General features: G+C 62.7%; 215 protein-coding genes, 4 pseudogenes and 3 riboswitches (1 of these 222 running past the window's edge). Of the genes and pseudogenes, 120 read left to right on the forward strand and 99 right to left on the reverse strand.

Features of this window, described 5'->3' with window-relative positions; translation table 11 throughout:
* From clpB to pyrE, 5 genes are all read left to right on the forward strand, one after another.
* A protein-coding gene (gene clpB / locus G8767_RS15025) for an ATP-dependent chaperone ClpB (protein ID WP_095972451.1) crosses the window boundary here: on the forward strand, positions 1-2,136 show its 3' portion. The gene continues 417 nt to the left of window position 1, outside the view; only the last 2,136 of its 2,553 coding nucleotides appear in the window; the start codon falls outside the window, past its left edge; its stop codon occupies positions 2,134-2,136.
* A 158-nt stretch (positions 2,137-2,294) separates the two neighbouring features.
* On the forward strand, positions 2,295-3,266 hold the full coding sequence (locus G8767_RS15030; protein ID WP_166810595.1) for a hypothetical protein: 972 nt from the start codon (positions 2,295-2,297) through the stop codon (positions 3,264-3,266).
* An 86-nt stretch (positions 3,267-3,352) separates the two neighbouring features.
* Entirely contained in the window at positions 3,353-4,240 is an 888-nt protein-coding gene (locus tag G8767_RS15035; protein ID WP_166810676.1) for a hypothetical protein, read from the forward strand.
* A 45-nt stretch (positions 4,241-4,285) separates the two neighbouring features.
* Positions 4,286-5,086: an SDR family oxidoreductase gene (locus G8767_RS15040; protein ID WP_095972449.1), complete on the forward strand. Its 801-nt coding sequence runs from the start codon at positions 4,286-4,288 to the stop codon at positions 5,084-5,086.
* A 50-nt stretch (positions 5,087-5,136) separates the two neighbouring features.
* Positions 5,137-5,670, forward strand: coding sequence for an orotate phosphoribosyltransferase (gene pyrE / locus G8767_RS15045; protein WP_003944385.1), 534 nt, complete (start codon positions 5,137-5,139; stop codon positions 5,668-5,670).
* Between the two features lie 51 nt (positions 5,671-5,721).
* Here the strand turns inward: pyrE and G8767_RS15050 are convergent, their stop codons facing one another.
* Genes G8767_RS15050 through G8767_RS15060 form a run of 3 tightly spaced genes read right to left on the reverse strand, consistent with a single transcriptional unit; the run spans position 5,722 to position 8,042 of the window.
* The gene (locus G8767_RS15050) at positions 5,722-6,978 is read right to left on the reverse strand and encodes an MFS transporter (protein WP_003944384.1); all 1,257 of its coding nucleotides are present in this window, start codon (positions 6,976-6,978) and stop codon (positions 5,722-5,724) included.
* A gap of 23 nt (positions 6,979-7,001) precedes the next feature.
* The gene (locus tag G8767_RS15055; protein WP_095972448.1) at positions 7,002-7,445 is read right to left on the reverse strand and encodes a MarR family transcriptional regulator; all 444 of its coding nucleotides are present in this window, start codon (positions 7,443-7,445) and stop codon (positions 7,002-7,004) included.
* 33 nt (positions 7,446-7,478) lie between these two features.
* On the reverse strand, positions 7,479-8,042 hold the full coding sequence (locus tag G8767_RS15060) for a TetR/AcrR family transcriptional regulator (RefSeq protein ID WP_166810596.1): 564 nt from the start codon (positions 8,040-8,042) through the stop codon (positions 7,479-7,481).
* 63 nt (positions 8,043-8,105) lie between these two features.
* On the opposite strand from G8767_RS15060, the gene G8767_RS15065 reads away from it, so the two are divergent.
* Positions 8,106-8,786 carry a lysophospholipid acyltransferase family protein gene (locus tag G8767_RS15065; RefSeq protein ID WP_095972446.1) on the forward strand — a complete coding sequence of 227 codons (681 nt, stop codon included), beginning with the start codon at positions 8,106-8,108 and terminating at the stop codon, positions 8,784-8,786.
* A gap of 49 nt (positions 8,787-8,835) precedes the next feature.
* On the forward strand, positions 8,836-9,549 hold the full coding sequence (locus tag G8767_RS15070; protein WP_166810597.1) for a lysoplasmalogenase: 714 nt from the start codon (positions 8,836-8,838) through the stop codon (positions 9,547-9,549).
* Positions 9,550-9,553: 4 nt separating this feature from the next.
* Here G8767_RS15070 and G8767_RS15075 read toward each other — a convergent pair whose 3' ends face one another.
* On the reverse strand, positions 9,554-9,997 hold the full coding sequence (locus G8767_RS15075; RefSeq protein WP_050656270.1) for a hypothetical protein: 444 nt from the start codon (positions 9,995-9,997) through the stop codon (positions 9,554-9,556).
* A 34-nt stretch (positions 9,998-10,031) separates the two neighbouring features.
* Here G8767_RS15075 and G8767_RS15080 point away from each other — a divergent pair, with 34 nt between their 5' ends.
* The 5 genes from G8767_RS15080 to G8767_RS15100 all read left to right on the forward strand — a co-directional run bounded on the left by G8767_RS15080 (position 10,032) and on the right by G8767_RS15100 (position 14,071).
* Positions 10,032-10,814: an SDR family oxidoreductase gene (locus G8767_RS15080; RefSeq protein ID WP_166810598.1), complete on the forward strand. Its 783-nt coding sequence runs from the start codon at positions 10,032-10,034 to the stop codon at positions 10,812-10,814.
* Positions 10,815-10,881: 67 nt separating this feature from the next.
* Complete coding sequence (locus G8767_RS15085; RefSeq protein WP_166810599.1) at positions 10,882-11,481, forward strand: DUF6636 domain-containing protein; 600 nt, start codon at positions 10,882-10,884, stop codon at positions 11,479-11,481.
* Positions 11,481-12,173 carry an RNA methyltransferase gene (locus G8767_RS15090; protein WP_166810600.1) on the forward strand — a complete coding sequence of 231 codons (693 nt, stop codon included), beginning with the start codon at positions 11,481-11,483 and terminating at the stop codon, positions 12,171-12,173. Before G8767_RS15085 ends, G8767_RS15090 begins: the two co-directional genes overlap by 1 nt.
* A 57-nt stretch (positions 12,174-12,230) precedes the next feature.
* Complete coding sequence (locus G8767_RS15095) at positions 12,231-13,352, forward strand: glycoside hydrolase family 76 protein (RefSeq protein WP_003944321.1); 1,122 nt, start codon at positions 12,231-12,233, stop codon at positions 13,350-13,352.
* Positions 13,353-13,363: 11 nt separating this feature from the next.
* Positions 13,364-14,071 (forward strand): alpha/beta hydrolase, encoded by a 708-nt coding sequence (locus tag G8767_RS15100; protein WP_166810601.1) that lies wholly within the window; start codon positions 13,364-13,366, stop codon positions 14,069-14,071.
* Here G8767_RS15100 and G8767_RS15105 read toward each other — a convergent pair.
* On the reverse strand, positions 14,034-15,029 hold the full coding sequence (locus G8767_RS15105; RefSeq protein ID WP_346842995.1) for a GNAT family N-acetyltransferase: 996 nt from the start codon (positions 15,027-15,029) through the stop codon (positions 14,034-14,036). The two genes, G8767_RS15100 and G8767_RS15105, sit on opposite strands and share 38 nt — an antisense overlap.
* A gap of 91 nt (positions 15,030-15,120) precedes the next feature.
* On the opposite strand from G8767_RS15105, the gene G8767_RS15110 reads away from it, so the two are divergent.
* Both G8767_RS15110 and G8767_RS15115 read left to right on the forward strand, forming a co-directional pair.
* Positions 15,121-16,473, forward strand: coding sequence for an LLM class flavin-dependent oxidoreductase (locus G8767_RS15110; protein ID WP_166810603.1), 1,353 nt, complete (start codon positions 15,121-15,123; stop codon positions 16,471-16,473).
* A gap of 44 nt (positions 16,474-16,517) precedes the next feature.
* A complete protein-coding gene (locus G8767_RS15115; protein ID WP_166810604.1) occupies positions 16,518-17,645 on the forward strand; it encodes a GTP-binding protein in 1,128 nt (375 codons plus the stop codon).
* Between the two features lie 11 nt (positions 17,646-17,656).
* On the opposite strand, the gene G8767_RS15120 is transcribed toward G8767_RS15115, so the two are convergent.
* Positions 17,657-18,319, reverse strand: a complete 663-nt coding sequence (locus tag G8767_RS15120) for a DedA family protein (protein ID WP_003944306.1) — start codon at positions 18,317-18,319, stop codon at positions 17,657-17,659.
* A 29-nt stretch (positions 18,320-18,348) separates the two neighbouring features.
* Positions 18,349-19,086: a VTT domain-containing protein gene (locus G8767_RS15125; RefSeq protein ID WP_003944390.1), complete on the reverse strand. Its 738-nt coding sequence runs from the start codon at positions 19,084-19,086 to the stop codon at positions 18,349-18,351.
* Positions 19,087-19,289: 203 nt separating this feature from the next.
* On the opposite strand from G8767_RS15125, the gene fbaA reads away from it, so the two are divergent.
* On the forward strand, positions 19,290-20,327 hold the full coding sequence (gene fbaA, locus G8767_RS15130; protein ID WP_095972438.1) for a class II fructose-bisphosphate aldolase: 1,038 nt from the start codon (positions 19,290-19,292) through the stop codon (positions 20,325-20,327).
* 98 nt (positions 20,328-20,425) lie between these two features.
* On the opposite strand, the gene G8767_RS36555 is transcribed toward fbaA, so the two are convergent.
* On the reverse strand, positions 20,426-21,316 hold the full coding sequence (locus G8767_RS36555) for a nuclear transport factor 2 family protein (protein ID WP_166810605.1): 891 nt from the start codon (positions 21,314-21,316) through the stop codon (positions 20,426-20,428).
* A gap of 125 nt (positions 21,317-21,441) precedes the next feature.
* On the opposite strand from G8767_RS36555, the gene G8767_RS15140 reads away from it, so the two are divergent.
* From G8767_RS15140 to G8767_RS15150, 3 genes are all read left to right on the forward strand, one after another.
* A complete protein-coding gene (locus tag G8767_RS15140; RefSeq protein ID WP_003944361.1) occupies positions 21,442-21,858 on the forward strand; it encodes a DUF3151 domain-containing protein in 417 nt (138 codons plus the stop codon).
* The gene (locus G8767_RS15145) at positions 21,845-22,990 is read left to right on the forward strand and encodes an FUSC family protein (protein ID WP_124567310.1); all 1,146 of its coding nucleotides are present in this window, start codon (positions 21,845-21,847) and stop codon (positions 22,988-22,990) included. Before G8767_RS15140 ends, G8767_RS15145 begins: the two co-directional genes overlap by 14 nt.
* Positions 22,991-23,081: 91 nt before the next feature.
* The gene (locus tag G8767_RS15150) at positions 23,082-24,011 is read left to right on the forward strand and encodes a cation diffusion facilitator family transporter (RefSeq protein ID WP_166810606.1); all 930 of its coding nucleotides are present in this window, start codon (positions 23,082-23,084) and stop codon (positions 24,009-24,011) included.
* Here G8767_RS15150 and G8767_RS15155 read toward each other — a convergent pair.
* Positions 24,001-24,465 (reverse strand): pyridoxamine 5'-phosphate oxidase family protein, encoded by a 465-nt coding sequence (locus tag G8767_RS15155; RefSeq protein WP_172436671.1) that lies wholly within the window; start codon positions 24,463-24,465, stop codon positions 24,001-24,003. The two genes, G8767_RS15150 and G8767_RS15155, sit on opposite strands and share 11 nt — an antisense overlap.
* 64 nt (positions 24,466-24,529) lie before the next feature.
* On the opposite strand from G8767_RS15155, the gene G8767_RS15160 reads away from it, so the two are divergent.
* The gene (locus G8767_RS15160; protein ID WP_166810607.1) at positions 24,530-25,474 is read left to right on the forward strand and encodes a WYL domain-containing protein; all 945 of its coding nucleotides are present in this window, start codon (positions 24,530-24,532) and stop codon (positions 25,472-25,474) included.
* Positions 25,475-25,478: 4 nt separating this feature from the next.
* Here the strand turns inward: G8767_RS15160 and G8767_RS15165 are convergent, their stop codons facing one another.
* Positions 25,479-26,420, reverse strand: a complete 942-nt coding sequence (locus G8767_RS15165; protein WP_124567307.1) for a DUF808 domain-containing protein — start codon at positions 26,418-26,420, stop codon at positions 25,479-25,481.
* A 240-nt stretch (positions 26,421-26,660) separates the two neighbouring features.
* Between G8767_RS15165 and G8767_RS15170 the strand changes: the two genes are divergently transcribed.
* Positions 26,661-27,317 (forward strand): methyltransferase domain-containing protein, encoded by a 657-nt coding sequence (locus G8767_RS15170; RefSeq protein ID WP_124567306.1) that lies wholly within the window; start codon positions 26,661-26,663, stop codon positions 27,315-27,317.
* 30 nt (positions 27,318-27,347) lie between these two features.
* Here G8767_RS15170 and G8767_RS15175 read toward each other — a convergent pair whose 3' ends face one another.
* Complete coding sequence (locus tag G8767_RS15175) at positions 27,348-28,517, reverse strand: thiolase family protein (RefSeq protein ID WP_166810608.1); 1,170 nt, start codon at positions 28,515-28,517, stop codon at positions 27,348-27,350.
* The gene (locus G8767_RS15180) at positions 28,514-29,929 is read right to left on the reverse strand and encodes an MFS transporter (protein ID WP_166810609.1); all 1,416 of its coding nucleotides are present in this window, start codon (positions 29,927-29,929) and stop codon (positions 28,514-28,516) included. The genes G8767_RS15175 and G8767_RS15180 overlap by 4 nt, the downstream gene beginning before the upstream one ends.
* 58 nt (positions 29,930-29,987) lie before the next feature.
* Here G8767_RS15180 and G8767_RS15185 point away from each other — a divergent pair, with 58 nt between their 5' ends.
* Both G8767_RS15185 and G8767_RS15190 read left to right on the forward strand, forming a co-directional pair.
* Positions 29,988-30,485 (forward strand): helix-turn-helix domain-containing protein, encoded by a 498-nt coding sequence (locus G8767_RS15185; RefSeq protein WP_166810610.1) that lies wholly within the window; start codon positions 29,988-29,990, stop codon positions 30,483-30,485.
* Between the two features lie 93 nt (positions 30,486-30,578).
* Positions 30,579-31,818: pseudogene (locus G8767_RS15190) on the forward strand (DUF222 domain-containing protein).
* A gap of 96 nt (positions 31,819-31,914) precedes the next feature.
* On the opposite strand, the gene G8767_RS15195 reads toward G8767_RS15190, so the two are convergent.
* The 3 genes from G8767_RS15195 to G8767_RS15205 form a co-directional block, all read right to left on the reverse strand.
* Positions 31,915-32,403 (reverse strand): GNAT family N-acetyltransferase, encoded by a 489-nt coding sequence (locus tag G8767_RS15195; protein WP_007726792.1) that lies wholly within the window; start codon positions 32,401-32,403, stop codon positions 31,915-31,917.
* 70 nt (positions 32,404-32,473) lie between these two features.
* On the reverse strand, positions 32,474-33,244 hold the full coding sequence (locus tag G8767_RS15200) for a site-2 protease family protein (RefSeq protein ID WP_095972426.1): 771 nt from the start codon (positions 33,242-33,244) through the stop codon (positions 32,474-32,476).
* Complete coding sequence (locus G8767_RS15205; RefSeq protein ID WP_095972425.1) at positions 33,241-33,915, reverse strand: hypothetical protein; 675 nt, start codon at positions 33,913-33,915, stop codon at positions 33,241-33,243. Before G8767_RS15205 ends, G8767_RS15200 begins: the two co-directional genes overlap by 4 nt.
* Before the next feature lie 284 nt (positions 33,916-34,199).
* Between G8767_RS15205 and G8767_RS15210 the strand changes: the two genes are divergently transcribed.
* Positions 34,200-35,489 carry an adenylosuccinate synthase gene (locus G8767_RS15210; RefSeq protein WP_095972424.1) on the forward strand — a complete coding sequence of 430 codons (1,290 nt, stop codon included), beginning with the start codon at positions 34,200-34,202 and terminating at the stop codon, positions 35,487-35,489.
* Between the two features lie 51 nt (positions 35,490-35,540).
* Here G8767_RS15210 and G8767_RS15215 read toward each other — a convergent pair whose 3' ends face one another.
* The gene (locus G8767_RS15215) at positions 35,541-36,011 is read right to left on the reverse strand and encodes a hypothetical protein (RefSeq protein ID WP_095972423.1); all 471 of its coding nucleotides are present in this window, start codon (positions 36,009-36,011) and stop codon (positions 35,541-35,543) included.
* 44 nt (positions 36,012-36,055) lie between these two features.
* Entirely contained in the window at positions 36,056-36,286 is a 231-nt protein-coding gene (locus tag G8767_RS15220) for a hypothetical protein (RefSeq protein WP_095972496.1), read from the reverse strand.
* Positions 36,287-36,347: 61 nt separating this feature from the next.
* Between G8767_RS15220 and G8767_RS15225 the strand changes: the two genes are divergently transcribed.
* Both G8767_RS15225 and G8767_RS15230 read left to right on the forward strand, forming a co-directional pair.
* Positions 36,348-37,823, forward strand: coding sequence for a PLP-dependent aminotransferase family protein (locus G8767_RS15225; protein WP_050655050.1), 1,476 nt, complete (start codon positions 36,348-36,350; stop codon positions 37,821-37,823).
* A gap of 46 nt (positions 37,824-37,869) precedes the next feature.
* A complete protein-coding gene (locus G8767_RS15230) occupies positions 37,870-38,973 on the forward strand; it encodes a class I SAM-dependent methyltransferase (protein ID WP_166810611.1) in 1,104 nt (367 codons plus the stop codon).
* Between the two features lie 59 nt (positions 38,974-39,032).
* On the opposite strand, the gene G8767_RS15235 is transcribed toward G8767_RS15230, so the two are convergent.
* The 3 genes from G8767_RS15235 to G8767_RS15245 form a co-directional block, all read right to left on the reverse strand.
* Entirely contained in the window at positions 39,033-40,133 is a 1,101-nt protein-coding gene (locus tag G8767_RS15235) for a CaiB/BaiF CoA-transferase family protein (RefSeq protein ID WP_095972495.1), read from the reverse strand.
* A gap of 107 nt (positions 40,134-40,240) precedes the next feature.
* Positions 40,241-42,307 carry an ABC transporter ATP-binding protein gene (locus tag G8767_RS15240; protein WP_166810612.1) on the reverse strand — a complete coding sequence of 689 codons (2,067 nt, stop codon included), beginning with the start codon at positions 42,305-42,307 and terminating at the stop codon, positions 40,241-40,243.
* A complete protein-coding gene (locus G8767_RS15245; protein ID WP_124567843.1) occupies positions 42,304-44,037 on the reverse strand; it encodes an ABC transporter ATP-binding protein in 1,734 nt (577 codons plus the stop codon). The genes G8767_RS15240 and G8767_RS15245 overlap by 4 nt, the downstream gene beginning before the upstream one ends.
* 320 nt (positions 44,038-44,357) lie before the next feature.
* Between G8767_RS15245 and G8767_RS36335 the strand changes: the two genes are divergently transcribed.
* The 6 genes from G8767_RS36335 to G8767_RS15265 all read left to right on the forward strand — a co-directional run bounded on the left by G8767_RS36335 (position 44,358) and on the right by G8767_RS15265 (position 48,822).
* Positions 44,358-44,480 (forward strand): hypothetical protein, encoded by a 123-nt coding sequence (locus G8767_RS36335; RefSeq protein ID WP_260395586.1) that lies wholly within the window; start codon positions 44,358-44,360, stop codon positions 44,478-44,480.
* Between the two features lie 210 nt (positions 44,481-44,690).
* Positions 44,691-44,813 carry a hypothetical protein gene (locus G8767_RS36340; RefSeq protein ID WP_019749478.1) on the forward strand — a complete coding sequence of 41 codons (123 nt, stop codon included), beginning with the start codon at positions 44,691-44,693 and terminating at the stop codon, positions 44,811-44,813.
* A 361-nt stretch (positions 44,814-45,174) separates the two neighbouring features.
* The gene (locus tag G8767_RS15250) at positions 45,175-45,321 is read left to right on the forward strand and encodes a hypothetical protein (RefSeq protein WP_003944356.1); all 147 of its coding nucleotides are present in this window, start codon (positions 45,175-45,177) and stop codon (positions 45,319-45,321) included.
* Positions 45,322-45,561: 240 nt separating this feature from the next.
* Positions 45,562-47,067: a GGDEF domain-containing protein gene (locus G8767_RS15255; protein ID WP_206029395.1), complete on the forward strand. Its 1,506-nt coding sequence runs from the start codon at positions 45,562-45,564 to the stop codon at positions 47,065-47,067.
* A gap of 40 nt (positions 47,068-47,107) precedes the next feature.
* Positions 47,108-48,343: a formate-dependent phosphoribosylglycinamide formyltransferase gene (purT, locus tag G8767_RS15260; protein ID WP_095972417.1), complete on the forward strand. Its 1,236-nt coding sequence runs from the start codon at positions 47,108-47,110 to the stop codon at positions 48,341-48,343.
* Positions 48,340-48,822 (forward strand): DUF456 domain-containing protein, encoded by a 483-nt coding sequence (locus G8767_RS15265; protein WP_050655057.1) that lies wholly within the window; start codon positions 48,340-48,342, stop codon positions 48,820-48,822. Before purT ends, G8767_RS15265 begins: the two co-directional genes overlap by 4 nt.
* Here G8767_RS15265 and G8767_RS15270 read toward each other — a convergent pair.
* Together G8767_RS15270 and G8767_RS15275 are read right to left on the reverse strand one after the other, a co-directional pair.
* Positions 48,726-49,565: an amidohydrolase family protein gene (locus G8767_RS15270; protein WP_234036705.1), complete on the reverse strand. Its 840-nt coding sequence runs from the start codon at positions 49,563-49,565 to the stop codon at positions 48,726-48,728. The two genes, G8767_RS15265 and G8767_RS15270, sit on opposite strands and share 97 nt — an antisense overlap.
* A 109-nt stretch (positions 49,566-49,674) precedes the next feature.
* Positions 49,675-51,072 carry an FAD-dependent oxidoreductase gene (locus G8767_RS15275; RefSeq protein WP_003944405.1) on the reverse strand — a complete coding sequence of 466 codons (1,398 nt, stop codon included), beginning with the start codon at positions 51,070-51,072 and terminating at the stop codon, positions 49,675-49,677.
* Positions 51,073-51,302: 230 nt separating this feature from the next.
* On the opposite strand from G8767_RS15275, the gene G8767_RS15280 reads away from it, so the two are divergent.
* Genes G8767_RS15280 through G8767_RS15290 form a run of 3 tightly spaced genes read left to right on the forward strand, consistent with a single transcriptional unit; the run spans position 51,303 to position 53,423 of the window.
* Complete coding sequence (locus G8767_RS15280) at positions 51,303-51,728, forward strand: hypothetical protein (RefSeq protein WP_095972415.1); 426 nt, start codon at positions 51,303-51,305, stop codon at positions 51,726-51,728.
* Positions 51,729-51,774: 46 nt separating this feature from the next.
* The gene (locus tag G8767_RS15285; RefSeq protein ID WP_007726822.1) at positions 51,775-52,203 is read left to right on the forward strand and encodes a rhodanese-like domain-containing protein; all 429 of its coding nucleotides are present in this window, start codon (positions 51,775-51,777) and stop codon (positions 52,201-52,203) included.
* Positions 52,200-53,423, forward strand: coding sequence for an O-succinylhomoserine sulfhydrylase (locus G8767_RS15290; RefSeq protein WP_172436668.1), 1,224 nt, complete (start codon positions 52,200-52,202; stop codon positions 53,421-53,423). Before G8767_RS15285 ends, G8767_RS15290 begins: the two co-directional genes overlap by 4 nt.
* A gap of 43 nt (positions 53,424-53,466) precedes the next feature.
* Here G8767_RS15290 and G8767_RS15295 read toward each other — a convergent pair whose 3' ends face one another.
* From G8767_RS15295 to G8767_RS15330, 8 genes are all read right to left on the reverse strand, one after another.
* Positions 53,467-54,063: an alternate-type signal peptide domain-containing protein gene (locus tag G8767_RS15295; protein WP_166810614.1), complete on the reverse strand. Its 597-nt coding sequence runs from the start codon at positions 54,061-54,063 to the stop codon at positions 53,467-53,469.
* Complete coding sequence (locus G8767_RS35540) at positions 54,063-55,652, reverse strand: signal peptidase I (RefSeq protein WP_206029397.1); 1,590 nt, start codon at positions 55,650-55,652, stop codon at positions 54,063-54,065. The genes G8767_RS15295 and G8767_RS35540 overlap by 1 nt, the downstream gene beginning before the upstream one ends.
* A gap of 5 nt (positions 55,653-55,657) precedes the next feature.
* Positions 55,658-56,260, reverse strand: coding sequence for a SipW-dependent-type signal peptide-containing protein (locus G8767_RS15305; protein ID WP_166810615.1), 603 nt, complete (start codon positions 56,258-56,260; stop codon positions 55,658-55,660).
* Positions 56,244-56,888, reverse strand: a complete 645-nt coding sequence (locus G8767_RS15310; protein ID WP_166810616.1) for a signal peptidase I — start codon at positions 56,886-56,888, stop codon at positions 56,244-56,246. Before G8767_RS15310 ends, G8767_RS15305 begins: the two co-directional genes overlap by 17 nt.
* On the reverse strand, positions 56,885-57,451 hold the full coding sequence (locus G8767_RS15315; protein ID WP_166810617.1) for a hypothetical protein: 567 nt from the start codon (positions 57,449-57,451) through the stop codon (positions 56,885-56,887). The genes G8767_RS15310 and G8767_RS15315 overlap by 4 nt, the downstream gene beginning before the upstream one ends.
* 4 nt (positions 57,452-57,455) lie before the next feature.
* Positions 57,456-58,013, reverse strand: coding sequence for an alternate-type signal peptide domain-containing protein (locus G8767_RS15320; protein ID WP_166810618.1), 558 nt, complete (start codon positions 58,011-58,013; stop codon positions 57,456-57,458).
* 287 nt (positions 58,014-58,300) lie between these two features.
* Positions 58,301-59,116 carry an HAD-IIA family hydrolase gene (locus tag G8767_RS15325; protein WP_029254768.1) on the reverse strand — a complete coding sequence of 272 codons (816 nt, stop codon included), beginning with the start codon at positions 59,114-59,116 and terminating at the stop codon, positions 58,301-58,303.
* 37 nt (positions 59,117-59,153) lie between these two features.
* Positions 59,154-59,921, reverse strand: coding sequence for a sulfite exporter TauE/SafE family protein (locus tag G8767_RS15330; RefSeq protein WP_166810619.1), 768 nt, complete (start codon positions 59,919-59,921; stop codon positions 59,154-59,156).
* Between the two features lie 199 nt (positions 59,922-60,120).
* Positions 60,121-60,215: riboswitch (SAM riboswitch) on the forward strand.
* Positions 60,216-60,499: 284 nt separating this feature from the next.
* On the opposite strand from G8767_RS15330, the gene G8767_RS15335 reads away from it, so the two are divergent.
* From G8767_RS15335 to G8767_RS15400, 15 genes are all read left to right on the forward strand, one after another.
* Positions 60,500-61,381 carry an amino acid ABC transporter permease gene (locus G8767_RS15335; RefSeq protein ID WP_206029418.1) on the forward strand — a complete coding sequence of 294 codons (882 nt, stop codon included), beginning with the start codon at positions 60,500-60,502 and terminating at the stop codon, positions 61,379-61,381.
* A 23-nt stretch (positions 61,382-61,404) separates the two neighbouring features.
* Positions 61,405-62,163, forward strand: coding sequence for an amino acid ABC transporter ATP-binding protein (locus tag G8767_RS15340; RefSeq protein WP_269465955.1), 759 nt, complete (start codon positions 61,405-61,407; stop codon positions 62,161-62,163).
* A gap of 34 nt (positions 62,164-62,197) precedes the next feature.
* Positions 62,198-63,169: an ABC transporter substrate-binding protein gene (locus G8767_RS15345; protein WP_166810620.1), complete on the forward strand. Its 972-nt coding sequence runs from the start codon at positions 62,198-62,200 to the stop codon at positions 63,167-63,169.
* 10 nt (positions 63,170-63,179) lie between these two features.
* Positions 63,180-64,289 carry an FAD-dependent oxidoreductase gene (locus G8767_RS15350; protein ID WP_095972403.1) on the forward strand — a complete coding sequence of 370 codons (1,110 nt, stop codon included), beginning with the start codon at positions 63,180-63,182 and terminating at the stop codon, positions 64,287-64,289.
* A gap of 8 nt (positions 64,290-64,297) precedes the next feature.
* A complete protein-coding gene (locus tag G8767_RS15355; RefSeq protein WP_166810677.1) occupies positions 64,298-64,888 on the forward strand; it encodes a GNAT family N-acetyltransferase in 591 nt (196 codons plus the stop codon).
* Between the two features lie 17 nt (positions 64,889-64,905).
* A riboswitch (SAM riboswitch) is annotated at positions 64,906-65,000 on the forward strand.
* 8 nt (positions 65,001-65,008) lie between these two features.
* Positions 65,009-65,098, forward strand: coding sequence for a putative leader peptide (locus G8767_RS36560; protein WP_310504006.1), 90 nt, complete (start codon positions 65,009-65,011; stop codon positions 65,096-65,098).
* A 137-nt stretch (positions 65,099-65,235) separates the two neighbouring features.
* The gene (locus G8767_RS15360; protein ID WP_166810621.1) at positions 65,236-66,876 is read left to right on the forward strand and encodes an ABC transporter substrate-binding protein; all 1,641 of its coding nucleotides are present in this window, start codon (positions 65,236-65,238) and stop codon (positions 66,874-66,876) included.
* 2 nt (positions 66,877-66,878) lie between these two features.
* The gene (locus G8767_RS15365) at positions 66,879-67,877 is read left to right on the forward strand and encodes an ABC transporter permease (RefSeq protein ID WP_095972401.1); all 999 of its coding nucleotides are present in this window, start codon (positions 66,879-66,881) and stop codon (positions 67,875-67,877) included.
* Complete coding sequence (locus G8767_RS15370) at positions 67,870-68,760, forward strand: ABC transporter permease (protein WP_166810622.1); 891 nt, start codon at positions 67,870-67,872, stop codon at positions 68,758-68,760. Before G8767_RS15365 ends, G8767_RS15370 begins: the two co-directional genes overlap by 8 nt.
* Positions 68,757-70,379, forward strand: a complete 1,623-nt coding sequence (locus G8767_RS15375) for an ABC transporter ATP-binding protein (RefSeq protein ID WP_124567852.1) — start codon at positions 68,757-68,759, stop codon at positions 70,377-70,379. The genes G8767_RS15370 and G8767_RS15375 overlap by 4 nt, the downstream gene beginning before the upstream one ends.
* Positions 70,366-71,484, forward strand: coding sequence for an LLM class flavin-dependent oxidoreductase (locus G8767_RS15380; RefSeq protein ID WP_166810623.1), 1,119 nt, complete (start codon positions 70,366-70,368; stop codon positions 71,482-71,484). Before G8767_RS15375 ends, G8767_RS15380 begins: the two co-directional genes overlap by 14 nt.
* A gap of 24 nt (positions 71,485-71,508) precedes the next feature.
* Positions 71,509-72,879 (forward strand): NtaA/DmoA family FMN-dependent monooxygenase, encoded by a 1,371-nt coding sequence (locus tag G8767_RS15385; RefSeq protein ID WP_166810624.1) that lies wholly within the window; start codon positions 71,509-71,511, stop codon positions 72,877-72,879.
* On the forward strand, positions 72,876-73,700 hold the full coding sequence (locus G8767_RS15390) for a DUF1684 domain-containing protein (protein ID WP_166810625.1): 825 nt from the start codon (positions 72,876-72,878) through the stop codon (positions 73,698-73,700). Before G8767_RS15385 ends, G8767_RS15390 begins: the two co-directional genes overlap by 4 nt.
* The gene (locus G8767_RS15395; protein ID WP_095972395.1) at positions 73,697-74,839 is read left to right on the forward strand and encodes an LLM class flavin-dependent oxidoreductase; all 1,143 of its coding nucleotides are present in this window, start codon (positions 73,697-73,699) and stop codon (positions 74,837-74,839) included. Before G8767_RS15390 ends, G8767_RS15395 begins: the two co-directional genes overlap by 4 nt.
* Positions 74,840-74,866: 27 nt before the next feature.
* The gene (locus G8767_RS15400; protein WP_240952328.1) at positions 74,867-75,232 is read left to right on the forward strand and encodes a nucleoside deaminase; all 366 of its coding nucleotides are present in this window, start codon (positions 74,867-74,869) and stop codon (positions 75,230-75,232) included.
* A gap of 30 nt (positions 75,233-75,262) precedes the next feature.
* On the opposite strand, the gene G8767_RS15405 is transcribed toward G8767_RS15400, so the two are convergent.
* A complete protein-coding gene (locus tag G8767_RS15405) occupies positions 75,263-76,204 on the reverse strand; it encodes an alpha/beta hydrolase family protein (RefSeq protein WP_003944347.1) in 942 nt (313 codons plus the stop codon).
* A gap of 115 nt (positions 76,205-76,319) precedes the next feature.
* Between G8767_RS15405 and G8767_RS15410 the strand changes: the two genes are divergently transcribed.
* The 6 genes from G8767_RS15410 to G8767_RS15435 all read left to right on the forward strand — a co-directional run bounded on the left by G8767_RS15410 (position 76,320) and on the right by G8767_RS15435 (position 82,392).
* Positions 76,320-77,039, forward strand: a complete 720-nt coding sequence (locus G8767_RS15410; protein WP_166810627.1) for a hypothetical protein — start codon at positions 76,320-76,322, stop codon at positions 77,037-77,039.
* Positions 77,039-77,512 carry an RDD family protein gene (locus G8767_RS15415; RefSeq protein ID WP_003944375.1) on the forward strand — a complete coding sequence of 158 codons (474 nt, stop codon included), beginning with the start codon at positions 77,039-77,041 and terminating at the stop codon, positions 77,510-77,512. Before G8767_RS15410 ends, G8767_RS15415 begins: the two co-directional genes overlap by 1 nt.
* Positions 77,509-77,856: a DUF202 domain-containing protein gene (locus tag G8767_RS15420; RefSeq protein ID WP_003944317.1), complete on the forward strand. Its 348-nt coding sequence runs from the start codon at positions 77,509-77,511 to the stop codon at positions 77,854-77,856. Before G8767_RS15415 ends, G8767_RS15420 begins: the two co-directional genes overlap by 4 nt.
* 95 nt (positions 77,857-77,951) lie before the next feature.
* The gene (gene fgd, locus G8767_RS15425; RefSeq protein ID WP_003944371.1) at positions 77,952-78,965 is read left to right on the forward strand and encodes a glucose-6-phosphate dehydrogenase (coenzyme-F420); all 1,014 of its coding nucleotides are present in this window, start codon (positions 77,952-77,954) and stop codon (positions 78,963-78,965) included.
* Positions 78,966-79,111: 146 nt separating this feature from the next.
* The gene (gene pta / locus G8767_RS15430) at positions 79,112-81,196 is read left to right on the forward strand and encodes a phosphate acetyltransferase (protein ID WP_042452123.1); all 2,085 of its coding nucleotides are present in this window, start codon (positions 79,112-79,114) and stop codon (positions 81,194-81,196) included.
* Positions 81,193-82,392: an acetate kinase gene (locus G8767_RS15435; protein WP_166810628.1), complete on the forward strand. Its 1,200-nt coding sequence runs from the start codon at positions 81,193-81,195 to the stop codon at positions 82,390-82,392. The genes pta and G8767_RS15435 overlap by 4 nt, the downstream gene beginning before the upstream one ends.
* Before the next feature lie 15 nt (positions 82,393-82,407).
* On the opposite strand, the gene G8767_RS15440 is transcribed toward G8767_RS15435, so the two are convergent.
* From G8767_RS15440 to G8767_RS15450, 3 genes are read right to left on the reverse strand one after another with little or no spacing between them, the layout of a single operon-like run.
* Positions 82,408-84,825, reverse strand: coding sequence for a serine/threonine-protein kinase (locus tag G8767_RS15440; RefSeq protein ID WP_166810629.1), 2,418 nt, complete (start codon positions 84,823-84,825; stop codon positions 82,408-82,410).
* 7 nt (positions 84,826-84,832) lie between these two features.
* Positions 84,833-85,819, reverse strand: coding sequence for a glutamate ABC transporter substrate-binding protein (locus G8767_RS15445; protein ID WP_166810630.1), 987 nt, complete (start codon positions 85,817-85,819; stop codon positions 84,833-84,835).
* 14 nt (positions 85,820-85,833) lie between these two features.
* Complete coding sequence (locus G8767_RS15450) at positions 85,834-87,195, reverse strand: hypothetical protein (RefSeq protein WP_095973706.1); 1,362 nt, start codon at positions 87,193-87,195, stop codon at positions 85,834-85,836.
* A 161-nt stretch (positions 87,196-87,356) separates the two neighbouring features.
* Here G8767_RS15450 and G8767_RS15455 point away from each other — a divergent pair.
* Positions 87,357-87,809 (forward strand): annotated as a pseudogene (locus tag G8767_RS15455) (NUDIX hydrolase); the annotation flags it as partial.
* A 227-nt stretch (positions 87,810-88,036) separates the two neighbouring features.
* Here the strand turns inward: G8767_RS15455 and G8767_RS36345 are convergent.
* Together G8767_RS36345 and thiE are read right to left on the reverse strand one after the other, a co-directional pair.
* Positions 88,037-88,168 (reverse strand): hypothetical protein, encoded by a 132-nt coding sequence (locus G8767_RS36345; RefSeq protein ID WP_003944354.1) that lies wholly within the window; start codon positions 88,166-88,168, stop codon positions 88,037-88,039.
* Between the two features lie 247 nt (positions 88,169-88,415).
* Entirely contained in the window at positions 88,416-89,111 is a 696-nt protein-coding gene (gene thiE, locus G8767_RS15460) for a thiamine phosphate synthase (RefSeq protein WP_166810631.1), read from the reverse strand.
* Between the two features lie 26 nt (positions 89,112-89,137).
* Positions 89,138-89,285, forward strand: a riboswitch (TPP riboswitch).
* On the opposite strand from thiE, the gene thiO reads away from it, so the two are divergent.
* The 7 genes from thiO to G8767_RS15495 all read left to right on the forward strand — a co-directional run bounded on the left by thiO (position 89,285) and on the right by G8767_RS15495 (position 95,727).
* Positions 89,285-90,364, forward strand: a complete 1,080-nt coding sequence (gene thiO, locus G8767_RS15465) for a glycine oxidase ThiO (RefSeq protein WP_095973703.1) — start codon at positions 89,285-89,287, stop codon at positions 90,362-90,364. It overlaps the preceding riboswitch by 1 nt.
* On the forward strand, positions 90,361-90,576 hold the full coding sequence (thiS, locus tag G8767_RS15470) for a sulfur carrier protein ThiS (protein ID WP_003944402.1): 216 nt from the start codon (positions 90,361-90,363) through the stop codon (positions 90,574-90,576). Before thiO ends, thiS begins: the two co-directional genes overlap by 4 nt.
* Entirely contained in the window at positions 90,569-91,321 is a 753-nt protein-coding gene (locus G8767_RS15475; RefSeq protein WP_166810632.1) for a thiazole synthase, read from the forward strand. Before thiS ends, G8767_RS15475 begins: the two co-directional genes overlap by 8 nt.
* A 129-nt stretch (positions 91,322-91,450) precedes the next feature.
* Complete coding sequence (locus tag G8767_RS15480) at positions 91,451-92,425, forward strand: ATP-binding cassette domain-containing protein (protein ID WP_166810633.1); 975 nt, start codon at positions 91,451-91,453, stop codon at positions 92,423-92,425.
* Positions 92,425-93,195: an ABC transporter permease gene (locus G8767_RS15485; protein ID WP_124567863.1), complete on the forward strand. Its 771-nt coding sequence runs from the start codon at positions 92,425-92,427 to the stop codon at positions 93,193-93,195. The genes G8767_RS15480 and G8767_RS15485 overlap by 1 nt, the downstream gene beginning before the upstream one ends.
* A gap of 132 nt (positions 93,196-93,327) precedes the next feature.
* Entirely contained in the window at positions 93,328-94,779 is a 1,452-nt protein-coding gene (locus G8767_RS15490; RefSeq protein WP_206029399.1) for a M20/M25/M40 family metallo-hydrolase, read from the forward strand.
* Positions 94,780-94,875: 96 nt separating this feature from the next.
* Positions 94,876-95,727 (forward strand): adenylate/guanylate cyclase domain-containing protein, encoded by an 852-nt coding sequence (locus G8767_RS15495; RefSeq protein WP_124567864.1) that lies wholly within the window; start codon positions 94,876-94,878, stop codon positions 95,725-95,727.
* 4 nt (positions 95,728-95,731) lie between these two features.
* Here G8767_RS15495 and thiD read toward each other — a convergent pair whose 3' ends face one another.
* Positions 95,732-96,574: a bifunctional hydroxymethylpyrimidine kinase/phosphomethylpyrimidine kinase gene (gene thiD / locus G8767_RS15500; protein ID WP_003945044.1), complete on the reverse strand. Its 843-nt coding sequence runs from the start codon at positions 96,572-96,574 to the stop codon at positions 95,732-95,734.
* A 156-nt stretch (positions 96,575-96,730) separates the two neighbouring features.
* On the opposite strand from thiD, the gene G8767_RS15505 reads away from it, so the two are divergent.
* Entirely contained in the window at positions 96,731-97,162 is a 432-nt protein-coding gene (locus tag G8767_RS15505; protein ID WP_234036814.1) for a GNAT family N-acetyltransferase, read from the forward strand.
* A 24-nt stretch (positions 97,163-97,186) separates the two neighbouring features.
* Here the strand turns inward: G8767_RS15505 and G8767_RS15510 are convergent, their stop codons facing one another.
* Genes G8767_RS15510 through G8767_RS15520 form a run of 3 tightly spaced genes read right to left on the reverse strand, consistent with a single transcriptional unit; the run spans position 97,187 to position 99,558 of the window.
* Positions 97,187-97,990 carry an exodeoxyribonuclease III gene (locus tag G8767_RS15510; protein WP_095970462.1) on the reverse strand — a complete coding sequence of 268 codons (804 nt, stop codon included), beginning with the start codon at positions 97,988-97,990 and terminating at the stop codon, positions 97,187-97,189.
* 16 nt (positions 97,991-98,006) lie between these two features.
* Positions 98,007-98,918: a GNAT family N-acetyltransferase gene (locus G8767_RS15515; RefSeq protein ID WP_166810634.1), complete on the reverse strand. Its 912-nt coding sequence runs from the start codon at positions 98,916-98,918 to the stop codon at positions 98,007-98,009.
* 40 nt (positions 98,919-98,958) lie between these two features.
* Entirely contained in the window at positions 98,959-99,558 is a 600-nt protein-coding gene (locus G8767_RS15520) for a peptide deformylase (protein WP_050655096.1), read from the reverse strand.
* Between the two features lie 245 nt (positions 99,559-99,803).
* On the opposite strand from G8767_RS15520, the gene G8767_RS15525 reads away from it, so the two are divergent.
* From G8767_RS15525 to G8767_RS15545, 5 genes are all read left to right on the forward strand, one after another.
* Positions 99,804-100,154, forward strand: a complete 351-nt coding sequence (locus G8767_RS15525; protein ID WP_007730120.1) for a DUF3263 domain-containing protein — start codon at positions 99,804-99,806, stop codon at positions 100,152-100,154.
* A gap of 53 nt (positions 100,155-100,207) precedes the next feature.
* Positions 100,208-100,807, forward strand: coding sequence for a LytR C-terminal domain-containing protein (locus tag G8767_RS15530; protein WP_095970460.1), 600 nt, complete (start codon positions 100,208-100,210; stop codon positions 100,805-100,807).
* 95 nt (positions 100,808-100,902) lie between these two features.
* Positions 100,903-101,604, forward strand: coding sequence for a superoxide dismutase family protein (locus G8767_RS15535; protein WP_007730117.1), 702 nt, complete (start codon positions 100,903-100,905; stop codon positions 101,602-101,604).
* A 90-nt stretch (positions 101,605-101,694) separates the two neighbouring features.
* Positions 101,695-102,819, forward strand: a complete 1,125-nt coding sequence (locus G8767_RS15540) for a glutamate--cysteine ligase (protein ID WP_003945034.1) — start codon at positions 101,695-101,697, stop codon at positions 102,817-102,819.
* A gap of 107 nt (positions 102,820-102,926) precedes the next feature.
* Complete coding sequence (locus G8767_RS15545) at positions 102,927-104,294, forward strand: phosphatase PAP2 family protein (RefSeq protein ID WP_166810635.1); 1,368 nt, start codon at positions 102,927-102,929, stop codon at positions 104,292-104,294.
* Here the strand turns inward: G8767_RS15545 and mnhG are convergent.
* From mnhG to G8767_RS15575, 6 genes are read right to left on the reverse strand one after another with little or no spacing between them, the layout of a single operon-like run.
* Positions 104,260-104,601 carry a monovalent cation/H(+) antiporter subunit G gene (mnhG, locus tag G8767_RS15550; protein WP_095970495.1) on the reverse strand — a complete coding sequence of 114 codons (342 nt, stop codon included), beginning with the start codon at positions 104,599-104,601 and terminating at the stop codon, positions 104,260-104,262. The two genes, G8767_RS15545 and mnhG, sit on opposite strands and share 35 nt — an antisense overlap.
* The gene (locus G8767_RS15555) at positions 104,601-104,870 is read right to left on the reverse strand and encodes a monovalent cation/H+ antiporter complex subunit F (RefSeq protein ID WP_003945061.1); all 270 of its coding nucleotides are present in this window, start codon (positions 104,868-104,870) and stop codon (positions 104,601-104,603) included. Before G8767_RS15555 ends, mnhG begins: the two co-directional genes overlap by 1 nt.
* Positions 104,867-105,439: a Na+/H+ antiporter subunit E gene (locus G8767_RS15560; RefSeq protein ID WP_095970457.1), complete on the reverse strand. Its 573-nt coding sequence runs from the start codon at positions 105,437-105,439 to the stop codon at positions 104,867-104,869. The genes G8767_RS15555 and G8767_RS15560 overlap by 4 nt, the downstream gene beginning before the upstream one ends.
* Positions 105,436-107,136 (reverse strand): Na+/H+ antiporter subunit D, encoded by a 1,701-nt coding sequence (locus tag G8767_RS15565; protein WP_166810636.1) that lies wholly within the window; start codon positions 107,134-107,136, stop codon positions 105,436-105,438. Before G8767_RS15565 ends, G8767_RS15560 begins: the two co-directional genes overlap by 4 nt.
* Positions 107,133-107,765 carry a Na(+)/H(+) antiporter subunit C gene (locus tag G8767_RS15570; RefSeq protein ID WP_095970455.1) on the reverse strand — a complete coding sequence of 211 codons (633 nt, stop codon included), beginning with the start codon at positions 107,763-107,765 and terminating at the stop codon, positions 107,133-107,135. The genes G8767_RS15565 and G8767_RS15570 overlap by 4 nt, the downstream gene beginning before the upstream one ends.
* Positions 107,762-110,599 carry a Na+/H+ antiporter subunit A gene (locus G8767_RS15575; protein ID WP_166810637.1) on the reverse strand — a complete coding sequence of 946 codons (2,838 nt, stop codon included), beginning with the start codon at positions 110,597-110,599 and terminating at the stop codon, positions 107,762-107,764. The genes G8767_RS15570 and G8767_RS15575 overlap by 4 nt, the downstream gene beginning before the upstream one ends.
* A 190-nt stretch (positions 110,600-110,789) precedes the next feature.
* Between G8767_RS15575 and G8767_RS15580 the strand changes: the two genes are divergently transcribed.
* Positions 110,790-111,215, forward strand: coding sequence for an NUDIX domain-containing protein (locus tag G8767_RS15580; protein WP_095970494.1), 426 nt, complete (start codon positions 110,790-110,792; stop codon positions 111,213-111,215).
* Here the strand turns inward: G8767_RS15580 and G8767_RS15585 are convergent.
* From G8767_RS15585 to G8767_RS15600, 3 genes are all read right to left on the reverse strand, one after another.
* A complete protein-coding gene (locus G8767_RS15585) occupies positions 111,172-112,551 on the reverse strand; it encodes a hypothetical protein (RefSeq protein ID WP_346842996.1) in 1,380 nt (459 codons plus the stop codon). The two genes, G8767_RS15580 and G8767_RS15585, sit on opposite strands and share 44 nt — an antisense overlap.
* A 67-nt stretch (positions 112,552-112,618) precedes the next feature.
* Complete coding sequence (locus tag G8767_RS15595) at positions 112,619-114,046, reverse strand: hypothetical protein (RefSeq protein WP_166810639.1); 1,428 nt, start codon at positions 114,044-114,046, stop codon at positions 112,619-112,621.
* A gap of 9 nt (positions 114,047-114,055) precedes the next feature.
* Positions 114,056-114,691 (reverse strand): TetR/AcrR family transcriptional regulator, encoded by a 636-nt coding sequence (locus tag G8767_RS15600; protein ID WP_003945046.1) that lies wholly within the window; start codon positions 114,689-114,691, stop codon positions 114,056-114,058.
* Positions 114,692-114,819: 128 nt separating this feature from the next.
* Here G8767_RS15600 and G8767_RS15605 point away from each other — a divergent pair, with 128 nt between their 5' ends.
* The 3 genes from G8767_RS15605 to G8767_RS15615 are packed head-to-tail and all read left to right on the forward strand — an operon-like array spanning position 114,820 to position 117,909.
* On the forward strand, positions 114,820-116,088 hold the full coding sequence (locus G8767_RS15605; RefSeq protein WP_095970450.1) for a cytochrome P450: 1,269 nt from the start codon (positions 114,820-114,822) through the stop codon (positions 116,086-116,088).
* A gap of 46 nt (positions 116,089-116,134) precedes the next feature.
* Complete coding sequence (locus G8767_RS15610; RefSeq protein ID WP_095970449.1) at positions 116,135-116,887, forward strand: isocitrate lyase/phosphoenolpyruvate mutase family protein; 753 nt, start codon at positions 116,135-116,137, stop codon at positions 116,885-116,887.
* Between the two features lie 2 nt (positions 116,888-116,889).
* Positions 116,890-117,909: a DUF2804 domain-containing protein gene (locus G8767_RS15615; protein ID WP_166810640.1), complete on the forward strand. Its 1,020-nt coding sequence runs from the start codon at positions 116,890-116,892 to the stop codon at positions 117,907-117,909.
* Between the two features lie 88 nt (positions 117,910-117,997).
* On the opposite strand, the gene G8767_RS15620 is transcribed toward G8767_RS15615, so the two are convergent.
* From G8767_RS15620 to G8767_RS15655, 8 genes are all read right to left on the reverse strand, one after another.
* The gene (locus G8767_RS15620; protein WP_166810641.1) at positions 117,998-119,236 is read right to left on the reverse strand and encodes an HNH endonuclease signature motif containing protein; all 1,239 of its coding nucleotides are present in this window, start codon (positions 119,234-119,236) and stop codon (positions 117,998-118,000) included.
* A 65-nt stretch (positions 119,237-119,301) separates the two neighbouring features.
* The gene (locus G8767_RS15625) at positions 119,302-120,924 is read right to left on the reverse strand and encodes an amidohydrolase (RefSeq protein ID WP_166810642.1); all 1,623 of its coding nucleotides are present in this window, start codon (positions 120,922-120,924) and stop codon (positions 119,302-119,304) included.
* A gap of 9 nt (positions 120,925-120,933) precedes the next feature.
* Positions 120,934-123,111, reverse strand: a complete 2,178-nt coding sequence (locus G8767_RS15630) for an AAA family ATPase (RefSeq protein WP_003941536.1) — start codon at positions 123,109-123,111, stop codon at positions 120,934-120,936.
* A gap of 21 nt (positions 123,112-123,132) precedes the next feature.
* Positions 123,133-123,963, reverse strand: coding sequence for a phosphatidylcholine/phosphatidylserine synthase (locus tag G8767_RS15635; protein ID WP_029254795.1), 831 nt, complete (start codon positions 123,961-123,963; stop codon positions 123,133-123,135).
* Between the two features lie 59 nt (positions 123,964-124,022).
* Positions 124,023-124,736, reverse strand: coding sequence for a phosphatidylserine decarboxylase (locus G8767_RS15640; RefSeq protein WP_003941540.1), 714 nt, complete (start codon positions 124,734-124,736; stop codon positions 124,023-124,025).
* Between the two features lie 156 nt (positions 124,737-124,892).
* Positions 124,893-125,897 (reverse strand): MerR family transcriptional regulator, encoded by a 1,005-nt coding sequence (locus G8767_RS15645; RefSeq protein ID WP_166810643.1) that lies wholly within the window; start codon positions 125,895-125,897, stop codon positions 124,893-124,895.
* Positions 125,887-126,339 (reverse strand): hypothetical protein, encoded by a 453-nt coding sequence (locus tag G8767_RS15650; protein WP_166810644.1) that lies wholly within the window; start codon positions 126,337-126,339, stop codon positions 125,887-125,889. Before G8767_RS15650 ends, G8767_RS15645 begins: the two co-directional genes overlap by 11 nt.
* Positions 126,340-126,373: 34 nt before the next feature.
* Positions 126,374-126,844 (reverse strand): SRPBCC family protein, encoded by a 471-nt coding sequence (locus G8767_RS15655; protein WP_003941500.1) that lies wholly within the window; start codon positions 126,842-126,844, stop codon positions 126,374-126,376.
* A 189-nt stretch (positions 126,845-127,033) separates the two neighbouring features.
* Between G8767_RS15655 and G8767_RS15660 the strand changes: the two genes are divergently transcribed.
* Positions 127,034-128,425, forward strand: a complete 1,392-nt coding sequence (locus G8767_RS15660; protein WP_116057054.1) for an amino acid permease — start codon at positions 127,034-127,036, stop codon at positions 128,423-128,425.
* Here the strand turns inward: G8767_RS15660 and G8767_RS15665 are convergent.
* Both G8767_RS15665 and G8767_RS15670 read right to left on the reverse strand, forming a co-directional pair.
* A complete protein-coding gene (locus tag G8767_RS15665) occupies positions 128,397-129,650 on the reverse strand; it encodes an FAD-dependent oxidoreductase (RefSeq protein ID WP_007733715.1) in 1,254 nt (417 codons plus the stop codon). The two genes, G8767_RS15660 and G8767_RS15665, sit on opposite strands and share 29 nt — an antisense overlap.
* Before the next feature lie 156 nt (positions 129,651-129,806).
* Positions 129,807-130,952, reverse strand: a complete 1,146-nt coding sequence (locus G8767_RS15670) for a helix-turn-helix domain-containing protein (RefSeq protein WP_166810645.1) — start codon at positions 130,950-130,952, stop codon at positions 129,807-129,809.
* A gap of 82 nt (positions 130,953-131,034) precedes the next feature.
* Here G8767_RS15670 and G8767_RS15675 point away from each other — a divergent pair, with 82 nt between their 5' ends.
* The 3 genes from G8767_RS15675 (at position 131,035) to groL (ending at position 134,358) form a co-directional block, all read left to right on the forward strand.
* A complete protein-coding gene (locus tag G8767_RS15675) occupies positions 131,035-131,820 on the forward strand; it encodes an HAD-IIA family hydrolase (protein WP_003941506.1) in 786 nt (261 codons plus the stop codon).
* A gap of 81 nt (positions 131,821-131,901) precedes the next feature.
* Positions 131,902-132,459, forward strand: a complete 558-nt coding sequence (locus tag G8767_RS15680; protein WP_124567879.1) for a DUF6764 family protein — start codon at positions 131,902-131,904, stop codon at positions 132,457-132,459.
* A 273-nt stretch (positions 132,460-132,732) separates the two neighbouring features.
* Complete coding sequence (gene groL, locus G8767_RS15685; protein WP_003941476.1) at positions 132,733-134,358, forward strand: chaperonin GroEL; 1,626 nt, start codon at positions 132,733-132,735, stop codon at positions 134,356-134,358.
* 154 nt (positions 134,359-134,512) lie between these two features.
* Here groL and G8767_RS15690 read toward each other — a convergent pair whose 3' ends face one another.
* Complete coding sequence (locus G8767_RS15690) at positions 134,513-135,349, reverse strand: DUF559 domain-containing protein (RefSeq protein WP_166810646.1); 837 nt, start codon at positions 135,347-135,349, stop codon at positions 134,513-134,515.
* A gap of 565 nt (positions 135,350-135,914) precedes the next feature.
* Between G8767_RS15690 and G8767_RS15695 the strand changes: the two genes are divergently transcribed.
* The 4 genes from G8767_RS15695 (at position 135,915) to G8767_RS15710 (ending at position 139,990) form a co-directional block, all read left to right on the forward strand.
* Positions 135,915-136,058, forward strand: coding sequence for a hypothetical protein (locus tag G8767_RS15695; protein ID WP_153212751.1), 144 nt, complete (start codon positions 135,915-135,917; stop codon positions 136,056-136,058).
* A 237-nt stretch (positions 136,059-136,295) separates the two neighbouring features.
* A complete protein-coding gene (locus tag G8767_RS15700) occupies positions 136,296-136,490 on the forward strand; it encodes a hypothetical protein (protein ID WP_054825594.1) in 195 nt (64 codons plus the stop codon).
* 457 nt (positions 136,491-136,947) lie between these two features.
* Positions 136,948-138,408: a wax ester/triacylglycerol synthase domain-containing protein gene (locus G8767_RS15705; RefSeq protein WP_124567880.1), complete on the forward strand. Its 1,461-nt coding sequence runs from the start codon at positions 136,948-136,950 to the stop codon at positions 138,406-138,408.
* 136 nt (positions 138,409-138,544) lie between these two features.
* A complete protein-coding gene (locus tag G8767_RS15710; protein WP_124567881.1) occupies positions 138,545-139,990 on the forward strand; it encodes a wax ester/triacylglycerol synthase domain-containing protein in 1,446 nt (481 codons plus the stop codon).
* Positions 139,991-140,226: 236 nt separating this feature from the next.
* On the opposite strand, the gene G8767_RS15715 is transcribed toward G8767_RS15710, so the two are convergent.
* The gene (locus tag G8767_RS15715) at positions 140,227-140,430 is read right to left on the reverse strand and encodes a PspC domain-containing protein (RefSeq protein ID WP_166810647.1); all 204 of its coding nucleotides are present in this window, start codon (positions 140,428-140,430) and stop codon (positions 140,227-140,229) included.
* Between the two features lie 145 nt (positions 140,431-140,575).
* Here G8767_RS15715 and ppk2 point away from each other — a divergent pair, with 145 nt between their 5' ends.
* Together ppk2 and G8767_RS15725 are read left to right on the forward strand one after the other, a co-directional pair.
* A complete protein-coding gene (gene ppk2, locus G8767_RS15720) occupies positions 140,576-141,490 on the forward strand; it encodes a polyphosphate kinase 2 (RefSeq protein ID WP_024487730.1) in 915 nt (304 codons plus the stop codon).
* Between the two features lie 51 nt (positions 141,491-141,541).
* Positions 141,542-142,375: an alpha/beta fold hydrolase gene (locus tag G8767_RS15725; RefSeq protein ID WP_020906717.1), complete on the forward strand. Its 834-nt coding sequence runs from the start codon at positions 141,542-141,544 to the stop codon at positions 142,373-142,375.
* Positions 142,376-142,379: 4 nt separating this feature from the next.
* Here the strand turns inward: G8767_RS15725 and G8767_RS15730 are convergent, their stop codons facing one another.
* From G8767_RS15730 to G8767_RS15740, 3 genes are all read right to left on the reverse strand, one after another.
* Positions 142,380-144,431 carry a prolyl oligopeptidase family serine peptidase gene (locus tag G8767_RS15730; protein WP_166810648.1) on the reverse strand — a complete coding sequence of 684 codons (2,052 nt, stop codon included), beginning with the start codon at positions 144,429-144,431 and terminating at the stop codon, positions 142,380-142,382.
* 84 nt (positions 144,432-144,515) lie between these two features.
* The gene (locus G8767_RS15735; protein ID WP_124567883.1) at positions 144,516-145,532 is read right to left on the reverse strand and encodes an alpha/beta hydrolase family protein; all 1,017 of its coding nucleotides are present in this window, start codon (positions 145,530-145,532) and stop codon (positions 144,516-144,518) included.
* 243 nt (positions 145,533-145,775) lie between these two features.
* Positions 145,776-146,825: an alpha/beta hydrolase family protein gene (locus G8767_RS15740; protein WP_007733735.1), complete on the reverse strand. Its 1,050-nt coding sequence runs from the start codon at positions 146,823-146,825 to the stop codon at positions 145,776-145,778.
* A gap of 233 nt (positions 146,826-147,058) precedes the next feature.
* Here G8767_RS15740 and G8767_RS15745 point away from each other — a divergent pair, with 233 nt between their 5' ends.
* The 3 genes from G8767_RS15745 (at position 147,059) to G8767_RS15755 (ending at position 150,675) form a co-directional block, all read left to right on the forward strand.
* Positions 147,059-148,045 (forward strand): membrane dipeptidase, encoded by a 987-nt coding sequence (locus G8767_RS15745; RefSeq protein ID WP_166810649.1) that lies wholly within the window; start codon positions 147,059-147,061, stop codon positions 148,043-148,045.
* Positions 148,046-148,094: 49 nt separating this feature from the next.
* Entirely contained in the window at positions 148,095-149,498 is a 1,404-nt protein-coding gene (gene lpdA, locus G8767_RS15750) for a dihydrolipoyl dehydrogenase (RefSeq protein WP_003941477.1), read from the forward strand.
* A 184-nt stretch (positions 149,499-149,682) separates the two neighbouring features.
* On the forward strand, positions 149,683-150,675 hold the full coding sequence (locus G8767_RS15755; RefSeq protein WP_095970433.1) for an iron-siderophore ABC transporter substrate-binding protein: 993 nt from the start codon (positions 149,683-149,685) through the stop codon (positions 150,673-150,675).
* On the opposite strand, the gene G8767_RS15760 is transcribed toward G8767_RS15755, so the two are convergent.
* Entirely contained in the window at positions 150,651-151,100 is a 450-nt protein-coding gene (locus tag G8767_RS15760) for a helix-turn-helix domain-containing protein (protein WP_082239249.1), read from the reverse strand. The genes G8767_RS15755 and G8767_RS15760 overlap by 25 nt on opposite strands.
* 118 nt (positions 151,101-151,218) lie before the next feature.
* Between G8767_RS15760 and G8767_RS15765 the strand changes: the two genes are divergently transcribed.
* Entirely contained in the window at positions 151,219-152,070 is an 852-nt protein-coding gene (locus tag G8767_RS15765) for an SDR family oxidoreductase (protein WP_166810650.1), read from the forward strand.
* Positions 152,071-152,121: 51 nt separating this feature from the next.
* Here the strand turns inward: G8767_RS15765 and G8767_RS15770 are convergent, their stop codons facing one another.
* Positions 152,122-153,723, reverse strand: a complete 1,602-nt coding sequence (locus tag G8767_RS15770; RefSeq protein ID WP_003941517.1) for an MFS transporter — start codon at positions 153,721-153,723, stop codon at positions 152,122-152,124.
* A 68-nt stretch (positions 153,724-153,791) separates the two neighbouring features.
* On the opposite strand from G8767_RS15770, the gene G8767_RS15775 reads away from it, so the two are divergent.
* Positions 153,792-154,367 (forward strand): TetR family transcriptional regulator, encoded by a 576-nt coding sequence (locus G8767_RS15775; RefSeq protein WP_116057046.1) that lies wholly within the window; start codon positions 153,792-153,794, stop codon positions 154,365-154,367.
* 3 nt (positions 154,368-154,370) lie between these two features.
* Here G8767_RS15775 and atzF read toward each other — a convergent pair whose 3' ends face one another.
* From atzF to G8767_RS15805, 6 genes are all read right to left on the reverse strand, one after another.
* Positions 154,371-156,080 (reverse strand): allophanate hydrolase, encoded by a 1,710-nt coding sequence (gene atzF / locus G8767_RS15780; protein ID WP_166810651.1) that lies wholly within the window; start codon positions 156,078-156,080, stop codon positions 154,371-154,373.
* A gap of 17 nt (positions 156,081-156,097) precedes the next feature.
* Complete coding sequence (locus G8767_RS15785) at positions 156,098-156,799, reverse strand: GntR family transcriptional regulator (protein WP_166810652.1); 702 nt, start codon at positions 156,797-156,799, stop codon at positions 156,098-156,100.
* Between the two features lie 76 nt (positions 156,800-156,875).
* Positions 156,876-157,409 (reverse strand): carboxymuconolactone decarboxylase family protein, encoded by a 534-nt coding sequence (locus G8767_RS15790; protein WP_166810653.1) that lies wholly within the window; start codon positions 157,407-157,409, stop codon positions 156,876-156,878.
* Positions 157,406-158,212: an SDR family NAD(P)-dependent oxidoreductase gene (locus G8767_RS15795; RefSeq protein ID WP_166810654.1), complete on the reverse strand. Its 807-nt coding sequence runs from the start codon at positions 158,210-158,212 to the stop codon at positions 157,406-157,408. Before G8767_RS15795 ends, G8767_RS15790 begins: the two co-directional genes overlap by 4 nt.
* A gap of 97 nt (positions 158,213-158,309) precedes the next feature.
* Positions 158,310-159,506, reverse strand: a complete 1,197-nt coding sequence (locus tag G8767_RS15800; RefSeq protein WP_166810655.1) for an MFS transporter — start codon at positions 159,504-159,506, stop codon at positions 158,310-158,312.
* A gap of 9 nt (positions 159,507-159,515) precedes the next feature.
* A complete protein-coding gene (locus tag G8767_RS15805) occupies positions 159,516-160,505 on the reverse strand; it encodes an LLM class flavin-dependent oxidoreductase (RefSeq protein ID WP_039973481.1) in 990 nt (329 codons plus the stop codon).
* A 226-nt stretch (positions 160,506-160,731) separates the two neighbouring features.
* On the opposite strand from G8767_RS15805, the gene G8767_RS15810 reads away from it, so the two are divergent.
* From G8767_RS15810 to G8767_RS15820, 3 genes are read left to right on the forward strand one after another with little or no spacing between them, the layout of a single operon-like run.
* Positions 160,732-161,361 carry a SipW-dependent-type signal peptide-containing protein gene (locus tag G8767_RS15810; protein WP_166810656.1) on the forward strand — a complete coding sequence of 210 codons (630 nt, stop codon included), beginning with the start codon at positions 160,732-160,734 and terminating at the stop codon, positions 161,359-161,361.
* 22 nt (positions 161,362-161,383) lie between these two features.
* Positions 161,384-161,986, forward strand: a complete 603-nt coding sequence (locus G8767_RS15815; protein ID WP_166810679.1) for a hypothetical protein — start codon at positions 161,384-161,386, stop codon at positions 161,984-161,986.
* A 10-nt stretch (positions 161,987-161,996) separates the two neighbouring features.
* Complete coding sequence (locus tag G8767_RS15820) at positions 161,997-162,602, forward strand: signal peptidase I (protein WP_166810657.1); 606 nt, start codon at positions 161,997-161,999, stop codon at positions 162,600-162,602.
* Between the two features lie 688 nt (positions 162,603-163,290).
* On the opposite strand, the gene G8767_RS15825 is transcribed toward G8767_RS15820, so the two are convergent.
* The 7 genes from G8767_RS15825 to urtA all read right to left on the reverse strand — a co-directional run bounded on the left by G8767_RS15825 (position 163,291) and on the right by urtA (position 169,533).
* Complete coding sequence (locus tag G8767_RS15825; RefSeq protein ID WP_166810574.1) at positions 163,291-163,824, reverse strand: hypothetical protein; 534 nt, start codon at positions 163,822-163,824, stop codon at positions 163,291-163,293.
* Between the two features lie 190 nt (positions 163,825-164,014).
* On the reverse strand, positions 164,015-164,704 hold the full coding sequence (locus tag G8767_RS15830; RefSeq protein ID WP_166810658.1) for a GntR family transcriptional regulator: 690 nt from the start codon (positions 164,702-164,704) through the stop codon (positions 164,015-164,017).
* A gap of 1 nt (position 164,705) precedes the next feature.
* A complete protein-coding gene (urtE, locus tag G8767_RS15835; RefSeq protein WP_050656708.1) occupies positions 164,706-165,398 on the reverse strand; it encodes an urea ABC transporter ATP-binding subunit UrtE in 693 nt (230 codons plus the stop codon).
* A gap of 3 nt (positions 165,399-165,401) precedes the next feature.
* Positions 165,402-166,238: an urea ABC transporter ATP-binding protein UrtD gene (gene urtD / locus G8767_RS15840; RefSeq protein ID WP_124567892.1), complete on the reverse strand. Its 837-nt coding sequence runs from the start codon at positions 166,236-166,238 to the stop codon at positions 165,402-165,404.
* Positions 166,235-167,341, reverse strand: coding sequence for an urea ABC transporter permease subunit UrtC (urtC, locus tag G8767_RS15845; RefSeq protein WP_124567893.1), 1,107 nt, complete (start codon positions 167,339-167,341; stop codon positions 166,235-166,237). Before urtC ends, urtD begins: the two co-directional genes overlap by 4 nt.
* On the reverse strand, positions 167,338-168,222 hold the full coding sequence (gene urtB / locus G8767_RS15850) for an urea ABC transporter permease subunit UrtB (RefSeq protein WP_095970422.1): 885 nt from the start codon (positions 168,220-168,222) through the stop codon (positions 167,338-167,340). The genes urtC and urtB overlap by 4 nt, the downstream gene beginning before the upstream one ends.
* A 54-nt stretch (positions 168,223-168,276) precedes the next feature.
* Positions 168,277-169,533 (reverse strand): urea ABC transporter substrate-binding protein, encoded by a 1,257-nt coding sequence (gene urtA / locus G8767_RS15855; RefSeq protein ID WP_166810659.1) that lies wholly within the window; start codon positions 169,531-169,533, stop codon positions 168,277-168,279.
* A gap of 267 nt (positions 169,534-169,800) precedes the next feature.
* Here urtA and G8767_RS15860 point away from each other — a divergent pair, with 267 nt between their 5' ends.
* The 9 genes and pseudogenes from G8767_RS15860 to G8767_RS15900 all read left to right on the forward strand — a co-directional run bounded on the left by G8767_RS15860 (position 169,801) and on the right by G8767_RS15900 (position 179,140).
* Positions 169,801-170,541, forward strand: a complete 741-nt coding sequence (locus tag G8767_RS15860) for a TetR/AcrR family transcriptional regulator (RefSeq protein WP_124567895.1) — start codon at positions 169,801-169,803, stop codon at positions 170,539-170,541.
* Between the two features lie 126 nt (positions 170,542-170,667).
* Positions 170,668-171,852 carry an ABC transporter substrate-binding protein gene (locus tag G8767_RS15865; RefSeq protein ID WP_124567896.1) on the forward strand — a complete coding sequence of 395 codons (1,185 nt, stop codon included), beginning with the start codon at positions 170,668-170,670 and terminating at the stop codon, positions 171,850-171,852.
* Positions 171,853-171,867: 15 nt separating this feature from the next.
* Positions 171,868-172,743 carry a branched-chain amino acid ABC transporter permease gene (locus G8767_RS15870; RefSeq protein ID WP_124567897.1) on the forward strand — a complete coding sequence of 292 codons (876 nt, stop codon included), beginning with the start codon at positions 171,868-171,870 and terminating at the stop codon, positions 172,741-172,743.
* Complete coding sequence (locus G8767_RS15875; protein ID WP_166810660.1) at positions 172,743-173,771, forward strand: branched-chain amino acid ABC transporter permease; 1,029 nt, start codon at positions 172,743-172,745, stop codon at positions 173,769-173,771. Before G8767_RS15870 ends, G8767_RS15875 begins: the two co-directional genes overlap by 1 nt.
* Positions 173,768-174,541 (forward strand): ATP-binding cassette domain-containing protein, encoded by a 774-nt coding sequence (locus G8767_RS15880; RefSeq protein WP_029254813.1) that lies wholly within the window; start codon positions 173,768-173,770, stop codon positions 174,539-174,541. The genes G8767_RS15875 and G8767_RS15880 overlap by 4 nt, the downstream gene beginning before the upstream one ends.
* Before the next feature lies 1 nt (position 174,542).
* Positions 174,543-175,247, forward strand: a complete 705-nt coding sequence (locus G8767_RS15885; protein WP_124567899.1) for an ABC transporter ATP-binding protein — start codon at positions 174,543-174,545, stop codon at positions 175,245-175,247.
* 9 nt (positions 175,248-175,256) lie between these two features.
* Positions 175,257-176,897, forward strand: a complete 1,641-nt coding sequence (locus G8767_RS15890; protein WP_166810661.1) for a class I adenylate-forming enzyme family protein — start codon at positions 175,257-175,259, stop codon at positions 176,895-176,897.
* Between the two features lie 69 nt (positions 176,898-176,966).
* Positions 176,967-177,986: pseudogene (locus G8767_RS15895) on the forward strand (alpha/beta hydrolase).
* Positions 177,987-178,117: 131 nt separating this feature from the next.
* Complete coding sequence (locus G8767_RS15900; protein WP_166810662.1) at positions 178,118-179,140, forward strand: alpha/beta hydrolase; 1,023 nt, start codon at positions 178,118-178,120, stop codon at positions 179,138-179,140.
* 5 nt (positions 179,141-179,145) lie between these two features.
* Here the strand turns inward: G8767_RS15900 and ramB are convergent, their stop codons facing one another.
* From ramB to G8767_RS15930, 6 genes are all read right to left on the reverse strand, one after another.
* Positions 179,146-180,558, reverse strand: a complete 1,413-nt coding sequence (gene ramB / locus G8767_RS15905; protein WP_019744436.1) for an acetate metabolism transcriptional regulator RamB — start codon at positions 180,556-180,558, stop codon at positions 179,146-179,148.
* A gap of 124 nt (positions 180,559-180,682) precedes the next feature.
* Positions 180,683-181,942 (reverse strand): formamidase, encoded by a 1,260-nt coding sequence (gene fmdA, locus G8767_RS15910; protein ID WP_070384579.1) that lies wholly within the window; start codon positions 181,940-181,942, stop codon positions 180,683-180,685.
* An 81-nt stretch (positions 181,943-182,023) separates the two neighbouring features.
* A complete protein-coding gene (locus G8767_RS15915) occupies positions 182,024-182,311 on the reverse strand; it encodes an FmdB family zinc ribbon protein (protein ID WP_124567903.1) in 288 nt (95 codons plus the stop codon).
* A 9-nt stretch (positions 182,312-182,320) separates the two neighbouring features.
* Entirely contained in the window at positions 182,321-183,664 is a 1,344-nt protein-coding gene (locus G8767_RS15920; protein ID WP_166810663.1) for a hypothetical protein, read from the reverse strand.
* A complete protein-coding gene (locus G8767_RS15925; RefSeq protein ID WP_166810664.1) occupies positions 183,661-186,174 on the reverse strand; it encodes an AAA family ATPase in 2,514 nt (837 codons plus the stop codon). Before G8767_RS15925 ends, G8767_RS15920 begins: the two co-directional genes overlap by 4 nt.
* A gap of 60 nt (positions 186,175-186,234) precedes the next feature.
* The gene (locus G8767_RS15930; RefSeq protein ID WP_235171624.1) at positions 186,235-186,690 is read right to left on the reverse strand and encodes a hypothetical protein; all 456 of its coding nucleotides are present in this window, start codon (positions 186,688-186,690) and stop codon (positions 186,235-186,237) included.
* 677 nt (positions 186,691-187,367) lie between these two features.
* On the opposite strand from G8767_RS15930, the gene aceA reads away from it, so the two are divergent.
* The 4 genes from aceA (at position 187,368) to G8767_RS15950 (ending at position 193,249) form a co-directional block, all read left to right on the forward strand.
* Entirely contained in the window at positions 187,368-188,657 is a 1,290-nt protein-coding gene (gene aceA / locus G8767_RS15935) for an isocitrate lyase (protein WP_003941533.1), read from the forward strand.
* Positions 188,658-188,840: 183 nt separating this feature from the next.
* The gene (locus G8767_RS15940; RefSeq protein ID WP_003941541.1) at positions 188,841-189,737 is read left to right on the forward strand and encodes a 3-hydroxybutyryl-CoA dehydrogenase; all 897 of its coding nucleotides are present in this window, start codon (positions 188,841-188,843) and stop codon (positions 189,735-189,737) included.
* Between the two features lie 92 nt (positions 189,738-189,829).
* On the forward strand, positions 189,830-192,136 hold the full coding sequence (metE, locus tag G8767_RS15945; RefSeq protein WP_166810665.1) for a 5-methyltetrahydropteroyltriglutamate--homocysteine S-methyltransferase: 2,307 nt from the start codon (positions 189,830-189,832) through the stop codon (positions 192,134-192,136).
* Between the two features lie 72 nt (positions 192,137-192,208).
* Positions 192,209-193,249: an NAD(P)-dependent alcohol dehydrogenase gene (locus G8767_RS15950; protein WP_019744429.1), complete on the forward strand. Its 1,041-nt coding sequence runs from the start codon at positions 192,209-192,211 to the stop codon at positions 193,247-193,249.
* A 37-nt stretch (positions 193,250-193,286) separates the two neighbouring features.
* Here the strand turns inward: G8767_RS15950 and G8767_RS15955 are convergent, their stop codons facing one another.
* A complete protein-coding gene (locus G8767_RS15955; RefSeq protein WP_020906739.1) occupies positions 193,287-194,081 on the reverse strand; it encodes an RNA polymerase sigma factor SigF in 795 nt (264 codons plus the stop codon).
* On the reverse strand, positions 194,078-194,509 hold the full coding sequence (locus G8767_RS15960; protein WP_003941553.1) for an ATP-binding protein: 432 nt from the start codon (positions 194,507-194,509) through the stop codon (positions 194,078-194,080). The genes G8767_RS15955 and G8767_RS15960 overlap by 4 nt, the downstream gene beginning before the upstream one ends.
* 391 nt (positions 194,510-194,900) lie before the next feature.
* Here G8767_RS15960 and G8767_RS36350 point away from each other — a divergent pair, with 391 nt between their 5' ends.
* Complete coding sequence (locus tag G8767_RS36350) at positions 194,901-195,344, forward strand: STAS domain-containing protein (RefSeq protein WP_256278388.1); 444 nt, start codon at positions 194,901-194,903, stop codon at positions 195,342-195,344.
* A gap of 68 nt (positions 195,345-195,412) precedes the next feature.
* Here G8767_RS36350 and G8767_RS15975 read toward each other — a convergent pair whose 3' ends face one another.
* Positions 195,413-196,681 (reverse strand): glycosyltransferase, encoded by a 1,269-nt coding sequence (locus G8767_RS15975; protein WP_095970490.1) that lies wholly within the window; start codon positions 196,679-196,681, stop codon positions 195,413-195,415.
* A 120-nt stretch (positions 196,682-196,801) separates the two neighbouring features.
* Here G8767_RS15975 and G8767_RS15980 point away from each other — a divergent pair, with 120 nt between their 5' ends.
* Positions 196,802-197,215: a DUF6292 family protein gene (locus G8767_RS15980; protein WP_003941464.1), complete on the forward strand. Its 414-nt coding sequence runs from the start codon at positions 196,802-196,804 to the stop codon at positions 197,213-197,215.
* A 22-nt stretch (positions 197,216-197,237) separates the two neighbouring features.
* Here the strand turns inward: G8767_RS15980 and G8767_RS15985 are convergent, their stop codons facing one another.
* Positions 197,238-197,810: a DUF2231 domain-containing protein gene (locus tag G8767_RS15985; protein WP_124567904.1), complete on the reverse strand. Its 573-nt coding sequence runs from the start codon at positions 197,808-197,810 to the stop codon at positions 197,238-197,240.
* Positions 197,811-197,924: 114 nt separating this feature from the next.
* On the opposite strand from G8767_RS15985, the gene G8767_RS15990 reads away from it, so the two are divergent.
* Positions 197,925-198,146 (forward strand): hypothetical protein, encoded by a 222-nt coding sequence (locus tag G8767_RS15990; RefSeq protein ID WP_020968904.1) that lies wholly within the window; start codon positions 197,925-197,927, stop codon positions 198,144-198,146.
* Positions 198,147-198,162: 16 nt separating this feature from the next.
* On the opposite strand, the gene G8767_RS15995 is transcribed toward G8767_RS15990, so the two are convergent.
* Together G8767_RS15995 and G8767_RS16000 are read right to left on the reverse strand one after the other, a co-directional pair.
* On the reverse strand, positions 198,163-199,017 hold the full coding sequence (locus G8767_RS15995) for a polyphosphate kinase 2 family protein (protein ID WP_166810666.1): 855 nt from the start codon (positions 199,015-199,017) through the stop codon (positions 198,163-198,165).
* A 57-nt stretch (positions 199,018-199,074) separates the two neighbouring features.
* Entirely contained in the window at positions 199,075-199,794 is a 720-nt protein-coding gene (locus G8767_RS16000) for a TetR/AcrR family transcriptional regulator (protein ID WP_020906745.1), read from the reverse strand.
* Positions 199,795-199,979: 185 nt separating this feature from the next.
* On the opposite strand from G8767_RS16000, the gene G8767_RS16005 reads away from it, so the two are divergent.
* From G8767_RS16005 to G8767_RS16025, 5 genes are all read left to right on the forward strand, one after another.
* Positions 199,980-201,260 carry a DUF445 domain-containing protein gene (locus tag G8767_RS16005; protein WP_124567914.1) on the forward strand — a complete coding sequence of 427 codons (1,281 nt, stop codon included), beginning with the start codon at positions 199,980-199,982 and terminating at the stop codon, positions 201,258-201,260.
* Between the two features lie 103 nt (positions 201,261-201,363).
* Positions 201,364-201,870, forward strand: a complete 507-nt coding sequence (locus tag G8767_RS16010) for a helix-turn-helix transcriptional regulator (protein WP_003941483.1) — start codon at positions 201,364-201,366, stop codon at positions 201,868-201,870.
* Positions 201,863-202,690, forward strand: coding sequence for a heparin-binding hemagglutinin (locus G8767_RS16015; RefSeq protein ID WP_124567906.1), 828 nt, complete (start codon positions 201,863-201,865; stop codon positions 202,688-202,690). Before G8767_RS16010 ends, G8767_RS16015 begins: the two co-directional genes overlap by 8 nt.
* A gap of 95 nt (positions 202,691-202,785) precedes the next feature.
* Positions 202,786-203,085: a DUF2516 family protein gene (locus tag G8767_RS16020; protein WP_166810667.1), complete on the forward strand. Its 300-nt coding sequence runs from the start codon at positions 202,786-202,788 to the stop codon at positions 203,083-203,085.
* A 166-nt stretch (positions 203,086-203,251) separates the two neighbouring features.
* Positions 203,252-204,283, forward strand: a complete 1,032-nt coding sequence (locus G8767_RS16025) for an alpha/beta hydrolase (protein WP_021333908.1) — start codon at positions 203,252-203,254, stop codon at positions 204,281-204,283.
* Here G8767_RS16025 and G8767_RS16030 read toward each other — a convergent pair.
* From G8767_RS16030 to G8767_RS16040, 3 genes are read right to left on the reverse strand one after another with little or no spacing between them, the layout of a single operon-like run.
* A complete protein-coding gene (locus tag G8767_RS16030; protein WP_046378192.1) occupies positions 204,280-205,077 on the reverse strand; it encodes a carbon-nitrogen hydrolase family protein in 798 nt (265 codons plus the stop codon). The genes G8767_RS16025 and G8767_RS16030 overlap by 4 nt on opposite strands.
* Positions 205,065-206,429, reverse strand: a complete 1,365-nt coding sequence (locus tag G8767_RS16035) for an MFS transporter (RefSeq protein WP_166810668.1) — start codon at positions 206,427-206,429, stop codon at positions 205,065-205,067. Before G8767_RS16035 ends, G8767_RS16030 begins: the two co-directional genes overlap by 13 nt.
* Complete coding sequence (locus tag G8767_RS16040; protein WP_124567908.1) at positions 206,426-207,178, reverse strand: aldolase/citrate lyase family protein; 753 nt, start codon at positions 207,176-207,178, stop codon at positions 206,426-206,428. Before G8767_RS16040 ends, G8767_RS16035 begins: the two co-directional genes overlap by 4 nt.
* A gap of 174 nt (positions 207,179-207,352) precedes the next feature.
* Between G8767_RS16040 and G8767_RS16045 the strand changes: the two genes are divergently transcribed.
* The gene (locus G8767_RS16045) at positions 207,353-208,030 is read left to right on the forward strand and encodes a GntR family transcriptional regulator (RefSeq protein ID WP_240952331.1); all 678 of its coding nucleotides are present in this window, start codon (positions 207,353-207,355) and stop codon (positions 208,028-208,030) included.
* Here G8767_RS16045 and purU read toward each other — a convergent pair.
* Positions 208,027-208,914, reverse strand: a complete 888-nt coding sequence (gene purU / locus G8767_RS16050; protein ID WP_003941509.1) for a formyltetrahydrofolate deformylase — start codon at positions 208,912-208,914, stop codon at positions 208,027-208,029. The two genes, G8767_RS16045 and purU, sit on opposite strands and share 4 nt — an antisense overlap.
* A gap of 64 nt (positions 208,915-208,978) precedes the next feature.
* On the opposite strand from purU, the gene deoC reads away from it, so the two are divergent.
* On the forward strand, positions 208,979-209,644 hold the full coding sequence (deoC, locus tag G8767_RS16055) for a deoxyribose-phosphate aldolase (protein ID WP_166810669.1): 666 nt from the start codon (positions 208,979-208,981) through the stop codon (positions 209,642-209,644).
* Here deoC and G8767_RS16060 read toward each other — a convergent pair.
* The gene (locus G8767_RS16060) at positions 209,641-210,411 is read right to left on the reverse strand and encodes a DUF2993 domain-containing protein (RefSeq protein ID WP_166810670.1); all 771 of its coding nucleotides are present in this window, start codon (positions 210,409-210,411) and stop codon (positions 209,641-209,643) included. The two genes, deoC and G8767_RS16060, sit on opposite strands and share 4 nt — an antisense overlap.
* Before the next feature lie 127 nt (positions 210,412-210,538).
* Between G8767_RS16060 and G8767_RS16065 the strand changes: the two genes are divergently transcribed.
* The 3 genes from G8767_RS16065 to G8767_RS16075 all read left to right on the forward strand — a co-directional run bounded on the left by G8767_RS16065 (position 210,539) and on the right by G8767_RS16075 (position 214,990).
* Positions 210,539-211,117 (forward strand): hypothetical protein, encoded by a 579-nt coding sequence (locus tag G8767_RS16065; RefSeq protein WP_095970405.1) that lies wholly within the window; start codon positions 210,539-210,541, stop codon positions 211,115-211,117.
* 312 nt (positions 211,118-211,429) lie between these two features.
* Positions 211,430-212,866 carry an Ig-like domain-containing protein gene (locus G8767_RS16070; RefSeq protein WP_240952332.1) on the forward strand — a complete coding sequence of 479 codons (1,437 nt, stop codon included), beginning with the start codon at positions 211,430-211,432 and terminating at the stop codon, positions 212,864-212,866.
* Positions 212,867-212,947: 81 nt separating this feature from the next.
* On the forward strand, positions 212,948-214,990 hold the full coding sequence (locus G8767_RS16075; protein ID WP_166810671.1) for an Ig-like domain-containing protein: 2,043 nt from the start codon (positions 212,948-212,950) through the stop codon (positions 214,988-214,990).
* A gap of 70 nt (positions 214,991-215,060) precedes the next feature.
* On the opposite strand, the gene G8767_RS16080 is transcribed toward G8767_RS16075, so the two are convergent.
* From G8767_RS16080 to G8767_RS16090, 3 genes are all read right to left on the reverse strand, one after another.
* Positions 215,061-215,849: an SAM-dependent methyltransferase gene (locus tag G8767_RS16080; protein ID WP_095970402.1), complete on the reverse strand. Its 789-nt coding sequence runs from the start codon at positions 215,847-215,849 to the stop codon at positions 215,061-215,063.
* Between the two features lie 7 nt (positions 215,850-215,856).
* A complete protein-coding gene (locus G8767_RS16085) occupies positions 215,857-216,357 on the reverse strand; it encodes a DUF2505 domain-containing protein (RefSeq protein WP_095970401.1) in 501 nt (166 codons plus the stop codon).
* Positions 216,358-216,434: 77 nt separating this feature from the next.
* On the reverse strand, positions 216,435-216,932 hold the full coding sequence (locus G8767_RS16090) for a DUF2505 domain-containing protein (protein WP_095970400.1): 498 nt from the start codon (positions 216,930-216,932) through the stop codon (positions 216,435-216,437).
* A gap of 74 nt (positions 216,933-217,006) precedes the next feature.
* On the opposite strand from G8767_RS16090, the gene G8767_RS16095 reads away from it, so the two are divergent.
* The 3 genes and pseudogenes from G8767_RS16095 to G8767_RS16105 form a co-directional block, all read left to right on the forward strand.
* Positions 217,007-218,050, forward strand: a complete 1,044-nt coding sequence (locus G8767_RS16095) for a UDP-N-acetylmuramate dehydrogenase (protein WP_095970488.1) — start codon at positions 217,007-217,009, stop codon at positions 218,048-218,050.
* Positions 218,051-218,082: 32 nt separating this feature from the next.
* Positions 218,083-219,279 (forward strand): Ig-like domain-containing protein, encoded by a 1,197-nt coding sequence (locus tag G8767_RS16100; protein WP_166810672.1) that lies wholly within the window; start codon positions 218,083-218,085, stop codon positions 219,277-219,279.
* A 128-nt stretch (positions 219,280-219,407) separates the two neighbouring features.
* Positions 219,408-220,204, forward strand: a pseudogene (locus G8767_RS16105) (hypothetical protein); the annotation flags it as partial.

Raw genomic sequence — 220,204 nt, forward strand, 5'->3', positions numbered from 1 at the left:
TTCACCACCGTCCGCGGCAGCGCTCGCGTCACCAGCCCGGAGCCGGAAGGCACCTACCAAGCGCTGGAGAAGTACTCCACCGACCTCACCGAAGCCGCGCGAAGCGGCAAGCTCGATCCGGTGATCGGTCGCGACACCGAGATTCGTCGTGTCGTGCAGGTGCTCTCGCGTCGTACAAAGAACAACCCGGTCCTCATCGGTGAGCCCGGCGTCGGCAAGACCGCGATCGTGGAGGGCCTGGCCCAACGCATCGTCGCGGGTGACGTCCCGGAATCGCTGCGAGGCAAGACCGTCGTGTCCCTGGACCTCGGGTCCATGGTCGCCGGTGCCAAGTTCCGCGGTGAATTCGAGGAACGTCTCAAGGCAGTTCTGGACGACATCAAGAACAGCGCCGGACAGGTCATCACCTTCATCGACGAGTTGCACACCATCGTCGGCGCCGGAGCCACCGGTGAATCCGCGATGGACGCAGGCAACATGATCAAGCCGATGCTCGCCCGCGGTGAGCTGCGGTTGGTCGGTGCCACCACACTCGAGGAGTACCGCAAGTACATCGAGAAGGACGCAGCACTCGAGCGTCGTTTCCAGCAGGTGCTCGTCGGTGAGCCCTCGGTCGAGGACACCATCGGCATCCTGCGCGGCCTCAAGGAGCGCTACGAAGTGCACCACGGCGTGCGCATCACCGACTCCGCGTTGGTGGCTGCTGCCGCGCTGTCGGACCGCTACATCACGTCGCGGTTCCTGCCGGACAAGGCCATCGACCTCGTGGACGAAGCCGCATCGCGACTGCGTATGGAGATCGACTCGCGGCCCGTCGAGATCGACGAGGTGGAACGCACGGTTCGCCGACTCGAAATCGAAGAAGTGGCACTCGAGAAGGAAACCGACGACGCGTCCAAGGCACGGCTCGAGAAGCTGCGTCAGGAACTCGCCGACGACCGCGAAAAGCTCAATCAGCTCAGCACCCGCTGGCAGAACGAAAAGCAGGCCATCGACTCGGTGCGCGTGCTGAAGGAACAGCTCGAAAACCTGCGAGGAGAGTCCGAACGCGCTGAGCGTGACGGCGATCTGGGCAAGGCAGCCGAGTTGCGCTACGGCCGCATCCCGGCGCTGGAGAAGGAACTGGAAGAGGCAGCAGCCGCTTCCGGAGCCGCCTCCGACGGTGACGTGATGCTCAAGGAAGAGGTCGGGCCAGACGACGTCGCAGACGTGGTCGCAGCCTGGACCGGAATCCCCGCCGGCCGGATGATGGAAGGCGAGACCGAGAAGCTGCTCCGCATGGAGTCCGAACTCGGCAAGCGGGTCGTCGGCCAGACCGACGCCGTCGTCGCCGTCTCGGATGCGGTTCGCCGCGCCCGAGCAGGTGTCGCCGACCCCAATCGGCCCACTGGTTCCTTCCTGTTCCTCGGCCCGACCGGCGTCGGTAAGACGGAGCTCGCCAAAGCCTTGGCGGACTTCCTCTTCGACGACGAGCGCGCGATGATCCGCATCGACATGAGCGAATACGGTGAGAAGCACTCGGTGGCCCGACTCGTCGGCGCCCCTCCGGGATACGTCGGCTACGAAGCCGGCGGCCAGCTCACCGAAGCTGTCCGGCGACGCCCGTACTCGGTGGTCCTCTTCGACGAGGTCGAGAAGGCACACCCCGACGTGTTCGACGTCCTGCTCGCAGTGCTCGACGAAGGCCGACTCACCGACGGTCAAGGCCGCACGGTGGACTTCCGCAACACCATCCTGATCCTGACCTCCAACCTGGGATCCGGTGGAACACGTGAGCAGGTCATGGATGCGGTACGCCACGCGTTCAAGCCGGAGTTCATCAACCGTCTCGACGACGTGGTCATCTTCGACTCGCTCTCCGAAGAGCAGCTGGAGCACATCGTGGACATCCAGCTCGAGCAGTTGCAGAAGCGTCTGGCTGCGCGTCGTCTCACCCTCGAGGTGAACGGTGCGGCTCGGATGTGGCTCGCAGTGCGCGGCTACGACCCGCTGTACGGCGCTCGGCCTCTACGTCGACTCGTTCAGCAGTCGATCGGCGACCAGCTCGCCAAGCTGCTCCTGGCAGGCAAGGTCCAGGACGGCGACACCGTGCACGTCGGTGTCAGCGAGGACGCGGATCAGTTGGTTCTCTCCTGATTCGGTAAGCGGAATGCCCCGTCGATCCACTTGGATCGGCGGGGCATTCGCATTTTGTTCTACCCTGGATGGCTGGATGCTCGAACCGGGGATGAGTGCACCCGCGCCTCTCCGAACGACTTCGACGCTCTTTCGTCCCAACCGAAGGTGAGCCAGGCATGACCGATCAGAACGATCCGCGTAACTCGGGTGGGCCGCGCCGTGAGGATCCCGAGGCCACCGAGGTGTGGGGGCGTACGCCCGACCAGCCGACGGAGCAGTACGGGACGGTGTCCGGCCAGAATCCGAACCAGCCGACGGAGTATTTCGGTCAGCAGCCGGGGGCACAGCAGTATCCCTACGGTGGCCCGGATCAGAACACGGAGTACTTGGGGCAGCAGGGGCAGCAGCCGAATCCCACTCAGGCGTTCCCTGCCTACAACCCGCAGTTCGATCCGCAGGCGCCGCCGCCCGGAGCGACGCAGGCCTATCCGCCGTACACGGCCCAGCAGTACGGGACCACGGATCAGTACGGAAATACGCAGCAGTACGGAAATACGCAGCAGTACGGAAATACACAGCAGTATCCGGTTGCCGGTGGTGGCGGTGGTGTCCCGCCGGAACAGCCGTTCATCGAGGACGGGTCGTCGGGAGGCGGCAAGAAGCGCAAGCTCGCGACATGGGTGGCCGCCGGCGTGGTCGGGATCCTGGTCGCCGTGATCGCGATCGTCGCGTTCTCGGCGTTCGGTTCGAACGACAAGGGCACCCAGACCGCTTTCGTTCCCCCGACCACCACGACGCAGGCGCCGACCACCACACCGCCGAAGGCGAGCACCACGGCACCGACTCCGACGACGGATTCCCCGCTCAGCCAGCTTCCGGGCGGGCTCGGCGAAGTCATCGGTGACGCCGGGGGAGCCGTCGGCACCGTCAAGTCGAATGACGGCGGCACATTGGTCATCGATTCGATCGGCGGCTCGCAGGTGACGATCCTGACCACTGCGGACACCACGCTCATCGCGCTCAACCGCGCCACCATCGCCGATCTGCAACCGGGAGACAACATCGTCGTCGACGGAACGCCGGTGGAGAACGGGACGATGACCGCCAACACGATTCTGAGTACGTCGCTGCCGAAGTTCGGCAACTGAGTCGTTCACGACACATCGGGCGAGTCCACCAGGGTGTCGCGGGAGGTTGAAGCCGCGAGTCGCTACCCTGGAGGGTGATGACTGGAATGTGGTTCGGACTGGCAGCAATTGCACTCGCAGGCGCGGGTGCGCTTCTGTACGTCGACAGGACGAGGCGAGATCAATCAGGGCGAGTGCGTCAGATCTGGGCGAAGGCTCAGGGCTACACGTACACGGCTACCGACGATCAGCTGGCAGGCGAATGGCATCGCGCGGTCATGGCCAAGCAGGACTACCTCACAGCCACCGACGTCGTCCGAGGCCGTCGCCGCGGAGAGCAGTTCGTGCTGTTCGACCTGGAAGAGACCGCGACCATCGTGGCCGTTCGCCGCGAGATCGGGTCCGACGTCGACATCGATCTCCGGTTGAAGTCGACGGCTCCGCCCAAAGACGGTGACCTGAACCTGCTGGGTGCGATCGGTTCCCGGGTGGTTTTCGCAACGGACCTCGAGATCGCTCGTCGTGTCTGTGATCAGCGCATGGTGGCGTTCACCGAATCCGTTCCGCCGTCGATCAGCATGCTGTGGAGCGAAGGGCCGTGGACGCTCGGCTCGCTGCCGGTGACCAGCAACGGCCGGGATTGGGACGCGGCAATCGAGTCGGTTGCGCGGCTGTCCGGCATCTTGCACGTACTGCCCCCCGTCACCGATCCCAACGAACTCGAGGTCGATCACGATCCGAGCCGTCCGCGGCCGGGGGCCGAGAAGTCTCGCCCCGCTCAGGATCCGGTAGAGCAGCCCCGTTCGCGTCAGGAGCAGCCGCCTCGTGAAGCTGCGCCTCGTGAATTTACGCCTCGTGAGTCCGCGCCGCGTGAATCTGGACCGAGTGAATCTGCGCCACGTCAGGACCAATCGCGGCGCAAGCCCGAGGCGGCCGACAAGCTGGCTCAGCGTCCGGCGTCGCAGCGCTCGGGCACAATTCGCCCCGTCGACTGACCTTCAGGTTCCCGTCCCGTCCCGATAACCACTAGCGTGGCCGGTATGTCGACTTCCCACTCGGATCGCCCTGTGCGTCCCGTTGCCCTGGTGACCGGACCTACCTCTGGTCTCGGCGCCGGTTTCGCCAAGAAATACGCCTCCCTCGGATACGACCTGGTTCTCGTCGCGCGTGACGAAGTCAGATTGCATGACCTCGCGTCCGAGCTGAAGACGATGTTCGGCACCGAGTCGGAGATTTTGGTTGCCGATCTCGCATCCGAGGCCGGACGCGACACGGTTGCGCTTCGATTGGAGAAGGGTGTCGAGGTGTTGGTGAACAACGCCGGATTCGGCACTTCCGGCGAGTTCTGGACCGCCGATCCGGCTCTGCTGCAGTCGCAACTCGACGTCAACGTCACCGCCGTGATGCGGCTGACCCGCGCGGCGCTGCCCAGCATGATCGCGTCGGCGCACGGAACGATCGTCAACGTCGCGAGCGTCGCGGGGCTGTTGTCCGGGCGCGGTTCGACGTACTCGGCAAGCAAGGCGTACGTGATCTCGTTCACGGAGGGACTGTCCGGCGGGTTGGCCGGAACGGGAGTGCGCGTGCAGGCGCTGTGCCCGGGCTTCATCCGCACCGAGTTCCACGAGCGTGCGGGTATCGAGATGTCCACGATCCCCAAGCCGATGTGGCTGAGCGTCGACCAGGTGGTTGCGGCGTCGATGAAGGATCTCGGTGACGACAAGGTCATCAGCATTCCGGGAGTCCAGTACAAGGTCCTCACCACGGCTGGGCGTCTGGTTCCCAAGGGTCTGGTTCGTCGGCTGACGAACATCGTCGGCCGAGGCCGCGGGCGAACCTAGCCCAGAGGCAGAAGCCGAACACAAGGCAGTGGTCGGTAGGCTGAGCACTCATGAGCGATCGTGAGGATTTGGCTGCGCTGGTGCGCGAATTGGCTGTTGTACACGGAAAGGTGACGTTGTCCTCGGGCAAGGAAGCCGATTACTACGTCGACCTTCGCCGCGCGACACTTCACCACAAGGCGGCGCCGCTGATCGGCTCGCTGCTGCGTGAACTGGTCGCGGACTGGGATTTCGACGCCGTCGGCGGTCTGACGATGGGAGCCGATCCGGTTGCGATGGCGGTGATGCACGCTCCCGGACGCCCGATCGACGCGTTCGTCGTTCGCAAAGCTGCCAAGGCACACGGGATGCAGCGTCAGATCGAGGGCCCGGACATCGTGGGCAAGCGTGTCCTGGTTGTCGAGGACACGACCACCACGGGCAATTCGCCGCTGACAGCAGTGAAGGCCCTGCGCGAGGCGGGGGCCACCGTGGTCGGAGTCGCGACGGTCGTCGATCGCGCGACGGGTGCGGATGCGGTGATCGGTGCGGAGGGCGTCGAGTACCGCTCGCTGTTGGGCCTGGAAGATCTGAACCTGAGCTGACGCCCCGTGAGTGGTTAAGGGGTCCCTGCACTCCTTAACCACTCACAGGGGTCAGTCGCCGACGGTGACGGCGAGTGCTTCGTCGACGCTGTGCGGCGCGGGATCGTGGTCGTCGACGTGCGCGAGGACCTTGCGTCCGCTCGACAGGACGAACACGGCGGCGAGGGTGAGCACCGCGCCGACCCAGAACGGCATGTGGACGTTGGACTCGCCGAGCTTGCCGGCAACCCACGGGGCTGCGGCGCCGCCGACGAATCGAACGAAGCTGTAAGCAGCCGAGGCGGTCGACCGTTCCACGGGAGCCGAGATCATGACGGTTTCGGTGATGAGTGTGTTGTTCACGCCGAGGAACAAACCGGCGAGGACGACGCCGACGATCAGGACGATCTTGTTCTCGGTGAAGAGCGCCATCATGCCGAGATCGAGTGCGAACAGTGTCAGCGCCAGCATCATCATCGGTAGGGTGCCGAAGCGTCTTTGCAGGCGAGGGGCGAGGAAAACCGACGAGATCGCCAGCATCAGGCCCCAGCCGAAGAAGATGAATCCGATCGGGTACGCCCCCATGTCGAGGGGGAACGGTGTGTACGCGAGCAGCGTGAAGAATCCGTAGTTGTAGAGCAGTGCGGTGATGGCAACGGTGAGTAGCCCGCGGTGCCGCAGCGCCTGGAACGGCGCAGCGATGGATGTGTGGTGTTCGGGCTTGGGCGCGCTCGGAAGCATCACGACGATGAGAATGAAGGCAACCGCCATCAGGGCTGCGACGCCGAAGAACGGTGCGCGCCAGCTGATGTCACCGAGAACGCCGCCGACCAACGGTCCGACCGCGATACCGATGCCCAGTGCAGCCTCGTACAGGATGATCGCGCGTGCGACGCCACCGCTGGCCGCGCCGACGATGGCCGCCAGCGCCGTTGCGATGAAGAGTGCATTGCCGAGTCCCCAGCCCGCACGGAATCCGACGATCTGCCCGATGGTGCTGGAAGCGCCTGCCAGAGAAGCGAACACGATGATGATGGCAAGGCCTGCAAGGAGTGTCTTCTTGGCACCGATGCGGCTGGACACCACACCGGTGATGAGCATGGCCACACCGGTGACGAGCATGTAGCTGGTGAACAGTAGCGAAACCTGCGACGGTGTGGCGTCGAGTTGTTCGCCGATCGGCTTGAGGATCGGATCGACCAAACCGATGCCCATGAAGGCGATGACGCTGGCAAAAGCTACCGCCCACACCGCTTTCGGTTGCTTCAGGAGGCTCGGCGGAGCCTCGTTCTGGTGCGTTGATGTCGCGGTCGTGTTGCTCACGGCCACCTCCTTTTTCAGTGGTGGGTATTTCAGCTGGGGTCGGAAGTCTTGATGATGGAGCGTAATTCGGCCAATCCGTCAGCCAGCTTCTTGATCTGTTCGGGCTCGAGTTCGACGAAGTGAGGTACCAGGGCGTCGGCGATCTCGTTTCGGCCGTCGTTCAATATCTTTCGCCCCTTCTCGGTCATGGCGACGCGCACTGCGCGGGCGTCCTCCGGGTCGGCCCGGCGTTCGACGTAACCGTGTTCGCCGAGTTTGCGTAGCAGCGCGGTGGCGGAGGGCTGCGAGCATCTGTCGAGCCGGGCGAAATCGCTGATGCGCATTTCGCCGTACTCCTCGAGAAGTGAGAGTGCGCGCAGCCAGGCGCGTGGGTACTGCTCGGACGCGAACGAACCTGCCAGCTTCGCGAAGCGGTGTGTATTGCTCACGAGGTCGACGAGTAGTTCGTGCAGTTGCTGCTGGTCATCGGACACGAGAAATATTATTGCATAGGGTAACTATGTAAATCAACGAGTGCGCGGAAGGTGGTTCGTCACAGTCGTGGTGACCAGCGCTGCGATGTCGAGGTCGGGGTAGACGAGCGTGAGGCTTCGGTTTGCCGCCAGCACTGCGATGCCGTGGGTTCCCGTCCAGATGTTCAGTGCAGAAGTGCTGGGATCGGAGGCGTCGGCCTCGTCGGTCAGGGATTGCAGGGCGGCGAAGAGTGGGAGTGAAGACTCCCGGAGGTTGCTGCCTGCGCCCTCGAGGAGGTCGTGGCGGAACATCAACTCGAACATTGCGGGTTGCTCCTGGGCGAATGACACGTATTCGATTGCTGCCGAGATCAATCGGCTACGAGCGGGTTGTTTGCCGGCGAGGAAAGGATCGAGTCTGTCGGTGAGATCGCGCAGGCCGTGTGAGGCGATTGCGGCAAGCAGGCTGTTGTGGGTCGGAAAGTATCTCCGCGGGGCGCCGTGCGACACGCCCGCGCGCCGCGCGATCTCCCGTAGCGTCAGTTCCGTGGCGCCGTCGACATCGAGAATCTCGACGCCGGTGGCGACAAGTGTTTCGCGAAGGCTGCTGACAGTCATGGAAGACAGTGTCTACTATCTTGAACGTAGACACTGTCTACTAGACGGAAAAGGTGATGCCCTGTGCTCTACTGGCTGTTCAAATACGTCCTGATCGGCCCGGTCCTCTGGCTGTTCGGGCGGCCGACGATCGAGGGCCAGCACCACATCCCCAAGAAGGGGCCGGTGATTCTCGCCGGCAACCATCGGGCAGTCGTCGACTCGTTCTTCCTGGTTCTCATGGTGCGCCGACGCATCACCTTCGTCGCGAAGAGTGAATATTTCACCGGGACCGGTGTGAAGGGCGCGATGCAGCGCTGGTTCTTCGGTGGGGCGGGTCAGGTGCCGATCGATCGTAGCGGCGCCGACGCCTCCCGTGCGGCGTTGGACACGGCCATCGGAATTCTCGACAAGGGCGGGGTCTGGGGGATCTATCCCGAGGGAACGCGATCACCCGACGGGTGCCTGTACAAGGGAAAGACCGGAGCGATTCGCGTTGCCCTGGAAACCGGAGCACCGGTCATTCCCGTCGTCGTGCACGGCGGCGACGCCGTCAACCCGCCGGGGACGCGGATGTGGCGCTTCAGCAAGGTCCGGATCACGGTAGGGGAGCCGATCGACTTCTCGCGGTACCGCGAACTTCGGGGCTACCAGGCCGTCGTGCGCGCGGCGACGGACGAATTGATGACGGTGCTCTGTGAGCAATCGGGGCAGGAATACGTCGATGTCTACGGCGCGGACGTCAAATCCGGCGATGCCGCCTGAGTGACCCAGTACGGTCGCTGTTGGACGTGTAACCAACAGGAGGATTGTGATGGCGGGCAAGTGGGGCATCGAGCACGCAGTTTTTGCGGCGGCGACGGCAGCGACCGTGGTCGGGGCAGCAGTCGGTAACGAGCGGGTTCAGCAGATCGCGAAGCCCTTGATTGCACCCGCCCTGGCTGCCCGAGTGCTGCGCAAGCGTTCGGAGACGGAAACTGCCGATACCGCACTGCTTCTGGCCGGCCTCGCCGCTGCAACTGTCGGCGACGTGTTCATGATCGACCCGGACAACGATGCTCGTCTGATCAAGGGCGCGTCCTCGTTCGCGGTGATGCAGGCCAGTTACTCGGCGCTGCTGCTGCGCCGTGGCGCTCGCCCGACCCGCGCTGCCATGCGGCCCCGCATCAGCGGTTGGTCGACGGCGTCCGGTCTGCTCCGTGCCAAGGCGCCGAGCGTGTCGACGCCGCTCACCGGATACGGATTGATGTTGGGAACCACCTCGACGTTGTCGGCGGACCCCGCTCTGGCACCGCAATCGAAGGCCGTGCTCGACGTGGTCGTCCCGAACAAGGATCGACGCTCGTGGCTCGGATTGGGCGGAGTGCTCTTCACCGCGTCCGACGGGCTGATCGTGGTGCGTCGGCTGTTCATCCGCGGCACCGCCGGCCGCGCTGCTGCCGAGGGTGTGATCCTGGCGTCGTACGCGGGAGCGCAACTGATGCTGGTGGAGGGCATGTTGGCGCTGGGACGCAAGAAGAGCGTCTAGTTTTTCACGGGCACAGCATGATTCGGTCCCGGTTCTTCGGGTCCACCATGACCGTGACCGTGGATCCGGGAGTGATCTTGTCTTTGAACTCGGGCCGGATCTCGTACTCGATCCGACCCGAGTACGAATCGGAACCTGGAACCGTGAGGTGGAGTGCGAGCTTGGCCAACTCGCCGTCGACGGTTCGGCGCAGGGGTGTGACCTTGTCGATCCGTGCCCATCCTTCGAGGCCGTGCTTCTCGAGTTTGCGCTCGGCACGGGTCGGGCGGTTGGCCCAGGCCATTCCGAATCCGAGAACCGAGCCGAAAGCGGCGAGCAGCCCGCCGATCTGATAGGGCAGCGTGCCGGGTGGGGTGTGCTCGACCAGCCATCCGAGCCACACCGCGAGCACGATCAGATACCCCACCGCGATGAAACACACGGTGTGTACGACGCGACGGTGATTCATCAGATTTCCTCCACATCCAGGATAGCCTGACCGGATGAGCGAACCGAACGTCTTCATCACCGGTGCTGCGGCTGGAATCGGGCGGGAGACGTCGCTGTTGTTCGCGCGCAACGGATACCGTGTCGGCGCATTCGACATCGACGACGCCGGCCTTGCCTCTGTGAAGGCCGAGATCGACGGCTTCGGCGGCAGCGTCGTGACGGGTGTCCTGGACGTCACCGATCCGGCCGGATGGGCGCGGTGTCTGGCCGATTTTGCCGGGGAGTCAGGGCGTCTGGACATCCTGATCAACAACGCGGGCGTGCTCTCCTCGGGACGGTTCGAGGATATTTCTCTTGCGGCGCATCGCCGAATGGTCGACATCAACATCACCGGCACGCTCAACGGCACGCACACGGCTTTCCCGTACCTCCGTGATACCGCCGGGGCGCAGGTAGTCAATCTGTGCTCCGCGTCGGCGATCTACGGCCAACCCGAACTCGCGACGTACGGCGCAACCAAGTTCGCGATTCGCGGCCTGACCGAGGCGCTCGATTTGGAATGGGCACAGCACGACATCCGCGTACTAGCGCTCTGGCCGTTGTTCGTCCAGACCGCGATGGTCACCGGAATGGACACCGGTGCCACCAGATCTCTGGGTATCAAGCTGACTGCCACCGACGTCGCGCAGGAGCTGTGGACGGCCACACGCGGCGTTGGTCGCGTACACAAGGTTCACTACCCGGTCGGAACTCAGGCGAAGCTCTTCCTCAGTGCGTCGCGGTTCTCGCCCGCGTGGCTCTCACGGCTGATGAACAAGCGCGTCACCAGCACTTAGTCGGCCGCACGATAGAGTGCACTGTCGGCTGTTGCTGGGCCAAGGTGACGTGTGTGGAGGTAGTCGGGTGGTTCGTGTTCGGGTGGGGTTCGTGTTGTTGGGCGTCGGATCGGCGCTCGTGCTCGCAGGGTGCGGCGGGGAGGCGGATTCGGCACCGACCGTAGCGGCGCAGCCCAGTTCGACCACCACGACCGCGACACCGACGACAACAACCACCGTCGCGCCCGTCGTCACCACGACCACCGAACCGCCGACCACGACGCTGCCGCCGACGACGACGCTCACGGACGTGCAGTTCGAGCGCAACGAGTCGTACTACTTCACCAATCCCGACGGTAACTTCCAGTGCGGCATCATCAAGTTGCCCACCAGAATCGAAGCCGGGTGCGAGGGAACGACCACCCCGGTCCCGCCGCGGCCGGAAAGCTGCATGGTCAACTGGGGCAACGGCATTCGCGTCACCGACGAGGGTGAGGGTGCTTTCATGTGTTCGGGCGGTGAGGTGTACACCTCCGGCGGCCCCGACGCCGATCCGGTGTTGGCCGCCGGTCAACCGCTGAGCAAACTGGGTTTCACCTGCACGACCACCGCGACAGACGTCTCGTGTGTCAACGATCAGACCACGCACGGCTTCACCGTGGCTGCAGATTCCAACGAGGTGTTCTGATGACCGAAGTCGCAGCCGACGACGTCTCCGGCGGGGTCGGTGAACCGGGACCCACCGAGTGGGGCGAGAATCCCAACGGTGTCGGACCGTGGGCCGAGGAACACGACACGGAACCGCCGACCGACGAGCGCTACGACCCGGTACTGCTGGCCGAGGGTGATCGTCGAAACGTCTTGGACGAGTACCGGTACTGGACGCGGGAAGCGATAGTCGAGGACATCGACTCGCGCCGTCACACGATGCATGTCGCCATCGAGAACTTCGCGCACGACGCCAACATCGGCACGGTAGTCCGCACGGCCAACGCGTTTGCCGCAGCCGCCGTCCACATCTTGGGGCGTCGGCGCTGGAATCGGCGGGGCGCCATGGTGACCGATCGATACCAGCACATCGTTCACCACGCCGACATCGGCGAACTCGTCGAGTACGCCCGTGAGAATTCACTCACGATCGTGGCCGTCGACAACACTCCGGGGTCGGTGCCGCTGGAAACGGCAAGCCTGCCGCGAGAGTGCATCCTGCTGTTCGGTCAAGAAGGCCCCGGAGTGACCGATCATGCGAAAGAGGTTGCGTCCATGACGGTCTCGATCGCGCAATTCGGGTCGACCCGCAGCATCAACGCTGGAGTCGCGGCCGGTATCGCGATGCACGCGTGGGTTCGTGAGCATGCCGATCTCGCCGATTCCCGCTGATCTCGCTCTCGTATTCCGGCTAGCGCGTAGCGGCTCGACCAGACAGGATAGGTAGTTATGCAGGAAGTGTGGGCAGAGCGGGCCGATGCGGCTGAGGGCGCGATAGTCAGTCGTCACCTTCGGCGCCTGTGGGGGATGCCCCGGACAGCACTCGGCGTGGTTGCCTGGCCTGCAGTTCGGCGCGAGCGGATGTTCAAGCCCTGGCACTACTGGTGGCAGGCGCACCTGCTCGATACTGCAATCGACGCACTCGAACGTGACCCGACGCCCAAGCGTCGTCGCCGGGTGGCGAAGGTTGCCCGCAGTGTGCGGGTCCGCAACGTCTCGGCGTGGACCAACAACTACTACGACGACATGGCGTGGCTGGGCCTCTCGCTCGAACGTGCTCAACGCATGTTCTCGGTCGATCACCGGACCGCGGTCCAGGCGCTCGAATCGCAACTCTTCGATTCGTGGTCCCCGGCCGACGGCGGCGGTATTCCGTGGTGCAAAGGTTCCGACTTCTACAACACCCCGGCAAACGGACCCGCCGGAATCATGCTGGCTCGCACCGGAAAACTCTGGCGTGCGCAAGCAACGGCCGACTGGATCGACGAGACACTGCGGGATCCGGACTCCGGACTGATCTTCGACGGTATCCGCCGCGACGGCACCCTCGAGCGCGCGATCTACTCGTACTGTCAAGGCGTCACGCTGGGGTTGGAAACCGAGTTGTCGACGCGATTGGGCGAGCCGCGTCACCGCGAGCGAGTCCACAAACTCGTCGACGCCGTGTACGACGGCATGACCGAGTACGGAGTCATCACGGGCGGCGGCGGAGGCGACGGCGGATTGTTCAACGCAATCCTGGCCCGCTACCTCGCCTTCGTGGTGGTGAACCTGTCCTGGGAGACGCACGAGGACCTGCGAGCGCGCGAACTCGCAGCGCAGATCGTTCTGTCCTCCGCGGAAGCCGCCTGGAACAACAGACTGCAGATCGAAGGTCTGCCGCTGTTCGGGCACGACTGGACCAAGGATGCTCAGTTGCCGAGTCTGTCCGGCGACATCGCCACCTTTGCCGCCGGAACGGTGCGCTCGTCGAGCGTCCCCGAGCGAGACCTCTCGGTGCAGGTGGGTGGGTGGATGCTCATGGAAGCGGCATTTGTCGTCTCGGCGGCTGGATACCCGCGTAAGCGCTAGGCTTTTCCGTCATGGAATCCCGGCACGTGATCGACACCGACGGCGTTCGTCTTCACATCGACGTCGGTGGGTCGGGGTCGGACGTTCTGGTTCTCTCCGGCGGCCCGGGATGCGTTCACTATCTTGCTCAGGACGAGCTGGTCCCTGAAGGAATGCGCGCGTGGTGCCCTGAGCCGCGCGGAGTCGGCCGGTCCGGTGGCGGCGCTCATTCGATGACGCAGGCGGTTGCGGACCTCGAACTGGTCCGGCGCACCTTCGAGATCGACAGCTGGGTTGTGCTGGGGCACTCGTGGGGATCCGACTTGGCAGTGCGGTACGCACTCGACTGTCCGGAATCGGTGTCCGGCGTCGTCGGAATCGCGGGGCACGGCCTCCACAAGGACCGGACCTGGTCGAAGCAGTACGAAGCGGGGATCGAGCCGGACCCGCAGATACCTTGGGAACCTGTTGTCTGGCAATCGCTTCAAGAATCGTTCGTCGAATGGATTCATGAACCACAGCTGTTTCGGCAGTTGGCCGACTCACCCGTGCCCATGACATTTCTCGCGGCAGCCGACGACATTCGCCCGTCGTGGCCGTTGCAGCAACTGGCCGCGCTGGTGCCGAACGGTAGTTTCGAGGTCGTCGACGGTGCCGCGCACAACTTCTGGCAGTCGCACCCGGGCCTGTGGAGGACGATCGTCACCGAGGCTTGTGCGACGCACTCTCGACTCTCCTGATCTCCACCAGGATCCGCTCCGCAACAGTCTGATATCCCAGGCTCCGATTGACAGTCAGCATCGGGTGATTTTCCGTGTTCACCGTCGTGTAAATCTTTTGCAGCAAAGGAAATTCAGCTGCCAACACAGTCGCTTGTTGCTCCTTGACCCACTGAGCGAGGCCATGCCCGCGATGTTGGGGAAGTACTACGGTGTCGTGCTGCGAAGCGTGGGTGCAGTCGTGCTCGTCCACCGTCACTACTGTCGCTGCGGCCACTTCGCCGACGCCGTCGACCGCGCAGCACACCAGGAGTACCTGAGAGCCACCCGTCATCTTCTGTTCCCAGGATCTGACCTCGTCGGCTCCCCAATTACGTTCGGGCATCTGCAGTTCGGCTCCCGGTGCGTCGAGAAGACGATTCAATGCCTCCGCGAAGGAGTGGACAAGCTCGTCGGGGGTTCGGTTGCGCCAACTGACGATTCGATAGCCGGGGCGATCGCTTTCTGCGGTGGGAGGGCTGAGGTGCTGCACCTGGTTGGCCAGTCGAAGCAGCACACGATGGCCGTCGAACTTGTGCAGGAAGTGTTCGGCCGCACTTCCCACGAGCGCGGTGACCCTGATTCTCCGCACGCCGAACCTGGTGATGTCGACCTCGACGAGTTCGGAAAGCGCTCGTCCTACTCCTCGTCGCTGCGAATGGGGCGTCACGTACATCCGAAACTCTGCGAGATCGGCTTCGGCTGAATTTCGTCGTGCCTGGGCGATACCGAGAACCTCGTCGGTGTCGGCGTCGCGTGCGATCCAACGCCACACATCGATCGAATCGCCTTCGGCCTCGATCATGTCCGCCAAGGCGGCCGCTGTCGGCGCAGTTCCGGAGAGCCGGCGTTGACCTTCGGAGAACACCTCACACCATTGCCGAAGAACAGGTGCCGAGTCCTCGGACGGTACGAACTCGGCTACGACTACACGGCTCACCCTTGTGACGATACCGAGCTGCCCACCCTGAGTTGGAATCACGCGAACCCTAACCCTGTCGGACGGCGGCGGCAGTTGCCAGCATTCAGGCATGTCTGATTCTCCGCGCCAACTGAGCCTCAACGCGTTCATCCACCCCGCCGGCCATCACGAAGCGGCATGGCGTCATCCGTGGACAACCCCGGAACGACTGTTCGACGTCACCTATTTCCAGGAGATCGCGCGCACCGCTGAGGCAGCGAAGTTCGACGGAATCTTCTTCGCCGACGGTCCCGCGTTGCGCAGCGACGTCGAGCACGGTCCAGCGGGGACGTTGGAGCCGATCACCTTGTTGACAGCCATCGCAGTGGCGACCGAGCGGATCGGTTTGATCGCGACGGCGTCGACGACGTACTACGAGCCGTACAACCTGGCTCGGCTGTTCGCCTCGCTCGACCACATCTCCAACGGACGCGCGGGGTGGAACATCGTCACCACCGGCACCGACCTGGCAGCAGCCAACTTCGGACTGGCCAAGCATCCGGACCACGGTGACCGGTACTCGCGTGCACGGGAATTCGTCGACGCGGTGGTGCGCTTGTGGGACAGCTGGGAGGACGACGCGATCAGGCTGGACCGCGAGAACGGAATTTACGCGGACAGAAGCAAGATTCACGAGATCAATTACGTCGGCCGGCATCTGCGGGTGCGGGGACCGTTCAACGCACCGCGAACGCCGCAGGGATACCCGGTGCTGGTGCAGGCCGGTGCGTCCAACGACGGTCGCGCGTTTGCCGGTCAGTACGCGGAGGCGATTTTCACAGCGCACCAGAGACTTTCCGATGCTCAGGCGTTCTACACCGACATCAAGTCGAGGGCCGCTCAGTTCGGACGCAACCCCGATCACGTCAAGATTCTGCCCGGAATCAGCCCGTTCATCGGTGACACCGAAGAGCAAGCCAAGGCACTCGAGCGCGAGTTCAACGAGTTGACTTCGCCGGAGTACGGGCTCGCGCAGCTCGGTGCACTCACCGGAACCGATGTTCGGAATCTGGAACTGGATGCGCCGGTTCCCGTCGAATTGTTCGCGGCGGCAGGTGATGTCACCGACAACAAGCAAAGCAGATTGCAGGTGATTGCCGGCATTGTCGAGCGTGAGCGTCCGACGGTTCGGGGTCTGCTTCATCGTTTGGCGGGTGCGCGCGGACATCGGGTATTTGCCGGAACCGCCGAGCAGGTGGCCGACACTGTCGAGGAGTGGTTCACCAGCGGTGCTGCTGACGGATTCAACGTCATGCCGCCGTACTACCCGGGTGGGCTCGAGATCTTCACCGAGCGTGTGGTTCCGATCCTGCAGGATCGCGGTTTGTTCCGGACCGAATACTCGGGTACGACGCTTCGCGATCATTTCGGTTTGCCGAGGCCCGAGAGCCAGTTCTCCGGGAGTGCGTCCGCAGTGCAGTAGGCCCGCTTCCCGTTGTCGATAATGACAATGGTTATCATTAAGGAATGAAGCAGCTACCGGTAACCGTGCTGTCCGGATTTCTGGGCGCAGGCAAGACCACACTCCTCAACCACATCCTCGCCAATCGCGACGGTCGGCGGGTCGCCGTCATCGTCAACGACATGAGCGAGATCAACATCGACGCGGCCCTGGTCGCAGGCCAGGGCCACCTCGATCGCACCGAGGAGAAGTTGGTCGAGCTGACCAACGGATGCATCTGCTGCACGCTGCGTGAGGATCTGATCGACGCCGTCGGCGCTCTGGCCCGAGAGGGGCGATTCGATCAGTTGGTGATCGAATCCACCGGCATCTCCGAACCGATGCCGGTGGCAGCCACCTTCGACTGGGAATTCGAGGACGGCTTCAGCCTCGGCTCGCTCGCGAAGCTCGACACGATGGTGACCGTGGTGGACGCGTCGACCTTCCTCGGCGAGCTGGCAAAAGGCGAGCGACTGGACGAGCGCAACCTCGAAGCCGGGGAGGGGGACGGACGCAGCATCTCCGATCTCCTGGTCGATCAGGTGGAGTTCGCCGACGTCATCTTGCTGAACAAGACCGACCTGGTGAGCCAGCGGGCGGCGGGAACCGTCGAGGCAACGCTCCGCAGGCTCAACCCCACCGCGCAACTGATCCGCACCGACCACGGCAAAGTCACCCTCGATCGCGTCCTCGAAACCGGCCTCTACAACCCGGAACTCGCTGCGCAAGTACCCGGTTGGGACGAGGAACTGGCCGGTGGGCACACTCCGGAAACCGAGGAATACGGAATACGCAGCGTCACGTATCGCGCCTCGCGCCCCTTTCATCCGTCCAGGCTCGAGGCTGCGCTCGGTCAGTTCGCGGGCCTCTTGCGAAGCAAAGGCTTCTGCTGGATCGCGAGTCGGCCCGAGTTCGCCGCGATCTGGTCGCAGGCAGGCCCCAACCTCGTCATCGAACCGGCTCAACTGTGGGCGTCGGCAGCGGAGGTACCGGGGCAGGAGATCGTGTTCATCGGAGTGAAACTCGACCCGGCAGCGCCGTCACGAATCCTCGATCCAGCCCTGCTGACCGATGACGAACTACGCGAAGGGCCGCGGGCCTGGACGCGCTACGAGGACCCGCTGCCGGCGTGGGACCAGAGCCACGGGCACTGAGCCGTGCGCTTCTAGTCGAGGACTTCTTCGACCTCGACGTCTTCGGCGGGGCGGGCCATCTCCTTGCGGTACTGCCAGATACCCAACGCGGTACCGATGACCAAGCTGACCATCATCACGATCAGCACGGCGGGTAGCAACCACGGAACGCGATCGAGGAACGAGCCGCCGTAGAAACCGAGCAGCAAGAGCACCGGCGCCCAGATGATCGCGCCGATGGTGCTCGCGATGGTGTAGCGCGTGTGGTTCATCTTGGCTGCGCCGGCGACCATCGGGCACAGGGTGCGCACCCACGGAACCCAGCGGGCGATCAGGACCGCCCAGAACCCGTGTTTTTCCAACAAGATGTTGACGCGGTGCAAATTCTTCTCGGTGAAGTACTTGCCGCCCTTGCGGGCTTTGATGTGATTGCCGGTTCGGTGGCCGATGACGTACCCGACTTGGTTACCGGCAATGGCGGCAATCATCGCGCCAACCGACAGTGCCCACACGTGGCCTGCACCGGATTCGTGACCGGCAAGCACGATTCCGGCTGTGATCAGTAGCGAATCACCGGGCAGAAACAATCCGAGGATGATCGCGCACTCGATGAAGACGAACGTGACGACGATGATCCAGACCAACAGAGGCCCGGCAGTCTCGAGCGGGGAGAAACTGCCGGATGCGAGCGTCATCGTCGTCAGTTCTTCGCCTCGTTCTGCAATCAGGGGGTGGGGTCTTCGGGGACTGTCACCGTCGAATTGTCCGTAGTGGAAGTATTCGCCGTTTCACCACGTCTCGACGCCAGAATTCGCTTCCCGATTTCGAAGACGATCGGCAGAACCGACACCAGGACGATCAAGATGAAGATGTAGTCGACATTGTCGCGGATGAATTCGATCTGCCCCAGGAGGTAGCCGAGCAAAGTCACGCCGGCACCCCACAGGATGCCGCCGACGATGTTGTAGGTCAGGAACAGTGAGTACTTCATTTTCGAAGCACCGGCGACCACCGGTGCAAAAGTACGCACGATCGGCACGAACCGAGCCAGGATAATGGTGATCGGGCCGTGCTTTTCGAAGAAGGCGTGCGACTCGTCGATGTACTTCTTCTTGAAGAACCGCGCGTCGTCCGTCTTGAACAGGGCAGTTCCGCCCTTGGCGCCTATGTAGAACCCGACTTGGTCGCCCAGAATCGCGGCGATCGGAATGGTCACCAAGAGCACCCACAGAGGTGCGAACGGTTCGATCTCGGTGGACTTGGAAGCCGCGATCAGCCCCGCGGTGAAGAGGAGCGAATCGCCGGGCAAGAGCGGAAACAGCAGGCCGGATTCGATGAAGACCACCAGAAGCAATCCCACCAGAACCCACGTTCCGAAGGAATTCAAGAGGTTCACGGGATCGAGGAAGCCGGGCAGCAAGGCCAGGTTCGTCACGGATTCAGTTGCTGCCTGCACATTCACGGGGGCCAGAGTACCGGCCGAATCTGAGTGTTTCCCACCACCGCAGGTCATCGCGTCGGCGGCGGTGACTGATACCGGGCTTGTGTGGTGGCCGAGACCGCAAAGAGACGTGACGAGTCGGACTTGCCATACTGCTAGGACCACACGAAGCGCTTTCACATCGCCGAGCGCTCCGAACGACACGTATATGGAGGACTCCCGCCGTGCCTATCGCAACTCCCGAGGTCTATGCCGAGATGCTTGGTCGGGCCAAGGAGCATTCCTTTGCCTTCCCCGCCATCAACTGTGTCGGCTCCGAATCCATCAACGCAGCCATCAAGGGCTTCGCGGACGCCGGCAGTGACGGCATCATCCAGTTCTCGACGGGCGGCGCCGAGTTCGGTTCCGGTTTGGGCGTCAAGGACATGGTCACCGGCGCTGTTGCGCTCGCCGAGTTCGCACACGTGATCGCCGCAAAGTACGACGTCACCATCGCGCTGCACACCGACCACTGCCCGAAGGACAAGCTGGACACCTACGTGCGTCCGCTGCTCGCGATCTCGCAGGAGCGCGTCGACGCCGGTCGTAACCCGCTGTTCCAGTCGCACATGTGGGACGGCTCGGCTATCCCGATCGACGAGAACCTGGCCATCGCCAAGGAACTGCTCGCCCTCTCGAAGGCTGCACGCATCATCCTCGAGGTCGAGATCGGTGTCGTCGGCGGCGAAGAAGACGGCGTCGAGGCCGAGATCAACGACAAGCTCTACACCTCGAGCGAGGACTTCGAGAAGACGGTCGACGCTCTGGGCATCGGTGACCAGGGCAAGTACCTGCTCGCTGCCACCTTCGGCAACGTCCACGGCGTCTACAAGCCGGGCAACGTCAAGCTCAAGCCCGAGGTTCTCGAAGAGGGCCAGAAGGTCGCCGCTGCCAAGCTCGGCCTGGCTTCCGGTTCGCAGCCCTTCGACTTCGTCTTCCACGGTGGATCGGGATCGCTGAAGTCGGAGATCGAGGACTCGCTGAACTTCGGCGTCGTCAAGATGAACGTCGACACCGACACCCAGTACGCGTTCTCCCGTCCGATCGCAGGACACTTCTTCACCAACTACGACGGCGTCCTCAAGGTCGACGGCGAGGTCGGAAACAAGAAGGCATACGACCCGCGCAGCTACCTCAAGAAGGCCGAAGCAGGCATGACGGCTCGCGTCGTCGAGGCGTGCAACGACCTGAAGTCGGCCGGACGCTCGGTCTCGGCAGGCTGATCGGCTTCACAACTGAACTACACAGAACAAAATGCGCGCCGGCGAAATTCTCGCCGGCGCGCATTGTCTGTTCAGGTACCTATTGTCTGTTCAGGTACTTACTTGCTGGGATCGCAGACCTTCCACGTGCCGTCCTGGCGCTCGAGGTCGAATGTGCGCCATGACTGCTCGCCCGTGCTCGGCAAACTTGCCTGGACCTGAGCGATCGCGGTGTCGTCGGTGATGCGAACCGCGTCGACAGCCCCGACCTGCGGGATCGTCTTCTGCGCGACGGCATTGTCGTGGACCTGAGCGAACGCCGTGTCGGGAATGGTGCGGTAGTACTCGCCCAACGCCCCACAGGTCGACGTTCGCAGCGTTGCCAGATCGCCGGTCTGCAGAGCGTCGACGTACGTCGAGATGGCGGTCTGGACCTGGGCTTCGGGTGAGCTTTCACCGCTACCGCTGTTGGACGAGACGAATACGGCGACGCCGATTGCCGCGAGGACGGCCACGCCGGCCGCTGCTGCCGCGATGTACCAGCCCTTGCCGCTGCGCTTGGTCTTCTCCGGCGCGGCGGGCTCGATACGGGTCGGCATCGGCTGGGCCGGAGGTGGGGTTGCTGCGACGCCAACACGTTGAGGCGCGGCGCGCTGCGGCGCCGGTTGTGGTGGGGTCGGAGCTTGCCGGGGCGGTGGTGTCGGCTGCGAGGCTTTCGGAATCGCGACGGTGGCGGGCTCCGGTTTCGGCTGGGGTGTCGGGGCTGCTGTGGGTGCCGGAGTTGCCGTGGGAGCCGGAGTTGCCGTGGGAGCCTGAGTTGCCTTGGGGATCGCGACCGTTGGCGCACTAGCGGCCTTGGCGTCGCCGTCTGCCTTCGAATCCTTGCCGGCCTTCGAGTTCTTGTCTGCCTTCTGGATCGCCACAGTCGCAGGTTCGGTCGGGGCCGACTTCTCGGGCGCACCCTTCGGGGCTGCGCTCTTTGTCGAGTTGTCGTCTTTCGAGTCCGGCACGGGTAACCCTTCGGTCTTATGCAGCAATGACCATGTCAGGGTAACGACCGGTATGTAGCCTGCATAACTCCGACCGTCGGCGAGGCGGTCCTGTGGCAGAAAGGCGTAGCGGGCACAATGAGCGCATGACCCAATTCGGTGACCTGCTCGGACCCAAGCCCACCCTGCTTCCCGGCGACGACGAAGCGGAATCGGCACTGCTCAACCACGCTGACCCGGCCCAGGTCGCGGCCGACCATCCCACTGCCTCCATCGCGTGGGCCTACCTCGCCGAGGCTGCCCTGGACAAGGGCGAAACCATCACGGCCTACGCCTACGCGCGTACCGGCTACCACCGCGGACTCGACCAACTGCGTCGTAACGGTTGGAAGGGTTTCGGTCCTGTGCCCTACAGCCATGAACCGAACCGCGGATTCCTCCGTTGTGTTGCTGTACTGGCCAAGGCCGCGAAGACGATCGGTGAGGCCGACGAGTACGCGCGTTGCCTAGATCTGCTCGAAGACTGCGATCCCAACGCCGCCGAAGCGCTTGGCCTCGGTTAGCAGTTTCCGTCCGAGCCGGGCCGGTATCAAGGACCGGGCTCGCAAATCGGTGCGTCGGCTTCAAACGTCGGCGCTACCGATCATTCAATGTGCCTTGGCGGCCGGATTGGCGTGGTGGGTTGCCACCACGGTGATCGGGCACCATGCGCCGTTCTTCGCGCCGATTGCCGCCGTGGTCTCGCTCGGTCTGTCGTTGGGCGCCCGACTCCGACGCTCGTTCGAGTTGGTTGCGGGAGTCACGGTCGGTATCGGAATCGGTGACCTGATCATCTCCGGCATCGGGAGCGGGCCCTGGCAGATCAGTTTGGTCGTTGTTCTGGCGATGTCCGTGGCGGTGCTTCTGAACAGCGGACCGATTTTCTCCATGCAGGCGGGAAACTCGGCGGTGCTGGTGGCGACGCTGATCCCGCCGGGCGGCAGTGGCGGACCCGATCGCATGATCGATGCCCTGGTCGGTGGCCTGGTGGGCATCGCTGTGGTCGCGATCATCCCCACCCACCCGGTACGACGCGCACGCAAGGATGCTGCATCGATTCTCGGAACCGCTTCCGAGGTACTGCAATTGGTGGCAGACGGGCTTGTTGCGAACGACCCTGACCCGATCGTGAAGGCGCTGCAGAAGGCGCGCGCAACTCAAGGTGCCATCGACGGATTGCGCAGCAACCTTCTCGGCGGGCGCGAGATCAGCCGAATCTCCCCGCTGTACTGGAACAGTCGACCGCGCCTCGAAAGGCTCATGGCGACAGCCGATCCCATCGACAACGCGATGCGCAACATTCGAGTGCTCGCGCGTCGTTCGCTGACGTTGGTCAGGGACGACGAGATCCTCGATCCGCGTCTGGTAGCTCAGGTGGAGCGCTTGTCGAAAGCCGTCGAAGTTCTGAAAGAGATGATCCTGGCGGAGCCGGGGGAGCAGCCTGATCAGGCCGAAGCAGCGCGCGTCCTGCGCTCGGTCGCAAAGGAGCTGAAACCGGCGATAGTCGAGAACGCAGGACTGTCCTCGACCGTGGTGTTCGCCCAGATTCGCTCGCTGGTCGTCGACCTCTTGCAGGTAGCAGGCATGAAGCGCATCTCGTCGATCGCCACCCTGCCGCCCACTGTGCCTCATCCCGCGTACGAGCCGGATCACTGACCTCTGCCGGTTCCCGCTCACTGAGCAACTCATTGTATGTATGCGAATGTATGCATATGCTCTGAGAAGGACTTGGGAGGGAACAGGACAAATGGGAGCAGGGCACGGTCATACACATGGCCACTCGGCAGCAGATTCGGTCGGCGTAGGACCGTCACCGCAACGCATCAGGAAAATGGCGATCGCGCTTGCGATTCTCGTTGCATTCCTCGTGCTCGAAGCCACGGTCGGCATCCTGATCAACTCGTTGGCTCTGCTCGCCGACGCCGGTCACATGCTCACCGACGTGGTGGGTATGGCCATGGGACTGACAGCGTTGTTGCTCGCGAAGAAGGGCAGCACCACCGCTGCCAGGACTTTCGGTTGGCACCGCGCCGAGGTGTTGACCGCCATGGCCAACGCGGTGATGCTGCTGGCCGTTGCGGCCTGGGTCTTCTACGAGGCAATCGGCCGGATCGGAAACGAACCCGAGATTCCCGGCGGCGCCCTGATCATCACTGCTGCCGCCGGTCTGGCCGCGAACATCGTCGTGATGCTGATGCTGCGCGGCGATTCCAAGGACAGCCTCGCGGTGCGTGGCGCGTACCTCGAAGTGCTTGCCGAGGCGGTCGGTAGCGTCGGCGTTCTGATCGCCGGTGGCCTTGTCCTGGTGTTCAACTGGACGTGGGCGGACGTCGTCGTCGGTGTTCTCATCTCGCTGTGGGTGGTGCCGCGTGCGATCAAACTGGCTGCAGCATCGCTTCGCATTCTGACGCAGGCGTCGCCCGCCGACGTCGACGTCGAAGCTGTCGAGGCCGACCTGGCCGCACTGCCGAGCGTGATGGGTGTCCACGACCTGCACGTCTGGACGCTCACTACCGGGATGGATGTCGCGACGGTCCACCTGACCAGTGACGCGAATTCGTCGAACGTTCTGGAATCCGCGCGCACCGTCCTCGAAAGTCACGGTCTTTCCCACGCCACTGTCCAGGTGGAATCGTGTGCCAACGGCGAGCATTGCGAGAAGAACGTCACTTGGTGAAGCGGGTGATCTCCTTGCCCGGCTTCCAGAGGTCGACGTACATGTGTTCCCCGTCGACGGTCGTGTGCACCACCTCGTCGATATCGAGGACAAAGAGGTGCAGGGGTTTCGGAACCTCGTAGGTGTAGCTTTCCAGAACGGCTTCGAACTCGTCGCCGGTCACCTCGCGTGCAATTCCGGCGATCTTCGCATCGCCGCCTTCCATCGTGTGCTCGCCGGGATTGCTGTGGAGGGCGTAGCGCCCGTCACGGACGAGGTCCTTCGCCTTGAGAGCGCCGAACATCGAACCGAGCACCAACCGTCCGTCGAGGATTTCGACTTCGGTGCCGCTGACCCGCGGGGAACCGTCCTTGCGCAGCGTTGCGAGGACGTGATGCTTGTGGGCTGTGAACCGCGCTTGAACCGCGTCGGCAAGGGTGGGAACTTCTTCGGAGAATTGCTTCCAGGTGACCATGACGGTCATTGTGCACCCCTATTCCTGACAACTTCTGTCAGTGATTCTCGGTAATGTTCGCACCATGAGATCCGCGCGGCTGCTCCAACTCATGTTGCGTTTGCAGGGCAGCCCTGGCGTCGTCGCAGATCAATTGGCCGACGAGTTCGGTGTATCGGTGCGGACGATCTACCGCGACGTGGCCTCGTTGTCGGCTGCCGGTGTGCCGATCTGGACCGAGAGCGGTCCTGGCGGCGGCATCCATCTGCTCGACGGTTGGCAGTCCAAGCTGTCCGGCATGACGGACGACGAGACGTCGGCACTCATGCTGTTGGGCGTACCGTCCATCGCTGCGGACCTTGGGCGATCCGACGCCGTCGGTTCGGCAGGGGCCAAACTACTCCGCATCCTGCCCGGTCCGCTGCGCGAGAGTGCGCGCTTGTGGCAGGACCGAATCCTGGTGGACGTCCCGGGCTGGTTCGGCGGCGTCGACGACATCTCTGCGCTTCCGATCGTCACATCCGCTGTGCTCGTCTCGCGTCGACTGCGCTTCGTCTACCGCGATCGCGAGCGGACGGTCGAACCGCTGGGGCTGGTCATCAAAGCCGGCGTTTGGTATCTGGTGGCGGGGATGAACGGTCGAACGCTGTCGTTTCGAGTCGGCCGCATCAAAAATACGGTGGTAGAAGATGATTCGTTCACCCGGCCGGTGGATTTCGATCTGCCGTCGTGGTGGGCTGCGTCGATGGCCGAGTTCGACCGGTCGCTGCTTCGTTTCGACTGCCAGGTGCGGTTGTCGCCAGAGGGCAGGCGCCGGCTCCCCGATGTGGTGGGCGAGCTTGCGGCTGCTGTCGAAGTGGGACCCGAGGACGACGACGGATGGGTGGGCGCCGGGCTGAAACTCGAGAGCGAAGCCGTCGCGCTCTCACAGTTGATCGGGCTGGGAGCCGACGTCGAGGTGCTCGAACCCTCGTCGTTGCGTGAAGGGATGCGAACTGTGGCGGAGCAGATGGTGCTCCGCCACAGGTAGGCGATCAGGCCGTCGCAGAACGCTTTGCGAACAGGCGGGTGATACCCAGTTGAGCTGCGACGATGATGGCGCCAACCACCAGACCCAGCGCTGCCGAGGCAAGGGTGTTGACGATCCACGCCAGTACGCCACCGACTCCGGCGATGTCACTGACTGCTTCTTCCCCGTGATGAACGGCGTCGTACAGCGGGTGGAAGCCCAGTTCGTCGATGCCGACCAACAGGATGTGGCCACCGACCCACAGCATCGCGGCAGTACCCACCACAGAGAGCACCGACATCACGTGAGGCATACCGCGAACCAGTCCACGGCCGACCTTGTGGGTGAAGCCCGACGACGTCTCGGCGATTCTCAAGCCGATGTCGTCCATCTTCACGATCAGTCCGACGACGCCGTAGACGACCACGGTGATGACAACCGCCACGACGGCAAGGATCACCAACCGGCTCCAGAAGCCTTCGCCTGCGATGGTGTTGAGTGCGATCACCATGATCTCGGCGGACAGGATCAGGTCGGTGCGGACGGCACCCGAAACCACGGCCTCTTCGTCGCGAGGGTGCTCGTCGGCCGTTTCGTGGTGATCACCGTGGCCGAATATCGCACCCCAGATCTTGTGCACTGCTTCATAGCTGAGGTAGCAGCCACCGACCATCAACAGCGGCGTCAGGAGCCAGGGAAGGAACTGACTGAGCAGCAGCGCGATCGGGAGGATGATCAGCAGCTTGTTGCGCAGCGATCCGATGGCGATGCGCTTGATGATCGGTAGTTCGCGCTCGGCCGCGAGTCCACGGACGTACTGCGGTGTGACGGCTGCGTCGTCGATCACGACACCTGCAGCTTTGGCCGTCGCCTTACCGGTTGCGGCAGCAACGTCGTCGATCGAGGCCGCGGCCATGCGAGCCAGGGCCGCGACGTCGTCGAGCAGAGCGAACAGTCCGCCGGCCATCACAGACCTCCCGTGGAATCAGTGAGAAAAGGTGGCCGGACCGAACCGGTGACGCAGTTACTTGATCGCACGAGGTCTCTATCCATGATCGTCGTAGGTGAGGTCAGGTCACCTGGAACGATACCGGGGGCATCCGTCACGGACGACCTCGCTCGGCCGGTTGCCCTTCGTCACGAAAGGTCTTCCCGACCCGGTGCTCGCGTGTAAGACTGCACAGAAGATCGATCGAAACGGGGCACTATGCGTGAACCAGACACTGCACAGGTCGCCAAGACTTTCGACGCAATGGCGGCGCACTACGACCGACAGATCGGGCGCTTCGAACGCTTTGTGCTCGGTGACGCCCGGAAATGGGCTGTGGACCAGGCGCATGGCCGCGTGGTCGAGATCGCCGTGGGAACCGGACTGAACCTGCCGCTCTACGGGGACGATGTCGATTACGTCATCGGCGTGGACATCTCGACTGCGATGCTCGATCAGGCCAGGCTCAAGGTCTCCGAGGGAGTGAAGACCGAAGTCGACCTACGACTCGGAGACGTGCAAGCACTCGATGTTCCCGACGAGTGCGTGGACACATTGGTTTCCACCTACGCCTTTTGTACGATCCCCGATCCGGACCGAGTTGCGAGCGAAGCGTTTCGAGTCCTGGTGCCTGGCGGTCGATTCGTTCTCGCCGAGCACGGACCGAGCAAGAACATTGTGGCTCGTACATTGATGAAGGTTGTCGAACCGCTTTTTGTTCGGTTCGGTGCCGATCATCTCACCCGCGAACCGATTGGATACCTCGAAAACGCCGGTTTCCTGATCGACGAGGTGCAGCGCACCGGACGGGGTGGAATCGTGTTCCGGGTCGTTGCGCGCAAGCCGGACCCCGAATGGACGGCACTCGGTCACTGATGTCGGAATGCCGTCCATCGGGGAGAGTGCTCAGCGCAAGCGTTCCAGGATGGTCGCGTTGGCCAACCCACCTGCCTCACACATGGTCTGGAGTCCGTAGCGCGCGCCGCGCTGTTCCATGGCGTTGACCAGGGTGGTCATGATCCGCGTTCCACTGCCGCCTAGTGGGTGGCCGAGCGCGATGGCACCGCCGTGGACGTTCACCTTGGACAGGTCGACGCCGGTGTCTGCTGCCCACGAGAGGACCACTGGGGCAAAGGCTTCGTTGACCTCGAACAGATCGATGTCCGAGACCGTCAAACCCGCACGGGCCAGGACCTTCTGCGTAGCGGGGATGACCGCGGTGAGCATGTACAGCGGATCGTCGCCCGCGACCGCGAAACTGTGCAACCGTGCCTTCGGGGTGAGCCCGAGTTTCGCGGCGATTTCACTGGTCGTGATCATCACCGCCGAACTGCCGTCCGAAAGGGGGCTGCTGTTGCCTGCGGTGATGGACCAGTCGATCTGTGGGAATCGCTCTGCGTAGTAGTCGGATTCGAAGGCGGTCCGTAGGCCGGCAAGGGTCTCGACGGTGGTGCTGGGGCGGATGGCCTCGTCGACCGACAGCTGCGGGAGAGTTGCGAGTTCCTTGGTGAAGTACCCACTTTCGGTTGCCAGCGCGGCTTTCCGATGACTCGACGCCGAGAACTCGTCGAGTTGGGTGCGGCTCAGTCCCCACTTGGCGGCGATCAATTCGGCGCTGATGCCCTGCGGTACCAGACCGTCCGGATAGCGCTCTTCGAAACCCACGCCGAGCGATTCGCGCCCGATGCTGCTCGAACCCATCGGCACTCGGCTCATGGACTCGACTCCGGCCGCGACAACGATGTCGTATGCACCGGCAATAACGCCCTGAGCGGCAAAATGAACTGCTTGTTGGCTACTTCCACACTGGCGGTCGACGGTGGTTCCCGGTACCGACTCGGGGTAGCCGGCGGCGAGAAGGGCAGTGCGAGTGACATTCTGGCTCTGTTCGCCGACTTGGCTCACCGCACCTCCGATGACGTCGTCGATCAGTGCTGCATCGATTCCGGTGCGTTCGACTACCGCTGTGAGGCTGTGGGCGAGGAGGTCGACGGCGTTGATGCCGTGCAGGGCGCCGTTCGCCTTTCCCTTGCCGATCGGAGTGCGAACGGCTTCGACGATAACTGCGTCTCTCATGACAAATTCCTTTCAGGGACGGCGGATTCAGCAGGGACAACTGGGGTGGGTGTGGTCGCAGGTGTCATTCCCAGCGATGCCAGAGCAGACGCGAGCGCGACGGCGAAGATCACCCACCAGGCCTGGCGGAAGGTGTCGTAGTCGACAGCAGAGCCGAGAACCGCGATCAGAACGCTCACGCCGAGAACGGTTCCGATCTGTCGGCTCATGCTGACGATTGCACTACCGGTGGCCGATCGAGCCGGTGCCAGATCCGCCGTGGCCTGCGACAGAATGGTCGGCAGGGCAAGACCGACACCGATCCCGGCGATGATCCAGCCTGGAAGAAGTCCGGTCGCGTAGTTGGGCGTCGTATCGACCGAGACGAGGACCAATACCGTTCCGACGGCCCACAGAAGGCTGCCGAGTGCGGCGACGCGACCGGCCGAGTACTTGCGCGAAAGCGATCCACCGGCGATGGCGAACAGCGGAACCAGAAGCGGACCCGGTGAGACGGCGAAGCCGGTACGCAATGCCGAGTATCCCCAAACTTCTTGCAGCCAGAGGATGTTCGAGAGCAGGCCGGCGGCGAACGCTGCGCTGAACAGAATGGCGGTGACGTTGGACCAGGCAAATGAGCGGATCTTCAGAAGATCCGGAGCAATCAACGGAGTTCGGTGACGAGAGTTGCTCCACCAGAACGAGAGTAGTGTCACGGCGGCCACCGCGAAGGCGATCAGAACGCGACTGTCGGTCCACCCCCAGTCAGGTCCTTGCACGAGTGCCAGTGCAAGGGAGCCGACTCCGACTGTGAGCAGGGCAGCGCCGACGACGTCGATCCCGGCATCTGGGTCCTTGTGGGTCGTGTCCGGTACGAGTCGGACTGCCAAGTAGAGCAACACGATCCCCACCGGAACGTTGATCAGGAAGACCCAGCGCCACGACGCCTCGACGAGAATGCCGCCCACGACGGGACCGAATGCCGCGGCAGCCGCACCGGCCGCCGCCCAGATGCGCACGCCGGATTGACGTTTCGCAGCCGGGAGGGCACTGATCAGGAGGCCGAGGCTGGCCGGGGTGAGCGCCGCGGCGCCGACCGCCTGGACGATGCGGAAAGCCACCAGCGCCCACAATGAGGGGCTGAAAGCGCAGGCGGCGCTGGCGAGGGTGAACAGTGCGAGACCGGCGATGAAGGCGCGTTTGTGTCCGATCCTGTCCGCCCAGCGTCCGAGGGGGATCAACAGCGCGGCGTAGACGATCGCGTAGCTGTTGAGGATCCAACTGAACTCGCCGAGCGAGTGACCCGGGTAGCTCTTGGCGATGTCGCCGAAGGCCACGTTGACCACAAAGAGGTCGAGGCTGGCGACGAACGGCGCCCCCGACAGTATCGCGAGGAGGGGTCCGGTCCGCACCGGCTGGCTATGAAGTTCCATAGTCAGCAATCTAGACTCTGGCTATGGTTATGGCAAGCCAGGGGGTATGGTGAAACTCATGGACGCTGTACGACTGACCGGGGTGCTCGAAGATCGCGACGCCTGGCGGGCCACGCACTGTTCGATCGGGCGGGCCATGGAAGTGGTCGGCACTCGCTCCGCCATGCTGATTTTGCGAGAGGCCTACTACGGCACAACTCGTTTCGACGACTTCGCGTCGCGGGTCGGCATTACCGAGGCGGTGGCGTCGGCGAGGCTGAAGGAGCTCACGGAGGCGGGCCTCTTCGAGCGTGTGCCGTACAAGGAGCCTGGAAAGCGGACGCGGCACGAGTACGTGCTCACCGAGAAGGGTCGTGACTTGCTGCCGGCGGTTCTTGCGCTGATGCAGTGGGGTGACAAGTACCTGCACGGCGGAAAGGGTGGACCGCTGGCGGTGGCGGACGACGCTACCGGTGAGCCCGTTCGCGTCGAGGTCCGCAGTGAGTCGGGGCGTGAAGTGCCGCTCGGCGAGTTGCGAGTCTCTGTCAACGAATCGCGTGGCCGGCATCGCGAATAGCGATGCATTTCAACGGCTCTCGAGCTGTGGGCCTTCTTGAAGTTGTCCGTTATGTCTCTGGTTATCGAAAGTATGTTCGATTAAACTTTGGGTATGGACAGTCGGGATGCGTGGCAGCTGGATGGTGAGGACCTCGAGGGTGAGGTTCTGGATCTGGTGCGTGTCCGGCACGAGTTGCAGTCGCGGATGGTGTTGCTGATCGTGGAGATGTTTTCCCGGGATGTTCTCGGCGGGAAGGGTTTTCGGGCGATCGCGCAGTGGTTGCATGGTTCGACGAATCTGGAGATCGGTGAGTGCAGCCTGCTGGTCGGGTTGGCGCGGTTGTTGATGCTCGAACCCGGTGGTGGCGGATGCTTTTCATCGCGGTGACGGGGATGCGTTGAAGGCCCGTCAGGTGGCGTCGTTTTGTCAGCATCCGCCGAAGAACATGACCCTGGCGGACGTGGACAAGGCCCGCAGGATTCTGCTTGATCTGGCGTCGAAGAACATTGCGGATTGTGATGCGGTGAGGGCGGCGATCCGGCGGATCGAGAAGCAGTACGGAAACCGTGAGGACGGTGTTCCGGTCGGGGAAGACTCTGAGCGCAATGAGTTCTACGCCTCGAAAGGCTTGTACGGGCGGGTGACCGTGAAGGGTGATTTGGATGCGGTGAACGGGGCGCGGTTGATCACCTTGCTGTCTAGCCTGTCGGCTCCGACACCGGAGAAGGACGGCGTCAAGGACACGCGTACTCCGGCTTTACGGCGCGCGGACGGGTTCTGCGAAATGTTGCGCCGGTATGAGCGGGCGGGGTTGGGTCCGATCGAAGGTGGAGTGAAACCACACATCACGGTCACCGCCAGTGCGAAAGACATGACAGACCTCAAAGCATTGAAAGATCTGTTGCCGTCCACCGAGGAACTCGGGTTCGCGTGGACGGATTGGGTGGGCCCGATCAGCATCGACACGGCCCGGATGCTGGCCTGCGACTGCACCGTGACGCGGATCTTGTTGGACGAGAACGGTGTTCCGCTCGAATGCGGCAAGGAAGCGAGAACAGCGACGGTGCCGCAGAGGCGGGCGTTGGCGGTCCGGGATGGTGGGTGCGCGTTTCCGGGATGCGGGACACCGTCGGGGTGGTGCGATGCCCACCATATCGTTCATTGGAACGATGGTGGCCCAACGGATCTCGACAATCTGATCTTGTTGTGCGGTCATCATCATCGGACGCTGCACCACACCGAGTGGAGGGTGGAGATCGGCCCGGATCGGAAGTCGGTGTTCTATCCGCCGATGTCGATCGACCCGTATCAGCAGCCGATCGGCGGGAACAGTCCACCGACAGCAGCCTGAACTGAACCAACTGAAGACGCGAGCGCCGGGGCACAGTCGTGCCCTGGTGCTCGAGCCCGCGTTGGGGGTCTGGGTGGTTGGCTGGGTGGCTGTGTGTCAGCTCAGTGATTTCTTGAACCCGACATGGGACGCGACAAATCCGAGACGCTCGTAGAAGTCGTGAGCTTCCTTGCGAGTTTGATCCGAGGTGAGCTGCGCCAGGAAAGCGCCGCGCCGGGCGCCTTCTTCGCAGGCCCAGCGGATCATCGAACTGCCGATGCCCTTGCTCCGGTAATCCTCGTGGACGCGAACAGCTTCGATCTGCAGTCGTGTCGCCCCCATTCGGCTCATACCCGGAATGAAGGTCAATTGCATGGTGCCGATTACTGCGTCACCGACCAGAACGGTGACGAGGAGTTGCGCCGGATCCTCGTCGATTCGCTTGAACGCGTCCTCGTAGATCGTTCGGGCTTCGGGGTTGGTCGTCTCCCGAGTGCTGCCGATCGGGTCGTCGGCGAGCAAGTCGATCAGTGCTTCCACGTGTCGAATCTCGGCCCGCGTGAGGGTGTACTCCACTCCGCCGGACTGAAATGACGTCGCAATCATCGATGCTCCCCTGAAGAAGAATGAATGTCTGAAATGTCAGACTCTCACGAGTCTCCTCCAGCGCACTCGATCACGTCCAAAAACGCATGAGGGCGTTACCGAGCATGGCGTAGTAGTCGGACACACCGCTCAATTCGAAGATCCAGTAGATCGCGTCGAAGAAGACGACATTGATCTGCGGGACGAACAAGAGTGCAACCAGCAGGAGCAGTCCGTACGGCTTGAACTGGTCGAGTTGGTGCCGTGTGTTGGGTGCGAGATAGGGCTCCAGCGCGTTGTAACCGTCCAGACCGGGGACTGGGAGCAGGTTCAAGACCGTCGCCATGACCTGCAAGAAGGCAAGGAAGCTGAGGCCGGCCCAGAACGTCAGGTGCTCGGCCGCTGAGCCGTACGTACGTATGACGACGAGGAGAATCACCGCGGCGACGGCGTTCGTGAACGGACCGGCAAGCGATATTCGCGCCTGCACCTTGGGCGGAAACATCCCGGTGCGCAGATACACGGCGCCGCCGGGAAGTCCGATGCCGCCCAATGCGATGAACAGCACCGGCAGACCGATCGAGAGCATCGGATGGCTGTACTTGAGCGGGTTGAGCGTCAGATAGCCACGAGCCTCGACATCGGTGTCTCCGTGACGCCACGCCAGATACGCATGGGCGAACTCGTGCAAGCACAGCGTGACCACCCAGCCTGCAACCACGAGAACGAAAACACCCGCGCGGCCCGCGATGGAGCCCCACGTCGAGTTCCAGGCGACCACTCCGGCGATGACAGTGATCGCAACTACGCCGAGGAAGACAGGGCTCGGCCGAACCGCCGACCGTGCTGCTCCGGTTCTCACCTGACCAACAACCAAGTTTTGTCATGCCGGTAGAAGGTCGAACGCTTGAGATCGCGTGGGTTGGCCACCCCGTCGCGAACCAGACGAGCCGCGGGCGAGCCCAGCTGAATGGCTCGGCCTTCCAGCCAGCGTCGCCCGCCCCAGCGACTCTTGCGATCCACAGATGCCTTGATGCCGGGGAGCTTGGGACTCGGCACTATCCGGATGCCGGGGACCGTGCCGGAGAACAGTTTGTTGTCGTCGACGTAGGCCTCGCCGATCAATTCGGCGGCATCGGCCGGACCCGTGACAGTTGCCGCACCTACCAGCGCGATTCCAGCGTCGTCGCGGATGAGCGGCACGGTGTGGACTGTGCCTTTCAACGCCGTGCGCGCAGCTCGCGCACCCGTTGCGAGTTTGTACGCGTCGGTTGCGTCGGACCTGTTCTCGGTGACGTAGGCGAGTTCGACGTTGAGTCGCTCCAGTCGCATCAACCGTGTCAAAGCCGCGGCAAACGCGCCGTCGTTACCGACGACGATCAAGCGCGGTTCGGTGACGACCTGCAGTTGAGACAGGGCCTCGTCGAAGTCCTGCTTCTCCGGAAGTTCAGGGACAGTGAACGACGTGAGTTCACCCAGGGGGAGTGGAACCGGCGAATCGCCACATTTGAGCACCACAGGGGTCAAAGCCACTCCTAGCTCGATCAAGACTTCTTCTCGGGTAGTGGGACCTCGCCACCCTTCCCCGAAATGGCCGTCCGAATCACTGCCGACGATCTTAGTGCGAGTCTCCGTGTCGACTCGCAATCGTGATGGTCACACCGCCAAATTCTGGACCGTCAGGTCTGGTCTGGTGCTCTGGGCTAGACTGCTCCTTCGGTCACTGCAACAGTTCGGCGCTGCATCATGTGCGCGGAAGCCAGGCAGTACCAATGCGGCGGGACAACTGCTGCACGTCGACCGTAGGAGACAACGTCATGCCGGCAATCGTCCTGATCGGCGCCCAGTGGGGCGACGAAGGTAAGGGCAAAGCTACAGATCTACTGGGCGAGCAGCTTCAGTGGGTCGTGCGATACCAGGGCGGTAACAACGCCGGACACACCGTGGTTCTGCCGAACGGTGACAAGTTCGCACTGCACCTCATCCCTTCCGGAATCCTCACCCCCGCCGTCAACAACGTCATCGGTAACGGTGTCGTCGTCGACCCGGGAGTGTTGTTGACCGAATTGGCAGGCTTGGAAGAGCGCGGCGTGGACACGTCCCGCCTGCTGCTTTCTGCTGATGCGCACCTGATCATGCCGTACCACGTGGCCATCGACAAGGTCACCGAACGCTTCCTGGGAGCGAAGAAGATCGGCACGACCGGCCGCGGTATCGGCCCGTGCTACCAGGACAAGATCGCCCGTGTCGGTGTCCGTGCTGCGGACGTCCTGGACGAGAAGATCCTGACCCAGAAGGTCGAAGCAGCACTCGAATTCAAGAACCAGGTGCTGGTCAAGATCTACAACCGCAAGGCACTCGACCCGCAGCAGGTCGTCGACGAGGTCCTCACGCAGGCCGAGGGTTTCAAGCACCGCATCTCGGACACGCGTCTGGAACTCAACCTCGCCCTCGAGCGCGGCGAGACCGTTCTGCTCGAAGGTTCGCAGGGCACTCTGTTGGACGTCGACCACGGTACGTACCCGTACGTGACCTCGTCCAACCCCACCTCGGGTGGTGCGGCGGTCGGTTCGGGAATCGGTCCCACCAAGATCACCACGGTGCTCGGCATCCTGAAGGCGTACACGACGCGTGTCGGTTCCGGTCCGTTCCCGACGGAGCTGTTCGACGATCACGGCGCATACCTGGCGAAGCAGGGCGGCGAGGTCGGTGTCACCACCGGACGCGCTCGTCGTACGGGATGGTTCGACGCTGTCATCGCGCGTTACGCGACGCGCGTCAACGGCATCACCGACTACTTCCTCACCAAGCTGGACGTGCTGAGCAGCCTCGACACGGTACCGATCTGTGTCGCGTACGAGGTGGACGGTGTCCGCCACGACGAAATGCCGATGTCGCAGAGCGACATTCACCACGCCAAGCCCATCTACGAAGAGATGCCCGGCTGGTGGGAAGACATCTCGGAGGCTCGCACCTTCGAGGAACTGCCGCAGAATGCGCAGAACTACGTGCTTCGGCTCGAAGAGCTTTCGGGTGCATTCATCTCCTGCATCGGTGTCGGCCCCGGCCGCGACGAGACGATCGTCCGGCGCGAGATCGTCCGCTGATTCGATTCCTCGAAATCCCCGTTCCTGTCTGCAGGGACGGGGATTTCGTGTTCAAGCCAGCTTCGACAAGTGTGCGGTGACGGTCTTCCAGTCGGGAAACTCGGTGCTGCCGAACTTGATCCAGTCGCCCTCGAATCGATCTGCGCCGTTTGCTCCGCGGTCGTCGACGAGGTAGTCGCCTCGGTTGAGGTGCTTGTGGTGCGAGAGGATCAGACGTTTGTACGCGACGCTGCCTTCCTCCATTCCGAGGTGCTCTTGGACCCACAGCACCTTGTCGTGCCAGGCTGTGGCGTTCTTCCACGGCGCTGTCGAGAGGATGTAGGTGTCGAACTGCTGCGCCAGTTCGTGGTAGGCGTCGATGGCACCGTCGAGTGGGTCCATGCGAGAGAAGATGTGTGGCGCTTCGTCGAGGTCGTTCTTGTACTTCTCCCGGACGCCGTCGGTCAGGCGATCGATGCCCGACTGGAAGTTGACGAGGGTGTTGTCGAGATCGATGTAGAGAATCTTCTTGGAAGCCGGCATGGAAACCTCTCTGGAGACTTTCTGAGTGCGAAAAGAGTCCAGTTTTACGCAACTGGACTGAGATCAGTGAATTCTTCCCCCTGATCACAATCGCATGGAGGTCTGACAGAGTTGTTCTCGCGGTCCGGAGTTGCGTCGTGGAAGATGCCGCCGAGGGGTGCTGCCAGGCGAAACTGCTCCACGCGAATGTAGGTACCTTCACCTTCGGCGGGTGCGAAGAAGTAGACGAGGGCCACGAAGAGTCCGATGCCGATCAGGGTCGCGAAGGTAGTCATGGACATATGATCAACTCGACTGGCATTGAGTTACATAGCCAAGTTGGCGATACTGGACTGCATGATGACTCGAGTTCTCGGTGCCCGTTCGCTCGCGCGCGATCTGGGGTCCTGGCAGGAAGAGTCCGGACGCAGGCCCGCATACCGTGCGCTTGCCGACGGTATCCGCCTGCTCGTGCACGACGGTCGCGTTCCGCTGGGGGTCGCACTGCCGAGTGAGCGTGAACTTGCGACGGTGCTCGAACTCAGTCGAACCACGATCACGTCCTCGTACTCGGTGCTACGAGACGAGGGGTATCTGATCAGCCGGCAGGGTTCACGAAGCACCGTGGCGTTGCCCGCCGGCGCGCGGCCGAACGGGTTGATGTTCCGCTCCCACCAACCGGGGCCGAGTGGACCCGTCGTCGATCTCAGTTACGCAGCGATGGCAGCTCCCGCCGCCCAGGTCGAACTTGCGTATGCGTCTGCGCTGCAGGAACTTCCGAACTTCCTGCCCACGCACGGGATGGAACCGGTCGGGATTGCCGACTTGCGTGACGTGATCGCGCAGCGCTACACGGCGCGGGGCTTGCCCACCACTGCCGAACAGATCATGGTGACCTCGGGTGCGCAGCACGCGCTTCGGTTGTTGCTGTCGGTGCTCACCTCACCAGGCGAGCGGGTGCTCGTCGATCACCCGACGTATCCCAATGCACTGGAAGCGATTCGGCGAAACGGCGCTCGGCCCGTGCCGGTTCCGGTCCGGCCGGAGTTCGCGGCGGCCGGAGCCTGGGATCTGGACGGGATTCGAAGTGCAGCAAGGCAAACCGCTGCGAGAATGGCCTACCTGATCCCCGACTTTCACAACCCGACCGGCCTCTGCATGGACTCTTCCGGTCGCGCAGAGCTTGCGAAGATTGCGCATGAAACGCGAATGACTCTGGTCGTCGACGAGACCATGGTGGACCTGTGGCTCGACGCGCCACCGCCGGCACCGGTCGCGTCACATGGGCGAGGTGCGGCGAAAACCGAAGTGGTGACGCTTGGTTCGACGGCGAAGTCCCTGTGGGGCGGGCTACGTGTCGGTTGGATTCGCGCCGATGCCGCACTCATCACCCAGTTGGTGGGGGCGCGTGCCGCGGTCGACCTCGGTACTCCCGTCATGGATCAATTGGCAGCCGCCTACTTGCTCGCCGACGACCGCTCGTTGCTCGAACAGCGTCGCGAAGTTCTGCGAGAACAGCGTGCGGTGCTTCTCGGTGCAGTGGCAGAGCATCTGCCCGACTGGCGTCCCACCATCGGCTCCGGCGGAATGTCGGTCTGGATGCGAATGTCCGCGCCCGTCTCGACGGCGTTGGCTGCGGTGGCACCCAACTTCGGTGTACTCCTGGCCGCCGGCCCCCGTTTCGGCGTCGAAGGTGCGTTCGAACGATTCATTCGCGTGCCGTACGCACGTTCTCCCGAGGACCTCATTCGCGGCGTTGCGTCCATCGCCGCTGCGTACGACACTCTCGCGACGGATCGCGACACGGCAGACCAACGAATGGTCGTCGTCTGAGAACTGGGTACACACCCTGAAAGCGGTGTGAACCAGGAGGTCGGGCATGACGGCGGTAGACGGTACAGGCGCAGCGGGAACCAGTGCGGCGGAAGCGCTCGCAGAACGATTGTTCGCGGCCACGCTCGGGGCGTCGGAGCTGCAGGCTGTGTATCTGGGCGACCGGTTGGGCTGGTACCGCGCGCTGAGCGATCACGGCCCGCTCACGTCCACGGAACTCGCCGACCGGACGGGGACCGTCGAAAGGTACGCACGGGAGTGGCTCGAGCAGCAGGCCGTGGCTGGTTATGTGGACGTCAATTCGGATGCCGATCGGCGGTACAGCCTGCCGCAGGCCCACGCCGATGTGCTGGTCGACGACGAGAACCTGCTTTTCCTGGCCCCGTTGGCGAGGCTGTTCGTCGCGACGACGTCGTCGATGCCCCGCCTGCTGGACGCCTATCGTCACGGCGGGGGAGTCACGTGGGAATCGATGGGCCCGGACGCTCGCGAGGGCCAGGCGCTGCTGAACCGGCCGATGTATCTCCAGCAGCTCTGTCAGCAGTTTCTGCCGGTAGTCACCGATCTGCACGCCATTCTTCTCGGCGGTGGGCAGGTCGCTGATCTCGGGATGGGGGAGGGCTGGTCGTCGATCGCGCTCGCCCTCGGGTACCCGAATATCGAGGTGCACGGCTTCGACGTCGACGCAGCCTCGGTGAATGCTGCCCGCCGAAACGCCCACGATCGTGAGGTGGACGACCGCGTTCATTTCTCGTTGGTCGACGTGGCCGGCCAAGCCCCGGAGACTGGTCGAGCCGATGCCGGGACCTACGACGCCGTGTTTGCTTTCGAGTGCCTTCACGACGTTCCGGATCCGGTGGGATTTCTGTCCACGGCTCGGGCGATTGCCCAGCCCGGCGCCCCGGTGATCGTGATGGACGAACGAACGGCAGATGCCTTCGATCCCGAGGCGGGTCCGATCGAGCAATTGCTGTACGGATTTTCGCTGACCTGCTGCTTACCGGACAGTCTTTCGCATCCGGGGAGCATTGCCACCGGGACGGTGATGAGGCACTCGACACTCGAAAGTTATGCCAAGGCAGCAGGTTTCGAGAGAGTGGACGTGCTGCCGATCGAGCACGAGATGTTCAGGTTCTACAGGTTGGGCTGACGCCCCGTGCGCGGTTAGAGAGTCCCGAGGCTCCTTGACCACGCACGGGGCCGAAGGCCCTAGGTCCAGACCGTGTCGATATCCGTCGCCTCACGTGCCGGGGCGGCGGGCGTCGCGGTGGGCGTGCGCGAGAAGCGCGGCGCCGGAGCATGCTGGGTGACGCCGTCGAGTTCGATGAGCGAACCGCGGGCCGCGATGTGTTCGTTGGACGGAGCCTCGGCGAACGTGAGGACCGGCGAGACGCAGGCGTCGGTGCCGAGGAAGATCTTGGCCCACTCGTCGCGAGTCTTGGACAGGAACTTTTCGGTGAAGAGCTTCTTCATGTCGTCCCACTTGGACGTGTCCATCTGATGGGGGAGCGTCGCGGGATCGAGTTCGAGGCCCTCGAGCAGCAGTGCGTAGAACTGTGGTTCGATGGATCCGACGGCCATGTACTTGCCGTCGGAGGTCTCGTAGGTGTCGTAGAACGGAGCGCCGGTGTCGAGGAGGTTGACGCCACGCTCGTCGGACCAGACGCCGCGACCGCGGAATGCCCACATCATGTGGGAGAGCGCGAGGGTTCCGTCGACCATCGCCGCGTCGACGACCTGGCCCTTACCGGATGTCGAGCGCTCGACGAGAGCCGACAGAATGCCGAAGATCAGGAACATGGAACCGCCGCCGAAATCGCCGACCATGTTGAGCGGCGGGACGGGACGTTCACCCTTGCGTCCGATGGCGTTGAGGACACCGGTCAGTGAGATGTAGTTGATGTCGTGACCGGCGGCGTTGGCGAGTGGGCCTTCCTGGCCCCAGCCCGTCATGCGGCCGTAGACAAGACGCGGATTGCGCTCCGAGACCACGTCGGGGCCGAGTCCCATTCGCTCCATGACGCCGGGGCGGAAGCCCTCGATGAGGACGTCGGCGCGGCTCAGGAGATCGAGAACCTTGGCGACGTCGGCCGGGTCCTTCAGGTTGGCCTCGATGATGCGGCGGCCGCGCTTGATCTGGTCGGTTGCGTTCGAGTCCTGCGGAATCTGCCCTGCGCGCTGCACGATGACGATGTCGGCGCCCATGTCCGCCAACAGCGTCGCGGCGTGCGGGCCCGGTCCCAATCCAGCGAATTCCACGATCCGAATGCCCGCGAGCGGGCCCTTCTTCTCCACAGCTTCTGCAGACACACGTACTCCCAATTCAGACGGTGACAACACTTCTGACCCGACGGTAACCTGTCGGATCGATCAGGTGTGCTTCGGGGCACTGTGTCCGCCGAGGGAGGCGCCGATCACTAGACGGCGGCACCCTCGAACTGAGCGTTGTAGAGACGGAAGTACGCGCCCGCCGCTGCGATGAGTTCGTCGTGTGTGCCCTGTTCGACGATCTTGCCCGCCTCCATCACGACGATCAGATCGGCGTTACGGATGGTGGAGAGCCGGTGCGCGATGATGAAGCTGGTGCGCCCGACGCGCAACGCGGACATTGCTTGCTGCACAAGCTGTTCCGTACGTGTGTCGACCGAGCTCGTCGCCTCGTCGAGAATCAGCAGCGACGGCTCCGACAGGAATGCGCGGGCAATCGTGATGAGCTGTTTCTCGCCGGAACTGATGTTCGACGCCTCCTCGTCCAGCACGGTGTCGTACCCGTCCGGGAGCGTGTGGATGAAGCGGTCGACGAAGGCAGCGCGTGCGGCTTCGTGGATCTCGTGTTCACTGGCGTCGAGCCGGCCGTACGCGATGTTGTCGCGGATCGTTCCGCCGAAGAGCCAGGTGTCCTGCAGAACCATGCCGACGTGGTTTCGCAGGTCGGAGCGGCGCATCTGCGAAATGTCGACGTCGTCGAGAGTGATTCGGCCCGAGTCGACTTCGTAGAAGCGCATGAGCAGGTTCACCAAGGTGGTCTTGCCGGCACCGGTGGGTCCGACGATGGCGACCATCTGCCCGGGCCGAGCCGTGAGGTACACGTTCTCGATCAACGGCTTGTCCGGCTCGTAGCGGAACGAGACGTTCTCGAACTCGATGTGACCGACGTTGCGATGGCGTCCGGCGGGCTCGGGGAGAAGCGGCACGTCGATGTCGGGCGACTGCTCGGGTTCGTCGAGAAGCTCGAAGACCCGCTCGGCCGACGCGGCCCCGGACTGCAGGCTCGTCGACATGGACGCGATCTGCGTGAGTGGCTGGCTGAACTGGCGCGAATAGACGATGAACGCCTGAACGTCACCGAGAGACATGTTGCCGCTGGCGACCTTGAGTGCGCCGACCACAGCAAGCAGCACGTAGGTGATGTTTCCGACGAAGTTCATGACCGGCATGATCAGACTGGAGAGGAACTGTGCGCCGAAGGACGCGTCGAGGAGTTTCTTGTTCTGCTCGGCGAATTCACGCTCGGCTTCGGCCTGATGCCCGTACACACGAACCAGGTCGCGACCGCTGTAGTTCTCCTCGATCTGTGCGTTGATCTTGCCCGTCTCGGCCCACTGAGCCTTGTACAACACCTGTGCTCGCTTGGCGACCCTGGCAACGAGGAGCACCGATACCGGCACCGCGATCAGTGCGATCAGGGCGAGCATCGGCGAAATGACGAACATCATCGTCAGGACACCGAGGACGGTGAGCACCGACGTCAGGAGCGAGGTCAACGTCGACGACAACGTAGACGAGATGTTGTCGATGTCGTTGGTGACGCGGCTGAGGATCTCGCCGCGCGGCGTCTTGTCGAAGTACGGAAGGGGCAGACGGTGAAGCTTCGCCTCGACCGAGGCACGCAGGTTGTAGATGGTCTTCTGGACGATGATGTTGAGGAGGAATGCTTCCAACCAGGCAAGTAGCGACGAGAGCAAGTACACGCCGATTGCGAGCATGACGACCTTGCCGATCGCGTCGAAGTTCAGACCCACGCCGGGAACGACGTCGGTCGAATTGGACACGAGGTCGGCGAAGGTCGAATTTCCTGATGCCCGGATGGCGTCTGCGGCCTGCTCGCGGGTCAGTCCGGCGGGCAGGCTCTTACCGATGAACCCGGCGAAGATGAGGTCTGTCGCGTGACCGAGGATCTTCGGCACTGCGACGGAGAGTGCGATGCTGGCGATCGTCGCAGCGACGACGCAGACGACCGCAATCTTGTGTGGCTGAAGAAGCGAGAGAAGCCGCTTCATCGTCGCCTTGAAGTGGCGAGGTTTGGTGTCCGTCGCGGTCAGCGCAGGCTTCGGCTCTTTGTCGGGGTTCTCGGGGTTACTCGACTTCGCATCCCCGTCCGCGGATTCGGGTTCGCTCGGGATCTTGGCGAACACCACAGTCGGGGCATCGTCGAAGTACTGGCTGTTGGGGCCGCCCCATGTCGGGTCCTGCGGGCTGGTCATGCGCTCATCTCCGCGGGAATCTGGGAAGCCACGATCTCTTGGTACGTCGGACAGTTGGCCAGAAGGAACTGATGGTCGCCGAGGCCGACCGGCGCACCATCCTCCAGCACCATGATCTGGTCGGCATCGATGATGGACGCGACGCGCTGCGCGACGATGATGACCGTCGAATGAGTCGAGACCGTGCGGAGTTCGCGCCGGACCGCAGCATCGGTGTGCATGTCGAGTGCTGAGAACGAATCGTCGAAGACGAAGATCCGGGGTCTACGAACCACAGCTCTGGCGATGGCGAGACGTTGGCGTTGTCCGCCCGAGAGATTGCCGCCGCCCTGGGCGATCGGAGACTCGAGACCATCGGACAGTTCCCGCACGAAGTCGTCTGCCTGGGCGATGGTGAGGGCTGCCCAGATGTCGTCGTCGGTGGCGGTCGGGTTTCCGTAGCGGATATTGCTCGCGATCGTGCCGGCGAACAGGTAGGCCTTCTGCGGCACGTATCCGAAGTTGGTGAAGAGTTCGTCCTGATCCCAGCCGCGGACGTCCAAGCCGTCGACGAGGACGGCGCCGGCCGTGACGTCGAAGAGTCTGGGGATGAGTGAGACGAGGGTCGATTTGCCACTACCGGTACTTCCCACGATCGCGGTGACCGTACCTGGCATGCATCGCATCGAAACGTTCGACAGGACCGGCGTTTCTGCTCCCGGATACGTGAACCCGGCTCCACCGAACTCGACAACGCCGTAGGGGCTGGTCGGGCGGAGGGGCTGGGCCGGCGCGGGCACGGTCGGCTCGGTGTCGAGTACCTCGGTGATGCGGTCGGCGCACACGGCCGCGCGGGGGATCACCACGGCCAACATGGTCGCCATGACCACCGACATCAGGATCTGCATGACGTAGGCGAGGAAGGCGCTGATCTGTCCGATCTGCATGTCTCCGGTGTCGACCAGATGCGCGCCGAACCACAGCACCGCGACGCTCGACAGGTTGGCGATCAACATCACGGTGGGCAGCAGCACTGCCTGGTACCGACCGATGAGGAGCGAGGTGTCGGTCAGTTCCTTGTTGGCCTTGTCGAAGCGGATCGTCTCGTCAGGCTCGCGAACGAAGGCGCGAATGACACGCATACCGGTGAGCTGTTCGCGCAGTGATCGATTGATGTTGTCGATCCGCGTCTGCATCGTCCGGAAATGCGGGATCAGCTTGGCCACAACGACCGAGACGGTGATGCCGAGTAGTGGCACCGAAATCGTCAGGAGCCAGGACATCTGCAAGTTCTCGCGCAGGGCCATGACGATGCCGCCGATACACATCAGTGGGGCGCTGACGAGCATCGAGGACGTCAACATGACCAGGGCCTGGATCTGCAGGACGTCGTTGGTGTTCCGTGTGATCAGCGTCGGCGCACCGAAACTGTTGAATTCGCGATCCGAGAAGCTGCCGACGGCTTTGTAAAAGGCGCCTCGAACGTCGTGGCCGAAGCCCATCGACGATTTTGCAGCCAGATAGGTCGATGCGACCGACGCGATGATCGATGCAAGCGAGACCAGAAGCATGATCCCGCCGGTGGACATGATGAATCCGGTGTCACCGCGGGCGACACCGTCGTCGATGATCCGAGCGTTGAGCGTGGGGAGGACCAACGACGCGATGGCCCCGAAGAGTTGAAGTGCGAGAACTCCGGCAAGCAACCAGCGGTACGGCGGGAGGTACGCCTTGAGCAGTTTTGCTAACACGACGGTTCCCAGTGAATTGGCCGGGTTGCCGCTCGTTCGCGATTGATCACAAGCACACGGTATGACAGATCGCGGTCGAGGTTGGCACCGACTCTGACGATTGCATCCTTTTGTCCTATTTGATTGTGATGTCTGCCACATTCGAATTCGAGGTTGGATTCAGGTCACAGTGCCTGAACTGCAGGTTTACACATCGATCCAATATGTCACGTTTCTGTTTGAACAAAAACAAACTGGACGTACTTGTTTAGCTTGGCTACAAAGGGGCGGAGCGAACAAAACGTGCGCCGCGTCATAGATATTCATGCAAGGAGTCACACATGGGATCCCTCGGAAACCTTCTCAAGGCCAACGGTATGGGCTGGGGCATTCTCCAGCTTCTTCCCCTGGTCAACATGCTCAAGACCATTCAGGGGCTCGACACCGCGAGCTCGAACTCCTGACGTTCGACCGCTGGAAATCTTCCGAAACAACACAGGAGTAGTCGCATGACCTCAATTCAGAATCTCGACGCCTTCCTCAAGAGCGTTCTCGCATTCGTGACCAAGTTGAACGCGGGGTCGGCAGACGGCTCGGGTTCGGCCGGTTCCACTGCCGAGTAGTTCTCGGTCCCAACTTCTTTTCAACTGCATCCCGACATAAGGAGACCCGACATGGGTTCATTCGAAGACTTCAGCGGCGTCGTCAAGACGTTCATTCCGGTACTCAAGGACCTGTTCACGGCACTCGGTGGTGGCTCGCTCACCCCTGGGACCGGATCGGCGGCTGACAAGTAAGTCCCGTTTGTCCGAAAGTGTGGCTCGCAGTTGTCTGCGAGTCACACTTTCCGCCTTTCTGGTGTGAGCTAAATCACATTTTTGCAAGGATTGAACAGTGGATATGTGCTCTGAACTGCAATTGCGACTGAAGGTGTTACTGGCCGTTCACCTTGGTAGCTATTTGGTAGCTAGACAAGTGTCGGTAGCCGGTCTATAAATGCAGTCAGCGCCACGGTAGTGCGCTACGTCACAGCTCGGGATGTTGTTCGGGGGCGGTTCAGCCATCCGTGCGGCAGAAGTTCCCGAACCATCTCGGCCACCGCCTGCGGCCGGAATGGCGCTGGAACACCACACCACCTCACATACAGGAGAACCTCCTATGTTCGGATCACTCAGCACCCTCGGACCCCTGCTCACCGCGCTCGGAGCTTTCCTCAAGTCCGTTCCCACCGAATCGCTGTCCGGCGAGGGCGAGGGCTCGTCCACCGGTTCACTCTCGGGTCTGTCCAGCGGATCCGCCGAGTAGTCATCCCTTCCGGCAGGGTCGTTCGGCTCTGCCAATCGGATTGCATGCAGGTGCCCTCTGTCCACTGTCGTGGCCGGAGGGCACCCGTGTTTGCGGAGATATTCGTAGTTGCCCTTTTGGCATGTGAACACAGAACTGCGAGTGGCAGCACCTGCGTACGATGGTTCGACGACATCGGCATACGGTCACCGCGACGTCCGGTGCTCCCGAATTCAGAGGTAGCCGACCGCGAGGTGACGCATGGTAGGGACGAGTCGCTTTCTGCGCCTTCTCCTAGTGCTGGCCGTCGTGCTTGCGGCTTCGTTGATCGGCATCCTCACCCGCCCACCAGGTTTGCTCGCGACATTCTGGTGCGCCAACGCCATTTTGCTGGGAATGATGGTCAGATGGCCGGTCCTGATCGAATGGCGAACGTGGATCGCTGCGGCCGTCGGATACGTCTGCGCCGACCTGATCACCGGCAATTCGCTGTCGCTTGCCCTGCAGTTGAACGGGGCGAACCTCGCCGGTGTCACAGTCGGTGTCCTTGTTCTGTACTACTTGAAGCGAACACCGTTCCGATTGGTCGATTCGCAGTCACTGGTGTGGATGGTCTTCGTCTCGTTCGTCGCGGCGACTGGTACCGCGGCAACCGCCGGCGCCTTGGACCGGCTCTTACGCGGTCTGTCCTTCACCGACACGTTTGTCCACTGGGGCGCCACCGAGGTCATGGCGTACCTGCTGGTCCTTCCTCTCATTCTGACTCTCACCATCCCGTCGAGCCTTGCCGAGTTCCGCACCAAACTGACGGCCAGAACTGTCGCCGCTATGAGCGTTCCGCTACTCGCCACTGCAGCCTGCGTGCCGATCGCCCTCAGCATCGAAGGGCCGATCGCGCTGGTCCTGCCGATTCCAGCTCTCCTGTGGTGCGCCACTCGCATCTCGGTTCCGAGCACTGCCTTCGTTTCCGTGGTCTGGTCGGTGTGGTCACTCATGATGGCGGGTAGCGGTCGACTCGATATCGGAGATCAAGCCGCCTCGACTTGGAACGAGGACGTCATCACGTCCATTGCGGTCACGTTGATCGCGTTGGGGCCGATCGCGGTTGCCTGTGCGACCGAGGAACGTCGCGCTGCCGAGCGTGAGCTTTTCCTTGCTGTCGAATTCGACCATCTGACCGGAGTCCTCTCGCGCGGTGCTTTTCTCGGACATGCGGAATCGGAACTTGCCGACGCGGCCCGCGCGCACTCCCCGGTCGGCCTGCTGATGCTCGACCTGGACCACTTCAAGAGCATCAATGACACGCATGGACATATGACCGGTGACAGCGTTCTCGCGAACTTCGCAGAACGAGCCGCTGACCGATTGTCGGACGGCGATCTGATCGGAAGGCTCGGCGGCGAGGAGTTCGCCATTCTGCTTCCGGACTGCAGCTTTGCCCGAGCAGTCGACGTCGCCGAGGCCGTCCGCGGCGCGCAGGTCGAGTACTCGGCCGAATCAGATGTGACGAGCACGGTCAGTGTCGGCGTCGCGTGGGTTGATCACGCGACGCCCGCCTTGGCCACCCTCATGAGCGTCGCGGACGAGGCTCTGTACGACGCCAAGCGTGCCGGACGCAATCTCGTGAAAGTGCGCAACGTCGGCAACGACGCCGTGCCGCAACAGAATTCCGAGCCGACCACGGCCACCCGCACCTATCGCAAACCAGCGGTACCTCGAACGATCAGGCGAGGGTTTGACCGCGAAGGCGTGGTCGACGGCGGATAACTGCGCTGACCTGCATCGGGATTGGCATATAGTCGCACCCATGCAGCTTGATTCGACGCCTTCGCACCTGCCGACCCTCCCACTCCGATTCGGGACCCCACTGACCGAGAACGCCATTCGCGTGATGATGTTGGGATCAGGCGAGTTGGGTAAGGAAGTTGTCATCGCGCTGCAGCGTCTGGGCGTCGAAGTGATTGCGGTGGATCGCTATCCCGACGCCCCAGGGCATCAGGTGGCCCACCGTGCTCACACTGTCGACATGACCGATCCGGAAGCGCTGCTTGCCGTCATCGAGTTGGAAAAGCCTCACTTCGTGGTTCCCGAGATCGAGGCCATCGCGACGGATGCGCTTGCACTCGTCGAAGAACGCGGAGGGGCGGTGGTCATTCCGACCGCCCGCGCCACTCAGCTCACGATGAACCGTGAGGGAATCCGTCGGCTCGCGGCCGAGGAGTTGGGCCTGCCCACTTCGCCGTACGCCTTCGCGGACTCGCTTGCCGAAGTACAGGCAGCGACAGACCGAATCGGTTTCCCGTGCGTCGTCAAGCCAGTCATGTCCTCGTCGGGAAAGGGACAGTCGACGGTTCGATCCGCCGAAGATCTCGACGCCGCATGGGATTACGCGATGGCCGGAGGCCGTGTTAATCACGGCCGGGTGATCGTCGAGGGCTTTGTCGATTTCGATTACGAGATAACGCAATTGACGGTTCGCGCCGTCGGGGAGAGCGGTCAGGTCGAAACGTCGTTCTGCGAGCCGATCGGGCACCTGCAGGAGGCCGGCGACTACATCGAATCGTGGCAGCCGCAGCAGATGTCCGCGGCTGCCCTCGCGTCGGCGCGGGACGTCGCCGAGAAGGTGACCACGGCTCTGGGCGGGCGAGGCATCTTCGGCGTCGAGCTGTTCGTGAAGGGCGACGACGTCTACTTCTCCGAAGTGAGCCCACGGCCGCACGACACCGGATTGGTGACCCTGCGGACGCAGCGACTCTCGGAGTTCGAGCTGCATGCCCGTGCGATCCTGGGCTTGCCGGTCGACACGACTCTCACGGCCCCGGGAGCGTCGGCGGTGATCTACGGCGGCGTGGAGGCAAAGGGAATCGGATTCGACGGTGTCGCCGAGGCACTCGCGGTTCCCGAGACGGACCTGCGGCTATTCGGCAAGCCGGAGAGCTTCACGCGTCGTCGCATGGGTGTTGCCGTGTCGACGGCCGCCGATGTGCCCACTGCACGCGCCCGTGCTCGCGAAGCCGCGTCGAAGGTGCGTCCCGTCGGATGAGTCCTGTGGCCGAGGTCCTCGTCGGGCTGGTCATCCTGGTCGGTCTGATCGGGGTCGTCGTTCCGATTCTCCCCGGGACACTTCTCGTTTTCGCCGCAATTCTGGTGTGGGCGATCATGACCGGTGGCGCGACGGCGTGGACGGTGTTCGCGCTGTCCACGCTGGCGCTGGTGGTCACCGGGATCGTGAAGTACACGTGGCCAGGCAAGCGGATGAAGTCCGGGGGCGTGCCCAACCTGTCGGTGGTGGTCGGCGGCGTCGTCGGCATCATCGGGTTCTTCGTGATCCCGGTCGTGGGGTTGTTCCTCGGTTTCATCGTCGGAACCTACTTCGCGGAACTAGCGCGGCTGCGTCGCTACGACATCGCCTGGTCGTCGACGCTTCACGCGGTGAAGGCAGTCGGATTGTCCATGCTGGTGGAACTGTTCGGAGCGCTGATCGCGGCGGGGCTGTGGCTGGGAGCCGTCGCGTTCACTTGAGCGCAGCGGTACCAGGAGCGTGCGTTGTCGCACATGACCGCGGACAGGTCGTCGCCGACGGCATCGGCGATCACGTCCAGGTCGTGGACCTCGAACGCTCGACGTGCCCGGGTACCGGGTAGGTCGGTGCCGAACATCAGCGCAGCGGGATTGACCGCGTGGATCTGGCGAAGCACATCGCTGACGTCGGAGATGGTGGTGCGGCCGAACCCGGTGGCTTTGACACGTACTCCGCGGTCGACGAGGTTGAGGAGATACGGCAGCCCGCGGGTGGACATTCCCAAGTGGTCGATGCTCACCGCCGGCAATTTGGCGAAGACGGGTTCCAACGACAGCAACAGCGTGGCATCGACGTAGAACTCGGCGTGCCAGCCCACCAGATCGAATGCGCGATTGGCGAGATCGGCGAGCAGACGCAGGTCGGTGGCGCCTCGGCGCAGATTGAACCGGACGGCGCGCACTCCCAGCGCGTCCAGAGCAACGATGTCTTCGTCCGTCGCATCGAGTGGCAAAGCAGTGACGCCCACCCAGCCTTCGCCGAGCTCGGACAATGCGGCTTTCAGGTATTCCTGGTCATTGCCCTGGTACGACGCTGTCACCACCGCGCCGCCGTCCACACTCAGGCCCTTCAGCGAGGCAATCCGGGCCCGGTAATCGGCCACGGTGAAGGGCTCAGGCAGGTACCCGTGATTCTCGACCAGCGGGAAGCGCGGGTCGATGATATGCACATGGGCGTCAAACACGGGGTCTATTTTGCCCTGTTGCCCTGGGTCCCCGCACACACCACCGGCCCGATGTGACCTGGGTCGCGTCGGGCCGGTGGAGGGCTTGTGTTCAGTTACTTCTGCGCACTCAGTTCGCGCGGTCGGGCTCCGACGCCTTCAGCATGTCGTGACGCTCGACGACCTTGATGCGCTCACGGCCTTCGGGCTCGCCCAGGCTGCGCTCGTGCGCGTCGAGGCGGTACCAGCCCTGCCAAGTCGTGTACGGCACCTGCTTGCCTTCGAGGAACTCGATGACGGCGTTCTCGTCGGGGTTCGCGGCGCCGGCGAAGTCGACGGAATCCTCGAGAAGATTCGCGACGGTTTCGTTGGCGTCACCCTTGGTGTGGCCGATGAGGCCGACGGGGCCGCGCTTGATCCAGCCGGTGACGTAGGTGGCCGGCATGAACCGGGCTGCGCCCTCGGCGTTGTCGTCGGCGACGACGCGTCCGGCGTCGTTGGGAACGGTGCCTGCCTGGTCGTCGAACGGCAGCTGCGTGATGTTCTGCGAGAGGTAACCGACGGCGCGGTACACGGCCTGGACATCCCAGTCCTTGTACGTGCCGGTGCCCTTGACGTTGCCGGTTCCGTCGAGCTGGGTGCGCTCGGTGCGCAGGCCGACGACCTTGCCGTCTTCACCGAGGATCTCCGTGGGAGACTCGAAGAAGTGCAGGAACAGCTTGTGGGGACGGGCTCCGACATCGCGAATTGCCCAGTCCTGCAGGGTATTCGCAACCATATCGACCTGCTTGGAGTTGCGGCGAGCCTGCTCGGAACCCTCGTCGTAGTCGATGTCCTCGGGGTCGACGATGACCTCGATGGTCGGCGAGTGGTCGAGTTCGCGCAGTTCGAGAGGCGTGAACTTGGCCTGGGCCGGGCCGCGGCGTCCGAAGACGTGAACCTCGACGGCCTTGTTGTTCTTGAGACCCTCGTAGACGTTCGCGGGGATTTCGGTCGGCAGCAGTTCGTCACCGGTCTTGGCGAGAACGCGGGCGATGTCGAGCGCAACGTTGCCCACGCCGAGGACGGCGACCTTCTCGGCCTCGAGGGGCCACGTACGCGGCACGTCGGGGTGGCCGTCGTACCAGGAGACGAAGTCGGCCGCGCCATAGCTGCCGTCGAGTTCGATACCCGGGATGCCGAGCGCGCGGTCGGCGTTGGCGCCGGTGGAGAAGATGACCGCGTCGTAGAACGACTGCAGGTCGTCGAGGGTGATGTCGGTGCCGTAGTCGATGTTGCCGAGCAGGCGTACCTGAGGCTTGTCGAGCACCTTGTGCAGGGCGGTGATGATGCCCTTGATACGCGGATGATCAGGCGCGACGCCGTAACGAATCAGGCCGAAGGGCGCGGGCATGCGCTCGAAGAGGTCGATGCTGACGCCGCGGCCGGAGACTGCGGTGTCGGATTTCATGAGGGCGTCGGCGGCGTAGATGCCGGCGGGGCCGGCGCCGACGATCGCGACCCGGAGTGGGCGGTTGGAGTCAGTCATCGTGAGGACAGCTACCTTCTTCGAAGTTCGGACAACATATCGACAAGTATCCAATTTAGCCGAACCTAAGCACAGCGCCTCGGTTGCGGCCGAACGGATCCACACTCTCACTCGATCGGTTGTGGGTAAACCTATTCTTTCTTCCCATTCTCCCGTTGTCTCGGGTATTCGGGGTAGGGGCCTGCTCCTTGACGGGCCACAACTTCAAGTTGTGGGGGAGTATTGGCGCTATGAGTGACGAGCTTCGCGAATCCGACAACATCGATGGCAAGAAGGCGTCTGCGGGGCCGTTCCTCTTGGCTGTCGCCATCGTCGCCTTGATCCTGGGTGGAATCTTCGTCGCGTCGTGGATCTCGCCGGCCGAGGAGAACGTCACCGAGTCGGACCGCGTGAGTCGCTCCGTCACCGACTACGTCGATGCCGAGAATCGGAATGACGCGGAGACGATCAAGACCCTGACCTGCGCGAGCTTCAATTCGAGCAACGGTCCGATGGCCGACGTCGACGGAACCGTCGAACTGAAGGGTGTGGACGGGGTCGTGGTCAACGGCGATCGTGCACGGGCCGACGTGACGATCACCGGTGGCGGAGCGGGCGAGCGAGTCTCGACCTGGGCCCTGACCCGTGACGGCAACCGTTGGGTCGTCTGTAACTGACGGCCCGCTCAGGCGCTCGCGGCAGTCTTGTGAAAACATGGACTACGTGAGTTACGCAGGCGATCTGACGCCGGAGCAAGCCTGGGAGCTGCTCCGCGAAAACCCCGACGCCGTGCTGGTCGACGTGCGGACCGATGCGGAGTGGAAGTACGTCGGTGTCCCCGATGTTTCCTCCCTCGGCAAGCAGGCCGCACTGATCGAATGGGTGAGCCACCCGACCGGCGCGCGCAATGACAACTTCGTCGACCAGTTGAAGGAAGCCGGCATCACCGCCGATTCCTCCGGGTCGGAGCGTCCGGTGATCTTCCTGTGTCGATCCGGACAGCGTTCCATCGGTGCGGCGGAAGCTGCGACTGCGGCGGGTATCGGCCCGTCGTACAACGTGCTCGACGGGTTCGAAGGCGCATTGGGCGCCGACGGGCATCGCGGACTTGTAGGTTGGCGGGCCATCGGCTTGCCGTGGAGGCAGCAGTGAGCGGAATTCCCCAGGGCGGCGCATTTCAACGAGCGCTGCCGGACGACGTCGGTCTCGGCACCCTCGGTGTTCGCGGCGGACTGATGCGCACCGGGTTCGAGGAGACTTCCGAAGCTCTGTTCCTCAACTCCGGATTCGTCTACGAGAGTGCAGAAGCCGCCGAACAAGCCTTCACCGGCGAGGTGGATCATTTCGTCTACTCCCGCTACGGCAACCCGACCGTCAAGATGTTCGAAGAGCGTCTGCGTCTCATCGAAGGTGCAGAAGCGTGCTTTGCGACGGCCAGCGGAATGTCGGCAGTCTTCACGGCGTTGGGCGCACTGTTGGCCAACGGCGACCGATTGGTTGCCGCGCGCAGCCTCTTCGGATCCTGCTTCGTGGTGTGCAACGAGATCCTTCCGCGCTGGGGCGTCGAGGTTGTTTTCGTCGACGGTGAGGACAACGCGCAGTGGGAAGAGGCGCTGTCCGTGCCGACCACTGCCGTGTTCTTCGAGACTCCGTCCAACCCGATGCAATCTCTCGTCGACGTTCGACGGGTGTCGGAGCTTGCTCATGCTGCCGGTGCAAAGGTAGTGCTGGACAACGTCTTCGCGACGCCGCTCCTGCAGCGCAGCCTTGATCTGGGAGCCGACGTCGTTGTGTACTCCGGCACCAAGCACATCGACGGTCAGGGCCGCGTGCTCGGCGGCGCGATCCTCGGAACCGAGGAATACATCAGCGGTCCCGTCCGAGAACTGATGCGGCACACCGGTCCTGCGCTCAGCCCGTTCAATGCGTGGACTCTGCTCAAGGGTCTCGAGACCATGCCGGTCCGTATTCGGCATTCCGTGGCTTCGGCACTCGAGATCGCCGAATTCCTCGAAGGACACTCCGGCGTCAAGTGGGTCAAGTATCCGTACCTGACTTCGCACCCGCAGCACGAGCTCGCGAAGTCTCAGATGAGCGGCGGCGGAACTGTAGTCACGTTCGAGCTCAATGCGCCTGACGGCGAGGGCAAGAAGCGGGCGTTCGAGGTTCTCAACGGTCTGCGCGTCATCGACATCTCCAACAACTTGGGAGATTCCAAGTCGTTGATCACTCACCCCGCCACGACAACGCACCGGGCCATGGGTCCGGAAGGCCGTGCAGCGGTGGGTATTACGGACGGCGTTGTGCGGCTGTCCGTCGGGCTCGAGGACACGGCCGATCTGTTGGCTGATCTGAAGCGAGCTCTCGGCTGAACCCGTAGAGCGCCTTGCCTCGAACTTTCGTCGGCAAGGCGTTCTACGGTGCAGGCGTGAGACCCAGTTGTTTGACGTCGATCGTCAACGCCGTCGTATTCATCGTGAGTCCCGAGCTGGTGGTATCGCTCGGGTAAATCGTGAACAGCACCTGCGCCGTCAGATTGGTGTTGTTCAAGGCCGACGTGACCGCTATGAGATTCGGCGTCGGTGCCGTGCTGTCGTACATCAGATTGTTGTTCTGATCCGTCACGTACGTGCGAAGGTCGACATTGGCGGTTGCGAGACCACCGCTGAGCTTGGTCTTGTCGACTGTCACGTTCGCTTTCAGGCGTGGGCCGGTGGCAAGTACCTTCGAATCGCAGAAATACGTGTAGTTGAATCCAGGCTTGAGACGGTAGGTAGCGATGTTCGGGATGGCCACGAGTGGGTTGGGGTTGGTCGGCGCGTTGACGTAGACCTGCGAATACCATCCCCCGCCGTTGGTGGTCACGCACGCACCCAGGTCGAGGGTTCCGGATTGCACAGCGGCGCTCGTCAGGGTCGTACTGTCCGTCCACTTCGCCAATGTGCCCGAACCACCGAGCAATACAGCTCCGGCCGCGGCGACTGCCATTGCAGCCTTCGTCGTCTTCTTCATCACGGCACCAGCGCCTTGATTTCGTCCGGAAGTTCGCTCGGGGCAGGAGATTCGGCCCAGACTCCCGTTGATGTGTCGATGACGGTGACTCCGGACGTGGTGATCACGTACAACTGATCGGTACCGGTGAGCCAATGCAGTACAGCGTCATTGTCCACGGCACCCCGATACACCTCGGTGCCTGATGAATTCGACACGGACACAACGTTTCCACTGGCAGTCGAGAGCTTCTGGGCGCTGAGGCCGGTCGTGGTTGCCGGGGCACCGATGGGAACCTCGCTCGGGGTGGTCGTGATTGGTGGCACCGTTGTCGTTGTCGTTGTCGTTGTCGTTGTAGCGGTCGTCGTCGGGGGCGCCGTAGTTGTAGTCGGTGACGAGGTGGTTGTCGAAGGTGTAGTTGTGCTGGTGGTTGTCGTGGCCTGCGTGGTTGTTGATGCGCTCGGAGTAGTCGTGGGTGAAGGTGTGGTCGAACTGACTGCTGCGGTGGAAGTGGTATTCGGAGCGTCTGGCGCCAGTGCCGGCGCTGCTGATCGGCTGAGAGCAGATGTCCCGCTGATCGGACCGCCGCACGAGTAGAGCAGGCCGACGAGAATGCTGAATTGGTAGCCGGAGTACGACGGCGTGACCGAAGTACCGCTCAGCCCATGGATTTCGATGTTGTAGGTGCCGACGATGAGCGGGAATGCGACCGTTGTACCGCCCGAGCCGTATTTCATGGAGCCAGTGGTCGACGTTGCGGTGTAGTCGTTCGACCCCAAAAGGTTTCCGCTGGCGTCGCGAGCGATGAGGCGGTATGAACTTCCGACAGTCGCTGGCCAAGTGATCGTTACTGCGACCGGCACAACGAGCAGCAAGTTGACGGTGCAACTCGACGTGCTCGGCGCAGTTGGAAATGTTGCGGCAGTACCGAATTGGATGCTTTGCGCCGTTGCTGAATCGGTGTACCCCGCCTTGGTGCCACCGATCTGGGACACACCGACCACCGTGAGACCGACCGTAGCCAAGGCGACGATTGCCTTGAGGGCGTGAGAATCGCCGTGCGCGTCCTGACGATCCAGCCTGGGTTCCCCTTCATCCGGGTTTCTCCGTGGGCGAAATGCGATGTACAGCAGTCCTCCGACGGCAATCGCACCGAGCACAAGCCCACTCGATCCGGACAGCCAGACTGCCACGTAGCCGAGGCGGTTGATGCTGAAGAAGACGCGATCGGCTTCGGTGATGACGTAGGGATCGGGGTCGGCGATCGGATTTGCATCACCACGCAGTTGCGCGACGGCAAGGTTGTTGCCCTGCTGATCTATCGATTCCACGCGATGGGTGATGCGCGTGCCTTGGCTGTCGTAGACGCTGAGGATGTCACCTACCTGAACTTCCGAAGCGGGTACTGTGCGCGCGAATGCGAGAGCGCCGGTATCGATCGTGGGTGACATCGATCCACTCCGAAATATCAGCGGAGTGATGCCGAACACCAGACCGGCGATGAAGATGACGATGGACGCCAAGCCTGCGAGGGCTCCCAGAGTGAGTAGCACTTCCCATATCCGGTTCGGCATCGAGACCTTTGCACGTGCTTTCGTGTGTCGGGACATTGCCATCACACCTTTGCCGTGAAGGTCAGGACGATGTTCGACGTGCTGTTCGTCGGCGGTGTCGGTGTTGTCGGAAGCTGCACCGAGACACATAGATTCTCCGTCGCCCCGACCGGCAGTGGGCGGTCGACGGCACCGATGGCTTGATTCGCGGTGAGTGTCAGCGCGAGCGAGGAGACCACGTTGGTGCCGTCAGTGCACTTGTTGGCAACAGTTCCGTTGGAGGAAACCGTCATACGTAGAGAGGTCGTCAACGCACCACCACTCGTCGACGTGATCGTGTACTTCAGTGGGACAGTCGCCCCCGTGCCCAGATTGTTGACCTTGATCAGAGCGGTATTCGAATCACCGGGAATCATTCCGGACTTGCCAAGCTCGCTGAAATTCAGGGACTTGGTCAAGGTGGGCTGGGCAGTGCTGTTCAACTGCAGGTTGATCGACCCGGTCGTGATGTTTCCCGAAGTCGCAGTCGCGGAAGACGTCCAGGCCGCGAGCGTGGTAACTCCGCCGACACCAAGCACCATCCCCAGCGCGAGCAGCGCGCGAAAGCGCGTGCTGGTCAACAGGTGACGAATCCGGTGAGCCGGACGGTCAGGGCGCGAGGGCATCGTGCTGGCCTTTCTCGATCTGGGCGGAGTCGATGAGGTTGGAAGCTGCAGGGTCAGGAGCCAATCGGGCTCGAGCTCGCTCCTTCCGGCCGTCACGGATGCCGCTGATCATCATGTAGGCCGCGTACAGCAGTAGTGCCGTCACGACTATCACCACGATCACGGTGCGCTGCTCTCCGGTGAGCCAAGTGTTGACGTAGCCGAGATACGGAAGGCTGTACCAGACCTTTCCCCGGATCTGTACTGGCCGTACTTCTTTCTCGTCGCGTTCACCGTTCGCGTCGCCCTGCGTGATGAAAGTTCGTTCACCCTTTTGGTTTTCACTTGTGGCGATGATCCGGTGCGTGACGACGGTCGGCTGACCCGATTCCAGCTGGTACGTAATAGGTGTACCGATCCCCAGTTCGGACGGATCGACAGGTTTGACGACGACCAGTGATCCAGGGTTGTACGTCGGGCGCATCGAACCGGTCAGAATCGTGAAGCGCTGCGCTCCCGCGAAGAAGGGGACGACAATGGTTGCGACGATGACTGCCGAAATTGCCAGTAGCAGTGTCCAACTGACGATAGAGGTGACCCACCAGAGCGGGCCGGTACGTTCGATGCGCTTCGTAGAGTGCTTTGTCATACCGGACCTGCCTGGAACGTGAAGGTGGCGTTGTTCGTCTGACCGGAAACCGCACCAACCTCCACCGTGAGCCGCAGACACAGGACGTAGGTGCCACCGGCTGCGAGCGGAGTCGGCATGTACGCGGGGGAAACCGGGTACTGCAGCGATGCATTCATCGATCCGGACGTCAGTGGGGTCACTGCCGGAGCCGCGGTGTTGACGCCGGCCGGGCAGGCGCCTTCGTTGGCGACTCCGTACGTGGTCAACGTGAATCCCGGAAGTGCGCTCGTCGACTGCATTCGCCACTGCAGAGGATCAGACCCCGAATTCTTGACGGTGAGCGGAGCTTGCACCGTGTTTCCCGGGACCACAGGCGTCGTGGCCGTCGTCAAATTTGCCAGGGTGTACGCCGCACTGGTTCCGGCCGAAGTACCAACGGTGAGGTTGACGCTGGCAGCGGTTGCGGTCCCACCACTCGCGCTCGCCGAATCGGACCACAGCGCGAGCGACTGCTGTGACGATGCGAACACCGCTACAGCAGCCACCGCGACTGCGATCGCTCCCCAGACCTTTTTCCTCATGAAATTACGGAGCCGGTGTCAGTGCTGTCTGAGTGACGACCAGCTTCATCGCTGACAAGTTCAGCGACTGGTTCTGCGCGACCTGGTTGGCCACCTCGGTGAAGTTCAGACGGACTCCGACGTGCACGATCGTGCCGTTCTGTACCTTGGTGATCTGTGAAATCGGGTTGCCACCAGCGTCCTTGATGGTCGTAACCGGCTGTACAGCGGCGGCGAGTTCGGCGCTGTTGGCACCCGGAACGATTCCGGCCGTATCAGCGGTCAGAACCGCAGCGAGACGATCGCCGACCGCGGTCACGGTCACGTCGCAGGTGTATTCGATGCTTTCGGTCGTGACGATGCGGTAGGCCGAAATGTTGGTGATCGCGGTCTTCGTCGGATTGAGGGAGTTCCAACCGCCGCCGACCGGTGCGCAGGCGCTCAGGTCGAGTGCACCGGAAGTGACGGGCCCGCCGCCACTGACGTCGGCCGAGTCGCTCCACACAGCGAGCGAGCCCGCACCGCCGAGGAGGAGGGCGCCGGCCGCCGCAGCAGCGATCGCGCCCTTGGTCTGCTTCTTCATGAAAATCTCATTTCATGTCTGGGACCCGAAATGGGTCGTTCAGACATGAGTATCAGCCACGGCAAACGATTCGTTACTACTTTTTCTCAAATTTCTTTTTGGACTGTGATCCACCTATCGCCGGGGGTGTATTCGCCTCTGACCTGCGAATAACTATCAGTACGCAATCTTCCTATGAAAGAAACCGCTTGTTTGTCCATCTGGACAAAGTGGACGAGTCGGATCCTGGCAAATCTAGTGTTTTTTACCAGTTAATTACCGACTCGCGGTTTTGTTTTGCAATTGAATCAATTGTTTGCGGTGCTACGGAATGGATCGGTTGTCATTCCTACAAGATCGGCGACCGACTCGAGAACGACTGTGGGTCGGTACGGGAAGAGCTCCACCGACGCGCGGGTCGAGATCCCGGTCATCACCAGAATCGTCTGCAGTCCGGCTTCGAGGCCGCAGACGATGTCGGTATCCATGCGGTCACCGATCATCAATGTGTTGGCCGAATGAGCGCCGATGGACCGCAGGGCCGACCGCATCATCAAAGCGTTGGGCTTGCCGACGTAGTAGGGATCGCGCCCGGTTGCCTTGGTGATGAGGGCGGCGACGGAGCCGGTGGCCGGCAGCGAGCCGTCGCGCGACGGTCCGGTCGCGTCGGGGTTGGTGGCGATGAACCGCGAACCACGCTCGACCAGGCGAATCGCGGTGGTGATCGCCTCGAACGAGTACGTGCGCGTCTCACCGAGGACGACGTAGTCGGGGTCACTGTCCGTCAGGACGTAACCGATATCGTGCAGGGCAGTGGTCAGGCCCGATTCGCCGACCACGTAGGCGCTTCCACCCGGCCGTTGGTTCGCCAGGAACGTCGCGGTGGCGAGCGCTGACGTCCAGATCGACTTCTCCGGGATGTCGAGACCCGAATTGAGCAGGCGTGCTCGCAGGTCACGCGGGGTGCGGATGGAGTTGTTGGTGAGCACCATGTACGGGATGTCGTTCGACGCCAGCTCTGCCAGGAACGTGTCCGCTCCGGGTATCAAGTGCTCCTCGTGGACGAGAACCCCGTCCATGTCCATGAGGTAGGTCCAACCGGTCTGATCTTCTGTACTGGTCATGTCTCCAGTATGTGCGGGAGCCGCCCGATGTGGGCGGTCAAGCGAGAAGTCGCCACAGCCCGATCAAACCGACGACGACAATCGTGTAGCGAAGTGCGGTGGGGGACAGGCGCCGTCCGTAGCGGGCACCCAGAACGCCACCCGCGAGTGAGCCGACAGCGATCAAACCGGCTGCTGCCCAATTGATCTGGTCGAAAGCCAGGGTGATGTACATTCCCGCTGCAACGATGTTGACGAGCAGTGAGAGCAGGTTCTTCGCGCCGTTCATGCGCTGGAGGGTTTCCGGGAGGATGGCACCCATCACACCGATGAGGAGGATGCCCTGCGCGGCAGTGAAGTAGCCGCCGTAGATGCCGACTGCAAAGGTTCCGGCGGTCAGGAGCATCAGCCTTGTGGTGGACAGCGTCGTTTCCTCGGTGGAACGCTTCTTCGCCCAAGCCTGGATGCGTGGTTGGAGGAGGACGAGTGCGAGAGCCAGGATCAACAGCACCGGCACGATGGTCTCGAACAGTTTCTCGGGTAGATGCATGAGCAACCACGAGCCGAGTAGTGCCCCGGCGAGCGACGCCGGAATCTGCCAGCGCAGGCGTTCCCACTGCCCGGACAACTCACGCCGATAGCCCCATGTGCCCGACACTCCGCCGGCGACCAGTCCGACCGCGTTGGACATGGTCGCGGTGACCGGTGGCATGCCGAAGGCGACCAGGGTGGGGAACGTGATCAGTGTTCCACTGCCGACGACGGCGTTGATCGCGCCCGCGCCGATGCCGGCCAACAAGATGAAGAAAGCGTCGAGTCCACTCACTCCGCAGACGGTACGGCAGATGCGAAGTCGGTCCGGACGGCGGTCCCGGTCTTCATTCGAACACTCCATTCAACACGGCGGTCAAGGCTTTGGGCACCGTTGAAATCAGTGCGATTTCAACCTGATTGACCTTTCATTTCCCTTGCAGTGCAGGGAAATACAACATTTGACGACTCGGCAATTCGCGTCTAGTCTTTGCTCACCATCCAGAGCGACCGAGAGACCTGGCTCGTCGACGTCGCAGCAACCCCCCGAGTGATCGGGAGCGGGTGCTACCGCCAGGACCGATGGAAGGCATCACATGGGTTCCACTTCGCACGCTCCGCACAGGCGCCGTCACATCGATCTGTGCCGCACGGCTTCGTGTCACTGTCGCTGACCGAACTGTCGTCTTCGTAACTCGAGTGCATCTGCTCGAGCACACAGCTGCGTTCCCATTTCCCGAAAGGTCTATTCGTGATGTCCACTCCGTCAGGTAGTGCGCCGTGAGCGCGCCCACCGATGTCCGCCCCGAAAAGTCGGTGGCCGAGCCGCAGCTTCCCGACTCGGAGCTTGTCGTTGCTCGTACCTGGCACCCGCTGCGCTGGGTGATCAGCGCGGTCGTACTGGTACTGCTTGCCCAATTCATTCACGGACTCGTTGTCAACCCCGGCTGGGACTGGCCGACGTTCGCGCAGTACTTCACCGCGAAATCCGTGCTCGCCGCGTTGTGGGTGACGATCAAACTGACCCTGTGGGGGACGATCCTCGGATTCGGTCTCGGTGTTTTCCTGGCGCTCGGCCGTCTGTCGAAGAACCCGGTCCTGCAGGTGATCGCCTGGACCTACATCTGGGCCTTCCGCTCCATTCCGCTCATCGTGCAGTTGCTCTTCTGGTTCAACATCACGTACCTGTACCAGACGCTTTCTCTCGGAATACCTTTCGGGCCCGAGTTCTTCACCTTCCAGGTCAGTGGTGTGATCGGCGGATTCACCGCAGCGGTCATCGGTTTGGCGCTGCACCAGGCCGCGTACTCGGCCGAGATCATCCGTTCCGGAATCATCTCGGTGGATCACGGTCAGATCGAAGCTGCTCACTCGCTCGGTATTCCGCGCAGTCGCCAGTTCTTCAAGATCGTTCTCCCTCAGGCGATGCGGGCCATCCTGCCCAACGCGGCAAACGAGGTCATCGGACTGTTCAAGGGAACGTCCATCGTCTCCACCATGGCAATCGCCGAACTGTTCTACCAGGTGCAGGTCATCTTCGGACGCAACGGTCGAGTTGTGCCGCTGCTGATGGTCGCCACGATCTGGTACATCATCCTGACGACGTTGCTCTCGATCGGTCAGTACTACGTGGAGCGCCACTACGCCCGCGGATCTGCCCGTGCACTTCCGTTGACGCCGATACAGAAGGCGCGCAAGAAGTTCGAAGAGATTCGTGATGCGCGTCTCGATATTCCGAGAGGTGCGACCCGATGACCGCAGAGTTGGCCGAAGAGACGGTGTACGCCGTCGAAGCGCGCGGCATCCACAAGTCGTTCGGCGCGCTGGAAGTACTTGCCGGTGTCGATCTCCTGGTCCGCAAGGGCGAGGTGACTGTCATTCTCGGTCCGTCGGGTTCCGGCAAGTCCACTTTGCTGCGTACCCTCAATCACCTCGAGAAGGTCGACCGCGGGACCGTACGGATCGACGGAGAACTGATCGGGTACCGGCGCAAGGGAAATCGGCTTCACGAACTGCGTGACCGCGAGATCCTGAAGCAGCGTTCACACATCGGATTCGTGTTCCAGAACTTCAACCTGTTTCCTCACCTGACTGCGCTGGAAAACGTGGTGGAAGCGCCGCTCTCGGCCCAGAAGCGTGATCGTGACGAGGTGTACCGCGAGGCCCGCGCACTGCTCGAGCGAGTGGGGGTGGGGGACAAGGCAGACGAGTATCCCCGTCAACTCTCCGGTGGTCAGCAACAGCGCGTGGCGATTGCGCGAGCTTTGGCACTGAGGCCGGCGGTCATTCTCTTCGACGAGCCGACGTCGGCGCTCGACCCGGAACTGGTGGGCGAGGTTCTCGAAGTCCTGGCTCAGCTGGCTCGTGACGGCGCCACCTTGGTGATCGTCACGCACGAGGTCGGATTTGCTCGGGAAGTGGCGGACACCGCGGTCTTCATGGACGGCGGCGTCATCGTCGAACAGGGCCCACCTTCACAGGTGATCGACAACCCGGTCCACGAACGGACCAAGGCTTTTCTCTCCCGCGTCCTCTGACGCGACCTAGACACATTCCCGAAAGGAAAAATTGATGTTCTCCCCATCCCGTCGCGCGACCTTCCTGATTTCGGCTATCGCCACAGTCGGACTGCTCAGCGCCGCGTGCAGCAGTGCGGACGCCGAGTCGGACGGTGGACAGGTCACTGCCGCTGCGGGTTACAACCTCACAGCCGACCAGAATCGCATCACCACCGACAAAGTGGATTCCATCGCCGCCGAGGTTCCTCAGGCGATCCGCGACCGCGGCACACTGCGAGTCACCGGTAGTGCCGGTTCCGCTCCGCCGCTTCGCTTCTACGCCGACGACGACACCACCCTCATCGGTTCCGAGACCGATTTCGCCTACCTGATCGGTGACGTTCTCGGTTTGAAGGTCGACCTTCAGACCGCAGACTGGGCACAGAACTTCGTCCGCATCGACTCCGGTGAGGCCGACGCCTTCCTCTCCAATGTGACTGTCACAGAGGAGCGTAAGGAGAAGTACGACTTCGCCACCTACCGACTCGACACCCTCGCTTTCGAAGCCAAGAAGGGTGCCGGAATTTCCATCAAGGAACCCAAGGACGTCGCGGGCAAGAAGATCGCCGTCTCCTCGGGCACCAATCAAGAAGCGCTGTTGGTCAAGTGGAGTGAGCAGAACGTCGCGGCCGGCCTGGCGCCCACCGACATCTCCTACTACCAGAACACCACCGACTACTACCTGCCTCTGCAGTCCGGCCGGATCGACGCCTACTTCGGACCGAACCCGTCGTCGCAGTTCCACGCCAAGCAGTCGGGTGAAACCGAAGTTGTCGGTGAGTTCTCCGGTGCAGGCGACACTCTGCAGGGGCAGATTGCCGTGCTGGTGAAGAAGGACAACGGCCTGATCAAGGCAATCAACGACGCGATCAACCACACGATCGAGAACGGCACGTACCAGCAGATCCTCGAGCGCTGGAACATCACCAGCGAAGCCGTCGACACGTCTTTGATCAACCCGCCCGGCCTTCCGAAGACCAAGTGAGCTCTCGTCCATGAGTGAGATTCTCGATGTGATCGTCATCGGCGGAGGACTCGTCGGGTCCTCCGCCGCATGGCGGCTCGCGGCGCGCGGACGTAGCGTCGTTCAGTTGGAACAGTTCGGGCCGGGGCACAAGCACGGTGCGTCGCACGGTACGTCGCGCATCTACCGTCAGGCGTACGACAATCACCTGTACACAGGGTTGGCGGCCGACGCTCTGCCGTTGTGGCGGGAGTTGGAGGCCACGACGGACATCGGGTTCCTGGAACTGACCGGTGCCGTCGATCACGGTCTGCCGCAGGCAGTGCAGTCCAAGGCGCAGATACTTCTCGAGGCGGGTATCAAGGGCGAGATTCTCACTCCTGCCGAGGCGTCCGCCCGCTGGCCGGGGCTGCGATTCGACACCACCGTGCTCCATCACCCCGATGCGGGCCGGTTGCACGCGGACCGAGCTGTGACCGCGCTGAAAGCGGGAGCGGTGTTCGCCGGTGCCGAGGTCCGTCACGACGTTCGGGTGTTGGCGCTTGCACGTGCGTCGTACGGCGTGGACGTGGTGACGGACGGCGGAACACTCGCAGCTCGTCAGGTCGTGATCGCCGCTGGTGCGTGGACTGAGGACCTGATCGCGGACAGCGGTCTCGGTTCCGAGATCGTGCTGCCGACGCTACGCACGACACAGGAACAACCGGCGCACTTCGCACCGCTCGATCCCGGAGTCGAGTGGCCGAGTTTCGTTCACCACACCGGTGCGCAGTTGGAGACTGCGGGGATCTACGGACTCGGTTCCGAGGACGGAATCAAGATCGGTGAACACGCGACCGGGCCGGTGGTGACTCCGCAGACCCGCGACTACACCCCTGACTCGGCCGGAGAGCAACGATTGGTGGAGTACGCCGAGTCGTGGTTGCCCGGCGTCGATTCCACCCGGGTGGAATCGATCACGTGCCTGTACACGAGTACACCTGACAGTAACTTCGTCGTCGACCGAGTCGGTGCCGTCACGGTGGCAGCGGGATTCTCGGGGCATGGATTCAAATTCGGTCCGGCCTTGGGTGAACTCGTATCGGACCTTGTCGACGGAACCACTCTCGCTCCGGAAGTTTTTCGGCTGGGGGAGCGTTGACCAGATTCATGGAGGAAAGTGTTGTGGCACTGGAGCTCGGGACTCGGCAGCTCGCGGGTATCGGCGCGGTAGAGGTCTACTCGGTCTCGCAGGACGACCCCTTGGCAGCTCCACTGATCGCGGAGTTGGCCCTCGAATACAGTTCGCGTTACGGCGGGACTCGCGAAGCGATGCTCGAGGATCTCACGACGTATCCGGCAGAAGAATTTGCGTACCCACAGGGAGCGCTGTTGGTGCTCACCCACGACGGCCGGCCGATCGCCGGCGGTGCGTTTCGTCAATTTGATTCCACCACTGCGGAACTGAAGAGAATCTGGACGTCGGTCGACTATCGGAAGCGTGGCCTCGGCAAGGCCGTTGTTCGTGAGTTGGAACGAGAGATCGAGCTTCGCGGATACAGCCGGGTGTTCCTCACGACGGGTCCTCGGCAACCGGAGGCCGTCGCGCTGTATCTGTCCAGTGGATACACACCGCTTTACGACGCTTCGCTCTCGCCCGAAGAAGTGGGCGTCCACCCGTTCGAGAAGCAGCTTCGGGTGCTCGAAAATGTGACTCGAGCAGCAATTCCTACCGACCGGGTTGACAACACCCGGGTTTGACCTCGTACACTTGCGAACGACCATCCAGAGCGACCGAGAGACCTGGCTCATTGAAGTCGCAGCAACCCCCCGAGTGATCGGGTGCGGGTGCTACCGCCAGGACCGATGGAGGAACACGAAATGAAGGCAGTCGAAGGCGGTTTCGATACCGCCTGGTCGCGTCGTCACGTAGACCTGTGCCGCACCGCGGGATCTTTCTGTACCAACTGACCTCGGTCAGTCATTCACACTCAGGCGAGTCGTCGACAAGTCTGTTTTCTTCTCTCTCACAAGTGATTCGTACTCGATCGCCTTTTTCGTCTCAGGCGGCGGGTGCGCTCTTCGGCATGCCTCTTTAGGAGTTCTTGGTGTCTTCGCCCTCATTCGGTGCCCGTAAACGCGCGACCGTCATCGCCGGTATCGGTGCTGTCACGGTTCTCGGCACCGTCCTCGCCGGTTGCAGCAGCAACGGAAGTGACAGCGCGGCCGACGCGGGTCCCGCGCAGTCCGGCGGAACCCTTCGCTACGGACTGTCACAGGCGCCGACCTGCGCCGATCCGGCTCAGGCCGGCAGTAACCAGACCGTGTATGTCACTCGGACCGTGGTGGATTCGCTGACCGATCAAAATCCCGACACCGGAGAGATCACCCCGTGGCTCGCCAAGAGTTGGGAGATCAGCCCCGACGCCGCGAGCTTCACGTTCGTTCTTCGCGACGACGCCACCTTCAGCGACGGCACCCCGGTGACGGCGGATTCGGTGAAGAAGACCTTCGACTCGGTCAAGAACCTCGGACCGAACGCGGCATTGGCGAAGAGCTATCTCTCCTCGTACACCGGTACCGACGTCGTAGATGCTCACACGGCGAAGATCAATTTCTCCGGACCCAATGTTCAGTTCCTGCAAGCAACTTCGACGCCGCAGCTCGGGATCCTCGCAGATTCCACCACCGCGCTGGCTTCCGAGCAGCGTTGCCCCGGTGCAGCGGTGATCGCGTCCGGCCCGTTCGTCTACACCGACTGGCAGCAGGACAAGAGCGTCAAGATCGCCAAGCGTGCGGGATACAACTGGGCGTCGGACGCGGTCGCGCATCAGGGCGAGGCCTACCTCGACGGCGTCGACTTCACGGTGGTCCCCGAATCCGGTGTGCGGGCAGGCAGCGTGGCCTCCGGCCAGCTCGATGCGGTCAGCGATGCGCTTCCACAGGATGCGCCGCAGATCGAGGGCGCAGGTGGACGAATCCTCACAAGGCCGAACCCGGGTGTGAGCTTCTTCTTCCAGCCCAACGTCAGTCGCGGCGTTCTCGCCGATCAGGCTGTTCGCCAGGCCATCATCCCCGCGATCAACCGCCAAGAACTCGTCGATACCGTTCTGGATCCGTCGTTCTTCCCGGCCACGAGCCCGTTGGCTCACACCACTCCGCTCTACAGCGACGAATCCAGTGTCGTGACGTACGACGCCGACAAGTCGGCGAAGCTCCTCGACGCGGCCGGTTGGAAGACCGGCAGCGACGGTATCCGCGAGAAGGACGGGCAGAAGCTCACTTTCAGCGTCACCTTCAGTCCGGTGTTCTCGGGTAACCAGGCCATCCTCGAGCTCGTACAGCAGCAGCTCAAGAAGGTCGGCGTCGACCTGCAGCTCAACCTGGTCTCGAACGGTGAATGGACCGAGAAGGGGGTGTCGGGTGATTACGATTCGCTGTACTACAACAGCACTCGCGCGGATGCCGACATCCTGCGGGCATCGTTCAGCACCGAGGGTCGCAACCTGAACCGCCGCGGCGCAGATCCGGAGCTCGACAAGGTACTCACAGACCAGCTTGCAGCCACGGACAACGGCCAACGCGGCGAACTGGTATCCACCGCACAGGAATTGATCCTCGACCGTGGACTCTCCATTCCGACCATCGAACTCTCGCAGGCTATCGGCGCCGGATCGAGTGTGCAGGACCTGAACTTCGAAGCCTCCTCACGACTGCAGTTCTACGACGCATGGTTGTCGGGTAAGTAATCATGACTCGATACGTACTCACCCGACTGGGCCAGGCCGCAGTGGTTCTGTGGGCCGCCTTCACCATCTCGTTCGTGATTCTGTTCCTCTTGCCGAGCGATCCGGTCAGCATGGCTGCCGACTCGTCCGGTCAGGGTGTTGCAGTGGATCAGGCTGCCCTCGATCAGCTTCGGGCACGGTACGGCTTGGACCAGTCGGTGTGGGTGCAGTACTGGACATCGCTGACAAACGCTCTTCGCGGTGATTTCGGTACGTCCATCTCCACCGGCCAGTCGGTGACGGACGCCATCTTCTCGGCGCTGCCCAGCACTCTGGTGCTGGCAACCACCGCTTTGGTTCTGGCCGTGTTGTTCGGAGTGGCGATTGCATTCTTCGCTACCTACACCCGCAAGCGGTGGCTCGCGAACCTGTTGTTCTCGCTGCCGCCGCTGGGTGTGGCGGTGCCTACTTTCTGGGTGGGCTTGATTCTCCTGCAGCTCTTCTCGTTCCGTCTGCACATCTTCCCGGCATTCGGCGACAAGGGTTTCGCAACGGTAATTCTTCCGGCGATCACCTTGGCGATCCCGACCGGCGCGGTGATCGCGCAGGTGCTCACGACCAGCCTGCAGTCGACGCTACGTTCGCCGCACGTGGAGACTGCGTACGCCAAGGGCGCTAGCCGGTGGCGTGTGCAGACCCGTCACGCGTTGCGACTGGCGAGTATTCCGGCATTCACCATCGCCGGAGTGCTGGTCGGCACGCTGCTGGCCGGCTCGGTGGTCGTGGAAACGGTGTTCTCCCGCGCGGGCGTCGGGCGTCTGACTCAGACGTCGGTGATGGCGCAGGACATCCCGGTGGTGCAGGGAGTCGTCGTGTTCGCCTCTCTCGTGTTCGTGCTCGTCAACCTCGCGGTCGACCTCTTCTACCCCTTGATAGATCCACGGATCATCCAGACGAAGAAGAGTCACACCGAAAAGTCGAATATCGAAAGCTCGACCGATCTGGAGCCGGCCCATGTCTGACACATTGATCGAACCCCTACTCCTCGATTCGAGCGTCGAGGCGAAGGAGCCAGTGGTTTCACGCCGAAGGTCCACTGCCATCGGTTGGATCCGCAAGCCTGGTCTGGTCATTCCGGTGCTGATCGTGTTGCTTGCCATCGGCTTTGCCGTCGCACCCGGATTCTTCGCCAGTGGCGATCCGCTGTCCGGTGTCCCTGCCGACAAACTGCAGGGCCCCAGCCTGGCTCACTGGTTCGGAACCGACAATCTCGGACGTGACCTCTACACGCGGTTCGTGCACGGTGCCGCGCTGTCCCTGACCGCGACCTTGGTCGCGGTGGGAATCGCATTGGTGGCGGGATCGCTCATCGGTCTGCTTGCGGGTTTTGTCGGTGGTGTCGTCGACGCCGTGCTGATGCGCATCGTCGACGTTCTGCTGTCCATTCCGGCGCTGCTGCTTTCGCTGGCATTGGTGACCGCACTCGGCTTCGGCACCATCAACGTCGCCATCGCGGTCGGCGTCAGCATGGTCGCGAACTTTGCGCGAGTGATGCGTGCCGAAGTGATGCGGGTGCGCGGCGCTCAGTACGTCGAGGCCGCGTTCAGTTCGGGTGTGCAGTGGCTCGGTGTCCTGCGTCGGCATGTGCTGCCCAACTCCTACGCGCCCGTGGTCGCGCTGTCCGCAGTCGAGTTCGGGCAGGCTGTGCTTGCCGTGTCGGCACTGAGCTTCTTGGGATTCGGCGCCGTTCCACCTACCCCCGAATGGGGATCGCTGGTATCCGAGGGACGCAATTTCCTCGCCAATGCGTGGTGGATGACAACACTTCCCGGTCTCGCGATTGTCGCCGTGGTCATCTCGGCACACCGAATCGGCCACGAGATCGAAAGGAACAACCGACGATGAGCACGACCGAGGATCAGTTGCTTTCCGTCACCGACCTACAGATCTCCTACGGCAACGAGCCCGCGGTATCCGGCGTGAGCTTCACCGTCGGCCGTGGTGAAGTAGTTGCGGTGGTCGGGGAATCGGGTTCGGGTAAGTCGACCACGGCCCACGCGATATTGGGTCTGCTCGCCGGCAGCGGTCACGTCACCGGCGGGACCGTCGAGTTCGAAGGTGAACGAATCGACTCGTACTCCGACCGTGCGTGGCAGCGAATCCGCGGCGCGCGTGTCGGTTTGGTGCCGCAGGATCCGACGACTTCGCTCAACCCTGTAACGCGGATCGGCGACCAGGTTGCCGAAGTCCTGCGGATCCACGGCCTCGCCGACCGTCGCAAAGCGCGGTTGGACGCCGTCGAGGTGCTCGAGCGCGCGGGTATCGACCGACCGGAGATCCGAGCACGCCAGTACCCACACGAGCTGTCCGGCGGTATGCGGCAACGAGTTCTGATCGGCATCGCGCTTGTCGCGAACCCGGCCCTCATCATCGCCGACGAGCCGACCAGTGCTCTCGACGTCACGGTTCAACGACGCATTCTCGACCATCTCGACGAGCGGATCGCCGAATCCGGTGCCGCCGTCCTCCTGATCACGCACGACCTGGGCGTGGCCGCAGATCGTGCGGACCGGATCCTGGTCATGCAGGGCGGCAGAATCGTCGAATCCGGCCGTACCGCAGATATTCTGGACAACCCGCGACACGAGTACACGAAGAAACTTCTCAACTCGGCTCCGAGCCTGTCCTCGGGACCGGTCGATCGCCCGGTCCGCCAGGACACGAGCCCGCTGTTGACGTTGACCGGAATCACCAAGCGGTTCAACGTCGGACGCGGGAGTTCGATCACCGCGGTGAACGAAGTGTCGCTGACTGTTCCGCGGGGACAGACCGTGTCGCTGGTGGGGGAGTCGGGCTCCGGCAAGTCGACCACGGCGCGCATCGCCGTGCGATTGGAACAGCCGGATGCCGGCACCATCTCCTTCGACGGCCACGACATCACGAAGGTCAAGGGCAGCGACCTGCGCGAGCTGCGTCGAAAGATCCAGCTCGTGTACCAGAACCCCTATGCATCGCTCGACCCGAAATTGTCCGTCCAGGACATCGTGGCGGAGCCGCTGCGGGCCTTCAAGGTTGGTGGAGGCAGCCAGCAGCAGACTCGTGCAGCAGAGTTGCTCGATCAGGTTGCACTTCCCGAGCAGTTCCTCAGTCGCAAGCCTGCCGAACTCTCGGGCGGTCAGCGTCAACGGGTGGCGATCGCCCGCGCGCTCGCGCTGAAGCCGGACCTGCTCGTTCTCGACGAACCGGTATCCGCTCTCGACGTCTCGGTGCAAGCGCAGATTCTGGCTCTACTCGACGAGTTGCAGCGAGAACTGGGCCTGACCTATCTCTTCATCTCCCACGATCTGGCGGTAGTTCGCCAGATCAGCGACGTCGTCGGCGTCATGCAGGCCGGGAGATTGCTCGAAATCGGCACTACCACCGAGATTTTCGACAATCCCCGAAACGAGTACACCCGCACACTTCTCGACGCGATCCCCGGGCGGGATCATTCGACACGAAAGGCCGAACATGTCCGAGCGTAGTTCCGGAGCATTCCTGGTCGGCCTCGAATTCGAGGGCACCGGCGCTCATCCGTATTCCTGGCGGCGCGAGGACTCACGCGCCGAAGATCTGTTCACGCCGTCGTACTGGGTGGACCTGGTGACCGCCGCGGATCGGGGTGGAGTAGACCTGGCATTCCTCCCGGATTCTTTCGGACTGCAATCCGAGGGCCGGCACGGCGTGCGGGGCAGGTTGGAGGCTGTGGCGACTGCAGCGCGGCTCAGTGCTGTGACCTCGCGTATCGGCCTGATCCCCACGGCGACGGTCACACACACCGAACCGTTCCACATCTCCAAGGCCGTCGCGAGTATCGACTACTCCTCCGCGGGGCGGGCCGGCTGGCAGGTCGCGGTGTCCGACACCGCCGAGCAGGCAGCATTGTTCGGCCGGAAAGCGGTGCAGGCTCCGGAGTCCGCGTGGGAGGAAGCGTCCGAGGCGATCGAGGTGGTCAGCCGGCTGTGGGACAGCTGGGAGGACGACGCCGAGATACGCGACGCGGCGAGCGGACGATTCATCGATCGCGACAAGCTGCACTACATCGATTTCGAGGGAAAGAACTTTTCCGTCAAGGGTCCGTCCATCACACCGCGCTCCCCGCAGGGGCAGCCACTGATCGCCGTCGACGCCAGTCGACCGGAGGCTCGCGACCTCGCTGTTGCGCGCGGAGATCTGATTCGGATCTCGGCAACCGACCTCGGTGAGGCGAAAGCCACGGCCAAGCTGGTCCATTCGAGTGCCGCTGCCCTCGGGCGAAGCGTCAGGGTTCTCCTCGATGTCGACGTTCTTCTCGGCGCCGACCGCGGAGCGGCCGACGACGCCTTGGCCGAACTCGAGGAATGGGCGGGAGCACCGTACACCCCGCACTCGCTGTTCTATCGCGGTGACAGCGCGGGTTTGACTGCGCTGCTGCGTGAGATCGGTGGGCTTGCCGGGATCGACGGAGTAGTTCTGCGCCCGCTGGCACTGGCCGCCGCAGTGGAAAAGATTGCGACGGACGTGGTGCCAACTCTCAATCCGCGACCGAGTATCGCCCCCACGCTGCGCGAGCGGTTGGGCTTCGAGTTGCCCGTCAATCAGTTCGCGTAGCGCGAGAAGAGAACAGGAAGACCGATGACACAGAACAGGATTCGCAAGCAAGTTCATCTGGGCGCTCACTTCCCCGGCGTGAACAACACCACGGTGTGGACCGATCCGGCGTCCAAGAGCCAGATCGAGTTCAGCTCCTTCGAGCATCTCGCACGCAGTGCCGAACGCGGATTGTTCGACTTCTTCTTCCTCGCAGAGGGTTTGCGCCTACGCGAGCATCAGGGCAAGATTCACGACCTCGACGTGGTCGGTCGCCCCGACACTTTCAGTATTCTCAACGCGGTTGCCGGAGTGACAACGCATCTCGGCCTGGCCGGGACGATCAACACCACGTTCAACGAGCCGTACGAGTTGGCCAAGCAGTTCTCGACGCTCGATCATCTCTCCGACGGCCGCGCCGCCTGGAACCTGGTGACCTCCTCGGATGCATTCACCGGCGAGAACTTCCGCCGCGGTGGGTATCTGGAGCATGCCGAGCGGTATGCACGAGCCAACGAGTTGGTCGACGCAGTGCGGACGCTGTGGGACAGTTGGAGCATCGATCGTCCGATCATCGACCGTGAGCGCGGTATTTTTGCCACCGACCAGCAGGTCGGTCAGTTCCAACACTCCGGTAAGCAGTTCGACATCGCCGGACGCTTCGAGGTTCCTCGGAGTCCACAGGGGCACCCAGTTCTGTTGCAGGCAGGAGACTCCGACGAAGGACGCGAGTTCGGCGCGGCCAAGGCGGACGCCATCTTCACCGGACACGGAACGCTCGAAGCAGGCAAGGCCTTCTACGCGGACGTGAAGGGACGCTTGGCCAAGTACGGACGCACGCACGCAGACCTCAAGATTCTCCCCGCTGCCACCTTCGTCCTCGGGGACAACGCCGCGGACGCACAGGAGAAGGCGTATCACATCCGTCGGCAGCAGGTCGGGCCCCAGACTGCCATCGCTTTTCTCGAACAGGTGTGGGGCAGAGACCTTTCGCAGTACGACGCCGACGGTCCCTTGCCGAAGGAAGATCCGTCGGACGACGTCAACATCACCCGCGGCCGCGTCCGGCACGTCAAGGATCCGCGAGCGGTTGCCGATCAGTGGCGTGCGAAGGCGGAGGCCGAAAACCTCAGCATCCGTGAACTCATCATCGAAGTGACTGCCCGCCAACAGTTCGTGGGCAGTCCCGCCGAGGTGGCTGCCGAGATCGACAGCTACGTCCAGGGCGACGCGAGCGACGGATTCATCCTCGTTCCCCACCTCACCCCCGGTGGCCTCGACGAGTTCATCGACACGGTCGTACCGGAACTGCAGGACCGCGGCAGTTTCCGCACCGAATACTCAGGAACCACCTTGCGCAGCCATCTCGGACTGCGCCACCCGCACGAGCAGGCTGAAGGAGTCCGCGCATCATGACCGTTACCGACACGTCCACCAGCACCTTCACCGGCGATTGGAATGTTTGGCATGCCTCGCGCAACGCCACCTTCAGTGAATCACTCGGCTGGCTGAGCTTGACTGCGTTGCACTGGCTGGTGGACACCGATTCCACCTTCGCGGATCTGCCGGGTGCATGGCGCGCCGACGCGAATGCCGTTGTCGTCACCGCGACACCGGCTGACGACCTCTCGATCGACGGTGTCGCAGTGGACGGTTCAGCCACTCTGAATCCGATCGAGGGTGCGCCGGGACTGATCGTCAAGCAGGGTGCACGGCTGGTCGAGGTCATCCGCCGCACCGGTGAGGTGGCACTGCGGATTCATGATTCGTCGGCCCCGGCATTGGCACAGTTCAGTGGCATTCCGACCTTCGAGCCGAATCCGCAGTGGCGCATCGACGGTGTCTTCACTGCTTTCGAGGAGGCTCGCACGGTCACGACGGGCGCGGTCGTCGAGCGCCTCGAGCATCATCACGACGCCAGGGGAACCATCGGCTTCGAACACGAAGATGAAACGCACACGCTGATTGCGTTCGCGGGCAAGGACAACGGCTTTCACATCCTGTTCACCGATGCGACCAGTGGTGTGTCCACCTACCCGGCCGCACGCTCGCTGCACGTGAGCGCACCGGAGCCCGGTGGTGCGGTAGTCCTCGATTTCAATCGGGCGTCGAACCTGCCCTGCGCCTTCACCGATTACGCGACGTGCCCCGTCGCTCCCGCCGAGAATCGTTTGCCGTTCGCGGTGGAAGCCGGCGAGAAGACACCGAATACCCGCGACGGAAGCGCACCGAGGTGAGCGCGCCGCTGTCCGTACTCGACCTCTCGCCGATCAGTGAGGGCGGAACGGCCCGCCAGGCCTTGCGGAACTCGTTGGACCTCGCTCGTTCTGCCGAAGCGTGGGGATACAAGCGGTACTGGGTCGCCGAACACCACTTCGTCGGCGTAGCGAGCTCGTCACCGGCCGTGCTTGTCGGACTGATTGCGGCCGCGACCAACACCATTCGCGTCGGCTCGGCCGCCGTGCTGCTGGGCAACAACACGGCAGCTCAGGTGGTCGAGGCCTTCGGTACCGTCGAAGCGTTGTACCCGGGTCGTATCGATCTCGGTATCGGGCGCAGCGGACAGCGTCGGGTGGAGGCACTTCGCGCCGTCGCTGCCGGAACGCCTGCCCCGGCAGAATCGAAGCGGGAGGCGGTCGTGCGTGAGGGCGTCGTGATCCCGGCGCCCTTCGATCCCACCGGGCTCCTCACGTCACCGCGCTTGCAGGCGTCGTTCGAGGCGCTGGCCTTTCCGGGAGCGCAGGCGCCCGATTTCGAGCAGCAGGTCGACGACATACTTTCACTCCTGAACGGCACTCACCGCACCCGTGACGGCATCGACTTGCACGCCAGTCCCGGCGAGGATGCCGACGTCGAATTGTGGGTGTTCGGAAGCAGTGCAGGCCCCAGCGCCGAGCTGGCCGGACGGCTCGGATTGCCGTTCGGTGCGAATTATCATGTGGCGCCGTCGAGTACGCTCGATGCCGTCGAGGCATACCGCGCAGCATTCCGCCCGTCGGACGTCCTCTCGGAGCCGTACGTGGTCGTGTCCGCTGATGTTGTTGCTGCGGAAGACGATGCGACGGCGAGAGAGTTGGCGTCGACGTTCGGACACTGGACACACAGCATCCGCAGCGGGCACGGAGCAATACCGTATCCCGATCCGGCGACGGCGCTCCCACTTTCCGATGCCGACAAAGCAGTGGTGGAGGATCGGCTGATCACGCAGTTCGTCGGTTCACCCACCACCGTCGCCGACAGGCTCGAGAGTTTGCAGAAGCTCACCGGGGCGGACGAATTGGTGATCACCGGAGTTACCTATCGGCACGAGGATCGCCTGCGCTCGTACGAGCTGCTGGCCAAGGAATGGGGACTACCCGCACTACTCGCAGCATGAGCTCGCCTGGTCCATTAGTGTCGAATGATGTTTTCACCTCGAGATGCGCTTGCGCTTGCGCTTGACGTAGCGAGTGAGGGCATGGAGCTCGGGGAGATGCCGATCGGCGCAGTCGTGTTCGACGACGACCGTGTGCTCGGGCGGGCGTATACGCAAGAACGGGCACTACGCCGACGGGTAGTCCATGCGGACCTTCAAGCGATCTTGCAGGCCGACGAGGCTCTCGGGTTCACTCGAGCGTCAGGAGAATTGACCTTGGCGGTCAATCTCGAACCATGTCTGATGTGCATGGGTGCGGCGATCACGCTCGGTGTGACCCGGGTGTGGTTCGCTGAATACGCCACTGGCACCGGCCCCGCCGGTATGCGGGACTGGGCGCGCAGTCTCACCTGACGCCACGGCCTGCGATGAGGGCGGCGAAGCTCACGCCCCGATAGCGCCGGCGATCATCGGCCACGACGCACGCATGTCGGCTTCGAAGAGCCCCCAGGTGTGGGTGCCCTCGGGTCGGAAGCTGAACGTCGCGGGAATGCCGAGCTGGCCGAATCGACCTTGCAGAGCGGCGGTGCACATGTTGGTGATGCCTTCGAGCACAGCGCCGGGAACGACGCCGGCAGCCATGGCCAGTGAGTTGATTCCGTCCACCGGGCCGGGAAGGCCGTTGCCGGTGGAGATGAACAACGCTGTCCCGCGCAGTTTCTCGGCGTTGATCAGCGGGTCGTGCGCAGCCCACTGCGGGCTACCCCACGGACCCCACATGTTGGCTGCGTTGCCGCCGCCGAGTATCTCGACCATCGAGCGCACCGCTGCCTGACCGAGCGGGTCGCCGGCGCGCGGACAGCCACTGTACGAGCCGACGGCGCGGTAGGTGCCCGGCGACTGGATCGCGAGGTCCAGAACCGGTCCACCCGCCATCGACACACCGCCCAGAGCGTTGACGCCGGTCGTGTTGTACCGAGCGTTGACCGCCGCCGGTAGTTCCTTGGTGAGGTACGTCTGCCATTTGTTGCGGCCGAGCACCGGATCGTCGGCGTTCCAATCGGTGTACATGCTGAACTTGCCGCCGACCGGCATGACCACGTTGACGTGCTTGTCGTCGAAGAAGTCACGAACTCCGGTGTTGTTGAACCACGAGATTCCGTCCTCGCCGCCGCCGACGCCGGTCAACAGATAGAAGGTCGGCGCGGGGCCACCTCCGGCCGGGGAAATCACGTCGTTGGCGATCCAGCGGTCCATCGACGGGGAGTAGACGTCGATGCGACTGACCACGGAATCCGCGCTCGCGGTCGGCGCGCTGAGGCCGAGAAAGCCGGCGGCCATGGCCACCGCCATCGTCAGCCGAACCGTGAATCGACGTGTCTTCATATTTCCCCCCAGGCGCAAGCCGGACAGCGTATTTGTGCCTTTCAACAGTGGCACAATGCGAAGAGGAGTGACGAATGTCCGGGTAACAGTCGTATAAGAAGATGGAGACAATTGCGTGGGATCGCAGTCGCACCACCCCGAATCCGACGTGATTCGGCTGGCTTTCGGGCTGGCTGCGATCACGGCCGGTGCGGCGCGCAGAACCGCTGGTCTCGCCCTTGATTCGGTGCAGCGGATCCCCGTAGTCGGTGGCACCCTCGACGACGCGATCACCCATGTCACCACTCGCGGCACTGACGCGATCCGCTCGACGGCGGAATTTGCCGATTCCACGTTGAGGACGGTGATCAAAGCTGTCGTCGACGCTGCTCTGGCCGAAGTCGACATCACGAAAATCGTCGTCGACCACGTCGACATCGACAAGATCGCCGAGAACATCGACGTGGACAAGATTGCCGAACGAGTCTCGCTCGAACCGATCATCGACCGGGTCGACGTGGACGAGATCGCAAGCCGCCTCGACGTCAAAGCTGTGATCGACCGCCTCGACCTCGACGGCATAGTCGACACGGTCGACCTCGAACGCCAGGTCAACCGCATCGACCTCGTCAAGATCGCCGACCAGGTCATCGAGGGTGTCGACCTCCCCCAGATGATTCGTGAATCGACCGGTTCACTCTCCACCGAGGCCGTGCACGGGGCGCGCGTGCAGGGCATGCAGGCGGACGACGCTGTCGCCGGGTTCGTCGGCCGCCTGTTCGGCCGCGACAACGCACCGTCACCAGAAAAGCCGGCACCAGAGACCGATCCGAAGACGAACGCAGGCGAACGCTAGTGGCCCAGGAGAGTTCCGGCCCGGCCGGCATCGTCACCCGTGGACTCGCCGGACTGATCGACCTGGGCGTCGTCCTGCTCCTGATGGGTTCCGTGTACGTGGGCTTCGCCTTCGTCCGACTGCTCTTCTCGCCGCAGAGTTTCACGTTCTCGGAACCGGGAATCTTCCTGTCCACGACGGCATTTCTCGGTGTCTCGGTGGCGTATCTGACCGCCTGTTGGGCGACCACCGGCCGGACCGTCGGCTCCCTCGTGATGGGGCTTCGGGTGATCACGTCGGGTCACCGGCTGGTCCGTTGGCCGTTGGCCTTCATCCGAGCGGTGCTCTGCGTGCTCTTCGCCTTCGGATTGCTGTGGTCGGCGGTCGATCGACGACGACGATCGTTGCAGGACATCGTTCTGCGCACCGAGGTCGTCTACGACTGGCGTCAGGACCCGGATCTGGTGGCACCCCACGGAGGCGAGCACGCATGAGCGAACCGAACCGCCCGGACGAGCGCTTCACACTCGCCAGTGAGCGCACCTTCCTCGCCTGGATGCGTAGCTCACTCGCCTTGCTGGCGGGCGGCATTGCAGTCGTCCAGTTGGTGCCGGAATGGAGTACCGGGTGGGTTCGTACGACTCTCGGTCTGACGCTGATCGCTCTCGCCGCGGCGGCCGCCCTCGTGGGTATGCGACGCTGGCTACAGGTGAAGAAGGCGCTCGAGGACGGAGCGGCGATGCCGGAACCGCACGCATTGTGGCTGTTTGCACTGGCATTGGCCGGGGTTGCCGTCGCAGCCGGTGTGGCAACGGTGGTTACCAGCCTCGCTCGCTGAGACAGGCAGAGAAGTCCGAGCGGTGTCTGGATAGTCTGCAAAGAACGAGAAGCACGTCAGAGAAGTAAACGAAACAGACGACAAGGGAGTGCACGGTGGCGCAGGAACTCAAGCTCGGATACAAGGCATCGGCTGAGCAATTCGGCCCTCGCGAACTGGTAGAGCTGGCAGTTCTGGCAGAGCAGCACGGCATGGATTCCGTTGCGGTGAGCGATCATTTCCAGCCGTGGCGACACAACGGTGGACACGCGCCCTTCTCACTCGCCTGGATGACGGCCGTCGGTGAGCGCACCGAGCGAGTGCAGATCGGCACGTCCGTGATGACGCCGACGTTCCGCTACAACCCGGCGGTCATCGCTCAGGCGTTCGCGACAATGGGATGTCTCTACCCGGGGCGCATCATGCTCGGCGTCGGCAGCGGTGAGGCTCTCAACGAGATCGCGACCGGCTTCCAGGGCGAATGGCCCGAGTTCAAGGAACGCTTCGCGCGCCTACGTGAGTCCGTGCGGCTGATGCGCGAGCTGTGGCTGGGCGATCGTGTCGACTTCGAAGGCGAGTACTTCACCACTCGTGGCGCCTCGATCTACGACGTTCCCGAGGGTGGGATTCCCGTGTACATCGCGGCCGGTGGACCCGTTGTCGCCCGGTACGCGGGACGCGCCGGCGACGGCTTCATCTGCACCTCGGGCAAGGGCATGGAGCTCTACACCGAGAAACTGCTTCCCGCCGTAGCCGAGGGCGCCGCGAAGGCCGAGCGCGACGTCGCCGACATCGACAAGATGATCGAGATCAAGATCAGCTACGACACCGACCCGGAGGCCGCACTCGAGAACACGCGCTTCTGGGCTCCGCTGTCCCTGACGCCGGAGCAGAAGCACAGCATCGAGGACCCGATCGAAATGGAAGCAGCTGCCGACGCTCTGCCCATCGAGCAGGTGGCCAAGCGCTGGATCGTCGCTTCCGATCCCGACGACGCCGTCGAGCAGGTCAAGGCCTACGTCGACGCCGGTCTCAATCACCTGGTGTTCCACGCACCCGGCCACGATCAGCGCCGGTTCCTCGAACTGTTCGAGCGTGACCTGGCGCCGCGCCTGCGCGCTCTGGGCTGATTCCCGAGATCAACTGAACGGTGTCTGCCACTCGACGTGTGGCAGGCACCGTTCGTCTTTCTCGTAGCGGCCGGTTGTCGGCACGAGCGTGAGCGTGACCACGATCAGTGGCAAGGTGGGCGGCGGCCCACACTAGGCTGTTGGGCATGCCAGAAGCGCCCGCTGCCGTGTCGAGTGTCTACGTCGCCTCTCCTGAAGGTGACACCGGAAAATCCACCATCGCGCTGGGCGTGCTGCAGATGCTGTGCGCGACCGTCGCCCGGGTCGGTGTCTTCCGCCCGATCGCCCGCTCGACCGAGGAAACCGACTACATCCTCGAACTGCTGCTGGAGCACACCACCGCCGATCTCTCCTACGCCGACGCACTCGGCGTCACCTACGAGCAGGTTCACGCCGACCCCGAAGCCGCACTGGCCGACATCGTCGCGAAGTACCACACCGTGGCCGAGCAGTGCGACGCCGTCGTGATCATCGGAAGTGACTACACCGACGTCGCAAGCCCCAGCGAACTGAGCTTCAACGCCCGCATCGCCGTGAACCTCGGAGCGCCGGTCCTGTTGGCGGTTCGAGGCGCTCGGCGCAGCGTCGAGGAGGTCGCTCAGCTCGCGCATCTGTGCGCCGCCGAGTTGGCCGCCAACCACGCCCATCTGCTCGCCGTCGTCGCCAACCGTTGCGATCCCGACAAGCTCGACGAGGTCACCGCAGCCCTGTCCGACATCGGTGTTCCGACGTGGAGCCTGCCGGAGATTCCGTTGCTCGTCTCGCCCACGATGGCGGAGTTGATGGAGGCCACCGGCGGCGAGTTGTATTCGGGTGACCCGGAACTGCTGCACCGCGAGGCACTGAAGGTGATGGTGGGCGGCATGACCGCCGAGCACATCCTCGAGCGTCTGGTCGAAGGCATGGTCGTGATCGCACCGGGCGATCGCTCGGACGTGCTGCTCGCGTTGCTCAATGCGCATGAGGCAGAGGGATTTCCGTCGCTGGCGGGCATCATCATGAACGGCGGGATCACGCCGCACCCGGCCATCGCGGCGTTGATGGCCGGCCTGAAACAGCGTCTACCGATCCTCACGACAACCCTCGGCACTTTCGACACCGCAAGCGCCGCAGCCCAAACCCGCGGACGCGTGGCAGTCGGATCTCAGCGAAAGGTCGACACCGCGCTGAGTTTGATGGAACAGCGCGTCGACGCCGACGTCCTGATGGACCGACTGGCACTGCCGATCCCGTCCGTCGTGACCCCACAGATGTTCGAGTACAAGCTGATCGACCGCGCTCGACGCGATCGCAAGCACATCGTCCTCCCGGAGGGTGACGACGACCGGATCCTGCGCGCGGCCGGCCGACTGCTGCAGCGCCAGGTTGCCGACCTGACGATCCTCGGCGACGAACCCAGTGTGCGTCGACGCGCAGCGGAACTCGGCGTCGACATCAGCGGCGCACAGGTACTCGCACCCGCGCAGTCCGAGTACACCGAGCGCTTCGCGCAGGAATACACCGCGCTGCGAGCTCACAAGGGCATGACCATCGAGCGGGCCCGTGAGGTGATCGCCGACATCTCGTACTTCGGAACGATGATGGTGCACTTGGGTATTGCCGACGGAATGGTCTCCGGTGCCGCCCACACCACCGCTCACACGATCCGGCCCTCGTTCGAGATCATCAAGACAGCCCCCGGCGTCTCGACGGTTTCGAGCATCTTCCTGATGTGCCTGGCCGACCGCGTGCTCTCCTACGGTGACTGCGCCGTGGTCCCGGACCCGACGTCGGAGCAGTTGGCGGACATCGCCATCTCGTCGGCACAGACGGCGTCGCAGTTCGGGATCGATCCGCGCATCGCGATGCTCTCGTACTCCACCGGCGATTCGGGCAGTGGAGCCGACGTCGACAAGGTTCGCACCGCAACCGCTTTGGTGCGCGAGCGCCGACCGGACCTGTTGGTGGAAGGACCCATTCAGTACGACGCCGCCGTCGAGCAGAGTGTCGCCGACAAGAAGATGCCGGATTCTCTGGTGGCGGGCAAGGCCACGGTGTTCGTGTTCCCGGATCTGAACACCGGCAACAACACCTACAAGGCAGTGCAGCGCAGTGCCGGCGCTATCGCCGTCGGCCCGGTTCTGCAGGGACTGAACAAGCCGGTCAACGACCTCTCTCGTGGAGCGTTGGTCCAGGACATCGTCAACACCGTGGCTATCACGGCAATTCAGGCACAGGGAGCGCAAGCGTGAGCGACGGCACCGTACTGGTCATCAATTCCGGCTCGTCATCCATCAAATTTCAACTCGTGCATCCGGATACAGCGGAATCGGTGGCGCACGGCCTCATCGAGCGCATCGGTGAACCAGACGGCCACATCGTCTACAACCACCGCACCGGAGTCGAAGACCGAAGCCTCCCCATCGCCGATCACCGAGCGGGCCTGAAGATGGTGCTCGACATCGTCGCCGAGGTCGGACGGCCGCTGAGCGAGGCAGGAATCATCGCAGTCGGTCACCGAGTCGTGCACGGCGGCGACATCTTCTATTCGCCGACGCTCATCGACGACGGCGTCGTGAAAGCCATCGCGGATCTGTCGAACCTTGCGCCGCTGCACAATCCGGCCAACGTGATCGGTATCGAGGTGGCGCGCGAAGAACTGCCGGACGTTCCGCACGTCGCCGTGTTCGACACGGCGTTCTTCCATACGTTGCCTGCCGCAGCGTCCACGTACGCGATAGATCGGGATGTGGCCAAGGCCAACCAGATTCGCCGGTACGGCTTCCACGGGACCTCACACGAATACGTGTCTGGACGAGTCGCGGACTTCCTCGGCAAGGATCCGGCCGAGCTGAATCAGATAGTCCTGCACCTCGGAAACGGCGCTTCGGCCTCGGCGATCAAGGGCGGCAAGGCCATCGACACCACGATGGGCCTCACCCCGCTCGAGGGCCTTGTCATGGGTACTCGCAGCGGCGACATCGACCCAGGCATCATCTTGCACCTCAACCGCAACTCGGGAATGAAGGTCGACGAGATCGACGACCTCCTCAATCGTCGTTCCGGTTTGAAGGGGCTCTCGGGAGTCAACGATTTTCGTGCTCTGCTCGCACTGATCGAGGGCGGCGACGACGACGCACAACTTGCGTACGACGTTTACGTCCACATGCTGCGTAAGTACATCGGCGCCTTCATCGTTCAACTCGGCGGCGTCGACGTCATCACCTTCACCGGTGGCGTCGGGGAGAACAACATCGACGTACGACGCGACAGTCTGGCCGGCCTCTCCCGTCTGGGCATCGAGGTCGACCCGGCTCTCAACGAGGCGAAGAGCCGCGACGAGCGTCGTATCTCCGCATCCACGTCGGACGTCGAGGTGCTGGTGGTCCCCACCAACGAGGAGTTGGCGATCGCCCGCGCGGCGAAGGCTTTGGTGGCCGCGCTGTAAACCTCGGGGCGTCCGTCAGAAATTGCTGCGCGGACGCACCGCATTCGCCCGGTCCACGAGTGCGTAGCGGTGTGTGCGGGAGGTCGTGGCGCGGGCGAGGGCGCGAAGGCAGGCTTCGGCTCCGGTGCGCAGACCTTGCTCGGTGAAGGGCAGGTCGAGGATGGGTTCGAGTTCGGTGTGCGAGCGGTTGCCGTAGCGAATCCAATCGAGTGCCGTACCCAACACCAGGGTTCGCATCTGCAGACTTCGACTCTCCTCAGCCGGTAGCGCCCGAACGCGACGGGCGGCTTCCCTCAGAGTCGATTCGTCGAGTTCGGCGATCGGAACGCCGGACAGCATCGTCAGAGCGCTCGACATCCGTGCGACGTTGTAGTGCCGGGAAGACGTGGGGACTTCGTCGAGGGCTGCGATGGCTGCCTTCTTGTTGCCGTGATCGGCGAGTTGTCGGGCGAGCCCGAATGCTGCGCTCACGTAGTTCCGTTCGGTCCGCCAGACGGTGCGGTAGTACTTCTCGGAGAAGCGGCACCACTGGTCCGGGTCGTCGCTCTCCCAATGCTGGAGGATCAGTTCTGCTGTTGCCGCCAACGCGAGTTTGGGTGCGGCCTCGCCCGGGAGCGCGTTCAGGACCGATTCGAAATGACTGAAGGCGGGCTCGAATCGGTCCAGTTGCAACGCTGCAAGCCCTCGATACCACTCGATCTTCCAGTGATCTCCGATGGATCGGTGGAGTTCGTCCAGAACAGTCAGCGCGGTCTCCGGATCGCCGAGATCGAGATGCGCCTTGGCCTCGGCCAGTCGAACTTCTCCGGAGATGGCGGCCGCCGGTGTGCCGGACGTTCGGTCGATGCCGTTCTCACGGGCATGCTTGAGCGCATCGAGAGTCTGAGACGGTTCGCTGTGCACCGCAGCCGCAAGCAACGGCGCGCTGGGATCTGTGGGGTCGACCAACGGAATGGGAAGTGCGTGCGCAACTTCGCGAGGATCGAGAGCAGCGTCGTGGCTGACACCGTCGACGTACACATCGGTTTGCCCGACCAATTCATCGGTGCCGAAAGACGTTCGCTGCCTGCTGAACACGAGGGACAGTCCGGGATTCTCCTGCCCGGTCTGCTCCGCGAGAATTTCTCGCAGAACGCCGGTGAGTTGGCCCGCGATCTCCTCGGCAGACTGGAATCGCTTCTTCGGATCCGGGTCGGTGGCGCGCAGCAGCAGGCGATGGAAGAACTCGTGGTCGCGCAGCAGAGGCTCGTCCTCGGGTTCAGGGAGACCGTCGAGGTACCGTCCGTGCTTCGACGGCATGTCGAGGGTGAGAACCGCAAGTGTTCTTCCGACGGTGAAGATGTCGGAGGCGATGGTCGGGCCGGTCTCGATGATCTCCGGTGCTTGATAGCCCGCAGTGCCGTACAGGTATCCGTAGTCTTCGATTCCGGACACGGCGCCGAGGTCGATCAGCTTCAGCTGGTCTTCGGTGACCATCACGTTCTCGGGTTTGAGGTCGTTGTACGCCAGGCCGGTGGAATGCAGATAGCTCAGCGCCGGAAGGATTTCCAGTACGTAGCCGATTGCCTGCTCGATCGGCATGTGCTTGCCGTCCGGGAATTCGGCCAGCACCTCGCGCAATGATCGCCCGCCCACGTACTCCATGACGATGTACCCCATGGGTGTGCCGTCCGGGCGCGGATGCTCGACGAAGTTGAAGATCTTGACGATGCTGGGGTTGGCGACCTCGGCGAGGAACTGACGCTCGGCTACCGCGACGGCTTGGGCTTCGGAATCACCGAAATGCAAGAGCCCCTTGAGAACTACCCATCTGTCGCTGACATTGCGATCGATCGCGAGGTAAATCCATCCCAGGCCGCCGTGCGCGATGGGGCCTTGTACCTCGTACTGACCCGAGACCAATTCCCCCTCTTCGAGGAGCGGGCGGAAGTCGAAAGTCGAACCACACTTGGGGCAGGTTCCGTGCTGAGTTGCCTTGGTACTTGCGCTCTTACGGCCGACCGGTTCGTTGCACTTCCAACAGAATCGTTTGCGCTCGGGGACGGTCGGGTCACTCATCACCGCGGATGCCGGGTCGATCTGCGGGACGGGGGGAACCTCCACCAGGCCGCCGCCGAGGCGCAGCTTTCGTCCCGACCGGCTGCGCCGGGATCGGGTGGAGCGGCCGGTAGGGGAGGAGGACGCGGACGGCGTGGTTCCTCTTATCTGGGCCGAGGTCGGTTCGAGGCGCTCGTAGGTGCCGGTGGCTTCGGATTCGGGGCGTACGGATGCCTGCGTGGAGTCAGGCTCGCGGTGAACTGCCTGCGTGGAGTCAGGCTCGCGGTGAACTGCCTGCGTGGAGTCAGGCTCTAGGTGAACCGCCTGGGTGGCGTCGGGTTCGGGACGCATGGACGCCTGCGTGGCGTCGGGCTCGGGGCCGGTCTCTTCGGTCATGTCTGCCTCAATCCCGGTAGACGGCCGGCGGGGGACCGGGCGACGGACCGAGGACGCTGAGCCAGCGGTCGTAGATACGGTTCCAGGTCCCGTCGGTGCGGATCCGATCCAGTGTTCCGTTGACGAATCGGACCAGGTCGGAGTTGTCCTTGTTCACTCCGATTCCGTACGGTTCGACGCCCAGTGATCCGCCGACCATCATCAGGTACGGATCCTGCGAGGCGAGGCCCGCGAGAATCGTGTCGTCGGTGCTGATCGCGTCCACCTGCCCCTGCTGGAGGACGACGAGGCAGTCGGACCACATCGGGACTGTGACGACGGTGGCTTCGGGTTGGAGCTGCTGAATTCGAGTGGCCGACGTCGTTCCCCGGGCGGCACAGACTCGCTTACCCGCCAGGTCGTCGATGCCGCGCACCGGTGAACCCTGCAAGACCTGAATTCGTTGCTCGGCGGAGAAGTACTGCGTCGAGAAGTCGACCTTCTCGCGCCGCTCACAGGTGATGGTCATGGTTTTGACGACAACGTCGACCATGGACTCCTGGAGCGCCGCGATCCGGTCGTCGGACGTCAGGATCCGGTACTCGATCTTCTCGGGGTCGCCGAGCAGATCGCGGGCGATCTCGCGGGCGATGTCCACGTCGAAACCTTCGAGGCGCCCGGTTGCCGGATCGCGAAAGCTCATGAGGTTGGAACCGGTGTCCAGGCCCACGATCAGGCGCCCGCGGGCGCGGATGGCGTCGAGGCTCGGCGTGGGTGGCTGCGGAGATGCGTCCGCGGGGGTGGGCCGCAGGCTCGCGGTGAGATTGGTGCACGAGGTGGTAGTCGTCGGCGTCGGGCTGGGCGCGATGGTGGCCTCGGCCGGCAGCGGCGGTTCTGTGTACGACGTGGCGGCCGCGTTGTTCAGGTCTTCTACTCGGTCCGCACCGCAACCGGCGAGTGCCAGCATCGCCGCCGCCAGAACCGCGACGCATGCAGCCGGGCTCTTCCTCCGCATTGCCGGTACTCCCGTCACTGGTACTCCCGCAGTCGGGGCCAGAATCCGATGAAGATTCCGGCAACTCCGAGTACTGCCAATACGGTCATGCCCGGTGCAGAGGCTGCCAACACACGTGAGGCGTACGAGACGTCGGAACGCAGATTTGTCCGCGAATCCACGATTCCCTGCCAGAGTTCGTGATCGAGCCTTCCGTACTCCGCGGCCGAATCCTGTTCTCCGGCGCCGATGGTGATGGCCGCGGCGGAATTGAAGTCACCGTTTCCGAGGCGGTCGTACATGCGCGTGTGCGCAGCCACCCACTGCTGGCGCGAGTCGAGGGCGGCGGTCAACACGTCGCTGTTCACTCGCGCGCGATCATCGTTTTGCAGGCGCTCGAGGGTGTCGCGCAGAGCGTCGACCTTGCGCGTGAACGTGACGTTGTCCTCGGCGGTCGAATCCCGTCGCGCCAATGTGAGAGTTTCGACTGTGCGTGCTTGCTGCGCCATGATTCGCGCCTCGGTCAGTTCGTGCAGTGGCTCGGCGCCCGCGTCGAGAGCGCGCCCGGTGGCAAGGGCTGACACCAGTCCGACCGTGAGCAGCCACAGCAGAGCTGCCGCAACGGCAATCGAGGCAAGGATCAACCCGAGGTTGAAGCGTCGGCGACTCTTGCGGGAGAAGTACACCTGGGTAGCCACCAGTGCGCACAGGACGAGGACGAAGGCCACGATCGGCCACCACGGTGGAGTCTCGAAATCGCGCTGTACCTGGGAGACCAAAGTCTCCTGCGAGGCGTGGAGTTGCTGAGCCATCGGCAGCAGCGAGGTTTGCATCAACTGCGAGGCTTCGCTCAAATATGCTGCCCCGACCGGGTTTCCGACGCGATTGTTGGCCCGTGCGGTTTCGACCAGCCCGGTGTAGACGGACAGGTCGGTCGAGATGGTGGTCAACGCGCTGTGGCCGGCAAGATCCGTCGAGTCGAGGCCGGCCGATGCCTGCACGATCTCCGCCGACGCCTCGCCGATCGACTGCGTGTATCGGTCGCGTACGTCGGCGGGTTCGAGGCCACCGGAGATGAAGGCCGTGGCCGCGGCGGCGTCGGCCAATGACAGCGCGCTGTAGAGATTCTGGGCCGAGTTGGCGAGAGGCTCGGTTTCGACGAGGAGGAGGTCGAGATTTGCCTGACGGTTCTCGATCGCTGCAGTGGCGAGAAGTCCGGCGATCAAGGTGATCGCGATCAGGATCAGTCCGACGACGGTCAGCCGGCCAGGTGTGGACGACATGAATGCCTGCAGTTCGCGCCGCAGAAGTGCGCGCTCGTCTTCCGCCGATACCGACGTGGCCTCGGAGGGCGGCAGCGACCGGGGTTCGATGGACGGGACGACACGGTCGACCATCGAGCACCTCACTTCGCTGCTGTACGCGGGCTACCGAGAAATGATGCCGCCGAGAAATGATTCAGGGCATCTTCGCGAGCATATAAGCATCACCTACACCTGGAGCAGATTGAAACGGTTAGTGTGGGACAACGGCGAGAGCAGGCGGAGCGAGGTAGTCGATGCGTGGTGACGGTGACGGTTGGTCCATCGGATCGGACGGTACTCGGCATTGGGGTAAACACGGAGCCGCTGGACTGCTTCTGCGTGCCCCCGATTCGGACGGATCACCCATGGTCTTGCTGCAGCATCGTGCGGCGTGGAGCCATCAGGGTGGAACGTGGGCACTGCCCGGCGGAGCGCGGGACTCACACGAGAGCACGACGCACGCTGCTGTCCGGGAGGCACACGAAGAAGCAGGTATCGCCGAGGACGCCGTCCGCGTTCGCGGGGAAGTAGTGACGATGCGCGCCGAGAGCGGGTGGACTTACACCACCGTCGTGGCTGATGCTGCGCATCCACTGTCGACGGTTGCCAACGGTGAGAGCACCGAGTTGCGGTGGGTGCGTGAAGCCGACGTCGACTCACTGCCGCTGCATCCGGGATTCGGTTCCTCGTGGCCTGAGCTCCGGACCGAGCCGGTTGTGTCGGTGGACGGCGACCCGCACACCGTCGTGCTCGAGGACGGCGGATTCGGATGGTTGTCGGGTAATTCTCCTGAAGGCAGTGATCAGAACCTGTCCGAGGCGAGCAATACCCAGTTGTAGCGACGTAGTCTCAACAGGTCATATACACAGCAGAAGGGCCGGACTCCTGAGGAGTCCGGCCCTTCCGTGCTTCGGTCTCCCGACCGAAACGAGGCTCAGCTGAGCGAGTTCAGCGCCGTGATGAAGCTGACCGCGGTGATACCGAGCTTGAGCAGCTCGCTGATCTTGCCGAGGTTCAGGTCTTCGAGCGATTCGGTGCTGAGCGAGCCGGTGTCGAGGGATCCCATTTAGTGCTCCTAGGTTCAGTTAGTAACTGGAGGTAAACTACAACAAACCGAATGGGATGTGACACGCAATCGGAGCAACTGTGATCAAGATCACGCATTCCGACTTTTCGGACATCAAATCGCACCTAGGAACTGGGGGTTTGTTGTCTGATCGGACAACTTCCGTTCATGTTTCGAGTCAGGCGTGCTGACCCGTAACTGTGCGGAATCGCCCGGCAAACAGTTGACGGTCGCCAGTTACCGGTTTTCAGCGTCCCGCGACGGCTGCGGCGAGGCGTTGCGCGGCCGCCTGGGTATCCGACGCGTGCGTGATTGCACGCACGACGACGATGCGTGTGGCACCGGCGTCGAGCAGCTCTGGCAGGCGCTCCTCGTCGATACCGCCGATCGCGAACCAGGGGCGCGGCGGCGCGGCGTCGGCGGTCGATCGAACCAGTTCCAAACCGGACGCACTTCGATTCGGTTTGGTCGGTGTCGCCCACACCGGTCCGGTGCAGAAGTAGTCGACGCCCTCTTCGATGGCGGCCAGACTGGCCTGCGCGCGACTGCTCGTCGAACGGCCGATGACGACGTCTTCACCGACAACGGTTCGCGCGTAGGGGACCGGAATGTCGTTCTGGCCGAGGTGGAGGATGTCGGCACCGGAAGCCATCGCGAGATCCGCGCGATCGTTGACGGCCAACAATGCGCCGTGGCGTCGCGCTGCTGCCGCGAGAATGCCCAGCGCTACCAGTTCGTCCTTGGCCTCGAGCGGGCCGAACTCGCGCTCACCGGCGGATCCCTTGTCACGCAATTGGATGATGTCGACTCCGCCGGACAAAGCGGCCTCGGCGAACTGCGCGAGGTCGCCTTTCTCGCGGCGCGCGTCGGTGCACAGGTACAGCCGTGCTGCTGCCAGGCGCTCGCGCCGGTCGATGTCGTTACTGGGATGTGTGGGGTGCACGGAGCAAACGGTAGCCTCTAGGGAGCAAGGTTCGACACGGGAGTCCTGAAACGTCGTCGTCACTTTTTTGTCGTGACTGCGAGGTTCGTGGGGCTGAGAGGGGATCGCGACCAGATCCCGACCGTCAGACCTGACCCGGATCATGCCGGCGCAGGAAGTGGAGGTGGAGTTTCGTGAGTACACACGCTCGTACGGTGTCAGTGGTCGGCGGCGGTGTCATCGGTCTCGCCATAGCGTGGCGCGCAGCCCGCGACGGGTGGTCCGTTCGGTTGTACGACCCGTCCATTGGATCAGGTGCTTCGTGGGTGGCGGGCGGAATGCTTGCACCGCTTTCCGAAGGCTGGCCGGGTGAAGAAACAGCGTTGACGGTTGGTGCAGCTTCCCTGGAACGGTGGCCGGCGTTCGGTGAGGAGCTCGGAAAATTCGGGCAATCGGTCTTCACCGCGGACAGCTCGCTGACGGTTGCACTCGATGCTGCCGACGCGCAGGACCTGCAGACCATCGCCGAGTGGGTGAGCTCGCAGGGGCACGAACTCGAAGTTCTCGGTCGGGCGCGCATCCGTGAACTCGAACCGATGCTGGGCCGGGGCATCCGGTCGGGGTTGATGGCCGTCGGTGAATCCGCCGTCGACAACAGACTTCTGCTGGAGGCGCTGCAGAAGGCCTGCGCGGAAACCGGCGTCGAATTGATCGCGCGTGCCGTCAACGACCTCGCCGAACTGGACACCGATCAGGTAGTGCTCACCGCCGGTATCGCGTCACCCAAGCTGTGGCCCGGGCTACCGGTACGCCCGGTCAAAGGCGAGATTCTTCGCCTGCGGAGTAGGCCTGGAGTCACCCCGGCGCCCAGTCGAACGATCCGTGGCAGCGTCCACGGCCGGCCGGCCTACCTCGTCCCGCGAGGCGACGGAATCGTCGTCGGCGCAACACAATACGAGTCCGGTGAGGACACACAGGTCACGATGGCCGGAGTACGGGACTTGATCAACGACGCCGAGGCGCTGATGCCGGCGATCGGCGAATACGAACTGTACGAATGCGCGGCAGGCCTGCGTCCCATGACGCCGGACAACCTGCCGTTGATCGGGCGCGTGTCCGATCGTGTCGTCGTCTCCACCGGGCACGGGCGCAACGGGGTCCTGCTGACGCCCGTCACCGCCGATGCGACGCTCGCGTTGTTGAACGGCACATCTTTGGTCGAGGTAAAAGGAACCGAACCCGAGCGGTTCGCAGTAGCTAAGGAAAATTCATGAGTGAGCAGGTCCCGATCGGGATCACCGTCAACGGCGAAGATCTCGAGTTCGATCGAGCAGTCACGGTGACCGAACTTCTGACGCACCTCGAGTTGCCGAGCAAGGGCATCGCCGTCGCCGTCGACGGTGCGCTCTTTCCTCGCGGGCGCTGGGACGAATCCGTCGGACGTGGTTGGGAAATCGAGATCCTCACGGCGGTGCAGGGTGGCTGAGCAGGACCTTCTCACTATCGCGGGCCGCAGTTTCGGTTCCCGGCTCATCACCGGAACCGGCGGCGCCGCCAACCTCGCGGTGCTCGAGGAAGCGCTTGTCGCCTCCGGCACCGAACTGACCACCGTCGCGATGCGGCGAGTCGACGCGGCCGGCGGCACGGGTGTTCTGGACCTGCTTCGTCGCCTCGGAATCGAACCGCTGCCGAACACCGCCGGGTGTCGGGGCGCCGCCGAAGCAGTGCTGACGGCGCAGTTGGCACGCGAAGCGCTCGAGACGAACTGGGTGAAACTGGAAGTCATCGCCGACGAGCGGACACTGCTGCCCGACGCAATCGAACTCGTTTCCGCCGCAGAACAATTGGTGGACGATGGATTCACCGTTCTGCCGTACACGACGGACGATCCGGTGCTGGCGCTTCGCCTCGAAGAGGTCGGCTGCGCAGCAGTCATGCCGCTCGGTTCGCCTATCGGCACCGGGTTGGGCATCGCGAATCCGCACAACATCGAGATGATCGTCGAGCGCGCCGGCGTGCCCGTCATCCTCGACGCCGGGATCGGAACGGCCAGCGACGCCACCCTTGCCATGGAGTTAGGCTGCGACGCCGTCCTGCTTGCGACAGCGGTGACGCGGGCCAAGAACCCCGCGTTGATGGCGTCGGCGATGCGTCACGCTGTTCTGGCAGGTTTCGAGGCGCGGCACGCCGGCCGGATCCCCAAGCGATTCTGGGCTCAAGCGTCGTCCTGAGGGACGAGATCCGGGTGATTTCTCGGGGTTCTGCCCGAATTGCCCGGACTCATGTCCTACCTGAGTACCACTCGGAACTAGACCTGTGGCCGATGTGCTGGTCAGTGCCGGTAGGGCAGAGTTCTCCTCATGATTGAACTGAGGGGATTGACCAAGGTTTACGGACCGACGAAAGCGGTGGACGATTTGTCGTTCACGGTCAAGCCGGGCATCGTGACGGGCTTTCTGGGCCCCAACGGTGCGGGTAAGTCGACGACGATGCGGATGATTCTGGGTTTGGATCAGCCGACGTCGGGTGCGGCGTTGATCGACGGCAAGCCGTATCGGGAGCTGAAGACACCGCTGCGGACTGTCGGCGCGTTGTTGGATGCGAAGTGGGTGCATCCCAATCGGAGTGCGCGGGCGCATTTGCAGTGGATGGCTGCTTCGAACGGTATTCCGAAGTCTCGGGTTGACGAGGTGCTCGGGTTGGTCGGGTTGTCCGAGGTGGCGGGCAAGAAGGCCGGCGGGTTCTCGTTGGGTATGTCGCAGCGTCTCGGGTTGGCGGGTGCGTTGTTGGGGGATCCGAAGGTGTTGTTGTTCGACGAGCCGGTCAACGGTCTCGATCCGGAGGGCATCGTCTGGATTCGTAAGTTCATGCAGCGGTTGGCGGCCGAGGGTCGCACGGTGTTGGTGTCGAGTCATCTTCTGTCGGAGATGGCGTTGACGGCGGAGCAGTTGGTGGTGATCGGTCGGGGTCGGTTGATTTCGGATTCGACGGTGGCGGAGTTCGTGGATCGTTCGTCGGAGTCGACGGTGCGGGTGCGTAGCCCACAGCTCGATGCGTTGCGCAGTGTGCTGCTCTCGCAGGGGTTGACGGTGCGTGAGGACGGTTCCGGTGTTGCGCCTGCGTTGGTGGTCGTTGATTCGACGACCGATGTGATCGGTGGTCTGGCTGGTTCACAGGGAATCGTGTTGTACGAGTTGGCGTCCCAGCAGGGATCGCTCGAGGATGCGTTCATGAAGTTGACCGGAGACGATGTCCAGTACCACGCGTCCGGTGTCGATCCGGGTGCCGGAGCCCACCACGCAAACACACAGCAGGCTATGGGAGGTGCACTGTAATGGCTGTTCTCAGTGCTGAACGTATCAAGATCACCACGACCAAGTCCCCGCTGTGGTGCACGGTCATCATCATCGTGCTCGCTCTCGGCTTCGCGGCCATCATGGGCGCCGTTGCCAAGTCGGCTCTGACATCCTCGGACGTCCAGGGAGCACCTGACCTCGACACCGCCGTCGCCACGGCCGGGATCTCGGGTTTCGGGATCATGGTTCTCATGATCATGGCGGCCCTCGCGGTCACCAGTGAGTACCGCTTCGGGACAATCCGAACCACATTCCAGGCAGTTCCCAACCGTGCCTCGGTTCTGATCGCCAAAGCCGGCCTCATCGGTGCCTTCGGCGCGGTGCTGACCTTTGCCCTCGCCTTCGGGTCATATGCGGTGGCCAAGGCCATGGCCGGTACCGACGCCAGCACGGGGCTGACCCTGTCGACTGGTGACGACTGGCGTGCGATCTACGGCATCCCGATCTACGCGTTCCTGTGCGTGATCCTCGCTGTCGGCGTGGGATCGATCATCCGCCAGTCGGCCGGCGCTATTGCGTTGCTCCTGCTCTGGCCGCTGCTCATCGAGAGCCTGTTCGGACTGTTCGGCAGTGTTGGTGAAAAGATCACCCCGTTCCTGCCGTTCGCGAATGCAAACCACTTCCTCAGCCCGGGCGGCGGAAGCCTTGATTTCCACTGGGGTCCCTGGGGCAGCCTGATCTACTTCGCGGTCTTCGTTCTGGTGATTTTCGGAGCAAGTATTGTCATCGTGAATCGTCGCGACGCCTGATCTTGTCGCTCCCTCGGTAGGTGTTGTCGGGAGACCTACCGAGAACGAGGAGTGACAGCAGAGTAGGGACCCAGTACGAAAAACCATTCGTACTGGGTCCCTTTCCTGTGCTTCGGCCGATATCCTCCGAAGATGAGACTCTTCGGTGTGGTTGTGGTCGCAATGGCTGGAGCACTCGTGGTGGGTGGGTGCTCGTCGGGAAGTCAAGCAGCCGTCCCGACAGACCCGGTGGCATTCTCCGAGACCGTCACGGTCGACGCCGTGACCGGGCATCTGGAGCAACTCGAGAAGATCGCCGGTAACAACGACGGCAATCGATCGGCCGGAACCCCCGGCTACGACGCCAGTGTCGACTACGTGGCAAACCTGCTCGAAGACAAGGGTTTCGACGTCACTACCCCGAAATTCGACTTCAGCTCCTTCGATCCCGGCACCGAATCCCTGAAAGCTGCTGACGGCTCCGATGTTCCGGTGCGGGCGTTGACGTATTCCACGTCCACGGGACCGACCGGAATCACGGCACGCCTGGTGGCGATTCCCGCTGACGAGACACCAGGGTGCGAGGCCACCGATTACGACGGACGCGACGTGAACGGTGCCATCGTGCTGGTCACCCGCGGAGTGTGCCCGTTCGGCGACAAGCAGAAGATCGCCGCGGACCGCGGCGCGGCAGCGTTGTTGGTTGCCAACAACGAGGACGCAATGCTGGGCGGGGCTACCTTGGGTGAACCCGAAGACGCCCGAATCCCGACCGGCGGCGTGAGCAAGGCGTCGGGCGAGGCTCTTGCCGCAGCGCCCGGAGATCTCACGCTGATTCTCGACACGTCGACGGAAACGACGAAGTCGCGCAACGTGATTGCGCAGACCAAGACCGGCGCGACCGACAACGTGGTTGTCGTGGGCGCCCACCTCGACAGCGTGCCGGAAGGCCCCGGAATCAACGACAACGGAAGCGGCACCGCAGCCGTGCTGGAAACCGCGCTGCAGATGGGAAGCTCACCGAGCATCGAGAATGCCGTGCGCTTCGCGTTCTGGGGAGCGGAAGAAGTGGGGTTGGTCGGCTCCACCCGCTATGTGGAAGGTCTGAGCGATCAGGAACGGGCCGACATCGCCTTGTACCTGAACTTCGACATGCTCGGCTCGCCCAATGCCGGATACCTGGCCTACGACGGCGACAACTCGGATGCCGTAGGGGAGGGGCCGGGTCCCGAGGGTTCGGCGGGCATCGAGCGCACCTTCGTCGACTTTCTCGCCAGTCGGGGGATTGCGGCGGACGGAACGGACTTCGACGGACGCTCCGACTACGGCCCCTTCATCGAGATCGGAATCCCTGCGGGCGGTGTGTTCAGCGGCGCGGACGAGCGCAAGACACCGGCTCAGGCCGAGAAGTGGGGCGGCGAAGCGGAGGAGACCTTCGACCCGAATTACCACAGTGCCCAGGACAACCTCGCGAACATCGATCGCGACGCGCTCGCTGCCAACGCTTCTGCAGTAGCCTTCGGAGTTGCGACGTATGCCCAGGATTTGAGTGGGCCGAACGGGGTTCCCGTCGGCGATGCCCGAACACAGGCGAGAACCGAATGATCGACTGACCGAATGATCGACTGACGGGCGACCAGGAGGCCACTGTGCGAGAACCGCGGCAGCACACTGTCTGTAACTCTGAGTTACGCTTGAGTTATGGCTGATCTGTCCCCGGAGGACACCGACACGGCAGGTGCTTCTTCCTCCTCCGTTCGAGGCGTCGTCGACGTCGTCTTGAACTCTGCGGCAGAACTGAACCGTCGGCAGCAGCTCATCGACGCGCTACGACGGCTGAGGCGGGCACTACCCGGTGATCCGGGATTCGGAGATCCGCTCTCGCTCGCCGGCCCCGGCGGTGCCCGCGCCGTGGCCCGCGTCGCTGACAGGTTGCTCGATCAGAAACCGGCAGCCACTCGCGAAGTGAGTCTCGGAGCACTGCAGGTATGGCAGGCAGCGCTGGAAAAGATGGGCCGCGGCCGCGGTGATCAAGAACTGACCATCGTCTTCACCGATCTGGTGGGCTTCTCCACCTGGTCGCTCGAAGCCGGTGACGGCGCCACGCTGACGCTCCTGCGTGCGGTGGCGCAGGCCGTGGAAACCCCGATCACCGACAACGGCGGACACGTCGTCAAACGGATGGGTGACGGCCTGATGGCCGTGTTCATTCGCCCGGACGCGGCCCTGAAGGCGGTGTTCACCGCGCAGGACGCGCTCGCGGAAGTCGACCTCGACGGATACACCCCACGCATGCGCGTCGGCCTCCACACCGGTACCCCGCGCCAGATCGGCGACGACTGGCTCGGCGTCGACGTGACCATCGCCGCCCGGATGATGGGCCTGGGCGGCGACGGCAACATCATGATGTCGGCGACAACGCTCGAAGAACTCGAGGCCGGCACCCTCGAGGATCTCGATCTCACGATCCGTCCGTGGCGGCGAGGGTTCTTCGCGACCACACCCAACGGGGTCCCCGTCGATCTGGGTATCTGGCGCGTACGCCGGAACTAGCGCACTAAACCTGAAGCCGCCAGAGCGGGGACACCGGACCATGGCCCGCGCCGAGGTCGTACGACGCCTCGAGGCATTTGGTCACCCACTCCTTGCCGAATGCCACCGCGTCCGGAACGGAATAGCCATGTGCGAGAGCGCAAGTGATCGCAGCGGCCAGCGTGTCTCCGCCGCCGTGATCGTTGCCGGTGTCGATCCGGGCACTGCTGAATTCGAGGAAACGGTCGCCGTCGAACAGCAGGTCGGTCGACAGCTCCGAGGTACGAAGGTGACCGCCCTTGACGATGGACCATTGAGCGCCGAGCGCATGCAGCGCTTCTGCTGCTTGGCGGGCGCTCTTGTCGTCGACGACCTCGATGCCGGTGATCAACCGGACCTCGTCGAGGTTCGGAGTGACCACCGTGGCAGCCGGAATCAAGGTGTTGCGGACCGCGTCGAGAGCTTCTTCGTGCAGCAGCGGATCACCGTGCATCGACGCGCATACCGGGTCGACCACGAGCGGGATCGGTCGGTCGCGGCCGATTCCCACCTCGGCGGCGACTGCGGCTACCGCTTCGATGATCGTCGTCGACGCCAGCATTCCTGTCTTCGCCGCACCGACGCCGATGTCCGAGACCACGACGCGTACCTGGTCGGCGACGATCTCCGGGGGAATCTCGTGGAATCCGCTGACTCCCACCGAATTCTGGACCGTCACAGCGGCGACGGCCACGCAGGCGTGCACTCCACACATCGCCATCGTGCGGGAATCGGCTTGAATACCGGCTCCACCGCCGGAATCGGTTCCGGCGATGGTCAATGCCCGAATCGGGGTCTGTCCGGCGGGGGTCAGGGGCAGCAGCTTCACGACGACGAGCCTACCGATCGGACCTGGGGAAACGGCATCTCGGCCCCACCCTTCGCGCAAACGACCTCGCGAACTGTGATTGCGATCCGGTCGCTTCCGGTGCAAAAATTGGTCGAATCCGGGACAGCGTCGTCGGTAGCTGATTCTATGAGTGGCATGGATCACAGTTATGGAGAGCGTGCGAGCGCAGCTGTCGCCGATCGCGCAGGTGCACATCGTGCCGTGGAGGTCGCCGCAATGAACGACACCGAACACTCGAAGGCCGGAACCTCACCGGAAGTCACGCTCGTGGACAACCCGTCGCACGAACGATTCGAACTGCTCTCCGGCGACGAGTTGGTCGGCATCCTCGGATACCGCGACGAGGACGAGATCCTGGGCAGCGGAGCCGAAGCCGGCGACGTGGTCGCCTACATGCACACCGTCGTCAAGGAAGAGTACGGCGGGCAGGGACTGGCAGCCGTACTCGTACAGTTCGCGATGGACTGTGCCCGTGAACGTGAATGGTCGGTACGGCCCGTGTGCACCTACGTTCAGCGGTACCTCGGCGAGCATCCCGAGTACCTGGAATTGCTCGTCGAGGACTAGCCGCCGGCAACTACGAACAGACGATCAGGCTCCGAGATTCACGATCACCGGAGCGTGATCGCTGGCGCCCTTGCCTTTTCGCTCGTTTCGATCGATCTCGGCTGCTTCGACGCGGGCTGCGAATGCCGGTGAGCCGAGGATGAAGTCGATTCGCATGCCCTGCTTTTTCGGGAAGCGAAGCTGCGTGTAGTCCCAGTACGTGTACACGCCAGGGCCGGGGGTGTACGGGCGAACGACGTCCGCGAACCCGGACTCGGTGAACGCCGTGAACGCTGCTCGCTCCGGCTCGGACGTGTGGGTCTTGCCTTCGAAGAACGCGGGATCCCAGACGTCGTCGTCCGTGGGAGCGACGTTCCAGTCGCCGACCAGGGCGATCTGCGCATCGGGATCCTGCTTGAGCCAGCCCTCCGCGTCGTCGCGCAGCTTGGCCAGCCAATCCAACTTGTAAGCGTAATGCGGGTCTTCCAGCTCGCGGCCGTTAGGGACGTACAGGCTCCACACCCGCACACCGCCGCAGGTGGCACCGATCGCACGTGCCTCGCGGACCGGGTCGGCCTCGGGATCCTTGTCGAACCCGGGCTGATCCTCGAAGCCGATCTGCACGTCGTCCAGGCCGACGCGCGAAGCGATGGCGACACCGTTCCACTGGCTCAAACCGACGTGGGCGACCTCGTAGCCGATTTCCTTGAAGCGCTCGTACGGAAACTGCTCGTCCTTGCACTTGGTTTCCTGCATTGCCAGGACGTCGACGTCGGATCGACCGAGCCAGTCGATGATCCGGTCGGTACGGGCACGGACGGAGTTGACGTTCCAAGTAGCGATGCGCACGAGGGCAAGCCTAGCGTCAGCCGCCGACAGGATCGGTGGCGTATCGGTAGCGGTGGTGTTCGACGAATCCGAGCCGCTCGTAGAGCGCGATCGCCGCGGAGTTCTCGACCGAAACCTGGAGGTAGGCGTGCGTCGCACCGTTCCCGCGACCCCAGGAGAGCAGATCTCCGCAGATCAGCGACCCGATTCCGTGGCGTCGGTGTTCGGGGGCGACGTGAATGCCGGTGAGTCCGACCCAGCGCTTGTGGTCGGGCGCCTCGGTGAGTGCAGCGCGCCCGATGGCAAGCGTCGTATCGGTGTTTCCGATCGCGCCGAAAGTTGCACTGCCCACGACAGCAGTCAGGACCGCCTCGACAACCGCCGGGTCGCCGTGGGCGTCGTACGTCGACAGCCAGTTGTGGTCGGGACGGTCGGCGAACGAGGTGACCGGAGGACCGAGCGGCAGGGTGACATTGCCCAGATCGGCGGCCATCACGATGGTTTCCTTCTCACTGGCCCACCCGTCCGGGGAGGTGCCAAGTCGATCGGGGAGGAGCAGCAGGGTCGGCAGGCCGCGGTCACCGAACCACTGGCGTATCCGTTCGACAGTGCTCGCGTCGAAGCCGGCAACCGTCCCCGCACCACCGAGCGGCAAAGCCGAATTGGCGCGGCCGGTGAAACCGTGACCGGCGCGTAGCAACCAACCGTCGATCCACGCCTGTTCGACCCCCGGCCATGCCGCCGCGGCCGCCGTTTCGAGGTTTCGAATCTCACCGATGCGAATCGGGCGGGCCGAGAGAGTCTTGAGTGCGATCACCTGATCGGCGGAGACCTGGACCAGTCGACCGTCGCCGGCGCGGACGGCGATGGGATCGGCACCTTCGAGGATGCCGATGACGTCGGTCATGGGATGCGAATAGCCGGGTGGGAGCTTGTATCGCAAAACCACCCGGCTACCGATCGAAATGTTGCCGTTCAGAGCAGAATTCTCAGTCTTCGTAATCGTCGTCGTCGTGACCGAACGGATCGTCGACGGTGCCCGGCGTCCAGGTCAGACCGGGCTTGCCCCAACCGGAACGCTTGATGATCTTCTTGGCGGCGCGTGCATTACGGCCGATCAGCACGTCCGTGTACAGGAATCCGTCGAGATGGCCCGTCTCGTGCTGGAGCATCCGCGCGAAGAATCCGGTGCCCTCGACCTCGATCGGGTTGCCGTCGGCGTCGGTGCCGGTGACCTTCGCCCAATCGGCGCGGCCCGTCGGGAACTGCTCGCCGGGAACGGAAAGGCAACCCTCGAAGTCTTCGTCCGGGTCAGGCATCGTCTGCGGGATTTCGGAGGTCTCGAGTACCGGGTTCACCACGACGCCGCGTCGACGCTCGCTGGTGCGGTCGTCACCGGGGCAGTCGTAGACGAAGACACGGAGGGGAACACCGACCTGATTTGCCGCCAGACCGACGCCGTTGGCAGCGTCCATCGTCTCGTACATGTCTGCGATCAGTTCGGCGATCTCGGCCGGGGACTGAGTGACCGGCTCTGTCGCCTTGTGCAGTACCGGGTCGCCGACGATTCGGATGGGGAGGATAGCCATGCGGACAAGGATAGTGCGGCGCGCCCGCGTAGTTATCACGGCCCGCACACTCGATCATGGTTCAATGGTTGCTGAAGAACAGCGATGTAATTCGTTGCTCGGTCGGAACGTGGGCCGCGGGGGAAATTGTGAGTTACCTTCGGGGTCAGGGGACCGGGTAGCTCACGGCCGCGAGAATATCGGTCGGAAAAGAACACCGGGCATACGAGTCTCGCTGACGCCGAGCACAGCAGTCGAGGAGTGACATGGACGGCGCAACCGCGCGTAGTCGGAACCAGTCCGAAGGCACTGGCGCCGACGATTCGGTAGTAGATACAGCTGGCATGCACGAGGTCGGCGAAGACGGCCTCACCCGCCGCGAACACGACATCCTCTCCTTCGAGCGCCAGTGGTGGAAGTACGCCGGCGCGAAGGAAGAAGCCATCAAGGAGTTGTTCGACATGTCGGCAACCCGCTACTACCAGGTTCTCAATGCGTTGGTCGATCGCCCCGAATCCTTGGCGGCTGATCCCATGCTGGTCAAGCGCCTGCGTCGTCTGCGTGCCAGCCGTCAGAAGGCCAGGGCCGCCCGTCGCCTCGGCTTCGAGGTCACCTGAATCACGCGTACAGATGAGCGGGCTGTCCACGCACTGGCGATAAGGTCGACATCGTGAGTACCCCGAAAGAGCAGCCGTCCGGACCTCCGCTTCGCGCAATCGCCATGGTGTTGATCGCTCTGGCGATCGTGTTCATCGGTCTCGGAGCAGCCTCTCTGGGTGGATCGAGCGACGGTGGATCGGGCGACGAGAACACCGCAGCAGAGCAGACCGAATCCTCGGCGCCTGCCACGACGAGCGCCCCCGCTCCGGCCCCTGCCACCTCCAAGCCGGCAGCGACGACCCAACCCGCTTCGGGCGAGACCACCACCACGGCGTCACGGCCCTCGGGAGCTGCGACGACCACGAGTTCCAGCTCTGCGAGCGGCACCGACACGTCGAATGTCAGCGTTCGAGTACTCAACAACAGCACCGTCTCCGGGCTGGCAGCAGGCACCGCCGAGGAATTGACGGCAGCAGGTTGGAACGTCGAGGAGACGGGTAACTACAGCGAGGGCACCGTCAGTACGACGACGGTGTACTACGGATCGTCCGCGGCGGAGAAGGCAGCGGCACAGAAGATCGCAGCTGAACTCGGAGTCACCGCAGAGCCACGATTCGCCGGCATTGCGAACGCGTCACCTGGCGTGATCGTGATCGTGACCTCCAACTGACCGCTCGTGAAGGTGGAACTGACCCGTCGGTTCCAGCTACTACACGCGCCGTTATGATCAGAAGCACTTTCTCGCCACCTCAAAGGAGCGGTTCGATGGCCCCCAGCAGCACCCGGCGTATGTCCTGGCGCGTCGTTGCCCCTGTAGTCGCGATTGCCGCTTTCGGCTTGACCGCTTGCAGTAACAGCGAAGAGCCCAGCAGCGTCCCCGGCACGACTCCTCCGGTGTGGACCGGTGCAGCCGATCCCAGCGCGCACGAAAGCGCGGGCGGCCACGGTTCGGAGACGGCTCACGCCGGCGCTTCTGCCGAGACGGTCACCGCGACGCTGAACGGCACCGACGGCGCCAAGGTCGGAACGGTCACGTTCGCTCAGGAAGGCAGCGACGTCAAGGTCACCCTCGACGCCAAGGGCCTGACCCCCGGATTCCATGGATTCCACGTGCACCAGGTCGCCAAGTGCGAGACCAATTCCGTAGCTCCCAGCGGCGGAGAGCCGGGTAACTTCCTCTCGGCAGGCGGACACTTCCAGGCTGAGGGCCACACGGGCCATCCGGCCAGCGGCGACCTCACTTCGGTTCAGGTCCTCGAAGACGGCACCGCCACGCTGGTCACCACGACCGATGCATTCACCGTCGACGAACTGGTCGCCAACGGTGGAACATCCGTCATGATCCATGCCGGTGCAGACAACTTCGGCAACATCCCGACGCGTTACGCGCCGGCACCGGATCAGCAGACCCTCGACACCGGTGACGCCGGCGGACGCGTCGCTTGCGGTGTCATCACCAAGAGCTGACAAACTCACCTGAGTTTTGCATCACTTCCGGCGACTACCACGCAGTAGCCAGCACGGTGTTTTCACCGACACTGTGATTGGATTCTCTGCGTGGTAGTTCCATTTCCAGGTTCGCCGCGCCCGACGCTGGGCGTGGAGTGGGAGATCGCGCTGGTCGATCGCAAGACCAGAGATCTCTCCAACACAGCAGCCGAGGTGTTTTCGGCGGTCGAAGAGCTTGCCGGCTCCGAAACCCCGCACATCACCAAGGAACTACTGCGAAATACCGTCGAACTCGTCACGGGTATTCACTCGACGGTCGGCGAGGCGATGAGTGATCTCGACAGATCACTGGATCTGCTTCGCCGCGCTGCGAATCCGCTCGGCGTCGACCTCATCAGCGCGGGCACGCACCCGTTCGCGCAATGGTCGACGCAGTTGGTGACCCGGACGCCCGACTACGACGAACTCATCGAACGCACGCAGTGGTGGGGTCGGCAGATGCTGATCTGGGGCGTGCACGTTCACGTGGGTGTCTCGTCCGCGGACCGCGTTTTCCCCATCATCAATGCGCTGCTGCAGCGCTATCCGCACCTTCTGGCGCTGTCGGCGTCCTCGCCGATGTGGGCCGGAGTGGACACGGGCTATGCGTCCAATCGCGCGTTGATGTTCCAGCAGTTACCCACCGCAGGTCTTCCGTACCAGTTCGAGAACTGGGCCGAGTACGAATCGTTCATCGACGACCAGATGAAGACCGGTGTGATCACCAAGATCGGTGGCATGCACTGGGACATCCGTCCCGCACCGAAGTGGGGAACCATCGAGGTCCGGGTGTTCGACGGCGTCTCGACGCGCGCAGAACTGGGTGCACTGGTTGCGCTGGTCCACTGCCTCATCGTCGATCTGGATCGCCGATTGAGTGCCGGTGAGACTCTGCCGAACATGCAGCCGTGGCACGTCAAGGAAAACAAGTGGCGCGCAGCAAGATACGGACTGGACGCCGAGATCATTCTCGACTCCGACGCGAACGAGTGCCTCGTCACTGACGATCTGGATCGCCTGCTCGACGATTTGGCACCGATCGCGGTGTCGCTCGGCTGCGCGGACGAGTTGGCATCGGTGGCGGACATTCCCCGTCGTGGTGCGTCCTACCAGCGTCAACGCCGCGTTGCGGAAGCGACCGGTGGCGATCTTGTCGCGGTCGTCGACGCCTTGGTCGCAGAGCTGGGCACCTAGCAGGCTCACCGCGGGAAGGGCAGTTTCGCGGACTGAAAATCCGGGCATACCAACCGTTTGTCCAGTGGGTGTCCATATTCGGTTCACATGCCGTTTACTATTGTCCGGTGTTGATAGACAGTTGGTCCCAACGAGGGGACGCACCCGGACAATCTGATCGTTCGTGGTCGAGTTCTCATCGACTCCTTCTGATCGGCACAGCAGCATTGACCGCCCTGGTTCTGGGCGTGCAGGCGTTCGCGTCGTACAAGGGCTATCTCGGTCCGGTGGAAAGCCTCTTCGGTGACTACTTCCTCGTTCCCCGTTCGGCGACGATGCCGTGGGTCGGCCTCGCTCTCGCGCTGGTCGGGCTGAACAACAAAGAACGCATCTACGCGGTATCCGCGGCCGTCGTCATCGACGTGGTCGTCGGCGCGATCCGCTGGTTCTCGGGTGGACCGCTGACGATGGGCACCGGCGGCACCTGGGTTCTGACAGCCATCGCGGTGTACGCGGTGTGGAAGTTGTCCGGCGAGCGTCGACTCAGCGTTCTGCACGGCGTCGCTCTGGGCGCGTTGCTCATCATCGCGGCCAAGGTTGCCGAAACGTGGCTGGAGATCACCATTCTCGTCGGCACCGATGTCTGGGACGAGTACGTATTCCTCGCCGACCAGGCTCTCGGGAACCCGTCGTGGGTGATGGGTCAGATCGTCGACGCCATGGGCCCCGTCGGTGCCGCAGCGCTCGACTGGATCTACGTCGAACTACCCGTCGCAGTGATCGTGGTTGCTCTCTATCAAGTACGCAATGGATGGCCGTCGCATCACCTGCTGCGAACGTTCCTGCTCATCGGGCTGATCGGCCCGATCTTCTACGTCCTGTTCCCGGTGGTCGGGCCGGTGTTCGCCTTCGGTCCGCGTGGTTTCGGATTCCAGATCGGTGACTACTGGCCGAATATCGTGCCCAACTTCGACTTCGCGTCGCCGTCGTCGCTGCCGTTCGACGACGCCGCACCGCGAAACTGCATGCCGAGCCTGCACACCGCGTGGGCGGTCGCGTTGTTCATCCACTCGCGCAGCGGACCGTGGTGGATTCGCAGCCTGGGATCGTTCTGGCTCGTCGCGACCCTGACGGCGACGCTCGGATTCGGCTTCCACTACGGCGTCGACCTCATTGCCGGTGCGGTCCTGTGCCTGACGCTCGATGCGGCGCTGCGGGATCCGGAGCGAGGTTGGGGTTGGTTCCGAGTGCGCCTGTTGATCGGCGGCTCGGCACTGCTCGCGGGATTGTTGCTTTCGTACCGATTCGCTGCAGTGCAGATGGCCGAGTACCCGGCGATCTTCGGGCCGCTGCTGATGGCTGTCCTGGTTCTCATGTCGGTGGCGTACTTCGCCACCTTCTTCGCCCGCCCCGGCACCGCTCTTGCAGTGTGGGGCGAGCGCGACGGTGAGTGGGATGCCGCTACAGGAGAGAGTCCGGGTCTTCCAGCTCGTTGATCTTCATGAGGTCGTCCTCTTCACGCTGTTCGCGGTAGGCGACGCGTCCGACGCTGTGCGCGATGACGGGCGCGGTCAGCAACGTGAAGATGCCGACCAGTACCAGCATCCAGATGTCGACGCTGCCACGAAGCAGGAACACCGCACCCATCAGAACCAGAACAAGTCCGACCACCTGAGGCTTGGTGGCCGCGTGCATACGACGCAGGGTGTCGGGGAAGCGAACGATTCCCACCGCGGCGGTCAGTGCGAGCAGCGCGCCGAGGAAGATGGAGACGGCCCCGATCGTGTCGAGGATGTTGCCGATCACTGGTCACTCACCCGGAAGCGCGCGACGGACACGGAACCGATGAAGCCGACCAGCGCCAGCGCCACGATGGCGGGAACGATGGTCGTGTCTTTGCTGTACGCAGCCCAGACCGCGAGCCCACACATCGAGACCGCGATGATCGTGTCCAGAGCGACGAGGCGGTCGAGTGAGCTCGGACCGTCGAGCAGTCGGAACGTGGTCAGTACTGCGGCGATCAGGAGAATCACTCCGGAAATGATCAAGATCGTGGTGATGAACCCGTTCATGGTTGGTCCTCCTGCCGGGGTGCATCGAATTCGTAGTCGCGCTGGTGCCAGGGGCTGGGCTGCCAGTCCGAATCACGTTCGAACGACGCGATGAACAACCGCTCGAGATCCTCCACCGAGCGGTAGAACGCACTGACGGCTTTCTGCGATCCGACGTCGAGCACATGGACGTAGACGATGCGTCGGTTCTGGTCGATCTCGAGAACCATGGTGCCCGGGATCAGGTTCAGAACGTCGATGCACAGCGTGAGAACCAGGTCCGACTTGATTCCGAGTTGGTACCGCAGAACTCCGGTGACCGGCGGCGGCGACGGACGGATCGCCAGCCAGGCGACCTGGATACTCGACACGATCGCGTAGTACACGATCATCCACAGCAGACGCAGAATCGACAGCAGATGCACCCGACCCTCGACCGGTACGCGCGGGAGGGGAAGCAGGACCATGATGATCAGGCCGACGGCGAGTCCGCCGAAGATGTTGCCGAAGCTGATGTTGCCCCACAACAGGATCCACACGACCATCAGCCACAGCAGGATCCCGACGCGGAGTACCTGTTCGCGTTTCATCGCGGAGCCTCCTCGGTATTCGGGACATCGGTGTTCGGGACATCGGTGTTCGGGACGGCTGCAGGGTCGTCTGCAGCGACGGGAGCTTCGTCCACCGGCACGGGTCGGTGGTTGCCGAGAACCGCGTCGATGTAGATGGACCGGTCCTGCAGATCCTTCGCCGCTCTGTCGCTGATGTCGATGATCCGGCCCGCGAACACCGTCAGCGCCAGGCCGACGATGACGAGACCGACCGTCGGGATCAGCATGAAGAGCGGAATCTTGCCGACGTCCTCGCGGTCGACGAACGCGATGTCCTCTTCGGATTCGTCGATCAACGCTGACGGGCTGACGTCGGCGAGGTCACCTTCGGGTGCGTCGGCGCGGGCTCGCCAGAATGCCTTGGTCCACACGCGGGCGACGGCGTAGAGCGTCAGCAAGCTGGTGATCGTGCCGCCGGCGACGAGGATCCAGGCCAACGCGCTGGCGTCGGACGCACCGGCTTGCAGGAGTGCGACCTTGCCGATGAAGCCCGAGAACGGCGGAATACCACCGAGGTTCAGGGCCGGGATCAGGAAGACGATCGCCAGGATCGGGCTGGCCGCCGCCAGACCGCCGAGACGGCGCAGCGACGACGACCCGGCTTGTCGTTCGATCAGACCCACGACGAGGAAGAGCGTCGTCTGCACGATGATGTGGTGGGCGACGTAGTAGATCGCGCCGGAGAGCCCGGACGTCGTGGACAGCGCGATACCGAAGATCATGTAACCGATATGGCTGACCAGTGTGAACGAGAGCAGGCGTTTGATGTCGCTCTGCGCGATGGCACCCATGATGCCGACCACCATCGTGAGCAGGCCGCACACCATCAGTACGTTGTCGAGTTCTCCCTGCGGGAACAGCAACGAGTGCGCGCGGATGATCGCGTACACACCGACCTTGGTGAGCAACCCGGCGAAGACGGCGGTGATCGGTGCGGGCGCGGTCGGATACGAGTCGGGTAGCCACGCCGAGAGCGGGAAGACCGCGGCCTTGATTCCGAACGCCACGAGCAGGACACCGAAGATGGCCGTTCGTGTGCCCGGCGGAATGTTGTCGAAGCGCAGGGCCATGTCGGCCATGTTGAGGGTGCCGGTCGCCGCATAGGCGAAGGCGATGCCCGCCAGGAAGATCAGTGAAGACACCATCGAGACCATCACGTACGAGATACCGGCCCGGACGCGGTCGGCGCTGGCACCGAGCGTCAGGAGCACGAAACTCGCGGCAAGCAGAACCTCGAACCCGACGTACAGGTTGAAGAGGTCACCGGCGAGGAACGCGTTGGAGATACCGGCAGTCAACGCCAGATAGGTCGGCAGGAAGATCGAGACCGGCTGGGCCTCGCTGCCGTCGCGAATACCCTGACCGATCGCGTAGATCATGACGGCGAGCAGCACCACCGACGAGACCACCAGCATCATCGCCGATAGACGGTCGACGACGAGTGTGATGCCGATGGGCGAATCCCAGCCACCGACCTGAACAGCGGTCGTCCCGTCGCGGTCGGCGAGGTAGAGCAGCAGGCCGGACACAGCAACGACGCCGACCAGCGCGATCAGGGTGATCACACGCTGGAAGCGAGGCCGCCGACCGACGACCAGCGTCGCGGCTGCGGCCAGCATCGGGATCAGGACGGGTAGGGGCGCAAGGGCTCCCATCAGGTTGTCCGAGATGGTCATGCGCCTCCACCTCCCTCGATCTCGGTCTGGCGAGCGTCTTTACGCCGCTTCTCGGTTTCCTTCTTACGAGCGAGGTCGGTGGCCCAGTCGGGTACCGGTTCGTCCTCGAAGTCGCCGTCGTGGAGGTCGTCGTAGCATTCGATGTCCTCGAGGTTGACCAGTTGTTCGAGGGGAATAGGGTTTCCGTCCTTGTCGAATGCGTCGCCGCCGATGCTCGGGGCACCGGTGACCGGGTCGTCGGAGCGGTCGTGGTCGGGAGCGTCGGCCGGCAGGCGACGCTTGAGAACCTTGGTGTCCTCGGGATCGTCCTCGACGGCGTCGGCGGTGTTGATCTTGTAAGACCGGTACGCCAGTGCCAGAACGAAGCCGGCGATTCCCATCGTGATCACGATCGCCGTCAGGATCATGCCCTGGGCGAGCGGATCCGCTATCTCCTCGTGGACCGAATCTCGGCCGACGATGGGCGGATTCCCGTCCGATCCACCGACGGTCAGGATCAAGAGGTTGATGGCGTTGCCGAACAGGAGCAGACCCAGGAGCATCCGGGTGATGCTTCGTTCGATCAGCAGGTAGACACCGGCCGACGTGAGGACGCCGATCAGGATCAGCATTCCGATGTTTGCGCTCATGGTGCTTTCACCTCGATTTCTGCGTCGAGGCGGGCGCCGAGACTTCGGAGTACGTCCAGGACCAGGCCGACCACGATGAGGTAGACGCCCAGGTCGAAGAACAGTGCGGTGACCAGTTTGACGTGGCCGATCAGTGGGAGCGTGAACTCGAAGACGGCCGACGAGAGTGCCGGAGCTCCGAAGAACAGCGACACCAGGGCGGTACCTGCGGAGAGCGCCAGGCCGAGGCCGAGGATCTTGCCCGCGTCGATGGGCACTGCTTCACCGAGTTCGTAGCGGCCACCGGCGAGGTAACGCAGCACGAGGGCGAGGCCCGCCGTCAGGCCTCCGGCGAAACCTCCGCCGGGAGCGTTGTGACCGGAGAAGAAGAAGTAGATCGACAACACCATGATGGCCGGGAAGATCAACCTCGTGGTGACCTCGAGAACCAGTGAACGGTGCCGCGGATCGATCAGGTCTCCGCCGCGCAGCCACGTCGTATCGGAGTTGGCGGCAGCTTTGTCCACGATGACGGAGGGAGCGTCGGCGACGCGCGGCGCGATACCGAAGCGGCGGTTGCGGAACACGAGGCTGGCGACGCCGGTCGCTGCGACCAGCAGCACGGAGATCTCACCGAGCGTGTCCCATGCGCGGATGTCGACGAGTAGGACGTTGACGACGTTCTTGCCGTTGCCCAGGTCGTAGGCCGCGTCGGGAAGCAGTTCGTAGATCGGACGAGTGTTCCGGGCGTTGGTGGCGAATGCCGCGATGGTGGTGACGGTGATTCCGACGGCGACGGCGAGTGCGGCACGCGGCCACTTGAAGCCGATCGCCTTGCTTTCGTCGACTTCGGCGGGGAACTTCCGAAGTACGAGCACGAAGATCACCAGCGTCAGTGTTTCGACGAGGAACTGGGTCAGAGCCAGGTCGGGAGCACCGTGCAGCGCGAACAACACACCGCAGCCGTAGCCGGTGAGTCCGACGAGGATGACGCTCGCGAGTCGGTTGCGCATCAGCGTTGCAGCGATGGCGGCCGAGATCATCATCAGCGCGATCGTGAACTGGATCGGCGAATCCCACATCCGTAGGTCGACGCCGGCGTCCTTGGTGTCGATGATCAGCAGGAACAGCGGCACGACGACCAGCGTCGCGAGAATCGTCGACTGCGTGCGGGGGAGCGAACCACGCTGAGTGGCGCCGGTCAGGCGCATCGAGATGGTGTCCATGCCACGCAGGGTCGCGTCGTAGATACGGTCGGCGTTGCCCAGCGGCGGGTGCTCGAAGTGCAGTCGGCTGATCTGACGCTGTGCGATGTAGAGCGCGACACCGCCGGCGATGACGATGCACGTGAGCAGCAGCGGAGTGTTGAATCCGTGCCACAGTGCGAGGTGGTAATCGGCGTGCGGGCCAGGGGCCAGCGTGGTGGAGTACGGCGTCAGCAGCTTCTCGAGTTGCGGCGAGAGAATGCCGGCGGCCAGACCGAGAACGGCGAGCAAGCCGGGCGCGAACAAGAACAGCCAGCCCGGCTTGTGCATCTTGCTGACGGCCGGGCTGGGCTTGCTCAGGGTCTTGCGTCCGAAGGCGCCCCAGATGAACCGGACGCTGTAGCCGACGGTCAGGATCGAGCCCAACACGATCACCGTGACGACGGCAATAGACGACCAGTGGCCGAGCGCGTTCGTTTCGAGAACCGATTCGAGTGCGGCTTCCTTGCCGACGAATCCGAGTAGCGGTGGCAGACCGGCCATGCTGGCGGCAGCGAGGCTCGCGATGATCGCCAGAGCGGGTGCCGCCTTACCCAGGTGAGCAAGTTTGCGCAGGTCACGGGTGCCGGTGGTGTGATCGATGATGCCCACCACCATGAAGAGTGCGGCCTTGAACATCGCGTGCGCCACGACCATCGTCATACCGGCCAGGGCGGCGTCACGCGTACCGATGCCGACCAGGACCATCATGAAGCCGAGTTGGCTGACGGTTCCGAAGGCGAGGACGAGTTTGAGGTCGTATGCGCGCATGGCTCGCCAACCGGCGAGGATCATCGACAGCAGACCCAAACTGATGATGGTGATGCGCCACGGCGTCGAATCGGCGTACCCGGGAGCCAGGCGCGCGACGAGGTAGATACCGGCCTTGACCATCGCGGCAGCGTGTAGATAGCCGCTGACGGGGGTAGGCGCGGCCATCGCACCGGGCAGCCAGAAGTGCAGGGGCACGATCGCCGATTTGGAGAGCGCGCCGATCAGGATCAAGACGATCGCGACGGACGGGAGCCACCCCGTCGGCGGGTTCGCGACCAGTTCGGAGAGGTTGTAGCTACCGCCGACCTGGCCGAGGATGATCATGCCGACCAACATCGCGAGACCACCGGCGGTGGTCACGAGCAGTGCCTGGGTCGCGGCGCGGCGACTGGTGGCGCGTTCGGCGTAGTGACCGACCAGCAGGAACGACAGGACCGTCGTCAGTTCCCAGAACACGTAGAGAAGCAGCATGTTGTCGCTGGTCACGAGCCCGAACATGGCGCCGGCAAAGGCGACCATCTCGGCGGCGAAGATTCCGAGTCGAGGTTCGTCGTCGTTGAAGTAGCGGGCGCAGTAGATCAGGATCAGCGTGCCGACACCCAGGACGAGCACGGCCATGATGGCCGAGAGCGCGTCGAATCTGAAGTCGATGTCCATCGACAGGCCGGGAACCCAGGTGATGTGCAGCGACTCGACGGTGCCCCATTTGTCGATGACCCAGCCGAGGCCGGCGAGGGGGACTATCGCGAGGGGGAAGAAGCCGTTTCGCCCTAACCTGCGCACCACAAGCGGAGCCAAGAGGGCGGCAACGGCATGGGCAAGCAAGATAGCGAGCAAAAGGCACTCCGTCGTGTTGTCAGCGGGCGGCGGGGTGTCCGAACAAAATCGAACCTATCGGAATAACGAGACAATTCACCTAGTCGGAGAGGTTGTCTTTGCGTACATATTACCGGGCGTGGCAGTTTCGATGTGCAGCGAGTCGATTCGGACATCATCGGCGCTCGCTGATACACGTAGGTTGGACGACGTGAATTCGTCTACTCCCACCACGATCATCCGTACCGCTGCCCTTGCGCACATTCGCGATCGCAAGCTGATCCAGACCCGCTCCGTGGGCAAGACCGCGTTCTACATGGCCGGCGGGAAGATCGACCCGGGCGAGACGCCCGAGCAGGCGCTGCACCGAGAAATCAGGGAGGAACTCGACGTCGATCTGGTCGACGGAACGGTCACGTTCCTCGACGTTTTCGAGGCTCACGCTTTCGGTCATTCCGCGGACACCGGCCTGCACATGAGCTGCTATCTGGCGGAGATGGCCGGAGATCCGCACCCGACAAGTGAGATCGCCGAGTTCCGCTACTTCACGCTCTCCGAATACGCGGCGATGGACGAGGTGGCGCCGGGATCGCTCAAAGTGTTCCATCGTCTGGCGTCGATGGATCTGATCGACTGATCGGCGGAGGAACGGACCGACTGATCCGGCCCAATCGCAGACTCGTGTAGGCGCAGACGGCCACGATGATCAGCGCCACGGCGTCGAGTATCAGGATGTCGGTCGAGATTTCGAACGGACCGACCGTCGTGATGCCGTTGAAAGGCTTGTTCTCGTCCAGCGGGGTGTACGCGGTCCATCCGTAGTCGAACTGCGGGTAGACGAGCAGTGCCAGCGCCGTCGGGCCGAAGATGACACCCAGTCCGACAAGGGCTCGCGACGCTCCGGTCCGCGGTGGCTCTCGGTACATCGCGCTGGCGATCGCATACGTGACTACCGCTGCAGTGAAGGCGACAAGAAGATCGCTGATCGTGAGAACGTCACCGATCTTCGGCGACGGCGACGTGGCGTAGCTGACGATCCCGGCGACCGTCACCGTCAGGAGCAATCCGTAGCCGACGACCCGCGAGGGAGCGATCGCGCCGATTGCTGCCGCTGCGACGATGACGACTCCGATCACGACGGCGGTGGAGGCGGGGGTCTTCGACCACTCCATCGCCTCGGTTGCGGGACGGTTCGCCGACACCGCCGCCAGAGTTGCGACGGCTGCGGTACACATCAGCAGGATTCGACTGCCGCCGCCCAACACCCGCGCGCAGATCACCGTGATCACCAGCGCGACGAGCAGGAGGGGTACCGCTGCTGAGACTGTGGTGATCTCGAACCACCAATTCGCCGCGACGCCGAAGAGCGTGAGCACCGCCGCGATCGTCACGGGCCGAACGGCCATCCGTTCCTTGGGGTGGTCCTTGTCGAAGTCGTGGAACCAGAACGCGGCGACGCAGGCGGCTGCCAATGCAAGCGCGAGCAGTGTCGCTCCCACTACGGGTGGTTGAAACTGGTTTGTGTTGTCGGCGATGTAGTCCGCGTATCGCCGAGGAATTGCGTCCTCGTCGAGCAAGGAATCCGAGACATGCACGGCGACAATCGTTCCCGCGACCGAAGCGGCTCGGACCCGCGGAGCGGCGGCAACCGTGACCGCGCCGACGGCGACTCCCGCACCGACGGGCGAGAGTGCCTCGAAGTTGTGATCGTAGAGCCCGGGCAGTTCCAGGAGGAGTCCACCGACGACCGTCATGGCCGCGGTCCGCAACCGGCAGCGGGCCATCATCGCGGCTGTCCCGACCGCGACCACAGCCAGAACGCCGGCGCCGATGGTCGAGATCGACCAGAAGCGATCGCCCGTCGAAATCGACGTCGACTGGCTGTTCACGAACGGTGCCAAAGCGACGACGGTGACGACGAATGCCGTCACACCACTCAGAGCGACGAGCAGCGTCCTGCGGGCGATGGGCACTGCTCCAAAATAGTCAATCCGGTACCAGTTGCACCGCAATAGCAGGTCTCAGTCCGGTGACGGTGTGTCAGTCGACTGGCTCCGGTTCGATCCGAGATTCCACAGTGTCGACGGGAGGGTGGGATCGTCGAAGGATCGCCGCGCCGCAGAAGCCGATGATCAGGGTGAACAGAACCGCCGCGCCAACGGTCTGAGCGGTGACGTAGTCGACGGTGATGCCGACGCCGCGTCCGAATAATCCTCCGTCAGCGCTGACGTGTGCGGGGATGGGAAATTCCATGAATCGCTGAATCTCTGCCGCTGAAAATTCTGGAGGTGCGGTGAGTTGATCGGTGAGGATGGCGATCGACGAGAACGTCATCGCGGCAAAGGGAATCGCGAGTCCGAGCGTGGCGTCGACCAGGCTGCCGGGAGCCAGGGAACCGAACAGCAATCCGGCAGCGAGGCCCAGTGCGGCGATCTTCAGTGCGATTGACCATGTTCCGTGCGCGGAATCGAAGGGCAGTAGTTCCGACAGCGGAACCGCAACCAGGACGACGATGGCCACGAGCCGAGGAACTCGCTTGTGCAGTCGCAATCCGACGGCGACCGGCAGGGCCGCGAAAAGCACCATCACCCAGGGGGACTTCAGCTGACCCCAGTGACCGGATCCCTTCGCGATGTCGACGAACAACGGAGCGGACGCAGCGGCCAGTGCGGTTGCCGCCCAGAGGAACTTGCCACCAGCACCGGAGGTGTCGCCGAGACGGTACGCAGCGATCCACGTCAACGCGAGCGCAACGCCTGCCGCCAAAACCATGACGAACCAGGCGGTTGCCTCGGATGCGTACTGCTGGCGGTCGACCACGGCGCCGATCACGCGATGCCCGATTGCCAGCGCTGTGATCACCACCAATGCGATGCGAATTTCGCCCGTGTCGGGTTTCCGGATCCGGAAGCCGGCCTGTGCGGTGACTGCGCAGGCGACCGCTGCTGCGGCTGCGGCACCGATCAGCCACCACGACGGCTCACCCACCGAAGACGTACTCATCCGGCCTGTTCCACCGGCGAAGGTGCGAACCGCCAGGAAGGTGGCAAGCACACCGAGGAGTACGGCGTTCTTCGTGGCAGTGCGATCCCAACTGACGGCAACTGCGCAACCCAGAATCGCGCCGGCTGCAACACTTTTGACGATGATCAAGGCAATCAGCAGGTCCAGCGACGCGACCTCGGGTACGACTGCCCGAACGATCGCGATGACGGCGACGCCGACGGCGATCGCGATCCAGGCTGCCCGACGGGAACCGCGACGCTGAGAGAGGGCGCACGCGAGCACGGCAACCACGGCGCCGAGTCCGACGGCAGTCGGTCCACTGCTGATCCAACGATCCACTTCCGACGGGGAGGCCACGATGGCCCAGTCGCGAAGAACGGGATTGGTCAGGGCCAGCGCCGCGAGTATCCCGGACAGGAGTGCGGCGACGGTGGTGAGGATCGCTCGAAGGTCGAGTGGCATCGGGCCAACCTATCGCGGCGCCGCAACATCGGTTGTGGGTGGCGTGAGTGCCGGAAACCAGATGTCGGTGAGAACGTCTGCTGCGACGTCCGCACCCGCGGTGATCGCGCCCTGCTCGGCCCAGCGAATGAAGAAGCGCTCGACCTGTGTCAGCAGGAGCTCTACCCGGAGTTTCGCCTCGTCGTGTCGATTCTGCGGCCACCGGGCGAGGTACGACGGCATCGCGTTGGGCAGCGCGGAGATGCCTTCACGTGCCAGTGTCCGGAATTCGGGTTCGAGGACCATGGCCTCGTCCCACGCCCGCATCATGTGGTGGTGATCGCGGCACCAGTCGAGAGCGCGGTTGATCCAGCCGGCGAATTCTTCGCGCGAACCGGAATCGAGTACGTGGTCGAGATCCTGGAATATCGCGAGCGTGCTGGATACGACCGTGTTCGAGCCGAGGGCCTTGAGTATGTCGATCTTGCCGGGGAAGTGCAGGTAGAAGGTGGCGCGGCTGCAACCGACCCGGCCGGCGATGTCCTCGACGGTGACAGCCGCGTATCCGCGTTCGGTGAAGAGCGCGCCGGCGGCATCCACGAGGTCTGCGCGGGTTCGCTGCTTCTGCTTCTCTCGCAGCGTCAGTCTGCCGGAGGTATCTGTCATTACCGGGATCCTAGTGCCGCGGGGGCTCTTGCGGGACGGTTGCACGAGACTGGCCGTCTTTCACTTGACAGGCCGTTAGTGAAAGCTACTCTGTGGTGTAGCGCACAATCGACCGATCAGAGGACGCCATGACCATTTCGGACACAACACGCACACCTGACCTGCCGGCCGGATTCGACGTCACCGATCCTGCTGTCCTCGGGGAGCGGATCCCTTTCGAGGAGTTCGCCGAACTGCGTCGCAACGCACCCGTGTGGTGGTGTGAGCAGCCGCCGACGGTCGGCGGATTCCAGGACGAGGGCTACTGGGTGGTCTCGCGTCACGCTGACGTCAAAGAGGTCAGCCAGCGCAGTGATGTGTTCTCGAGCTGGGAGAACACCGCGATCGCGCGTTTCGCCGACGACATGCCTCGCGAGGCCGTCGAGATGCTCCGCCATCTTCTGCTCAACAAGGATGCGCCGGAGCACACCAAGCTCCGCAAGCTGATTTCGAAGCTGTTCACGCCGCGCGCGATCAACGGCATGCGCGACGAATTGGATCGTCGTGCGCGCAGCATCGTCGACACCGCTGTGAGCGAAGGCCCGGGCGACTTCGTGAAGCAGGTTGCCAGCGAGCTGCCGCTCCAGGCGATCGCGGATCTGATCGGTGTACCGCAGGACGATCGGGACAAGCTGTTCAAGTGGTCCAACGAGATGATGGGCTACGACGACCCGGAATACCAAGGTGATCCGGCAGTCGCGTCCACCGAGGTCCTCGGATACGCGTACCAAATGGCAGACGCGCGTCGTACCTGCCCGGCAGATGACATCGTCACGACTCTGGTCCAGGCCGACATCGACGGCGACGCTTTGAGCCCGGAAGAGTTCGGGTTCTTCGTGCTGATTCTGGCGGTGGCGGGGAACGAGACCACCCGCAACGCCATCACACACGGCATGATCGCGTTCCTGGACAACCCTGAGCAGTGGGAGCTGTACAAGAAGGAGCGTCCCAAGACGACAGCCGACGAGATCGTCCGTTGGGCGACACCCGTCACCGCATTCCAGCGCACCGCGCTCGAGGACACGGAATTGGCAGGAGTGTCGATCAAGAAGGGTCAGCGCGTGGTGATGCTGTACAGCTCCGCGAACTTCGACGAGGACGTGTTCGAGAACCCGATGACGTTCGACATCACTCGTAACCCCAATCCGCACTTGGGCTTCGGCGGAACGGGCGCGCACTTCTGCATCGGTGCCAACCTCGCTCGCATGGAGATCGACTTGATGTTCAACGCGATTGCCGACAATGTCCCGGACATCACCAAGATCGGTGATCCACGCCGTCTGCGCTCGGGTTGGATCAACGGCATCAAGGAGTTCCAGGTCGATTACAAGAGCACAGGCTGCCCGGTCGCTCACTAGAGTCGGTAGGTGAGAGGTACACCCCACGATCTCGAGGAGCCACCGCATGACTTCGATCAACGACAAGGCAACTGCTCTACTGGCGTTGCACCAGCCAGGCAACCCGGTCATTCTCCCGACTGTGTGGGACGCATGGTCGGCGAATCTTGCGGTGGCTGCCGGTTTTGCAGCCCTGACGGTGGGCAGCCACCCGGTTTCCGATTCCATCGGCAAGCCCGACAACGAGGGCATTACCTTCGACGAACTTCTACACCGGATCAAGCAGATCACCGGTGCGGTCGACGCCCCGATCTCGGTGGACATCGAGGGTGGTTACGGGCTCGAGCCGGCAGTTCTCATCGACGGGTTGATCGATGCCGGCGCTGTCGGACTCAACATCGAGGACACCGTCCACAGTGAAGGCGGACGCTTGCGTGAGGCGCAGGAGCACGCCGACTTCGTGGGTGGGCTTCGCCAGGCCGCCGACGCCGCCGGAGTTCACGTCGTCGTCAACGCACGCACCGACCTGTTCGTGAAGCAGGTCGGAGACGAGTCCGATCGCGTCGATCGCGCCATCGCACGCCTGAAGTTGGCAGCCGACGCCGGTGCCGACGTTCTTTACCCCGTCGGGCGGCATGACGACGCGACCCAGCGCCGCCTGACGTCCGAACTTCCACTTCCGATCAATGCGATCGGAATTCCGGACCAGGATGACCCGGCAAGTTTCGGGCCGCTCGGAGTGGCGCGTGTGAGCTTCGGTCCGTTCTTCCAGATGGCCTTGGCCAACCGTGCGAGCGAGATCTTGGGACGCTGGAAGTAAGAATGCAGACACTGATGTCGCCCGGCCCGCTTCTCGACGATCGCGGACATTTGGTCGAGACGGGTTGGGCCCCATCGGAAATTCGCAAGTATCGACGCTCTGCGATCACCGCTCCCAAGTTCCGGATCAAGGAGTGGGACTACTACTGCGTTCTCACTGCGGATTACGGCATCGCGTTGACCGTCGCCGACAACGGGTACATGGGCTTGCTCGGAGTCTCCTGGCTCGATTTCCGAACACCACACGAGATCACCGAAAACGTGATGCTGCCGTTCCCGATGGGAAGGCTCGGTCTGCCCGAAAGCGCGGACGACGGTGATGTGGTGGTGTCGAAAGGTAAAGCTCGCTTCGAGTTTCGCCATGTGGACGGTGGGCGCCACTTGATTGTCGACTACCCGGCTTTCGACGGTGGGCGAGGTCTTCGTGCCGATTTGTTCCTGGCGAGTCCTGCCGATGACCGGATGGTGATCGCCACACCCTTTCCGAAGGCGTCCCGATCGTTTTACTACAACCAGAAGATCAACTGCCTGCCCGCTGCCGGGACCGTGCGAATTGGGATCGACGACTTCACATTTCGCTCGGAAGACTCATTCGGCGTTCTCGATTGGGGCAGGGGAGTCTGGACTTACGACAACACCTGGTACTGGGGTTCTGCATCCGGACTGGTGAACGGCGAGCGGTTCGGATTCAACATCGGGTACGGCTTCGGGGATACCGGGGCAGCCAGCGAGAACATCGTGTTTGTCGGAGGACGGGCGCACAAACTGGACAGGATCGACTTCGATATCCCGCAGGGAACGTACGACGGCGCTCCGTGGAACTTCTCGAGCAACGATGGTCGCTTCGAGTTGACTTTCGAGCCGATCATCGATCGTGCCGCGACTTTCGACGTCGGGGTGCTGCGTTCGATTCAGCATCAGGTGTTCGGAAAGTTCTCCGGCACAGTGATCCTCGACGACGGTACCTCCGTGGTGGTTCGAGATCTCCTCGGATTTGCCGAGGAGGTTCGGAACCGCTGGTAAGGCTTACGTCTCCGCGAAGGCGCCAGAACACAGCACGAGCACCGAGGCATGGAGGTGCCTCGGTGCTCACGTCTTCAGTTGTCGCGGTTCACGCCGCGGTCGGTGGACTGTTCCCGCCGATCGGCTGCTGATACGGGTCGATCGACATCGGCGGATAAAACACCGACTTCCGATCGGGGCCGATTTCCACCCTCCACTCGGTGTGGTGCAGCGTCCGATGATGATGACCGCACAACAAGATCAGATTGTCGAGATCCGTTGGGCCACCATCGTTCCAGTGAACGATATGGTGGGCATCGCACCACCCCGACGGAGTCCCGCATCCCGGAAACGCGCACCCACCATCCCGGACGGCCAATGCTCGCCTTTGCGGCACCGTCGCAGTTCTCGCTTCCTTACCGCAGTCGAGCGGAACACCATTCTCGTCCAACAAAATCCGCGTGACCGTGCAGTCGCACGCCAGCATCCGGGCGGTGTCGATACTGATCGGGCCCACCCAATCCGTCCACGCGAACCCCAGTTCCTGAGTCGACGGCAGGAGGTCTTTCAAAGCTTGCAGATCTGTCATGTCTTTCGCACTGGCCGTTACCGTGATGTGCGGTTTCACCCCACCTTCGATCGGACCCAAGCCCGCCCGCTCGTACCGGCGCAGTAGTTCACAAAACCCGTCCGCGCGCCGTAATGCCGGCGTGCGGGTGTCTTTGACGCCGTCCTTTTCCGGCGTCGGCGCCGACAGGCTCGACAGCAACGTGATCAACCGCGCCCCGTTGATCGCATCCAAATCACCTTTTACCGTGACCCGCCCGTACAGGCCTTTCGAGGCGTAGAACTCGTTACGTTCGGAATCCTCGCCGACCGGAACTCCGTCCTCGCGATTGCCGTACTGCTTCTCGATCCGCCGGATCGCAGCCCGCACCGCATCACAATCGGCAATGTTCTTCGACGCCAGATCAAGCAGAATCCTGCGGGCCTTGTCCACATCGGCCGGGGTCATGTTCTTGGGCGGATGCTGACAAAACGACGCCACCTGACGGGCTTTCAACGCATCCACGTCACCGCGATGGAACGCATCGCCCACCACGGGTTCGAGCATCAGCAACCGCGCCAACCCGACCAGCAGACTGCACTCACCGATCTCCAGATTCGTCGACCCGTGCAACCACTGCGCGATCGCCCGAAAACCCTTTCCGCCGAGAACCTCCCGGGAAAACATCTCCACGATCAACAGCACCATCCGCGACTGCAACTCGTGTCGGACACGCACCAGATCCAGAACCTCACTCTTGAGGCCCTCGCCATCCAGCTGCCATGCTTCCCGACTGTTCATACCGAAAGTTTAATCGAACATACTTTCGAGAGCCAGGGACAAAACGGACTACTTTGAGTTCGAGATCAGCCGATCGCGCTCAGATCCCCGTACACCGTCCGGCCCTCCAGGACGGTGGCGAGCACCGTGATCTCGGCCAGCTCGGTCGGCTCGACTTCGAGGGGATTCGCCGACAGCACAACAAGATCCGCGTATGCGCCGGGAAAGATGGACCCGATGTGATCTTCGCTGAACAGCTGCCACGCGGCGTTGACCGTGTGGGCGCGCACGGCGGCGTCCACGGGGATCCGCTCCTGAGGCGCGACTACGCGGCCGCTGGGCGAAAGTCTGGTGACGGCGTCGTGCATGTTCCGTAGCGGATTGGCGGGGGTGACGGGTCCGTCGTTGTGGAAGGTGAACCGCTGTCCGGCAGCGAGTGCAGATCCTGCTGCGGCCCAAACGGATCCGTATTCGGGGCCGAACAGGTCATCCACCAGAACGTCGCCCCAGTAGTGCAGGTGGTCGATGAAGATGCTGACCGTGACCCCCAGTTCCGCTGCGCGGACGAACTGATCCGGACGCATTGCGCCGACGTGTTCGAGACGCAACCGGTGATCGGGCCGGGGGTGCTCCTTCAGAAGTTGCTCCCACGCGTCGAGAACCATGGTGATCGCGTCGTCGCCGTGGGCGTGGCATGCCATCTGCCACCCGTTGGCGAAGTAGGCGGAACTGATGTCGTGGATCTGTTCGCCGGTGTAGTTGGCGTGCCCGTGCGTGCAGGCGATCCCGAGCGCGCGGGTGGCTTCGGTATCGAGATACGGGAAACTGGTGGCGATGTTGCCGACCCACGGCGAACCGTCGGACCAGACCTTGATGCCGATCTGGCGCACCAGGTCGTTTCCGTCGCCCGGCGACGCCTCGGTAGTGCGTGCGTCGTTGGACATTTCGTAGAGCCGCAGGCGGGTGGTGAGCAGTCCGGCGTCGGCTATCGCTGCCAGGGCGGGCCGCATCTTGGGGTCGAACGACAATTCGGCGATGGTGGTGATTCCGGCGGCGTTCAGTCGGGCGCATTCGGCCGCCACCAGTGCGGGGAAGTCGTCACCGATGGTGACTGCGTGGCCCGCGACTGCGAACACCGCAGGCATTTCGTACGCGGATCCGTCGAGTGCTCCCGTCGCGTCGTGGCCGTACGATCCGCCGATCGGATCGGGGGTATCGCGGGTGATCCCGGCCTGCACTGCTGCCGCCGTGTTGAAATACGCGACGTGACCCGAGTTGTGCATGATCACGAGGGGGTGCTCCGGCGCGACGGAGTCCAGCCAGTCGATGGTCGGGTCGGGTAGGCCCTTCTGCAGCAACGGGTCCCAACCGTTCAGAGAAGCACCGGCAGCGCCTCGCGAACGAACAGTGTCGACGACGGCAGCAACTACGGCATCCGCCTCGGCGATCGTCACAGGCCGGATGTCGACGACGTCAGGCCCGAGCACGATCGCTTCTTCGAGGGGGTGACCGTGAGGCTCGATGAACCCCGGCAGAACAGTGGCACCTCCGACGTCGACGACGCGGGTATCCGGCCCCACCAGTTCCTCGACGTCCGTGCGCGCGCCGACGGCCGTGATCCGGCCGCCCGTCACGGCGAGCGCCTGGGCGCGTGGTGAGTCCTCGTGCATGGTCACGATGTCGCCGTACAGAACCAGATCAGCAGCCATGGTCAGTCCTTATCGGTTGTCCGCGTACGCCTGTAGGTGTGCCACCTGCTCGGGATCGAGTGAGGGACGTACCTTCTCACGGGCGGTTGCCACGTCCGCGGCCGTCACGTCGGCCGCGTCCATGCTCCGACGCATGGCGGCGAGTGCAGCCTCACGCAGGAGAGCCGAGCAGTCTGCTGCCGAGTATCCCTCGAGATCGACGGCCAGAATGTCCAAATCGACATCTTCGGCCAGCGGTACCGACTTGCCGGAAGCACGCAGAATCGCTTTGCGAGCCTCCGCATCCGGCGGCGGTACGAATACGAGTCGTTCGAGTCTGCCGGGCCGCAGGAGGGCCGGGTCGATCAGATCCGGTCGGTTGGTGGCGCCCAACACCACGACGTCGCGTAGCGGCTCGACGCCGTCGAGTTCGGTCAGCAACGCGGCTACGACGCGATCCGACACCCCGGAGTCGGAACTTTGACCACGACGCGGGGCAAGGGCGTCGATTTCGTCGAGGAAGATCAACGAGGGCGCCGAATCGCGTGCGCGCTGGAACAACTCGCGTACGGCCTTTTCGGAGGCGCCGACCCACTTGTCCATCAGCTCAGCCCCTTTGACGGCGTGGACGCTGAGGTGACCCGAGCTGGCAAGGGCACGAACGAGATACGTCTTACCGCAGCCGGGAGGGCCGTAGAGGAGCACACCACGAGGCGGGTCGACACCGAGGCGTGCGAAGGAGTCGGGGTGCTGCAGCGGCCACAGCACCGCTTCGGTGAGCGCCTGTTTGGTTTCGACCATGTCGCCGACGTCGTCGAGGGTGACGCTGCCGATCGAGAGTTCTTCGGTACTCGAACGAGAAAGGGGCCGAATCACTTCGAGGGCCCCGACAAGATCTTCCTGCGTGATCTCCGGAGAATCACCGGATTTGGATGCCCGCGTCGCCGCTCGCAAAGCGGCTTCACGGCAGAGCGCCGCGAGGTCGGCGACCACGAATCCGGGTGCGCGCGAGGCGATGGCGTCGAGTTCGAGGGTTCCGGTGGGCACGCGGCGGAGCAGGAGTTCGAGCAATGCCTTGCGGGTTGCGCCGTCCGGCAGGGTAAGTGCGAGTTCCCGGTCGCAGAGATCCTGGCCGCGAAGGCGCGCGTCGACGGTCTCCGGATGGGCGGAGGTCGCGACGAATGCCACGCCCGGGGTTGCGACGGCGCTGCGCAGTTGTTCGAGGATCAGTGCGGACACTGGTTCCGCGGTGGCCGGAAGCAGAGCGTCGATGTCACTGATCAGCAGTACACCACCGCCGCGCACGGCAGCAACGGCGTCGACGATTCGCTGCAGGCGGGTATTCGCCTCGGTGGCACCGACTCCCGGGCCGTCGAGTTCGACCAGTTTGCGTGAGGACAGGACCGAGCGGGCCAACGTGGCTTTGCCTACGCCGGCGGGGCCCGTGATGAGGACGCCGAGGTGCGGGGAGGCGCCGAGCGTACGGAGCAGTTCTGGTTCGTCGAGTGCCAGGCCGAGCCACTCGGTCAGCTTGGCTGCCTGCGCTTGCGCGCCGACGAGGTGATCCAGCGGAACCGACGGTGCAGGCTCGATTGCGACGGCGGCCGGACTGGAAACAAGCGCACTCGGTGTCAGTGTGCCCGCCGAGCCGGAACCCCAGTTGACCGCCGAATTCGGCTGGACGCTGACCGGACCACCGGCAGGTTCGACGGCCGTGACGGTGAGCAGTTCGGATGTCCACGCGACGCCGAAGGTACGGGAAAGCGCTTGGGTGGCTTCGGAAGTGCTCGTACCCGGACCGAGATCGCGGGGGAGGAGCGAGACCGTGTCGCCGACGCTGACGACCTTGCCCAGAAGGGCTTGTCGCAGAACCGTCGAGCTGATCGAATTTGTCGCCATGGACGAGCCGGTGACGGAGACGGATCGCGCTCCGTACACCGTCACCGGACCGACCACGACGGAAGAGTTCTCGGTCAAGCCGACGTTCGACATGGTGACGTCGTCGAGAAGGATCGTGCCTGCCGGGGTTCCGGTGGGCGCACGGCCCGCGACGGTCGCGGTGCCGCGGGCTCCCATGAGTGCGATGGCATCCCATTCGCGGATGCCCAACGCCGCCAACGCTTCGGGGTGCAAGCGCACGACCCCGCGGCGTAGGTCGGCGGCAGAGGTGTTGAGTCGAACGGTGAGGGCGAGTTCCGGCGAAGTCACCTCTCGAGAGTACGTCGTGGACTAGCGGGGTCGCCGCAATCCGAGACGAGCGGCCGAGCGGCGGCCACCGACGTTGGGTTGGCGTCGGATCGCGCGGCGTTCGGAAGGCTTGATGTCCCAGGTTTCGGGACGTGCTGCCACCCACCGCTTCGAGTGCACGGCAAACGGGATGTGCACCAGGTAGATCGCGATGAGAACGATCAGCAGGATGTACGGGTAGGTGATGAGAGCGGCCGCAGCCAACGTCACCAGGACGAGCAGGCCGGCCGCCATGTGCGGCGGCACGGATACCGACTTCATCGCCAGCGTCGGGATGCGGCTGACGATCAGTGCAGCCGAGAAGAGCGTCCACACGATGACGACGAAGTGCGAAGACCACCAGCCGTCACCCCACTGAGCCGTCGCGGCCAGGGGAGTGAGGGCGATGAGTGCGCCGGCCGGAGCCGGAACGCCGACGAAGTACTCACGTGCGTACGCAGGGACGTCGTCGTCGTCGAGCAGGGTGTTGAAACGTGCAAGTCGCAACACGATGCTGACCGCGTAGATCAGCGCGATGATCCAGCCGATGCTGGTGCCGTCCAGCAAGGTCACGTACAGGACCAGGGCCGGGGCGACGCCGAAGGAGATGGAGTCGGCCAGCGAGTCGAGTTCGGCGCCGATCTTGCTGGTGGCGTCGAGCAGTCGCGCAATGCGGCCGTCGAGTGAATCGAGGACGGCTGCGGCGCCGATCATCGCGAGCGAGGTACCGGGTTGTCCGTCGAGAGCGAACTTGACGGCGGACAGCCCGGCACACAGCGCCAGGATGGTGATGACGGACGGCAGCAACCGCACCGCCTGGGTGCGTTTGGGCATCTTCGCGCCGGGTTGGGCTGCTCCCGGCTTCTTCACGGCTGACTTCATCTTCGGCGTCTTCACGGCAGTTGCGCGATAACTGTTTCAGCACCGATCGTGCGTTGCCCCGGCTCGACCAGGAGTGTGGTTCCGGCGGGGAAATACGTGTCGACGCGTGAGCCGAAACGGATCAGTCCGTACGTGTCGCCGATCGGCAGGACGTCACCGACACCGGCGTAGCAGACGATGCGGCGCGCGAGCAGTCCCGCGATCTGGACAACTGCCACGTCGTGACCGTCGGCGGTTTCGATGAGCATGCTGTTGCGCTCGTTGACCTCGCTGGCGTCGGCGAGATCTGCGGAGAGGAACTTGCCTGCCTGGTGAACGACCTCTTTGACCGTTCCACCGACAGGGCTGCGCTGGACATGCACGTCGAGAACCGACAGGAAGATGCTGACGCGCGGGCGCGGCTCGCTTCCGAGATTGAGCTCGGCCGGCGGAACGGCGTTGTCGACCAGCGCCACTTCACCGTCGGCGGGTGCGACGACGACGCCGATGCGGTTCGGCGGCACCCGGTGCGGGTGACGGAAGAACGTGGCGCATGCGGCGGCGGTGGTCAGACCGGCTCGGCGCACCCACTTACGGTTGCGGCCCAGAGCTGCAACTCCCAGCGGGGCCAGCACGAACGGCAGGCCGGCGGGATGAAGTGGCGGAATCGCATGGCGAACCAGATCGACGATATGTCCGATCCCGGTGGGTTGCGGGGTTCCGGGGGGTGTGGGTCGGCGTGCCACAGGCTCCTCTAACTACTCGGTAGGTCTTCTGCTGGTCGCACTGACAGTACGGGGTGGTAGAGCATCCATAGATTACGTGAATGCGTTCTCCCCTACGGGCTAGTGCCACATCATGCACGTCCCTGCAGCCACATCATGCACGTCCCTGCAGTGGCATCATGCACGTCCCTGCAGCGGCATCAAGTACGAGTAGTACCCGACACAGTCGCCCGTGCGTATCGCCAGCGGGAGCGTCGCACCGCTTACTCGGATCACCAGTTGCCGCCCCGGTTGGGCTGCGGCGGCGTCGCGCAGTCGCTGCCGGTCGACCAGTACGCGGAACCTCTCACGGGGATCCATTCCACCCGGATCCACCCGGGCACCACCGTCTTCGCCGATGCTGACGACGGCTCCGTGTCCGGGGCCGTTGAGCAGGGCGGCAAGTTGGTCGCCGCTCAGTTCGACAGCGTCGTGGTGCTCGCGCAGGATTCGGTGATCGGGGAACTCGCCGTCCTCGATCAGTGGGCTGGACACCTCACCTCCCGGATACGACGCAGTCACCGTGCGCGCGGAGAAAGTCAGCGTCACGACGCCGGCGACATCGCGTAACAATCGCGCGAAGGCCACGGGAACGACAGCGGACACCGTCAGAGCGGAGTGAACTTTCACCTCGGCGACCGCGAGCCGGAACTGATCAGTGGTGACAAACGCAGCGACGCCGTCGTGAATGTCGAGGTGGACGCCGCGAAGTATCGGGAACTCCGATTCCTCGTTCACTGCGAACAGCACGGCGTCGAGTGCGCGTCGTAGATCCCACGAGTCGATGTCCACGCCGCCGGAGGCGGGTAGCGAATCGATCAGCCGGTGAATTCGCCCCAGTTCGGCCCGGGCGTCGGCGAGACCGTCCTCGAGGTTGCGCAGATGGGCGTCCAGGCACGAATGGGGTTCCGGCCCGGTCAGGACGGCCATCATGTCGCGGATCGGAACACCGACGCGCCGCATACCGGCGATCACGCGGGCGTCGCGGAGCTGATCGTCGGTGTACCAGCGGTAACCGGTGTGCGGATCGACGGAATGCGGGACGAGCACGCCTTCCTTGTCGTAGAACCGCAGCGCGCTGATCGGGAGCGCCGACGCCCGGGACATCTCGCCGATCGTCAGGAGGGCGGAACTAGTGGTCACGGATCAATTCTGCCCGCAGTCGCTCGATAGCGTCCCTGATCATCCGGCCGTAACCGTCGTCGGCGAGTGTGCCGACCGACGCCTCGGCCTTCGTCAGATGCTCGACGGCCTCGGCGTCGCGTCCGAGTTTGCGGTAGTCGGCAGCCAGGTTGAGGTGCAGCGATGGATAGAAACCGGCCACCTGCAGCGATGCGTGGTGTTCCTGGGCTCGCGCGTCGGTCAACGAATCGGCAGCGTCGAGGGCGCGCAGGTCCCAGCAGAGCTCCTGAGCCGGATCGTCTTGAACGTCGGCCATGTAGTGCGCGAGGGAGACGACGTGGAGCGCATCTGGGGCGACGCTGATCTCTTCCCACACCTTCTCGAACGCAGAGCGAGCCCCGGCTCGATCGCCGGAGCTCGCCAATTCTTGTGCCTGCGCTATCTGTGTCATCACGGGATCCATGGAACGGATCCTGATGCCTCGACCAGGTCGAGGGTCAAGCAGAGGTGCGTGCAGCCGCCTCGGCCTCGCTCTTCACACGCTTCAAGGTGGCGTTCATGCCTTCGACGAGTTCGACCTCGAAGTCTGCGTTTCCGCCCAGGACGGTCTTGACGAGGAACTGCGAGACCTTCGACGTTCCGGTGGGAGCCTCGCGACGCTCGGTCACCTTGGTGCCGGTAGCGGTCGGCTCGAGTTCGTAGGACCAGATCGTGCGGTTCTCCGCGATACGGAACGCCACCGACTTGTTGGGTTCGAAGCGAACGACCTTCGACGACGTCGGCCAGACCAGCAGGCCCTTGCGGTTGACGTTGATCGTCTTGGCACCCTCACGCACGGTCCCGCCGATCACCTTCATCACCTTGCACTGGGGGCTCCATTCGCCCATACGCTGCAGGTCGGCGACGATTGCCCACACGTCCTGCGGTGATGCGTCGATGTCGATGCTTGCTTCGAGGGTGTTGGACACAGTCTCTCCAGTCGAGTTGATGCTACGTAAAGTTACAAACACTTTTGTCGATCGTAAGCGATCCGTCAATGGACCATGTGTGTCAGGTCACTGTACGGCCGTCCAACAGGGTCGTGCGGGAACACGCGCGGTGGTAGCGGACAATGGTTCGCGCACGTATGACGATCCATCCGACTGGAGTACCGAGAAGTGAACAGCGACGCCGCGACGCAGGATGGCCTCAAGCGAGGGCTGACAGCGCGCCATATCCGCTTCATCGCCCTCGGATCGGCCATCGGAACCGGACTGTTCTACGGCAGCGCCGAGGCCATCAAAAGGGCCGGCCCGTCGGTGCTCCTGGCCTACCTGATCGGCGGTATCGCGGTCTACCTGGTGTTGCGAGCGCTCGGCGAGATGGCGGTCCGTAACCCGGTTTCCGGTTCGTTCAGCGAGTACGCGAACAAGCACCTCGGACCACTCGCCGGTTTCATGACCGGGTGGACGTACACGTTCGAGATGGTGATCGTGTGCCTTGCCGACGTCACCGCCTTCGGCCTGTACATGCAATTCTGGTTCCCGGACGTACCGAGATGGATCTGGGTTCTGGCTGTGGTCTTCTTCATCGGCGCGATAAACCTGTTGAGCGTCAAGGTTTTCGGCGAACTGGAATTCTGGTTCACGCTCGTGAAAATCACCGCCATCATCGCGATGATCGCCGGCGGCATCGCGATCATCGTGTTCGGATTCGGCGTTCACGACACCGATGCCGGAATCAGCCACCTCTGGTCGGACGGCGGGTTCTTCGCGACGGGCTTCGGCGGATTCGTCGCGTGTTTCGCGATCGTCATGTTCGCGTTCGGTGGCACCGAGATCATCGGTATCACCGCGGGCGAAGCCGAGGATCCGGCGCAGACCATCAGGAAAGCCGTCAACACGGTCCCGGTGCGCATCATTCTCTTCTACATCTGCACCCTCGCCGTCATCATGGCGATCATTCCGTGGCAGACCATCAACTCCGACAACAGCCCGTTCGTCCAGATCTTCGAGAACCTCGGATTGGGAACGGCCGCATCGATCCTCAACATCGTTGTCATCACCGCGGCCTTGTCCGCCATCAACAGCGACGTTTTCGGTGCGGGTCGCATGATGTTCGGGATGTCGCACGCCGGCCAGGCTCCACAGGTGATGAAGAGAGTCTCCGCCAACGGTGTTCCGTGGATGACCGTTGTCATCATGACCGTTGCCCTGTTGGTGGGAGTCCTGCTCAACTATCTGATCCCGGACCAGGTGTTCCTCGTCATCGCCTCGCTGGCGACCTTCGCCACCATTTTCGTCTGGATCATGATCCTGCTCTCGCAGTTCCGTTCCCGCGCTCAGATGAGTGCAGACGAAACAGCGGCACTGAAGTTTCCAGTGCCGCTGTGGCCGTACGGTCAAATCTTCGCGATCGTGTTCCTGGCTTTTGTCATCGTGTTGCTCGGCGTCATCGCCGATACCCGAGTTGCTTTGCTCGTCGGTGCCGGATGGCTGGTTCTGCTGACGGGCGCGTACTACAAGTGGGTGAAACCGGCTGTCAGCGCAGCGGATCGAAGTGGCGCATGACGGTCGGCGTCTGAGCGCCGGTCATCGAGTCGGCCACCATCTTTCCGGTCAACGGACCCAGGGCGATTCCCCACATTCCGTGACCACCGGCGACGTGCACCCGCGGCGACTTGGTGGCTCCGATCAACGGCAAGCCGTCGGTAGTGCACGGTCGTGATCCCACCCATTCCTCTTCCCGCGCAGTCCAGTCGATGCCGCTGAGCATCGGCTTGGCCGCATCGATGATCGCCTGCACGCGGCGCGGATCCAGCGGCGCGTCAGGGCTGCGGAATTCCATCATTCCGGCCACTCGGAAGCGATCGTGCAACGGAGTGCATGCGACGCGCTGGGTGGGGAAATACACAGGGTTCTTGGGGAGGTGCTCGGGCTTGACACTGAAGCTGTATCCGCGTCCGGCCTGCACCAGTTTGCGCACACCGAACGGTGCTGCGAGCTTGTTCAAGCGGGCACCGCTCGAGATGACCACGGCGTCGCCGTCGCGTGAATCACCGTGTGCACTGCGAACAGTGACTCCGCCGACCCGATCGTCGATCTGCGTGACGTCGAAACCGCTGACGATTTCTCCACCGCGTTCACGAACCGCGTCCGCCAACGAGTTCACGAACAACGGGGGATCGATGAAACGCTGATTACGCAGACGCAAACCGGCTTTCACACCCTGGCCGAGTGAAGGCTCGAGCGAATGAATCGCGTCGTAGTCGAGGAGGTCGAAGTCGACCTCGCCGCCCGCGGCCTCGACGTGATGGAACTCGTCCACCAAAGTCTGTCGGTCCTTCTCGGACGCAAACGCGGCGAGGAAAGGATCGGCCAGGCGGGTCAGCTCTTTGACGCCACCGTCGGCGAGTTCGTCGTACGCGCCCAAGGCTGTTCGGTTGACCTCGGTGTAGACCGACATCGCTTCCTGCCACTTCGACGGCGTGCAGTGGCGCGCGAACCCGACCAGGAACCGAATCAGCTTCAGATCGGTGGTCAGTGGCACGTACACCGGGGACGACGGGCTGAGCATCGCGCGCAAGCCGTATTGGAGCACTGCGGGTTCGGGCAGCGGAAGCGTCAATGCGGGGGCAAGCCAACCGGCGTTGCCCCAGCTCGCGTCGGCTGCGACGCCGTCGCGATCGACGACGGTGACCTCGACTCCACGTTCCTGCAAGAACCAGGCCGTCGACAATCCGACAACACCCGCACCGACCACGACCACACGATCGGGGCTCTGACGAGTTCCCATGACGCACTCCTTCTACAGACTCTGCTCGAACCGAGACGCCGGTCACATCCGGCTCTTCTCTCAAGCATGAATCGCGGGGGCGGCAAAAGGACTGGCCGTTCGGCCATCGTCGGAGCTACCTCGTTGTGGATTCGCACAACGCACCGCCGCGCCTGCTCAGCGAGCGAGTTTGAACTGCAGCATCAGAATCAAGCGGGTGTCGGCGTCGGTCAGGTCGACGCCGCACATCTCCTTGCCTCGACGCAGGCGGTTGCGGAGCGTGTTGGGGTGAACATGCAGTGCGGCAGAAGAATTCGCCACGTCACCGCCGTGCTCGAGAAAGGCCTTCGCCGTCGCGACCAGATCGCTGCCGTGCTGAGAGTCGTGACGTTCGAGGCTTCCGAGTGGTGTGGAGTCGCCGAGTCCGTCGATGATGTCGGCGACGTGCAGGGCGAGAACGGAGGCCAACGTGTCCCTCATTCCCGCGACGGTTCCGCCGGACCGGCCATGACGAAGCGCTCCGAGAACATGGTCGGTGTCCGAGCGCGAAAGATGTGATTCGCTTGCAGACTTCACTGTCCGACCGACGGCCACTGCCAGGAATTCGCGACCGCGGGCGCGCGTGAGGAAGTCGGCGGACAATCGGCGAGCGTTGGTCTCGTCGGTCGCGATGACAAGGTAGATGGTCTCGGACAGTTGAGCTGCAACGGCGTCGACGGCCAGAGTGTCGAGGTACAAGCTCAAAGAGGCGACCAACCCCGCCGGCAGTGGTCCCGCAACGGTTCCGACGGCGACGACGGTGAGCGGGCCTGCCAACCGCAAGTCGTCTGCGGCGCGGAATGCGGGTTCGCCACCGCCGATCAGAGCTTGGACGCGCTGGGATTGACGACGGCGTGTGCTGTCGACCCGGTCACGCTCCGAGGCGATTCTCTCGGCCACGACAGTTACCGCGGATCGAAGTATCGATTCCTGTGTGGGCGTCGGTGTTCCGGCGAGTGCGACCCAGATCGAGCCGACGGGGTGATCGTTCTCGCGAACTGCGATGACCAGTCGCGGCGTGATCGCGGGGTCTTCGAGATCGACGTAGATGGGGTCGCTCTCTCGGTGGAGGCGATCGAATACTCCTGCATCGGAAAGTAATTGGCGGAATCGGCTGGGTACCTGCCGGCCGAGGATCGTGCCGATGCGAGCTTCGTCCACGGCCTGCTCGCCGCCGGAGTACGCGAGGACAGTCGAGTTCTCGTCCTCGATCGTGACGGGAGCGCCGAGCAATTCGGCCAGAGAACCGGCAACGGAGAAGAGGTCGTCGTCGCGCAGGTCCATGGGTGGGAGCCTACTGAGCGATCGACGGATTTCGGGCTACGACGCCTCGGCAGGACCTCGATGGCGAATATAGGCTGGTGCAATGGCCGACATCGAAGGTGTTCTGTTCGATATCGACGGAGTCCTGCTCACGTCCTGGCAGCCGATCGAGGGAGCAGGGGAAGCAGTACGCGAAGTTCGGCGGCGCGGATTGGCCTGTGGGTTTCTGACCAACACAACCTCGCGCAGTTCGACGCTCATCGCGCAGGGATTGTGCGATGCGGGTATCGAGGTCGAGGCGAGCCAGATAGTGACCGCCGCCAGGCTCACGGGGGAGTACGTGCGGGCGACGTACCCGGACGCGCGGGCGTGGGTCCTCAATCACGGTGACGTGTCTGCCGATCTCGAGGGAATCGAATTCGACGACGCCGATCCGGAGGTCGTGATTCTCGGCGGCGCCGGCCCGGAGTTCACCCACGAGGCGCTGAGCCGAGTGCTCGAACTTCTGCTCGCCGGTGTGCCCGTCGTCGCGATGCACCGCGGCATGATGTGGGAGACCGTAGACGGCCTTCGGATCGATACAGGAACGTACTTGCCGGGCTTCGAGGAAGTGGCAGGTGTAAATATCGCCGCAGTGGGTAAACCGTCTCTCACGGGGTTCCTGACAGCCACGGAGCTGATGCATGTCGAACCGGAGGCGACGGTGATGGTCGGCGACGATCTGATCGGGGACGTCCTTTCCTCCCAACGAGTCGGCTTGACCGGAGTTCTGGTGCGCACAGGCAAGTTTCGGCAAACAGTGCTCGACCTGTCGGTTCAGAAGCCTGATCATGTCATCGATTCGGTCGCGGATCTTCCGGCCCTTCTCGGGGTCGTCCTCGAGGCTTGACCAGGCGGGGGTGACGGACTTCACTCGAGCGGGTACTCTCGCGCCCGAATCCAATGAACTTGTTCCACGAAGGAGTTTTCTATGCCCTTGATCTCGTCAGTCTGGTTCCGTCGCTCATCCTCTCGAGTCAGCGGAATTTCCAGTAGTCGGTTGGGGGGCCGCCTGGCGAGAACAGGGGCTGTGATGACTGTAGGTATGGGGCTCGCCGCCGGGCTGGCGCTGACCGGTGCGGGAGCTGCTTCGGCAGCCCCCGTCACGTGTGTCTCGCCGCCGTCGGCCAATGACATCCAGGTCTCCGGGACCGCGAGCTGCGGCGCGCAGTCCGTCGGAGCCGGCCGTTCGCAGGCCGGTGCTGCCGAGAGCGGTACCGCCGTGAGCGTCGCCGCCGACAACGGGTACTCCAATTCATATGCAAACGGCTTCGGAACCGCGCTGGGGGCTTCTCGCGGTAACGGTCAGGCGCAGGCATTTGCGCTCGGCGGCGGGATCGCGCGGGCCGGGGCGGCTGACGGCAACGTCACCTTCGCCATCGCCGGTTACGGAGCGGGCGCTACGGCCGATGCCAACGGCGTCGACTGCGTCGGAGTGCTCTCGTTTGCGGTCAATTTGAGTAACGGACAGTTCTGCATCGCGGGCTGAGGCTCAACCTTGCACTCGGCACGCTCGAGTGCTAAAAATGCAGTTGGCACTCGCGAACCGTGAGTGCCAGGTCGAGGCAGTGAGACCGGGAACCATAGACACCCCCGGTCGTCCGTCGCGGGCACTGACTAGACCACAGGCGTAGATGGGTGACCAGGCAAATCGGTCGCCCGTGTAACGAGGTGACTGGTCAAACGGTCGCCTTGTGCCGATGAGGTGACCCGACGAGCGGTCACCTTGTGTGTCACCCCCTATCCGGAGGATCACTTCGCAATGGCAAAGATCATCGCGTTCGACGAAGAGGCACGTCGTGGCCTCGAGCGAGGCCTCAACGCCCTCGCCGACGCTGTCAAGGTGACGTTGGGCCCCAAGGGTCGCAACGTCGTTCTCGAAAAGAAGTGGGGCGCCCCCACGATCACCAACGATGGTGTTTCCATCGCCAAGGAGATCGAACTCGACGACCCGTACGAGAAGATCGGCGCCGAGCTCGTCAAGGAGGTCGCCAAGAAGACTGACGACGTCGCTGGCGACGGCACCACCACCGCTACCGTTCTCGCACAGGCTCTGGTCCGTGAAGGCCTGCGCAACGTCGCAGCCGGCGCGAACCCGCTCGGCCTCAAGCGCGGCATCGAGAAGGCTGTCGAGGCTGTCACAGCTCGCCTGCTCGAGACCGCCAAGGAGATCGACACCAAGGAGCAGATCGCTGCTACCGCCGGTATTTCCGCCGGCGACCCGTCCATCGGTGAGCTCATCGCCGAGGCTATGGACAAGGTCGGCAAGGAAGGCGTCATCACGGTCGAGGAGTCCAACACCTTCGGCCTGCAGCTCGAGCTCACCGAGGGCATGCGCTTCGACAAGGGCTACATCTCGGCGTACTTCGCCACCGATGCAGAGCGTCAGGAAGCCGTCCTCGAAGACGCGTACATCCTGCTCGTCAGCTCCAAGATCTCCACGGTCAAGGACCTGCTGCCCCTGCTGGAGAAGGTCATCCAGTCCGGCAAGCCGCTCCTGATCATCGCCGAGGACGTCGAGGGCGAAGCTCTCTCCACCCTCGTGGTCAACAAGATCCGTGGCACCTTCAAGTCTGTTGCCGTCAAGGCTCCCGGCTTCGGTGACCGTCGTAAGGCTCAGCTCGCCGACATCGCCATCCTCACCGGTGGCGAGGTCATCAGCGAAGAGGTCGGACTCTCCTTGGAGACCGCAGGCCTCGAGCTCCTCGGCCAGGCACGCAAGGTCGTCATCACCAAGGACGAGACCACCATCGTCGAGGGTGCCGGCGACGCCGACGCAATCGCCGGTCGTGTCAGCCAGATCCGCGCCGAGATCGAGAACAGCGACTCGGATTACGACCGTGAGAAGCTGCAGGAACGTCTGGCCAAGCTGGCCGGCGGCGTTGCAGTCATCAAGGCCGGCGCTGCTACCGAGGTCGAGCTCAAGGAGCGCAAGCACCGCATCGAAGATGCAGTGCGTAACGCAAAGGCAGCCGTCGAAGAGGGCATCGTCGCCGGCGGTGGCGTTGCACTTCTCCAGGCAGCTCCCGCACTGGACGACCTCAAGCTCGAAGGTGACGAGGCAACCGGCGCGAACATCGTTCGCGTTGCGCTGTCCGCTCCGCTCAAGCAGATCGCATTCAACGCAGGCCTCGAGCCCGGCGTTGTTGCGGACAAGGTCTCCAACCTGCCCGCAGGTCACGGCCTCAACGCTGCGACCAACGAGTACGGCGACCTGCTCGCTGCAGGCATCAACGACCCGGTCAAGGTCACCCGCTCGGCACTGCAGAACGCAGCGTCCATCGCGGCTCTGTTCCTGACGACCGAAGCCGTTGTCGCTGACAAGCCCGAGAAAGCCGGAGCGCCTGCAGGCGATCCGACCGGCGGCATGGGCGGCATGGACTTCTGAGTCCATCTCCACCTAGCTCCTAGAGCCCGGCCCACCATTCGGTGGGCCGGGCTTTTGCTTGTCTGGAGATGAATGTGGGCATTTTTGTCCACTGCTGCGACGCGATCGCGGTTTCCCGTTGCACGCTCGATGCTGTGTGCGTTTACGCCCGCGCTTACGTCCGGTTGTGTCGGCGTCTTCGGACCACTGTGATGATTTCGTCCGCCACAGCGTCGAGATGGGCCATCGCGGTGGCGGCGGAGTAACGCAACACCATCCATCCGTCGAGAACGAGTGCGTTCTGACGCCGTCGATCGTTGTTGAAAGTTGCGGGGTCGGTATGGAATTCGCGCCCGTCGATCTCCACGATCACCCGGGCTCGCGTGTCGACCAGGTCGCCGAAGTAGGGTCCGACCCGAGCGTTGATCTCCAGGTGGACGTTGCGCGCAGTCAGCGCACGGGCGACTGCTCGCTCCGGTTCCGAACGAGTGAGCGGGCAACAGGTGCGGAGTTGTTCGCGTACGGCGAGGATCCCGTGCCTGCCGCGCCTCGCATCACACAGTTCGGCTATCGACTTCCACGGCACTCGGGTCGATACGGCCGCGTCGAAGAAGGCCTCGAGTTCCGGCCGTGGCAACGTGGTCGCGACGTCGATGAAGCACTGCTCGATCGGCACGATCGGTAAACCCATCCACTCATCCGACGAGACTCCTGTTCGTCGGTGAAGCCGTACCCACTGCGGACTGCCTGCTCGGACGCTGGGAGCCACGGTGGCCTCGACAAAGCGTGGTTCCTCCGGCAGGAGATCCCACAGCCAGGCCGCGCTGGTATGGCTGAGGACGGCCTCGGGCTTCCACAGTGTGACCGCGACGCAACGCTCGAAGTATCCAGGTTCTTCGGTGGAGTACACCGACGGCAGGATTCGATGGAGTCGCCCTGACCGCGTGGATCGAGAGATCGAACTGCTCGAGGTGCCCTGCTCGAGCAACTGGTTTCTCGTGACAACTTCCACGTATGCACTGTGGCGGCAAGGGCCTGACGACGCGGATTCAGAAGCCACTTTGTGGATGGCCGCGTGTGTGTGGACAACCTCATGGCGTAACAGGTGTATCGAGAAGGTGGGGAACGAGAAGCTTCATCTATCCGAATGTTGAAGGATGTTTGATATTTTCCGTCCCGATTGTTCGCCTCCGCTAACCTGTGAAGTGCGGATACCTCTAGTTCTTTTGGTGGATAATTCTGTTCTGAATACCCTCAAGTACTAGGCCTTTCGGATGACGTGCATTCCGGTTGCTATTCCATTTTGCTCGATTTTCAAGCGTCTTGGACGCTAGACCTGCGAATATGGAACAGGTTTCAGATCCATCTGAAATTCTTGGGCAAAAGGCACCCAAACCGGATCCTATTGCACTACCTTGATGTCAGTCACAGCCGCGGAAAGTGGGCACCCACCCCGGAGGATCTCGGTTTCATCGTTCGACAGAGATTCTTTAATTGCTACTTGGACCGGCTCTTTGTGGGCTGCATCAAGCATTCCAATGTAAATGTTCCGTGAGTATTCGCGGCCAATCGAAAGCGTGGGATTCAATATGATCGTCATGTTCCTGCAGACAACGGCGGCATTGTTCACCGACCTGCTGGGTAACGTCTGGTCCGGTTCGCTCATGCCGGGAATCGACGGGGTCACCGGATCGTTGGTTTCGGCAATCGACCTCAGTTGACGGCACCTGCAAGTTCTTCTTCCAATGTTTCTTGATGACAGGAGTGAATGATGGATCTGGGATCGATTGCGGATGTTCTCGAGGGCGAGGCCGGGGGGTTGATCAAAAACATTCTCGGGGTGGCTTTGTTTACCCCGTTTATGGCTTCGGTTGACTTCGGGTGGTTCCCGAACGTCGACTGAGAAGTGAATTGATTTACCCAGTGAACGAAATCAATCTCAAGGAGTGTGAAATACGGTGGACACAGCTAGTTTGATAGGTGCGCTCGCTAGCGTTGACGTCGGATCCCTGGTGGATCCACTGTTCTACTTGGTCAAGGTCGTTGACGGAATCTTCTTGTCGATCACCGGAAGCCTCAACATGGGCGGTGCGCTCGGTGAGGCTGCGGCAGGCAGCGTCCAATCGGTCCTCGGTTCCGTAGCCGGCCTGTAAAAGGAGAAGGAGAAAAGATGTTCGATCTCTTCCTGGACTACCTGTCCAAGATCGTCGATTTCGGATCGATCGATCTCGTAGGCACGTTTGTGAAGTATTTGAACGCGCTGTCGTCTTCCCCCACGCCATAGAAGAACGGAATCGGTCATGCTGCAAACTTATTTAACCGGAATGATCACGTGGGTATCGAGCATGCTTGGTCTAACTTCCGCTGGAAGCAAGATCATCAAGGATCCTCCACAAAAGCCGTGATCACTCCAGCGACTGCATCATATTGTTCGGTTGTCGAGGACAGCATCGTAGCGGAGCAGTCAGGCGAACCTGCACTTGCTTGAAACTATGGTCCCCGTAGCCCTGTGGCTTCGGGGACCATTGGTTTTGCAATCACCGGATTTATAGTCACAAGCTTTGCACTCAGGCGAATGTGCGGGCAACCAGCCGCGATACAAGGAGTTCAATGGGCGCGTCCAACACGTCAGGCGCAAGGATGGCGCAGCTGAACCCACGCGATGCCGAATTCATCTATCACGAGGGCGCTGGTCACCTGAACCATCTGATCGCTGTGTACTTCTTCGAGACATCGTTGCACCCAAGCGCGGAATTCACGGCAGAACAGGCAGTGGACTGGGTTACCGCACGCCTTGGATGTGATCGTATGTTCACTCAACGAGTCCAACGGACTCCGTTGGGACTGGACCATCCCTACTGGGTGACAGACCCTGACTTCGACGTGCGAAAGCACGTGTACGTCAACAAGATCGATGACACAGGATGGGCAGCACTGCAAAAGCCGTTGAGCGCGTTGTTGACGACGAAGATGGACCTGCGCCGTCCGCCGTGGGAACTGCACTTCTTCGTAGGTTTGGAGGGACTTGAAGAATTGCCGGGCCGACTGACGGCGGTGGTGCTCAAGTCTCACCACAGTGCAGCTGACGGTATCGCCATCAGGACGTTGGGCGAAACTATCTTTTCGGGCAATGTGCAGCAGGCTGGGTCCGAACCGTCTGTGCCGTTTGTGCGAGCGAGGATATTCACCAAGTCGCTACTGGGGTTTCCCGGCCGAATATATCGCTTCGCAAGGCAGGTACCAGGCAACCGACGCGCTCAGCGAGATGCTGACGCTGCGAAGAAGGCCGGAGAATGGGTGGAGAGCCTCAACGAAAGGCCTGCAATTCGATTCAACGGCAAGGTGAGTGGAGTGGCCTCTCTGGAACCGATGACAATGTCCGGGGAGCAGGTCCGTGCGATCAAGGATTCGGTGCCCGGTGCCACTGTCAACGACGTTCTGCTCGCCGTCGTCGGAGGCGCTCTGACGCGTTACCTCACGGAAAAAGATGAAACGCCAAGCGGTTCTTTGATTGCGATGGTTCCTCGCTCGGTACGCAAGGTCGAAGCGTGGGAATCGGCGAATCAGTTGGTGGCTCTGCTGGTGGATATGCACACCCAGGTCAAGTCCCCGTTGGAGAGGTTGGCGCTCATTTCGAGTTCGGCACGGTCGGAGAAGGCGCGTACGTCCCATCCCGCGGTCAGGCGTGCCGGGGCCGCAGTCGAGACCACGCCGGCGCCGTTGATGAGATTGATGGCGTATGCGCGCAAGCAGAACGATCACAGCCTCGATCGACCGCGTTACCAGCACACGATGGTGAGTAACATTCCACTCTCGGTCGAAGGGTTGACGCTTGCCGGCGCTCCGGGCGCGGCTGTGCTTGCAGTGCAAGCGCCCATCGACGGGGATGGGCTACGGCATTTCATGGTCGCCGCAGCAGGTGGGGGACTGACCCTCAACGTCATCGCGGATACCGCGACCATGCCCGATCTCCACCATTACATCGAACTACTGCGAGCAAGTTTCGATGATTTGGCGGCGGCAGCCGCGATGCAGACTGCGGATTCACCTGACCAAGAGGTTGCCTCCTGATCGATCGGAATCGCAGGCACCTTCTCCGATTGCTGGATTTGGTGATACCCAACGATTCCGAGCAGAACCCAGAGGATCTGCATGTCAGCTCGCTACAATTCGGACATTCGTTCAGCGTCGGAATTGAGGGGCATGCATGATCTTTCGGAACTCGTTGCCAGCCGCGGTATCTCAGATGGGACCGCGAGACGCGGAGTTCGTCTACAACGAGTCCGGCGGACATCTGAGCCACATGGTCTGCGCCTACTTCTTCGACACGACGGGCCATCCGCTCGCAGAGATGACGCACGCCGACGCGGTTCGGTGGATCACCGAAAGATTCGGGTACTGGCCACTGTTCACGAGTCGCCTCCAGCGAGTTCCGCTGGATCTGGACTATCCCTATTGGGTCCCGGCCGATTTCGACGTCGATGATCACGTGCACGTTCAGCGTGCCCCTGTTGCCGGGTGGACGCCGGTCCGTGAATTGCTCGGGCGCTCGCTCGGGGAGCCGATGGACCTGTCCCGGCCGCCCTGGGAGTTGCACGTCATGACCGGCGTGCACGGGATCGACGAGCTGCCGGGCAATCTGACGCTGATCATGCTCAAGACCCACCACGGGGCCGGTGACGGTCTGGCGATCCGCGATCTGACCAACCTTCTGTTCTCCGGTCCGCCGAAGCCGGAGACGAAGCGTGCCGGTTCGGGGCTTTCGTCGCTGGATTTGATCGGGCGCACGGTCGTCGGTTTGCCCGGCCAGGCGATCCGCTTCGGCCGGGGTCTGTCCGTGACAAAGGTTGCGGCCGAGACGGTTCGGGAGGCGGAAGAGGCCGGAGAGCTACCTACGTACTCGGCCGACCGCCTACCGACCCGATTCAACGGCGTGCTGGGTGGAGACATCACGATCGATTTCCTGACGCTGGACGGCGCAGACATCAAAGCGATCCGAGCGGCCGTTCCGGGCGTGACGGTCAACGACATCTTCCTGACCGTCGTCGCCGGTGCTCTCGACGTGTACCTGTCGGAGAAGGGCGAGAAGTCGGCCAGTGGATTGGCGGCGATGGTTCCCCGATCGATGCGACAGATCGCCGAATGGGAGTCGGCCAACCAACTGGCGCTGTTGACGGTCGATCTGCACACGGACGTCGAAGATCCGGTCGAGCGGCTGACACGGATCAGGGATTCGGCGCTGAGGGCCAAAGGGCGGAGTTCACACCCAGCCGTCCGTCGTTACGGCACACGCATCGAAACCTCGCCTGCGGCTCTGCTCAGACTCACCGGTCTCTCGCGCCGACTCAACAAGCTGGACCCTTCGCACAAGGTCATTCAGAACACGACGATCAGCAATGTCCCGGTATCGGTCGACGGCAATGTCTTCGAGGGTGCGCCGGCAGTGGCAGTACTCGGCGGGCAGGCGCCGGTCGACGGAGACATTCTGCGCCACTTCCTCATTGCCGCGCGTGGAGGTTCTCTGACGCTCAATGTCATCGTCTCGCGAGAGACGATGCCGGATATCGAGCACTACGTCGAATTGTTGCGGGTGGGGTTCACGACGCTTTTGCAGGCAGTTTCCGACCAAAATCGTGAGTTCGTCGAACGATAATCTCTCGACACCCTCAGCTTTACGCCGCCCGTCGTCCCCGAGTTTTCTGAACATCTTGGTTGGGCAGCGTCAGTGGCCTGGCCGTCAAAGGTCTCGAGGCCCTCGCTGCGCTCAGCGGTGGAGAGTTGAAGGCCGCCAAGTAGATTGTTGATTTCGGGGCCTGCTCGTGTTGGCGCGTAGGCCCCGAAATATCTTTTGTCGGCGCGTAATTCTCGCCATGTCAAGTGCCGGAATTCTCAACCTAACGGCATGAGCATCCAGGCGGCGAGATATACCAAAGCCGCGGTTCCACCCGTGCAAATAGCGGCGATAACGGCGAGTAGACGGACAAGATTTACGTCGGCGCCGAAGTAATCTGCAATTCCGCCGCACACTCCGGCGAACATTTTCGTGTCGTTGGAACGGGTGAAGGGGCGAGGTGTGTTGCTTTCGAATGTCATGGTTCAATTCTGAAGCGAGATGGCGCCGCGCACCATCGGGGACGACCCCCATCTGCACCCTGATCTTTTGAGGCCGCCGTGTCATACCCCGGTAGTTCATCCCAGCTTCACCGAACAGTCGCTGCGGGAGACTAACTTGTCGGCGGTGACCGATTTAGCAGAACGCCGACCGTTCCTCAGCGCCTTCGCGGATCTCTCGACTGCCGTCGATCTCGCCGACACCGCCGCCTTCACCGTCGACGACAATGACGACGACGATCCGGTGCTGCTGACGTCGCCGGACGGTTTCGAGGTCGACACCTGGCGGGAGGGCTACCCGTACGACGCACGGATGCCTCGGGACGAGTACGAAATGTCCAAGCGTCTGCTGCAGATCGAACTCCTCAAGCTGCAGAACTGGTCGAAAGAAACCGGCGCACGGCACGCCATCGTGTTCGAAGGACGCGACGCTGCCGGCAAGGGCGGAACGATCAAACGATTCATGGAGCACCTCAATCCTCGTGGCGCACGGGTCGTCGCATTGGAGAAGCCGTCGGCTCGCGAGTCGACGCAGTGGTACTTCCAGCGCTATGTGCAGCACCTTCCCGCCGCCGGGGAACTGGTGATGTTCGATCGGTCTTGGTACAACCGGGCCGGGGTCGAGCGGGTCATGGGCTTCTGCACCGACGAGGAGCACGAGCGTTTTCTGCGCCAGGTGCCGTTGTTCGAGCAGATGCTCGTCGACGACGGCATCAGCTTGATCAAGTTCTGGTTCTCGGTTTCGCCGCTGGAGCAGCGCACGCGGTTCGCGATCAGACAGGTCGATCCCGTTCGGCAGTGGAAGCTTTCGCCGATGGACATCGCTTCTCTGGACAAGTGGGATGCGTACACGGCGGCGAAGGAAGAGATGATCCGGTTCACCGATACCGACACCGCTCCGTGGACCGTCATCAAGAGCAATGACAAGAAACGCGCGCGGATAAACGCGATGCGTCACGTTCTCAGTCAGTTCGATTACGACAACAAGGATTACGAGATCGTGGGTACTCCGGATCCGCTGATCGTGGGAAGCCTCGAATAGTCGGCGCGTGGGCCCTGCCCATCCGCGGCGTGGGTGGTTAGTGTGAGTTGAATGGAGACCGTACCGATCCAACTCCCCGACGGCACCGTGACCCCGATCCGTCTGTTTCCCGGACCGAACGACGACGCACCCGTGGTGGTGATGTTGCCCGGGCTCGGAGTTCCCGCCGGGTTCTACGATCCGGTGGCGCAGGCCCTGGTCGAAGCCGGCTTCAATGCGGCCATCGGTGAACTGCGCGGCCAAGGTGACAGCAAACCGCGCCCGAGCGCGTCGAGTGTTTTCGGATATCAGGAACTGGTCTCGATCGATTGTCCGGCGACGTTCGAGGTGGTGCGTGAGCGGTTTCCGGCCAGCACACCATTTCTGATGGGGCACAGCATGGGCGGCCAGATCGGGGTCATGTACGCGTCCAGGATTCGGGGCCGGCTCGGCGGACTGATCCTGGTTGCCTCCGGATCGCCGTATCACCGCGGATTCCCCGGAATCCGTGCGCCCGGACTCTATCTGGGTTCGTCCGCGATGTCGGTGACAGCCAACATCGCCGGCTTCTGGCCGGGAGACCGGGTCAACGTCGGCGGCTTCGGTCGACAGTCGAAGGTACTGATCACCGATTGGGCCCGGTTCGCCAGGACCGGTCGCATGGAACCCGTCGGTGCGGATATCGACTACGAGGAGCGGATCGCTCGCCTGACCTTGCCGGTCCTGTCGATCACGATCGAAGGGGACGATCTCGCTCCGCGCCGGTCCGCAAAGAACCTGGTGGACAAGCTCTCCGGGGCCCAAGTGACGATGACGCACATCGACGAACCACTCGGTCACAACGGTTGGATACGCAATCCCACCGCTGTGAGCGAGCGCGTCGTCGCGTGGTTGCGCGACCGCTGAAAGATCAGCCGAGTTTCTGCCAGAGGAACTCGTAGGTCAGCGCAGTCTTGAAGGCCAGCTGAGCATTGTCCGCGGCGCCGCCGTGGCCACCCTCGATGTTCTCGAAATACAGCACCGGCTTGCCAAGCTCTTCCAGCCGTGCGGCCATCTTGCGGGCATGCGCGGGATGGACGCGGTCGTCGCGGGTGGACGTCGCGATCAGGATCGGTGGGTACGACGCGGCGGCGTCGATGTTCTGATACGGCGAGTACTCCGAGATGAATGCCCACTCCTCCGGGACATCGGGGTCACCGTATTCGGCCATCCACGAAGCGCCGGCCAGTAGGAGATGGAATCGACGCATGTCCAACAGCGGAACCTGGCAGACGATGGCGCCGAAGAGTTCGGGGTACTTGGTCAGCATGATGCCCATCAACAGGCCGCCGTTGCTTCCGCCCTGAGCTGCCAGAAGATCCGGGGTCGTGATTCCGCGATCGACGAGGTCTCTCGCGACGGCAGCGAAGTCTTCGTGCACCTTGTGGCGCCCGGCCTTGAGAACCTGTGTGTGCCAACCGGGTCCGTACTCGCCGCCACCACGAATGTTCGCAACCACATAGGTTCCGCCCTGCGTCAGCCATGCACGGCCCAGGGAACCGCTGTACGACGGTGTCAGCGAGATCTCGAATCCGCCGTACCCGTAGAGCAGGGTGGGGCCGGGCTCGCTACGCGGACTGCGCACCACGAAGTACGGAACCTGGGTGCCGTCGGCAGAGGTGGCGAAGAACTGCTCCGTGGTGATGCCCTCGGCGTCGAAGAACGAGGGAGCCTGCTTGAGGGCAGTGGGTTCGGTTTCGCCGATCACGCCGTGCAAAAGAGTTGCAGGGGAGGTGTATCCACTCGAATTGACGAAGTACTCGTTGCTGACATCAGGGTCGGTGTCGAGAATTTCGATACTGGTCAGTTCTGGAAGCCCTTCGAAAGGTCGATCCTCCCAGCCATTTTCGCCCGGCGTCAGGATGCGCAGCGTCGTGCGCACGTCGGTCAGGACCACCAGAATCAGATGATCGCGTGTCCAGGTGTAGTGCTCGAGCGACGAATGTGCGTCGGGTTCGAAGATCGATGTCAGTGCGCGTGAGCCGGCTAGGAAATCGTCGTAACGGATGGCAAGCAGTGCGCCGGTCGGATATTCGGTGTCCTCGACGGCCCACACGGACTTGGTGCGGATCAACAACCACTCGTGGTGAATCGAGATCCCGGCGTCCTCGGGGACGTCCACGAGCACCAGTTCACCGTCGGGGCGAACTTCGAAATGCTGAGAGTTGTAGAAATCGACCGAGCGAGTGACGAAGTCTCGTTCGAACCCGGGCGTCGGATCGTGCGAAGCCGAGATGGCCACGTCCGTGGACTGGCCCTCGTAGACGGTCTCGGCGCTGGAGAGGGGAGTGCCGCGCTTCCACCGCTGGGCCAGACGGGGATATCCGGAATCGGTGAGCGACCCTGGTCCGATATCCGTTCCGACGTAGACGGTATCGATGTCGATCCAGTCGATGTCGGTCTTGGCCTCGGGAAGGTAGAAGCCGGGATTCTCGCCCTCGGGAGCGAGGAACTCACGCTTGTCGATGTCGAACTCGCGAACGACCGCCGCGTCTGCCCCGCCGCGGGAGAGGCTGATCAATGCACGGTTGCGGTGTGGCCGTAGAAGTTGCGTGCCCTTCCAGACCCAGTTCTCGCCCTCGGCCTCGGCCAGGGCGTCGAGGTCGACCAGGACGTCCCATTCCGGGTCGTCGGTGACGTACTGATCGAACGTCGTGCGTCGCCACAATCCGCGAACGTGGGTGCTGTCGCGCCAGAAGTTGTAGAGGAACTCACCTCGACGGCGGACGTAGGGGATTCGCGCGTCGGTATCGAGGATCTCGCGCACGTCGCTCTGCAGTCGATCGAAGCGCTCGTTGTCGGTGAGCTGCTCCTCGGTCACGGCATTGTGCTGACGGACCCAATCGAGTGCAGACTCACCGGTCACGTCTTCGAGCCAGAGGTAGGGGTCGTGGCCGGTGGTGGGCTGCTGATCGGAAGTCATACGTCCATTCTTACTGCTCGCTCCCGACAGCACTCGACCCCGCTCCCGAAACACTGGAGCGGGGTCGAGTGAGAATGAATCGGGTCAGACGCCCAGGGAGTGAGCGAGCATCGGCCAGGAGTTGTGGAGATCGTCCTGCCAGTAGCCCCACGAGTGGGTGCCGGTCGGCTTGAAGTCGAAGGTGGCCGGGATCTTCAGGTCGCTCAGGCGGTAGGCGAGGTTGTGGGTGCAGTAGTTGACCGCTGCCTCGATGATGCCGCCGACGATCGCCTGGTTGGCGAGCGCACCGATCTGACCGTTGATCGCGGGATTGGCGAGAGTGTCGTGTGGGCCGGGGAGTCCGGAGCCGGTGGAGACGTAGAGCTCGGTGCCGCGGAGCTTCTCGGCGTTGAGGACCGGATCGTTGTCCTTCCAGCCCTGACCGTCGAGCGGGCCCCACATGTTGGTGATGTCAGCTCCGCCGCGGGTACCTGTGACAAGTTCGATCGCACTCTGACCGACGGGAGTACTGGTCTCGGCACATCCGCTGTACGCGCCGACGCCCTTGTAGAGGCCGGGAGCCGCGATGGCGAGGTTGAGGACCGAGGTCGCGGTCATGGAGATCGCGGAGATCGACTGGACCTTGTTGGTATTGAACTCGGCGTCGATGACGGGGGGGAGTTCCTTGGTCAGGAACGTCTGCCACTTCTGGCGACCGAGAACCGGATCGTCGTTCACCCAGTCGGTGTAATAGCTGAATGCGCCTTCGAGCGGTGTGACGACGTTGACGTTCTTGTCCTGGAAGAAGTTCATGACGTCGGTCTTGCGTTGCCAGGTCGCCGAGTCTTCGCCGCCGCCTGCACCGTTGAGTAGGTAGAGCGTCGGGCGGGGTTCGCTGTTGTCTGCGGGGAGGATGACCTCGAGCGGGATGTTGCGATCCATCGCCGGGGAGAAGACCGAGATGGTGACCTTGCGGTCGCCGGTCTTGGTGTTGCTCACGACGTGCGATCCGGACGTGTCACCGCCCGCAGAAGCTGTCGCCGGACTGATCAGCATCGGCAGCACCGTGGCCACTGCGAGAGCTGCGATCACACTGCCACGCTTGAAAATTCGAGCACGCATACGTTCGGATCCTCCACCTGAATGTCTTCGGATCCGGAACGGATCGAAGTGCCTGTGAGCCCTGACTGGAACAGGTTCACTTTTTGTTATGTGTCAGTAAAGCAGAGCAGCAGCAGAAAGTGACGCGATTTGCTTGCCTGACAATTGAATTGGCCCCGGAATTAACCCTCGAATTAGTTCTGAAAAGAACTCGACCCCGCTCCCGGAAGTGCAGGGAGCGGGGTCGAGCTGAAACGATTTCGGTCAGATGCCCATCGAGCGAGCGAGCATCGGCCAGGAGTTGTGGAGATCGTCTTCCCAGTAGCCCCACGAGTGGGTGCCGGTCGGCTTGAAGTCGAAGGTGGCCGGGATCTTCAGATCGTTGAGGCGGTAGGCGAGGTTGTGGGTGCAGTAGTTGACTGCTGCCTCGATGACACCGCCGACGATCACCTGGTTGGCGAGTGTGCCGACCTGTCCGTTGATCGCCTCGTTGTTGAGGGTGTCGTGCGGGCCGGGGAGTCCGGAGCCGGTGGAGATGAAGAGTTCGGTGCCGCGGAGCTTCTCGGCGTTGACGACGGGGTCGTTGTCGATCCAGCCCTGGCCGTCGAGGGGGCCCCACATGTTGGTCACGTCAGCGTCGCCGCGCATGCCCACAACCAGTTCGATGGAGGACTGGCCGACCGGTGTGCTGGTCTCGGCGCATCCGCTGTATGCACCGACGCCCTTGTAGAGGCCCGGAGCTGCGATGGCGAGGTTGAGGACCGAGGTCGCGGTCATCGAGATCGCGGAGATCGACTGGACGCCGTTGGTGTTGAACTCGGCGTCGATGACGGGCGGGAGTTCCTGGGTCAGGAACGTCTGCCACTTCTGACGGCCGAGGGACGGGTCGTCGTTCACCCAGTCGGTGTAGTAGCTGAATGCACCTTCGAGCGGGGTGACGACGTTGACGTTCTTGTCAGCGAAGAACTCGTTGACGTCGGTCTGACGCTGCCACGTCGCCCGGTCTTCGCCGCCGCCTGCACCGTTGAGCAGGTAGAGCGTCGGGCGGGGTTCGCTGCCGTCTGCCGGGAGGATGACCTCGAGCGGAATATCGCGTTCCATGGAAGGGGAGTACACCTTGATGGTGGCGATGCGCCCGTTGTCCGTGCGGCTCGAGAGCTTGGAACCCGTTGTGTTTGCCTTGGCTACAGTTGCCGTGGTGGTCGACGGATCTCCGCCTGCGGACGACACTGCAGGGCTGATCAGCATCGGCAGCACGGATACTGCGGCTACAGCGGCGACCAGACGGCCACGCTTGAAAGTGCGAGCACGCATACGTTCAGAAACCTCCACCTAAAATTCCTTCGAATCCGCCCAGGAGTGAACGGTCCTTTGTTGCTGTTCCCGTACGGGAATTCATGCTGGGTACATGCTCTGTCGGTAGGTACAGGGCGTGTGAGTCTTGTAAGTTCTACCGCATCGGTGCGTTATCCGCCAGTGAACCAGAGATTTGCTGAACGTACGACCAGTTTCAGGTGAATTTCCCTGATCATCGACGGGATTAGTGAGTGAACCGGACATATCCACTATGGGAACAACATTGTTGCCTACCTCTGCAGTCGAACGCGTCTGTCGAAGATCTTCTCCGATATCAGCGCCCAGCGGGGAGTTACGTTTCGGTGAACGTCGGTTACTCGCCGCAGACTCGCGCGGACTCGACGGCAATCGCCAAGAGTTTCGCGTGGCAGGCGCGGGTCGAGTTTCCGGAGATAACCCCTGTCTTCACCGTCGACGGCGTCGTCGAGATTCAGGAGTCCGGCGGAATCGCCCTGGCCTTCGACCTGGAGGACTCGAATCCGCTGGAGGGAGAGCTAGCCAACGTCTCGTACTTCCACGACCTCGGAGTCCGCTCGATGTTGCCGACGTACAACTACATGAACGCTGCCGGCTGCGGATGTTTGGACCTGGCGGACACGGGGTTGAGTGGATACGGCCGTGACCTGGTTGCCGAGATGAATCGCGTCGGAATGACGGTCGACGGCTCACATTGTTCGGTACAGACGGGGTTGGACATCTCAGCTATCACCCAGCGAGCAATGATCTACAGCCACTCGAACCTCCGAAGGTTGTGGGAGCATCCGCGCAACATCACCGACGATCAGGCCAGAGCGTGTGCGGAGACCGGCGGCGTCATCGGGATCAACGGCGTGGGCATATTCCTCGGCGTCAACGGACCGGATGACGACCAGGCTCGGCTGTCCGCGATGGCCGACCACATCGAAGAGGCTGTCGGACTCGTCGGCATCGATCACGTCGGGATCGGCTCCGACTTCTCCTTAGACGCCGACGACTTCCGCGAAGAGATCGAGCAGAACCCGTCGTGGTTCTCCGAGGCTTACACGGCGTGGGGGCCACTGCAGTGGACTCCACCGGAGGACGTGCTGACACTTGATCAGGTATTGCGTGACCGGGGCTTCGACGAGCCGTCGATCGAGGCCGTGTACGGCGGAAATTTCGCCCGAGTTGCCCGAGAAGTGTGGGCTACCGACGGGTAATGCGACCATCTGGGGACAGCGAAACGATGCAGGACTACCCTGGTGAATCGTGACCTCACACTATGACGTCGTTGTCCTCGGAGCCGGCCCCGGTGGGTACGTCGCTGCTATCCGCGCGGCACAACTGGGCCTGAGCACCGCCATCATCGAGCAGAAGTACTGGGGCGGTGTATGCCTGAATGTCGGCTGCATTCCGTCCAAGGCGCTTCTCCGTAACGCCGAACTCGCGCACATCTTCACGAAAGAAGCGAAGACGTTCGGCATGTCCGGAGACGTGTCCTTCGATTTCGGCTCCGCTTTCGATCGCAGCCGCAAGGTCGCGGACGGGCGAGTCAAGGGCATTCACTTCTTGATGAAGAAGAACAAGATCCCGGAGTACGACGGCAAGGGCACGTTCGTCGACGCCAACACCATCAGCGTGGAGCTGAGCAAGGGTGGCACCGAGACGATCACGTTCGACAACGCGATCATCGCGACCGGTTCGTACACCAAGCTGCTGCCCGGCACCTCGCTGAGCGAGAACGTCGTGACCTACGAAGAGCAGATCCTTACCCGTGACCTTCCGGGTTCGATCCTCATCGTCGGTGCCGGCGCGATCGGCATGGAGTTCGGTTACGTCCTCAAGAACTACGGCGTCGACGTCACGATCGTCGAGTTCCTCGATCGGGCACTGCCTAACGAGGACGCCGACGTCTCGAAGGAAATCGCCAAGCAGTACAAGAAGCTCGGCGTCACCATCAAGACCGGTGCCGCTGTGCAGTCCATCAGCGACGACGGCAGCAAGGTCACCGTCTCGATCAAGGACAACAAGTCCGGCGAGATCGAGACCGTGGTCGTCGACAAGGTTCTGCAGTCCGTCGGCTTCGCACCGCGTGTGGAGGGCTTCGGTCTCGAGAACACCGGTGTCGCGTTGACCGATCGCGGCGCCATCGCGATCGACGACTACATGCGCACCAACGTCCCGCACATCTTCGCCATCGGTGACGTCACCGCCAAGCTGCAGCTCGCGCACGTCGCCGAAGCTCAGGCTGTCGTCGCTGCCGAGACCATCGGCGGCGCGGAGACGCAGACACTCGGTGACTACCGGATGATGCCGCGTGCGACGTTCTGCCAGCCGCAGGTTGCCTCGTTCGGTTTGACCGAGGAGCAGGCCAAGGCCGAGGGCTACGACGTCAAGGTCGCGAACTTCCCGTTCGCTGCCAACGGCAAGGCACACGGTCTCGGTGACCCGACCGGTTTCGTCAAGCTGATCGCCGACAAGAAGTACGGCGAACTGCTCGGCGGGCACCTCATCGGACCGGACGTTTCGGAACTGCTGCCCGAGCTGACCTTGGCCCAGAAGTGGGACCTCACGGTCAACGAGTTGGCACGCAACGTCCACACCCACCCCACACTCAGTGAGGCTCTGCAGGAAGCGATCCACGGCCTCGCCGGCCACATGATCAACTTCTGACGGCAGGGCCTTCGGCCCCGTGCGCCTTTTTCGGTAGTTCGCTCTACCGGAAAGGCGCACGGGGTTTTTCGTCTTTTGTGTCGAGTTGTGTTGCGAAACCGCCATCTGAGGCCTTCGAGTCGGGGTGTAGGCGCGCAACGCATTAGCGTCCCGAGTCGACCATCCGGCTTTCGAAGGACCACTCATGAAAACTCGTTCCGTACTGCTCGCGGCTTGCGTCGCGCTGACGCTCTCCGCCTGTGGGACCTCAGCTGACTCCGGATCGGACACCGAAGCTTCGGGTGCCGCCGAGGCGGGGGCGTTCCCCGTGACCGTCGACCACGCCTACGGCTCGACGACGATCGACGCGGAGCCGATGCGCATCGTGACCATCGGATGGAGTGGCCAGGATTCGGTGATCGCGCTGAACAAGGTTCCGGTCGCCATGGAGAGCTTCTCCGGCGACGGCATCGAGAACAACATCCTGCCCTGGGACGCTTCGCGTCTGAACGGTGCCAAGCCCGTTCTCATGACGACCAATCCCGATATCCCGTTCGAGCAGATCCTCGGGCTCGATCCCGACGTGATCCTCGCCGTCTACTCCGGCATCGACGAGGGCGAGTACAAGCGCCTCAGCGACATCGCGCCGACTGTCGCGTTCCCCGACCAGCCGTGGGATACGGCGTGGGACAAGCAGATGAGCATGATCGGCGCGGCACTCGGACAGCCGGCGCAGGCGCAGACGCTGATCGACGAGACCGGGGCGTACTTCGAGAAGCAAGCCGCAGATCACCCCCAGTTCCAGGGCAAAACCGCCACGTATGCAATGCGCACCGACGAGGGCTTGATCGTATTCTGCGGCACCGACCCGCGGATCCGTCTTCTCGGTCAGCTCGGGCTGAAGACCTCGCCCGGTGTCGACGCGGTGTGCACTTCCGGCGACAGTTCGGTGTCCGTGGGCATGGAATCCATCGACACACTCGACTCCGACGTCTTCATTCTCGTCGACGCCGACGGCACCAACCTGGACAAGCTCATGTCCTTCGGTCCGTTCGCGAACATGACCTCGGTGTCGAACGGCCGCCTGGTTCGCCTGGTCGGAATGGACTACGCGATGGCTACGTCCGCTCCGACGGTGCTGAGCGTTCCCTACGCATTCGACGAGTTCATCGCTCAGCTTTCGGACAAGCTGAGCTGATTCCGAGCGTCGTACGACGCTTGTGACGCAACGATTTTCGGAACCTGCGATTCGAGGAGTTCGATCAGGGCCGTGATCTTTGCGGCGACGTCGGCGCCGAGTTCGGTCAGGCTGTATTCCACTTTGGGCGGGATGGTTTCGAGTACCTCACGGTGCACGAGGCCATCCCGCTCGAGTGTTTGCAGGGTCTGCGAGAGCATGCGCTCGCTGACTCCGTCGACGCGTCGGCGCAGGGCACTGAACCGGTACGGGCCCTCGTTCAATGCTGCCAGTGCGAGCGCGCCCCAGCGTCCGGTTGCATTCTGCAATGCCGCCCGAGAGTTGCACCCGCGAGCGAAGACGTCAGCCTCGAGGGTTGGGTCCACGACGTCGGCATTCGGATCAGGGGTCTGGGCAGCACGTGAAGGTGAGTCGGTGCTGGTCATGAACCCAGGCTACTACTGCACGATCCCTTAGCGCTAACTCGACGTGTTGCACTTACGAAAAATAAGTGCATGATGGTTGCAGAACGCATTTACGCTTCAACCTGGATCGGGAGTTCGCATGAGCATTGCAGTCACCGGCGCAACCGGAAACCTCGGACAACTGGTAGTCGAGTCGTTGATCGAGCGGGGAACCGCCGCGTCCGACATCGTCGCAGTCGTCCGCAATCCACAGAAGGCGGAAAGCCTCGCCGCCCGCGGAGTAGTTGTACGCCAAGCGGACTACGCCGATGCCTCGGCGGTGGAAACCGCACTGGCGGGCGTCGACAAGCTGGTGCTGATCTCGGGAAGTGAAGTGGGGTCACGGCTCGCTCAACACACCAACATCATCGACGCGGCGAAGGCTGCCGGCGTCGGATTCATCGCCTACACGAGCATCTTGAATGCTCAGGACACGCCGATGAAGCTTGCTGCCGAGCACAAGGCGACCGAGGACGTGCTCACTCGGAGCGGTATTCCGTTCGCGCTGTTGCGCAACGGTTGGTACTGGGAGAACTTCACCAACGACCTGGCCGGTGTGATCGAACGCGGCGCACTGGTCGGTGCGGGAGCGGAAGGCAAGATCGCGGCTGCGGCGCGTGCGGATTACGCCGACGCCGCAGCAGTAGTCGCGACCACCGGTGGCCACGAAGGCGCAGTGTACGAGTTGGGCGGTGACGAGAGGCTCACCTACGCCGAATTGGCCGAGAAGATCAGCGAATTCGCGGGCAAGCCCGTCGTGTACCAGTTCGTGGACGAGCAGGCATACGAAGGCATTCTCGAAAGTGTCGGGCTGCCTGCACCGGTTGCGCAGATCCTCGCCGATTCCGATGCTGCAATTGCCAAGGGGGCGTTGGACACCGAGTCGGGTGACCTGCAGAAGTTGATCGGCCGCAGCAGCACTCCGGTGGCTGAGGTGTTGAAGCAGGCCTGACCTGCTGTGCGCCTTTATTAACCGCGGGCGGTTAATAAAGGCGCACAGCGGTTACCCCATGTGGACTGCACCCTCGGCGGGCAGGTCACCCTTCTTGGCGCGGACCAGCACCAGCACTACCGGTGCGATGATCGCCAACAGGATTGCCGCCCAACCGAATGCGGCCGAGTATCCGGATACCTCGGCGCCGAAGAAGTAGTCCGTCATCGAGGCGACGAAGTCCTGCACCGGCTGGGGGAGTAGCGCCAATTGATCGCCGGTCGGGATGGTCGCATTCGACATGTCGACAGGAATGCCTTCCGGCGGGATCGGCGCCGCGTTGTCGGCGGTGAAGGCCGACTTGGCCGAAGCGTAGATCGTGGTGAACAGTGCGGTGCCGAGTGCACCGCCGATCTGCAGGGTGGCGTTGACCAGGGCACTGGCAGCGCCGGCGTCGTGGTCGGGAACGCCGATCAGTGCGAGGTTCTGCATCGGCACCATCAGCAGACCGAGTCCGAAGCCGAAGATCGCGAGGCCGGGGAACACGTGCGTCCAGTAGGAGCTGTGTACCTCGATCTGGGTCAGCATGAGCAGTCCTACCGCAGCCACCAGCGGGCCCGCGACCATGAGCGGCTTGGGGCCGATCTTGGTGGACAACTGCGCTGCGATGGTCGACGCCAAGACGATGAAGAACGCCATCGGCAGCGATCCGACGCCGGCCATGACCGGGCTGAATCCAAGCACGATCTGCAGGTAGAACGTCAGATACAACGTGCCGCCGAGCAGGGCGGCGCCCACCAGCATGGAGCCGATCAGAGCAGCGCCGCGATCGCGATGCCACGGAACGCTCAGCGGTAGAAGCGGATTCTTGCTGCGGCTCTCGACGACCACGAAGATCGCGAGGAAGACCAGGCCCAGTGCGATGAACAGCAGAGTGTCAGCCTGACCCCAGCCGTGCTCGGCGCGTGTGAATCCGTAGACCAGTGAGCCGAGCCCCAGGGCGATGAGGACAGCGCCGGGAAGGTCGTAGCTCGTGTCACCGTGTGCTTTGGTCTCCTTGACGATCGGGACGGCCGCAGCGATGGCGATCAGCGCGATCGGGATGTTGACGAGCAGGCACCAGCGCCAGTCGACGTACTGCGTCAGCACTCCACCGAGGAGCAGGCCGATAGCAGCGCCACCGCCGGAGATCGCGCCGTAGACGGCAAAAGCCTTGGCGCGCTCCTTCTCTCCGATGAACGTGGTGGTGAGCATCGACAGCGCAGCGGGCGCGAGCAATGCTGCGAAGACGCCCTGGCCGGCGCGGGCGATGAACAGTTCGATACCGCTCTGCGCGATGCCGCCGATGCCGGAGGCAACCGCGAAGCCGGCCATGCCGACGATGAAGGATCGCTTTCGGCCCCAGTAGTCGGCGATACGTCCGCCGAGGAGCAGCAGCGCACCGAACGCCAAGGCGTACGACGTGACCACCCACGCACGGTCAAGGTCGCTGATGCCCAGTTCCTCCTGGGCCGCCGGTAGTGCGATGGAGACGATGGTGCCGTCGAGCACCACCATGAGTTGAGCGAACGCGACGATGCAGAGCACCAGCCAGCGACGTTGATGATTCGGATTCTCGGAGACAGCCGGGATCGGTGGCAGAGTGCCGCCGTCGACGTGGGACGTGGTGGTCATTGGAAAAAGGTATTCCAGCCTTCTCGGGTGAGTCAAACGAAATAGTTCGTTCGGTTACCATCATCACTATGGCTCCCACTGACGTGACCGCGACGAAACAGCGAATCCTCGACGCTGCGCAAGAAGAATTCGGCACCTACGGGCTTGCCGGTGCGCGCATCGATCGGATTGCGAAGAACGGAAACGCCAGTAAGGAGCGCCTCTACGCCTATTTCGGTGACAAGGTCGCGTTGTTCCACGCGGTGCTCGACGTCGACTTCGAGCAGGCGATGGAGTCCGTCGAGTTCACCGGTGAGGACATGCCCGCGCATGCCGTCGAACTGTTCGACGCAATGCTCGGCAAACCGCAGATTCAACGGATGATGATCTGGGGTCAATTGCAGGGTGAGGCACCACGGATGAAGAAGCTGGCCGAGGAACATTCCAGTTGGGTTCCGCGAATGGCCACGATCCGCAAGGCTCAAGAAGACGGCCTCATCTCCAAGCGCTGGGATCCTCAGGACCTGATCACGATGCTGTTCGGCCTCGTGTTCGGCTGGGTGGTTGCCCCCGGCGTAGCCGACAACCAGAACGTCGACGCCGACGAGATCGCGCGCCGCCGTGAAGTGGTGCGCGAGGCCGTCACTCGAATCTGCAAGCCGTGACTGTCAGCGAGAGAGGTACGCGGCCCAACCGCCGTGGCCGGTGATGTCAGCTGCGCCGTTTACTGCGTCATGAGTGCAGCTGAAACCGACTGTCGTTCTGCCGTCGGATAACTCGACACTGGTGAGCGCCATCGGTGCCGGCAAGGCAGCGAGGAATGCTCCCAGGCCGGCCGGTGAGATCCGGAAGATCTCGCCGACGACCGGTGCGCCGAGTCCAGGGCCACGGCGTACCAGGCCGGGCTTCGGTGGCGTCGTGTCGAGAGCGAAGAGCCGGTAGGCATCCGAGGTCGTGACGGTTTCGACGTACCGCGCGCCGAGGTCGACCAGCTGTGTGTTGAGGGGTTGACCGCGCAGGTGAGCGCCGAATACTGCGAGGTCGATTCCGGTATTGACGAGGGTGGGTGATGGCACACCACCGAGTCGCGCAGCGAGGTCGATGGCGATCTGGTCGTCGAAAGCGGGTACGACGAACATGACGCCGAACGGGTGATCTTCGGCAGTGCGGTGTCCGGGCGCCGCGACGGCCGCCATGTCGAGCAGGTTGCAGAAGTTGGTGAAAGTTCCCATCCGGCGGTTGATTCCGAACGCATCCTCGGTCACGGCGGCGATCGTCGGATGTTCGGTGGTGGTGGGAAGCAGTAGGGCGTCGAACCCGGCGAGGAGTTCCCGGGCAGCTGCCTTGGCGCGGGTGAGAGCGTCGAGATCGTCGACCAGCTGGTATCCGGTGGTGTGCTTCGCGCCGAGCACGATGTCGGACACCGCGGGATCTGCTCCGGCAGGACGAGTTTCGAGGAACTCGCCGGCAGCGGCGTACCGCTGCGCCACCACGGCGCCGTCGTAGAGCAATCGGGCCGCGTCGAGCAGTCCGGAGATGTTGACGGTCTCGGTCTCGGCGCCGCCGGCTACCAGAGCTGCCACAGTGTCCTGAAACGCTGCCAGATACGACGGGCTCAGTTGCGTCAGATCCTCGATTCGGGGCACGGCGACGCGGGGATTCGGCGCCGCCGCGAGACGAACGTCGGAAGGCCAGACTCGGCTGCGGGGATCTCGAGGTTCGTGGCCGACCATGATTGCCGCTGCCGCGGTTGCCGATTCGAGGTCGCCGGCAAATACCGTCACAGCGTCGTAGTCGATGCAGGCGGGCACCACTCCGTGGACGGGAATGACGCCGAGCGAGAGCTTGAGTCCGTATAGCCCGTGGAACGCTGCCGGCACCCGGCCGGAACCGGCGGTGTCGGTACCGATTCCGATATCCGCAATCCCCAGTGCCACGGCGACGGCGGATCCGGAGCTACTACCGCCCGAGATCAACTTCTCGTCCCAGGCGCAGCGAACGGCTCCGTACGGACTACGCGTTCCGACCAGTCCGGTGGCGAACTGGTCCAGATTGGTCTTCCCCAGAACAACAGCTCCGTGCTCGATCAACCGCGCAACGGCACTGGCAGTTTCGTCCGGCGCATACGCGAATTCGGGGCACGCCGCAGTGGTCGGCAGACCGGCGACATCGACGTTGTCCTTGACGGCGACCAGACGCCCAGCCAGGGGAAGGTGCTCGCCCGCGGCGAGTCTGGCCTCAACCGAGGCGGCGTCGGCGAGCACATCTTCCTTGCAACGCAACGTGATCCAGACTTCGGGGCGGTCTACTTCCTCGATCCGCTGGAAAGCCTGCTCGACCCGGGCTGTCGGGGTGAAAACTTCTGCTGCGACGGTCATGGTGTGTACTGCTCCGATCAGTCCGTGATGGTGGCGAGTGAGAGCGCGGTGATCGCGCGGGTCACCCGGTCGAGGACGACGTCGAGAGACTCGCCGATGTGCTGGTGCAAAAGCGTGCGGGCCTCGGGCAGATTGCCGGCACGTAGTTCTTCGAGGATTCGAATGTGCTCCGCGATCGAGGTGTCGATGCGGCCGTTGACCATGAAGTCGTACATCCGAACGTGCCGGATACGGGAATTCACCGACAGCAGCGACGCGACCAGTTCATTGTTTCCCGACGCCCTCAGTACGGCGACGTGAAACTCCTCGTCCCGTTCGACGAACCCCGGTTCCTGAGCCGGCGGATCGAGAGCCAGGGCACGCCACCGCACCAACTCGTCGTCGAGGATCGTTCGATCGTGCCGGATCGTCGGATCTGCGATCGCACGGGTAATTCCTTGTAATTCCAGGGTGATTCGGAGTTCGTACAGATCTCGGATCCGCGGGATGCTCGGGCGCACGGCGGAGAACCCGTACTCTTCCCGGCGCAGGAGTCCATCGGCGCACAGCATCGTCAACGCTTCCCGTACTGGTGTGCGAGAAATGCCGAAACGCGTGGAGAGTTTCGGTTCCGTCAGGCGCTGATCGAACCCGATGGTCCCGTTGACCAGTTCGGTGCGTAGTTCCCGGTAGACCACCTCACGCAGTGGCTCCGGAGCCGTATTCATCCCTGTCGACATACCTGTATACGCTATTGATCAGGTGTTTCGTCCAGATGTCTTCGGGTTAGAGCTGAGTTACGGCCGCCGCGGAACTTCAGGAGAAGTCGCGCTGAACCCGCAAGGTTCCGATCGTGGTGGCCAGGCCGTCGTACTGGGTGACCAGCAATGTGAATTCGATCAACCGACGATCGTCGAGATGCTGCGAGAGCGTTCCCCACGTGTCGTCGGTGATGTCCTTGGTGGTGACCAACTCGTCTACCGCAGTCAAGATCGCACGGTGACGCGGACTCAACTCGGAAGCGCCAGGGCCCTCGATGATTCGGGCCAGTTCTTCTGCGTCGATTCCGGCTTTGCGGCCGAGCCTGATGTGGTGATCGATCTCGTAACCGCAGTCCCGCAGATGTGCGACCCGCAGGATGATCAGTTCGGTGTCGTGCCGAGAGATCTTGCCGCCGGGCATGAGTGAGCCGGAGTAGTGCAGCCAACCGCGGAAGAGTCCGCCCGTGCGCCCCAAGGTGCTGAACAGATGCGCATCGGGTGCTCCGGCAGCCTTCGACAGGACGCGCCAGATTCCCCAGTTGATCGGACCGAGGTCCTTGAATCGGCCGGGTGGGATGCGGGGGTTCATGCGACTCCACGGATGTGAGAGGGACGGAGGTCGATAGCTCGTTGCGCGATGTGGCGAACCGCAGCGCTGCGGCGGGGCGCGTGTACGCGTGACTTCCGGCCGACGATACCGCGCTCGAACGCGTCGACGGCGTCGGCGACGGTCGTGGTGCCGGCGCTGGCGAGGGTTCCGCGAGCGCCGTCGAAAGAGAGTGCGGTGGTATCGGTGTCGATGTCTCCGATATACGCGACGCCCACCTTGGTACCAAGGTGTTTCATTTCCAAGCGCAACGCGTCGCCCAACGCTTCGACACCGGCGCGCGAAGCACCGAACGGTCCGCGGAACGGGTGCTTCGCCGCGCCGTGGGCCGAGGCGACCACCAGGGCGTAACCATCTTCGTGACTGATGTGGGGACCCGCTGCGCGCAGGGTGTAGTACGTGCCCATTAGGTTGACTTCGACTGCGCGACGCATGTCTTCGACGTCTCCGCCGAGGATCGACGAGTTCGCCTCGACGCCGGCATTGGCCACGACGACGTCGATGCCTCCCAACTTCTCAGCGATGTAGTCGACGCCGCGAGATACCTGCTCGGGGTCGGCGACATCGCACAACTGCCACGGCGCGCGGCCGCAGGAAGTGGCGACTTGCTCGAGAAGTTCCGGCTCGAGGCCGAGCAGTCCCACGGACGCACCACGGTCGTACAGGCGTCTGGCCAGCGAAGAACCGATATTGCGGGCAGCGCCGGTGATCAGGATGCGCCGACCCGTCAGATCGTCGCCACTGCTCTTGGCCGATTCGGCCTTGCCCGCCTCGCTCTTGCCCATGTGCTGTGTCCCTACGCAGTTACCTTCTTGTCCTCCGACGCTAACACCGCCGGGTAGCTGCGACTGCAAGTACCGCCAACTCCGTCCGAACGGGTGTTCAGACCGATGCGGCTTCGAGACGCGGATGTGACGTGGAAGCCTGGGTCGACCGCAATCGACGGAATCGGACCACGGCAACGACGGCGGCAACAGCGGCGAGGATCACCAACGGCAGTGACGGACCCATCGTGGGTTCGATGACAACCAGTAGCACCGGCAGTCCGAATCCGAGATAGGTGCCGACGTAGAAAATCCCGGTCAGGGCGCCCCGCGAGGCCGGGGGAGCCAGCGACTCGAGGTCGAGCAGTCCCTCACGCAGGCACAGTCCGTAGGCCGTACCGAGGACGAGCGCGCAGACGATGAACAACCCGAGCGCGGGGCGTGCGCCGCCGACCGCGACCAGAAGGTATCCGAGCGCCGCCAGCGCGGCGCCGACCGTGCCGGCCTGAGGACCCCAATTGCGATGGCGCGCAGCAGTTTGAACCAGGATTCCAGCACCCAAGGTCAGCGCCGCAGCGAAACCCGGAAGGAGAGGACCGGAGTAGCGGTCCCCGAGCCTGGCCGTCATGGTCACGAAAGACACTGTTGCGCTGGCGAACACCCATGGCGCCAACGGAAGTGCCCAGAGCAGTGCGCCCTTCACATTGGTTCCCGACCGCTCTGCACGGTCGGGAACCTGTGTGAACGTCGCAGCTTTGGTGGGAGCAGGAGTACGACTCCACACAGCCGCCGCGGCAACCGAACCCACCGACAAGACGGCCGAGACGACAAAGGGCGTAGCGAGTGGGAAGGCGGCAAATTGTGCCAACAGACCCGAAAACAGTGGTCCCAGTGCAAAGCCCGAGGTGAGTACGACGCCCGCCATCACGGTTCCGGACTTGCCGCGAAGGTCAGCTGCCCACGCGGTACCGGCGCCGATTGCCAGACCGGCACCGATACCGACTACGAGGCGCCCGACCATGAGCCCGGGCGCGTCGTGCCAGAGAAGAAGAATCACGGTTCCGAGCGAGGCTATGAGTGCTCCGGGAAGGACGACTACAGCTCGGCCGACGCGGTCCGACACTGCTCCACCGGTCAACAGGCCGGGTAGGAGTCCGAGCGCATAGATACCGAAGACACCGTCGAGCACGGTATGAGAGAGGCCCTCGTCCACCCGGAGAACCGGGATGAGCGAGGCAAAGTGGTTGGCGGCCCAACCCGTCGAAAGTAGTACGGCCAGTACCGAGATGAACCCGCGACGGGATGGATCGCCCATACCGGCAGCTTAGGCGGGCACCAGATCGCTCACGTCGGCGAGGAGTTCGAACGTGCGCAACCATGCCTCGCGGTTGGTGCCGGTCGACACCGTGATCAGCTCGTCGGCCTGCGCATGCTCGGTGAACTCGTCGAGGTAGGCGCGGACCTCCGTAGGCGTGCCGATGGCGCTGTACTTGGTCATTTGCAGAACCTGCTGACCGGCGGGGGAGTCGAGCAGCATGTCCGCTTCGTCGTCCGTGAACTTGCGCCCGCGTCCGAGAAGAAGACTGACGCGCGAACGCTTGGCCGCGAGGAAGTCCTGCTGAGCCTGCTCGTGCGTGTCGGCGGCGATGACGTTGACGCCGGCGATGACGTACGGCTCCGCCAATTGCTCCGACGGCTTGAACTCGCGTCGGTAGATTGCGACGGCGTCGCGCAGGGCGTTGGGGGCGAAGTGCGAGGCAAATGCATACGGGAGACCGAGCATCGCGGCGAGCTTGGCTCCGAACAGTGACGATCCGAGAATGTAGAGCGGAACGTGAGTGCCCTTACCGGGAACGGCATTGATTCCGGGGACGCGCGAGGTGTCGCCGAGGTAGCCCTGAAGCTCGAGTACGTCCTGCGGGAAGCTGTCGGAAGAACTCGGGTCGCGTCGCAAAGCCTGCATCGTCTTCTGATCACTACCGGGCGCGCGGCCGAGGCCGAGGTCGATGCGACCCGGGTGCAGAGTCTCGAGCGTGCCGAACTGCTCGGCGATCGTCAGCGGTGCGTGGTTGGGAAGCATGATGCCACCGGCGCCGAGGCGGATTTTGCTGGTGTGCGCGGCGACGTGGCTGATCAGAACGCTGGTTGCCGAAGACGCGATGGAACCCATGTTGTGGTGCTCGGCATACCAGATTCGCTTGTAGCCCCACTCCTCGGCTCGCTGCGCCAAGGTCACGCTGGCGTCGAAGCTGTCTTTGGCGGTTTCGTTGTCGCCGATATGGGCGAGGTCGAGGATGGAAAGTGGGACGGCCATGAATGTGGTGCCTTTCTCAGCGAATAGAACGCAAGTGTCGTTGGAAGGTGCAACGATCTGGCCGGCTTTCCTATTTCCCCCTGGTCAACGCCCACGGATGGCGGCGGGAGGAGAAGGCATCAAGTCTTTGTCTCAATTTCGGTCATTTCGGATATTTCGGGTGAAAGTGGGGGCTAGATTTCCCGAATCGGAGGTTCTTTCGCATTCCAAGTGAATCGAGACCAGCATGACCACTGATCGGAAGGCTGTAAACAAGCGCAAAGTACGTGCATTGCTTGCCGGAGGACTTGTCCTCGGTATCGGCGCCGCTGTCACCTTGGCGGCGTGGACAGACAATGTTTTCGGCGACGCGCAGTTCAAGACGGGAAGTTGGAATCTCCAGGGCAGCTTCGACGGACTGACGACCTGGGGTGAGTATCAAGTGGACGCTTCCGCCGGCCACTTCCAATTCAGCACGGGATTCGACGCACTCTCACCCGGAACGACGGTATACGCGCCGGTAGCGCTTCGGATCGGTCCCACGGCCAGCACTTCCGGCGCGACGGTACAACTACTCGGTGCGACAGGCGGTGATGCCGACCTCAAACCTGCTCTGCGGTACTCGGTGTATCGAGGTGTCCCCTCCACGACCTGCACGGCGGCGGGAATTGGAGCAGGCACAGCATGGGTAGGCACCACAGCCAGTCCGGTGGCCTTGACGGCAGGTTCGGGTTCGGACGTCGCCTTGCTGGGCACGGGTGTGCCGGTGGAACTGTGCTTCGCGGTCACGCTGCCTGCCGGAGTCGACCCTTCGATCGTGTCGGGCAAGAACACCGGGCGCTTGCTCTGGCAGTTCACCGGCCAGTCCACCCCCTGACGCCTGCGTGGTCACAAGGCGAATGCGTCAGGTGTACGCACTAGCGGCTTCGGGACTCGTCCTGGGTATCGGTGCAACCACCGTGGCTGCCAGTTGGGTGGACAGCACGATGGGCGATGCATCGTTTCGCACTGGAACATTCGGAATCGAGTCGAACGTCGGCGGTGGATGGTCGTCGCATTCATCCAGTGGCCCTGGCGTTTTCACGTACACACCCTCGGCGCTCCTGATTCGCCCCGGCGCGTTCTCGTACGGCCCGATATCGCTTCGAACAGTGCCGGTCTCGCCGGCCGCATCCGTCACTCTGCAGGCGGCCACGGTTGCCGGCGACCCCACTCTGGCGTCGGCGCTGCGGTATCGGGTGGTCAAGTCGACGACCTGTGATGCGTCAGCCTTCTCCACGGGAACACCACAATTCGTGGTGGGAAGTGCGACGGTGTTTCCGTCGCTCTCAACTGGTTCCTCAGCCGGGGCCATCGCGCTACCCACCGGTGGAGTGTCCCCGGGAGCTCCGGTGGCGCTGTGCTTCGAGATTTCACTGCCCGGAACCTCGGCGAATTGGAGTAATCCGGCGTTGATCAGTAAGACGGCAACTCCCACTTGGCAGTTCAGTGCAACACCCTGAAGGAGCTGCAATGCCAACACGTGCCCGGACAACACATGCCCGGACGAAGAAGCGCTCGGTCCCCACGCTCATCGGGGACTGCATCCTTCAGGTTCTTGCAGTCGGTGGGGTCATCTGTATCGCTTTGGTGATCTGTGCCTTCGCCTTCGACATCACACTGATCATGTTCAAGACGGGTTCGATGTCGCCGACCATTCCGACGGGTTCGCTCGCCGTTGTGCGTGAAGTACCTGCGGATTCCGTCGAGGTTGGCGACGTCGTCACCGTCGATCGGGGAGTGTCCGAACTGCCGGTGACCCACCGGGTCGTCTCCGCTCGTACCCAGGACAACGGCATCACGATTCTCGATCTCAAGGGTGATGCCAACGCCTCGGCTGATCCCGCGGTATACGAGGTCACCACGGTCCGAAAGGTGCTCTGGCACGTTCCGGGATTGGCGCGGGTGATCGTCTACTTCTCGAATCCTCTTGTTCTGGGTGCGATCACGCTGACCATGGCCGCTTTGGTGGTCGCCGTATTCTGGCCGCGCAATACCGATGACGACGATGCCGACTCGGCCGACCCGAAAACCGAACCCATTCAGGTTCTTCTACCGCCAGACGGCGGTAGACAATGAAGCGTCGCCACCTGTTCTCAATCATCGTATTGGCAGTTGCGGTTGTTCTGGGCTCTGGTTTCTCGTCTCACCCACTACTCGGTGAGACAGACGCGGCGTGGACAGACTCCGAGTACGTTACCGGCCCGATTTCCACCGGCTCATGGACGACGAGTGGGTACGGCAGAGGCGCCGGCGGGCTCGGGTTGTCCAGTGGCGGAATCGTGATCGATCTTTTCGGCAGTTCGATGTTCGAAGGTGTTTCACAACAGAACACGATTGGAAAGGACCTGGACACAACCAATCTGGTGGTTGCAAAGCTGCTGGGTGTCAACTCGTTGTCCCGGACCGGATCGATCTCGTCGTGCGCTGCCTACTCGGTCGGGCAGCCTGCGAGCGGCCGCTGCCAGTCGGCAATTGTTTCGGATACCGATTCGACGTCGACACTCACATCGATGACCGTGACAGTGAACTTGCTGTCTCTACTGGGGATTGATCTGGTAAGTGCGCCGATAGTCACTGTGGCATCGCCGATTACGGCCGGGGCCGCGTGCGATATCTCGAACAGGGCATCGGTATCGGCGAGTAGCCCTACGAATCAGGTGACGGTGGGATCTCGCGTCCTCACGATTCCACAGCCTGCCGAGAACGCATCGGTGACGGTGACAGGGGCGGACGCCACTGTGAATGCCGCTGGATTGGCGACGATTCAATACACGAACATCAAGCTCGTGAGCACGCGAACGTCCACGGCAACAACGGCGCAATCGACGCTGAGCGTGAGTCTTTCGATGGCAGCTTTTGCGATTCTGGGGGCGCAGATACTGGGCACCACAAACGTCGCGTTCAATCTTGTAACGGCCCAATGCGGAATTGGCAGCGCGACATACCCGGTCACGCCGCTGAGCCTCCCAACCGGATTTGCTGCGCGTGCGGTCAGCCCGACGCCTACTTCGGTGAGCGAACCCCCGTCATCGACGACTTCTTCGACCACAGCAGCTGAGAACACGGCAGCTGAGAACACTGCAGGGATGACGACCACCGCGTCTGTGCCGACACCGACAGCAACCCCGACATCGACAGCAACCCCGACAACGACGGCAACCCCGACAACGACGGCAACCCCGACAACGACGGCTACACCAACCACGAGTACACCGGCTCCGGCGGACCCGATCGGGACAGTAATCCAGGGGCCGGTCGGTTCGAGTATCTCCGCCTTCACCACGGATGACGGACTCACCTGCGAGGTTGCTCCTGATGCGGACTACTCGCGCGAAGTTGCAGTCGAATGCTCGGACGGCACAACGGGTACGGTCCCCGGTTCTGAACTCGGCCCGCAGCCAACCGTAGCGGGGGAGTACCTGCTGGTCCCCCTGACGAGAGACCACGTCACCGAAGTAGTCACCCTGAAGTCAGCGACACGACGCTGATCAGTTCCGCACAGCGTTGGCCATTGCGGCCAACGAGAGGGCCTGCCGAGCGCGGTCGAGGACGACCGTGCGAGAGATGTCGATGTGCGATACCAGTGCCTCGTGCGCTTGCGGAATCTTGCCGTCGAGCACCAGCTCGACGACGGAGATATGTTCGTCCACGGTGGCCTTCATACGGTCGGGAGTCAGGTAGTCGAACATCCGCACGGGGCGCAGTTTCGAGTTGACGGCCTGAAGAGCGTCGACCAACGCGTGGTTTCCGGACGAGGCGAGGAGCGCGATGTGGAACTCCTCGTCGAGCGTCACGAAACCGGCGTCCGGTACCGGCATCTGTGTGCGAAACGCGTACCACCTGTCGAGCTCGGAACCGAGCGCGTCTCGATCATGAGCGGGGGCCTCACCGTCGAGTACCCGACGGAGCCCGTGCACTTCGAGGAGTATGCGCAGCTCGTAGAGGCCACCCAACTCGTCGAGGTGCGGACGGTACGGAAAGAGTCCGTGTTCGTCGCGCTCGACCAGCCCGTCGGATTCCAACTTTGCGAGCGCTTCGCGCACCGGTGTTCGCGAGACACCGTACAGATGAGCCAACCGTTCTTCGCCGAGCCGTTCGGAGGGTGCGATCTGACCGGTCATCAGATCGTTTCGGATCGACCGATAGACCTGCTCGCGCAGCGGCGGGCGCACACTCATGTCAGATTGCCATCGCTCGACGAACCGCGTCGGTGGACGTGGTGCCGCCCTCACCGGTCGAGGTCACGTGTCCGGCCGCGAGAATGCTGTAATGCTGCGCAGATTGGAGTGCGAAACCGATGTGCTGCTCGACGAGGAGGACACCGAGATCGCCGCGTTCGGTGAGTTCCATGACGGTCCTTTCGATTTCGGCGACCACGTTGGGCTGAATGCCCTCGGTCGGCTCGTCCAGGATGAGGATCTTGGGCTCGGTGATCAGGGCGCGAGCGATGGCAAGCTGTTGTCGCTGCCCGCCGGAGAGAAGTCCCGCGCGCCGGTCGAGGAGTGTGGTGAGAGCGGGAAACAGATCCAATGCCTCTGCGATGAGTGCCTTTCCGCGTTTGCGCCCGTCGGCGACCACCCGAAGATTCTCGGCCGTCGTCAGTTGTCCGAACGACTGCTGACCCTGGGGTACGTAGGCGAGTCCGCGAGCGACGCGGGCGCTCGGCCGTAATCCGGTGATGTCCTCACCGTTCAGAAGTACCTTTCCCCGTGTGGGTTTGATCAGTCCGACGGCGGCGCGTAGCAAGGTGGTTTTACCCGCACCGTTGTGGCCCATGACTGCCGCAACCCCGTCGCTGGGAACCAGCAGGGAAACGCCGTGGATCACTTCGGTACGTCCGTAGCCGGCGCGGATGTCGACGAGTTCGAGCATGATTCAGTCCTCCGGGGTCGGTTCGGTGTCGGCGCCGAGATCTGTTCCGGCAGCGGCTGTGCCGAGGTAGACCTCTTGCACCTTGGGGTCGGCTTGGACCTCCGCCACAGTTCCTTCGGCGAGTACTTTCCCAGCGGCGAGCACTGTGACGGACGTGGCGAAGGATCGCATGAAGTCCATGTCGTGCTCGACCACGACGACGGTTCGCGCACCGCCGATGCGCCGCAGAAGGTTTCCGGTCTCCTCGCGCTCCTCGAGACTCATGCCTGCGACGGGCTCGTCGAGCAGTAGCACGGAACAGTTCTGTACCAACAACATTCCGATTTCGAGCCACTGCTTCTGCCCGTGCGCCAGGATGCCCGCGGCAGTGTTCCTGAGGTGCTCCAACCCAGTTGTCTCCAGAGCCTCTTCGATCTCGGGAAGCACACCTTTGCGTTTTCTGAGCAGGTTCCACGGTGATCGGCCGGCTCCGGCCGCGATATCGAGATTCTGCAGTACCGAGAGCTCTTCGAAGACGCTTGCCGTCTGGAAGGTTCGTCCGACGCCGAGACGGGCGATCTTGTGAACCTTCTTGCCGAGCAGCTGCTCGCCGGACTTCGTGATCGAACCCGTCGCGGGAACGAGTCCGGTGATGGCGTCGACCAGCGTTGTCTTTCCAGCCCCGTTCGGGCCGATGAGAAACCTGAGGTCGCCCTGCATGAGGGTCAAGTCGACGCCGTCGACGGCCTTGAAACCGTCGAAGCTGACCGAAAGATTCCGTACTTCGAGGTACTCGGACGACATTCCGGCGTTGCCGCCCAGTGCCGGTGTGGGTTCGCTGGTGGCGGTTGTGTTGGTCATGACGACACCTCCACTGGTTGGGGTTCGGAGACCTTGACCGGTGGGTCGGCCGGGGTCTCACGCTTCTTGCGGTGGCGCATCAGGGCGAACAGTCCGGCCACACCTGCCGGGAAGAACCCGACAACGACGATGAACATCAACCCTTGTGCGTAGATCCATCCCGAAGGGAGTTTCTCTGAGAACGTCGACTGTGCCCACGCGACGCCGATCGCACCCAGTACCGGGCCGAGAAGCGTTGCGCGGCCGCCGATCGCTACCCCGATGAGGAAGGCGATTGACGGGACGATCCCGACGTCGGCGGGGGAGATGATGCCCACGATCGGAACGAACAGCGCGCCGGCGATACCGGCGAGGAACGCCGCGGTCACGTAGGCGACCAGTTTGATGTTCGCCGGATCGTATCCGAGGAAACGTACGCGCTCCTCTTGATCGCGGACGGCGACGAGGAGTTCGCCGTATCGGGAGTTCATCAGCTGGCGAATCAGGGCGACCGATGCGAGAAGAACTCCGGCGGCGATGAAGAACAACATCTGCTTGTTCGCCGGATCATTGAGGTTGAAACCGAAGAACGTGCGAAAGCGGTTGAGGCCGTTGCTGCCACCGATCGACTGCTGGCCGATCAAGAGGATCGCGAAAGCCGCGGCGAGTGCCTGCGAGAGGATCGCGAAGTACGCGCCCTTGACTCTCCGCTTGAACACACCGAGCCCGAGCAGAAAGGCAACAGCGGCCGGCAGGAAAAGGATCGCGAAGATCGCCACGAATGGCGAGGCGAACGGTTGCCAGTATCCCGGAAGTTCGGTCTTGCCGGCGATGGACATGAAGTCCGGGACCGCGTCGCCCTTGAGTTCGGCATCGGCGATCTTGAGGTGCATCGCCATCACGTATGCGCCGATTCCGAAGAACACGCCCTGGCCGAGCGTGAGCATTCCGCCTCTGCCCCAAGCCAAACCGATGCCGACAGCGACTATCGCAAAGCACAGGAATTTGGCCAACAGTGACAGTCTGAAGTCCGAGAGCACAGCCGGAGCGATGGCGAACAGCACGATTGCGGCGAGTGCGAAACCGCCCCACACCCGAATTCGGGAGTTGTTCAGGATGCTCATACGAGGCTCCTCGTCTTGACTGCGAACAGGCCCTGTGGCCGAACTTGAAGGAAGACGACGATGATGACGAACACGATCACCTTCGCGATCGACGCCGTCGTCGAGTACTCGATGAACGAGTTCAAGATGCCGAGGGCGAAGGCTGCGATCACGGCTCCCTTCATCTGACCGAGACCGCCGACGACAACAACCAGGAAGGCGTCGATCAGATACGACTGGCCGATGGTCGGGCTGGTGGAACCGATGAGCGTCAACGCCACACCCGCGACTCCGGCGAGCCCGGAACCGAGGAAGAAGGTCGTGATGTCCGTACGACGAGAAGAGATTCCGCTCGTCTCGGCCAGATCGCGATTCTGTACGACGGCCCGGATGCGTCTACCCATCGACGACTGCTTCAGTGCGACCGAAAGCGCGATCACCGCTGCGATCGCCAACACCAGAATGAAGATGCGGGTTTTCGGTACCACCGCGCCGAAAATATCGACTCCGCCCGAAAGCCACGTCGGTGCTGAAACATTGACTGCCGGCGCCCCGAAGATGTCTCGTGCCAATTGCTGAAGGATCAATCCGACGCCGAATGTCACCAACAGAGTGTCGAGGGGGCGGTGGTACATCCGCGATACCAAGACCACTTCGAGCACGACACCCATCAGTCCGCCGACGACGAAACCGACGAGCAGAGAAATGATCAACGATCCCGTTGCATTCGAAATCACCTGCTGCACTACGTATGCGGTGTACGAGCCGGCCATGATGAACTCGCCGTGTGCCATGTTGATGACACCCATCTGCCCGAACGTGAGAGACAATCCCAACGCTGCCAACAGGAGAATCGATCCGATACTCAAACCCGTGAACAACTGCCCGATCACAACATCCATGACAGACGCTCCACCTCTCTACTCGTCGATTCCGTCAATTCCGCCTTTCGTCGATCAGCTGCCGAGTCCCTCGGCCCAGGGGTAGTTCTTCAGGTACGGATCCGGCTCGATCGGCTGTCCCGAATCCCAGACCGTGTAGATCAGTCCGTCGGAACGGATTTCGCCGATCCGAGCAGTCTTGGTGATGTGGTGGTTGTCGCCGTCGATGGTGACGAGTCCCTCGGGCGCTTGGAAAGTCACACCGTCGGCGTTGTCCTGAATATCCTTGACCGCAAACGAGTTGGCCTTCTCGACGGTGTTCTTCCAGAGGTAGACGGAGGTGTATGCCGCTTCCATCGGATCGGACGTCGGCTTGTCCTGGCCGAACTTCGCCTTGTACGCCGCGACGAATTTCTTGTTCTCAGGGGAGTCGATGGTCTGGTAGTAGTTCCACGCCGTCAGCTGGCCTTCGACGTTCTGGACTCCGATACCGCCGACCTCTTCCTCCGCAATGGAGACGGAGACGACGGGCATGTCGGCGGGCTTCAGGCCGACATTCGAGTATTCACGGAAGAACGCAACGTTGGAATCGCCGTTGAGTGTGTTGAACACGGCATCCGCGTCGGCAGTGCGGACCTTGTTCACGATGGTGGAGAAGTCGGTCGAACCCAGAGGCGTGTAATCCTCGCCCTTGATCTCGATGCCGTTTGCTGCCGCGTACGCCTTGATGATGCGGTTGGCGGTCTGCGGGAACACGTAGTCGCTGCCGACCAGATACAGCGACTTGACGCCCTTCTCCTTCAGGTAATCCAGAGCCGGGATGATCTGCTGGTTGGTCGTTGCACCCGTGTAGAAGATGTTCTTCGAATCTTCCAGTCCCTCGTACTGGACCGGGTAGTAGAGCAGCGAGTTGTTGTCCTCGAACACGGGCAGCATGGCCTTGCGGCTCGAGGAGGTCCAGCCACCGAAAACTGCTGCGACGCAATCGCTGCTGATCAGTTTCTCGGCCTTCTCGGCGAACGCTGTCGGCTCCGACGCGCCGTCCTCGGCCACGATCTGGATCTTCTTGCCCAGCACACCGCCGGAATCGTTGATCTCCTGCACCGCCAACGAGATGGAGTCGCGGACCGTCACTTCACTGATGGCCATGGTGCCCGAGAGTGAATTCAGGGAACCGACCTTGATCGTGTCCCCCGAGGTGTCGACGCACGACGTAGCCGTCGAATCTCCCGATGCGGTGTCTGTTGCCTTGCTTCCGCAGCCGGTGAGAACCAAGCCCAGCGCGGCGAGAGCGGCCGGCGCGGCAAGGGTGCGCTTCGAGAAGGTTCGCATGTACGGGCCTTTCGTGTCGATGGCTCTGGCAGACAATGGCTCTGACAGATCTGTATCCGGAGTGCGTATACAACGCTGTATTCGTCGAGTGCACAGAGTAGGTGGAAGTTGTTGCGGTGGAATGACTGTCGGTGACAAGTGTGTGTCCGGTGTTTCGATTGGGTATCCAGGACCTCACACCGCAGGTCAGAGAGGGTGCGGTGTTAGCATCGACGAGAAATTGATCAAGCACTCGCTTGACGATCGGAACGTCGGAAGGATCTTCTCGTGCGCTCGACCCGACGGGACGAAATACTCGCTCATGCGGCCAAGCTGTTCAGTGAGCGGGGAATCGCCGCGACGACGGTGCGAGACATCGCCGACGAAGTCGGGATCCTTTCCGGCAGCCTCTATCACTACTTCGATTCCAAGGACGCGATAGCCAACGAGATCGTCGTCCGGTTCCTCGAAGATCTCAACGTCCGGTACGAGGACTCGATCGAGCCGGAAGGTTCGGCCCGAGATCGCCTGGCCACGATGGTTTCGGTGTCTTTCGCCTCCGCGGTCGATCACCCGTATGCCACCGAGGTGTATCAGGGAGAAGCCATACTTTCGTCGCAGCCGGCAGACGCGCCCATCACCGTTCTGGTTCAGAAGGCACACAGTTACTGGCGATCGGCCATCACGCGCGGAGTTGCCGACGGGGAGTTTCGGGAAGACATCGATCCCGAGCAGTTTCACCGTCTCCTGCGTGAATCCGTCTGGTCCACCGTCGCGCAGTATCGCCCGCAGCTTTCCGAATTGGCCGAAGATCTGCAGCGCAATCTGATTTCTGTGTTCCTGGACGGCTTTGCCGCACGTTCCGTCGACGGCGAGCCGGTGGCACGCATTGCGCGGCGCACGGCGAAGAAGGAAGCGCAGACCGAATCTCCCGACTCTGAACTTGCCGAACTCCGTTCGGATGTCGACGAATTGAAGTCCGTCATTCGCGAACTCAGCTCCTCGATCCGGCAGCTGCAGAAGCCGTAACACCGCAGTTCGTGCGCATGTAGTTCGCATTTTGACTATCGGTGTGACCCAGTGCATATTTCTGTCCACACTCGTAAATCAAGCGTTTGTTTGATTTACCAAGCAGAGTTTGGACGGGAGTTCGATGTGAGACTCGGAAAGGCGATCGCCGTCTGCGCGGCAGTGGTCCTCGGGGCGAGCGGGTGCGCATCTGCCGGTGTCATTCCTGAAGACACCATCGTCATCGGTTTGGACGAGGATTCCACCGGGCCCGGTGCGTCGTACAGCACGATCGCCGGAAAGACCGTGCGGATGACCGTCGACCTGATCAACCAGGCCGGCGGAATCAACGGCAAGCAGGTCGAATTGGTTGTCGAGAATGACGAGAGCAGTCCCACCAAGACCCCGTCGATCATTCGGAAGTTGGTCGATCACGGGTCCAGTGCGGTCATCCTCGCCACCGGCAGCGGGTCGGTGCTGCAGGCCAAGTCGATTCTCCAGCAGTCGAAGATTCCCGCGATCGCTCCGGTCGTTCTCAGCGACGCCTTCGCCTCGGCGCCCGACAACGACTACTCGTTCATGATTCCGAACTCCTTGAAGCAGTACGCCCAGGTGTACTGCGGGGCTTTCGAGAAGATGGGGTACAAGTCTCTGGGAATTCTCGGTGACGCGAGTGCATCCATCGACGGAATCATCAAGACCCTGCGGCCGGCGCTCGAGAAGTGCGCGAGAGTGACGGGCGTCGAAAAGGCGCCGGTGGATGCCGCGGACATCACCGCACAGGTCTCACGTCTCGCGGAAACCGAACCGGACGCGATTCTGGTCGCCAGTATCGGCGGGCACTTCGAAATCCTCGCGCACAACACCTTGTCGAAGATCACCCCGCAGACGCAACGCTTCTCACTCGCTTCCATCGGAAACCAACCCGCATCTTGGGCTTTGGCAGACCCGAAGGCGTTGAGCGGCATGGTGTACATGGGCTCGCTCAGTGAGAACAACCCGAGAACCGCCGAACTGCGTAGCAAGGTGCAGGCGGTGAAGGGGTCTGATTATCAACTGACCGCCTACGACGCTCAGGCGTACGACGCCGTCATGATGTTGGCCGAGGCCATCGAGATTGCCGGCGACCACCGAGATCGGACGGCCGTTCGTGATGCTCTTCAACAGGTTTCGGCACTTCCCGCGAGCTTCGGCCAGGACGGATTGACGCTGTCGTTTTCCCCTCAGGATCACCTGGCGCCGGACAGCCTCTGCGGACTGGTGCTCGTCGAATTCGGTGAGGACAACAAACCGGCCCATCCGTGGGATTCCTACCAACCCCCGTGCGGATAACCGAGGAGCCTTGACATGACAGATGCACAACTGTGGCTCGCAGCCATCGAGATCGGTGCCTTCTTCTCTCTGATAGCCCTCGGAATGTATCTCGTGGTGGTCGGCGCCGACTTCTTCAACTTTGCGATGGGTCCGTACGCGATGGCTGCGGCCATGGCGTCGAGTTGGGTCGCGATCAATTACGGGCTCGCTCTCTGGATAGCCATGCCGCTGGGGACCGCGGTGGCGGTGGCGCTGTCGGTCCTGACGGAAAAGCTTGTGGTCAAACAGGTTCAGAAGCGTTCGGGTCGGGGTGAACTACCGGCGTTGGTGGCGGTGACGGCAGTACTGTTCGGGATCCAGCAGCTCGCCGGCACCGTCTTCGGCCGCACACCACTTCCCGGGCAGAAGATCTTCGACTTCGATCCGATATCGGTGCTCGGTGCCACCGTCGACAGCTCGACCGTTGTACTCGTCGTCGGTACCGCAGCGATCTTCGTCGGTATCGGACTGTGGCTGAACCGGTCCACGTCGGGCCGTCTGCTTCGCGCCGTCGGCGACAGTCCGGATGCCGCCCGCGTCCTGGGCTTGCCAGTGGATCGGGTTCGCCTCATCGCGTTCACCCTCGCGGGCGTGATCGCCGCCGTCGCCGGACTTCTGTTCGCTCCCAAGGCCGGTGTTCAGTTCACGAGCGGTCTGTCATGGACGCTGACGGCATTCATCGCACTCGTCATCGGTGGTACCGGCCGGAGTTGGGCTCCGCTGATCGGCGGAATGGTGTTGGGCGTCGTCCAGGTATTCGCCCCGTACTACTTCGGTGCGAGTGCTGCTCAAACCGCCATTCTGTTGATTGCCCTGGTGTTCTTCGCTTTCCGTCCGGAAGGCTTGCTCTCGAGGAAGGTTCGCGTCTGATGGCCTCGCTTTCTACCAGTCCGCTGACGTCACGTCCGCCCACTACGGCCGGCGGTTCCCGGACGAGAATGCTCGCCGTGTCACGAGAAGCGCTGATCACCGTAACCGTGGTTGCCGCCGTGCTTCTGTGGATGGGTCCGAGTCTGTACCGGCAGGATCTGGTGTTCCTCGCTGCGACGTATTCGCTGATCGCACTCGGAATGTACGTGCCATTCGTGCTCGCGGGATCATTGTCGATGGCGTACAGCGCGTACGCGGCGATCGGCGCGTATGCCGTTGCGCTGATTTCGGTTCGGACCGGGTTGTCGATGTGGTGGGGATGGATTCTCGGCGCCCTCGCCGCTGCAGCGGTTGCAGTACTCCTCAGCTTGGCAACGCAGAAACTCTCCGGCTTCTACCTTGCCGCGGTGACCTTGTTGTTCGGTATCGCTTTCGAGCACTGGTTGATCGACGGGCCGAGTTTCACCGGCGGGTCGGCCGGGATCTCGGGCGTCGAGACTGTGACGATGTTCGGCTGGGAGCCACCGCGCTACGCATTGGTCGTGTTCGCGATCTTGTTCGTGTGTCTGATCGCGGTCGCTGTCGATCGACTCCGGAAATCGGTGTGGGGGCTGATGTTGCAAGCTGCCCGCGACAATCGCAATGTCGCACGGTCTTCCGGCGTCAATCCTGCGCACCTGACCGTCGTGGCGCTGGCGATCGGTGCCGCGATCGCGTCGACCGGCGGATCGCTGTTCACCGTGTCGGTGCAAGCTGTCACCCCTGAAACCTTCACTCTCAGTATTGTTTTCCTTGCAATCTTCATGCCGATCATCGGCGGTCGCGGTTCGGCGTGGGGTGCTCCGCTCGGTGCGTTGATCGTGGTGATCGTGACGCTGAACATGCCCGGCTACCAGGGAAGCGGCGAACTCCTGCTTGCCGGAGCCGTCCTGGTGATCCTCATCGTCGCGCCTGGTGGGGTGATCGGGTGGAGTCAGAACGTTCTCGGTCGAATGAACCGTCTGTACAAGGAGCGTGGCAATCGATGACGCGGCTACTCGAAGTGAGCGGGCTCCACAAGTCCTACGGCGGCGTCCGCGCTGTCGACGATGTCTCGTTCAGCGTCGGACCGGGAGAGGTGATCGGCCTGGTCGGCCCGAACGGGGCAGGCAAGACCACACTCGTGGACTGCATCTTCGGCACCCAGCAAGCAGACTCCGGAACCGTCGCGCTCGCCGGTGCTCCCTTGACCGGGCCGTCGGAGCGCCGTGCACGGCAAGGGCTCTCGCGCACGTTTCAACATCCGCAGCTCGCGGCGGAACTCGACGCCGTCGACAACATCATCCCGGGACTGTACGGGCACAAGATCACCTCACCGCTGCACTCGCTGTGGTGGGCGATCAAAGGACCTTTCGAGAACTGGGACCGGACAGCGCAGCGGGCCCGGGAGATCGCTGCGCGATACTCGGTCACCGACGTCGAGAGTGCTTGCGGGGATCTCAGTTTGGGCGCGCAGCGTCTGGTCGAGGTGGCGCGGGCGATGGCGACCGAACCCGATGTTCTCCTGTTGGACGAACCGTTTGCCGGCGCGGATCACGACGGCATCGCTGCCATCTCCGGTGCCGTGCGATCGATTGCCGCGCAGGGCAAAGGAGTAGTCCTGGTCGATCACAACGTCGATCTCATCGCGGCGCTCGCCACCAAGATCGTGCTGCTCAATTTCGGATCAGTGGCGTTCTACGGACCACCGCAGGAGTGCTTGGCCAGCGACGCGATGCGAGAAGTCTATTTCGGTTCCGAATACGAGGAAGGCGCCTGACATGCTCGAACTCGACAGAGTCACAGTTCGATACGGATCCGCTGTAGCCGTCCGGGAAGTCTCCCTTGTCGCCCCCGCCGGAGAAGTGACGGCGATCGTCGGACCGAACGGTGCAGGCAAGACCAGCTTGGCGGGATCCATCTACGGCTCGGTTCCCGCCACCGGGACAATCAGATTCGATGGTCGAGAGATCCAGAAATTATCGGCACTGGATCGTGTCCGCAGCGGATTTGCCTACGTTCCCCAAGGCAGGCAACTGTTCATGCGAATGTCCGTTCGCGAGAACCTACGCGTCGGCGCAGACCTGCTGGGATTGAAAGCCGAAGCCGTGGAAACAGCTTTCGAGAGGTTCCCGATCCTGCGTGAACGCTCGGAGAGTTATGCCGGGGTCCTCAGCGGTGGTGAGCAGCAGATGTTGGTTCTGGGGCGGGCCCTTCTGGAAACCCCGAAGGTGCTGCTCCTCGACGAGATGATGACAGGACTGGCACCGAAAATCGTCGCGGAGCTGCGAGCGCTGGTCGGGGGTCTGGCCGCCGAAGGTGTGACCGTCATCGTGACGGAACCGGCACTTACTGCACTGAAATCGGTTGTCGACCGCGGATATGTCATGCAGCGCGGCGAACTCGTCCGCGAATGCGATTCCGCAGCGACACTGGACAACGCGTACAAACAATCGATGGGCGTCCTCAGCGCCGACGGGAGATGATCGACGATCATGCTTGAAACGAAGACACTCGACTTCACCGTCGGTGAATTCGCCACGAATCCGGACCGGTTCGCCGGCGTCAGCATCAGCGAAATGGTCAGGCATTGGTCTGAGACCATCCCGGACGAAACCGCCTTCGTTACTCCGGAATCGAGGGTGACGTGGAAACAGTACGACGCCGCTGCCGATGCGATCGCGTCGGCGCTGGATCTAGCTGGTGAGGGGTACGGACATGTAGCCGTGTTGCTCCCCGACACCGCTGTATTCCATGCGGCTCTCTGCGCAGCATTTCGTACCGGCCGCGTCGCCGTCGGAATCGGTTCGCGCTCGGGCATTCGCGAGATCTCTCATCTGATCGCCCGCTCGGAAGCCTCCGTACTCGTCACCACTCGCACGCTGCGAGGCGTCGATACCGCCGAACTCGTCGCGAGTCTGCGGGCAGAGCATCCCGGACTGGACGTCGTCTTCGCCGACGAACGCGCCGACGTGAGTTTCGAACGCGTGAGCGCACACGGCGAACTCACCTCGTTGCCGGTCGAGCTAAAGCAGTTCCCCGCAACCAGTCCGTGTTTTGTCACGTCAGCCGTTTCGATGCTGAACTCGACCTCCGGCACGACGGGCCTGCCCAAACTGGTCACACAAACCGAGGATCGTTGGGTTGGTTTCTCCGAGATTGCCGCCGAGGCGGCGGCGATCGGTCCGGATGAGGTGTTCCTCGGCGCGGTTCCGGCACCTTTCGGATTCGGTCTCTGGACTTCGCATTTCCTGCCGGCGCTACTCGGTGCTCGCAATGTCGTCATGGAGCGCTTCGACGTTTCGGTGATGATCGAGTTGATCGAGCGCGAGCGGGTGACCGCTTTGAATTGTGTGAGTACACAATTCAAGATGCTGTTGCGTTCGGAGGCCGCGGAATCCGCCGATCTCTCGTCACTTCGTTTCATGTTCACCGGTGGTGAAGCCGTGCCGTATTCGGAGGCACTGGCCTTCGAACAACGTACCGGAGCGGCTGTCCTGCAGTTCTACGGATCAAACGAAACCGGCGCCGTCTCGGTGACGACGGTTTCGGACGGTTCCGATACCCGACTGAAGACGTGCGGCCACGTCATCGATCGCATGCAAGTTCGTGTATTCGACGATGCAGCAAAGGAAGTGACCGGCTCGGTCCGTCGCGGTCAGCCTGCGGTCAACGGCCCGCTGATGTGCCAGGGTTATTGGGGCGACGTCGATGCAAACGACGAGTTGTACACCGACGACGGTTGGATGCTTCTCGGCGACATCGTCGAGATCGACGAGACCGGGCGGGTGCGGGTGGTGGGGCGCAAGGCCGACATTATCATTCGAGGCGGCAAGAACATCTCCGCGGTCGAAGTCGAGGAGTACGTGCGCGCGCACCCTTCGGTGGAACTGGTTGCCGTGGTCGGAGTCGACGATCCGCTGTTCGGTGAGAAGGTCTGTGCGGTCGTCGTATCCGCCGATGACGATCTGAGTTCGGAGGACCTGACCGCCTGGCTGCAGAGCCGAGGAGTGACCCGCGAGTACATACCCGAGTACGTGATGACGGTCGCCGAATTGCCGATGGCGGCAGGCGGCAAAGTAGCCAAGGGCGAAGTCAAGGCACTCGCGCAGCGGCGGATCGCTGAACTCGGCTGATCGCGCTTTGGCGGTATCGGCTTCGCGCTAGGCTGATCCGGACATTGTGCCGAGAGTGAGGGAAACCCGATGACGAATCCTTCACCGCACCGATGGCGCAAGCGAGCACTGTGGACACTCGGGATCGTGATCGGCCTTGTCGGCGCCGTGGTTCTGGCCTTTGTACTGAGCCCGAGACCCGGCGCGCTCACCGTGCGCTGGGTCTTCGATCGCGACGCCGTGAAAGTCACCGAGGCGCTGGAGAAGCACGCTCCGGATGGTGTCGACTCGATCAAGGACCAGCAGTACCGCGCCGATGACGACGACGCATACCTGGATGTCTACTTTCCCGCGGCGACGACGACCGCATTGCCTACGGTGATCTGGACTCATGGCGGTGCCTGGATCTCGGGAAGCAAGTCCAACTACGCGCCGTACTATGAGTTGCTGGCCTCTCGCGGTTACACCGTTGTGTCCCTGGACTACTCACTCGGACCCGAGCACCACTATCCGACTGCAGTGCGGCAGCTCAACGACGCTCACGCGTACGTCGTCGCGAATGCGGAACGACTGCATGTTGATCCGACGAAGATTGTTCTCGCCGGTGATTCTGCGGGAGCACAACTCTCGAGTCAGCTCGCCGCTCTCATCACTGATCCCGCGTATGCGGACCGTGTGGGCGTGAACCCGTCGCTGCGGCCGGATCAGTTGCGCGGAGTAGTCCTCAACTGTGGCATCTACGACGTCGGGAATATGGTCGGCGGGCCAGGCATCATCGGCTGGGGAGTTGATCGGTCCCTCTGGGCGTATACCGGGGTGCGCGACTTCATGAGTACCGAAGCGGCGGATCAGATGTCGACCTTGAACTACGTCACCGATCGATTTCCGCCTGTCTAAGTCAGCGGCGGCAACGCGGATCCTTTGACAGATTCTCAGTCGAAACCGTTGGCTGACAAATTGACGGGGTTGGGAGTTGGGGTCGACACACTGTTCTATCCGGCCGATCACGTTCCGGCGCTCGGTCACGAGTATCAGTTCGATCTGGACAATGCCGACGGTCTCACTGCACTCGATCGCACGGTTCAGTTTCTCGACGCACATACCAGCTAGTTGTCGGATGATGCTGAGACGCTAAAGAAATGGTCATTTCAGACAAAGCGCCGCGGGTGTGTTGCCGCGTAATTCTCGACTAGTCCTTTTGGTCTAGCCTGGGTGAATCCGATCCGACCCCAGGAGTTGTTGTGCGCGCGTCTTCCCCCGACAGACGGCGAAGGCGCATTGTCGGAATCGCTGCGGTATTCGTCGTCATTCTGCTGTCCGGGGTAACCGCGGCACTCGTCAGTCCGTGGCCAGGAGTTCTCCTCGTACGGTGGATGTCGGCGGGTGGCTCCGAAGCGACTCACGCACAACTCGACAGGCACGCGCCATCAGGAATCGTCTCGGTCCTCGAACAGTCGTATCGCGACGGCGACGACGATGCGCAACTCGACGTGTACTACCCGTCGGAGTCCACTTCACCGCTGCCGACGGTGATCTGGGTACACGGCGGTGGCTGGATTTCAGGTTCGCGAACCGATGCGTCCGGTTACTACAAACTGCTGGCAGATCAAGGGTTCACCGTAGTTTCGGTGGACTACTCACTGGGGCCGAATGCGTATTACCCCACCGCCGTGAATCAGCTGAACGACGCGTATCGATATCTCTCGAGCAATTCGGACAGGCTGCATGTCGATTCGAACAATCTCTTCCTTGCGGGAGATTCGGCAGGCGCGCAATTGTCCAGTCAGTTGGCTACCGTCATGACCAGCCCTGACTACGCGTCGCAGATGGGGATTGAACCGGCACTACGCCCCGAACAGATACGTGGAGTCGTCCTCGACTGCGGGGTGTTCGATCTGAAACCGCTGCTGTCACAGGGGAAGTACCTCGGTTGGGGCGTCGACAAGCAATCGTTGTGGGGATACCTCGGAACGAGGGACTTCGACGGGTCGACTGCAGTGGGTCAGATGTCGACACTGGGGCATGTGACCTCGACCTTTCCCGCGACGTTCATCACCGGCGGAAACATCGACCCGCTGACCGCCAGTCAGTCGAAACCCATGGCGCAACGGCTCGCCGATCTCGGCGTCGAAGTCGACGCACTGTTCTACCCCGACGATCACGAGCCTGCGCTGGACCACGAATATCAGTTCGACCTCGATACCGTGGACGGGATGATCGCGTTCGATCGCACAGTCGCGTTCCTTCGCAACCACGTGCGGTAGCGCGCTCAGCGAATCACGTAAGGCGAAATCGAACTCCGGTGCTCGCTGATGTCGAGGTCCTTGCCCAACGGAGGGAAGGCACGCTGCGGACAGTTGAGGCGTTCGCAGACGCGGCAGCCCGAGCCGATCGGCGTTCCCGGATTCGACTCGTCCAGATCCAGACCGTCGCTGTAGACGAGTCGGTGCGCGTGTCGAATCTCGCATCCCAATCCGATGGCGAAGATCTTTGCGGGCTGTCCGTATCGAGCCGCTCGACGTTCGACCGTGCGCGCAACCCAGAGGTATCGGCGGCCGTCGGGCATCTGTGCGATCTGGGGCATGATCTTGCCCGGATAGGAGAACGTCTCGTAGACGTTCCACAGCGGGCACGTGCCCCCGCTGGTGGAGAAGTGGAAGCCGGTGGCGGACTGACGCTTCGACATGTTTCCGGCACGGTCGACACGTACGAACATGAACGGAACCCCGCGAAGTTTGGGGCGTTGCAGGGTCGAGAGGCGGTGGCAGATCGTCTCGTAGCTCGCGGAATAGAAGGCGGACATGCGCTCGATGTCGTACCGGAAGTCCTCGGCGACGTCGTGGAACTGGCTGTAGGGGAGCACGGTGGCCGCCGCGAAGTAGTTGGCCAATCCAAGTCGCGCCAGGGAGACCGACGCTTCGCTGGTGAAGTTGCCCTCGGCCACCAACGAGTCGAGCAGGTCGCCGTGCTCGAGGTAGGCGAGTTCGGTCGCAAACTTGAAGACCTGTTGCCCGCCGGAGAGCCTCGCGGAGATTTCCAGGACTCTGGTGTCCGGGTCGTATCGATGAAGTATGTTCTCGCCCAGGTCGACTCGTCGAACGATCTGCACGCCGTGGACGGTCTCGAGGCGTCTGGCGATCTCGCCGGCGACGTCGCCGCGGTGAAAGCGCATCCGGGCAGTGAGTTCTTCGGCCGCGGTGTCGAGATCGTGAATGTAGTTCTGCCGCTGATAGAAGTAGTCGCGCACTTCCTCGTGCGGCATGGTGATCGAACCGCTGCCGCTGCCGTCCGAGAATCGGTCCTCCGTCGCTGCGGCGAGCTGCGCCGTCGTGTTGCGGAAGCGGCGATGCATGTTCACCATCGCCTTGGCGAGGCCGGGGTGGGTGGAGACCATCTCCGCGATTTCGTGGGCGTCGGCGTCGATGCCCATCTCCTGATCGAGAGCGACCTCGCGCATTTCTGCGATCAAACGTGTGTCGTCCTGCGGGGAGAAGAAGGTGGTGTCGACTCCGAACACTTCACTGATTCGCAGGAGGACCGGCACTGTGAGTGGCCGTACGTCGTGCTCGATCTGATTGAGATAGCTTGCCGAGATCTCCAGCGTCTTGGCCAGCGAAGCCTGGCTCAACCCGCGCTCGGTCCGCAGTTGGCGGAGCCGGACACCGACAAAGGTTTTCGACATTTCCCCAGGATACGAGTGACGGTCCGGCTTCGCAAAGGTGGGTTCGCAGACTTCGCACAGGGGCTCCGCCCCCGTGAGTGGTTAAGGAGTCCTGGCACTCCTTAACCACTCACGGGCCGGAGGCCTAAACCTTGTTCTCCGAACGCGGGGCGCCGATTCCGGGATCGATCTGGAACGGTCCGCTCGAAGACGGAGCGAGGGGGAAGTCGAAGATCGCAGTCGGGAGATACACCGTCGAACACGAGTTCGGGATATCCACGACGCCCGACAGACGGCCCTCGATCGGCGCCGCACCCAGCAGCAGGTACGCCTGCTCGGGCGCGTACCCGAACTTGGTCAGGTACTCGATCGCATGCAGGCACGCACGCTGGTACGACAGATGTGAATCCAGGTACTTCTGCTCGCCGTCGAGCGTGACGGAAGTGCCCGAGAACGCAAGCCACTCGGAATACTGCGGATCCGTGTTTCCCGGCATGAAGATGGCGTTCTCGGAAACGCCGTAGGTATCCATGCCGCCTTTGATGATGTCCACACGAAGATCGATGAAGCCGCCCATTTCGATGGCGCCGCAGAATGTGATCTCACCGTCGCCCTGGGAGAAGTGAAGATCGCCGACCGACAGATTCGCACCGTCCACGAATACCGGATAGAAGATTCGGCTGCCCTTGGTGAGGTTCTTGATGTCCTGGTTTCCGCCGTTCTCGCGCGGGGGAGCGGTGCGGGCCGCCTCGCCGGCCACGCGTGTGTACTCGTCGCCGGTCAAGGTACCCAGTACTGCATCACGGGGCTCGGGCGGAAGTGCAAGCGGGGGAACCCGATTGGGATCGGTGGCAATGAGGGCTCCCTCGCGGGCATTCCACTTGGCGAGCAACGCTGCCGACGGGGCCGTGCCCATGAGTCCTGGGTGGACGATGCCCGTGAACGAGACGTGCGGAATGTGGCGCGACGTCGCCGTTTGCCCGGAGAAGTCCCAGACGGCCTTGTACGCGTCGGGGAACTGTTCGGTGAGGAAGCCGCCGCCGTTGTTCCGTGGGAAGATGCCGGTGTAACCCCAGCCTTGACCGGCCAACGGACCCGAATCCTCTTGGGGGATAGGCCCGATGTCCAAGATATCGACGATCAAGAGGTCGCCGGGCTTTGCGCCTTCGACGGCAAAGGGGCCGGACAGCGTGTGGACAGTCGTCAGCGGTGCATTGAGAATGTCGTCAGCCGAGTCGTCGTTGTGGATGGCGCCGTCGAACCATTCGCGGCAATGGACACGAAACGAGTCGCCGGGTTTCACCGTCACCGCCGCGGGGATGTCCGGGTGCCACCGATTGTGGCCGACGATTTCCTGGTCGGTGAATTTCTTGGCGGAATCGAGTGGAAACAGCAGTTCAGGCATATGCACTCCTCATTCTCGACGAAACGGAAAACTCGTGGCGGCAGGACTTTCGTGTCGGATCGGGGCTCGCTAAGATTTCGCTCAGGGGCGAGGTAGCTTGCGGTGCAACGGATTGGACGTCGTCGGGGCAGATCGCTGGCCGCGGCCCGGTAGTGACCCACTGACCACGGCAGGCTCGTGCGCTGATCGGGCAGTGCTGTCCAGTAGACCCATCGCGGCCGACGACGCGTGACTCAACCGGGGAGACGAGACCACCCGCTTGGACTCGAGACTGCACTGGGGGCAAGTAATCGACTGGGGCACTTCGGCCATCGCGAACGACCGCTCGAGCGGGCCGCAGCCGGTACAGCGAAACTCGTACAGAGGCATGCGGTCACGCTATCGGAGCATCGCCGTACCCGCATGTCTTTGTCCGGTGCCGTGTTCTTCAATTCGATGAACGCCGATATCTGGATCGAGACCAAGTAGGCGCCGCAGCGCGGACGCGGTCGTGGTTGAAGCAAGTGGGAATCCAGATCGAACAGCCTGCACAAGTTCAGCGAGTGGGATACCGACTGTGGATACCGAGCCCAATATCGAGCCTTCGGGTTTCAGGTCCACCCGGAAATCACTGACGCGGTCTTCCGATGGATAGATCAGGATGGAGTGGGGGCGACCTTCGGTTCCGCGATAGGCCTGCGAGTAAATCAGTAATTGATAGACGTCGGCCGCGCTCGGAGATTTTCGGTCGTACAGTTTGTACTTGGCATCGATCGCACTGCGCATTCCGTTCCGGGTGACTACGTAGTCGGGCCGAATTGTGCCCCACGGTCGGTCGCCACTGTACAAAACCGATCGATTGACACGTTGAGCACGAATCTGCGTGATCTGATCGGTAATCATCTGACCAAGTAGCCATCCAACAAACTTCTCGAACAGTTGGTTCATGTCGATCATGAACGCCGTTGCGCGGTCACCAGCATCATCGAATGGCTTGTTGATCGAGATGCTGTCGAACAAGGCCAGAGCCCACACGTGAGCACTCCGATAGTGTTCATTTCCGCGGTGGTATGTCATCGAGTTCCTGATCGAAGGCGTATACGTAAAGGGGGTGGGTGCCATCGCGTTGAAGGTTTCGAACAGAATCGACGCACGCCGACGGAGATTCGCGTTTGAAGTCAGCTGTCCCACGATGCGGAGTGCGGTCGTTACAATCCGGTTTTCAGTGGTGTCGTAGTCGAATTCTTCGTAGCGGCACGCCAATCGATCGACGCGCAAGAAATGTCTCGAGACTTGTCGGTTCAGGTCGAGTCGTCCCCGCATCACGGCTAAGTCATCTCCCGCAGCGCGATAGTCCCGGACTACTCCCCGCTTCATCACATCGTGCGCAGCGGATACCAATAACTGACATATTAGTTCGACAGCGCTGTCACCGGTCGTCGTGTCGACATGTTGGTGAATTGTGGGCATATCGTCGATCCGGATATCTCCGGTTGCACCGATCATCGTGATGACGTTCAGGTCGGAACCGGCCAATTTTGGCCGGACACGGATGCTTGGGCCTCTGGGTAGTCGTGCAACTCCGACCCACGACGTCGCTGTGATCCGTAGGAGATCATCGGTGAGCCACTGCAGATCGATACGACCCGCCAAGTCGCGGGAGATGGCCTCTCTTATATGGGGAGGCGGAGCGGGTGCCGACACGATTTCCGTCTGAAATTCCCGGAGTTCGACGGCTGTCACCGATGGTCACCAAACTCGACGCGGTATGCCTTGATAAGTGCAGAGATCAAAATGACGTCGTCCTCAATCGAAATCAAACTTTGGTTCGCTGCATCAACGATCTCGGGGCCAAGGTACTCGGCGAGCTTGGAGTAGTCGTCGAATACGATCTCTTGCAGGAGGGGAATTATTTCCATTCTCATGATTTCTGCGAATTGTGCCGCGGTGGTGATTGGTTCACTGTCGAGCAAGAAGTACGACTGCCCTATTTGATGTTCGCGACCGACGCTGTTGACTATTCGTGTATTCATCTCCGACAGAAAGAAATCGAGTTCCAGTCCGTCGATGACCGCCCCTTCGAGAACGCTTACATCGGGCAGCAATTCGATGAACCCGAACCTCCGTCGCAGGGCGCTGTCCAGGTTACGAATACTGCGATCCGCGGTATTCATTGTTCCTATCAAGTGCAAGTTCTTCGGTATGCGAAGCAGATCGCCACTCGCCGGCAGTTTGACCGGGTTTCCGCGCTTGTCCGCCTCGATTACCGTCATGAGTTCTCCGAAGACGCGTGGTATGTTTGCGCGATTGATCTCATCGATCAGCAGGACGTACACGCCGTCCGGTTCCGCGACCGCGGTCGAAGCAATTCGTTTGACGATACCGTCGCGTAGTCCGAGTGCCAGACCTCCACTTGTTTCGACTGGGCGGTATCCCTCGATGAACTCTTCGTACGAGTAGGACGCGTGGAAAGTAACCTGAGTCAAATATGGCGCGATGTCGTCGGCGGGTTGGCCGAGGTATTCATCGATGACGCCGGAAAGTTCGAGGATACGGCGGAACTGCCCAGGTTCGAGTGCAAATAGGGTACCAGAGGCGCTGATTTGAACCGGTTCAGAATCTGCCAGGACGGAGTCCGACTTGATGGTCTTCCAATGCGGTCCGCGTGGGAGTCTTCGAATTGGCTTGAGCATCAGAGGATTTGGATCGTCGAGGTCGTCGTTGACTGAGACTACTCGAGCCAGTGCGACTATTCGCTGAGTCGGTGCGGCCTCATAGCAGACCACGACATCTCCGGTATCGATCTGACTGAAATGTTTTTTCTTCTCTCCGCGTGAAAAGTCGACCCAACCCTCGTCGAACATGCTCTTCCAAGAGTAGCGTTCGGGATTCGCTGTGACCCACCAAGCCTTGCTGGTGTCATAAGTGGCTTCCATCCAGTCATCTGTATCTGCGTCGGGCGACGCAAACTGCTGGTTGAGAATCCATTGGGAAAACCCTTTCGCCGCACGGGTTTTTCCCGTGCCGGGCGGCCCGTAGAAGATGATCTGTTTCTTGCGTTCGAGTACTGACATCCATGTTCGGTACAAGGCCTCCTGAGCAGGATCGATCGGGAGGACTTCGACCTCCTTGTCCGACAGATCGTGGGCGACCGGGTTCAGGATCCGCGACTGCAACTTGGGGGTGACCGACTTGATCGTGACTGTGCCCCATGATCGTTCAGGAGGATCAAGCCTTGTAGCGAGCGACTCATCCCAATCGACAGCAATCGTGTGTCGATAGTCCGGGCGGTTGGGTTGCCATTGGTAGGTTGAATCCAATACGGTTCCAATCGCCAGCACTTCGCTAACACCATTGTTGGCGACGATCTTGTCTCCCGCACGTATTTCGGTCAGTTGGTAAAGTTCTCTGGCCTTCAACGTCAGTTTCGATTTGTTGCCGTTGTAGCGATCGGAGTAGGTTTCGGCGAACGCGTGACGGAAATCCTCGACCGAGTCGAATAGCGATAGATCGCCGATCTCATCCCAGCCCACACAGATGTAACCACCTTCAAGGCATTCGGCCCACCTGTCAGCGTTGTGACCAGGAGCGATCTTCCAATACCGGGCGGCAATCCATCCCGGAGGTGTTGCCCATGCGTAGAGGAACTGTCCGAGATCTCTGGTATCTGCGGACTCCAACCCCTCGATCGTCCGAAGTTCGGCGAGAATTCTTCGATTCACGACCAGAGGGTCTGTGTCGCCTTCGATTCCGAGTTCGCGGGCGAAATAGCTGAGGTGGTTATGGCTGTAGACGGGCAGTACTTGGTCGGGAAAGTACAGGAAAAGTGTTTTCAGCCGAACTGTCTTCGCGCGATTCAGGGTTGGGATTTGTCCGATGTCATTCCATCGGCCGTGATCAGCCATGTCCAACATCTCAAGAAACGAAGCATGAAGCGCATCCCACGCACCTCCGATGTCATCGAAGTCGGCGGGAAAGTGCCACTCCGACGTCTTTCGTTTGAAGTAGATGACATGTTTCAGCGCGCTGCCGCCTTTGATGCTGCCCAGGACTGTTGTTCCCCACTCGAGAGCGTAAGAGTATCCATCGGTGCTTGATTCGGTCCCCAGTGCGTAGTCGTCGAGTGTCAATTCACGCCAACGACTTCGGGGGAACTGGCTCAAGAAATCCCGATGCTGCTGTTCTTGCTGCTGTGCCAAATCAGGTTCGCGCACGTGATATTTGCTCGCGACGGCTTCTTCGATTGAGGGCATGAAGTTGGACTCCTGTTCGAGGTGTATTTGTGGATTCAGAACCTTCTTGGTAGCGGGCAGTCAGCGCAAGTACACAACCGCGTTGTCACCGCCGGTGCAGGTGACGATGCCGGAGGCCGCCTTGCACGCCATCGTGTACTCCTTGCCGGTCACCGGACTACGTGCGGACACGGTCCTGGATGTACCCGCGGCACCGGAGTTTCCGTAGGCCATCCGAACTGCCTCGGCGAACTCGCACGAAGTTTTGCCACCACTGGTCGCGGACTCCTTGTAACTTCCGGCCGCCTGCCCACCGGGGCAGGCGGACGCACCTGCCGGGAAGTTCGCGGCGTGTGTGGTCGTCGGGGATGTCGTGCTGGGAGCGGTTGTCGTGGTGCCGGGTGTGTTCGTGGCGGCGGTGGTGTGGGCGGCGCCACCGGCGGCAGAGCTGGGAACGTCCTTCGGCCAGAGAACCCATGCAAGCCCGCCGAAGAGCACCAACACTGTGACGACGCCGATGACAGCTAGCGGAATCACCCAGCCGGGTCGCCGTGGCGGAGGGTTCCCACGCGGTGGGCCTGGTGGGAACCCTTGCGGTGGGGGATAGGACTGTGGGGCGGCTCGATATCCCAACTGCGGCGGTTGCGGACCGGATTGCGACCATGCCTGGTTGTTCGATGGCTGCTGGTAGTTGTTCGACACAGCTTTATCGCCCGGTCGGTGGTGTCGAGGGCGTCGAACGACAAGTCATGGTTCGACAGCATATGGCTGGCGAACGGGTTGTCTGTGGCTTTCCGAGGGGTAGTTCCCGGAATTGTCCGAGTGAGGGCTGGTGACGCGGAGTGATTGCGGTCACTTGCAGGTAGTGAAGTTGGCTCCGAAGTAGCGGACGGGCCTGTTCCGAGTGCCGCGTGAACTGCCGGAATTCGCAAGCGGCGGAGTTGTGTGCATTTCGTTCACAGCCTGCGGTTTCTTTGCTACTCGCGAGTACGGAACCTGTCCGATTGGGCAGTGTCGATGGTGTAGGAATCTTCACAGACTTAGCAAAGTGGGTTGAAAAGGTAGCGAAGATTGGCATTAGCAACAGGTAGACGGCACTTTTTCGATGTGCCATTCTCGGTAAGTACACAAGAAGGGCCTGGCAAGTATGTGAAGTAGTACGCACGTACTGCTCACAACAGGCCGGACCAGCAGATCAAAGAGATGGAGTCTTGATGTCGACCACCGGCACCCCGAAGACCGCAGCTGAGCTCCAGCAGGATTGGGACACCAACCCTCGCTGGAAGGGCGTTACTCGTAACTACACGGCCGATCAGGTCGTCAAGCTCCAGGGCACCGTCGTCGAGGAGCAGACCCTCGCTCGTCGCGGATCCGAGATCCTGTGGGATCTCGTGAACAACGAGGACTACATCAACTCCCTCGGTGCACTTACCGGCAACATGGCTGTGCAGCAGGTTCGCGCCGGCCTGAAGGCCATCTACCTCTCCGGTTGGCAGGTTGCCGGCGACGCTAACCTCTCGGGCCACACGTACCCGGACCAGAGCCTCTACCCGGCCAACTCGGTTCCGACCGTCGTTCGTCGCATCAACAACGCACTGCTGCGCGCCGACGAGATCGCCAAGACCGAGGGTGACACCTCCGTCAGCAACTGGCTCGCTCCGATCGTTGCCGACGCCGAAGCAGGCTTCGGTGGCGCTCTCAACGCTTACGAGCTCCAGAAGGCCATGATCGGCGCCGGCGCTGCCGGTGTCCACTGGGAGGATCAGCTCGCTTCGGAGAAGAAGTGCGGCCACCTCGGCGGCAAGGTGCTCATCCCCACGCAGCAGCACATCCGTACCCTGACCTCGGCTCGCCTGGCTTCCGACGTTGCGGACGTTCCGTCCGTCATCATCGCCCGCACCGACGCTGAGGCTGCAACCCTCATCACCTCCGACGTGGACGAGCGTGACCGCCCGTTCCTCGACGGAACCCGCACGGCTGAAGGCTTCTACGGCGTCAAGAACGGCATCGAGCCCTGCATCGCTCGCGCCAAGGCTTACGCACCGTACGCAGACCTCATCTGGATGGAGACCGGCGTGCCGGATCTCGAGGTTGCAAAGAAGTTCGCCGAGTCCGTTCGCAGCGAATTCCCGGACCAGCTCCTGGCCTACAACTGCTCCCCTTCCTTCAACTGGAAGGCGCACCTGGACGACGCGACCATCGCGAAGTTCCAGAAGGAGCTCGGCGCAATGGGCTTCAAGTTCCAGTTCATCACGCTGGCCGGCTTCCACTCGCTCAACTACGGCATGTTCGACCTGGCCTACGGCTACGCCCGCGAAGGCATGACGGCATTCGTCGACCTGCAGGAGCGCGAGTTCAAGGCTGCCGAAGAGCGTGGCTTCACCGCCATCAAGCACCAGCGTGAGGTTGGCGCTGGCTACTTCGACACCATCGCCACTACCGTTGACCCCAACACCTCGACGGCAGCTCTCAAGGGCTCCACCGAAGAGGGACAGTTCCACTAAGAACTGACTTCGGGTGGGGGAGAGGCTCGGCTTCGGGTCTCTCCCCTGCTTGTATCACCGCACTACTTCATTCGTCTTCAGGGCAGTTCCGATTGCGTCGGCCACCAGCGTCGACGCAGTTCGAAGTGCTTCTCTTGCAACACCTTCACCAGACAAACTCCACGAGACAAACAAGGAGCTGACGTGACCAGCGAAAAAATTCAGCGCGTCGGCGTTATCGGCGCCGGAATCATGGGTGCCGGAATCGCCGAGGTGTGCGCCCGCGCACATGTCGATGTTCTGGTCTTCGAGCAGACTCGCGAGCTTGCAGCAGCCGGGCGTTCACGCATCCTGCGTTCGCTCGACCGCGGCGTGAGCAGCGGAAAGATCACAGAACGTGAGCGTGAGCAGGCCGCATGGCGTCTGCGTTTCACCTCCGATCTGGGAGATTTCGCGGACCGCCAGCTCGTCGTGGAGGCCGTCGTCGAAGACGAGAAGATCAAGAGCGAAATCTTCGCCGAGCTCGACGCGGTCGTGACGGACCCGGATGCGGTTCTCGCGTCCAACACGTCGTCGATCCCGATCATGAAGCTCGGCATCTCGACCAAGCGTCCCGAGCGAGTCATCGGTATGCACTTCTTCAACCCGGTTCCGGTTCTGCCGCTCGTCGAATTGGTGACGACGCTCAAGACCAGTGCCTCCGTCTCGCAGCGCGCCGAGGCTTTCGCCAGCGACATCCTCGGCAAGCAGGTCGTCCGCAGTGCCGACCGCTCCGGCTTCGTCGTCAATGCACTCCTGGTGCCGTACCTGCTCTCGGCGATCCGCATGGTCGAGTCGGGATTCGCGACCAAGGAAGACATCGACAAGGCAACCGTTCTCGGCCTCGCGCACCCCATGGGCCCGCTGGCTCTGACCGACCTGGTCGGACTCGACACCGTCAAGTCCATCGCCGACTCAATGTACGAAGAGTTCAAGGAGCCGCTGTACTCCGCTCCGCCGCTGCTCCTGCGTATGGTCGAAGCCGGATTGACCGGCAAGAAGTCCGGCGCGGGCTTCTACGAATACGCCGACAACGGTCGCTCCACCAAGCAGGCAAGCTAAGGCCCACAGCCCCCTGTGCGCGTTTGTGGAGTGTAGAGACTCCATAAGCGCGCACAGGGCGCTCGCGCCCCTCGGTTAGAAAGGTCGACCGCATGTCCAGCAGCACTGCAGCATTCGGCTCCAGCGTCCTGGGGTATCCGCGCATCGGGCCGCGCCGTGAGCTCAAGCGCGCCCTCGAGTCCTACTGGCACGGCACTTCGGACAAGGACGCACTTCTCGCGGTCGCCAAGGAACTCCAGGAATCGACCTGGAGTGAATTGGCTGCGACGGGATTGAGCCAGGTTCCGGGCAACACTTTCTCCTTCTACGATCACGTGCTCGACAACGCGCTGCTCTTCGGCGCCGTGCCGGAGCGGTTCAAGCCGCTCGAGGGCGCCCTCGAGCCGCTCGATTTCTACTTCACGATGGCACGCGGTCGTCCGGACTTCCCGCCTCTCGAGCTGGTGCGCTTCTTCGGCACGAACTACTACTACCGTCAGCCCGAGATCGACGCGAACACCGTGTTCTCGCTCAACTCGGAGGCACTTCTCGACGAGTTCGATCGCGCGAAGGCGCGCGGCATCGAATTGCGCCCCGTCATCATGGGACCGGTTTCGCTGCTCCTGCTCTCGAAGGTCGGGCCGGCCACCGAGAAGTCCGATCCGAACTTCACCCCACTCGACCTGTTGGACTCGCTTCTGCCCGAGTACGAGAAGCTCTTCGAGCAGCTCGCCAAGGCCGGTGCCACCTGTGTTCAGTTGGACGAGCCTTCGGTGACCGAGGACCGCACCGCCGAGGAGCTCGCCGCTCTGGGGCGTGCATACGAGAAGCTGTCGACGGCCCCACTGCGCCCGCGTCTGTTGGTGACCGGTCCGTACGGCAAGTTCGGCGAAGCCCTCAATATCTTGGCGCCCACCAAGATCGAGGCCTTCGGTCTGGACTTGGTGCACGGCAAGATCACGGCCGAGGAACTGGCCGCGGTGCCGAACATCAAGCGCAAGCGCATCTACGCGGGCGTCGTCGACGGTCGCAACGTCTGGCGCGTGGACCGGTTCAACACCTTGACGTACCTGAACGAACTCAAGGACGTTGTACCCGACCTCGTCGTCTCCACGTCGTCGTCGCTGCTACATGTGCCGTACGACGTGCTCTCCGAGTACGACATTCCGGGAGACGTTGCAGACCGTCTGGCTTTTGCGAAGCAGAAGGTCGGCGAGGTCGTCTCACTGGCGAAGGCGCTCACCGAAGGTCCTTCGGACAAGTGGCGTAAGCGTCCGACGAAGGTGCACTTCAAGCTCAAGCACGCTGTCCGTGCTCGGGTCAATGCGATCAAGCCCGAAGATCGTGTGCGCGCACCGTACGAGGAGCGTCGTAAAGCTCAGCAGGAACGGTTGAACCTGCCTTTGGTTCCGGCCCAGACACTGGGTTCGTTCCCGCAGACCGACGCGATTCGCCAGGCTCGTTACGAGCTCGGCCAGGGCCGTTTGGAGTGGGACGACTACTACAAGCGCATCCAGGAAGAGATCGAGCGCACAATCCGTCTGCAAGAGGACATCGGTCTCGATGTTTTCGTGCACGGCGAGCACGAGCGCAACGACATGGTCCAGTACTTCGCCGAACTGCTCGAGGGCTATGCCTTCACGCACAACGGTTGGGTTCAGGCCTACGGATCTCGTTGCACGCGTCCGCCGATTCTCTACGGCGACATCGCACGTCCGAAGCCGATGACGGTCGAGTGGATCGCGTACGCGCAGTCGCTGACCGACAAGCCGGTCAAGGGCATGCTGACGGGTCCGGTCACCATGATTGCTCGTTCGTTCGTTCGTCAGGATCAGCCGCTCTACGAAACGGCAGAGCAACTGGCACTTGTCATTCGAGACGAAATCGCGGATCTCGAAGCCGCCGGAATCGCCATCATCCAGGTGGACGAGCCGGCAATTCGTGAACTGCTGCCACTGCGTGAGGACGGCCGGGAGGCCTACCTGGAGTGGGCCGTCGACGCGTTCCGTCTGGCAACAGGTGGAGCGAAGCCGGAAACACAGATCCACACACATCTGACGTACTCCGCTCGGTCGTCGGTGGTCGACGCCATCGAACGGTTGGACGCCGATGTGACGGCTATCGTCGCGACCCGCTCCATCACGTGGGTTCTCGAAGCACTCAAGGAAGGCGCGCTCACACACGGCGTCGGCCCCGGTGTCTACGAATCTCGTTCGGCTCGGATCCCCGACATCGACGAACTCGACGAATTGCTCACCGAGGCAAGCGAATCGATCTCACTCGATCGTTTGTGGGCCAACCCGGACGGCGGCCTCAAAACCCGCCATCCCTGGCAGCTCGAGCCTTCGCTGCGCAACATGGTCGCGGCCGCGAGGCGCCTGCGTCGTCGGGCCGAGCAAGCCGAGCGCGACGCCGGGTAAGTCGCGTAAAGAACAAGTCATGGAGGGGCCTGCGATTTGCAGGTCCCTCCATGCACGGGTAGGCATGTGTGCATGGTTACTGCTGCTGCTTATGCCGCGACGTCCGCTGACGGTCCCCTCGAGAAGACCACCGTCGAACGCCGCGAGCTCGGTCCACTGGACATTCTCATCGACATCAAATTTGCCGGCATCTGCCATTCCGACATCCACACCGCTCGCAACGAGTGGGGCGGAGCCAAGTACCCGATCGTTCCCGGACACGAAATCGCCGGCGTCGTCGCCGCCGTGGGTTCGGACGTCACCAAGCACAAGGTCGGCGACCGCGTCGGCGTCGGCTGCTTCGTCGACTCGTGTGGGGAGTGCGACGCCTGCCTGGCCGGCGAAGAGCAGTACTGCCGCAAGGGTGTGACCGGTACGTACAACGCCACCGGACGCGACGGCGAACGCACTCAGGGTGGCTACTCGACGCACATCGTCGTCACCGAGCACTTCGTTCTCTCGATCCCCGAAGGCATCGAGCTCGACGTCGCCGCGCCGCTGCTGTGCGCAGGCATCACCTTGTACTCACCGTTGCGGCACTGGAACGCCGGACCCGGCAAGAAGGTCGCCATCATCGGTTTCGGCGGCCTCGGTCACGTCGGCGTGAAGATCGCCAAGGCACTCGGCGCGGAAGTCACCGTCCTGAGCCAGACACTCGGCAAGAAGGAAGACGGGCTTCGTCTCGGTGCCGACCACTACTACGCGACCAACGACCGCGAGACGTTCAAGGCACTTCGAGGAGAGTTCGACCTGATCCTCAACACGGTCTCGGTCAATCTCGACATCGACGCCTACATGTCCTTGCTCGCCATCAACGGCACGCTCGTCGAACTGGGCCTGCCGGAGAAGCCGATCGAAGTTCGCGCATTCTCCCTCGCCGCAAACCGTCGTAGCCTCGCCGGCTCCATGGTGGGCGGTATTCCGCAGACACAGGAGATGCTCGACTTCTGCGCCGAGCACGGTATCGGTGCAGAAATCGAACTGATCCCGGCGAGCGACATCAACGACGCTTACGAGCGCGTGATCAAGAGCGACGTTCGCTACCGATTCGTGATCGACACCGCAACAATCTGACCCGCTCGGTCCTGCTCAGTCGAATTGTTCGCGGAGCTCAGTCGAGTTGCTCGCGAAGATTACTCAGTGTCTTCGCGAGCAACCTCGACACGTGCATCTGGGACACACCGACTTTCTCGGCAATCTGTGTTTGCGTCAGATTTCCGAAGAATCTGAGCATCAACACCGTCCGCTCTCGTTCGGGGAGCTTGTCGAGAAGCGGACGCAAAGCTTCGTGATTCTCGACGTTCTCGAGAGCTGCGTCGTAGTCACCGAGTGTTTCCACCAGCGGCAGATCGTCGGTGTGATTGGACGCGGCGCCGTCGACCGAGACGGTCTGGTACGCGTTGCCGGCGATCAGCGCCTGGGCAACTTCTTCGCGTTCGATCCCCAAGGTCTCGGCCAATTCGTCGACGGTCGGCGCGTGACCGAGTTGTTGTGACAGCTCGCTGATGGCTTGCCCGAGTTGGAAGTGCAATTCCTTCATCCGACGCGGAACCCGCAATGCCCAACCGGTGTCGCGGAAGTGTCGTCGAACCTCGCCCATCACGGTGGGCACCGCGAACGAGACGAAATCGGATCCGCGGGTGGAATCGAAACGGTCGACGGCATTGACCAGACCGAGCCGCGCCACTTGAACCAGATCGTCGTGCGCCTCGCCGCGCCCGTCGAATCGTCTGGCGATGTGTTCGGCCAACGGTAGGCACCTGGTGATGAGTGCGGTGCGCACTCGTTCGTACTCGGGGCTGTGTGGCTCGAGGGTCCGCATTTCCTCGAAAACTGGTATGACGTCCCGATATTCGTCGGTGGACCGCCGACGCGGGCGTGACGGGCCGTCTGCGGAAGCGGTCACAGGCGCCCGCTGAGGGCCTTGGTGAACTTCATGGTCGTGATGTAGCCGACGCCGCCGAGGTTCTCTTCCTGATCGAGCGAAATCGAATCGGTGAGTTCGGTGAGGATGTGCCACCCGAACGAACGCTGACTGCTGTCCTCGTACTCCGTGGTGGTCGTCGACACGGACACGTGCAATTGCGGGGGAGTGAAGACGAACCGACACACCAGAACCGAATCAGGCGCAGCACGAACGATCAGATGCGTACAGATTTCGTCCATGGCCAGTTTGATGTCGGCGATGGCGTCGAGGTCGAAGTTTTCCTGAATGGCAACGGTGGCGGCCAGTGCACGCAAAATCGACAGCTGATCGAGAGTCGCTTGAATCCTCAACTCCACGACGGGCTGAGTCTGATCTTGATCGGGCTCGAGTGCGCTGAGGTGTGCCATAAGTTCTCCGGATCGTCGTACCAGGGGTCCCCGTGAAGTCTGGTGCCGAGAACGATACCCATCCCGACCTTCACAGTGACCCCCGAACACGAAATTTCGTCGATGGTGGTGCCGGGGTAAACGACACAGTTCTGCTCACGACCGTTGGCGATCGCAACATCGGATTACCTCGCGGAACCGCAGACCAAACCACATTTTTGTTCGGAACACCGAAACGAATGGTCGCAACGCACTTGTGACGTCCGTCATGCTGGCGTACTGTTTCAAACCGAGGTTGAGCACACAGCCGATGAGGGATTTATCCGTATTTCTGGAGACCCGTTCATCGTGCGTCTCCTTCGGAGGTCCCTTCTCTTTTGCAGAGTGTAAACCGTTGCGGGATGGGAGAACCATGACTGTTGTTCCAGGATCATCAATTTCAGGCTTTACGAACGCGGCGAAGGGATCGGTAGATTACGGACCTCCCGCGACCGGGACAGCGACCGCATCGTTTCACGCGCACCGCATCAGTGCACACACCGCTGTGATCCAAGTTCGTGGCGAGATCGATCTGATGAGCGCCAATGCTTTTCGTGACTTCTTGACGTACCACGTGGCCGCGGACCGGACGCTGGTGGTCGATCTCTCCGAACTCGAATTCATGGGGACATGCGGCTTGTCCGTGCTGTCGGTCCTGTCGACGCGATCGCGCGACGTTGGCGGCACACTGGCGCTCGTCTGCGCCCGCCCGGTGCAAAGGCTGCTCAAAGCAGCTGGTCAGGAGTCGATGTTTGCCTGCTACGAGTCTTTGGATCACGCGATCGGCCTGGAAGAGACTCGACGTTTCCCGGCTTGAACCCGCGGTTTCACCCACAGTTTCGTGAAATCAGCTTCGTGAATTCGGTTTCGTAGAGCCCGTCAGTGTCAGTGCACTTCACTTCGGTGAGTGCCCTTGTGCTGGCGGGCTCTCGGCGGTGCTGTGACGCAACGGCCGTAGGTGCGGACCACTTCGGTGGCGACGTGATCCCACGAATACGATTCGCAGGCGCGAGCCCGGCTCTGCCGTGCAAACGCTGCACCTTCGTCCTCGTCGTCGAGAAGATGACGGACTGCACGCGCGGTTTCCACCGGATTGTTGACCGGGACCCGGCGCCCCGTGAGTCCGTCGATCACGGTATCCCGCAGTCCGCCAACAGGAGTCGCGACAACCGGAACGCCACATGCCATCGCTTCCAGAGCCGCGATTCCGAACGGTTCGTATCTGGGGGTGCACACGAGGGCGTCGGCCGATCGCATCAGTTTGGGTAATTGGCGGTGCGGCACCCGTCCCAATAATTGGACTCGATCGGCGACGCCGAGACGCTCGGCGAGCTTGACCAAGCGGATCGCCACCTCGTCGGTGCTCAGTTGTGCGACGGGTGGCCCGCCGATCACCACCAACTCCGTATCCGGCAGCGAAGCCAGCGCGGCGACGGCAACATCGAAGCCCTTCTGCTCCACCAGCCTTCCGACGCAGATCAATCGGTGCGGTGCGTTCTTCTTCGCGGCGGGGCCCTCCGGGGTGAACGCGTCGGTGTCGACACCCGACGGCACCATCGTTGTCCGCGATCGCGGTGAGCCTTGCCGGACCAGATCGAAGATTTCGTCGGAACTCGTCGCGATGACATGGGTTGCGCCCCTGGCGATCAACGGTTCCAGGTGAGTCCGTTCCGAGGGGCTGTCATCGGCTGCGCCGAGATGGCGATGCGCCGCAGATCCGAGGGAATGGAAAGTCTGCAGTACGGGGATGCCGAGCGAGCGCGTCGCGAGTTCCGTTGCCACACCTGACATCCAGAAGTGCGAGTGCACTACATCGGGCCGGTCGGTACTCCACTGAGCGCGCAGAATGCTGGCGAAGGTTCCCAGGTGGGGGAGGATGTCGGCGTCCGGGAGCGCCTGCGTCGGGCCGGCCTCGAGGTAGTCGACGGAGTACCCGGCGCGGGCGCGAACGCGGTCCGGCCCTCCGACGTGTGCCCGTCTGGTGAAGACGGTGACGTCGTGTCCGGCTCGCACCAGGGCCGCGGACAGTTCGTCGACGTGCAGGTTCTGTGCACCGGCTGCCGAGCAGCCCACCGGTGCGAGTGGATCGGCGTTCACCGACACCATGGAGATCTTCAGCATTCGTCCGGGAGCCATAGCGGGCGAGTACTTCATCGGGTCCCCTCTCCACTTGATCGGTTCGTCTGGGGATACCCGGAGTCCGTGATCTGAACCGGGTTTCGACGTGGTCAGCGGTGGGCACATTCCAAACACGATGGCGAGGAGTGAGGTTCGATGACAGAACAAATGCTGGTCGACGCAACCGTCGGACTCGGGTTCGAGCGGTACGTACAACGGGTGGCGGTCGGCGTTGGGGCCGGCATCGAGCAGTGGTGTTGCAGGCGCGAGCACCCTCTGGAGGCCTACATCGCGTTGGACCGAACTGTGCCGCGTTTTCCAGGGCGTGAGGTGGCGTTGCTCTGGGAGGAGACATGCGGTTGGGCCCTGGCCGTGGAGACTCGTTCAGGGGAAGACCTCATCGTTCTCGGATATCTGGGCGAACACGCTGTGCCGACCCCGGACGCCGTCGCCGACTTTGCCGCGACGCTGGGCACCCGCAGCCCGCACTGGGTCATGAACAGACCCCTGGCGGATTCGGACGAGACTGCGCGAGAACTGCGAAGCTACTCCGGAAGTGCTTACGCCTGAACAGTATTCAGTCCTTGTCCGCTCAGTTGACCACGTCCAGGATGGGATCGAGAACGGGAGTTGCTGCAGCCTCGACGGCCGGATCGTCCATCAGTTTGAAGACGATGTGACCGCCGAGCGCACCACCGACACCGACCGCAGCGAGTCCCAGCACCGAGAAAACACGTGCCAGTGCGAGCGAGTCCTTTCCGCGTAGCCGGTATGACGCGGCAAACGACCAGATGCCCACGGCATTCGACGCTGCGTGCACCAGGCCCACACGACGGGCGACGTCGCCGCGTTCGGACCAGTCCAGCCAGCCGGTCAGCAGAACCGGCGGCGTCGAGATCAATCCGAGGCCGATCAATCGTCGTGCGGTCTTCGGATCGCGGAGCACGGTGTCGAAGATCAGCGAAGCTGTCCATGCGCCTGCCGGAACGGCCACGAGAGCGGGGTGGAGGGGATGCCCGACGGCGGCGCCGCGCAGAAGCGCTGCGACAGTGCGCGATCTGTCGGATCTCTCGGTGATCTCGAGGATTCTGCGCCGAAGGCCAGTGGACGGACCGTCCAGTCCGCGAGCGGATTCGATTCCGCGGTAAAGAGTTCCGATGTCCATGTAATTCGGCTACCCGGCGTAGACGTCGGGAAACCTCGCGACGGGAGTGTCTTGTCGACCGTCATGCTCCGGCGTACGGTCGAAACGAAAGAGATCCGACCGGAGGAGCGAAAGATGAAGCTCAATCTCTTTGCAGCGTGGGCGTCGTATTTCCTGGTGCTGGCCACAGTTGTCTGTCTCGGCAGCTTTCTCGTGGCCGCCGGTTCAGGGCACGGTGGTTGGGCGTTGATTGCCGGGCTCGCCGGTGTCGCGTCCATCGGACTGGCGGTTGCCCTGTACACCAGCACCGTTCATCACGACCACAAAGTGCACCGCGAATCCCCACACCTGTTCTGATCAGGACTGCTTCTGATCAGGACTGTGTGAGTCGCGCCTTCTCCGCCTCGATGTCGAAGTTGGCAGGCGGCCAGTCGAGATCGAGCTTTTCCAGAGCGTCGATCAGTAGCTCCGTGACCGCAATTCGGCTGTACCACTTCCGATCACACGGCACGACGTACCATGGAGCATGTTCGGTCGACGTCTTGTCGAGCATCGCCTGATATGCCTGCTGGTAAGCCGGCCACAATCCGCGCTCTGTCACGTCACCGGGGTTGTACTTCCAGTACTTGTCCGGGCGGTCGAGACGCTCTTCGAGTCGCTTCTTCTGCTCGTCGAGCGAGACGAACATCGCCACCTTGACGATGGTGGTTCCGGCGTCGACGAGTTCTTTCTCGAACTGGTTGATCTCGTCGTAGCGCTTGCTCCAGACATCCTCGGGGACAAGATCGTGGACGCGCACGACCAGGACGTCCTCGTAGTGGGAGCGATCGAACACGCCGAGATAGCCGCCGCGGGGGAGTTCCTTCTTGATCCGCCAGAGGTAGTGGTGTTGCTTTTCCTCTTCGGTCGGCACGCCGAATGCCGCGTGCTGAACTCCCGAAGGATCCACGTGACCGATCACGTGTCGGACCATGCCGCCCTTGCCGGCGGTGTCCATGCCTTGCAGGACCAGCAGGATCGAACGGCTGTCTCCGGACCTGCCGTTGGCGTACAGCAACTCCTGCAGGTCGGACAGAACCGCGCCGCGCTCCTCGAGCAGACGCTCGCCGTCAGCTTTGTTTCCGGTGAATCCCGGAGTGCTGTTGCGATCGAGTTGATCGAGTTCGAACCCGGGCTCTGCCCGCAGAGTCTTGGCGGCCGGTGTTTCCCACAGCGAGTCTTGTGCCATGCCGAAAGAGTGCCACAGGATCGACCCCTGTGGCTCGAAAGTTCGGTCTCGGGCGAGTCAGTCCTCGGCGGGCTTGACGAGCGGATGCGGTACCGATTTGAACTTGGCCGGTGATCCGTTGACCGCCGCGATGCCGGTGATGCCGCCCCACGTCATCATCGTGAGGTAGTCGATCAACGATTCTGCGGACATCGACTTGTTGGAGATCCACCAGTGCGTCGCAAGCTGAATTCCGCCGACGATCCCGAACGCCCACGGCAGGGAACCGCCGGAATCCATCTCCATCTCGCGAAGACGATTGCCCAGCACCGTGGAAAGCAATTCGGCGATCATGCGCTCGGAATCGGCAACGACGTCGCGGTTGGCGCCTGCGCCGTTGGCCATGACGTAGAGATAGATGTCCGGGTCGGATGCCACCGTCTCGACGTACGCGGTGATGCTGGCCTGGGTGAGTTCGAAATCGTCGAGATCGCCGCTGATCGCTTCGTAGATACGCGGCGACAGGATGGTTTCGACGTACCGCATCATCGTGGCGGTGGTGAGGTCGCTCTTGTCGGCGAAGTACCGGTAGAGCACGGTCTTGGAGACACCGATCTCGGACGCGATCTCGTCCATGCCGATCTCGCGGCCGCGCGCCCGAATAGCGGCGATGGTGCCGTCGACGAGTTCCTCGCGGCGAGCGATTTTGTGTTCGCGCCACCGACGCTTGCGACCGTCGGATTTCTCGGGCTTCGCATCAGCAACGACTGGGCCGTCTACCTGCTCGTTGTCCTGCACGGCATTCTTGGCCACGAGTCATCTCATATCTGTGGTGCGAGCCACGTCCGATCGGTCTACTTTCCGGTCCAGCTTAATGTCCGTGCCTTTATCTCGGGCACTCACATCGGCAGTTCGGGGGATTAGGTCCTGCGGAATCAGACATCGTGTCACTCGCGCTACGCCGAGTCACACCTTTCGGCACAATGGCGAGGGTGCAGCAACTGAGCCTCTCCGCCTTCGACGACGCCGCCAAGCGTCGGGACCTTCGCAAGATGAAGGTCTTCGCCACTGGCCTTCTGGGCTTCGCGACGGTGGTCTACATCTTCTGTCGGTGGCAGGAATCCCGCGGTGCCGGAGAGTGGGTCGGCTACGTCCGCGCCGCGTCCGAGGCCGGCATGGTCGGCGCCCTGGCCGACTGGTTTGCCGTCACCGCGCTCTTCCGTCATCCGATGGGACTCCCCATCCCGCATACCGCCATCATCAAGCGAAAGAAGGACCAACTCGGCGCCAGTCTGAGTTCGTTCGTCGGCCAGAACTTCCTGGCTCCCGAAGTTGTGTCGGCCAAGGTGCAGCAGGCGCAGATTCCGCTCCGCCTCGGTACGTGGATGGCCGAACCTGCCAATGCCGCTCGCGTCGCCGCCGAGACGTCGACGGTCTTGCGCGGCATGGTCGAGGTTCTTCGCGACGAGGACATCGCCCAGATCATCGACAACACGATCGTGAAGCGGTTGGCCGAGCCCATGTGGGGACCGCCGATCGGCCGAGTGCTCGGTGAGCTTCTCAAGGACAACAAGCAACTTCCGATCATCGAGCTTCTGGCCGAGCGGGCGCATCAGTGGGCTCTGGGCAGCCAGGAGACGATCGACCGTGTGATCGTGCGCGATTCGCCGGCGTGGTCGCCGAAGTTCGTCGACGCGATGCTGGGGGAGAAGATCTACAAGGAACTCGTCGAGTTCACCTGGAAGGTCCGTTCCAATCCCGAGCACGAGGTGCGCCTCGCCGCCAATCGCTTCCTGATCGACTTCGCCGATGATCTTCAGAACGATCCGGAGACCATCAAGAAGGCCGAGGGGATCAAGGCCGAGATCATGGGGCGCGAGGAAGTGACTGGCCTGGCGTCGTCGACGTGGCAGGTCGCCAAGCGCCTCATCATGGAGTCGGTCGACGATCCGAACAGCACCCTGCGGACCAAGGTCGCCGAGAACGTGGCCGGCTTCGGAATCAGGTTGCGTGACGACGAGTCGATGCGTGAGAAGGTCGACGGCTGGCTGGTGCAGGGCACCAAGTACATCGCGGAGAACTACACCGACGAGATCACCGGGGTCATCAGTGACACGGTCGAGCGATGGGATGCCGACGAAGCGAGCCAGAAGATCGAGCTGCAGGTCGGTCGAGATCTTCAGTTCATCCGTATCAACGGCACCGTTGTCGGCTCGATTGCCGGGCTGCTGATCTACACGATTTCGACGCTCGTCTTCGGCTGAGCTGTCCGGTATGTGACGTCCACCACGAGTGCTAGCAGTAGTGCTTGCAATAGTTAGCACCCTCTCCTATCCTGGGAAATGTCCACTGGAAAGGGAGGACGCAATGCCAGCGAAGTCGACGAACTCCGATGACGGAGATCGTGAATCATCCGGTGCCGCAGCCGGAGCAAGCGACTTGGCAGCTCGCGTCGTCAGCTCTGCGGCACACGACATCGGGGGGTTCATTCGTGCACAGCGGGAAGCCGCCCAAGTTTCGATGCGCCAACTCGCTCAACTCGCCGGCGTCAGCAATCCGTATCTGAGTCAGATCGAACGCGGATTGCGCAAACCGTCGGCAGACGTACTGGCGCAAATTGCCAAGGGCCTTCGAGTCTCATCGGAAGTCCTGTACGTCCAAGCGGGATATCTCGAACAACGCCCGCACAGTCCCATCAGGGACGCGGTGTTGGCCGAGACGGCCATCAACGAACGGCAGAAGCAAGTACTGCTCGAAATCTACGACTCGTTCTGTCGCGAGAACGAGTCGTCGAGACCAGCCGCAGCGCCCGATTTCGCCGAATCGGCCGCAATTCCAGACACCGAGACTTCACTAGGAGAACAAGATGACTGACAAGAACGCCATCGACAGCGTCAAGACCTCGCTCTACGCCGCCGTCGGCGCAGGCGACCTGGTTGTCCAGGCCGTAGCCGACGTCGTTGCTCAGGTTCGTGAGCGCGCCGAGAACACGCAGGGCGACGTCAACGGCCGTGTCGACGGTGCCCGCGAGAAGCTCGCTTCCGTTCAGGGTGACGTTGCCGAAAGCGTCGAGGCACTGCGCGAGCGTCTCGCCGGCCTGCCGTCCGAGCTGCCCGAAGAGCTTGCCGAGCTGCGCGAGAAGTTCTCACCCGAGGAGCTCCGCAAGGTCGCCGAGGCATACCTCAAGGTTGCCGGCGATCTGTACAACTCCCTCGCAGAGCGCGGCGAAGACGCAGTCGAGCGCATCCGCAAGCAGCCCGCAGTCGAAGAAGGCATCGCTGCTGCGGAGTCGGCACTCGGCGACGCCGTCGAGCTGACCGAAGACGCACTCGGAACCGTTGCTCGTCAGACTCGTGCCGTGGGCGAGCAGGCTGCCAAGCTGGCCGGCCGCGCCGCCGGACGCATCTCCGACACCGCAGAAGAGGTCGGCGAGAAGATCGCTGACGCCGGCGAGAAGATCGCCGACGCAGGCGACGAGGCTGCACTGAAGGTTCTCGACCTCGGTGACCAGGCCGACGAGGCTTCCAAGGAAGCTGCCGCTCGCGTGACCGCTGCTGCCTCCGACGTGCAGGAGCGCGCAACCACCGCAGCCAAGAAGGCTGCTCCGGCCAAGGCTGCTCCCGCGAAGGCTGCTCCGGCCAAGGCCACCGCTGCTGCTCCGGCCAAGAAGGCTGCTCCGGCTAAGAAGGCCTGATTTGCCCAGCTCCACCTGACGAAGGCTCCCGCGCTCAGCCGAGTGTGGGAGCCTTCGTGTTCGTCGGGAACCGGATGAGAACTTAGGATGTAGTTGTGGTCGTAGCTGTGGATGGCATAGTCGAACTGATATTCCGTGGTCTGCAACTTGTTGCGCTGGCTGGAGCAGTGTTTGCAATCGTGCACGTCGTCAGGCAACGGCCGGACGCATTCACCGCAGTCAACAAGTTGACGAAACCTATCTGGCTCGGAATCCTGATTGCCTCAGGATTGGCACTGCTCTATTTCCTCCCGGTCGACATACCGGGACTGATCGCGGTGGTTGCGGTGTGCGTGTATCTCGTCGACGTCCGCCCCCGCGTTGACGACATCCAGCACGGCGGTTCTCGCTGGTAGTACCGCGGTTCTGCTCATCCTGTGACGCCGTTTCCGGCCATCGTGTGTTGCCCCACTCTTTCGCTCCAACTCTGACAACAGGCGTTGTTCGAGTGATAGTGTCGGTTAACGGCAGTCACACATAGATTGCATCCGTCTGTCGTCAGCAGCAGTCAGGGGTAAATGCATGTCCAGTCGTTCGCGCACCACAGAGCTTCGAGTACTGGCAGGCGCCGTCGGAGTGGGAGCACTCGTCGCGGCGGTCGCGGGAATCCGTCATCGGCGATCCACCCGCGGGTTGACTCTTTCGAGCGACGTCGAGCCCAACGCACTCCTGAAGACTCCGACGCTCAAAGCTGATATCAGCGAACTGACCACCGACGACGGTGCGATCATCAATGTCCGGGCTTACGGTCCCGTCGACGGCGATCCGATCGTTCTCAGTCACGGCTGGACGTGCTCAACCGAATTCTGGTACCCGCAGGTCAATGCGCTTGCCGGCGAATATCGCGTCATCACCTACGATCAGCGCGGTCACGGACGCAGTACCGTCGGTAATCTTCCCCTCGGCCCGGACGTCCTTGCCGACGACCTCTCTGCCGTGCTGGCAGCGACGGTTCGCGAGGACAAGAAGGCGGTCATCGTCGGTCACAGCATGGGCGGGATGAGCATCATCGCCTGGGCTGGTCGTCACCCCGACGAAGTCAAGAAGTACGCGTCGGCGGTCATGCTCGCGAGTACGGCGAGTGAAAGGTTGATCGCCGAGACCACGGTCATCCCACTGCCCAATCGTTTTCCTCGGGTTCCGGTCCCCGTGGGCCGCGCCATCCTCAGCTCGCCCGTTCCATTTGTCTCCTCGGGCGCCATGACGAAGGCGATCCAGTACGTCTCGATGTCACCGAACGCGACCAAGGCCGAGATTCAGTTCTGCGAGAACATCGTTCGTGAGTGCAAGCCCCGCATCCGTGGTGGTTGGGGAGCAGCGCTGAGCACCCTCGACATTCACGAGGGACTCGACAATCTCGAAGTACCGACCACCGTGCTCGTCGGTTCGCTCGATCGGCTCACTCCGCCGGTCCATGCGCGCAAGCTTGCGCAGGTCCTCGACGACGCCGGCAACCTCGAACGGTTGATCGTGTTGCCGGGCGTCGGTCACATGTCGTCGATCGAGAACATCGACGAGTTCGACAAGGAAATCGTGCGACTACGCAATCTCTAGCGCGCGGTGATTCCGAAGCGGCGTAGTTCGAGGGCAGGATTCTTCGTCCGGACCTCCGCGATTCGTTCGAGGGAGACGGTTGCAGTCGCGATACCCACGCGTTCTCCCAGCGATGCGACGATGACGCCCATCGGATCCACGATCATGCTCGCACCCGATCCCGCCGGCGCGCTCTGGTCGGCCGCTGCGACGTAGATCGTGTTCTCGATCGCGCGGGCGCGGACGAGAGTGGTCCAGTGATCTTCCTTCAACGGGCCGGGCACCCACTCCGCCGGGAGGAGTAGAACGTCGGCGCCTGCATCGACGATCCGTCGTGTCGTTTCCGGGAAGCGAAGGTCGTAGCAAGTCTGAAGACCGAACCGGACGTCTTCCACGACAAAGGTTTCGGGGTCTTGAATCTCACCGGCACGGACGACGTCCGATTCCTTGTAACCGAAAGCGTCATACAGGTGCAGCTTGCGGTAGATCGCAACGACACCGAGTTTCGGGGCCAGGGCGACCAAGGTGTTCGAGATCTTGTCGGAGCCCGTTACTGCCTCGTTGATCCCGGCGACTATGTGAATGCCGAGAGTTGTCGCGAGGTCTGCCAGCGCTGAGACGAATTTGCCGTCGAGCGACTCGGCGGTCAAGACGAAACGTGAATCCATGCTCGGAGCCGTGAACATCGCGTACTCGGGAGCGACCACGATGCGAGCGCCGGATTCCGCAGCTTCGCTTGCCAGTTTCGTGAGCTGCTCGAGATTCGCCTGCTTGTCGAGTCCTGGGGCGTACTGTGCGATCGCTACGTCGACCATGTGGTTGTGCCTTTCTGGGCTTGGGGCGCCGGCATTCTCTCGATCTTGCCGAGCACCACGGTGTAACAGAAGATTCCGCCGATGAGTACCGCACCGGTCGCGATGAACGCGCCGGCGAACGAACCGGTGGCGTCGACCACCATGCCGGTCACGATGGGCGCCGCGATTCCGAGCAGATTCGCCACGAAATTGACGATGCCGCCGAGCGACCCGGTGTATCCCTCCGGCGCGATGAGCGCCACGATGGACGAACCTGCGGGGACCGACACTGCCAGTCCTGCTGCTCCGATCGAGAGGAAGATCAGGGCGACTGCGATCGAGCCCGCGTATGCCGCTCCCGTGACTGCAAGTGATGCGAGGAGGCTGACCACGAGGACCGTACGGCGGACTTTGGTGACGTCACCCGTTTTCGCCAACCACCTGTCCATGAGAATGCCGGCGATGAGGAACTGTGCGATCACGGCAACGAGCCACGGGATCATCGTGTAGATGCCGCCCTTGAGGAGGTTGACCCCGAAGCTCTTCTCCAAGTAGGCGGGGAGCCAGGTCAAGAGCACGTAATACGCGTACGTGTAGGACGCGTACCCGAGTGCAAGTCCCCAAGTCTTGCGTCGCCGCAGGAGGTAGCCCAGGCCGTTGAGCGAACCGCTGGTTTCTGCGTCCTCGTCCTCGGCGCCGCCCTCGCGTATGTAATCGAACTCCGCTTGGCTCAGCCGACCCTTGGCGAGTGCCTCCTTGGGCGTCAGATACAGCAGCCACCAAATCGCGAGGTAGGCCACCGAGAGAATGCCAGTGAAGATGAAGGCCGCGTGCCAGCTGAATGTCGTGACCAGGAACGCCATGATCGGGATGCCGATGACGTTCGAGATCTTTGCGCAGCCGTCGAAGATGGACGTCGCGGTCCCGCGCTCCTGCTTGGGGAACCATTGGCCGATTGCTTTCCAGCCGGCCGGGACAGTAGGGGCTTCGCCGACCCCGAGGACGAGTCGGGCGACCAGGAGCATTCCCAATCCACCTGCCGCGGCCGAGGCGAACGACGCCACGGCCCAAAGAAACGCGGCAGCTCGATTGACCCACCGCACGCCGATGCGGTCGATGAACGAACCGATCGGCATCTGGAGCATGGCGTATGTCCACAAGAATGCGGACGAGACCATGCCCATTTGCGAAGCGCTGATGTCGAAGTCGCGCATGATCTCCGGTGCAGCGATGGAGAGGTTCACGCGGTCGATGTAGTTGACGAACATGCCGACACCGAGAACTCCGGCGATACCCCAACGGGCACGGCCGATCTTCGGCGGGACGGCCGTCTTCATCGGTGAAGAGCCGGGTTCCGAGGTTTGCGTTGTCATCGAGACTCCCGAATCCGAGTGATCTGATCGAGCGGTCCGGCGAAGCCGGCAGCGAGGGCACCGTGCTGCATGATCAATGCCATCTGATCAGCGCCGTGTCGAACGGCAAATTCTTTCTCTTCCACGCTCCACGCCGGCAGTACCCACGGCTTGCCCGCTTCGGCCGCCGCTGCGGCAACGATAGCGAGGTCGGCAAAGTCGCCGTCTGTGCGTGTGTATGCACCGCGTTCTCGGCGCAGCGAAAGATCGGACGGGCCCACGAAGACGCCGTCGACGGTGTCGAGCGCCAAGATGTCCGTGATGTTCTCGATTGCGCCGGCATCCTCGATCATCGGGTAGCAACGAGTGAAGGTGTCCTGGCGACGGACCCAGTCGTCGGTGAAACCGCCGTAGTTGGTCGTGCGGCCGCCCGCGAAACTGCGGTCGCCGAGTGGTGGGAATTTGGCGAATGCAGTGACTTCCTTTGCATGGGAAGCATTTTCGATGTGCGGAATGACAACGGCGGTAGCGCCGAAGTCGAGAGCCTGCTGAATCGGTCCGCGCTCGGGTCCGAGGACTTTCGCGAGAACCTCCATGTCCAGGCCGCGAAGGAAGGGGATGAATCGCTCGAGGTCGGCAAGGTCGAACGACCCGTGTTCGATGTCGAGGATCACCGCGCCGTAGCCGAGTCCACGCGCGATTTCTGCTGCGGCAAAGCTCGGATCGGACAGCCAGATCGCGTGACGGCGGTCGGCGGGAGTGCTGAACATGCTGGTGGGCTCCTTGGCAGTTGGGATTCTACGACTGATCGGATCGGTGTGACGACCCGCACAACTGTCGTATACGTCATGTATACACAGAGAATACTTGGTGTGTCCAGAGTCGGTATGATGAATTTGTTACAAGTTCGTCAACCCGGCGGACGCCAGTGCGAAGGGATTGTGATGTCGACACCGGCAACTGCCGACCCGTCAGCGACCCAGGGGCCGGCACGTGACCGCGTCTACGTCTGGTTGCGGGACGAGATCATTCGTGGATCGATCGAAGGCGGACGATTCCTGGACGAGCTGTGGGTCTCCGGAACTATGGGGGTCTCCCGTACACCGGTCAGAGAGGCATTCCATCGGCTCGCCGCCGAAAAGTTCATCACCCTCCTGCCGCGCAAGGGCGCGCAGGTACGAACGGTGACCGCCCGAGAGCTCGAAGAGGTCTACCAGAGCCGACAACTGATCGAGGGTCACGCGGTGACAGTGCTGTGTGCCCGGGGCTTCGGCGCGCCGACATCGATGATCGAGCTGATCGAACCGATGGAAGCCGCAGGGCGCGAACGCGATTGGTTCGAGGTTTCCGGTCTCGACCGGCAGTTTCATCTTGCGATGGTCAGAGCTGCACAGAACTCGGTACTGACCGAACTCTACGAGTCGCTCCGGTCACGGCAACAGAGAGTTGCGGTGCGCGCCCTGAACGTGGGACCGCACCGCCTGGACACGATCAATGCGCAGCATCGTGCCTTGGTTGCGGCGCTGGACGAATCCGATGCCGACAAGGCCCTCGAAATTCTGGCCGCACACCTCCTGCCGGTACCGGAGGTCCTTGCCCTCTTGCCTGCCGATCAGCCTTAGCTGAACACGACCGTTTTGCGCCCGTGGACCAGAACCCGATCCTCGAGGTGCCAGCGCAGTCCGCGTGAGAGCACGAGCTTTTCGATGTCTCGACCCTGCCGGACCATGTCGGCGACATCGTCGGCGTGGTCGACGCGGATCACGTCCTGCTCGATGATCGGACCGGCATCGAGTTCGGCGGTCACGTAGTGGCAGGTGGCGCCGATCAACTTCACGCCGCGGGCGAACGCCTGGTGATAGGGGCGGGCACCGATGAACGACGGCAAGAAGCTGTGGTGGATGTTGATCGCGCGTCCGGCCCAGTGCTCGCACAGTGATTCCGGCAGCACTTGCATGAAGCGCGCAAGAACGACGGCGTCGGGGTTGTGAGCGTCGACCAGGGCGCGAACCTTCTCGAAGGACGGTCCGCGTTCGGCCGGGTCCTTGGCGAACGGAACGTGGTGGAAGTCGATCCCGTGGCGCTCGGTGACACTACGCAGATCTTCGTGGTTTCCGATGACGGCGCTGATTTCTGCCGGAAGTTCTCCGCCCGCGGCACGGCCCAGGAGGTCATGCAGGCAGTGGCCTTCCTTGCTCACGAGCAACACGATCTTCTTGGGTGCGCCGGAGTCGTGAAGAGTCCACTCGGTTTCCGGACCGATCTCGGCCGCAACAGCTTTGAACCGTTCACGAAGTTCGTCGATGCTCATGCTCACAGACGACGCACGGACCGCCTGACGCGTGAAGAACCATCCGGTGTCGGCATCGGCGTGATACGCGGCCTCCACGATCCATCCACCGACATCGGTGAGAAAGGTCGAGATGCGTGCGACGATGCCCGTGGTGTCGGGGCAGCCGAGGGACAGAACATAGCGACGATCATCGATCGAAGGTGCAGCGGTCATGCGGCCTAGTCTCTCAGGTGCGGCTGCAGCGACGGTCGCGTGGTGGTGTGCCAAGCTTTCCAACATGTCTGAAGCTGCACTCACTCGTTCCCAGGTTGCCGCGATGGTGGACCACACTCTCCTCAAACCCGAAGCCACCGCGGCCGATGTGACCGCCCTGATCGACGAGGCGCGTAGCCTCGGTGTGCTGGCTGTCTGCGTCTCGCCGTCGATGTTGCCGATTCGCGCCGACGGACTGGTGACGGCGGCCGTCGTCGGATTCCCGTCGGGGAAGCATCATTCACTGGTCAAGGGTGCCGAGGCGCGACTGGCCGTCGATCAGGGCGCAGCCGAGATCGACATGGTCATCGACGTGGGAGCGGCGGTCGCGGGCGACTACAGCGCTGTGCTCGCAGACATCCTCACCGTCCGTGAGGCGATGGGGGAGAGTGCGATCCTCAAGGTGATCCTCGAAACCGCAGCGCTGTCCGACGAGGCAATCGTCGAATGCTGCCGCGCAGCCGTGCGCGCCGGGGCGAACTTCGTCAAGACCTCCACCGGATTCCACCCTGCAGGTGGGGCAACCGTCGAGGCCGTCAGACTGATGGCGCAGACCGTCGGCTCGGGCGTGGGAGTCAAGGCCAGTGGCGGAATACGTACGACGCAGGCCGCACTCGACATGATTGCGGCCGGCGCCACCCGCCTCGGATTGTCCGGAACCCGAGCAGTATTGGACGGTCTGACCGACTAGGTCAGCAGGCCGCAGCTGTCCGGCACCGCCGAGGTGTTCTGGTTGTTCGCGTCGGCGACAGGCATGGCGTAAGCGCCGCCCTCCAGTGAGATCTGGATCGCGTCGTCGGTGACGGTCAGCTTCGTGGGCTTCATGTCCAGCGGGTACGTTTGCAGGCTGTCGGTGAGTGTCTGAACGATGCCGTCGACCAGGTCGGTCGGCAGACCCAATCCGAGAATCTCGGCGCCGACGGTCTGAACGTCGACCACGCCGTTGGTGACGGTGGGCTTGACTGTCAGCTTCGCGAGCCCGACCGGTCCGACGTCGAACGCGAGTGTTCCGGCGCTCGAGTCGGCGGTGACGCCGGAGACGAGGCCACCGAAGGTCTGCTCCTGCAAGGTGGCGAGAATGCCTGCGGTAGACCAGGTGACGTCGGCGCTGGAGCTGCCGATGGTGCCGCTGTTACCCGCCGAAGGCTGCAAGTTGATGTCGTTCACCTTCGCGTGAACCTGCATTCCCGTTGCGGGGCCGAACGAAGAGTCGTCACTGTCGATGCTGATGTACGGCACCTTCTTGTCGACTGCCTGCAGGAGTACGGGCTTCCAGCTCAACCCGACGTCGACCTGGGATCCCAGTTCGCTCTGGAACTGATCGGCCATGCAGGCCTTCACCTGGTTGCGTACGTACAGTTCTCCACCGACGAGTGCCGCGACGAGTACGGCGATCACCACGAGAAGGATGATGAGCACTCGGTTGCGCGGACGAGGGTTGTTCGCTGCGACAGTCATTCGCCAGATTCTTCCCGACGAGTCTGAACGAACTCTGTGAATACGCACTTCCTCATTTCTGTGATGCGCGACACAGTCGCCCGTAGTCTGTTCGAAACGGCGTTTTCGACGGTCACCGGAGGTGGTCATGGCTTCGGACTACGAGTCACTCGAGCTGCTGGCGCTGCGACAGTGCGGATTTGTCACGGCTCTCCAGGCATCGGAACTGGGTTTCGGTCTGGCGTTGATGGAAGAAATGACGGAATCCGGAACATGGACATGTGAGTGCCGTGGACTCTTTCGTCTCGAACGCGTCAGGCATACCGCCTTGGACGAGTTCGCGAAGTGGTGCACGTGGTTCGCCGGTAGTGCCACCGTCTCGCATTACAGCGCCGCTGACCTCCATGGCCTCGGGCACCTGCAACCTCGTTTCATTCACCTCTCGATAGCTCACCCTCTCGCGGCGCCCACCCGTCAGGTGGCACTGCACCGACTGCCGCTTGCGGACGACGAGTGCGAACAGATCGGACCCATCCGCATCACCACGCCTTTGCGTACCGTGCACGACCTCGCTTCGGGTGGAATCTCTCAAGTCCTGCTCAATGAGGTAGTCGCCGATGCCGTAGCGATAGGCCGACTCGACGCGCACGAGTTGTATCTCTCGTGTGAGAACGCGAGTGTCGACGTTGCCGTTCGGGTGGAGTTGGCGCTTGCCGCAAGCCTGTAGTCGAGAGAGATCTTCGAGGCTCCTGCGACCTTCTGGCATCACGCCCGAAATCGAATATGACGCCGATATCAGAGATTGGTAATTCGCTATTTTCGGGCGAACATTGTGTCTTTAGCGCAGGTAAGAATGCATCCGAATGGGCGGTTCGGGACGTTCAGTCCACTGTTGCTGCAGTTCGGCGATGTCGCCGATGAACTAAATCTGCGAAAAGCGTAGTTACTTTACAGTCAATGGGATAACGTCACGGCATCGAAAGCAGACGGACGCTTGTCCTGGACGCCTGTCTGCCCCCGTTTGTCGAGAGGGATGTGGATGTCCGTGAGTGGTGTTCGTCGCGTTGTCGGTGGTTTGAGTGTGTTTGCTGTTGCTGCGGGGTTTGCGGTGGTTGCGGGTGCTGGGGTTGCTGGTGCGGCTCCGGTGACGGCGGAGTTCAATTCGAGTGGTTACAAGATCACACGAACGATCAGTAACGCGACGCCGTCGGAAGGTGATGTGATCACCTCTACGACAGTGTTCAAGCGGACCGACTTTGTGGTCAATTACCTCTACGCGGTTCGGGATTTTCATCCGTCGTGCATGACGTATGTCGAGGGCTCGGCGAAGGTGAACGGGAAGGCCTATTCCCCGGAAACACCGGTGAGCGCTGATTCTGTGCGTGTGAGCGCGAGCATCACGGATTGGCCGTTGTATCAGAACAATACGAAGTCGTTCGAGTTTCAGTATCGAGTCGGCGCAGGGTGTGAGCGCGGGACCGATCTGGCAAGCACAGTGCATTTCGACGGTTCGGCTTGGGTGAACGACACGACAAATGGTCGTGGTCCTTCGGTCAAGGTTCAGAAGAACGTCTCGACGACGACATTGGCTGGGGTCGGTGGCGCTCAGGTGGGGCAGTCTGTTGCGCTGAGTGCGACGGTGACCGGTGGTGCCGACGGTGATCAGGTGGAGTTCTTCGACGCCGGTTCCAAGATCGGTGCGGGCACTCTTGCCAATGGTGTTGCAACACTTGCCTGGACGCCGACCACCCGTGGAGACCACTCGATCACAGCGAAGTTCGCCGACACGGCGCGCGCAGTCGGTTCCGCTTCGGCACCGGTGAACGTGAGCGTTTCGCAGGCCGATGCTCAGTCCAGCACGACTCTGGCGCCGATCTCGGGCGCGCAGGTCGGCAAGTCGACCACTCTCAAAGCGACTGTGTCCGCGTCGGGTACCGGTGGAACGGTCACGTTCAAGGTCGGCGGAGCGGTGCTCGCTTCGGTGCCGGTGGCGGGCAACGGTGAAGCGACCTACGCCTGGGTTCCGACGGTTGCCGGTGCGCAGACCCTCGAGGCCGTATTCGCCGGTCGATCCGGCGTCACCGGATCGAGCACCACCGCGAATGTGACAGTTGCCGAACAGCCCGCCGGAACAACAAGCTCCACAACAGATCTCAGCGTAGTAGCGGGGCAGGTCGGCGTTGCACAGACGATCTCCGCTCAGATCAGTCCTGCAAATGCCGGTGGCACAGTCACCTTCAAAGACGGTGAGTCGGTCATCGGCACGGCGACGGTCGACTCCTCCGGAAAAGCCAGCATCTCGTGGAAGCCGTCAACTCAGGGGCAGCGAATTGTCGCGGCGGAGTACTCGGGCGCCGGCACGGTGACGGCATCCTCCGATCAGGTCTCCGTCCAGATCGCCGCACCGGTCGACGGTGAAGAACCAGGAAACGGCACCGGTTCGCTCGGCAGCCTCGGCAACATCTTCGGCTCCTAGCAATCGATACCCGGTGATGCCCCGCCCGCTTCAGGTGGTGGGGCATCACCCATATCCCTCACTTCTCGAGAAGGAAAATCTATGTCTGTAGGTTCTGCACGTCGTGCAGTTGCAGGTTTGAGTGTGTTTGCTGTTTCTGCGGGTTTTGCCGTGGTTGCGGGTGTCGGTATCGCAGGCGCTGCACCAGAGACACCAGGTTCGTTGACGTGGAATGCGAACAACTACGAATACACGCGGACCATCAGCAATGTGACTCCGTCCGAGGGTGAGACGATCACCGTGAAGACTGTGTTCAAGCGAAAAAACATCGTCGTGGATTACCTGTACGCGATCAAGGATGTTCATCCGACGTGTCTGACGTACGTCGAGGGTTCGGCAAAGGTGAACGGTTCGGCGCGGGGTGTCGAGTCCAAGGGCGCTGATTTTGTTCGTGTGAAGGGGTCACTGACAGAGTGGCCGCTGTATAACAACGACTCGAAGACTTTCGAGTTCAAGTACACGGTGGGCGCCGATTGCGCGCGGGACGTGCCGTTGGATACCTCGGTGCACTACAACGCATCGGTGACGAGTTCAGATTTCCAGAACAAGGGCCCGGCGGTGACGGTGTCGAAGAACGTGTCGACGACGGCACTTGCGCCCGTCGGTGGCGCTCAGGTGGGGCAGTCTGTTGCGCTGAGCGCGACGGTGACCGGTGGTGCCGACGGTGATTCGGTGGAGTTCTTCGACGGTGCCACCAAGATCGGTGCGGGCGCTCTTGCCAATGGTGTTGCAACACTTGCCTGGACAGCTGCTGACGTCCGGACGCACAGCGTGACGGCCAAATATCTCGGTAATGCCAAAGTAGCGACCTCCACGTCGTCGGCAATCGACGTCGTCGTGTCCGAAGCCGACAAGAACACCGCCACCACGATTACCGGTCCCGCGAGTGCGGTCGCAGGTGAGTCCGTAACCCTCGAAGCTTCGGTCTCTCCTGTCCCGGCGGGTGGAACGGTGCAGTTCAAGGACGGTGCAACCGACCTCGGCGGCGCTGTTGCGGTCGACGCCAACGGCAAGGCGTCACTGGCGAATTCCTATGCAGAAGGCGCACATTCGATCGTGGCGGTGTACTCCGGTTCCGGCGTCTACCAAACCTCGACGTCAGCGCCGCATGCTTTGACGGTCGCTCCGGTGGTGGTCGAGGAGAACACCACGACCACTCTCGTCGGTCCGTCGACCGCTTCGACCGGAGAGGCATTGTCGTTCACTGCCTCGGTCTCTACCGGTGCTGCAGGTGGCACCGTGCAGTTCAAGGAAGGTGGCAGGGATCTGGGCCCCTCGGTTCCAGTGGACGCCGCGGGTAAGGCGACAACCATGCCGACCTTCAACGTGGCGGGCGAGTACAGCATCACCGCAGTATTCTCGGGTTCGGGCAACTACCTGGGGTCGACGTCGAACACCCAGACTGTGAACGTCAAGGCGCCGGCTCCCACCGACCAGCAGACCGAGACGGTCTTGACCGTTCCGGCGGATGCGAAAACCGGTACGGCAGTGGGTCTCTCCGTGACGGTCACGCCGTCGCCGGTGGGTGGCACGGTGCAGTTCAAGGACGGCTCGGGCAATCTCGGCTCGGCGGTGCCGGTCGTCGACGGCAAAGCGTCGATCATGCACGAGTTCGCGAGCGTTGGCACTCACGACATCACGGCGGTGTACTCGGGTGCAGCAGGATTCCTCACCTCTACCTCGGCCGCGCAAACGGTTTCGGTCACAGCTCCGGCCGCGGAGGATCAGGAAACGTCCATCACCGTGAGCGCTCCGACGTCAGCGGTCAAGGGCGCGAAGGTCGATCTTGTTGCGGCAGTTGTTCCTACGCTCAGTGCGGGAACGGTCCAGTTCATGGACGGAACCACCCCGATCGGCGGACCGGTTGCGGTAGTGAACGGCAAGGCCACGCTCTCGCATACCTTCACCGAACTCGGTGATCGCCGAATCACCGCGGTGTTCAGCGGAACCGACGGCTACCTCGGTTCCGAGACCCAGACTGCAGTCACCGTCAAGGTCACGGCAGCGTCCGACGGCGGAGAGCCCGGCAACGGCGGCAGTTCGACCGGTTCGCTCGGAAGCCTGGAAAACATCTTCGGGTCCTAGCCCGACGCTTGCACGAAGACGCCCCGCCGCGGAGAGAACCTCCGCGGCGGGGCGTTTCACGTCGGCGACTTCAGGGGTTCGGCGCCACCACATGCCAGGGCACCGTCAAGATGCAGTCGCGAAGGCGACGTCGCGCCGGCTGAACGGGAATTCCCTGCGCCCGAAGAATCTCCAAGGCAGCGGCCCAGCGGTGGCGAGGGCCGAAGGAGGCGTGCGGCGCGGCAGTTGCCCAGGCTCGATCGGCGGCGCTGAGCAGTGCATGGATCGGCTCGCCCGGAACGTTGCGGTGGATGAGGGCCTTCGGGAGACGTTCCGCGATGTCGGAAGGGCGATCGATGTCGAAGGGATCCCATGCCAGTGTCAGGGTCAAGGGACGATCGGCGTCGAGAAGCACCCAGGCGCAACGTCTCCCGAGTTCGTCGCAGGTTCCGTCGAGTAGCAGTCCGCCTGGTGCGAGGCCGGACTGGATGTGCGACCAGGCCGAACCCACGGCGTCCTCCGGGTACTGCCGGAGCACGTTGAAGGCGCGTACGAAAACGGGTGTGAGACCGGCCAGTTCGAATCCACCACGGGCGAAGCTGACACCGTCACGACTCTCGACCACGCGGGCAGGGTCGATCTCGAGCCCGATGACGCGTCGATCCCGCCGGACAGCGGTGAGGCGGCTTGCCATCTCGAAGGTGGTGTCCGGCCTCGCTCCGTATCCGAGGTCGACGATCAACGGATCGGCCGCGTTGTTCAGGGCATGCGCAATCGTCCGGTTGTGGACTATCCACCGGTCACTACGGCGTAGTCGGTTGATCCCCGTCGTGCCACGGGTGATGACCCCCTCGATCTTCGGGGGTGGAGCCTTCTTCACGACGGCTTCAGCGAGCGGCGAGCCAGGTCGCCGTGACCTGAGCTTCGGTGCGGAACAGATCGACGAGGTTGATGAGCATGAGCTGTTCCAACTTCGCGCCGATGAACGGTATGAATACCTTGGCCTCGGACGTGGTTCGTAGCGTGGACCCGGTATCGGTGGCGAACAACTCCATGGTTCCGGACAGACTTCCCGGACCGGCCGGGATCGAAGCCTCGTATGTGCCGGTCACGGTGTCACCGAAGGCGCCGTACGACTCCTTACGGGTGATGACCAGGTCCTTCTTCATCACAGTCTGTGCGATGTCCGGCAAATCGGTACGCGGAAGAATGTGGTGGAGCACGAGATCGATTCCGGAATCGGTGACCTCGAAATGTTCGACATGGTTCTCGGAATGCTTGCGCATCTCGTCGACGCGGGCCTCCCAGTACGAGCGGTCCGCCAGCGCCGCGTAGACCTGCTCGGGGGAGTGCTGATAGCGGGCGGAGTAGTCGATGCGGCGAGCCATGATCGGAAAGAATACCGGTTACGCGTTGTGACAAGGCAAATTGGCTGTATCGACAAACTCTCGCCGCCCGCAGCGAATTACTTCGCGATCCACTCCCGGGTGAAGTCCTGCTCGGCCTGGATGAGCCGGACAACCTCGTCGACAATCGCGCTTTCGATCTTTCCGCCGAGGAACGGGATCTTGACCTCGACCTCACCGTCGATCTCGAGAGTGGCGGAGTTCTCGTCACCCGTCAGGACCTGAGTGCCCTCGATACGCGCGGGAACGCCGTCGACGTGGGCGGAGAAGGTGCCAGTGGCCTTGCCGTCCTTGAACGGCGCCATCGTTTCGCTGCGTTTGATGACGATGTCGCCGTTGACAACCTTCGACACCATGCTCGGGAGATGTTCGGCGGCAATGATCTGCGACATCGTGACCGCGACGGTCTCGTCGCGCACGGTCAGCTCTTCGATCGTTGCGCCGGGACCGCCGACAGCGACGATTCGGTCGCGCCAGTACTGCTCGGAGGTCACCGCCTCATGGACCTTCTCGGCGGGGACTGTGTACTTCGACGAATGCTCGATGCGACGGCTCACGATTGTGGAGGCTACCGTTTATCGATGTGTGGGACGTAACCATTGGCAGACGCGTCGTGGAATCAGGCGCTTTCGTGTCCGAGAACGTTGACTTGTCGGGATTGACGACGCTCCGAATCGGGGGACCGGCGCGGCTGCTCGCCGAATGCCCGACGACGCAGTCGTTGATCGACGTCGTGACGCTGCTCGATCGCGAGCAGATCCCGACGCTGATTCTCGCCGGCGGGTCCAATCTCGTGATCTCCGACGCGGGATTCGACGGAGTTGTCGTTCGTGTGGCCAACACCACCGTGAGCCTCGACACGGACCGCGTCGTCGCCGAAGCGGGCGCAGTGTGGGACGAAGTAGTCGGCCAATCCGTCGCCGCGGAACTGGGCGGCCTCGAATGTCTGTCCGGGATTCCGGGCTCGACCGGTGCGACGCCGGTGCAGAACGTCGGCGCGTACGGCGTCGAGGTTGGCTCGCGGCTCCGGCAGGTTCAATTGCTCGACCGACGCAGCGGGGAAGTGTCGTGGGTCGAACCGTCGACACTCGAATTGGGTTATCGGTCGAGCGTTCTCAAGCATTCGGATGCAGCACTGGTTCTGGCCGTCGAATTCGACGCGTCGACCGACGGGTTGAGCGCCCCGCTCGCGTACCGCGAACTGTTCACTGCACTCGGCGCCGAGGAAGGCGCGCGGTTGCCTGCGTCGCAGGTCCGCGAGGCAGTTCTGGGGTTGCGGACCGGTAAGGCGATGGTCCTCGATCCGTTCGACCACGACACCTGGAGCGCGGGTTCCTTCTTCACCAACCCCGTGGTGCCGGAGGCGGAGCTGCCTGCTGTGCTCGGGGCCATCACCGAACAGCTCGGAGACGTCACCGTGCCACAGTTCCCCGGCAGTGGTGGAACCAAGCTCTCGGCCGGATGGTTGATCGAACGGGCCGGATTCTCGAAGGGTTATCCCGGCGAAGATGCACCGGCCAGGCTGTCGACCAAACACACCTTGGCGTTGACCAACAGAGGGTCCGCAACAAGTGCGGATGTGGTCTCGCTCGCGCAGACAGTGCGCGACGGCGTCGAGGCCGCGTTCGGCGTCCGGCTGGAACCGGAACCGGTAACTGTGGGCTGCACCATCTGATTCCTGACAGAGCCCGCAGGTAGCCTGTTGAAGTGCATGAGCTGGGTGGTCGGAGAAGTCGTTCGCGTCTTATTGCGTTGGTAGCTGTATTACTCGCTGTGATGGTGGCCGTAGTCGGCTGCACGATCGGCGGCAAGGACGGACAGGGCGGCGCGGCCGCCGCCGAACCAGCCCCGGTCGCGACCGTGGTGTCGACGCCCGCACCAGGCACCAAAGACGTCAGCCCGGTAGCTCCCGTCTCGGTAGCGGTGACCCAGGGGACACTGTCGGACGTCAATCTCAGCAACGCGGCCGGTAAGGCCGTCGCCGGGCAACTGTCGCCTGACAAGACAACATTCACCGTCAGTGAGGCACTCGGCTACGGCACCACGTATTCGTGGTCGGGTTCGGCAACCGGAACCGACGGCAAAGCGGTGCCGGTGCAGGGGAGCTTCACGACGGTTGCCCCGGAGTCGACCACCGGCGCCACCCTCAACATCGCCGACGGCCAGGAAGTTGGTATCGCGGCACCGATCACGTTGCAGTTCGACAACTCCGTCGTCGACAAGGCGGCCGTCGAGAAGGCGCTTGTCGTGACCACCGTGCCGCCCACCGCCGGATCGTGGGCATGGCTGGCCGACGACAACGGCGGATCACGGGCCCATTGGCGTCCGGCCGATTACTGGGTGCCGGGCACAACTGTCCATCTGGACGCCAAGCTCTACGGCCTGAACTACGGCGGTGGCGCCTTCGGTGACCAGGATCTCACGCTCGACTTCACGATCGGTCGTAGCCAGATCGTCAAGGCGAACGCGCCGAGCCACCGCATGCAGGTGGTGCGCGACGGTCAGACGATCATGGACATTCCCGTCAGCTACGGCGAGGGAAACGAACCTCGAAACGTCACGCGCAGCGGCATTCACATGGTGACGGAGAAGTACGAAGACTTCATGATGTCCAATCCGCCGTTCTACGAGAACGTGCGTGAGCGTTGGGCGGTGCGCATCTCCAACAACGGCGAATTCATCCACGCCAATCCTGAAACCACCGGGGTGCAGGGCTCGTCGAACGTCACGAACGGTTGCATCAATCTGTCGACGTCCGACGCGCAGGAGTACTTCGGAACGGCCCTCTACGGTGACCCCGTCGAGGTGACCGGCACGTCGATCGACCTGTCTCCTGCGGACGGCGACATCTACGACTGGGCGATCGATCTGCCGACCTGGAAGTCGATGTCTGCACTGGCTTAGATTTCTCCTGCTGTGAACCGAGAAATCGGTGGACGAAGGGAACCGTCCGTGCTCTGCATCCGTCAGTACAGGTAAGTGCTGTCGGCTCGGGGAGTCTGACGGGGATCTTCGACTTCAGGGGGACAGCGGTGGGCATTCCATTTCTGGAAGACGTGCTGGGAAGGATCTCCGAAGCGACGCGGGCCGTGCCTCCCGGCGTGGCGGCATTGCCGGTTGTCGGCACTCCCATCGCGAGCGCAATCGCTACATCTGCTCTGGTTCAATCCGTGACCGACGACCGCGGAGCGTTCGACGACGAGATGGCTGCTGCGACTGCTGACGCCGATGCGGAGCGCGCACGGGCCTGGGGCGAGCGCGATGCCCTCTCCGCTCAGACCTCGTCGCTGCAGTACAGCGAACATGCAATCGTGGACGACGATCCGTTCGACGCGATGTCGCACTCCGAAATCTTCGATCACGTCAACGAGATGGATCCGGCAACCCTGAGCGCAATCGGCGAGGCCTGGAAGGCAATTGCCGGTCGGGTGGAAGCCGGCATCGGGAAGTTCCGGAGCGATGTGAACGGCGCGATCACCGAAGGCTGGCAGGGGCGGGGCGGCTCGGCGGCGTTGGAAGCCGTGCTGGCCTACTCGGCAGATGCGGGTGAGCTGAAGGTGCGGGTCGACCTGATCTCGAACAAGATCGAGGAGGCGAAGATCGCACTCCACGAGGCCAAACGCTCGATTCCGGCACCCGACAGCGCCTCGACGGTCGAGATGATCCTCAGCATGGTTCCCGGGGCTACGTGGAAGCAGGCCCAATACGAAGCGGAAGAAGCCGAACGTCAAGCGCGTCAGGTGATGAAGGACGTGTATCTGCCGTACATGAAGCGTGCGGACGACCAGGTGCCCATCCTCCCGGCCGCGTTCAATCCGGTCACCGGCAG

The organism is Rhodococcus sp. IC4_135 (genome assembly GCF_011602025.1).
In the GTDB taxonomy this organism is placed as follows: Bacteria; Actinomycetota; Actinomycetes; order Mycobacteriales; family Mycobacteriaceae; genus Rhodococcus_F; species Rhodococcus_F baikonurensis.

Excerpts from the sequence above, each read along its gene's own strand:
- G8767_RS15030 (WP_166810595.1), top strand. The coding sequence starts at position 2,295 with ATGACCGATCAGAACGATCCGCGTAACTCGGGTGGGCCGCGCCGTGAG.
- G8767_RS15035 (WP_166810676.1), top strand. The coding sequence starts at position 3,353 with ATGTGGTTCGGACTGGCAGCAATTGCACTCGCAGGCGCGGGTGCGCTT.
- G8767_RS15040 (WP_095972449.1), top strand. The coding sequence starts at position 4,286 with ATGTCGACTTCCCACTCGGATCGCCCTGTGCGTCCCGTTGCCCTGGTG.
- pyrE (WP_003944385.1), top strand. The coding sequence starts at position 5,137 with ATGAGCGATCGTGAGGATTTGGCTGCGCTGGTGCGCGAATTGGCTGTT.
- G8767_RS15060 (WP_166810596.1), bottom strand. The coding sequence starts at position 8,042 with ATGACTGTCAGCAGCCTTCGCGAAACACTTGTCGCCACCGGCGTCGAG.
- G8767_RS15070 (WP_166810597.1), top strand. The coding sequence starts at position 8,836 with ATGGCGGGCAAGTGGGGCATCGAGCACGCAGTTTTTGCGGCGGCGACG.
- G8767_RS15075 (WP_050656270.1), bottom strand. The coding sequence starts at position 9,997 with ATGAATCACCGTCGCGTCGTACACACCGTGTGTTTCATCGCGGTGGGG.
- G8767_RS15080 (WP_166810598.1), top strand. The coding sequence starts at position 10,032 with ATGAGCGAACCGAACGTCTTCATCACCGGTGCTGCGGCTGGAATCGGG.
- G8767_RS15090 (WP_166810600.1), top strand. The coding sequence starts at position 11,481 with ATGACCGAAGTCGCAGCCGACGACGTCTCCGGCGGGGTCGGTGAACCG.
- G8767_RS15095 (WP_003944321.1), top strand. The coding sequence starts at position 12,231 with ATGCAGGAAGTGTGGGCAGAGCGGGCCGATGCGGCTGAGGGCGCGATA.
- G8767_RS15100 (WP_166810601.1), top strand. The coding sequence starts at position 13,364 with ATGGAATCCCGGCACGTGATCGACACCGACGGCGTTCGTCTTCACATC.
- G8767_RS15110 (WP_166810603.1), top strand. The coding sequence starts at position 15,121 with ATGTCTGATTCTCCGCGCCAACTGAGCCTCAACGCGTTCATCCACCCC.
- G8767_RS15115 (WP_166810604.1), top strand. The coding sequence starts at position 16,518 with ATGAAGCAGCTACCGGTAACCGTGCTGTCCGGATTTCTGGGCGCAGGC.
- G8767_RS15120 (WP_003944306.1), bottom strand. The coding sequence starts at position 18,319 with ATGACGCTCGCATCCGGCAGTTTCTCCCCGCTCGAGACTGCCGGGCCT.
- G8767_RS15140 (WP_003944361.1), top strand. The coding sequence starts at position 21,442 with ATGACCCAATTCGGTGACCTGCTCGGACCCAAGCCCACCCTGCTTCCC.
- G8767_RS15150 (WP_166810606.1), top strand. The coding sequence starts at position 23,082 with ATGGGAGCAGGGCACGGTCATACACATGGCCACTCGGCAGCAGATTCG.
- G8767_RS15155 (WP_172436671.1), bottom strand. The coding sequence starts at position 24,465 with ATGGTCACCTGGAAGCAATTCTCCGAAGAAGTTCCCACCCTTGCCGAC.
- G8767_RS15160 (WP_166810607.1), top strand. The coding sequence starts at position 24,530 with ATGAGATCCGCGCGGCTGCTCCAACTCATGTTGCGTTTGCAGGGCAGC.
- G8767_RS15165 (WP_124567307.1), bottom strand. The coding sequence starts at position 26,420 with ATGGCCGGCGGACTGTTCGCTCTGCTCGACGACGTCGCGGCCCTGGCT.
- G8767_RS15170 (WP_124567306.1), top strand. The coding sequence starts at position 26,661 with ATGCGTGAACCAGACACTGCACAGGTCGCCAAGACTTTCGACGCAATG.
- G8767_RS15175 (WP_166810608.1), bottom strand. The coding sequence starts at position 28,517 with ATGAGAGACGCAGTTATCGTCGAAGCCGTTCGCACTCCGATCGGCAAG.
- G8767_RS15180 (WP_166810609.1), bottom strand. The coding sequence starts at position 29,929 with ATGGAACTTCATAGCCAGCCGGTGCGGACCGGACCCCTCCTCGCGATA.
- G8767_RS15185 (WP_166810610.1), top strand. The coding sequence starts at position 29,988 with ATGGACGCTGTACGACTGACCGGGGTGCTCGAAGATCGCGACGCCTGG.
- G8767_RS15195 (WP_007726792.1), bottom strand. The coding sequence starts at position 32,403 with ATGATTGCGACGTCATTTCAGTCCGGCGGAGTGGAGTACACCCTCACG.
- G8767_RS15210 (WP_095972424.1), top strand. The coding sequence starts at position 34,200 with ATGCCGGCAATCGTCCTGATCGGCGCCCAGTGGGGCGACGAAGGTAAG.
- G8767_RS15215 (WP_095972423.1), bottom strand. The coding sequence starts at position 36,011 with ATGCCGGCTTCCAAGAAGATTCTCTACATCGATCTCGACAACACCCTC.
- G8767_RS15220 (WP_095972496.1), bottom strand. The coding sequence starts at position 36,286 with ATGACTACCTTCGCGACCCTGATCGGCATCGGACTCTTCGTGGCCCTC.
- G8767_RS15225 (WP_050655050.1), top strand. The coding sequence starts at position 36,348 with ATGATGACTCGAGTTCTCGGTGCCCGTTCGCTCGCGCGCGATCTGGGG.
- G8767_RS15230 (WP_166810611.1), top strand. The coding sequence starts at position 37,870 with ATGACGGCGGTAGACGGTACAGGCGCAGCGGGAACCAGTGCGGCGGAA.
- G8767_RS15240 (WP_166810612.1), bottom strand. The coding sequence starts at position 42,307 with ATGACCAGCCCGCAGGACCCGACATGGGGCGGCCCCAACAGCCAGTAC.
- G8767_RS36335 (WP_260395586.1), top strand. The coding sequence starts at position 44,358 with ATGGGATCCCTCGGAAACCTTCTCAAGGCCAACGGTATGGGCTGGGGC.
- G8767_RS36340 (WP_019749478.1), top strand. The coding sequence starts at position 44,691 with ATGGGTTCATTCGAAGACTTCAGCGGCGTCGTCAAGACGTTCATTCCG.
- G8767_RS15250 (WP_003944356.1), top strand. The coding sequence starts at position 45,175 with ATGTTCGGATCACTCAGCACCCTCGGACCCCTGCTCACCGCGCTCGGA.
- G8767_RS15255 (WP_206029395.1), top strand. The coding sequence starts at position 45,562 with ATGGTAGGGACGAGTCGCTTTCTGCGCCTTCTCCTAGTGCTGGCCGTC.
- purT (WP_095972417.1), top strand. The coding sequence starts at position 47,108 with ATGCAGCTTGATTCGACGCCTTCGCACCTGCCGACCCTCCCACTCCGA.
- G8767_RS15265 (WP_050655057.1), top strand. The coding sequence starts at position 48,340 with ATGAGTCCTGTGGCCGAGGTCCTCGTCGGGCTGGTCATCCTGGTCGGT.
- G8767_RS15275 (WP_003944405.1), bottom strand. The coding sequence starts at position 51,072 with ATGACTGACTCCAACCGCCCACTCCGGGTCGCGATCGTCGGCGCCGGC.
- G8767_RS15280 (WP_095972415.1), top strand. The coding sequence starts at position 51,303 with ATGAGTGACGAGCTTCGCGAATCCGACAACATCGATGGCAAGAAGGCG.
- G8767_RS15295 (WP_166810614.1), bottom strand. The coding sequence starts at position 54,063 with ATGAAGAAGACGACGAAGGCTGCAATGGCAGTCGCCGCGGCCGGAGCT.
- G8767_RS35540 (WP_206029397.1), bottom strand. The coding sequence starts at position 55,652 with ATGTCCCGACACACGAAAGCACGTGCAAAGGTCTCGATGCCGAACCGG.
- G8767_RS15305 (WP_166810615.1), bottom strand. The coding sequence starts at position 56,260 with ATGCCCTCGCGCCCTGACCGTCCGGCTCACCGGATTCGTCACCTGTTG.
- G8767_RS15310 (WP_166810616.1), bottom strand. The coding sequence starts at position 56,888 with ATGACAAAGCACTCTACGAAGCGCATCGAACGTACCGGCCCGCTCTGG.
- G8767_RS15315 (WP_166810617.1), bottom strand. The coding sequence starts at position 57,451 with ATGAGGAAAAAGGTCTGGGGAGCGATCGCAGTCGCGGTGGCTGCTGTA.
- G8767_RS15320 (WP_166810618.1), bottom strand. The coding sequence starts at position 58,013 with ATGAAGAAGCAGACCAAGGGCGCGATCGCTGCTGCGGCGGCCGGCGCC.
- G8767_RS15325 (WP_029254768.1), bottom strand. The coding sequence starts at position 59,116 with ATGACCAGTACAGAAGATCAGACCGGTTGGACCTACCTCATGGACATG.
- G8767_RS15345 (WP_166810620.1), top strand. The coding sequence starts at position 62,198 with ATGTTCTCCCCATCCCGTCGCGCGACCTTCCTGATTTCGGCTATCGCC.
- G8767_RS15350 (WP_095972403.1), top strand. The coding sequence starts at position 63,180 with ATGAGTGAGATTCTCGATGTGATCGTCATCGGCGGAGGACTCGTCGGG.
- G8767_RS15355 (WP_166810677.1), top strand. The coding sequence starts at position 64,298 with ATGGAGGAAAGTGTTGTGGCACTGGAGCTCGGGACTCGGCAGCTCGCG.
- G8767_RS36560 (WP_310504006.1), top strand. The coding sequence starts at position 65,009 with ATGAAGGCAGTCGAAGGCGGTTTCGATACCGCCTGGTCGCGTCGTCAC.
- G8767_RS15365 (WP_095972401.1), top strand. The coding sequence starts at position 66,879 with ATGACTCGATACGTACTCACCCGACTGGGCCAGGCCGCAGTGGTTCTG.
- G8767_RS15370 (WP_166810622.1), top strand. The coding sequence starts at position 67,870 with ATGTCTGACACATTGATCGAACCCCTACTCCTCGATTCGAGCGTCGAG.
- G8767_RS15375 (WP_124567852.1), top strand. The coding sequence starts at position 68,757 with ATGAGCACGACCGAGGATCAGTTGCTTTCCGTCACCGACCTACAGATC.
- G8767_RS15380 (WP_166810623.1), top strand. The coding sequence starts at position 70,366 with ATGTCCGAGCGTAGTTCCGGAGCATTCCTGGTCGGCCTCGAATTCGAG.
- G8767_RS15385 (WP_166810624.1), top strand. The coding sequence starts at position 71,509 with ATGACACAGAACAGGATTCGCAAGCAAGTTCATCTGGGCGCTCACTTC.
- G8767_RS15390 (WP_166810625.1), top strand. The coding sequence starts at position 72,876 with ATGACCGTTACCGACACGTCCACCAGCACCTTCACCGGCGATTGGAAT.
- G8767_RS15400 (WP_240952328.1), top strand. The coding sequence starts at position 74,867 with ATGTTTTCACCTCGAGATGCGCTTGCGCTTGCGCTTGACGTAGCGAGT.
- G8767_RS15405 (WP_003944347.1), bottom strand. The coding sequence starts at position 76,204 with ATGAAGACACGTCGATTCACGGTTCGGCTGACGATGGCGGTGGCCATG.
- G8767_RS15420 (WP_003944317.1), top strand. The coding sequence starts at position 77,509 with ATGAGCGAACCGAACCGCCCGGACGAGCGCTTCACACTCGCCAGTGAG.
- pta (WP_042452123.1), top strand. The coding sequence starts at position 79,112 with ATGCCAGAAGCGCCCGCTGCCGTGTCGAGTGTCTACGTCGCCTCTCCT.
- G8767_RS15440 (WP_166810629.1), bottom strand. The coding sequence starts at position 84,825 with ATGACCGAAGAGACCGGCCCCGAGCCCGACGCCACGCAGGCGTCCATG.
- G8767_RS15445 (WP_166810630.1), bottom strand. The coding sequence starts at position 85,819 with ATGCGGAGGAAGAGCCCGGCTGCATGCGTCGCGGTTCTGGCGGCGGCG.
- G8767_RS15450 (WP_095973706.1), bottom strand. The coding sequence starts at position 87,195 with ATGGTCGACCGTGTCGTCCCGTCCATCGAACCCCGGTCGCTGCCGCCC.
- G8767_RS36345 (WP_003944354.1), bottom strand. The coding sequence starts at position 88,168 with ATGGGATCCCTCGACACCGGCTCGCTCAGCACCGAATCGCTCGAAGAC.
- thiS (WP_003944402.1), top strand. The coding sequence starts at position 90,361 with ATGAGTGAGCAGGTCCCGATCGGGATCACCGTCAACGGCGAAGATCTC.
- G8767_RS15480 (WP_166810633.1), top strand. The coding sequence starts at position 91,451 with ATGATTGAACTGAGGGGATTGACCAAGGTTTACGGACCGACGAAAGCG.
- G8767_RS15485 (WP_124567863.1), top strand. The coding sequence starts at position 92,425 with ATGGCTGTTCTCAGTGCTGAACGTATCAAGATCACCACGACCAAGTCC.
- G8767_RS15490 (WP_206029399.1), top strand. The coding sequence starts at position 93,328 with ATGAGACTCTTCGGTGTGGTTGTGGTCGCAATGGCTGGAGCACTCGTG.
- G8767_RS15495 (WP_124567864.1), top strand. The coding sequence starts at position 94,876 with ATGGCTGATCTGTCCCCGGAGGACACCGACACGGCAGGTGCTTCTTCC.
- G8767_RS15505 (WP_234036814.1), top strand. The coding sequence starts at position 96,731 with ATGGATCACAGTTATGGAGAGCGTGCGAGCGCAGCTGTCGCCGATCGC.
- G8767_RS15520 (WP_050655096.1), bottom strand. The coding sequence starts at position 99,558 with ATGGCTATCCTCCCCATCCGAATCGTCGGCGACCCGGTACTGCACAAG.
- G8767_RS15525 (WP_007730120.1), top strand. The coding sequence starts at position 99,804 with ATGGACGGCGCAACCGCGCGTAGTCGGAACCAGTCCGAAGGCACTGGC.
- G8767_RS15535 (WP_007730117.1), top strand. The coding sequence starts at position 100,903 with ATGGCCCCCAGCAGCACCCGGCGTATGTCCTGGCGCGTCGTTGCCCCT.
- G8767_RS15555 (WP_003945061.1), bottom strand. The coding sequence starts at position 104,870 with ATGAACGGGTTCATCACCACGATCTTGATCATTTCCGGAGTGATTCTC.
- G8767_RS15560 (WP_095970457.1), bottom strand. The coding sequence starts at position 105,439 with ATGAAACGCGAACAGGTACTCCGCGTCGGGATCCTGCTGTGGCTGATG.
- G8767_RS15565 (WP_166810636.1), bottom strand. The coding sequence starts at position 107,136 with ATGACCATCTCGGACAACCTGATGGGAGCCCTTGCGCCCCTACCCGTC.
- G8767_RS15570 (WP_095970455.1), bottom strand. The coding sequence starts at position 107,765 with ATGAGCGCAAACATCGGAATGCTGATCCTGATCGGCGTCCTCACGTCG.
- G8767_RS15595 (WP_166810639.1), bottom strand. The coding sequence starts at position 114,046 with ATGCCACTCGACCTTCGAGCGATCCTCACCACCGTCGCCGCACTCCTG.
- G8767_RS15600 (WP_003945046.1), bottom strand. The coding sequence starts at position 114,691 with ATGACAGATACCTCCGGCAGACTGACGCTGCGAGAGAAGCAGAAGCAG.
- G8767_RS15605 (WP_095970450.1), top strand. The coding sequence starts at position 114,820 with ATGACCATTTCGGACACAACACGCACACCTGACCTGCCGGCCGGATTC.
- G8767_RS15610 (WP_095970449.1), top strand. The coding sequence starts at position 116,135 with ATGACTTCGATCAACGACAAGGCAACTGCTCTACTGGCGTTGCACCAG.
- G8767_RS15615 (WP_166810640.1), top strand. The coding sequence starts at position 116,890 with ATGCAGACACTGATGTCGCCCGGCCCGCTTCTCGACGATCGCGGACAT.
- G8767_RS15620 (WP_166810641.1), bottom strand. The coding sequence starts at position 119,236 with ATGAACAGTCGGGAAGCATGGCAGCTGGATGGCGAGGGCCTCAAGAGT.
- G8767_RS15625 (WP_166810642.1), bottom strand. The coding sequence starts at position 120,924 with ATGGCTGCTGATCTGGTTCTGTACGGCGACATCGTGACCATGCACGAG.
- G8767_RS15635 (WP_029254795.1), bottom strand. The coding sequence starts at position 123,963 with ATGCCCAAACGCACCCAGGCGGTGCGGTTGCTGCCGTCCGTCATCACC.
- G8767_RS15650 (WP_166810644.1), bottom strand. The coding sequence starts at position 126,339 with ATGGATCCCGTGATGACACAGATAGCGCAGGCACAAGAATTGGCGAGC.
- G8767_RS15665 (WP_007733715.1), bottom strand. The coding sequence starts at position 129,650 with ATGGGAACTCGTCAGAGCCCCGATCGTGTGGTCGTGGTCGGTGCGGGT.
- G8767_RS15670 (WP_166810645.1), bottom strand. The coding sequence starts at position 130,952 with ATGGACCTGCGCGACGACGACCTCTTCTCCGTTGCCGGTTCTCTGGCC.
- G8767_RS15675 (WP_003941506.1), top strand. The coding sequence starts at position 131,035 with ATGGCCGACATCGAAGGTGTTCTGTTCGATATCGACGGAGTCCTGCTC.
- G8767_RS15680 (WP_124567879.1), top strand. The coding sequence starts at position 131,902 with ATGCCCTTGATCTCGTCAGTCTGGTTCCGTCGCTCATCCTCTCGAGTC.
- groL (WP_003941476.1), top strand. The coding sequence starts at position 132,733 with ATGGCAAAGATCATCGCGTTCGACGAAGAGGCACGTCGTGGCCTCGAG.
- G8767_RS15705 (WP_124567880.1), top strand. The coding sequence starts at position 136,948 with ATGGGCGCGTCCAACACGTCAGGCGCAAGGATGGCGCAGCTGAACCCA.
- G8767_RS15710 (WP_124567881.1), top strand. The coding sequence starts at position 138,545 with ATGATCTTTCGGAACTCGTTGCCAGCCGCGGTATCTCAGATGGGACCG.
- G8767_RS15715 (WP_166810647.1), bottom strand. The coding sequence starts at position 140,430 with ATGACATTCGAAAGCAACACACCTCGCCCCTTCACCCGTTCCAACGAC.
- G8767_RS15725 (WP_020906717.1), top strand. The coding sequence starts at position 141,542 with ATGGAGACCGTACCGATCCAACTCCCCGACGGCACCGTGACCCCGATC.
- G8767_RS15730 (WP_166810648.1), bottom strand. The coding sequence starts at position 144,431 with ATGACTTCCGATCAGCAGCCCACCACCGGCCACGACCCCTACCTCTGG.
- G8767_RS15735 (WP_124567883.1), bottom strand. The coding sequence starts at position 145,532 with ATGCGTGCTCGAATTTTCAAGCGTGGCAGTGTGATCGCAGCTCTCGCA.
- G8767_RS15740 (WP_007733735.1), bottom strand. The coding sequence starts at position 146,825 with ATGCGTGCTCGCACTTTCAAGCGTGGCCGTCTGGTCGCCGCTGTAGCC.
- G8767_RS15755 (WP_095970433.1), top strand. The coding sequence starts at position 149,683 with ATGAAAACTCGTTCCGTACTGCTCGCGGCTTGCGTCGCGCTGACGCTC.
- G8767_RS15760 (WP_082239249.1), bottom strand. The coding sequence starts at position 151,100 with ATGACCAGCACCGACTCACCTTCACGTGCTGCCCAGACCCCTGATCCG.
- G8767_RS15765 (WP_166810650.1), top strand. The coding sequence starts at position 151,219 with ATGAGCATTGCAGTCACCGGCGCAACCGGAAACCTCGGACAACTGGTA.
- G8767_RS15770 (WP_003941517.1), bottom strand. The coding sequence starts at position 153,723 with ATGACCACCACGTCCCACGTCGACGGCGGCACTCTGCCACCGATCCCG.
- G8767_RS15775 (WP_116057046.1), top strand. The coding sequence starts at position 153,792 with ATGGCTCCCACTGACGTGACCGCGACGAAACAGCGAATCCTCGACGCT.
- atzF (WP_166810651.1), bottom strand. The coding sequence starts at position 156,080 with ATGACCGTCGCAGCAGAAGTTTTCACCCCGACAGCCCGGGTCGAGCAG.
- G8767_RS15785 (WP_166810652.1), bottom strand. The coding sequence starts at position 156,799 with ATGTCGACAGGGATGAATACGGCTCCGGAGCCACTGCGTGAGGTGGTC.
- G8767_RS15790 (WP_166810653.1), bottom strand. The coding sequence starts at position 157,409 with ATGAACCCCCGCATCCCACCCGGCCGATTCAAGGACCTCGGTCCGATC.
- G8767_RS15795 (WP_166810654.1), bottom strand. The coding sequence starts at position 158,212 with ATGGGCAAGAGCGAGGCGGGCAAGGCCGAATCGGCCAAGAGCAGTGGC.
- G8767_RS15800 (WP_166810655.1), bottom strand. The coding sequence starts at position 159,506 with ATGGGCGATCCATCCCGTCGCGGGTTCATCTCGGTACTGGCCGTACTA.
- G8767_RS15805 (WP_039973481.1), bottom strand. The coding sequence starts at position 160,505 with ATGGCCGTCCCACTTTCCATCCTCGACCTCGCCCATATCGGCGACAAC.
- G8767_RS15810 (WP_166810656.1), top strand. The coding sequence starts at position 160,732 with ATGACCACTGATCGGAAGGCTGTAAACAAGCGCAAAGTACGTGCATTG.
- G8767_RS15815 (WP_166810679.1), top strand. The coding sequence starts at position 161,384 with ATGCGTCAGGTGTACGCACTAGCGGCTTCGGGACTCGTCCTGGGTATC.
- G8767_RS15820 (WP_166810657.1), top strand. The coding sequence starts at position 161,997 with ATGCCAACACGTGCCCGGACAACACATGCCCGGACGAAGAAGCGCTCG.
- G8767_RS15830 (WP_166810658.1), bottom strand. The coding sequence starts at position 164,704 with ATGAGTGTGCGCCCGCCGCTGCGCGAGCAGGTCTATCGGTCGATCCGA.
- urtE (WP_050656708.1), bottom strand. The coding sequence starts at position 165,398 with ATGCTCGAACTCGTCGACATCCGCGCCGGCTACGGACGTACCGAAGTG.
- urtD (WP_124567892.1), bottom strand. The coding sequence starts at position 166,238 with ATGACCAACACAACCGCCACCAGCGAACCCACACCGGCACTGGGCGGC.
- urtC (WP_124567893.1), bottom strand. The coding sequence starts at position 167,341 with ATGAGCATCCTGAACAACTCCCGAATTCGGGTGTGGGGCGGTTTCGCA.
- urtB (WP_095970422.1), bottom strand. The coding sequence starts at position 168,222 with ATGGATGTTGTGATCGGGCAGTTGTTCACGGGTTTGAGTATCGGATCG.
- urtA (WP_166810659.1), bottom strand. The coding sequence starts at position 169,533 with ATGCGAACCTTCTCGAAGCGCACCCTTGCCGCGCCGGCCGCTCTCGCC.
- G8767_RS15870 (WP_124567897.1), top strand. The coding sequence starts at position 171,868 with ATGACAGATGCACAACTGTGGCTCGCAGCCATCGAGATCGGTGCCTTC.
- G8767_RS15875 (WP_166810660.1), top strand. The coding sequence starts at position 172,743 with ATGGCCTCGCTTTCTACCAGTCCGCTGACGTCACGTCCGCCCACTACG.
- G8767_RS15880 (WP_029254813.1), top strand. The coding sequence starts at position 173,768 with ATGACGCGGCTACTCGAAGTGAGCGGGCTCCACAAGTCCTACGGCGGC.
- G8767_RS15885 (WP_124567899.1), top strand. The coding sequence starts at position 174,543 with ATGCTCGAACTCGACAGAGTCACAGTTCGATACGGATCCGCTGTAGCC.
- G8767_RS15890 (WP_166810661.1), top strand. The coding sequence starts at position 175,257 with ATGCTTGAAACGAAGACACTCGACTTCACCGTCGGTGAATTCGCCACG.
- ramB (WP_019744436.1), bottom strand. The coding sequence starts at position 180,558 with ATGTCGAAAACCTTTGTCGGTGTCCGGCTCCGCCAACTGCGGACCGAG.
- fmdA (WP_070384579.1), bottom strand. The coding sequence starts at position 181,942 with ATGCCTGAACTGCTGTTTCCACTCGATTCCGCCAAGAAATTCACCGAC.
- G8767_RS15915 (WP_124567903.1), bottom strand. The coding sequence starts at position 182,311 with ATGCCTCTGTACGAGTTTCGCTGTACCGGCTGCGGCCCGCTCGAGCGG.
- G8767_RS15925 (WP_166810664.1), bottom strand. The coding sequence starts at position 186,174 with ATGCCCTCAATCGAAGAAGCCGTCGCGAGCAAATATCACGTGCGCGAA.
- aceA (WP_003941533.1), top strand. The coding sequence starts at position 187,368 with ATGTCGACCACCGGCACCCCGAAGACCGCAGCTGAGCTCCAGCAGGAT.
- metE (WP_166810665.1), top strand. The coding sequence starts at position 189,830 with ATGTCCAGCAGCACTGCAGCATTCGGCTCCAGCGTCCTGGGGTATCCG.
- G8767_RS15950 (WP_019744429.1), top strand. The coding sequence starts at position 192,209 with ATGGTTACTGCTGCTGCTTATGCCGCGACGTCCGCTGACGGTCCCCTC.
- G8767_RS15960 (WP_003941553.1), bottom strand. The coding sequence starts at position 194,509 with ATGGCACACCTCAGCGCACTCGAGCCCGATCAAGATCAGACTCAGCCC.
- G8767_RS36350 (WP_256278388.1), top strand. The coding sequence starts at position 194,901 with ATGACTGTTGTTCCAGGATCATCAATTTCAGGCTTTACGAACGCGGCG.
- G8767_RS15975 (WP_095970490.1), bottom strand. The coding sequence starts at position 196,681 with ATGAAGTACTCGCCCGCTATGGCTCCCGGACGAATGCTGAAGATCTCC.
- G8767_RS15980 (WP_003941464.1), top strand. The coding sequence starts at position 196,802 with ATGACAGAACAAATGCTGGTCGACGCAACCGTCGGACTCGGGTTCGAG.
- G8767_RS15985 (WP_124567904.1), bottom strand. The coding sequence starts at position 197,810 with ATGGACATCGGAACTCTTTACCGCGGAATCGAATCCGCTCGCGGACTG.
- G8767_RS15990 (WP_020968904.1), top strand. The coding sequence starts at position 197,925 with ATGAAGCTCAATCTCTTTGCAGCGTGGGCGTCGTATTTCCTGGTGCTG.
- G8767_RS15995 (WP_166810666.1), bottom strand. The coding sequence starts at position 199,017 with ATGGCACAAGACTCGCTGTGGGAAACACCGGCCGCCAAGACTCTGCGG.
- G8767_RS16005 (WP_124567914.1), top strand. The coding sequence starts at position 199,980 with ATGGCGAGGGTGCAGCAACTGAGCCTCTCCGCCTTCGACGACGCCGCC.
- G8767_RS16010 (WP_003941483.1), top strand. The coding sequence starts at position 201,364 with ATGCCAGCGAAGTCGACGAACTCCGATGACGGAGATCGTGAATCATCC.
- G8767_RS16015 (WP_124567906.1), top strand. The coding sequence starts at position 201,863 with ATGACTGACAAGAACGCCATCGACAGCGTCAAGACCTCGCTCTACGCC.
- G8767_RS16025 (WP_021333908.1), top strand. The coding sequence starts at position 203,252 with ATGTCCAGTCGTTCGCGCACCACAGAGCTTCGAGTACTGGCAGGCGCC.
- G8767_RS16030 (WP_046378192.1), bottom strand. The coding sequence starts at position 205,077 with ATGGTCGACGTAGCGATCGCACAGTACGCCCCAGGACTCGACAAGCAG.
- G8767_RS16035 (WP_166810668.1), bottom strand. The coding sequence starts at position 206,429 with ATGACAACGCAAACCTCGGAACCCGGCTCTTCACCGATGAAGACGGCC.
- G8767_RS16040 (WP_124567908.1), bottom strand. The coding sequence starts at position 207,178 with ATGTTCAGCACTCCCGCCGACCGCCGTCACGCGATCTGGCTGTCCGAT.
- G8767_RS16045 (WP_240952331.1), top strand. The coding sequence starts at position 207,353 with ATGTCGACACCGGCAACTGCCGACCCGTCAGCGACCCAGGGGCCGGCA.
- purU (WP_003941509.1), bottom strand. The coding sequence starts at position 208,914 with ATGACCGCTGCACCTTCGATCGATGATCGTCGCTATGTTCTGTCCCTC.
- deoC (WP_166810669.1), top strand. The coding sequence starts at position 208,979 with ATGTCTGAAGCTGCACTCACTCGTTCCCAGGTTGCCGCGATGGTGGAC.
- G8767_RS16060 (WP_166810670.1), bottom strand. The coding sequence starts at position 210,411 with ATGACTGTCGCAGCGAACAACCCTCGTCCGCGCAACCGAGTGCTCATC.
- G8767_RS16065 (WP_095970405.1), top strand. The coding sequence starts at position 210,539 with ATGGCTTCGGACTACGAGTCACTCGAGCTGCTGGCGCTGCGACAGTGC.
- G8767_RS16070 (WP_240952332.1), top strand. The coding sequence starts at position 211,430 with ATGTCCGTGAGTGGTGTTCGTCGCGTTGTCGGTGGTTTGAGTGTGTTT.
- G8767_RS16075 (WP_166810671.1), top strand. The coding sequence starts at position 212,948 with ATGTCTGTAGGTTCTGCACGTCGTGCAGTTGCAGGTTTGAGTGTGTTT.
- G8767_RS16085 (WP_095970401.1), bottom strand. The coding sequence starts at position 216,357 with ATGGCTCGCCGCATCGACTACTCCGCCCGCTATCAGCACTCCCCCGAG.